Genomic DNA, 230,686 nt, shown 5'->3' on the forward strand with positions numbered 1-230,686 from the left:
CGAACGGCCATGTGGCGCATGGTGATGTGTCTCACATGGGGGTTTCACTATGAAAGACTCGTCATGGATATTCGCTGGAATCGGCAGTGCTAGACGACTTTTCGATATCGACGAATCATCCCATTCGGAAACATTAGATGGAAACTGAACGGTTGATCTGGCAGGCTCGGCGCTGGGCGAGCCCGATGACCGTGCGACGCCAGGTGTTTGCTGTTCGATTCGGATAGGAAGCGAGGTGCTGCCATGCAGTTCGCGCAGTCCCATGCCGGGGTTAGCGAATCGTTCGCCGAATGGGAGTCGCTGCTCTCGGAGAGTTACGTCCCGCTGCTGGTCGATCCGACCGGTGAGGACGCCTTCCACGGCCGGATCGAGCGCAGCAGCCAGCCAGGCTTCGAACTGTCGACGGTCAGCGCGAGCGCCCAGCGGATTCGCCGCACCCGGCGCGGAATCGCGAAGACCGATGGCGAATTCCTCTTGGTCTCCATTCTGACCGAAGGCTCCGGGCTGCTCTACCAAGACGATCGAGTCGCGTTGGTGCGCCCCGGCGAGATGGTCTTCTACGACACCTCGCGTCCGTATCACTGGGATCTGCGCGGTTCGTGGGCGCAGGTCGTCGTACAGACACCGCTCGAGGTCCTGCGCCGACAACTGGGTTCCGATTGTTTCCCGTTGCCGACCGCGGTGACGGTCAGCGCCGACAGTGCGGGCGGGGTGGTCGCCGGCTTCTTTCGCGATTTGGCCCGCATTCAGCAGAGCGCCCCTGGTCACGCGGCCGTGTTGGCCGACAACGGGGTCAAACTGCTCGCGTCCGCGGTCCGACTGGCCTCGGGGGAAATCCCGTCGGGTGAGCCGGCGCAGGCATTGACCCGCGAGCAGGTACTCGCCTTCATGCGGGCCCGGTGTGCCGACCCGAGCCTGACGATCGATGACATCGCGCGCGCCTGTCTGGTGTCGCGCCGAACGCTGTATCGGCTGTTCGGTGATGTGGAAGACGGGCTGAGTGCCGTGCTGCGGCGCATGCGGGTGGAATGTGCGCGCACACTGCTGGTTCGCCACCCCAATCGGGCGACGGCGACCGTCGCGATCGCGTCCGGTTTCGCCTCCGAACGCCACTTCTTCCGTGCCTTCCGGTTGGAGACTGGGATGACTCCCGGCGAATTTCGCATGATCGCATCGAGTTCGTTGTCCGTCTGATCAACCGTATTACCGCATGTCCGACAGCGGCTGAATTCGATCTGCCCACACCGAAAGAATGGTCGACACTTCGGTGTCCTCGGCATGGCTCATTTACGGCTACGATGGCTTCCGTTCGACCGAGTGCATCGACAGCAATCAAAGAATTGGCACGGAGGGTCAGTCGACTGGCACGGGATGACAGTTTGTGCGGCGCCATTCTGCGAGAGAGTGAATTGAACACTCTTCACTGGGTTGAGCGACAAGGGGGCACGATGAGTCGGATACGTGTGGCAGCGGTGCAAGCCGAGCCGAAGTGGTTGAATTTGTCCGCCGGAGTCGAACAAACAATCGAATACATCGAGATGGCTGAACGCGGCGGTGCGCAACTAATCGCTTTCCCGGAGACCTTCCTGCCCGGATTCCCGTGGTGGATGTGGCTCAATTCGGTGGATTGGGGTGAGGAATTCCTGGCCAGGTACCTGGCCAACGCGGTGACCGCCGACGGCCCTGAACTGCGCGCCATCGCGTACGCGGCCCGCCGCACCGGCGTTCACGTCTCGATCGGCTTCGCCGAGCGGGACGGACGCGAGGTCTTCATGTCCCAGGCCCTGATCGATGCCGACGGCACCATCGCCGTCGCTCGCAAGGCCGAACCGACCGGGCTCGAACGCACTGTCTTCAGCGGCTCTCCAGGCGGGAGACCACTGGTCCGTGACACTGTGCACGGCCGGATCGGGGTGCTCGGCGGAGCCGATCATCTTCGTGCCGACCTGCGCGGACAGCTGCACGATCAGCGCGAGCAGATCCACGTCTCGGCATGGTCGGGCTTCACCGTGTACTACGGCGAGGGCAAGGAATGGGGGCCCGATCTCAATACGGCGGCCAGCGTCCGCTACGCGATGGATGGGTCCACCTACGTCATCGCGCCCGTCGCGGTCGTGCCCGTGGCCGGCTGGGAGGTCGTCGACGCGCGCACGCCCGAGCGGCGTCTGCTCCGCGGCGGTGGCGGGGTCTCGCGGATCTTCGGACCCGGTGGGCTCGAACTCGCCGCGCCGCTGGCCGAAGGGGAGGAGGGACTGCTCTACGCCGAGTTGGATCTCGGCCGTAGTTTGCGCGCGGCCACAGCGACTGTGCCGCGCGCTGAGCGCTCGCAGCCTCTCCGGGTGTCGGGCGGTCGGATCGTTCGGCGTGAGCCGGTGCGGGTCGAGCCTGCGCGGGCATAGATACCTACCTGGCCGGTGCTCAACGCAATGGCACCGACACATCGGCGCCCGCCTCACGGGTCAGCCGCTTGTTCACCTTGGCCAGGGTGGGCGTCGGGACGAATCCGCCCGCGAGCAACGCCTCACCCTGTCGGAACCAGGGCGCCTGGGCCAGCAGGTCGCTCGGCGCGTAGCCGAAGTAGGTGCCGAGCTCGGCGAGGTCGGTCGGTGACGTCATCTTCATCAGGGCGAGGTTGTCGCACTGGGAGATGATGCCGGGATGCACCTTCGACGGGCGTTGCGTCGAGAGCAGGAGCCACAGACCGAATTTACGGCCCTCGGCGGCGATCTGGATCAATCGTTCGCGCACCGCGACGGCTACCGGCGAATCGAGCCCGGGTGAAGCGAGGTTGTGCGCCTCGTCGATCACCAGCAGGACCGGACGCCGTTCCTCGCGCCGTGCCCACAGATCGTCGAGCACCGACAGGGCGACGACGAGTTGCTGTGCGGGTGTGGAGAATCCGCCGAGATCGAGGACCGCCACATCAGGGCGCTCGGCGACGATATCGGTGACCGCCCGATCGGTTCCGGCCCACACCTCCCAGTCGAGCAACCCCAGATTCTCCACGCGCATCGCGAGGCGGCGGCGAGCCGGGGTGTCGACGGCGCGCAGGCGGACCAGAACCTCGTGGAGTTCGCCGACCAGCATTGCCGACAGATGGATCAGCTCGTTGAACTCTTCCCGATCCGCCACCGGATCCAGCTGCAGCACAGCCGCTTTCGAGGTCAGCGTCATGTCGATGAACCGCGCACGCAGGCGACCGGGCGGGTCGCCCTTCGGTCGGAGCACGCGGATATCGCGTTCGCGCAAAGCGTCGGCGGTCGGGCCGGTGGCGCCGGGAACCACCTCGCCGATCCGCACGAAATCGGAGTTCGGATCGAAGACGACGATCGGTAGCGCGGTATGGGCGATCAGCTGTTCGAGGACGACGCCGAGCGCATAGGTCTTGCCCGAGCCGCTCTGGCCGCACCAGAAGGTGTGTCGGTTGAAGCGGATCGGGAGCAGGCGGGCCGGACCGCCCGGCGCCGACAGACTCACCCCCACCTCGAGTTCGGCGCCGGTGGTGTGATGGAGCGCGGCGACGGTGTCGCGATCGGCCGCGCTGACCGCACCGCCGTCGAAGGCATGACTTGCCCTGGTGTCGACACCGTCGTCGGTGAGCTCGCCGATCAATCGGCCGCGCAACCCGATGGGCGCTGTCGCCGTCCGTTCCTCGACCAGCGCGAGCTGCCTACGCCCCCCGCAACTGACCACGATCAGGGATCCGGCGGGAAAGGGGCTGGCCGCGGCGTTGTCGACGATGAACGAGCGGCCGTCTTCCGATCGCGCGGACACGACGGCGGAATCGACAGACATGGACGTGTCCTCCCGGTGACGAAATCGACGAGCATCCTGCTGGCAACACTCAGTAGAACACGTCAACGGGGTCGATCAGGACCTGACCAGCCGGGCGATCGCGTCGGTGGCCTCTTTGATCTTGGCTTCGGCCTCGGGCCCACCGGCAACCGCTGCATCGACGACGCAGTGCGAGATGTGGTCCTCCAGCAGCCCCATCGCAACCGCCTGCAGTGCCTTGGTCATGGCGGAGACCTGGGTGAGGATGTCGATGCAGTACTTTTCCTCTTCGACCATCCGCTGCAGTCCGCGCGATTGGCCCTCGATGCGGCGCAGTCGCTTGAGGTAGTCGTCCTTGGCGGTGATGTAGCCGTGGCCTGCGTGGCCCGCGTGTTCGTCGCCGGTCGCGGTGTCGGGGGTGGGTGTTGTCACCGAAGGTCTCCTCGCCTGCCTGGTAGCTCGCGTGGCGAACTAATACCCCCCTAGGGTACAGTTTCGCGGTGCAATTGTCAGATGACAGTCCCCGGTGCTGCGCGCGGTCGGCCCGGACGGAAGAATCGACGCCATGAGTTCGCTTCCCCGGCCCGCACTCGCCGTTATCGGCGGCAGCGGTTTCTATGACTTCTTCGACAACGACGCGACGCACGTCGAGGTCGACACACCGTATGGCGCTCCGAGTGCGCCGGTCGCGATCGGGGAGGTCGAAGGCCGTGCCGTCGCCTTCCTGCCGCGCCACGGCAAGCAGCACGAGTTCGCGCCGCACACCCTGCCCTACCAGGCGAATATGTGGGCGCTGCGTTCGCTCGGGGTGCGCCGGGTGTTCGCGCCGTGCGCGGTCGGCAGTCTGCGCGCCGATTGGGGTCCCGGCACCGTGGCGGTGCCGGATCAGCTCGTCGACCGGACCTCGGGTCGTCCGCAGACCTACTTCGACGGCGGCGGCGTGCATGTCTCCTTCGCTGACCCCTACTGCGACGACCTGCGCGCCGCCGCGGTGAAGTCGGCGGGTGAGCTTCGGGTCGAGGATCGCGGCACGATGGTCGTCGTGCAGGGCCCGCGCTTCTCCACCCGCGCCGAGAGCCGCTGGTTCGCCGGGCAGGGGTGGGATCTGGTCAACATGACCGGACACCCCGAAGCCGTCCTCGCTCGCGAACTCGAAATGTGCTACGCCGCAGTCGCTCTCGTCACCGACTTGGACGCCGGTCTCGAGGAGGGCCACGGAGTGCACGCGGTCGACGTGTTCGCCGAGTTCAAGAAGAATCTCGGACCGTTCAAGGAGCTCCTGCGTCGCGCGGTCACCGCGGTCGACAGCACCGACGCCTGTGAGCGCTGCCGCGTGCACGCCGGGGTTTCGCTGCCCTTCGAGCTGCCCTGATCATCCCGGCGGCGCGGTGACCTGCAACTGAGCGAGGATGAAGGCAGGCGCCGCCCCGCCGCTCGGCAGCGGTGACACCTCGACGTCGACGGTGAACCAGCCACCCGCCTCGGCGGCCAGCCGCAATCCGCTCAGCCCGGCGCGCGTGGCACCGCCCAGCACCTCGGCGCGCAGCGCGGCGATTCTCGGGCGGTCGTCGGGATGCGGGACGGTCCGCTCGTCGACCCCGCGCCATGTCAGCCCCGGCACCGGCTCGGTGACCCACCGCACCGCCCGAACCTGCGCGGTGTCGAGGATGACCAGGTACAGGCCGGGCCGGGATTCACGCAGCAACTCGAGCGTCGAGGCCTCGAACGACTTACGTTGCGGGGCAATGCTGTCGGTGACATCGACGGTGACCCCACGCCACGCGAACCGCCGCTGCTCGTCGCCGCCGTTGCGTGCGGCTACCAACAGCGAACGCGGCCCGATCTTCGAATGCGCGGTGGCTACTCCCGACCATCGGCTACGAGGTTCCGAACGGTGCAGCGCGGCAACGAATTCCAGGGCGTGATCGAATCGCTCGATCCGCTCGAACGGCTCGGCGCCGCTGTATTCGACCGGCGTCGAACCGAAGTGGGGTCCGAGACCGGGATGGGTGCGCACGACGCGCGCTTGTGCGTCGACCTGGAACGGAGCGACACGCAGTTCCTCCGCCGGGACGTCGGGCCCGACCCACACCTTCACCGCGTGCGTTCCCGCATCGGGCGACCGCACCGGCACAGCGTGAAACCGCAACTCCGACCACGGATTGCGCGATTTCGGCAGCACCTCCTCCACCGGCTCACCCGTCTCGTGCGCGGCCGCGATCAACGGCTGCAGCCGAGCGGGAATCGCCCGGCGATACGACGCCCAGTCGCGCGGCGTGGTTCCCGCGGTCAGCATCGACCAGGTCTGTGGTGTCCCCAGCGTCTCCACCAACTGCCAACGTCCGATAATCACGTGCGACCCCCTGCGCCCCATGAACGAAACCGACAGCTCTATCGTGCACGAGTCGACCAGCGGCTTCGGGACCGGGGCATTGCGTGTCGATAAGCTCGGCGCCATGAACGCACCGCTGCGGTTGGAGATCATCGTCGCCAGTACCCGCCCCGAGCGATTCGCTCCCGTGGTGGCCGGCTGGCTGGTCACCGCGCTGGGCGAGCGGCCGGAATTCGAGGTGGGGGTGCTCGATCTGCGTGATCAGGCACTACCCGTCGACCTCACCGAAACGCCCGAGGTCGAGGGGTTTCGGGCCAGGTTGGCCGCGGCGGACGCGTTCGTCGCCGTCACCTCCGAGTACAACCACGGCTATCCGGCTTCGCTGAAGACCGCGCTCGACAGCGCCAAGCACGAGTGGCGGGCCAAGCCGATCGGGTTCGTGTCCTACGGCGGCCTGTCGGGTGGGTTGCGCGCGGTCGAGCAGTTGCGTCAGGTGGTCGCGGAACTGCACATGGTGTCGGTGCGCGAGTCGGTGAGTTTCGCCCAGGCCAAGCGCCGCTTCGACAAGACCGGCATGACCGACGACGCTGCCGCGATCGACGCGTGCGACCGCATGCTGAACCAATTGAACTGGTGGGGAACCACGTTGCGGGCAGCCCGCACTGTCGAACCCTATCCGGGCTGACCGGTCAGGCGCTGGCCATCGCGCGCTGACCGCGCGGCTGGCCGATATAGGTCGACTCGCGGGGGATCGACACCAGCGTGAGGTTCACCCTGGTCGTTCCCGTGCGAAGAACCACGCGGTTGCCGATCGCGCCCGGCTGGAAGATCTCCAGGTCGGGGCGCGAAGCGGGCCAGCCGTTCGGATCGCCGGTGAGATAGATCGTGGTGACACCGGCGTGCGGGGCGGGCGCGAGCACACCGTCGACGACCGTCGCGGTGAAACCCGCGTCGGACTGGTGTGTTTCGACGGCGATGGTCAGCCGCTCCGGATTACCGACGGTGGTCACCAGCTGCTCCCAGGCCTGCGCCCGATCGGTGCGCACCAGCACCCGCTCGCCGACGGCCAACGCGCGGAACACCAACTGCTGGGCCAGATACAACTCGCCCGCCACATACACGGTGGAGATGCCGACGCCGACGATCCTGGTGGCGACGCCGTTGCCCTCGTCATCGGAACCGAGCAGCTGCCCGCAGCCCGACGACGGAAGATGCAGCGCGCCGATGATGTCGATCGGGTACTCGATGGTCGGGATCGTGTCGTCCACACCGGGAACCGCGATCGGCAGGTGGGCCAGCAGCGCGTCGCGATGACGGCCGCTCATCGACACCATGCCCTTGGACTTGGTCTTCTCCGGAAGTTCGCGCGCGGTCAATCGCCATGCGGCGCCGACGCTGACGGATTCGGCATTGCTACCGGGACGCAGCCGTACGGCGACGGTGGTGCCCCGCGACGGCGCGACCCACAGCTGCGCGAGCAGATCCGAACCCAACTGCTTGGGATCCACCGCACTGCCGATGTTCACCGCGTTGCCGATCTCGGCGTACTTCCACCGCTGACTCAGCGTGCGCGGGTCGAGACCCGCGGTGATCTGCTGCACGGCCTTGCGGATCTCCGGCGCGGTGAGGATGCGCGCGTTGCAATCGGCGTCTTCGAGCGTGCGCATGATCCGCTGGGTGGCGATGGTGACCGAGCGGGAAGCGCCATCGGTGCCGCCACCGCGACGAGCCGTCGCATCGGGGCAGGCCACCGCGTCGAAACTGATCGCGAGCCACACCGTGCGGTGCGCGGTCGCGGGCAGCGGGCCGAGCAGCGATTCGTAGATCGCGCCCGCGGGCGTACCGGACCGGCTGCGGTGGCCGTGGCTGATGATGTCGATCCCGCTGAGCAGGATGTCGTGCTGGTTGAGGCACGCGGCCAATTCGGGCAGCGGCAACAAGTGTGAGGCGTGCACGGCAGTGCGGGCGATCCTGGTGAGCCCGCCGCGCGGCGGCAGCACCTCGACGACGGTGACCACGCGACTGCCGTCCCAGTACAGCCCGAGCGAGCGGCCGTCGGTGTCACGGAAGTCGACGGTGTCGCCGAGTGTGTACTCGCGCTTGCCGGAATACCGCCGGATGGTCGAGATCCAGTCGAGGACGGTGCGTTTGCCGATCGGGATCAGCGGCACCAGTGCCACCACGATGGCGATGCCGAGTGCCGCCAGCGGATCGAGCCCGCAGATCAGCGCGACAACCCCCGCGGTCAGGCCGAGGACCTGCGCAATGAGTAGGTGCGGCAGCGAAATCCGACCGAACAGCGGGCGCGGTCCCGCCCCGGTGAACTCAGCCATTCGTTCCTCCCCCAGGTACCCGATTGTCGATCGACCGATGGCCGAATGCGAACAACTGCTGCCGGGAACTGTACTGTGTTGCCCGGACGAGAGCACTGTTCGGGGGAGGAACCATGCCTTCAAAACCCACAACGCGCTGGCAGGTCAGCGGATACCGCTTCCTGGTGCGGAGGATGGAGCACGCCCTGGTGCGCCGGGATGTGCGCATGCTGCACGATCCGATGCGCGCGCAGACCCGTGCCTACGTGGTCGGACTTGTGCTCGGCATCGTGGTTCTCGCAGGTTGTGGTGTGCTCGCACTGCTGCGCCCGCAGGACAAGATCGGTGACAGCAAGATCCTGATCGCCAAGGAATCCGGCGGCGTCTACGTGGTGGTCGACAATGTCGTGCATCCCGCGCTGAATCTGGCCTCGGCTCGGTTGGCGGCCGGTGAGGCGTCCAAAGCGGCGATCGTCAAGGAATCCGAGCTCGGCAAGAAGCCGCGCGGTCAGCTGATCGGCATTCCGGGCGCCCCGTCGTCGATCCTCTACGACAAGGGCGGCAAGGGCCGCACATGGACGGTGTGCGATCAGCTCAAGTCCGACGGCACAGCGGATCTGACCACGTCGGTGCTGGCCGGTGACCCGAGTCTGGGCGCGAAGGCGTCGAAGGTGGACGGGGGCAAGGCCATGCTCGTGAAGGGCAAGGACGCTACCTACCTGGTCTACGACGGCAAGCGTGCGCGCGTGAAGATGGACGATCCGGCTGTCACCCACGCTCTCGGCATCACCGGCGTGACTCCGCGTCCCATCAGCGAGGGCCTGCTCAACGCGATTCCCGAAGTGCTGCCGCTGATCACCCCGACGATCGCCAATCCGGGTGGCACACCGGCTTACAACGTGAGCGGCCACAAGATCGCTGACGTTGTCCAGGTCTTCAACGAGCCCAACCAGAACTATGTGGTGCTCCAGGACGGACTGCAGGAGATCTCGGCGCTGACCGCCCAGATCATCCGCAACTTCTATCCGACAATGATGAACGGCACGACCATTCAGTCGACCGACCGGACCTACGCGACCATCGTGCGGTCGTTGAAGGTGCAGGACTACCCGAGTGACCGGCCGACGCTGATCGCCGCCAAGGACCAGCCCGTCAGCTGCATGTCGTGGAAGCCGATCGCGGGCGCCACCGACAACACCGACGCGACCGCTCGCGCCGAACTGACCTTGCTCACCGGCATCGATCTGCCGATCCCGGACAAGGCGAAGATGGTCGATCTCGCGCAGGCCGACGGCGCGGGCCCCAACGCGGACACGGTCTTCATCCCGCCCGCCTCTGGCGCCTACGTGCAGTCCACCGGCATCGAACCGAACAGCCGCCGCAAGGACAGCCTGTTCTACATCGCCGACACCGGCGTCCGTTTCGGCATCAAGAACGCCGACGCGGTCAAGGCGCTCGGCCTCGAGCAGGTCACCGCCGAACCGGCGCCGTGGCCGATCGTCGGACTGCTCGCGGGTGGGCCGACCATGGGCCGGGAAGAGGCGATGGTCGCGCACGACGGTGTCGCGCCGGATCCCTCGCCCGCCAAAAAGCCTGTCGCCGCGGCGAATTAGTCGGGCGGGGTCGTCGGCCTTCCGGCATCGGAACGGAGTTCGGCGACCTCGATCCGTAAGGCTTTGACCTCGACGACCAGTTCGCTGAGCATGCTCTCCGCGCGGTCGGCGGCGTCGTCGACGGTCTTGAGTTGTTCGACGACCCAGCTGGTCATGGTGCCGATGGCGAAGGAGATCAGGCCGATCCCCAACGTCATCAGGACCAGCGAGACCAGTCGGCCCTCGGTGGTCACCGGGTAGACGTCGCCGTAGCCCACCGTCGTCACCGAGACCGCCGACCACCACAGGGCGTCGCCGAAGGTCTCGATCTTGGAGTCGGGTGCGCCGTATTCGGCATCGAAGAAGGCCAGGCTCGACAGCAACAGGATCAACACGGAACTGGTGGCCACGAAGGTCACCAGGCGCGTACGCGGGTGCGTCGCGCGGTTGAGGGCGTCGAGCAGCAGCAGCGAAGCCCGCAGCAGGCGCAGCGGACGAAACGGTGGCACGAGCACGACAAGCAGGTCGAGCGGATGCTTGCGCACGAAGCGCAGCCGGTCGCCCGACAACCACAGCCTGACCACGAAATCGATCAAGAACACCGCCCAGATCGCGATATCCGCCAGGACGAGGCTGGTGTCGAGCCGCGGTGACACCTCGGTGTCGAGCACCCGCCACGCGTACAGGATGACGAACACCACCGCGAGCGCCATCAACGGCAGATTGGTCGCGCGCTCCCACTGCTGTCGGCGGGTGAGCGGACGTTCGGTCGTTGACGGATTCATGCGGCTACCTGGGTCGACGGGCTCTGGCCCGCCGACCGTACCCTGCTCTCTGGTCGGGCAGGTCAGAGATCGTCGACCGACATCCCGAACTTACGGCGGATCGGGAACGACGCCAGCACACCGAGGACCAGGATGAGGCCGATGGCGCCGGAACCGATCAGGGCCACATTGCGCGCGGTGTTGTCCGCGGGCGGCGGCGGTGCGGGCACCGGCAGTTGCAGACTGCGCGCCGGGCTCGCCTGCTTCGGCGGAAGTTCTCTCGGCACCTCGTTGGTCAACGCCGCGACGGGATCGACTGCGCCGTAACCGATGTACGGATTCCAGCCCTCAGCCGGTGCGTGGGCCGTGGCCTGCAACCGCTCGATGACCTGTTTGGCGGTGAGATCGGGGAACCTGTCGCGCACCAGCGCGGCGACACCGGCGACATACGGCGAGGCGAAACTCGTTCCGCTGTAAGCCATGTACTTGCCCTGGTTGTCGTACTTGCCGTCGGAGATGCCCGAGGACCTGGCATCGAGAGACGTAATGCCTTCTCCCGGTGCGGCAATGCCGACCCACGGACCGGGCACGGTGAACGATGACGGTGCGCCGTTGGCGCCGATCGAGCCGACCGAGAGCACGTACTCGTCGTACCAAGCGGGATTGACGTAGGTGCGGATCGTGCTCCACAGATCCTGCGCGGGCTTGAGCGGGTCGGGCCCGGGATTGCCTGACTTGCAAGCGTTGTCGGAGTTACCCGCCGAGCTGACGATCACCACGTCCTTCTCCAGCGCCGCGTACCGCACGGCCGCGCCGAGCGCGCCGAAGGCCGCTTCGTTGGCCGGGGAACCGCTGTTGCAGGCCACGAGAGAAATATTGATCACGCGGGCGCCGAAGTCGGCTGCCCGCCGGATCGCGCTCGCGAGCGAGGAGACCTTGCCGTAGCCCTCGGGGAAGTCGTCGGGTCCCTTGTTCCGCCCGGCGCCCTCGGACTGGTAGAGCGAGCTGGTCTGGCGAATGCTGAGGATGCGGGCTTCGGGCGCGACACCGGAGAAGCCCTGGTTGTCGATCTTGGTCGCGCCGATGATTCCGGCGACGACAGTGCCGTGCACGTCGCAGTCCTCGGTGCCGTTGCCGCCGGCGGCCACGTAGTCGCCGCCTGCCCACAGATCGGGCAGGCGGGGGTGTGGCTCCACACCGGTGTCGATCACCGCGACGAGTTGTCCTGCGCCACGCGAGAATTCCCACGCCCGCTCCAGATCGAGAGAGCGCTGGCTGGGAGGGATCACCGCTAGCGAGGTGCTCGCCTGGGTGCGGAAGCACAGTCCGTTGGTGCCGCTGCCGCGCTCGGTCTTGTCCGGCGGCGCGGCGGGATCACCCGCGGGCAACATCCCGGGATCGATCGCGGGCGGTCGATCAGCGAAAGCCGTTCCGCTCACACCGAATCCGGCATTCAGCCCGACGACAAGTGCAACGGCCGTCAGTCGAAAGCCGAGCCTCACAGCCCGCGAACCAGCGAGTAGAGATCGGCGACCCAGAACACCAGCGGCAGCACCGCGGCGACGAACGCGTACTCGAGCAGCTCGACGGCCCGGCGCATCGGCGGTGTCGCGGACTGGTTCGGCACGATCAAGCCCATCACCAGCGCCGAGATCAGAATCACCAGCGCGGTGCCGAAAACGACCAGGGGCTGGCGCATTTCGAGCGCGACGCCGATCAGCATCATCAGCACGATCGCCGAGCCGCCCGCGATCAACACGATGGCCTGCTCGGCGCCCGCGTAGGTGCGGCTGCGGAACATCAGCACCACCGCGCACACCAGCGCCAGCGAGATACCGGGCCAGTAGGGATCTTCGGCGCCGGCGTCGATAGCCAGCAGCGCGCCGACGACGGTGACCAGGGTGGTCGCGCTGACCAGGCCGGCAAGGTAGTTACGAGCCCGCTCCGACCGCGCGCGCAGAGCGTCGAGAGTCGGCAGGGCGCGGTGGTCGTCCGGGTCGTCCTCGGTCGGGTCGATCGGGGTGCCGGGGGAGGGGACCGGCGGCAACGGCAGCTTGGCCAGCAGCATCGAAACACGCGGCGAGAGTGAGAGTCCCGCCAATCCGAGCGCGGCGACGACCGCGCCGATCGCCTTGACCGGCTGATCGGTGAGCAACCCCACCAGGGCGGCGGGCACGCCGAACACCGAGACGGTCGCCGTTCCGATGAACAGCGCCAGCCCGATGCCGGTGACCCGCCAGGCGAGCACCGCGATGGAGCCGAGCAGCGCGAATCCGAGCAGCAGATGCGCCGCGCCGTAATGATCGGGGACCAGCAGCATGCCGGCGGTGAACGCGGTCGGTAGCGCGCAGCCGCCGAGTACGAGCGCGGCCGAGGTGTCGCGGTACATGCGGCTCAGCACCGTGCCCGCCACCACGCAGAGGATCGCGACGAACAGCGCCAGCGACCCGGAAACCCAGAACGGCAACGCATCCGGCGCGGCCAGCAGACCGAAGCAGCCGACCAGCATGGTGAGCGCGGCGAGTACCGAACCGGTGATACGGGCCGTCTTCGGCGTCCAGCTGCGGTAGTGCTCGGCGTCGGCGACCGCGACGTTGTACATGATGTCGTCGAACAGGGGCGTCGGCGCCGCGTGCGAAGCGCTCTCCAGCATGAGCAATTCGCCGTCGCGCACGCCTTGTTCGCCGAGGCTCAGTGAATTGGAGAACGGTGGATGGCCGATGCGCGCGAGCACCCATTCGGCGGGTTCGTAGCGTTCGCCGTCGTTGTCGAAATCATTCGAGCGGCTGTGCTGCGCGACCATGTCGACCACGCTGGGAATGACGAGAGCGACCGGTACATCGACCGGAATAGCCATGTCTACCTGCGTGTGCTTGGCCAGGATGGTTACTCGGGCAAGGTCCGGCGCGCGCACGATGCCGCGCGCGGAGTCCTCTTCCACATGATCGAGTCGCGCGTGCGTCAAAACTCCCCCAGTTCCGTCTCTACCTCGTGTTTCCGCTCGACCGCTCTTAACGATCGACAGTTTGCGGAACCCACCGTTCGGACAGCAGAATGCCTGACGAACCATACGACATGTCGGCCGCGACCTCTACACTGAGCCCGTTCGCGACGACAGATGAGCGAGTAGTCAAGCAGGGGGAGTCTTCGACCATGAGCACCGTCAGGTTCCAGCGCCGTGCCCGGCGCGAGATGCCGCGTACGCCGGGTGGCGAGGTCACATTGCAGCCGCCGCCGGAGATCCCGCGGATCACCCCGGGCAGCCTGCTGACGAAGCTGATGCCCGTCGTGATGGTGGTCGGCATGGTCGGCATGATGGCGCTGATGTTCACCCAGGGCAGCGGCATGCTGTCCAACCCGATGTCGATGATGTTCCCGATGATGATGATCATGTCGATGGTCACCATGTTCGGACAGGGTGGCGGCAAGGGCGCGAAAGCCGCGGAGGCCAACGAGGATCGCAAGGACTACCTGCGCTATCTCGATCAGGTTCGTAAAGATGTCGACGAGACCGCCAAACAGCAACGCGCCGCCGTCGAGTGGAGCCACCCCGAACCCGGCTTGATCTGGATGCTCGCGGGCACCAGCCGGATGTGGGAGCGCCGCTCCGGCGACAAGGACTTCTGCCACGCGCGCATCGGCCTCGGCGGCCAGCGTCTGGCGACCAGGCTGGTGGCCCCGGAAACCGGCCCCGTCGAAGAACTCGAGCCCATCGCCGCGGTGTCGCTGCGCCGCTTCGTACGCGCGCATTCCACGGTTCCCGACCTGCCCACCGCCATCGCGGTGAAGGGCTTCGGCACCGTCGCCCTCGACGGCGACCGCGCCCAGGCGCGCGACATGACGCGCGCGATGTTGTTGCAGCTGTGCATGTTCCAGGCGCCCGACCAGGTGCTCGTCGCCGTGGTCTGTGGCCCGGACACCGCCCGGGAGTGGGAGTGGACCAAGTGGCTGCCGCACACCCAGCACCCCGAGGTGCAAGACGGCATCGGCACCCAGCGCATGTTCTACGGCTCCATCCGCGAGGCCATGAGCGGACTGCATCCGCTGCTCGGCAACCGGGTGCGCTACTCGCGTAACCAGCCGAACAACCCGAACATGGTGCACGTAGTCATCGTCGTCGATGGCGGTCTGCTCGAGGCCGAGGACGATCAGCTGCGCGAGTCCGGGTTCGAGGGTGTCACCATCATCGACCTGTGCAATTACGCACCGCGCCTTGCCGTTTCTCGTGGCATCAAGATGGTCGTCGAAGACGGCGAGTGCCTCGGTCGCGGCGCCACCGGCAACCAGGAACGCTTCGCCACCATCGACCGCGTCAGCGCCGAGCAGGCCCAGCAGCTCGCCCGCAGGCTCGCGCCCTACCGCGCGGCCACCCAGCGCAGCAGCGACGTCGAGACCGACGAGACCGAGACGATCTCCACCTGGTCGCAACTGATGAGCCTGGGCGATATCGGCAACTTCAACCCGGCCAGCGCGTGGCGTCCCCGCTACGGCCGCGAGCGTCTGCGCGTGCCGTTCGGCATCGGCGCCGACGGTGCCCCGGTGGAACTCGACATCAAGGAAGCCGCCGAGAACGGCATGGGCCCGCACGGCCTGTGCATCGGCGCGACCGGTTCGGGTAAGTCAGAATTCCTGCGCACCCTGGTGCTCAGCCTGCTCGCCACCCACTCGCCCGACCAGCTCAACCTGGTCCTCGTCGACTTCAAGGGTGGCGCGACGTTCCTGGGTCTCGACGGCGTTCCGCACGTCGCCGCGGTCATCACCAACCTCGAAGACGAAGCCGACCTCGTCGACCGTATGAAAGACGCGCTGGCCGGCGAGATGAACCGCCGCCAGGAAGTCCTGCGTCAGGCGGGCAACTTCGCCAACGTCTCCGAATACGAGAAGGCCCGCGCCGCCGGCGCCGACCTGGACCCGCTGCCCGCGCTGTTCGTCGTGCTCGACGAGTTCTCCGAACTGCTCACCCAGCACCCCGACTTCGCGGAACTGTTCGTGATGATCGGTCGACTGGGCCGCTCACTACAGGTCCACCTCCTGCTCGCCTCGCAGCGCCTGGAGGAAGGCAAGCTCAAGGGCCTGGAATCGCACCTGTCCTACCGCATCGGCCTGAAGACCTTCTCCGCCAACGAGTCCCGCCAGGTCCTCGGCGTCCCCGACGCCTACAACCTGCCGAGCACCCCCGGCGGCGGTTACCTGAAGTCCGACTCGGGCGAGATCCAGCGCTTCCAGGCCTCGTACGTCTCGGGCCCGTATGTGGGTGGCGGATCGGCGCGCGAGGTCACCAGCGCCGGCATCGTCGGCGGCGAAATCGATGTCAACGCAAGGCCTTTCGCCGCGACCCACGTCGGCTTCCGGAACTCCGACCGGGTCCCGCTGCCGGTGGAGGCGGAGTACGATCCGGAGCCGACCGGCGACGAGAACGAGCAGATGTCGAACCTGAACATGCTGGTCTCGCGTATCGCGGGCCACGGTCGTCCCGCCCACGAGATCTGGCTGCCGCCACTGGATGAGGCGCCGACCATGGACCAGCTCGTGCCGCGCTCGATCCTCACCGGCGAGTACTCCGCGATCGCTACGCTGCGCGCACCGATGGGCATCGTCGACCGTCCCTACGACCAGCGACGCGACCCGTTCGTCGTCGACCTGTCGGGTTCACGAGGCAACGTCGCGGTCGTGGGTGGTCCGCAGTCGGGCAAGTCGACCGCTCTGCGTTCGATGATCATGGCGATGGCGTTGACCCACACCGCCGAACAGGTGCAGTTCTACTGCCTCGACTTCGGTGGCGGCACGATGACCAGCCTGCTCGGCCTGCCGCACGTCGGTTCGGTGGCCAGCCGTCTCGACGAGGATCAGGTCCGGCGCACGGTCGCCGAGATGACCACGATCGTTCGCACGCGAGAGGCGAAGTTCCGTCAGCTCGGCATCGAGTCGATGGTCGAGTTCCGGCGACTGCGTTCGATGGACCCGGCGTCGAGTCCTGCTGCCGCGGGTGCGCACGAGGATCCGTTCGGCGATGTGTTCCTGGTGATCGACGGCTACGGCTCGATCCGCCAGGATTTCGAAGCGCTCGAGCAGACCATCATGAACCTTGCCGTGCAGGGTCTTTCGTACGGTGTGCACGTTGCCATCGCGCTCAACCGGTGGGCAGAGGCCCGCCCAGCGCTCAAGGACCAGATCGGCACCCGCATCGAGCTGCGCCTCGGCGACCCGATGGATTCCGACCTCGGCCGTAAGTTCGCCGCGCTGGTTCCGCAGGGCCGTCCCGGCCGTGGCATGACAGCCGAATGTCTGCACATGCTGACGGCGCTACCACGCCTCGACAGTTCTTCCGATCCGTCCGATCTCGGTCAAGCAGTCGCCGCTGCGGTCGAAACCATTAAGCGGGCGACCCCTGGGCGCGCCGCTCCACAGGTCAGAATGCTGCCTGATCAGTTCCCGCGCGAACAACTGCTGCATCTGGCAGGTAATTGGCCGTCGCGGGTCGATCCGTCGTCCAAGTGCATGCGCATTCCGATCGGAATTAACGAGGCCGAGCTTGCGCCTGTCTACATGGATTTCGCGGAGAGCCCGCACTTCATCATCATCGGTGACACCGAATCCGGTAAGACGACCTTGCTTCGCTCGATCATCGATGGCATTGCCGCGTCGAACACTCCGGATCAAGCGCGGTTCATCGTCGGCGACTACCGCCGCAACATGCTCGGTCTCATTCCCGAGGGATATCAGGCCGGCTACGGTTCGACGGCGCCTCTGTTCACCGACTATATGAATGGATTGGCGACCTACGTTGCAAAGCGGACTCCGGGCCCCGACGTAACCCCTCAGCAGTTGCGCGAGCGGTCCTGGTGGAGTGGTCCAGAGCTGTATGTCATCGTCGACGACTACGATCTGGTTGCGACTTCGCAGGGCAACCCCGTTTCAGCCATGGTCGAACACATTCCGCACGCTCGTGACCTCGGGTTCCATCTGATCATCGCTCGTCGTTCCGGTGGTGCCAGCCGCGCCATGTACGAAGCGACGCTGGCCAGGATGAAGGATCTCGGATCAGCCGCGCTGATTCTGAGCTGCAGTCGTGATGAAGGTGTTCTCGCGGGTACCACGCGACCAGGCCCGAAGCCGACAGGTCGCGGTACTTTCGTTACCCGCAACACCGAGGGACTTATCCAGACCGCGTGGATGCCGCAGCCGGAATGACCGTCGTCGAACTGGTTGTCAGCGAAGCAAAGGTGTGGGCGCGTGGCGCCACCACGCATTGGGATGTCGCGCCGTCGATCGTGGTGGGCAGCAACGGTTCCGATCTTGTTGTCGGTGAGCCCCTGACGCCGCCCACGCAGGCGGTGTCGGTGGTGCAATACATGGCCGGCGGTGTGATCGCGTTGCCACCTCGGATGCCGTCGGTGGGGCAGGCTCTGTCCGCGGTGCTCTCCGCGATCATGGATGCCCTTCGTGTCACGGTCCTCTGTGAGCGCATCGTCATCGTGCACCCGACGTCGTGGGGGCAGCCCGAGCTCGATCTATTCGGCATTGCGGCAAAGCAATTCACGCATGAATTTGTCTTCGAGTCCTGTGCTCTGCGGGCGTCGGCCGTCGATATTGCCGCCAGCCGCAGTCGGCGCACCGCGATCATCGAGTTCGGCATGTTGTCGACCTCGGCCTCGTCGGTCGTATACGACGCGAATGGCGCCCATGTCGAGGCGGTCGAGGTCGAACCCAATCTCGCAGTCTCCGAACTCGACAGCAGTGAAGGGATCGGCAACCTCGAGGAACTACTGGACCGCCTCCTCGTCGACCGAGTACCAGACGTCGTACAGCTGTTCGGAACTATCGATCCTGCGGTAGTGGCCTCGGTCACCACGGTCGTCGAAAACGTTTGTGGTGCAGAGGTATCCGTAAGTTCGCTGACTGGAACAGACCTGGCTCGTCCTGCTCAGCGGACTCCCGCCTACACACCGACCATCCCCCCCGCGGCCGAGTGGATGCAACCCTTACGCGAACGAGCCGCAGCCGCCAACCCGGTCGATCGCCGCCCGCTCTACATCGGCGCCGCAGCTCTAATCGCTGTTGTCGCCGCGGCAGCGATCGGCGGCTTCTTCCTGATCGGTGGCTCCGGCGAGCAGCAGGCCACGGCCGCCATCGCGACCACCACCGTGCCGACAACAACCTCGGTCCCGACCCGGTCCTCGTCTCAGCCGAAACCGATGCCCGCCACCGAAATAGTCGGCCGGGTCGTCGTGACGGTGCCCGCAGGCTGGCACCGCGCTACCGACTCGGTCGCCCGCGCCGCCCTCGTACCCGATACCGCTGCCCGTCACCGCATCACCGTCACTCAGAAACCGGTCATGCCAGGTGCCGGTTACGAGGAGGTCGCCGTGGACCTCGCTGCCCAAATCGCCAAGAGGCCCGCAGGCGCCGTCACCGACGTTCGCCGCGATGTAGTCTTCGCCGGCCGTCCAGGCCTCGCGTACGAAGAAAAACCCGCCGATGGATCAACGGTCCGCTGGCATGTCCTGGTTGAACGTGGAGTGCAGGTCAGCGTGGGCTGTCAGTACGCCGAGGGGGGCTGGGACAGTGTGATGCCAGCCTGCGAGCAGGTCGTCGGCAGTGTCGAGGTCGGTTTGTGAGGCCGCTGTGGCCTGCTCTTGCCAATTGCGCGCATGTCCTACAACGGGTACCGTCTGCAGGGCGTGGCGTTGCATCAAAATTGGGGGAGATTGATGGATGGGGGCAACCATATGAGCAACCTTTCAGCGTGGTCCCGCCGACGCTTCCCGGCCCAGCTGCGGTCGGCTGAATCAAAAAACTTCCGACATGAGTGGAACCGATCGCCCACGTCTTGCGTCTAACCAAGTGAGAGCAGCGGTCCCTCGACACGGGATCCGCTGACAACCCGAAAGGAACCCGATGACTCTTAATGCGAATGTTGCCGACCTCCAGACTTTCTCTAAGGATGCGGAAGCTTCCTACACGGAGATCGAAGGTCTGGTGAAGAAGATCTGGGCCGGCAAGATGGCAGCCACCGAGACGTGGAAGGGTAATGCGCAGATCGCGTTCGACCAGCTGATGGACTCCTATGCCTCGCGCGCGGAGAAGCTGAACGACAAGCTCCTCGAGACCTCGCAGAAGCTGATGCAGGCAACGGATAGCTACACCGAGCAGGACGCGATGTTCAAGGGCCAGGTTGAGAGCAAGATGGCTGAACTCGATCTGCCCGCCATCTGATTCGACCAACCAAACTTTCAGCAACTCTCAGTAAAGGAGACTTACTCTTATGTCGGATGTTATTGCGTCTAATCGGGACTCGGTTGATCTTGGCGCGCAGGACATGATCGCTACGGCCAACCAGTTGGGCGACAAACTGATCGAATTCCATAAGAAGGTCGAAGCAATTGCCGAGAAGTGGGGCGGTAGCGCACACGAGGCCTTCACTCAGATGCAGGGCGAATGGCATTCGCAGTCCGGTCAGCTGAATACAACCCTGCAGGAAGCTGCAAAGTTGGTTCAGACGGGCAACTCCGAACTCCACGACACCGACAAGTGGCTGTCCGGCAAGTTCGTCTGAGACGGTAATTACGGGAATTCGGCCTCAGGGTACACCCCTGAGGCCGAATTTCGTTGTGAGCGAAGCTCTCTATTTGATTTGCTTGGTCAGAATCGGAACCAATCGATCGACAAGCTGTTGCTCTGATTTGTCGGACCAACTCCTGATAGCGGTGACTGTCGCCGGGTCGTCCACTACGATTACTGTGGCTGCGGACGAGGTAATTGCCGCAGGTAATCCGAGCATACCGCCGCCACCTGCTTTCGCATCACTGCGTACAGCGATGATGTACTCGTCGTTCTTGAACCTCGAAAAGAGACTGTAGCGCTCGTCGCTTTTGACGCTTCGCGGCGACGGCTCATCAGAGGCTTTGCTGAACGAAGGGCTGTACACCATGCCCAAGTCGCCGAAGAAACTTGTCTGCGGGGTTGGTGAGAGGTACGTCGCCATGCTCAGCTCGAGCCCACTGCTGTCGGTGACGTCGACCATTACAATGATCTTGCCAGCAAAACCAGGGTTGGCAGCTCGTGCCCGGTCAATCGCCCGCGAGTTGCCAGCGGTAGGCGTCGCCGAATTGAGGGCAGTCGGATCCTTGTCGTCTCCGCGGCTCTGTACGGCAAAGAGGCCGATAGCCACAGCTACCGCAACTGCGGCGACCGCCGCGCCGGCGACAAGCAGCTTGGACCGGCGCTTTGGTGTCGGACGGAGCGCGGTATCGAACGGCTCGGCAGGGAAGTGGGGCGCCGCAACGTGCGAACCAGTGGTGGGCGCGGTGTGATACCCGGTCGCCGGACTCTGTTGGAATGTTTGGATCGGATAGGTCGGGCTCGTATTCGTCGACATCGGCGAGTGCCCAGGAATCAGCGCATTGGCCGCAGCGTCAGTAAACTCACGGCAAGACCTGAAACGATCTGCCGGATTCTTAGCCATCGCCCTGGCAAACACGGCATCAATTGCGAGTGGGAGACCGATATTTACCGCCGTCGCGCTCGGCGGCGGCTCGTGCAGATGCCCCATCATCACCATGGCCGGCTGCGTGGCAGGGTAAGGATTCCGGCCGGTCAGGAGTTTGAAGAACGAACAAGCCAAGCTATAGACGTCGGCACGATGATCCAGTCGTGCCCCCGAGAGTTGCTCCGGCGGTGCGTAAGCGATAGTCGCCAGGAAACTTCCGGTCTGCGTGAGCTCAGTCGCGTCATCATTGGATTTGGCGACACCAAAGTCGGTAAGAAATATCCGCTCTTCCTCGCCGTCAAGGCTGGATAGTAGGAAGTTCGCCGGTTTGACGTCGCGATGGAGCAAGCCTTTGCGATGGGCGTAGTCCAGCCCCTTGCCTACCTCGGAGACGATTCGTAGTGCCCGAAGGGGATTCATCGAATGAGGGTCACGCGCCATCTCTGCAGAGGCATCGGTGCCCTCGACATACTGCATGGCGATCCATAGTTGACCATCTTCTTCGCCGCGGTTGAACACCGAAACGATGTTGGGATGGTCAAGGCCTGCGGCGAGATTCGCCTCGCGTTCGAACCTGGCACGGAACTCTGCGTCACGTGACAGTTCGGGGCTAAGGATTTTGAGCGCATCCATGCGTGGCAAGCTGGGATGCTTAGCAAGATAGACGGAGCCCATGCCGCCAGCTCCGAGTATCCGTTCGATTCGGTAACCGCCGACGATGGTGCCAGGAGTCATCGCCACCGTGATCGTCTCCTGTCCTGCGTCAGTAGTGCGTCGTCGTTCATGTCGCTGGTCAGCACTGAGCTCCTACTGACTGTTCGCGAGGAGAGCATACTGGGCCGCGGCTCGTTGGTGCGCGTCGGTGAGCTGATCGCTCTCGACAGTAGCTACATACTGTCGATAGGTGACTGCACACCGGAAGCGCTTCGTCTTGTAGTCGTCTTTCGGATTCTCACCGCATCGCGCCTCTGGTAGCACCGGCGGGGCAGTGGCGACGCTGGGGTAGTTCCGTTCCAGGATTCGTGATACCAACACGCTGGCCCCTGCAGCATCACGGGCGCGAAACAACATGTTCACACTCGACATGGAGGATGATTTGGAGTACCGATCGACTCCGGCTTCGGACATCACGGTTCTCCAGTGGTCCTGTGGACCGACGTTGTGCAGGAAACCTCGGATCGTAAAGGCCGCTTGATCACCGATATTCGGTGAGCCGAATCCATCCGGATTGAGAGTGCGGCGCAGCATCTGGTCAGGGTCGTCCGGGAGGAACAGCATCTCAGCGGGGGTGAGCGGGGGAATCTGATCCAAAAGTGGCAGTTGTGCAGCATAAGCCTTCTGCGCTAGGTCGGTGAGGTCGTCCAGCTTGGCCTCGGAAGTGCCCATGTAAAGACTGACGACATAGCGGCCGTAGGCGAGTGTTGATCCGATAGTGGGTACTCCCGGCCGCCAATGTGAATGTGCTGTCGGGTATTTAGACAGATTTACTCGCTGATTGGCATCGGCGGCTACGGCGAAATCGGTCTCGTCGATTTCAGCGGCGGCACGCTTTGCATGCTCTTCATCTGGAAACTGCATCACGACGACCGTGGTGAATTTCGATCCGGGAGGCGCCTTACCTGTTTCATCGGCCGCTTGGTCGCTGGCTCCAGCGCCGACTCCGAACATCATCTTGTTCCGCTCGAGCACCGGTTTGTTGGCGTTCGCCAGAATTTTGGTGGCTTTTTCGGCGTCGAGGAAGGGCAATGAGCCCGTTCCATGTTTGATGCTGGGATCAATATCAGGCCCGATGACTACATGATCAGTGAGTCGCATCAGCGCGAGATTGGAGGCACCGGCTAGATCATTGTGGTAGTCGTAACGCATATCCAGTGGGGTGGTGGCCTTAGCGTACGACCCGGTGTCCAGGGTGCGAACATCAATTTCGCCGGGTAGCGCGGCAGCGATTGTGGATGAGCCACATCCTGTGGCGGCGAGTGCGGCGACCAACGTAGCCGCGATGCATCCGAACACGCGGATTCTTGACGAAGGCATCGACGATCCTTGGTTTTTGTTATGCATCACTTGCTCTTCGCGAGGATTGTGTACTGTGCCGAGATCCGCTGATGCACATCGGTCAGCTGGGTGGCGGCGACCTGGGTGGCGTATCGGCCGTACGAAACGCTGCAGTAGTACTTTGTGGCGAACTTTTCTGGTCCGACATATTCCAGGCACTGTGCCATCGGCAGATTACTGGGCGTGGGAGCCGTGCGGAGGAACTTGGACGGCTCCCCGTAGAAATCCGAAATTTTTGCGGCAGCAGCGTCATCTTTTGCCCGGAAGACAAAGTTTCCCGACCAGGAAACTCTGTCTACGCCGGTTTCCTCGAACAGTATGGCCATGTTGTCGGTGTCGCCCAGGAGTTGGAGTCCACCGTGGCGATCGTATACGCCAGGGATTCCGCGCTGATTCTCGTCCGCGGTGACGGTTGACATCGCGCGACCGAGCATGCCATCCATATCTACGTCTAGATCCATCACCTTTTCAGGAGCGGTCGGGGTATACTGCTGGAGTGCTGGTGCAATCTTATTGATGCTGTTCTGCACCCTCGATATGAGCTTGGCCTCATCCGAAGTTTTCAATGTGCCCATCACGCTGTCATAAACGTATGTGAAGATCACAAATCTTCCGACGGATTTCCATGACCTGATCTGGCCGGGCGATTTTGGGCTGACCTGTGCACGCACGTTGGTGAGGCTTCCGAAATTGTCCCCAACTGCGGCAGGCCTTGTATCTGGATCGGTCGCGGCCTCTTCGGTGGCAAGTATGTCAACGGCAGCGCGTGCATCCTCGTCGGTATCGAACAGCATAACGACATTGTCGAGCTCGTAAGCCAGGCTCGGTTCCTGATTTGATCGTGCAGTGGTCACGAATCCTGACATGAATCCTTTAGCAAATTCATTCAGTTTTTTCGGGTCTGCGTTCATGCGTGATGTGATGGCGGATGATTCGAAATCTGCAAATACGCGTATCGCGCCACTCATGGCGGGGGGCGCAAAGGTGGCCTCGGGTTCGATTTCCATCGGCAGGGGAATGTGATTGCCGAGCCGGGTCGCTTCGACGGCGTGTGCCATGTCGAGGTTCTTCGGTTTGCCGAAGACCTTCGGCTCGGTTTGAAGATTCCCAACATCGAGTTTGCTCAGGTCGACCGACTGTGAGCCCGGCGACCCACCCGCGTCGGGCTCGGACCCGCACCCGGTGGTCACCGCGATCGCCGCCGCGAGACCGACCGCGAACAGCGTCGAACTCGTTCTCCTCATGTGATTCCCCTCCGTCGTGAGGCGACCCGCGTCCTGCCCAGCGGGCGCCGCGTATTGGTACTCGCCTTGTTCCGGCGGCCCAATCGCTGGGGAGAAGATAGCATTCGTACCGACCCCTGTGCTCGGTGCTCACCGTCCTGGAAACCTGAGCTGCGGTGGCCGTGGAGTCGCTCACCTGCCTCGTCTGCGCACATCGGTGCTCAGGCGTAAATCTGCCTGCGGCGCAGATCAATCGGCGCGGGGCCGAGGTGCGAGCGCGGCTGTCAGCTGTTGGCAAACAGTGCATATTGCGCGGCCGCACGTTGATGGGCGTCCAAAAGCTGGTTGCCGCTTACTATTCCGACGTATTCGTTGTAGGCGAGGATGCAGCTGAAGCGTTTCGACGCGCCTGGACGTTTGTTGTCTACGCAGGCTGAATCGGGGAGATTGGGTGGGTTTGCGGCTTCGCCTTCTACCTGCCAGGGGAACATCTTCTCGGTGACCGCGCGGCGGGCGGTTTGGGCGTCGGGGGTGCGGATGGCGATCGAGCCCCAGGACAGGGCCACCTGCTGGGCGCTCATCTTGGTGAGCTGCTCGTCGATGTAGTGGCGATCGGTGGGGAGTTGGTCGCCGGAGTAGTGCAGGATGCCGTGTTTGCCGGTGACCACGTAGTAGCCGGAGCCCTCGGGTCCGGTTAGTTGGTCCGGGTTGAGGGTCCGCATCAGGAGGTGGTCGGGGTCCCAGGGCAGGTCCATGACCTGTTCGTCGGTCAGCGGGGTGGTTTCGGCGAGTGCCTCGATCTGCTCGGTATAGGCGGTCGAGGCGAGGGTGGTGAGTGCTTGCTGGTCGGGGGTGGCCACCGACAGCAGGAAGGCGATCACATAGGGACCGTGGGGGAGGACTGTGCGTAGGAAGGGGGAGTCCGGGCGCCAATGCGACAGGGCCGCAGGCTGTCCGGCGATCGCGACCGGCTGATTGCGACCTTCCTGCATACCGAAGTCGGTGTCGTAGAACTCTTTCGCCGCGGCGGCCGCGCGCTCGGCATCGGGGAACTGGAGCACCATGGTGGTGGCGGTGAGCCTGTTGTCGGCCTTCTTCGTCGGCCAGCCGCCATAGGTTTCGACGCGTGAATCCTTCGAGGCGCCACTGGATTCGAAGCCGTACAGCATCTTGTACTTCTTCGCGATGGCCGACATCGCGGGCTCGTCGCCGAGGGCGGAGGGCATCACGCCGGCGGAGACGGTGGTCGCGCGTTTGCCGTAGGTCATCTGGGCGTCGATGTCGCGGGAGTTGATCACGTAGTCGGCGATCCGCATCGCCGCTACCTCGTACATCTCGTAGAACGGCGGGATGGGGTCGTCGTCGTGGGCGTTGATCGGCTCGGTGGGGTACGAACCGACGTCGAGGGTCCGGACATCGATCTCGCCGGGCAGCGCCTGACCGGACAGGGTGGATCCGCAGGCTGTCAGCACGAGGGCCAGGGTGGCCGCTAGTGCGGCGTAGTGGATTCTCATTTCGCGTTCACCAACAGGGCGTACTGGGCAGAGATCCGCTGCTGGGCGTCGAGGAGTTGGTTCGACCAGACGTAGGCGGCGTAGCGGTCGTAGGACACCGCGCAATAGAAGCGGATCGCTATCCGTTGCTGCCTGCCGATGTATTCCTTGCACTTGGCGCTCGGCAGGTTCTTCGGGGCGGCGGAGGCGGTGAATTTGCGGGTGAGGCCGCCGAGTTCGTCGCGGACACCCTGGGCGCCCGCGATATCGCGGGCCCGGTAGACCTCGGCGCCGTCGTTGGCGTAGAGGTCGATGCCGAAGTCGTCGATCATCTTCGTGGTGCTCACCGGGTCGGAGAGGAAGTGGCGGGCGGTGCGGCCCGCGTAGACGCCGGGTGGGTTGATCCAGGAATCCTCGCGGACGCGGGGTGCGGTACGACCGAGCATGCCCTCGCGGTCGCGCTGCAGGGTCATCAGTTCGGTGCTGGGGGTGGGGGTGAACTTCGCGACCGAGGGGACGATCGTGTCGAGGCTCTTGCGGGTCAGATCGAGCAGGACCTGCTTGTCGACCTTCTCCAGGTAGATCTTCAGGTAGTCGTAGAACCAGGTGTAGATCACCAGATGGCCGGTGGCGAACCAGGATCCGATCGACTGCTGGTCGGGCTGCCAGTGTGCGGTCGCCGCGGGGTAACCGGGGATCTCGATGCGCTGGTTGTTCGGGGCGTAGCCGAAATCGAGCTTCTCCAGCTCGGTGGCGGCGGTGGCGGCCCGCTGCGCGTCAGGGAAGATCATGACCGCGTTCACCATGTCGAGGCCCATATTCTGGGGCTCGGTCTCTGCCGAGCTCACGAATCCGCCGATGAAATCAGGCGCGACCTCGGCGAACCGGTCGACTGCCATGATCTTGCCGAGCGCGGCTTCGGCGTCGAGGAAGACCGACGCGATCGTGGGGTTGGTGTGGATGAATCGGGGATCGATGTCGGCCGGTGCCGGCACGAAGTCGCCGAGGCGTTCGGCCTCGATGAATCGGCCCTGGTCCAGGTTCGAGACCACTCCGACTTGGCGGGGTTGGGTCGGGTAGTTGCCGACATCGAGAGTGGCGAGGTCGACGGGGGCGTCGGTGACGGCGACTTCATCGGGACCACCGCAGGCCGCGACGACAGTGGTCAGCAGTGTGGTCGCCAGGACACAGACGACTTTCGCAACTCGCAACTCATTCCTCCCCGAAACGATTGTCGGCGGAATCCTACGTCACCGACTTCGAGGAATGGGGCCGAGCCAACTCACAAGCTATTGGCCAGCAGGGCGTACTGGGCGGTGATCTTCTGGCGGACTTCGGGTTCACCGTCGGCGCTGACCATGGCCAGATAGCGCTTGTATGCGACGTAGCAGCGGTAGACGTAGTCGTCTTCTTTGTTGCCGTTGTCGTTGAGCTTCAGGCAGGTCGCGGTGGGGACGTCGGCGGGGGCGGTGATCGGGTCGTAGTGGCCCGCTGAATCGATGAGTCCCTGCATGAGGGATTGGCCTGCGGACTGGTCGCGTACCAGGGTGACGGCGCCGCCCTCGACGACCGCGTGGGCTTCGACCCCGGTCGCGGTGATGAGGTTCTGGCGGGCGGTGAGATCGGCGGCCTTGTTGATGAGGTGTTCGGGGGCGTAGGAGGCGAAGGAGTGCTGGCCGGGGTGCATGGCGGAACGGTCGTCGACCACGGCGCGGGCCAGTAGCCCCGAGGGGTCGACAGGCAGGTCGGCGATCTTCTCGGCGGGGGTGGGGTCGAACTCGGCGAGCTGGGCGAGTTCGGCGGCGAGGTTCTTGTCGATCCAGGCCGTGAGGTCGGTCGCGTCCGCGCGGGGGCGTTGGATGAACAGCGAGATCACGAATTCCTTGTGGGCGAGGAACGCGCCGATGGTGGGAACGCCGGGGCGCCAATGGAGGTAGGCGTCGGGGTATTTGGTGGAGGTGAGTTTGCGGTTGTCGGGGGAGACCGCCAGGTCGACCTCCTCGAGTTCGCGCGCGGCGAGGGTGGCGGCGGTCGCGGTGGGGAAACGCAACAGCGCCGTGGTCAGGGCGGTCGCGTCGGGGCCGGGGCGGGTCTTGCCGTCGGGATCTGCCCTGTCGGCGCCGAGCGCGACATAGCCGGTCACGAATTTGCGGTTCTCCAGCACAGGTTTGGAGACATTCGCGATGAAATCCAGCGCGCCTTCGATATCGGGGATGACCACGCTGCCGCGTCCGTGCGACAGCGAGGGATCGATGCGCAGCGCGGGCACCACGGCCGCCGACATCCGCGCACCCTCGACGATCGCGCCTCGGTTGCCCGCGGTGTCGGTGTAGGTGTGCCGGTCGGTGGCGAAGGTCCCGGTCTCCAGGCCACGCACATCGGGCTCACCGGCGACCGGCGTGCCGCTGACCGCGCAGCCGGTGAGGGTGATCAGGGCGCCACACATGGCGAGCGCGATGCGAAATTTGGTCGAACCGATCATCACAAGCCCCTCGATGTCCGCTGCGAGGTGCATACCTCCGCCATCGCTACTCGGTATGAAGTTACCGGACCGAACCCGCCCAGGGGGACCGATGTGGGGTGCTTGCCATACTCTGGATGACATGGCGACCCCCCTGCTGTGCAGTTCCGGTAGAGGCCGATACCTGTGAGGGATCGGCAGGTCGAAGTGGTGCTCGGAAGTCACGCGGTCGCGCGGGTCGCGGGCGCGGTGATCGTGGTCGCGCATCGCGGGCAGGGCAAGCTCACACCCGGTGATACCGCCGCGATCGCGCTGGAATCGCTGGCGGAGTTGGTGCGTGACGCGCACGAGCAAGCACCGTCAGGCCCGGGTTCGGTGGTGGCGCGTGAGGCGACCCGATGGCTGATGAAATACGCCGAGCAGATCTCGCCGGGTGTGCCGATCGATTTCGGGGTGCTCTCCGCCGCCGACAACGGGGGCGTGGCGATCTTCCTGCACGGCTCGGTGACTGCAGTTCTCGCCGATGATCGGGGCCCGGAGTACTACCGCGGTAGCGACGCGGCGTTCACCGTCGATCGGGTGGCCTCGGAGCCGGCGAAGGCGGTCGCGCTGTTCGTCGACGATGCCAAGGGGCGCATCCCGGATCTGCCGCCGGAACGCGGAATCGGCTGGCTCGTCGAAGGAATCGCGCAGGCGGGCGGGGCCGTGATGTGGTCCAACGATGTACGCAGTCGCGTGCGGACCGCCGAACCCGTGGGTCAAACACGCAGGCCGCCACCGGCTACCGCGCGCATCGATCGGGAACCGCGTGCGGCGCAATCGGATCCGCGACCCAGCGAGCAGCCCGCGACCGGGATGCAGCCCGCGACGTCGCTGATGGACGCTGTCACCGGCACGGTGGACACCCCGATCGTCGACCCGCACAATGCCGAAACCCGGCTCTCCGGAACCAATCCCGCACCCGAACCCGACCCCGACCTGCAGCGCAGGCTCGAGGCCACGGCCAAGTCGACGGTGCTGGCCGTGAAAGTGATGGGGTTCAAGTGCGCGCGTGCGCATCCCAGCGATCCCCGCTCGGCCTTCTGCACGGTGTGCGGCATGCCGGTCGACCAGACGCAGGCGCTCGCCGAGGTGGTCCGCCCGCCGCTCGGCATGCTCGTGCTCGACGATGGCATGACCTATCTGATGGCTGCCGACGCGGTGATCGGGCGTGACCCGGAGCACTCCGACGCGGCTCAGCGCGGACTCATCCCGCTGCGCATCGACGACACCTCCGGTGGCATGTCGCGCGCGCATGCCGAAGTGCACCTGGTGAATTGGGACGTCCAACTCATCGATCGCGGTTCCACCAACGGAACTCGTAGCCGGCACCCCGGCTACCGCGACTGGGTTCGGCTCACGCCGAATCAGCCGATGGTGCTCGTCCCCGGCACCGAGGTGATGATCGGCAACCGGGTGTTGCGCTACGAACCGGCCGCACCGCCGCCATTCGGTTAGGAATACCTTGACAGGCAGGTGGTTTCGCCGTTGAGGACGCCTGCGCGGAAGGCGTCGACGCGGGAGAATCCGCTGGGCACCGTGTTGCCTTCGGCGTCGCTGGCGGCCAGGCCGTCGGTGAGCAGGCCCGAGACCGCTTCGTCGAGGTCGCCCGCGGACAGTTGGATGTCGCCCTGGCTCACGGGCCGCCCCGGTTGGGCGAGTTTTCCGGTCACCACTCCGGACAGGCAGGCCGCGCGCAGACCGGTCTTCGCGCCGGTCAACTGCTGGCCGTGACTGCGCTGCACGGCCAGGGTGTAGCGGGAGATGAACACCACATAGCCGTTGTAGTCGCCGCTGACCTTCACCGGCAGCGGGCCGTCGTCGTCGGTGTCGGTGGCGCCGCGTTCGGCCAGGCCGGGCACGTCGGTGGCGATGGTGTTCTTGGCGGGGCAGTAGGTGACCGGGTCGGTGACCGCGCCGTCTTTGCAGTCGATTCGTGAGCCCGCGTAGTCGTAGGTCGGGGCCTCTTTCACCGGCAGGATCGCCTGCAGCGCCTTGCTCAGCTCGACCAGGTTCTCCTTGGAGACGGGGTATTCGCCGCGACCACTGTCGTCGGCGAAGCTCTGCGGGAGGGCGCCGCGGCGCGAGTCGATTTCGTCCTCGTCGATGCCCTTGCACCCGCGCGGCCCGTCGGTGAACCCGATCTGCACGGCGGTGACTCGTTCGAAGGCCGAACCGTGCACGCTCTCCGGATCGTCGGGATCGGAGTCGCGAATCGAAACGGTGGCGGCCAGCACGGAATTCAGGCCGTCGGAGGTGTTGATCGTGAAGTGGTTCGACTTGCCCTCCGCGACGTGGCGCATGAACGCGCCCGCGAAGCAGTCGGCCTGCTGTTCTTTCACCAAAACCGGGGTCTTCTTGGTGACCATCTTGGCCATGGTCTGGATGGCGTGACCGTATTCGTGGGCGAGCACCATCACCACCGACATCGTGCCGAAGGTCTCGCTCATGGTGGGCAGCAGCATCTCGCGGTCCCAGCCGATGGAGTTGTCGCTGCGGCAGTAGGCGGCATTGACCAGGTGGTAGGTGGTTTCCTTGCAGAACTCGATCGCCTGGCTGCGGGCGGCGCGCGCGTTCCAGGAGATCAGCTTCTCGACCGGGGCGAAGGTCTCACCGGGGAATTCGGCGCCGAAGCCGGCCTGCCAGTAGGACTGGATGTCGTCGATCGCGTTGAGCGCCAACTTGTCCACCTCGCCGCCGTCGCCATTGGTCGCGGTGAGGGGCGAATCGGCGACGCCGGTGCGTGGACCGTTCGGCCCGCCGGTGGTCGGCAATCCCGCCACCTGGAAGGGGTCGTCATAGATGGAGACGCCGTGCCCTTCGATCGCCCGCGTGCAGCCGACACCCATCAGCGCGCATAGCACGACAGAGATCGCAACGAACACTTGGGCTTTCGGCATACGTCCCCCTGGTCGGCCGGATACACGTGCAGGTCGATCGCCGGATCGGGCTCACAGCCGTCTCGGGGGCACCGCCGATGTCCGGGCGATGGCATAGTATCCGCTCCATGTCTTCACCGGGGGCGCAGACCATCACCGTGCGCCATGATGGAACCGAACGAGTCTTCGAAGCGAGTCAGCAGATCACCATGGGCCGTGCGCCCGAGGTCACCCTGTTCGTGGACAGTCCGCTGGTCTCTCGTGTGCACGCCACTCTTCGATTCAGCAACGGCGCGTGGGTACTCGCCGACAACGGCAGTACCAACGGCGTCTTCGTCGACGCGCGCAGGCTCAACCAGCCCGTCTCGATCGACCGACCCACCCAGGTACGCCTGGGTGACGCGATCACCGGGCCGCTGCTACACCTGGTCCCCGCGGCGCCTGGGGCGCGCCACGCGGCGACCATGGTCGCGCCGCCTTCACAACAACAGCACCAGCCGCACCACCAGCAACCTCACCACCAGCAGCCGCGTCCGCAGCAGCCGCATCCCGGCTTCCAGCCGCCGTCGCGCCCGCAACAACAGCAACCGCAATACGTACCCACCTCGCAGCTGCCCGCGCAGGCGCAGGACAACATCAATATGACCCGCCGCGCCGATTCGTCGATGCTGCCGCCGGTCCGCAAAGCGGCGTCGACCGAACCGGTCGCGCGCGGTGACCGCATTCCGCCTGGCGGCCTGAGTATCGGCCGCACCTCGGACAACCAGATCGTGGTGAACGATCCGCTGGCCTCGCGCGCACACGCGAAGCTGTTGTCCTCGCCCGAGGGCCTGGTGATCGAGGACCTCGGTTCGGCCAACGGCACCTTCGTCAACGGGCACCGTCAGCAGCGCTCGGTGCTGCACGAGCGCGACATCGTCACCATCGGCAATATCGACTTCGTCGTCACCCAGGGCGCGCTGGCGCATCGGCAGAAGCCGGTCGCCGAGCAGGGCCTTTCGGTCCACGGAGTCGGGTTCACGGTCGAGAACAACAAACAACTGCTCGTCGATGTGAACATGACGGCGGGACGAGGGACGTTGACCGCGCTGATCGGGCCGTCGGGCGCGGGCAAGTCGACGCTGTCGAAGCTGATCGCGGGCAACACCCAGCCCTCCGGCGGTGTGGTGACCTTCGAGGGACGCAACCTGCACGCCGAGTACGAGGCGCTGCGTTCGCGCATCGGCATGGTGCCCCAGGACGACGTGCTGCACCGGCAGCTCACCGTTCGCCAGGCGCTCGGCTTCGCCGCCGAACTGCGGCTGCCGCCCGATACCACCAAGAGCGATCGGCAGAAGGTGATCGACGGTGTGCTGCAAGAGCTTTCACTCACCCAGCATGCCGACACCCGGGTGGACCGGCTGTCCGGTGGTCAGCGCAAGCGCGCGTCGGTGGCGATGGAGTTGCTCACCGGTCCGTCGCTGCTGATCCTCGACGAGCCGACCTCGGGCCTCGACCCGGCGCTGGATCGACAGGTGATGCAGATGCTGCGCGAGCTGGCCGACGCCGGTCGCGTGGTGATCGTGGTGACGCACTCGGTCGCCTGCCTGGACATGTGCGATCAGGTGGTGCTGCTGGCTCCGGGTGGCAAGACGGCTTTCGCCGGTCATCCGGGTGGCGTCGGAGCGGCGATGGGGACGAGCGACTGGGCGGAGATCTTCGCCGAGGTCGCGGCCAACCCCGATCAAGCTTTCGCGAAGTATCGATCCAGGCAGGCGTATGTGCCGCCACCGCCGCCGGCTCAACCCAACCGCGGCAACGTGGGCGCTCCGCCACAGTCGAACGGCGTGCGTCAGTTCTCGACGCTGATCCGAAGACAGTTGCGGCTGATCTTCGCCGATCGCGGGTATTTGGCGTTCCTGGTGGTGTTGCCATTCATTCTCGGTGCGTTGTCGCTGGTAGTGCCGGGTAGTGACGGGTTCACCGCGGCGCCGCTGGTGCAGCTGCCCGATGGTTCGTTCGGGCGCGCCAGCGGCGGTGAGGCACAGCAGTTGCTGGTGGTGCTCATCCTCGGCGCGTGCTTCATGGGCGCCACGCTCACGGTGCGTGACCTGGTCGGCGAACGGTCGATCTTCCTTCGCGAGCGTGCCGTCGGCCTACTGCCCTCGGCGTATCTGATGGCCAAGATCGTGGTGTTCAGCGTGACCGCGTTCCTGCAGTCGGCGGTGCTGATCGGCATCACGTTCATCGGCAAGAAGCCGCCGGGCGAGGGGTCGCTGATCCCGAACGGCAGCGTGGAACTGTATTTCGACATCGCGATGACGGCGGTGTGCTGCGTGGTGTTCGGCCTGCTGATGTCGAGCCTGGCCAAGTCCAACGAGCAGGTCATGCCGATGCTCGTGGTGATGATCATGGTGCAGCTGGTGATGGCCGGTGGCCTGATCCCGGTGACCGACCGCGTCGGCCTCGAGCAGGTGTCGTACCTGTTCCCCTCGCGCTGGGGTTACGCGGCGGGTGCGTCGACGGTGGATTTGAAGGAGCTGGTCCTCGGCACGCAGGAGGATTCACTGTGGACCCACTCGGTCGGGATCTGGATTCTCGACATCGTGATGCTCATCGTGATCACCTCGATCCTCGCGCTGTTCACCTGGAGCAGACTGCGACTGAAGAAGTCACAGGCATGATCCGGCAGGTCAGCACCGTTTCGGTGGGCAAGATGCGCGTGTCTGTCGCCGACCGGGCACACTTGAGCCTGTGACCGTTCGAGTTGGGGCCCTACATCTGGGGTGGGACGTGGTGTCCGTGGCCGCGGGTGGCGGCGCGACCCCGGTCCGGCCGGTACAGGTCGAGGGCACCTATACCCCGCCCGCCTACCTGCTCGCCGATGCCGCGGGCAGGTTGCACACCGCCGGTGTCGACCGGCAGCGACCGGACCTGGGGATGGCGATCGCCGATGTGCGCGACATCCTCGGCCACCCGCAGATCGTGATCGCCGGCGCCACCTGGCCCGCCGAGCTCGTCTTCCGGGCCAGGCTCTACAACCCGCTCGCGGCGATCGGCAAATACCTGCAGGGCAAGCCGCAATTGGTAGCGCTGCCGTATCCGGACAGCTGGCCCGAGGACAAGGTCGAGGTGTACGCGGCGCTCGTCGAGCAGCTCGACGTGGTCGTGGAACCGCTGCCGGAAAGTGTCGCGCTCTCTGGCTATGTGCGTGCGCTCGGCCTGGTCTCCCCGCCCAGCGAGCGGCATCGCACCGGCATCGGCGCCACCGGGATCTACTCCGACGGGCGCGCGCTGCTGGTGGTCGCGGTGCACGGCGACGACGAGCAGCCGACCGAATCGACGGAGGTCGCGGTCAGCGCCGAGGCGCTGCGCGATGCCCGCACGGCCGACAACGTGGTGATCGAGGCGATGGCCGCGGCCCGTTCGATCGGCGCCGACACCTCGACGGTGCTGCTGGCAGGCAATGTCTGCTTCAACGATGCCCTGCGGTTCGCCTTCCAGAACCATCTCGGCCAGCGTCTGCACGTGGCCGACCATCCGATGCACGCGCTGGTCCTCGGCGCCGCGCATCTACTGGTGACCGAGCCCGAACTCGACGACGAGGAGGACGACTATCCGGACTCGGGACATCCCGGTCAGGCAGTCGCCGCCCAGGTCGGGTGGGGTGCGCAACCCACTGCGCCGCCCACCGCTCAGCCACCGGGGCCGGCCGGGTTCGTCGCCGGTCCGCCCGCCGCGCAACCGCCGCGTCCTGCCTCCAGCGCACCGCGGCACGCGCTCGAACACGACGACTCCGAGGACGACGACCGCCGCGGCAAACTGCTCGGCAAGGTGAAGAAGGGCTTCTTCGGCGCACCGGCCGTGGTCGGCGCGCTGGCGCTGGTCGCATTCCAGCCCGACCCCGCCGTTGCCACCGCCGCCGAACCGGTGAGCTGCGCGTTCACCCCGTACACCAACACGGTCCCGCGTGAGGGCATCGCGACCGCGCGCGGCGTGCTCGTCGACGACCACGCCTGCGTCACCCCGGGCATCGACACCCTGCGCTACCTCATTCCCGGCCCGGCGCGGGCGACCGATCCGGGACCGCCGGTAGTGATCTAGCGACGTGGTCGACGATCGCCGGTGATCAGCATCGCCCGATTGTAGGTGGGTGATACGTGGCTGGTATCGTTGCCGGTTGGCGTGTGGAACGTCGAACCGTTCGCGGGTCGGTGTCTCCTCGATGTCCTGGGTCTCCACCGGCCGCCAGGGCAACCCGATCCACACAACAGGGCCGGCAACACCGACGACAGACAGGGATCCACTGTGCCTACGTACAGCCCCAAGGCAGGTGACACCACCCGCAAGTGGTACGTCATCGATGCCACTGACGTAGTCCTCGGCCGTCTCGCCGTGCAGGCCGCTGGCCTGCTGCGCGGCAAGGGCAAGCCGACCTACGCACCCCACGTCGATGGTGGCGACTTCGTCATCATCATCAACGCGGAAAAGGTTGCCATCTCCGGCAACAAGAAGAACGACAAGCTCATCCACCACCACAGCGGACACCCGGGCGGCCTCAAGTCGCGCACTGTCGGCGAGGTGTTGGCGACCCGTCCCGATCGTCTCGTGGAGAAGGCCGTCAAGGGCATGATCCCGAAGAACAAGCTGGGTAACGCGATCGCGGGCAAGCTGAAGGTCTACGCAGGCCCGAACCACCCCCACGCCGCGCAGCAGCCGGTTCCGTTCGAGATCAAGCAGGTGGCCCAGTGACCGCTCCTGAAGAGTTCGCAGCCGAAGAGTTCGACGCCACCGATGAGGTCGTAGTCGAGATCGTCGAAGACGGCGAAGGCTACGCCGAAGGCGAATACGTCGAAGAAGAGCTGGCCTTCGAGCCGCTCGGCCTCGACCGCCCGGTGCAGACCGTCGGCCGTCGTAAGGAAGCCGTTGTTCGCGTTCGCATGGTGCCCGGTTCGGGCAACTTCGAGCTCAACGGCCGCACCATCGAGGATTACTTCCCGAACAAGGTGCACCAGCAGCTCGTGAAGTCTCCGCTGGTTCTGGTCGAGCGTGTCGAGAACTTCGACATCTTCGCTCGCCTGGTCGGCGGCGGCCCGTCGGGTCAGGCAGGCGCCCTGCGTCTGGCTATCGCCCGCGCGCTGATCGTGGTCACCCCGGACGACCGTCCCGCCCTCAAGCGTGCCGGCTTCCTGACGCGTGACCCGCGTGCCACCGAGCGTAAGAAGTACGGCCTGAAGAAGGCCCGTAAGGCGCCTCAGTACTCGAAGCGCTGATTTACGCACTGTCGACCGCCGTCTTCGCTTACTTTGGTTGAGACGGTACGGTCGGCGGAGCACGTGTGCGAGAGCAGGCTTCCAGCACGGCTGGTCGCCTGCTCTCGTGCTGTATTCGGGGACTAACTACAGGTAGAGGGTTTTATGGGACGGCTGTTCGGCACAGACGGTGTTCGTGGGCTCGCCAACGAGTCGCTGACCCCGGAACTGGCGATGCGCGTCGCCGCCGCGGCAGCACAGGTGCTCTCGCGCGGCAAGAAGCGTCCGGTCGCGGTGCTCGGTCGCGACCCCCGCGCCAGCGGCGAGATGCTCGAGGCCGCGGTGACCGCGGGCCTGACCTCCGTCGGCGTCGACGTCCTCTCGGTGGGCGTGCTGCCCACCCCGGCCGTGGCCTATCTGACCGGCCTGTACGACGCGTGCTTCGGCGTGATGATCTCCGCCTCGCACAATCCCATGCCCGACAACGGCATCAAGATCTTCGCGGCGGGCGGGCACAAGCTCGACGACGTCATCGAGGCGCGGATCGAAGCCCTGATCGCCGAAGGCGTCACCGTGCGCCCGACCGGCGCGGGCATCGGCCGGGTACGCGGCGACTACTCCGTCGAGGGCACACACGAACGCTATGTCGAGCATCTGCTCGAATCCACCGGGCAGGATCTGTCCGGGCTCACCGTCGTTGTCGACTGCGCCCACGGTGCGGCCGCCGAGGTGGCCCCGCAGGTGTACCGGGAGGCGGGCGCGACGGTGATCGCGATCAACGCCGAACCCAACGGGCTCAACATCAATGATGGTTGCGGCTCGACGCATCTGGACAATGTGCGGGCCGCGGTCCTGAAGAATGGCGCCGACCTCGGCATCGCGCTCGACGGCGACGCCGATCGTTGCCTCGCGGTGGATGCGGCGGGCGAGACCGTCGACGGTGACGCGATCATGGCCGTGCTCGCGCTGGCGATGCGCGACGCGGGTGAGCTGGTCGACAACACGCTGGTCGCGACCGTGATGAGCAACCTCGGCCTGCATATCGCGATGCGCGCCGCCGAGATCACCGTGATCACCGCCGCCGTCGGCGACCGATACGTGCTGGAGGAACTGCGGCGCGGTGGGTTCAGCCTGGGTGGGGAACAGTCCGGCCATGTGGTGTTCCCGCGGTTCGGCACCACCGGTGACGGGGTGCTCACCGGCCTGCGGTTGATGGCGCGGATGGCGCAGACCAAGGCCACGTTGGCCTCGCTGGCCTCGGTGATGACCACGGTGCCGCAGGTGCTGGTGAACGTCGCGGTGTCCGACAAGGCCGCCGTCGCGGCTGCTCCCGAGGTGCGGGAGGCCGTCGCCGAGGCGGAGCGGATCCTCGGGGAAACCGGCCGGATCCTGTTGCGACCCAGCGGGACCGAGCAGTTGGTGCGGGTGATGGTGGAGGCCACCGATCCGGCACAGGCGCGTCAGCTGGCCGATGACCTGGCGAAACGGGTCGCCGCGGTCTAGTCGCCTGGCGGGTCCGGTGCGTGGCAACTAGTATCGAGATTCGCCGTAAGGACCTGTGTGCCCGTGGCGCGTGTGTGCTGCTCGGCGCAGGCGGTTGTTTTGGCGCGCAGCACGATTCGAAGGGGGCCGAGGATGGTTCCGCCGCTGCCTGCCCGCAACTATCGAGACCAGTACCCGTACGAGTACGGCGAAGCCGATCAGCCGCACCGCTGTGGTGGGGCCTGTGGGCGACCGGGATGCCGCGAAGTGCCGCAAGGCTATTCGCCTACGGCCCCGATCCGCGACGAGGGCTACGGCCAGTTCGAGTACGAGCAGGCCGCGAGTACGCGCCCGTTCGCGGCGTCACGGGTGCCACGTTCGCGATCGTTCATCGCGGTGGTCGCCGTGCTCGGTGTCACCTGCGGTGTGGGGCTGATCGGGGCCAAGCTCGGTTCCGAAATCGACCTGTTCGGCGCCGCCGCACCGGCTGTGGTGCGGTCGTTCTAGAACTGCCCGACGACGAACCCACTGAACAGCACCAGGAAGCCGCCGATCTCGCCCACGATCAGCCCGTACATCGACAGTCGTAGTTCGGCGGGGATCCGCCCGTCGAACTGGTTGGTGGTGTCACGGCGCAGCCCGTGCAGGGCGTAGCTGGCGATCGCGCCGACGAAGAACGCGAGCACGACCAGGTCCGCGGTCAGGTTGACGATCGTCGGCCAGGCGCTGAGCTCGGTGAACACCGCGAGCAGGATCCCCGCGAAGGAATACATCAGCGCGGCGCGATGGGCGATGTCGACATAGATATGTGCCGCGCCCGCGATGCGGATGCCGTGGTATTTCCAGATCCCGAGCAACAGGGCGCTCAGGAAGATCACTCCGGTGACGAGCAGCGTGATGCGGGTATCGATGCCCAATACGTAGTCCATGTGCCTATTCCTCGGTGAGTAGCCCACCGGACATATGCCAACGACGGGTCGCACGAACAGAATCCAGCATCCGCCGATCATGCGTCACCAGAATCAACGTGCCGGTGAAGGAGTCGACCGCTTGCTCGAGCTGTTCGATGGCGGGCAGATCGAGATGGTTGGTCGGCTCGTCGAGGACGAGCAGGTTCACCCCGCGGGCCTGGAGCAGAGCCAGCGCAGCGCGGGTGCGTTCGCCGGGGGACAGGGTGTCGCAGGCGCGGGTCACATGCGGCCCGCGCAGGCCGAACTTGGCCAGCAGCGTGCGAACTTCGGCGTCGGGCCAGTCGGGCATCGCCGCGGCGAAGGTGTCGGCCAGCGCGTCGCCACCACGGAACAGCCCACGGGCCTGGTCGACCTCACCGATCTCGACCCCGGAACCCAGTGCGGCCGAACCGGAATCGGGTGCGATCTTGCCGAGCAGGAGTCCGAGCAGGGTCGACTTGCCCGAGCCGTTGGCGCCGGTGAGCACGATCCGGTCGGCCCAGTCGATCTGCGTGGTGATCGGGCCGAGGGTGAACTCGCCGCGCGCGAGGGTGGCGTTGTTGGCCGTCGCGACCACCGCGCCGCTGCGGGGCGCGGTCGCGATCTCCATCCGCAGTTCCCATTCCTTGCGCGGTTCGTCGACCACGTCGAGGCGCTCGATGCGGCGCTGGGTCTGGCGGGCCTTGGCGGCCTGCTTCTCGGTGGATTCCGCGCGGGTTTTGCGGCCCATCTTGTCGGAGTCGTTCTTGCCCTTGCGGCGGGCATTGCGCACCCCGTGCTCGAGCCAGTTGCGCTGCATCTGCGCGCGTGACTCCAAACCTGCTTTGGTGTCGGCGAATTCGTCGTAGGCCTCGCGGGCGTGCTTGCGGGCGATCTCGCGTTCGGCGAGGTAGGCGTCGTAGCCGCTGTCGTAGAGGCCTGTTTGCTGTTGAGCCAGGTCGAGTTCGAGGACGCTGTTGACGGTGCGCGCCAAGAATTCTCGATCGTGGCTGATCACCATGAGCGGTACCCGCACGCCGGTGACGAACCGTTCCAGCCGGTCGAGGCCGTCGAGATCGAGGTCGTTGGTGGGCTCGTCGAGCAGCAGAATGTCGAAGCGCGACAACAACACCGAGGCCAGCCCCGCGCGGGCCGCCTGGCCGCCCGACAGGCCCGTCATCGGGGTGTCGAGGCCACTGGCCAAGCCGCTGGTCAGCCCCAGATCCGCGGCGACCTCTTCGACGCGCTGATCGAGATCCGCACCGCCCAATGCCAGCCAATGTTCCAACGCGGGTGAGTAATCGTCGTCGCCGCCGTCGCCGAGGCGTTCGGCCGCCGCGTCCATCACCTGCTGGGCGTGCGCGACTCCGGTTCGGCGCGACAGGAATTCGAGCACCGTCTCGCCGTCGATGCGCTCCGGTTCCTGCGTCAGGTAGCCGACAGTCGCATCGGGCGGGCTCAACACGATGGTGCCCTCGCCCGGCTCGCGCTCGGCCAGCATCCGCAGCAGCGTCGACTTGCCCGCGCCGTTCACCCCGACCAGCCCGATCACATCGCCGGGGGCGAGAGTGAAATCGAGGTCGGCGAACAGGGTCCGTTCGGCGTGCCCCGCGGACAGGCCGCTGGCGTGCAATGTCGTGCTCACCTCGACAATTGTGCCCGTCTCGGGGTCTGACCCTGAGGTCGGGGCCTGTCGAAATCAGGGTGTGGATAGGTCTGTGGACCGATGCGGGTGGGGGTGTTCGGTAGGCACAGTGGAGATATCACCGCTCCACAGGAAGGCAACATCATGACCGCCCCCGCCCGCCGCCTCACCCGTTCGACCAGCAACAAGTGGATCGCAGGCGTCTGCGGTGGCCTCGCCGAACGCTACGGCTGGAACCCCAACGTCGTCCGCCTGGTCTTCGTCGTGTCCTGCCTGCTGCCCGGCCCGCAGTTCCTGATCTACCTGGCGATGTGGATCCTCATCCCGAACAAGTAGCCCCGAACCTCCCGGCACCCGCTCGCGGATGACAAGATGGTGGCAACCCCGCCACGTCGTCATCCGCGAGTTTTCCGTTGGAGGAGCAGTCATGGTCACCTCGGGTGAGTTCCCCGGCCTCGGCCTACCCGACATCGACGCCCACTCGTCCCTGGGCGGCCTCGGCCCCGTAGAACTGAACAACCCATCCCTCGACCTCGACCACGACGGCGTCGTCGACTCCCTCTCCACCGGCGACGCCGACTCGACCAGCATCTGGTCCGATTACGACCACGACGGCCTGGCCGACCACGTCACCGTCGTCGAGGAGGACGGCGACTACGCCGCCTGGGAGTACCACCGTCATCCCGACGGGACGTCGGAGTGGCGGAAGACGGATCAGGGGAACCTGGAGAAGTAGATTCGGCCCGCCGATGATGGAACCGGTGGGCCGTTTCGTGCGTCCAAGTAGGTAGCACGCCGTTGGGGCGTGCCGCGAGTACCGGAGGTGGGGGATGGGCACGACCGTTTCGAACGGGATCGTGGTGAATCAAGCTGCGATCACACAATCGGTCAACGAGCTGAAGGGCACCGTCGGCGAGCTGCGCAAAGCCGCGGCCAATGTCAACGCCTGGGGGTCGGGCGTCGAGGCAGGACGCTCCTACGTCGACCGGGGCCAGAAGATCGCGACCGGATTCGATCGGATCTCCGGTTGGCTGAATCGGTGGACCACCGCTTCCGACTACACCGCTGAGGCGATAGGCACCGCGACCATCGAGCTCGTCGGTATCGACAACTCGAATGCTCAGGATCAGAAGAAAATCGCAGCCCAACTGCCGGGACAGTGAGTGCCGACATGCGGGAGGTGACCAATCATGGCTGAGACTGTCGATGGGATTCTCGATGACGGCGCCGCGCGAGGGCTCGGGCTCTTCACAGATCTGACACCGAGATACCTGCGGGCGTTCCCCACTGCGCAGACGATGACACTGCAGGCGATCTATGAGACCTATGACGCAGAGCGCGGGCTGAACGTCCAGACTCTCGCGGCGACGGCGGCGAGTCTTCAGCTGACGGTGACGACAGCGAAGACACAGTCCGAGAAGCAACGCCAGGTGAGCCAGGTGCTCCCGGTGTCGTGGCAAGGCGAGGCGGGAACTCGAGGGATTCAAGTCGTCGCAAATCTGTCAAGCCACTCGGAGACCGATTGCACGGCCGCACAGCAGGTTCTCAATGCGCTGAACGCCGCGAGCACCACGATGTTGGAAACTGTCCGCAACAAGGTCAACACGCTTGATCAGATGCTGGTGAACGGCAAAGTCGAGGTCGCGGGCCTGACACCGGGCGACATCGACAAGGTGATCGACGGCAGGTTGTCGGGAGAAATCGACAAGGACGTTTGGCAGAAGATGCTCCCTGGAGCCATCTTCCCGAAGAAGTACCCCGACCAGATCAAGACTGCGTGCGGACAGTGGTTGCAGCAGACGTTCGTATACAAGTACGAGCAGATGCTGGCAGCGTTCACCACAGCCTGCTCGATCGCGCGGACTGCGATCGAGGGCAAATACGACGCGATCGCCACCGCCCTCAATGCCATCGAGGAGAAGTCCTACGACAGTGCCAAGTCCGTAGCGGGCTCGAACGACGGCAGCCAGAAACCGGATCCGGGCGACCCGTCGAAGGCAACAGAGGACAGGTCGAAGACCACGGACCAGTCAAAGGGGACCGGCAGTGACACCTCGGCCGCGGGAACGCAGAGCGCGGATACGTCGTCGACGGGAATCTCGGCGAAAACGACGACGGGTTCGCAGACTCCGGATACCACCACTGACGAAACAACGACCGATGACACGACCACCGACAACTCCGAGACCAGCAGCGCGCTGACCACGCTCGCCTCGACGATCAGCGAGCTGGGAACCACCCTGGCGAGCGCGCTGACCGGCGATCTCGGGGACACACTCACCTCGGCTGCCGAATCGGTAGGGACGTCGATCAGCGACGGCATCGAGCAGATGAGTGAACAGGCTAGCAGCCTGCTGTCGGGCGAGCACGAGGCCTCATTCCAGCTCGGCGACACCAAGGTGAGCATCGAGTCCGGTGAGAACGGGTTGTCGTTGACGACCACCGACGCGAATGGCGACAGCCAGCAGTACCGGTTGATTTTGGACGAGAACGGATTGCCGGTCATCGAACAGGAGTCGAGTTCTGCCGACCCCACCGCGACTGGTGACGATTCCCACGGCGTGTTGGGCTCTGGCACACCGGAATCCGGCACCGGGCAGGGCGAGGCCGGCCTGTCCGAAGCCGGGGCAGGTGCCGAGGGCGCCACTCCGACGACCTCTGAGACTCCAGATCTGACTGATGCCCCGGTCACGAGCGAGATCGGCAACGGCGACCCGTCGTCCGGCTCCGTTGCCGGCGGGGTACCGGTCGGACCACGCTCATCTCAGCAGGAAACCGACGGCGAGCACACCCCGAGCGTCGATGACCATCAGATGAGCAACCCGGGCGACTCGGGCGCGATTCTGTCTGAGGCAGGCCCGCTGTGACGCATGCCGCCCTTGGTGTTTCACGGTCGATCGCTGGAGAGTGATCGACCGTGGACTACGCAGCAGAGATTGAGCAGATCGCCTTCGAAGCGCGGCGCCGATCGGCGTTGCTGATGGACGAGATCGACGAGATCAACCGTCAGACCGCAATTCGTGCTGAGGAGTTTGCGGCCGAGGCGGGCAATCGGCTTCGAGAGCTGGCTGAACAGGATGACGAGGACGAAAGGGAAGCGGACCCTGAGCCGGAACCGCCTGTGCGGCCGTCGACTCACGAGGAATGGGGTCAACCCACAGCGCCTCGGCAGGTTCCGATGCAGACAGAGGTGGAACCCGACCCTCGCTGGACTCCAGAACAACTGCGGCAAGCTGAGATTCGGGCCGCGGTCGCCCGCGCGAAAGCCGCCCGCCAAGCGCAGTCGACCGTCACCCCGTCCGACGGTGACTTCGACTCGGAATCCGAGTATTATCGCCGTTCGACGTGGTTGGACTGAGCTCACCTGCGAACAGCAACGTGGTCAGCCGCAGCGAGGTGACCGGAAAGCTGGGCGCCGCGACGGCTCATGCGGGCCAGCCCGGGTAAGGCGGAAGAATCTCGGGCGGGGGGACCCGCACCGACGGCTTCTCGACGTACTCGCCTGGAGCGAGCGTGTCAGGGAACTCGGGAGGGAGTTGACATGTTTCGGGGTTGCCGGTCCCTCGCCCGAGGTCCGGCGTGACTACCCGCGACGACTGGAGCCAGTCGCCGAAGTAGTTGCGAGTGGGGTACCGCGCAGGACCCGAAATCCGGGCACCGGGATCGGCTACTCCACCACCGGGCAGCGAGAAGATCAACTCGAGCCTGCCGGAACGCAAGGCTGCGTATCGACCCGAGTAGTACTCCCCGGACCGGTCTCCGTATGCCAATCCGGTGCCCCAAACGCACACCGTTGCAGTCAGATACCACCGATTCGGGGGAGTCCGTCGATCGTAGGGTGGTGGGATGTCCTGGCGCTCGACAGCAGCCAAGGAAGCGTAGGCCGTGCCACGTATCGTCCAACCGGGGTCGGATGCGCGTTCGTCGAACTGCAGAGAAAGCGGGCTGGAAAGCTGGTTCTCGGAGACTCCCATCCGTTTCCATATTTCGCGCCAGTCTGTCTGACCAGCGCCGTTGAGAAACGCGGTCTCGACATAGGACCGAGCCTGAATCGCGATTTCTGAAGTCAGGTCTACGCCCGAAGGCGAAGCCCAGCGGAAGTTGTACTGGTATCGGTCCTTCCACATGTGGGGCGGTCTCGGCTCATCACCAGCGAGGCCGCTCAACGCGAGCAGAATGACCGCCTGCAACCCCGCGGCCAATGCCCTTGCGTATCGTGTCATTTCGGAGCGTCGCCGGGCTCGCGACCATGTCCGCTGTCCCATCGGTCGCGATATTCGGACACGGTTGGCGCGTACTTCCCCACGTTCGTGTTCAGTTCGGGAAGGTTCGTGCCCGCAGGTCTGCCACCTTCGTGGCGAATGTCCTCGAATGAACGAAGCTGGCCGGTTTCCTGATCGAAGTACCGGCCGATGTTCGGGTCGGACCGAAGGTCGGGATGTCCGGGCGAGTTCGCGATACCTTGCAAGATGTTGTAGGTCTGCGCAGGCGTGCTGCCATAGGTCGAGGTATCGACATGGGTCGCCGCCTCGGGAACAGTCCCCAACGCGCCGAGCCGAACCTCTGGCGATGTCGATTTCCAGCCGAGTTCCAGCAAGTCTCCAGCCAGGGGAATTCGCTTCAACCCGAAGGCCCCGACCTCACGAACACTGTCGAACAGTGCCATCTTTTCCTTCTGTGCCGTAACCCCGTCCGATTCTCGGGTGCCGATCTCGAGCAGGGCTCCGTCCTGAGCGGCCTGGTCGATGCGGGCGCCCCATTCTGCCAGGGAGTAGTCCGTTGTGCCGGTCGCGCCGAACATCTGATTGAGGTCGGCGACCGCCTGGTAGGCATTCGCGTTGAATTTCTTGGCTGCGTCCGGATCGGAATCGATGACGGCGAAAACATTCGCCATGGCCTTCTTGTCGAAGTCGCCGCCATTGTTGTCATAAAACCCGTGCGCGGCAAGATCGCTGTCCCGCACCCCGGCCATGGCGGGAATATAGTTCGCCAGTGTATCGCCGAGTTGGGCAGTCATCTGCGGATTTGCGCTGCCGATACTCACCGGATCCTGGAGCAGATTCTCCGGACCGCCGGTCTCGTCGGTCAGATGCAGCAACACTTCGCGATGGGTCGAGACATAGTTCGCGATCTGGCGAGCCGATTGACCCGCCTCGGAATTCACGTGCGGGTTCGATGATGTCGCGCTGTCGTCAACAGTTTTCAGTACCTTCGTGACACCGTCGTCCGACCCGTGCCAGTTGTGGTCGAGCAAAGTGCCGATCGCGGCCTGGTTGTCGAACTTCTCTCCGGGCGCCATCACAGCTTCCATGCCATGCCCGGTGAGGAGGTCGTGCACCGCCGCCCTGTCGCCACCGGATTGACTGAGGATCTTGCTGGCGATGCTGTCGTCCATCGTGTCGGTGAAGTTCGTGACATCCGCTCCGCCCGCGAGCACGGGGTAGCTGTCGCGACTGGCGATATTTACGGCTTGGTTGAGCAGCGCGCGATCGGCGTCGGTGCCGTCCGCGAGCAACGGGGAACCCTTGGCGAGAATATTCGACACCGTCAACAGGTCGTCCTTCTTGACGACCGAGTTCTTCGGATCCTCGGTGAGCGTCGTTCGTAGTTGGGAGGGCAGCGCACCCAACCCACCGAAATCCACGCCGACTTTTCCGCCCTGCGCCGATGTCAGGCCACTCGCGGTCACCTGTGGATTCGATGCCAACTGGATCGCGTCGGCAAGACCGGCCTGCACCACCTTGTCCTGACCGCCCGGGAGCCCAACGCCGATCTGCGAAATCTGGGTAACCGACATTCCGTCGAGGTCGCGCATCACCGACGTCAGATAGTCGAGTTGCTGCTGAGGGATCATTACTTGCTGGCCACTGGCCAGGGTATCGAGCTGCTCGGGACTGAGCGTCGTTGCCCAGCGCAGCCGCTGTAGCTGCTCCGTCGTCGCCGTCCCGTTGCGGAAAGCATCGATATCCTCACGCGCGAGGCGTGGATTCAAACCGGCCGTTTCCGGCGTGAGCTGATTGATGGCATCGACGGCTTTGTTTACGGCTTGGGCACAGTTGTGGTCGGCCCACCCGAGTTCGTCGGCGAGGCGCTGCAGGCGAATGGTTTGGTTGGCAGCCTCTTGAGTGCGCGCATCATCATCTGTTTCGTCTACGACCGTCCAGTCGAAATGGACGATGTAGCGGTCGCTGACCAGCGAGGTGTAGTCGGCCCGCAAGGTCGACACCGGCTGGCCCATCTGCGAATGTCCGTTGTTGAGCGCGTTTGCAAGATCGTCGTAGGCCGCGGCGAGCACTCGCATCTGCGTCACCTCGCGCTGGCAGCGGCTATCGGCCGCTTGCCGCGCCTCGCCGGACCAATTCATCGCGTCGATGGCCCGGTGCATCTGCTCAGCCGAAGTGCGAATTCCGTCGGCGATAGTGGTTGCCTTGGTCGCGGTCGAGGCGAGATCGATGTTCCACGTCCGCACCAGGTCTGGATTCGGTCGCTTCACCGCGGCATCTCCCCGGTGTTCAGATCGCCGAGCGCGGCGATACGCGTTGCGGCGGCGAGGTCGGAATCGGTATAAGCGTCTGCGGAGGCGCGCAACAAGGAACCCAGTTCCCGGTACCGTCCACCGGCCACCTTCAAACTCCGAGTACGGGCGGGCTCGATCTTGTCCAACTCCGGCCCCACGTCAGACCCGGCCAGAAAGGTGCTGAGCGTACCCAGGAATCCCGGCGTATCGATCACCGGCAGACGGCCGATCTCTTCGTCTGCGATCCGATCCATCTCGACCGCGACCGCCCGCAGTTCAGCTGGCAAAACCTGCATGAATCCCCCCGCCCCGAAGCCCCCGCCGGGTCCGATCGCCCCGGCGCTCGGTCACCGACGGTAGTGGCGTGATCAGCTCGGTAGAAGGCTCTCTCTCGGAGTTCGGCAAGTGTTCATCCACTCGGCACTGAACGCGAAAGATTAGCCCCCGCAACGCATTTACGCGGGTAGTTCGTGAAGATGGAGCATCGCCGACCCGGGCTTCCCCTTCCACCACTTTGGCCCGGCTTACGGGGCGGAGCGGTGGATTTCGGCTGCCCGGGTCGCCTGCTGTCTGCTCACCAGACGTGATCGTTTTCGCGTTCGCGCAATCTGCTGAGGGTTCGGTCGATCCAGTTTGTGAAGAGTGTGCGCAGGTCGCCGTCGGTGGCCGGGAGGACTTGGACCTGTTCACGGTTGCGCCGAACCAGGTAGCGGCCGTCGTCGATGATGTCGAACCATTGTGCTTCGTACCAGGATTCGGTTCGGGCATCGAGCGGGCCGGGCAGTGGCTCGACGATTCCGTTTCCGTCGAGTGGTCGAACGAGAAGTCGCTCGAACTGTTTGCGAGGCGAGTCTCGATAGTTGTCGTTGCCTCCTCGTCGTTTCGGGTCGATGTCGCCGATATGGAAGGTTTGACCGGGCGAATGCCCCGCCGCGAACTCGGGCAGCAGATTAGCGATCCGCCCCGGCAAATTGTCCGGTCGGAACAGTCTGCACCGAATGCGTTCCTCGACGTTGTCGGTGACGGTCTGGGACAGCAGGACCGCGTGGTGGGCGGTCTGTGCGGCGAGCAGTCGGTACATTCGCCGTCGGTTGCCGCCGAGGCGGGTGGATTCGCCGATGATTCGGATCTGCAGGTCGCAGTTGCTCAACGTATGGAAGGCGAGCTGAATCAGCTCGGTCTCCTCGCGGTCATAACGTGCGTGAACAGCTGCCCGATGCGCCCGTTCCGCAGTGACGGTGGGGATGCGGCTGGTGTATCCGAGTGGGCCCGGGAACCGATCATGCGCGTCATTCAACCAGAGAGCCGCGAAATCATCAGGCTCCCAAGTCCATTCACTCATCGACAGTTCCGCCGATCACTCCACCTTGAATAACGCGTGGCATCTCACCGAGCAGCTCCTCGGTGTCTCCATATTCTTCAGCCAGTCCGGGATCTGATGCGACTCGTCGTCTTCGGATTTGCCACCGCCCCGGCCGCCGCCCATGCCGCCCATGCCTGGCGCGCCCGCTTTGCCGGTGCCGCTTCCGCCGGTTGCGGCGGTTGCGCCGGTAGGGGCTTTCGCTGCCGCGGTCGGCCATCCGGGCGTGACTGCGCCAGGCGTACCGCCACTCGAGGCGCCGGCGCCGCCCGGGCTGCCGCCGGTTGAACTACCGCCGGGTGAACCGCCACCCGGTGAACCAGTACCCGGCGTGCCTGACGGTGTGACCCCCGCCGGGGTTGTCGCCTCGGTGGACGCAGGTGATGTCGAGCCCGGTTCCTCTGTCGTTGATGGACTGGTGTCGTCGTCGGTTGTGTCGTCGTCGCTGGAATCGTCTGTGTTGGTCGGATCTTCAGTAGTCGCAGGGTCTTCGGTAGTCGCTGGATCCTCGCTGGTCGGTTGGCTGTTCGAACCCGCCGCTTCGTTCCGTTCCCGTTCCCGCCGTCTCCGCCGTCCTCGGTAAATGCGCCGCCGTTCGGCTTCCAAGTGGTGAGTGGTGAGGTCGGGTTCTCCGGTTGTGGCAGGACGGGAATCTGCCCGTCGGCAGCAACGAAATCTTTGACGTAGTTGTTCTGCATCGCCTCGCGTGCTTCATCGCGGGCTTTGTTGATCGCCGTTGTCGAACGACTGCCCGGCTCAGCGAAGATGAAATCGTAGCCATCCAGATTCCACATGCTGTCAGGCCTGTTCTGTGGCTCGCCCACCCCATTTCGGGTGTTGTTCACACCATTGACCGTGGTGGTAACCTGCTGAGATAGAGCATTCAGGGCGGGAGTCAGTTCCAGTGCCCGTGTCGCATAGTCAGCAATGGCACTCTGTGACGCCGTCGCCGCACCTTCCCATGCCGATGTACTCGACCGGCGGATCCTAGCGGCGAATGTCTCTACTGCGGCAGACCAATCCGATGCTAGTTTCGTGTATTCAGCTTTCGCATTGCTTGCTTCGGTGGTGTCGAGCGGATTGAACGACCTATAGATCGTCCAATGCTCCCAGGTGTTGGGCTTTTCCGGATCGCTGATTCGGGCCTTTTCGTTGCCGGTCATCAGGCCTTCGCTTCCGTAGAGCCGATCGCCGAAGGTGGAACATTCGCAGAGAGTTCGTTGTAGCGGGCGGCGAAATCTTGATCCTGTGCCATATATCTTTGTGCTATTTCTCGATGTATATCACGAATATCTACAACGATAGCGTAGTGCTGCTGGAGGATATCGTTGACGTTGTTATCGGAATCGGTAGCGGAACCCGTATTTCCGGCCTTGCCGCGAAACCAACTCACCAAGGTGGATGCCGATGTCAAGCCTTCGGTTGTTTCGCCGAGGCCCCATTTTCACGGTTTGCGATCGCTTGCGCCTGACGCTGCATGCTAATAATTTCGTCAAGAAATGCTGTGCAGTCTCGTTCCATGTAGACGAACTCATCAGCGTTTACTCGTACATCATTACTGAAGGATACGTTCAGTCCGCTATTTTTGGCTTCTTGAACCAAGATTTCCAGCGGTGTCCCCATGGCCCCTCCCTTTGCCGATGATGGCTTTAACTACCAGATTGTATTGTCGGCGCAAGCATCCGCGCAAGATCTTTGGCAATATCGCACGGATGGCGGTGGCCGGATTTCTCCCGGTTCGGCTGATTTCCGATAGAGATTTCCATGCTGCCGTTTTTCATTTCGACATTGATGTCACACCACTTGCCTTCCTGGGCGGGCTTATAGTGGGTAATCGAGCGACGGCCATCGATCGTCAACTCCTCGCCGATCTTGACATCCGGGTTTTCGACAACCTGTTGAATGGTAATTGTGGATACTGTAATCGAGGCGCCGTAGCCGCCGGATTGTATCCATCCGCAACCCACCCACTTATTGCGCCCCGTGGTCCACTTGTCGTCCTTCTTGGGATTTTTCAACTCTTCCGTATCGATCACCGACTGCGGCAGAGTGCATCCGTCGAACCCTGTAGGCAACACCGACTCCTGGGTGGTGCTCACTGCCGAGGAACTCGGCTGCGCTTCCCCTTGGCTTCCCGAGTTGCACCCGCTGAGGCGTGTTGAGATCGCCCCGCCGACGACCAGAATTCGTACGACTGCCCCGCGATCCATCGATCAACTCCTCGTTCCGGTCACAGGCCGGTCCGCTCCCGCCCCACGGGAAAATTACACCCACATGGGGCGGGAGGCTATGCCACAGCCGAGCTTCGAGCGCGTTCTGCTCACGGGGCTAGCCGAACCAATTCTTGCCCCGGAAGTACTCGCTCTCCTGGTCGTAGCCGTCGTAGTCGACTGGCTCGACGCGCTCGGCCGCTCGTCGCGCAGCGGCCGAGCGGGCTATCGCCTCGCGTGCTTCGCGTAGTGCGTCGTCCTCGAGCGAGCTTGCGCCGCCTGGGGGCAACCAATTCGTGGGTGTGTGTTGCTCGGCGGTGGTCGCCTGTTGCTCCGCGGCTCCAACTTCGAAGGTCACGGTGGCCGCACGTGCTTGCTCGGCCGCTGTGCGCGCCATCGCATCGCGTAGCTGTTCTTCCCGACGGATGGCATCGATGTCGATGACAGGCTGTGGCTCGGTGACGGGTTCCTGCTGTGCGGCGGCCTGTTGCTCAGCAGCTCTTTCCTCGGCAGCTCGGGCTTCGGCCAACAGCTCGTCGCCCTTGGCCTGCAAGCGGGCTCGTTCGTTTTCGAACTCGACTCGAAGCATGCGGACTCTACGGAGATGGTCGGCAACCAGGTCTTCGATCGGGGAGTAACTCACAGGGGTCCTGCCTCCGCCAACTCGGCGCCGGTGTCAGTGGGCGCTTCCGGTTCGGGGGTGGTCGACCAGTGTTCGGTTTCGGATTCAGTGTCGGTGACCTGGCCGTAGTTGGAGGTGGGTACTCCTCCGGGGAGGGCGGACACGCTCTCGGAGGCAGCTCCGTCCTCGCCGACCGCTCCATCGGTGGTGGACTCGCCGTGCACCGCTGTTGTGCCGGGATCCGCTGTTGTTCCGGGATCTGACTCCGTCGTCGTGGCGGAATCGCTGATCACCGGGATGCCGTTCTCGTTCAGCGTGAGGCCATATTGGTGGGCCGTGCCTGCCGAATCGGTTGTGGTGAGCGTGAGCCCATTGTCGCCTGTTGCCAGGCTGAGCGTGGTGCCCGCGACAGTGAACTCGGTGGAACCGGTCCCGTTGAGCAGGCCACTCAACTGCTCGACGCCGCTGGTGATGGATGTCCCGAGCGAACTCAGGCCAGTGCCGATCGACTCGGCGATGGATTCGGCGGAAGCGGTCGATCCCGATGTAAGGCTTGATAATTCGCTGACAACTGAGCTCAACGTCGTCAGTCCGCTCGAGACGGTCGACAACAAGCTGCTCAGATTTGTGGACGAGTCGTCGTCGGTTGTCGTCGTCTTGGTCGTGCCGGCGGTTGTCGTCTTCGCGACGTCTTCTGTTGTTTCCGGGGTGCCCCCGGTCGAGCTGCCAGCGCTGTCAGTCGAGGTTTCGCCACCAGACGGGGTGTCTGTGGAGGGTTTCCCCTTCTGTGAAGTATCCGGTGCTGGCGCGTCTTCCGGCATCGGATAGGGGGCGGCCTCCACCGTGGCAAGGGCGGCTGTAGCTTGCTTGAACACCTCGCGAATCACCCTGGAAGTTTCCTTGCATACTTCTTCGAAATGAAGAACAGTCGCTTCGAACTGGGGAATAAATGCGCCCTCGATAACCCGGGTCGCATACGCGTTGTTATGAGCATCGATGCAATTCTTGATATCGTCCAAGCCGAACGTTTCGTTTGTGGTCACATTACGAATGTCCTCAGTGCCTCGCGGACGCCAGTATCCCCGCACGTCCGTAGCTTTTTCTGAGACTATGTTGCGAAGCGCGATTGCCAGTTCTCCGAGCTCTTGAGAAGCGAGTCGGGCATGGTTGTAGTCTTCGTCTGCTCGCCGGACCATCTCATTCAGTCTGGAAAAAGCCGCATCGCCTGCATCGCCTTTCCATATGCTCTGCATCGCATTTCGCTGAGCCTGCTGGTTCTGAAGTTCTGTAAACAGCTTCGGCAGGGCATCTTTGAGGGTCGTGGACATCCTTCCGATTGCGTCGATGTCCATGCCTTCCTCGGTGTCGTACAAGGCGCACAGTTGAGGATATTCGCGACTAGCGATATCGGCCCTTCCGAGCTGCAGTTCGGCGACGCATCTCTTGTAGAGCGGGAGGTAGTGTTTGAAGTACTCAAGCCCTTCGGCGCCATCGGAGAGTATTTTGTCTGCGTTTCCGGCGGAGCCCGATACGTTATGCTCCCAGTCGGAATTTTCTTTACCGTCTTTGACGACTCCGGTATCGTCTGCTGTCCAAGCCATCAGAGATTCACCCCGGCGGCCTTGATTTTTGTTACGTTGGCGTCATCGACTGACGAATATGTATTCGCACTGGTTGTGTACGCATTGCCCGACTTGGTTACCGCGGTCTCCCAATGTGTCAGCCATGCGCCGATGCACACAATCTCAGCACCGAAGTCGATACCTTCTTTTCCGTAAGCTCTACCGGCCTGGGCCGCGGTGAAAGACCATCCGCTGATGTCCTTGTTCAGAGCCTTGATCGCACCCCCCGAGGTGGTCAGATTGCCTCCGAGTTTGCGTAGCTGCTCCGGATCGACCGTCACGTGACTACCCATAGGACCCCTCCCTCTGTCTTCCCTTGCTGCACAGCGTCGGCTACATGTTAAGTCTGGGCCGTGATCGATCGCACCCCACTCCGACCGCGGAGCTGAGCTGACCATCAGCCTGAAAGAACCCAGCGTTGGACTGCACCCGAAGACTGTGAGTGCGATCGGCTGATCGCGGCCATCGCGTCGGTCAACGACCTTCCGCTCTACACCCGCAATCCCGATGACTTCAAAGGTCTCGATGCAGTGCTCACCCTGCTGCCGGTCTGAACTGCGTTGCTACGCAGTCGGAATTGCGAACTCAGCCGCGGATCAGCTTGGCGACAGTGCCGATGGACAACTTCGGCGCCTCGACTTCGACCTCGGCGTGCGGGTCGACCACCTTCGTGTGGGGGAGCTCGGCTTCCGGGTCGGCGAAGGCCGCGTACTTCTTGTCGGCGAGGACCGTGGCGAGGAGGTAGCCGGTGACCAGAGCTCGGGTGGTTTTGTCGGTCTTGTGTTCGTAGCGGCCCGCGCCGAGGGCGGCGAAGAGGCGTCGGCCTTCGATGATGCCGTTGTGGGAGGCGCCGTTGATGGTGCGCAGGATCGACGTGCCGGACCAGGCGGCGGCCAGGGCGCGGGCGTTGGAGCTGACCGAGTCGAGGTCGTCGCCGGTCAGGATCAGGCCGGGCGTGTCGAGTTCGGGGGCGATGTTCTCCGCGACGGGGGAGGTGGGGGCGGGGAAGAGGGCCACTACGGTGGCTACCCGGCGTTGAGCTGCGGCGATCACGGCGGCGCCGGCTCCCATGCCGTGACCGGCGAGGGCGAGGCGGTCGGGGTGGACGCTGATGGTGCCGTCACCGAGGCGGACCTTGGTGACGATGTCGAGCGTGGTGAGCAAGTCGGTGCCGAGGTCAAGGTGTGACGGGATCGGGCCGCGCTCGGTGTCGGGCGCGGCGACCACGAAACCCCACGATGCGATGTGCTCGAGCAGGCTCTTGTAGTTCTCGGCGCTGGTCAGCCAGCCGTGCGCGAACGCGACAGCGGGCAGGTTCAGTCCGGACTCGGGTGTGTACACCACACCCGGCTGACCTGCGATCCCTAGGTTCCCGCGCAGCACCCGGTGAGGGCCGCGCACGGACAGGGTGCTCAGGAGCGATTTTGCAGACACCGACACGGCGAGAAGAGTATCCGATCAGTAGGGTGGGGGACCATGTGCGGAATCGTGGGCTACGTCGGATACCGGGATGCGCTCGGCGTTGTCGTCGACGCGTTGCGACGCATGGAGTATCGCGGATACGACTCGGCGGGGGTCGCGATCCTCGATGGAAACGGCGCTCTCGCGGTCGAACGTAAGGCCGGGCGGCTGGCCAATCTGGAAGCCGAACTCGGCGAGGCGGGGACCGAGCGTTTCGCCGGGTCGACCGGTATGGGGCACACCCGCTGGGCCACCCACGGCGCGCCCACCGACCGCAACGCGCATCCGCATCGCGACGTCTCCGGCAAGCTCGCCGTGGTCCACAACGGCATCATCGAGAACTTCGCGCCGCTGCGCCGCGAGCTGGAGGAAACGGGCGCGGAGCTGCTCAGCGACACCGATACGGAGGTAACGGTGCATCTGGTGTCGCGCGCCTACGCCGAAGGCCCGACCGCCGGTGACTTCACCGCGAGCGTGCACGCCGTGCTGCAGCGCCTCGAGGGCGCGTTCACGCTGGTGTTCACCCATGCCGATCATCCCGGCACGATCGTCGCGGCCCGCCGGTCGACGCCGCTGGTCGTCGGGGTCGGTGAGGGCGAGATGTTCATCGCCTCCGACGTCACCGCGTTCATCGAGCACACCCGCGAGGCGGTCGAGCTCGGGCAGAACCAGGCCGTGGTGATCACCGAGGACGGCTACAAGGTCACTGACTTCGCGGGCAACACCGATGGGGTGGTCAGCCGACCGTTCACCATCGACTGGGACCTCGCCGCCGCCGAGAAGGGTGGCCACGACTACTTCATGCTCAAGGAGATCGAGGAGCAGCCCACCGCCGTCGCCGACACCCTGTTGGGGCATTTCGTCGTCGACGAGAAGGGCGGCCGGATCGTTCTCGACGAACAGCGCCTCGCCGACCAGGAGCTGCGCGAATTCGACAAGGTGTTCGTCGTCGCCTGTGGCAGTTCGTATCACGCGGGGTTGCTCGCCAAGTACGCGATCGAGCACTGGACCCGGGTGCCGGTGGAGGTGGAGCTCGCCAGCGAATTCCGCTACCGCGACCCGGTTCTGGACCGGTCGACGCTGGTGGTGGCGATTTCGCAGTCCGGTGAAACCGCGGACACCCTCGAGGCGGTGCGTCACGCCAAAGAACAGAAGGCGCGTGTGCTGGCCATCTGCAACACCAACGGGGCGCAGATTCCGCGCGAATCCGACGCGGTGATCTACACGCGGACCGGGCCCGAGATCGGCGTCGCGTCGACCAAGGCATTCCTGGCGCAGGTCGCCGCCAATTTCCTGGTGGGTCTGGCGCTGGCCCAGGCGCGCGGAACCAAGTACCCCGACGAGGTGGCTCGCGAGTTCGCCGAGCTCGAGTCGATGCCGAAGCTGATTTCGCGCGTGCTCGAAACCGCGCCGCAGGTGCGGGCCATCGCGCGCGAGCTGGCGCATGTGCCGACGGTGCTGTTCCTCGGACGCCACGTGGGTTACCCCGTGGCTCTGGAGGGTGCGCTCAAGCTCAAGGAACTGGCCTACATGCACGCCGAGGGGTTCGCCGCGGGCGAGCTCAAGCACGGGCCGATCGCGCTGATCGAAGAAGGTCTGCCGGTGATCGTGGTGATGCCGTCGCCGAAGGGGCGCGCGGTGCTGCATTCCAAACTGCTCAGCAACATTCGCGAGATCCAGGCCCGCGGGGCCCGCACGATCGTGATCGCCGAAGAGGGCGACGACACGGTGCGCCCGTTCGCCGACGACCTGATCGAGATCCCGGCGGCGCCGACGCTGTACCAGCCGTTGCTGTCCACGGTGCCCTTGCAGATCTTCGCCGCCGAGGTGGCGCAGACGCTGGGCTACGACGTGGACAAGCCCCGCAACCTGGCCAAGTCGGTCACTGTCGAATAAGGACCTGGGCCGGCCTCATCGTGAGGCCGGCAGGCTCACTTGACCGTGATGGAGCCGCGCATGTCCGGGTGCAGGGTGCACAGGTAGCGGTAGGTGCCTGGTTGGGTGAAGGTGTAGGACCATTCGCCCTTGTCGATGATGGGGCTGTTGAGGCCCATCGCCTTGTCGCCGATGCCCTGCACGTTGTGGGGGACCTTGTCGGAGAACTTCCAGGTGACCGTCTCGCCGACCTTGATGGTGGCGTCGGCGGGGGCGTAACTCATGCCGCTGACCTCGACCGTGAGGTTGGTGGGTGGGTGTTGTTGGGTGCTGGTCGTGGTGGTGACCGGGCGGGGTTTGCGGGTTGTGGTGGTGGCGGCGTTTCCGGAGTCGCCGGAACAGCCGGCGGACAGCAGGGCGGCGGCCACGACGAATCCGGCGACAAACCGGGCGGATGCGGCGCGGTGACGAACCATCGACATGGGTGTGGAGCGTAGTCTGCGAGCGATCCCGGGCCGGTCGGCGGCCCGTTTCGGGCAGCTGGGAGGCGACTATGTCGGATCGGCGTGGCTACTACACCGTCGACGAGGTTCGGGCCGCGGAAGCCGAGCTGTTCACGCGGGTGCCCGCGGGTACGCCGATGCGCCGGGCGGCCTTCGGGCTCGCAGGGGTGGTCGTCGACGAATTGCGGTCGCGGACCGGGGGAGTGGTCGGGCGGGCAGTGGGGTTGCTCGTCGGGTCAGGAGACAACGGCGGGGATGCGTTGTGGGCGGGGGTCTTTCTGCGACGGCGGGGTGTTCGGGTATCGGCCGTTCTGTTGAATCCTGAACGGGCGCATAAAGAAGGGCTCACTGCCCTGCGTGCGGCCGGCGGACGGGTGGTAGACCGGCTCGATTCAGTTGATCTGGTGATCGATGGGATCGTGGGGATCTCCGGGCGAGGCCCGTTGCGGCCGGATGCAGCGGAAGTGGTTGCGGCGATAGATGTTCCGATCATCTCGGTCGATCTGCCCAGTGGGGTCGATCCTGAGACGGGCGCAGTGGACGGGCCCGCGGTGACGGCGGATGTGACGGTTGCGTTCGGCGCCTATAAGCCGGTGCATGCGTTGGCGGTGCCGCGCTGTGGGCGAATTGTGTTGGTGCCGATCGGACTGCGGCTTCCCGAGGCTGGGTTGGTGCAGCTCGATCCGGCGGCGGTGGGGGCGGGTTGGCCGGTGCCAGGGCCTACTGATGACAAATACAGTCAAGGGGTGACGGGGGTCTGTGCGGGGAGTGCGAAATATCCGGGGGCGGGGGTGTTGTGTACGGGGGCGGCGGTGGCGGCTACGTCGGGGATGGTTCGGTATGTGGGGTCCGATGCCGAGGTATTGGAGAAGTTCCCCGAAGTTGTTGCCAGCTCGTCGATCTCGGCGGCGGGGCGGGTTCAGGCCTGGGTGGTCGGGCCGGGTGGTGGTACCGATTCGGGGGCTCGGGATCGATTGGCTGAGGTGCTGGGTTCTGATCTGCCGGTGCTGGTGGATGCGGATGGGCTGACGATTCTCTCCGAGGAACCGGGGCTGGTTCGGGGGCGTTCGGCTCCGACGGTGCTCACGCCGCATGCGGGCGAATTCGCTCGGTTGACCGGGGCTGCGGTGGGGGGTGATCGCGTGGGCGCGGTGCGGGGGCTGGCCGAGGACTGGGGTGTGACGGTGTTGCTCAAGGGGCGGGCGACGATCATCGCTTCGCCTGGGGAAGCGACGCTGGTCAATGACGCGGGTGGGGATTGGGCCGCTACGCCGGGGTCGGGGGATGTGCTGTCGGGGATTATCGGGGCGTTGCTCGCCGCGGGGCGTGAGCCGGGGTGGGCTGCTGCCGCGGGGGCTCGGGTTCACGCTTTGTCCGCCAATTCGGCCGCTTATGGGGGCCAGGAGGCAGGGGCGCCCATCTCTGCGATGCCTTTGCTCGGCCATGTTCGGGGGGCCGTGCGGGTGTTGCGGGAGATCGGTGGTGGTTCTCCGGAGCGTGGCGGGGGTATGGCCCAGGTATGAGGTATTCGGTGGGTCCTGGCACGATCGGGGGTGTGAATGCGCAAGTGGAGACGGTCGTCGACTTGGATGCCATTGCTCATAACGTGCGGGTGTTGCGGGAGTACGCGCAGGGGGCCGCTGTGATGGTGGTGGTCAAAGCCGACGGGTACAACCATGGGGCAGTCGAGGTGGCTCGGGCCGCGTTGGGGGCGGGAGCTCGGGAGCTCGGGGTGACCACTGTAGGCGAGGGGCTGGCATTACGGGCGGCGGGGATCACGGTCCCTGTTCTCTGCTGGCTCAATACCGTTGACGCCGACTACGCGGGCGCCATCGCGGGGGACCTCGAGATCGGGGTGTCCTCGCTGGCGCAGTTGCGGGCGGTGGAGCGGGCCGCGCTGGTGGTGGGTCAGACCGCGACGGTGACGGTGAAGGTCGATACGGGGCTCAATCGCAACGGGGTGTCGGTGACGGAGTATCCGCAGCTCTTGCAGGCGCTACGGGGGCTCGTCGACGGACAGGTGGTGCGGTTGCGGGCGATCTTCTCCCACCTCGCGCATGCCGATGAGCCGGGGCATCCGATGATGGATCAGCAGCGGGAGCGGTTCATGGAGGCGATCGCGCTGGCCAAGGAATACGGGCTCGAACCCGAGCTCGTGCATCTGTCGAATTCGGCGGCCACGTTGACCAGACCCGATCTGCATTTCGACATGGTTCGGCCGGGCATCTCGGTATACGGGCTCTCGCCCATCCCGGAGCTCGGGCAATTCGGTTTGAAGCCGGCGATGACCTTTCAAGCGGAGGTCGCGCTGGTGAAACAGGTGGCGGCGGGGGAGGGCGTGTCGTACGGGCATCGCTGGATCGCGCCGCGCGACACGACGATCGCGCTGGTGCCCGCGGGGTATGCCGACGGCGTATTCCGGTCGCTGAGTGGGCGTTTCGAGGTGTGGTTGGGCGGAGCGCGACACCGTAATGTCGGACGGGTGTGCATGGACCAGTTCATGGTTGACCTCGGCGACAACGCGGGCGGAGTGCGGGAGGGTGACCGCGCGGTGCTGTTCGGCGGCGGCGCGGGACAGCCACACGCGCTCGACTGGGCGCGGGCGCTGGACACCATCGACTACGAGGTCGTCTGCGCGCCGCGTGGTCGCGTGGTCCGCCGCTACGTGGGGACGGGCCGATGACCCGGCGCACGGTGATCCGTCGCGGCGGGTTGGCGACCGCGGGGCTGCTCGCGGGGCTCGCCATCGCCCACACCCTGCGCCAGATCGGCGCCCGGGTGCGGTGGCCCGCCGAACGGGACGAGTATCGCGACGAGAACTTCGCCCTGATCGACGAGGACGAGCCGGGGTCGGTGCTCGCCGACGACGGTGTGTCGCTGGCCACCCGTACCTTCGGTGACGATTCCGCCGAGTTCACGGTCGTTTTCGTGCACGGATTCTGCAACAGCATGGAGTCGTTCCATTTCCAGCGTCGTGATCTCGCGCAGCAGTGGGGATCGCGGCTGCGGATGGTCTTCTTCGATCTGCGCGGACACGGACGCTCCGGTACGCCGAGTACCGACAGCTGCACGGTCGCCCAACTCGGTCACGACGTCGCCATCGTCATCCGCGAGTGCGCGCCGAAGGGGCCGGTGGTGCTGGTCGGTCATTCGCTCGGCGGAATGGCGGTGCTCGCGGCGGCCGCGCAGTTCCCGGAACTGTTCGCGACCCGGGTGCGGGCGGTCGGGCTACTGAGCACCGCGGCCGCGGAGGTGACCGCGACCGGAATCTCGCAACTGATTCGGCACCCCGCGGTCGACGGCTTCCGGCTGGCGGTGCGAACGGCGCCGACGCTGGTGCAGTTCAGCCGCAGTGCGAGCAAGCACGTGGTGACGCCGATCCTGCACGTCAGCTCGTTCCACGGCCCGGTGAGTCCGACACTGTCGCGATTCACCACGATGATGATCGACCGAACCCCGGTCGGCACCATCGAGAAATTCCTGAAAGCGATTGAGCTGCACGATGAATCGGCCGCGCTGCCGGTCCTGGGCGAACTGCCGGTGCTGATTCTCGGCGGTGCGCACGACGTGGTGATCCCGTTCCGCAACTCCCGCGAACTAGCGGCGGAACTGCCGAGCAGTGAACTGGTCAGGGTGCGTGAGGCGGCGCACATGCCGCACATGCAATTCCCCGAGGTGAGTCTGGCCGCACTCGATCGGCTGCTGGCGCGCGCGGGGATCACCGACACCCGCGGTGAGGAGGCCGTCGGTGGCTGATCCGCACCAGCGCGTGCTCGACACGGTCGAGGACACCGAAGCGTTCGGCCGCGAACTGGCGGCCACCCTGCGCCCGGGTGACCTGGTCGTTCTCGACGGCCCGCTCGGCGCCGGTAAAACCGCGCTGACCAGAGGAATCGCCGCCGGACTCGGTGTCGCGGGCCGAGTCAGCTCGCCGACGTTCATCATCGCGCGAGCGCACAAGGCCGGGGTGCGCCCGGACGGCACGCCCGGGGTGGCGATGGTTCATGTCGACGCTTATCGGCTCGCCGGTGACCTCGACGAACTGGACTCGCTCGACCTCGACACCGACCTGCACCACGCGGTCGTCGTCGTGGAATGGGGCAAGGGGGTGGTCGAACACCTCGCCGACCGGCACTTGCGAGTCCAACTCGCCCGGGAGCCGGAATCCGATGTGCGCACGGCGATCTGGGAATGGATCGAATAACGCGCGATCACGCGCGCACCGGTGCGCGCCGAGCGCCGATACCACCCGGTATTGTTGAGACAATCATGCTCGTACTAGCAGTCGACACCGCGACACCCGCCGTTACAGCGGGATTGGTGCACCTGTCACCTGCCGTTGAACCCGGCACCCGGCCCGCCGTGGCGACGCTCGCTGCCCGCGTGAAGGTCGACGCCCGCGCGCACGCCGAGGTCCTCACCCCGCAAATCCTGGAATGCCTGGCCGAAGCGGGGGTGAGCCGCGGTGAGCTCGACGCGGTCGTCGTCGGGCTGGGACCGGGACCGTTCACCGGGCTACGCGTCGGGATGGCCACCGCGGCCGCCTTCGGCGACGCACTAGGGCTACCCGTGCACGGGGTGTGCAGTCTCGACGCGATCGCCGCCGACACCATCGGTGAGAAGCGCGATCCCGGCGAACTGCTGGTGGTCACCGATGCGCGCAGGCGCGAGGTGTACTGGGCCAAGTATCTGAACGGGGCGCGGGTCGCCGGTCCCGAGGTGAACAAGGCCGCCGAGGTGCCGGTGGGTGATGCCTCCGCCGTCGCCGGGTCGGCCGCGCACGTCGACTATTTCGATCTACCGGTGCTGCCCAGCGAGACGCCGTCGCCTGCCGGGCTGGTCACCGTCGCCGCGTCCGCGCTACTGGCCGCAGATGTGCCGGAAGCGCTGGTGCCGCTGTATCTGCGTAGGCCCGATGCGGTGGAGAACAGCTTCCGCACCCTCGACCGAACCGGGGCGTGAGTGCCGTGACCGATTACCTGATCGCTCCCATGACGCTGCCCGATATCGACCGCTGCGTCGAACTGGAGCACCTGCTGTTTCCCGAGGACGACCCGTGGCAAGCGGTGTCGTTCCGGTCCGAGCTGGCGGGTGGGCACAACCGCTACATCACCGCGCGCGATGCCGACGGGATGATGGTCGGCTACGCGGGCATCGCGCTACTCGGTGACGACGCCCATCCCGAGGCCGAGGTGCACACGATCGGTGTCGACCCGCAATGTCATCGGGGTGGCATCGGCACGCTGCTGCTCGAAGCGCTGCTGGCCACGGCGGCCGAACGTGGCGGGCCGGTGTTCCTCGAGGTGCGCACCGACAACGCGCCCGCCATCGCGATGTACGCCAAGCACGGGTTTCACATCATCGGGCTGCGCAAGAACTACTACCACCCCAGCGGTGCCGACGCGTACACGATGCGGCGTCCGGAACTGACCGCCGCGGCCGACGAGTGGGCCGCGCGCGGTCGGCAGGACGAGGTGTTGTCGTGATCGTCATGGGGATCGAGAGCTCGTGCGACGAAACGGGAGTCGGCATCGTGCGCCGTCATTCCGACGGCTCCGTGGAACTGCTCGCCGACGAGGTCGCCTCCAGCGTCGACCAGCACGCGCGCTTCGGTGGCGTGGTGCCCGAGATCGCCTCGCGCGCCCATCTCGAGGCGATCGTGCCCGCGATGCGTCGTGCGCTGGCGACCGCGGGAATCAGCAAGCCCGACGCGCTCGCCGTCACCATCGGGCCGGGACTGGCCGGAGCGCTGCTGGTGGGGGTGGCCGCGGCCAAGGCCTACGCGGCGGCGTGGGATGTGCCGTTCTACGCGCTCAACCATCTCGGTGGGCATGTGGCGGTCGATACCCTCGAGCACGGGCCGATGCCGCCCGCGGTGGCGCTGCTCGTCTCCGGCGGACACACGCATCTGCTGCAGGTCACGGATCTGGGTGAGCCGATCACCGAGCTCGGCAGCACGGTCGACGATGCCGCGGGGGAGGCGTTCGACAAGGTGGCGCGTCTGCTCGGTCTCGGCTATCCCGGCGGGCCCGCCCTCGACGCTGCCGCCGCCTCGGGCGACGCACGCGCGATCGCCTTCCCGCGCGGCATGACCGGGCCCCGTGACGCGCGCTACGACTTCTCCTTCTCCGGTCTCAAGACCGCGGTGGCCCGCTACGTCGAGGCCGCGCAGCGTCAGGGCATCACTGCCGACCAGCTGCCCATTCCCGATATCGCCGCGTCCTTCCAGGAGGCGGTGGCGGATGTGCTGACGATGAAGGCAGTGCGCGCGGCGAACGACGTCGGTGTCGACACGATCGTGCTCGGGGGCGGCGCCACCGCCAACTCGCGCATTCGTTCACTCGCCGAAGAGCGTTGTGCTGCGGCGGGTTTGACGCTTCGCGTGCCGAAGCCGCGGCTGTGTACGGACAACGGTGTGATGATCGCGGCGCTGGGGGCCCATGTGATCGCTGCGGGTGCGCTGCCCGCTGAACTGACTGTCGCCACGGATCCGGGGCTGCCGGTCTCGGTGAGCGCCCTGCGCGGCTAGCGTCCGTCCTGGCCGTCCGTACGGCCCCCTTGGGAACCGTCGCCTCGGCTCGTCAATCGGCCGGCGGTACGGGGACTTCGTCTGTCGTGGTCGCCGACGGGATCGGGAGGGTGCTGCTGGCGGGCGCCTGCGTGGGAGAGGTGTTGGGGGTGGAGGGGCGTTGTTGCCCGCCGCCTGCGGAGGAGCCGCTGTCCATGCGACCGAGGGGGGACTCGGGGTAGGGGATCTGCGGGAGGTTCGGGTCGGGGCGCAGGGTGGGGGCCGTTGTCGAGGTGGGCGCGGACGGGGTGGTGGCGTTCGCGCTCGTCGACGGTGCCCCGGTCGTGGCCTTGGGCGCCTCGGTGGCGGGTGGGGCAACGGTGGCGCCGGTGCGTTCGGTGCTCTCCCGATTGGCGGGGGCAGGTGCCGGGGGCGCCGCCGGTAAGGGGGATTGACGCACGGTGCTGCTCGTACCGGCCGGTGTGACATCGGGGGTGTCGGGCGTGACGGCTTGCACGCCGTAGCCGATCACCAGGCCGACCACCACCACCGCGCCGACGAGGGTGCCGACGACTTTGGCGAAGGTGCCACTCGGTGCGTCGGAGTTCGCGCCGCCCGACAGTCCGGACGGTGCCGCGGCATCGGCGACCAGCGCGGCGCCCTTGGCGATCACGGCCTCGGGGTCGGGCACGGTGAGCACGGGTACGTCGAGGCGCGAGGCGAGAATGTCGATGACGCACGGGATGTTGGCGCACCCGCCGATCACGGCGACCGCGTCGGGATACTTCGGCGCCCGGGTGAACACCGACGACGAGAAGAGCGCGATATTGCGCAGCAGGCCGCCGATGAGCTCCTCGAAATCAGGGCGGGTGAGCTCGAGCCCCTGTCCCGCAACATGATCGATGGTGACGACGGGCGCCTGCGACAGGTGTTCCTTGGCGGCACGGCCACGGTTGGTCAGGGTGGTGCGATTGGGCCGGGTGCCACGACGGGCGTAGTGCAGGTCCACCAGGTGGTGGTAGATCAGCTCATCGATCGCATTGCCGCTCAGCGTCGGCGTGCGTTCGGAGTGCAGGACCACACTGTCGACCTGATCGGCCACGGTGACAGTGAGTCCGGTTGCGCCCAGGTCGATCACGGCGACGGTGGGGTAGCGGTCGAGCAGTCCGGTGTGACGCAGGTACGCGAGGGCGGCGGCGCCCTCGGTGACCAACCGCAGATCACGGTGGCGGGCGCACGCGGCCCGGATGGCCTGTGCCTGTTCCTTGTTGCGGTAGGCGACGGCGACGCTGGTCGGCGGACGCGATCGGGCCGACTCGACCCGACGGTGGCTGCCGGAATAGCGACCGAGCGGTTCGCCTGCCATCGCGGCCTGTGACACCGGTAGCTGGGTGGTCATCAACTCGATCGAGGACGCCACGAGATCGCCGAGATCGGAATGTGCCTCATCTGCGGAAACGACCCGGTAGTCGAAACTCTGCTCGCCGGCCGGCCCCGTTGCGACCAGTGCCGAGCACACCACCTCGTTCCCGGCCGAGATGCCGAGGGATGTTCGCATGTTCACCTCCCTTCAAGCCGATGGTGCTCTCCGAGCGGATGGCGCCTTTCCTGTGCTATGTCACAGCCTGTTATGCGAACGTTACAGATTGTGGCAGGCGATGTGAAGATCACTGGCCAGTGTGGGCGTGTCGATTGTGCGACATCGGCAGAACCCGACCTTGAGTGCTGGCACTCTCACGTATAGAGTGCTAGTCGGCACTGTGTAGCTGTACTTGTGCCAGTCGACTTCTGGGCTTCGGCTCCGGCACCCGCGACGACGGGGCTGTGCGCAGGGTCGCGAGCTGACCGAAACCCGGTCCGGGACACCAGTTCCGGACAACCGAATTTCCCCTGAAAGTGGAGGGCTCAACGTGGCGAGCGTGAACATCAAGCCGCTCGAGGACAAGATCCTCGTCCAGGCCAACGAGGCCGAGACGACGACGGCCTCCGGCCTGGTCATCCCGGACACGGCCAAGGAGAAGCCGCAGGAGGGCACCGTCATTGCCGTCGGAGCGGGCCGCGTCACCGATAAGGGTGACCGCATCCCGGTCGATGTCAAAGAAGGCGACGTCGTCATCTACAGCAAGTACGGCGGCACCGAGATCAAGTACCAGGGTGGGGAATACCTCATCCTCTCGGCGCGCGACATCCTGGCCGTCGTCACCAAGTAAGGCCAACGCCGCATCAGCGTTCCGCCCCGGCGTCTTCACAGGCCCGGGGCGGATTGCGTTCACAAACAGGAGCTGAATCCTCTTATGCCCAAGCAGATCGAGTTCGACGAAAAGGCTCGCCGGGCTCTGGAACGCGGTGTCGACAAGCTGGCCGACGCCGTCAAGGTGACCCTCGGCCCCCGTGGCCGGCATGTGGTGCTGGCCAAGGCTTTCGGTGGCCCGACCGTGACCAACGACGGTGTCACCATCGCGCGTGAGATCGACCTCGAGGACCCCTTCGAGAACCTCGGCGCACAGCTCGTCAAGAGCGTCGCCACCAAGACCAACGATGTCGCGGGCGACGGTACGACCACCGCCACCGTGCTGGCCCAGGCGTTCGTGCGCGGCGGCCTGAAGAACGTCGCCGCGGGCGCCAACCCGATCACCCTCGGCCAGGGCATCGCCGCTGCCGCCGAGAAGGTGTCGGAGGTGCTGCTCGCGCTGGCCACTCCCGTCTCCGGCGAGAAGGCCATCGCCCAGGTCGCCACCGTTTCCTCACGTGACGAGGAAATCGGCGAGATGGTCGGCAAGGCGCTCACCACGGTCGGCAAGGACGGCGTCGTGACGGTCGAGGAGTCCTCGACCACGAACACCGAACTCGTCATCACCGAAGGTGTGCAGTTCGACAAGGGCTACCTCTCGCCCTACTTCCAGACCGATCCCGAGACCCAGCAGGCCGTGCTCGAGGACACCTACGTCCTGCTGCACCGCGACAAGATCAGCTCGCTGCCCGATCTGCTGCCGCTGCTCGAGAAGATCGCCGAGTCCGGCAAGGCCGTGCTGATCGTGGCCGAGGACGTCGACGGCGAAGCGCTGTCGACCCTGGTGGTCAACTCGATCCGCAAGACCATCAAGGCCGTCGCCGTGAAGGCGCCGTTCTTCGGCGACCGTCGCAAGGCGTTCCTCGACGACCTGGCCGTCGTCACCGGTGGCACCGTGATCAACCCCGATCTCGGCGTCACCCTGCGCGAGGCCACCATCGAGCAGCTGGGTCAGGCGCGTCGCGTCGTCGTCACCAAGGACGAGACCGTGCTGATCGACGGCGCGGGCTCCGACGAGGACATCAAGGGCCGTAGCGCGCAGCTGCGTCGCGAGATCGAGGCCTCTGACTCCGACTGGGATCGCGAGAAGCTCGAAGAGCGTCTGGCGAAGCTGGCCGGTGGCGTCGCGGTGATCAAGGTCGGCGCTGCCACCGAGACCGCGCTCAAGGAGCGCAAGTACCGCGTCGACGACGCGGTCGCCGCCGCCAAGGCCGCGGTCGAGGAGGGCATCGTCCCCGGTGGTGGTTCGGCGCTCGTGATCGCCGCTGCCGCGCTGGCCGAGCTGCGTGACTCGTTCACCGGTGACAAGGCCGTCGGTGTCGAGGTGGTTCGCAAGGGCCTCGAGGCGCCGCTGTACTGGATCGCCAGCAACGCCGGTCTCGACGGTGCGGTTGTCGTGGCCAAGGTCTCCGAGGGCAAGGAAGGCTTCAACGCCGCCACCCTGACCTACGGCGACCTGCTCGCCGACGGTGTCGTCGACCCGGTCAAGGTGACCCGTTCCGCCGTGGTGAACGCCGCCTCGGTCGCACGGATGATCCTGACCACCGAGAGCGCCATCGTGGAGAAGCCGGCCGACGCCGACGACGACCACGGGCATCACGGTCACTCGCACTAGCGCGAACAACAACGAAGGCCCCCTGATCGCGAGCGCGATCTGGGGGCCTTTCGTTATCCGCTAGCTGGCTACCGGCGGATCTTCGCTATCGAGCGCGGCCAGTAAACGGCCGCGCAGAGACGGAGGCGGTGGGGTGGGGGTTGCGGACGCGAGCTGGGCGAGGGCTTCGCGGGTATCGCGAAGCTCTCGCAAGAACTCGGTACACAGGGTTGGGTCTTCGGTATCGATGATGGTCTGGATCGCGTGATGGTCTTCGTCGTCGATCAATCCGAGCGCGACGGTGTGCGCGAGATCGATCTGGGCTTCGTTCATCTCACGTCACCCCCAAACTTTTCTTCAGTCGTGTCAATCCGTCCCGAATCCGGGACTTAACGGTCGGTAACCCGATGCCGAGGTATTGCGCTACCTCCGCGTAGGTCCGCCCGCCGTAGTAGGCGAGCGAGATCGCCTCGCGTTGGGTCTCGGTGAGGGTCGAGAGCCCGCGCTGGACGGCCTGTTGTTCTAGTCTGCGTTCCACCTCCTCGGTGACCTCGTCGAATTCGTGGCCGAGCACCCGGATCCCGTACGCGACCTCGCGCTGGGTGTGGGCCTGCTCGGCGCGAACCCGGTCGACCGCGCGCCGGTGTGCCAGCGTCATCAGCCAGGTCACCGCCGACCCCTTGGCGGGGTCGAAACTGGTGGCGGTACGCCAGATCTGGAGATAGACCTCCTGAGTGGTCTCCTCCGCGTACCCGGGGTCGTGGAGCACCCGCAGGACCAGGCCGAAAACGCGCGCAGACGTTCGGTCGTACAGCTCGGCAAAGGCCTGCTGGTCGGACAGACTGCATCGTTCCAGCAGTGCAGCTAGCTCGACTCCTTCGGCCGCGCGTGCGGTAACCGCAGAATCCACGATCGGTGGAAAGGCTTCGCTTCGGAACCCATTCTGTGTCATCGGTCACGAATCTAGCCCGAAGCTATGACCTCCCCACGACCGGGGGTGTCTTTATTCGGGGTGCCAGCTGTTTGCTAGAGATTCGGCGCGCCACGGCAAACGGATTGGAACGGATTTGCCAACCCGGCCAGACAGGCTCGGCGGGATCTCAGACGGCCATCCGGCGCCGGTTGCGGCGGGCGTGCATCTCGCGTTCGGTCTCGGACATGCCGCCCCAGATGCCATAGGGCTCGCTGACCTTGAGGGCATGGGTGCGGCACTGCATGAGGACGGGGCAAGCCCGGCAGATCTCCTTGGCGCGCATTTCGCGCGCCGTGCGGGCGCGGCCACGTTCGCCGTCGGGGTGGAAGAAGACCGCGGAGTCCTGACCGCGGCACGAGCCACGCATCTGCCAATCCCAGACATCGGCGTTCGGTCCGGGGAGGTGGGTGGGCATGGGCATGTGAACTCCTTGTGGCGCGAGCTCGTCAGCGTTGTCGAGCGAGTGGTGCGGCAGGTCTTCGCGCCACCCGGTGGAGGGTGGCCGGCTCGACGGTGCCTGACGGTGCCGCTCGGAGGTCGCTGCGATTTCGCGCAGCGCCAACCGTGGCGATGAGCTACGTTAGGTGCAGGCGGGAATTTCCGTCAATAGTTCGGCGCATGAGTTCAGTAAATCTGCAAAGCCGAAATTTAACCTACTCACTATTTACATTTCACACCCGATCCCTCCATACTGTTCGGTTGGCTATGGATCGCGCGTCTTCGCGTCTCCGCGACATCCCCGATTTTCCCAGGTCGCGCCGGTAGGAGCCTGGTTCGCACAGGCGGTGCCCACTGCGAGTGGGTGTGCTGGATCACAACGCCCTCCGCGGCCGGACTGCGTGTAGATGGCGAAAACGGGGCGCGAAGGTTAATTGCGCGAAACGCATGTGAATTCGAGACTTTCCGGTGGCAGCACCGAGGAGCGGAGATTTACCTGATGGCAACATCGACGCTCGAGAGAAATGCTGACTGTTAGCTGAATGGCCGTCTCCGCGTCATAACACGCGAACTGTCCCGGGCGAGTGGCGGCTAGAGTCTCGGCGTGCAGACAACGGCCTCACCCGCGGATATCGGTTCCGAAATACTCGTTTCGACTGCCTTCGGCCCCACTCCCGGGCTGGCCGCTACGGAGTTGCCGGAGCCCGCTGACCCGTTGTCGCGGTGGTACCGCGCGGTCACGCTCGGCGGGCAGGGTCGCTACGCCGCCGCCCGTGCTGACCTGCGAATATTGGCCCGAACAGCAGTGGATCCAGGGCTGCGATCCCTCGTCGAGAGCACCCGCGGATCGTTGCTTCGCCAGCTCGGCGATCACGCGGGCGCGGCAGCGTTCGACGGCCGCGCGGCGGCGATCGCGCTCGGCGCCACCGGAGCGGCCCGCGCCGAGGCGCTCGCCGACGCGTATACGGGGCTTGCGGCTGATGCGCTCGGCACCGGCCGACTCGCCCTGGCCCGCACGCTGCTCGGGCGCGTGCGACCACTGCTCGCCGACGCACCCCCACGAGCGGAGGTGCGCTGGCACTGGGTGCGCGCCGAGACCGCGCTCGCGGGCGGCGAAGCGAGCGCGGCGCTGCGCGACGCGGTCGAGGCCGTCGACCTCGCCGCGGCGCTGCCGTCGGTCCGCCACCAGGTGAAATCGGCACTACTCGTCGCCGCCGCGACCGCCGCGACCGGTGACCTCGCCCGGTCGGCGGAACTGGCCGCGCGGGTCGACACGGATTGTCGCGAAAACGGCCTTCTCCCACTGCGTTGGGCCACCGCGATGCTGCGCTCGGGGGTCGCCGAATCGGCGCGAGCGCGCGACGCGGCGAACGAAGCCGCAGATCATGGCGCCCGTCTGCGGGCCTGGGGTGGGGACATCGCCCCGTTGGGTGCGTGATTGCTCCGGATGATCTTTCTGTGAGCACGGTTAGAAGCGACCACGCCCGCTGGCGGCCGATCCGGGGGTCGCTATTGTTAGTCCCGTTCCGCCTTTTCGGTGGAAGCTCGGTCACATTCGACCGCGCCACTCGTAACGCCAGGAAAATCTCTGACGATGACGCATATGGGCGAAGAGTTGGACCTCGCCGTCGCTGCGGCTGCGCAGGGCGACAGGACCGCTTTAGCTCGGGTATTGGAACTGGTCCGTCCCTTGGTAGTTCGCTACTGCAGGGCACGGATCGGAGCCGCGGAGCGCGGACAGCTCTCCGCGGACGATGTTGCGCAAGAGGTCTGTTTGGCTGTGATGACCGCCCTGCCCCGCTATCAGGATCAGGGTCGGCCCTTCATGGCCTTCGTGTACGGAATCGCTTCGCACAAGGTCGCCGACGCCCATCGCAACGCCGCCCGTAACAAGGCGGAGGCGATGGCCGAAGTACCAGATGTCATATCCACCGACCACGGGCCGGAACAGCGGGCTCTCGACTCGGAGACGAGCAGGCAGATGAACACTCTGCTGGCAACGCTCCCCGAGAAGCATCGAGAGATCCTGATCCTGCGTTTGGTCATGGGTCTGTCAGCAGAGGAAACCGCAGTCGCCGTGGGCAGCACGGCGGGAGCGATACGAGTCGCCCAGCACAGGGCACTCGCGAAACTGAAGTCACAAGTGGCGAGGGCAGGTGAAATGTATGGCTAGGGATGGCGAGCGCGGTCTAGGCGACCGGAAAGTTTGGCAGCGCGGATCGCACGACAGCGGTCCCTACGCCGCCGAGGACACCGGTGACTCCGGACCGGTCGACATCGCGGCGGTGCGCAGCGATGACGCGCTGATCGACGCGATCGCAAGCGACGGTCCGGTTCGTACCGACAGTCCCGAAGAGTTCCAGCTGGCGTCGTTACTCGCGGATTGGCGGGCCGACCTTCTGGCCGAGCCGATGCCCGCGGGCCCTGATCTGGACACCGTGTTCGCGGCAGTCAATCAGGAGATCGGCGCACGGCAGGTTCGAGTCGGAGCTTCCTCGCGCGGACGTCTACGACTGGTCCGCCCGATTTTCGGGGCAGCAGCGGCATTGTCGCTGGTGTTCGGCGGTATCACGGCCTTCGCTTACAGCGCGGCCCCCGGCGATCCGCTCTGGCGGGTCAAGGAGGTCGTGTTCAGCGAACAGGCGCAGTCCACCGTCGTACAGTACGCCGACGAAGATCTGCTCGCCGCGCAGAACCTGCTCACCTCGGGCAATCCGGAACAGGCGAAGGCCAGGCTGGAACAGGCTTCGGCCAACGCGGGCCAGGTCGACGACCAGGGCAAGCGCGAGGATCTGATCGCGCGCTGGAACCTGCTGCGTGATCAGCTGATCAAGGTCGCACCGGAGGTCGGCGCACAACTGCCGCCGACCACCACCGCCCCGGGCAAGCCGAGCTCGCCGGTTCAGGTCCCCCCGACGACCAACCCGGGCACCACTGCTCCGGTGGCGCCGGTCGGTCCCGGATCGGAAAGCACCGATCCGTCCACTCAGCCGCCGGTCATCTTGCAGTCTCCCGGCCCGGAGACCAAGCCGCTGTTGCCGCCGGTCGAGCAGACGCAACCACCGGTGACCACTCAGCCGCCGGTGAGTCCGCCGCCGGTCACGGTCGACCCGACGACACCGCAGACGACCATCGCCGAACCACCGCCGGTCACCGTGCCGACGGTGGTCCCGACGTCGTCACCGCTGCCGCCGATCCTGCCGCCCACGCAGCAGGTGCCCCCGCCGGCGACGATCCTGCAGTCGCCACCAGCGGTGCCCTCTTCGTAGTAGAACGATGAATTGAACAAAGACGAAGGCCCCGAACAGGTTCGGGGCCTTCGTTGTGTGCTGGGGGAGCTCGGACGTGGGCCTGCGTGGTCCCCCACGCACGCGTGACCGAGAGCGGGGGAGGGCGGGCGTCCGCGACAGACTCAGCTGTGCCGAGTCGACGCGGAGCTCAGTTGTCGAACCCGTCGAAGCCGTCGCCGTGGAACGCCTCGTTCATCGACGCGTCCGCGTAGCCGCGGCAGTAGTCCCACGTGACGTAAGCCTCGGGGGTGGGATCGTAGGCGGGCTCGTGCGGACGGACGGTGCCGTCGACGAGTAGCTGCAGCAGGTTTGCCCGCAGCATGTCCCAGTCGTGGTAGTGATCTTGCCGACAATCCTCACAGCTGACGACCAGACCGCGGATTCCGCGATGTGCCAGCAGGGCTTCGTATACGGCGAGGTCTGCGAGATCTTCCTCGACCGCGAGGCGCTCATGAGGATCCAACGGCTCACCGGGCTCGATCGCATCGAGCGCGGCAGACGGATCGGAGGGGTCTCCGGCGAAGGGATCCGGCGGCAGGCCAGGTGGTAGATGGTCACGCACATCCCCACGGTACGCAGTACTTGGTGCATCGCGCCAGCGATGCACCGGGCAAGTTTTGCGGAAGGGCTCACTTCACAGGCGTCCACGGCCGCCGGATACCATGGAATGCAGGCGTCGGCGACTTTGTTCTTGCCGACCATCCGAAAGCTTTTTTCCGCTCGAGCACCGACGCACTGTGTCTACCGCGTCGGTTGCTATGACGACCAGGAGGGGTCGATCCGAATGAGTAATCCCGTGTCGGGCGAACGAACCGCGGTGCGCCCTCCTACGGGGGGCGACGATCCGACCAAGATCGCCATGCTCGGCCTCACGTTCGACGACGTGCTGTTGCTGCCTGCCGCCTCGGATCTCATCCCCAGCTCGGTCGAGACATCCAGCCGACTGACCAGGGACATCACCCTGCGTACGCCGCTGGTGAGCTCGGCCATGGACACCGTCACCGAGGCGCGCATGGCCATCGCCATGGCGCGTGCGGGCGGTATGGGCGTGCTGCATCGCAACCTCTCGGCCGTCGATCAGGCCGCCCAGGTGGAGACGGTGAAGCGCTCCGAGGCGGGCATGGTGACCGATCCGGTCACCTGTCGTCCCACCGATACCCTCGCCGAGGTCGACGCGATGTGCGCCCGCTTCCGCATCTCAGGTCTGCCGGTGGTGGACGAGACCGGCGCGCTGGTGGGCATTATCACCAACCGCGACATGCGTTTCGAGGTCGATCAGGATCGCCGCGTGGACGAGGTGATGACCAAGGCGCCGCTGATCACCGCTCGTGAGGGCGTCACCGCAGAGGCCGCGCTCGGTCTGCTGCGCCGCCACAAGATCGAGAAACTGCCCATCGTCGACGGCAACGGCCGCCTGCGTGGGTTGATCACGGTCAAGGACTTCGTCAAGACCGATCAGTACCCCAACGCCACCAAGGACCGCGACGGCCGCCTGCTGGTCGGTGCCGCGATCGGTGTCGGCGAGGACTCGTGGTCGCGTGCGATGACGCTGGCCGACGCCGGAGTGGACGTGCTGATCGTCGACACCGCGCACGGCCACCAGTCGCAGGTGCTGCAGATGGTCGCCAAGGTCAAGGCCGAGGTCGGTGACCGGATCCAGATCGTCGGCGGCAATGTCGCCACGCGCGCCGGCGCCGCCGCGCTCGTCGAGGCGGGCGTCGACGCGGTGAAGGTGGGTGTGGGCCCCGGCTCCATCTGCACCACCCGGGTGGTCGCCGGTGTCGGCGCGCCGCAGATCACCGCGATCCTCGAAGCCGTGGCCGCCTGCAAGGCCGCCGGTGTGCCGGTGATCGCCGACGGTGGCGTGCAGTACTCCGGCGACGTCGCCAAGGCCATCGCCGCGGGCGCGTCCACCGTGATGCTCGGCTCGCTGCTCGCGGGCACCGCCGAGTCGCCCGGTGAGCTGATCCTGGTCAACGGCAAGCAGTTCAAGAGCTACCGCGGCATGGGCTCCCTCGGCGCCATGCAGGGCCGCGGCCAGGCCAAGTCGTACTCCAAGGACCGCTACTTCCAGGACGACGTGCTCGCCGAGGACAAGCTCGTCCCCGAGGGCATCGAAGGCCGCGTTCCGTTCCGCGGCCCGGTCAACCAGGTGATCCACCAGCTCGTCGGCGGCCTGCGCGCCGCGATGGGCTACACCGGTTCGCAGAACATCGAGCACCTCCAGGGCGCGCAGTTCGTGCAGATCACCGCGGCGGGTCTCAAGGAGAGCCACCCGCACGACATCACGATGACCGTCGAGGCCCCGAACTACACCGGGCGCGGCTGAGTACAATAGATGCGTTTGTGCGCCGGGAGGTACGCTCCCGGCGCACAAGGGCAATGCAGGCAGGCTCCGAGTCCGCCGCCTACTGGCACTCCTGGCCCCGCACGACCCGACCTCGAGGAGGGTCCGCCGCGCAGCGGCGGTTCGCGGCCGGGTTGCCGGTCAGGCGCCGCCGCGTAGGCGACGAAGGAGCAAGCGGCGGTGCCTGACCGGCGGCCCGTGGTGGCCGCGAACTCGAGCGCGCCAGCGCTCCAAAAACACAGGAGCAACTGTGCGTGACATGGTCGAAATCGGTATGGGGCGGGTCGCCCGTCGGACTTACGAGCTCGATGACGTCGATATCGTTCCCTCGCGGCGGACGCGTTCGTCCAAGCTGGTCTCGTTGGCCTGGCAGCTCGACGCCTACCGTTTCGAGATCCCGGTGCTCGCGCACCCCACCGACGCGCTGGTCTCGCCGGAGTTCGCGATCGAGCTGGGCCGCCAGGGCGGCCTCGGTGTGATCAACGGCGAAGGCCTCTGGGCGCGCCACGCCGACGTGCAGGCCAAGATCGATCAGCTGCTGGATCTGGTCGACAAGGGGGGTTACGAAAAGGCCATCTCGCTGCTGCAGGAACTGCACGCCGCGCCGATGCAGCCAGACCTGCTCGCCGCCGCCGTCGCGCAGGTCCGGGCGGCCGGGGTGACCACCTCGGTGCGAGTGAGCCCGCAGAACGCCCGTGCGCTGACCCCCGCGCTGCTCCAGGCCGGCATCGACCTGCTGGTCGTGCAGGGCACCATCATCTCCGCCGAGCACGTCGGTGGCGACGAGCCGCTCAACCTCAAGACCTTCATCTCCGAGCTGGATGTGCCGGTCGTGGCCGGTGGCGTGAGCGATCACCGCACCGCGCTGCACCTGATGCGCACCGGCGCGGCGGGCGTCATCGTCGGCTACGGCTCGTTCCCCGGCGCCACCACCACCGGCGAGGTGCTCGGCATCGGCGTCCCGATGGCGACCGCGATCGCCGATGCCGCCGCGGCCCGTCGCGATTACCTCGACGAGACCGGCGGTCGGTACGTGCACGTCATCGCCGATGGCGATGTGGCCACCTCGGGTCAGCTGGCCAAGGCCATCGCCTGTGGCGCCGATGCCGTGATGCTCGGTGTGCCGCTGTCGGCGTCGGCCGAGGCGCCCGGTCGTGGCTGGTACTGGCCCTCGGCCACCGCACACCCCTCGGTGCCGCGTGGTTCGTTCCTGCCGGTCGACGAGGCCTGGCTCGACGGCCCCGACGGCGCGGTGGCCCGCCCGAACCTCGAGCGTGTGCTCTACGGCCCCTCCGACGACCCGTTCGGTTCGCTGAACCTGGTCGGTGGCCTCCGTCGTTCGATGGCCAAGGCCGGCTACTCCGACCTCAAGGAATTCCAGAAGGTCGGGCTCAGCGTCCGCTGAAAGCGCTAACGCACATGGGTCAGTGAGACCCGATCCCGCAGGAACCGGGAGATCGCGGTATTGACCGGTTCCGGGTGGGTCATCGTGACGGCCAGGCGGGCGCCATCGATCTCCACGAAGGTGGAGGCGGTGAGCCCGTCGGCCAGCGTCCGAGCCCTCGCGCCCGCGATCCCGCTCTGCGTGGCGTGGATGATCAGCGCCGGGCAGGTGATCTCGCGCAAGCGGTCGAGCACCGAATCGCGCCCGAGCAGGCAGCCCACGGCGGCGTCGAGCCCGCTGTGGGCGTCGCCGACCCAGCGCCGGGTCCAGATGTCGCGGTACCAGGTGTCGTCGCCGATGAGCCAGTCGGCCAGCCGGCCCGCGGCCTCCTCGCGGGAGCTGCGGTCGTGCCACTCGTCGAGGAACCGCTGGGTGGCGGTGGACTGGCCGAGGGTCGGCCCGTGCGCCTCGGTACTGATCAAGATCAACGCGGCGACCCGTTCCGGCGCGACAAGCGCGGTCCGCAAGGCGGTGAAGCCCCCTTGCGCGGTACCGCCGACGATGGCGCGTTCGGCGCCGATCGAGTCGAGCACGGTCAGCGCGTCGCGGGCCGCGGTCCAGTAGGTGAAGGGCAACCGCTGGTCTTTGGTGCGGCCGTGACCGCGCGCGTCCCAGGCGACGATCCGGAATTCGGGTGCGAGTGCGGCCTGTTGCGAGGCGAACATCGTGCGATCCATGAAGAATTCGTGGGCGAGCAACACCACCGGACCCGTGCCACCGCTGTCCTCGTAGTAGATGTCGGCGTCGATCGCGCGGGCGAATGGCACGAGGACGAGGATAGCCAGAGCCACCCCGCCACGCCCAAGAATGTGGGCGCGTCGTGCACAGTCACTACGGCGAGTCCGCGCTCCGACGATGCCCGCTGCTTGCTCGCCGCACCCCGTCACTAAACTGTGGCGGTGGCAGATACTCAGAGACCGGTCCTCGTCGTCGACTTCGGCGCGCAGTACGCCCAGCTGATCGCCCGACGGGTGCGTGAGGCGCGCGTGTTCTCCGAGGTGATTCCCCACACGATGACAGTGGAAGAGATCGCCGACAAGCAGCCGCTGGCCGTGATCTTGTCCGGTGGGCCGTCGAGCGTATATGCCGAGGGCGCACCGCAACTCGACGCGCGGCTGTTCGATCTCGGCGTGCCCGTGTTCGGCATCTGCTACGGCTTCCAGGCGATGGCGCAGGCACTGGGCGGCACGGTGTCGCACACCGGCACCCGCGAATACGGCCGCACCGAACTGAACATCGACGGTGGTGTGCTGCACGGCGGTCTGCCGACCATCCAGCCGGTGTGGATGTCGCACGGTGACGCGGTGACCGACGCCCCTGAGGGCTTCGAGGTCACCGGCACCACCGCGGGCGCTCCGGTCGCCGCGTTCGAGGATCGCGCGCGTCGTCTGGCCGGTGTCCAGTACCACCCCGAGGTGCTGCACTCCCCGCACGGCCAGCAGGTGCTCAGCCGCTTCCTGCACGAGCTCGCGGGCATCCCCGCCCAGTGGACCCCGGCCAACATCGCCGAGTCGCTGATCGAGAGTGTGCGCGAGCAGATCGGTGACGGGCACGCCATCTGTGGTCTGTCCGGTGGTGTCGACTCCGCCGTGGCGGCCGCGCTGGTGCAGCGCGCGATCGGTGACCGGCTCACCTGTGTGTTCGTCGACCACGGTCTGCTGCGGGCCGGTGAGCGCGAGCAGGTCCAGCAGGACTTCGTCGCCGCGACCGGCGCCAAGCTGGTGACCGTCGACGCGGTGGACAAGTTCCTCGGCGAACTGAAGGGCGTCTCCGATCCCGAGGAGAAGCGCAAGATCATCGGTCGCGAGTTCATCCGCTCGTTCGAGGACGCGGTCGCGGGCATCGTCATCGAAGAGGGCGCGGTCGAAGGCAGCGACCCGAAGGTCGAGTTCCTGGTCCAGGGCACCCTGTACCCGGACGTCGTCGAATCCGGTGGCGGCACCGGCACCGCGAACATCAAGAGCCACCACAATGTCGGCGGCCTGCCCGACGACCTCGAGTTCGACCTGGTCGAACCGCTGCGCTTGCTGTTCAAGGACGAGGTCCGCGCGGTCGGTCGCGAACTGGGCCTGCCCGAGGAAATCGTTGCCCGCCAGCCCTTCCCTGGCCCGGGTCTCGCCATCCGCATCGTCGGCGAGGTGACCGCCGACCGGCTCGAACTGCTCCGCCAGGCCGACGCCATCGCCCGCGAAGAACTCACCGCCGCCGGTCTGGACAAGCAGATCTGGCAGTGCCCGGTCGTGCTGCTCGCCGACGTGCGTTCGGTCGGTGTGCAGGGCGACGGTCGCACCTACGGTCATCCGATCGTGCTGCGTCCGGTGTCGAGCGAGGACGCGATGACCGCGGACTGGACCCGGCTGCCCTACGACGTGCTGGAACGGATCTCGACGCGCATCACCAACGAGGTGGCCGACGTCAACCGCGTGGTCCTCGACGTGACGAGCAAGCCGCCGGGCACCATCGAGTGGGAGTGACCTAGACCGGTCGCGGCGGCGCCGCCTGGGTGAGCAGGAGCCTGCCCAGGAGGAAGCCGCCGGTGTGCGGTCGGTGGGTGGCCGGTGGCAGGACCTTCGCCAGCGGGGTTTCCGGTTGCTTATCGGATTGGTCCATCGCCCTTGTCCTCCAACTGGTCTCGTCCAACAGCAATGGCCCGTCACGATGACGGGCCATTGCTGGTTTCCTGGGTTGTCCTTCGGTCAGTGGTGTTTACGGCTCGGTGTCAGCGTGAGCAGCAGTCCGATGACGATGGCCGCGATCACCACGCCCCAGCCGACGGGCAGGATGCCGCCCTCGTCGGGGGTAGGTGCGCCCAGTAGTGCCCAGACGCTCACGGCCAGCGCGATCAGGCCGGTGGTCAGCAGGGTGAACGCGGGTCGGCGTCGGGTATCGACGCTGTTCTGCTCAGCCACGATTCACCGCCGCCTCACCCATGTGCACCGCGACGCGCAGGTCCAGGACCGGGGCACCGGGGGTGTTGGGTCCGGAAATGCCGTCGGTGCAGTGTGATTCGCCCATGTCGACCTCGCAAGTAGTTTTCACGGTCATGTTCTCCGGTAGCAGGACGGTGGCCTCGCCCATGTTCACCGACACCTCGACGGTGCGGGATTCGGTGAGGTTCAGCTCGCGCAGGTCCAGCGTGCCCGAGCCCATGTTCACCGCGTAGGTCGGCTGTAGTTCGGTGAGCGCGACCGGTGCCCAGGTGCGGTCACCCATGGTGGCGCTGTCGAATTCGATCGGCCCGATCAGGGAGGCCAACACCACGAAACCGGCCAGCGGGGCGGTGAGCACCAGCAGCCCGTACCCGCGTCGCAGGAACGCGCCGACGACGAGGCCGAGTCCGACCACGGCCAAGGCGAAGGCCGCGATCCGTGCCGGGGTCATCCATTCGACGCCCGAGGCTGCTGCGGCACCCGCCAGCGCCGCGGCGAGGATCGCCAGGCCGATGGTGACCGGAGTCAGCCGGGAGCGTGGACGTTTCGGTGGCGGCGGCGCTACTGGGGCGTGCTGGGGTGTCGCTTCCGGGAGTTCCCAGGCGAGAGGGGCGACGGCGAGCGGGTCCCAGCCGTTGGGCACCTGCGCGTTGATACGAACGGGTTCCGGTGCGGGAGAAATGGTTCCGGGAAGGTTCTTGTGCAGAACGGCGGTGGCGTAGTTCACTTCGGCTGCAGGTGTCTCGATGACCTCGGCTTTCGGGCTGTCCGCACGCTTGTCGAGATCGACGGGCGCGGCCGAATCATCAACCGGACGAACCGGATCCGCTGTCTGCTCGCTCAGGCCTGCCGCTTTCGGTGCATCCGAAGTCGCGTCGGTGACGTCGAGGCGGCTGGTCGGCGCCGAATCCGCGTCATCTTGTTCGGGCTCGCCGGCTTCCGTCGGCGTCACAGTGATCCGGACCGTGTCTACCGAATCCGGAGTGGTTTCACCGGTTTCGTCGATGTCCTTGTGCAGGACGACCGTCTCGGTGGCATCGACACGCAACAGCGGGGTCGATTCGGCCGTGGCCGCGCGGGCGGGCGCCGGATCGGGCACGTAGGCATCGGGGAGTTTCGTGTAGGGCGTGTACATCCCCGTCGGCGGTACCTCCGGGTTGTACGGATAGCCACGCACCGGGACGCCGGTCGGGTAGCCCGCACCCGGGTAGCCCGTCGTGCCGAGCGGAGACCGGTAGGCATCGAACCCCGCAGGCAGCTCGGGATGACGCAGATACAGCATCCACCAGCCCGCGAGCATCAGCCCGAAGCTGACCACCCCGCCCCCGCCCATCCCCAGCCCGATCGGCCCCATGGTCGACACGGCGATCGCCAGCGCGACGATCAACACGATCGTCTTGGTCTGCGAATGCGACCCCCGATCGTGGGACGACAGGGCCTGCGCCGCCGACACCTCGTTGCCCGCCGACCCCAGCACCAGCCAGGCCAGCAGGTACAGCACGATCCCGGCCCCACCGAAAATGGTCGACACCACGAAGGCCACCCGCACGAGCACCGGGTCCACCCCGTACCGCAACCCGAAACCCGCCGCCACCCCGGCGATCGGCCCCTGCCGAGGCAGCCGGATGGGCCGCGTCTGCCACATCTGGTGAACCTGGTCGGAGAAGCTCGTTTTGCTCATGCCATCCATGGTGTGCCGAGCCACCCCTTTCGCACATCGGGGGTAACCCTGATAATTGCCCGGGTTCAGGGGCAGGGGGATCGGTAGGCGACGTTCGCGAGCTGACCGCGCCAGACGGCTCGGGTGAGTCGGCCGGTCGACGCGCAGATCCGTGCGGCGACGGTCTCGGCGTCGAGATCCCACACGCCGAGCTGACCGTTGTCGGTGACGATCACGAGCTGTTCGCCACGTGGGTGCATGGTCACCTGTCGGGTGCGACCGTCGGCAGGGCCGAGTGAGCCGCCGTACTTGCGTGGTGCGTGGGGGTCGTCGAGGTTCCACAGGCTGGTTGTGCCGTCGTCACTCGAAACGGCCAGCTCGGTGCCGTCCGCTGAGGCCGATATCCAGCTGATCGGGCCGATTTCGGTGCGGATCGTGTCGATGAGCGGGGTGAAGGTCTCTGGTGCGTCGATATCCCACAGGCCGAAGCGATCGCCCTTGGTGATGGCGATGGTCCGGTTGTCGGGCAGGAATGGGGACGACTGTAGGCCGGTGGTGAGTTCCGTGTCGGTTTCGGCGATCAAGCGTGGGTGCGTAGGGTCGTCCAGATTCCAGATCTGGCTGAAGTAGTGAACGTCCGAGTCGCTACGGCGGTCGGCGAGGACCATGGCGACCAGGCTGCCATCGAGGCTGAATCCGGCGTTGACGACCTTCCCGATCCGCGCGGTGATCGGTAGTCCGAGGGGCTCGGGCGCGATGCGGTCGGTGACATCCCACATCTGGACGGAGTCGGTGAAAGTGAGCAGCATCCGGTCGCCCTTTACCGTCGAGTAGATGGCCTCGCCGGTCGGCCAGCTGGGCAGTGGTCGCGGATGACGTGGATCGTCGAGGTCGTAGACGATCCGCCGGTGGCCATCCCGATCGTGCAGGCTCAGAGTGCGTCCGTCCGGACTCAGGACTGGGTTCGACACCCCCGGTGCCTCCGGGATCGTGGTCAGTCGGGCCGGGCGACGGACATCGGTGGTATCCCAGACCATCACGTCGCTGGTCCGAGTCAGCATGGCCATCCGGTCGCCGGTTCGATCGAACATTGCCTCTGCGGGCTCCTTGGGAATCACGTCGACCGTCGAGCGGGGCAGCGTCCAGGTGCGCAGCAGTCCGTCGTACCCCGCGCCGAGGAGCATCGGTTCGTCGGGGAGAAACAGCAGGGACGTCGGTCCGCCTCTGCACACGGAATGCCGGATCTGTGGGCAGGCGGCCGGGGTCACCGACAGGGCGGGGCCCGCTTGCACCGGCTGGGCCGGGTCGGAGATGTTCCACAGTCGCGCGGCCTCGTCGGAGCCGGTGACGAGGAGGTTCCCGTCTTGGTGGAAAGCGAGCGAGGTCAGCACATCGTTGTCGATTCGGGTAGCGGAACCGAAGGTGCGTGGGTGGTGCGGATCGGTGATGTCCCAGAGTTCGAACTGGCTCGATGCTGCGCTGCTGGTGCTCGTCCTGCCTTGCGTGCCGATGGCCAGTCGGGTGCCGTCCGGGCTGAGTGCGGATCGGAGATATCTGAGGCCGGTGGATATCGGCGGTCCGATGGGACGCCCGACCGTGGTGTCCCACAACTGCATGGTATCGGCGGCGGCGTAGGTGTCGCGAGTGACAGTGCCGACGACGAGAATCGCGCCACCAGAGCCGAATTCGGCGGTGTGGAAGGCGTTGCCGGCGCCGGGTAACGACAGGGTGAGAGTGCGCGAGGGCCGTGACCGATCGCGAATAGCCCAGAGGGTGAGCGTCGAGCCGTCGATTTCGGCAAGTCGCGTTCCGCTTTGATCGACCGAGATCCCTTTGGCGCGAAGGGTTTCGAAGGTGTGGATCAGGCGGGGAGCCTCGGGGCGAGCGAGATCCCACAGCTGGGTACCGGAATTGCCGAGGGTGACCGCGTCGGTGCTCCCGGGGATGAATTCGAGATGGTAGGTCCCCGTGCCGAGCGAGGTAGTGAGTCGGCGTGGTCGCACGGGATCGCGCAGATCCCAGAAGGCGGTATCTCCCACATAAGCGATCGAAACCAGTAGCGCGTCGGCCGCGCGATAAGCCAGCGTGGAGACACCGCGCTCGTGGGCGGGAACACTGACGGCCAGTGGTGAATCCTGGCTGTTCAACAATTGGGTGCGCGTCGCATCATCGGGCCGGATTCGATACGCGGCCAACAGGAATTGCGCAGAGATCGACGGGTCGCTGCTTCTGGTCCGTTGCGCCGCGGCCACCAATTCGGCGTAGTCGCGGTCCAACGCGCGCTGATCGGCGAGCCTGCTGCGGTCAACGGCGATGACACCGGTGGCGAGCAGTGCGAACACAACCATGACCGCCACGATCCGCCAGCGCCCACTGTTGCGTGCCGACCGCCGAGAGGCGTGAAGAAAGGTACGCACGCGCGGACTGATCGGTGTCCGGCCGGTGTGCTCGTTCGCGTTGTCGAGTCGGGTTCCGCGATAGAGCAGCGCTGAATCATGTTTCGCTGCTTCCCATTCCGTCGCATCGTGCTCAAGCCTTTGCCGGACAAGGTGCCCGACCCGGTCGGTGTCGATCCAGCCGCGCAGCCGGGGCCACGCGGTCAGCACGATCTCGTGGGGGAACTGCACCGAGCCCGCGTCGAGGGCGATCAGTCTGCTGGCCGCGAGGACTTCGAGCGCTTCCGCTGAATTGTCGGGATCATCGCTGCGGCCGAGCAATTCGGCACGGTCGACCGTGCGCCTGGTGTCACGCCCGTCCTGTCCGACGGTGACGAGCGAACCGAGCAATTCCTGCGCGGCGGTCTGCTGCCCCGGAGTCAGCTCGCTCCAGGCCAGCTCGGCGGTCTCGGCGACCGACCCCGCGACACCGCCCGCCTTGCGGTACCCGGCGACGGTGAGTTTGCGGCCTTCGCGTTGCTGCCAGGTCGCGGCCATCACATGTGACAGCAGTGGCAGCGCGCCGGGATCGTAGCCGTCGGCGCTGAGGTGCCCGCCGAGCCCGCGCAGTTCGGTGAGCACCAGCTCTTCCAAGCCGGGTTCGAGGGTGAGTCCGGCGGCGGCCGCCGGTCCGGTGATCGCGTGCGACACCTCGTCCATGGACATCGCGCCGAGGAGGTAGTTGTTGCGCTGCAGGCCGTTCCGCAATAGCGGCTGGTGCAGGCATTGTTCGTAGAAGTCGGCACGCAGCGCCAGTACGACGGTCACTGATTCAGGTAGGTCGGCGAGCGCGGACAGAAAAGCCGCGCGTTCGGCTTCGTCCTGGCACAGGGTGAACAGTTCCTCGAACTGGTCGACGATCAGCACCCTCAGGTCGTCGGTCAGCGTCGCCGCGAGTCCGGTGGTCGGTGTCGCCCCCGGCGTCATGGTCGCGGTGGGGAGGTCGATCGTGGGTCGCAGACCTGCTGCCAGCAGCGAGGACTTGCCCGCCCCCGACGCGCCGATCAGCACGACGATGCCGGTGGTCGCGCGGACCAGATCGACGAATTCGGCGGTGGCCTGCTCGCGTCCGAAGAACAAGGTGTGCTCCTCGGGTAGGTAGGCGCGCAGGCCGGGGTAGGGGCAGGTCTCGCCGTCGCCCGCGGCTGCCGTCCAGGTGACCGACTCCTGCCAGAGCCGTTGCCACTCGTGCGGGTCGGCGAGCTTGCGTGGTAGGTCGCGCTGGGCCTTCGCGGTCATCTCGACGAGCGTGAGGATCACCGGCAGCAGCGATTCGAAGCGAGCGGGCACATTGCGCCCGGCCTTCCAGTCACTGATCCGCTGCGGTGACGGCGTGCCCGCCTGGGCGCCGCGCATGCGCCGCTCGGTGGCCGTGGCGACCCGACGCAAGGTCGGATTGCCCGCCTCGGCATAGAGTTCGGCGAACCTCTGGGCGAAAAGCGCACGCGGCGAAGAACTCTGCTCGTCATAGTTGGTCAAGGAACCCCCCGTTCGATGAAAACGACCGAGGGTCATGGTATTCGGCTCGATCGGGGCCCGGCGAGTCGCCGGGCCCCGATTCGGCCTACAGGAACATGGTGTCGCCGAAGATCGAGTTCGTCGCGCTCACCTGTCCGGCGCTCGCGGTGACCGTCGCCCACGAGTAGACGTTGAGCGGCCCACCGCAGTTGCCCACCATCAGATGGAAGTCACGGTTCACCAGATAGGTGGTACCCGAACCGAGGGGCATGGATCCCACGTCGATCTTCTTGATCTCGCCCGGCGCCAGCGACAGGCTCAGATCGAGACCGGCCGAGATCGACGGGCCGATGTCGGCGGACACATCGGGGCCGGACGAGCCGAACCCGATGGTGGCCCCCGCGCCCACCGAGATGCCGCCGTCGAGCCCGACCGACAGGGTCAGGTCCACCGCGCAGGCGACGAGATAGCCGGAGCTGACTTTGCCGGTCGCGCCGGGCGGTGCGGTGACGTAGGCGGTGTTGTCGAGAAACACCTCGCGATTGGTCGGCATCGCGTTGAGCGGGGGGACCAGCCGGTAGGCCTCCTCGGTATGGCCGAGGGTGAGTTCGAAGCCGACAGGCCCGTGATAGGTCGTCTCGTGCGGTGCCATCGGCGTCGCCGAAGCCATCGGCGTCATCCCGATGGCGCTCAGTCCGATCGCAGCGGCGCCCAGCACGGTGGTGATGATGTTCACGTGTTCCTCCCCTGAAGCGGCGGCCGTGATTGCGGCCTGCCATCAACGTAGGAAGAGCTTCTGCGGCCGGGCTTTCGGAGTGCCCGCCCGTCGGCTTAAAAGACCTGTTGAGGACCCTGTGGCGGAGTTTCCGGTCCGGCGGTCCGCCGTCGGCGTTCCGGTCCCTCACTGGATCGGCCATACCCCCAGGTAGGGCGTTATTTTTGTCCGGACCGGACAGGTCGGCGCCCAGGTCAGCGGCGGATCGTCGATATCGGGGACGATATCGGGGACTTTCCTGATGTCGGCGCCGCGCCCGCGTGCCACTATCGAGAGCATGGATCCGTCTGTTCCCGCTCGCGAGGCCACCCAGGGGTACCCCCACGGGTACAGCAGTGTCCCTGGGAACGACGCGCACCCCGCATCCGGCGCGCAGAACGGGTTTCGGCCCGCGGTCGGCAACAGTGCGGTGGGTCGTGCGCCGGTGGCCGCGAACGGGATTCAACCGGGTAATGCGGTAGGGCCTTCCGACGGGCCCGGGGCCGCGGCGAATCCGCGGTCCGGTGGGCATCGGCCGCGCGGTCGTTTCGTAGAGCGCGCGTTCGGGGAGCAGCCTGCGGTGTATGGGGCGCCGCAGCACTACCCTCCGCCGCCGCAGTACCGGGCCGCGCCGGGTTATCCGGGGGGCCCGCAGGGCTATGGGGTGCCTCGCGGCTATCGGCCCATGCTGCCTGCCCCCGGTCCCGAGCCGGTGGGTGCGCCGTTGCCGGAGCCCCCGCGCCTGGTCCGTCGCAGTGGTGGGCGGGTGGTCGGCGGTGTCGCGGGTGGTCTGGCCGACCATCTCGGCGTCGATGTGATCAAGGTGCGGCTGGCGTTCGTGCTGCTGTCCGCGATTGTCGGTGCGGGGCTGGTGGCCTACGGGCTGCTGTGGATCTTCACGCCCGGTGGCGCGGACGCCGTGAAACCGACCGGTGACGAGCGCAGGCAGGCGATCGGGCTGGCCCTGCTCGGGCTCGGGCTCACGGTGACGGTGGGGTGGCTGTTCCAGGGGACCGCGGCGCAGGTGATCGCGCCGATCGTGGTGGTCGCGGTCGGCGCCGCGCTGGTGTGGCGTGAATACGATGTGGCCGCGCCGGGTCCACGGGCCCTGTTCGGGCTGCCCGCGCGACCCTCGGTGGTCACCTGGTCGCGCATCGTGGCCGGGGCGACGCTGATCGTGGTCGGGCTCGGGGTGGTGGTGCTGGCCAGGATCGATCTCAGTTCGCTCGGGTCCGCGCTGATCGCGGTGGCGGTCACCCTGGTCGGCGCCGGTCTGCTGACGGTGCCGCTGTGGTTGCGCATGGTCCGCGCGCTCAATGCCGAGCGCGGCGCTCGCATCCGCAACGAGGAACGCGAGGAGATCGCCTCCCATCTGCACGATTCGGTGTTGCAGACGCTCGCGCTGATCCAGCGTCAGGCCGAGGATCCACAGGAGGTGCTCCGCCTGGCCCGCAGTCAGGAGCGCGAACTGCGCAAGTGGCTCTTCGACGACACCGCGCCCGCCCAGTCCAGCCTGGCCACCGCACTGCGCACCATCGCCGGTGAGGTGGAGGACCAGCACGGCGTGAAGGTCACCCCGGTCACCGTCGGCGATGTCGCGATGGACCCCGGCGACACCGGCGCCGGCCTGCCCAAGGAACACTTCACCGCCCTGCTCGGTGCCACCCGCGAGGCGCTGGTCAACGCCGCCAAGCACGCCGACGTCCCCGAGATCGACCTGTTCGCCGAGACCGAACCCCACCAGGTGAGCATCTTCGTGCGCGACCGCGGCGCCGGTTTCGACGTGTCGGCGGTGCCTGCCGACCGGCGCGGGGTGGCCAAGTCGATCTGCGCCAGAATCGAGCGCCGCGGCGGCACCGCCGAGATCGACTCGACCCTCGGGCGTGGCACCGAGGTGCGGATTGTCATGCCGCGCACCGACTCGGGGACCTCGGAGCCGGACGAGGTCGCGAGTGAGGATGCGCCGACCACCGATGACCGCGCGTCGACGCAGGACCATCCGACCGACCCCTGAGTGCGCGATCACACCGAACCCGAGCCGATTTCGACGCCCGGACACCGCGGTGTGGTACCGATGACAGCAGGTCGATCGAGCGGTTCTACTGAGGAGTCTTGTAGTGAGTGTGCGGGTGTTCCTGGTCGACGATCATGCGGTCTTCCGGTCGGGGGTGCGGGCCGAGCTGAGCCGCGAGACCGATATGGAGGTCGTCGGTGAGGCGGGGGCGGTGGCCGAGGCGATCGCCGGGATCGATGCCGCGAAGCCGGATGTGGTGCTGCTCGATGTGCACATGCCCGATGGTGGTGGGGTGGCGGTGCTGAGCGGAATCGCCCAGGGGCCGGTGTGTTTGGCGTTGAGCGTGTCCGACGCGGCCGAGGACGTGATCGCGGTGATCCGGGCGGGGGCGCGCGGGTATGTCACCAAGACGATTTCCGGTGCCGAGCTGGCCGACGGCATCCGCCGGGTCGCGGGCGGGGACGCGGTGTTCAGTCCGCGGTTGGCAGGTTTCGTGCTCGACTCGTTCACCGGGCGCTCGCCCGTTCCCGAGCCGCCACTCGATCCCGAATTGGACTCGCTCACCCCGCGAGAGTTGGAGGTGCTGCGCTTGCTCGCGCGTGGTTACACCTACCGGGAGATCGCCGAATCCTTGTTCATCTCGGTGAAGACCGTCGAGACGCACGCGTCGAATGTGCTGCGCAAGACCCAGCAGTCCAATCGCAATGCGCTCACCCGTTGGGCGCACCGACGACGGATCGAATGATCACATCACGGCGATGATGATCGCGATCAGGATGATCAGGCCGATCAGCACGCCCGCGCCGATGGCGAGAGGGGCGCCGTTGGGCAGATTGTCGATGAAGCTGCCGGTGCGCTGTTGGGGTGCGGCGGCGGTGGCGGCGACCGGGGCCCGGTGCGGACGCGGGAGGGGGGAGGAGTTGGGGCTGCGCAGGCCGCTGGCGGAGTTGCGGGTGGACCAGGCGGGGATGGTGCCGTCTTCGGCGCGCAGCGGCACACCGAGGATGTAGGCGCCGGTGCCGGGGCCGAAGGCGGCGGTGAGGATCTCGTCGCGGGCCTCGGCCATGGTCGGGCGGCGCTGGGGCGCGGGCTCGAGCATGTGCAGCAGCGGCTGGGTGAGGATGCCGCTGCGGGTGGGCGGGATGATCCGGCCCATCGCGGCCGTGGCGACGACGTCGTTCTCGTCGGAGTCGAAACCGAACGGCGGCTGGCCTTCCAGCGCGGTGTAGAGGGTGGCGCCGAGGGAGAACACATCGCTGGCCTCGGTGGGCCGGGCGCCGCGCGCGACCTCGGGCGGGAGGTAGGCGGGGGTGCCGGTGATCACACCGTCGGGTTCGTCACCCTGGGCGTCGCCCGCGCCGCGCGAGATGCCGAAGTCGCTGAGTTTGGCCAGGCCCACGTTGTTGCCGCGGTCGGCGACGAGGATGTTGCCCGGCTTGATATCGCGGTGCACGATGCCCGCGGCATGCGCGGCGGCGAGCGCGTCGGCCACCTGCGCGCCGATCTGGGCGACCTCGACCGCGGGCAGCGTGTCGACCAGCGCGAGCGCCTTGGCCACGCTGCGCGAGGGTAAGTACTCCATGACGAGCCACGGCTCGCCCGCCTCGATCACCACGTCGTGCACGGAGACGGCGTGAATGTGCGACAACTTGGCGGCCACCCGGCCCTCGTGCACGATGGCGCTGCGGATTCGCTCGGCCTCGGCCGCGCTCAGTCCCGCGGTGGACAGCACCTGCTTGATCGCGACTTCCCGGTTCAGCAACCGATCGGTCGCGAGCCAGACCGCACCCATGCCACCCCCGCCCAGCTTGGACTGCAGACGGTAGCGACCCGCGACCAGGTAGTCGGGGCCGATATGGGGACGAGCACGTTCGGTCACGGGTGCGAGGGTAGCCGAATATGGCGCTGACTGGCCGGGATCTTCGGGGTGCTTCGCGGTGGACACGGGGTGGGGGTGGGTGTCACGCTGGTCGCTATCGAACGTATATTCGAATACGATCGATAGCTGAAACGGTGCTGTTGTTTCGGTGCGGGGCGGTTTTCCGCTCGCGGGTCCATCGTGGAAGTAGGTGGTGTTGATGGGTTCGGAAGCGTTGTCGCCCGATCGGGGCATGCTCGACGAGCTGCGTAGGCGCATGGCCGCGGTGCCGGGGCGCGGTGAGTCCGCGACCGGGCACATGCCGCGTGAGCAGCAATTACGTCGCGATTTGTTGCCGGTGCCGCCGCCGCTGGCCGATCTGCTGCCCGATGGCGGGCTGCCCAAAGGGGCGGTGGTCGCCTACACCGGCGCGCACTCCCTGCTGACCGGACTGCTCGCCGCCGTCACCGGAAACGGCGGCCACGCGGCGGTGGTCGGCCTGCCCCGGCTCGGTTTGCTGGCCGCCGCGGAGATGGGCGCCCGGTTGTCCCACCTGGCGGTGATCGCCGATCCCGGCCCCGACCCCGCCGAGGTGGCCGCGGTCCTGCTCGACGGCCTCGACCTGGTGGTCCTCGGCCTCGGCGGCCTCGCCGTCCCGCCCGCCCGCTGTCGCGTCCTCGCCGCCCGCGCCCGCAATCGCGGCGCCACCCTCGTCGTCGCGGGCGAATGGGCCAACCCGACCCTGCGCCTGGACTCGCGCGTCACCGGCTACCGCGGCCTCGGGGCCGGTCGCGGACGCCTGCGTTCGGTCTGCCTCGACGTGCGCGTCAGCGCCAAGGCGGGCCAGACCCGCCACGGCCGCATGGACCTGTGCGCCCAGGTCGGGCGCACCGAATGGCTGCCTCGCGAAAATGTCAGCGGTGCGACAGAAGTCACCGCGCTACACGAGGCCGTCTCATGACCGCCGACCTGTTGTCGGGTTCCGGCCGATGGGCGTGAGGGGATCCACCGACTGTCCGGCGGTCGCCGGACAGTCGCCGCGGGTCTCCCGTTCGTTCCCGAGTCGCGCTCGGCACGCCGATGCCGATCGCCGACCGAATTCGTGGGTGTCTCGGTTCGGACGTGGTGTGGCGTGTGGATCGGCGGTGTCGTGGTGACGCGTGTCGATCGGGTGCTGGCGGTGTGGTGCCTGGACTGGCCCGCGGTGGCGGCGGCCGCGGCGGAGGGGGTGTCGGCGGAGCGGCCGATCGCGGTGTTGCGGGGCAGTTCGGTGGTGGCGTGTTCGGCGATCGCGCGGGCCGAGGGTGTGCGGCGGGGGATGCGGCGGCGGGACGCGCAAGGATGTTGTCCGGGACTTGTTGTCGTGCAGGATGATCCGGATCGGGACGCGCGGTTGTTCGAGCCGGTGGTGGGGGCTGTCGATGAGACGGTGCCGGGCGTCGAGGTGTTGCGGCCCGGGCTCATCGTGCTCGGGGCGCGCGGTGCCGCACGGTATTTCGGCTCCGAGGAGGCCGCGGTGGTGCGGTTGATCGACGCGGTCGCCGTAGCGGGAGCGGAGGCGCAGATCGGGATCGCCGATGCCATGTCGACGGCGGTGATCGCGGCCAGGCGCGGGGCGATCGTGGTGCCGGGGGAGGGCGCGAAGTACCTCGCTGGGCTCTCGGTCTCCGAACTCGCGGTGGAACCGAGCCTGGCCGCACCGGAACGCACGGAGCTGGTAGACCTGTTGCGGCGCTTGGGATTGCGCCGCATCGGCGATTTCGCCCGTCTGTCTCCCGCCGAAGTGGCCTCCCGGTTCGGCGCCGACGCCGTGCTCGCCCATCGCACCGCCCGCGCGCTGCCGGAACGCCCACCGTCGGCGCGCCGCCCCGCTCCGGAACTGACCGTCGAGCTGGCCTGCGATCCGCCCATCGACCGGGTCGACGCGGCCGCGTTCGCGGGCAGGCAACTGTCCACCCGGCTGCACGCGGTGTTGTCGGCGGCGGGCGTGGCCTGCACCCGGCTCGCCGTCACCGCGCGCACCGAGGCGGGCGAGGAGCTCACCAGGATCTGGCGCTGCGCCCGCCCGCTCACTCCCGCCGACACCGCCGACCGCGTCCGCTGGCAGCTCGACGGCTGGCTCACCCACCGCGCCCGCCCCACCGGCCCGATCGTGGAGCTCACGCTGGAACCGGTCGAGGTGGTCGCCGCCGGTGCGCTGCAACTCGGTCTGTGGGGCGGCGAAGGCGAGGAGACCGAACGTGCCCGCCGCGCCCTGGTCCGCGTGCAGGGCCTGCTCGGCGGCGAAGCGGTCCGCATCGGCGTGCTCAGCGGCGGCCGCGGCCCCGCCGAACGCATCACCATGATCGCCCTCGGCGACGAACTGACCCCCGCCGCCGACCCCACCCAGCCCTGGCCGGGTCGACTCCCCGAACCCGCCCCCACCCTGCTCCTGCTGCACCGCCCGGTCGTGCACCTGACCGCCGCCGACGGCGCCCCCGTCCTGGTCACCGACCGCGGTCTGTTCACCGCCACCCCCACCCGTTTGCGCTGGGGCCGCAAGGAATGGGCGCTGCTGGGCTGGGCGGGCCCGTGGCAGGTCGCCGAACGCTGGTGGTCCACCGCCGAACCCACCTCCCTCGCCGTGCGCGTCCAAGTCCAGCTCGACGCCGACCCCACCGAAATCCGCGCCGTCCTGCTCGTCTACGACGCGATGCGGTGGCACGCCGAGGGCGTCTACGAGTAGCCCACCGCCCCGGTTCTAGAGTGAAACGACGCCTGTCCGGGGATGGCCCCGGAAGGCTCGGTCGCGGGAGGAGCGCTGTGAACCCATTCGAGGGCATGTTGTGTACGGCGGCCGCGGCCGACCTTCCGCTGCTCGGTACCGCGGGGCACTTCACCGGATGGCTGTGTATCGAGCATCCCGGCGCGTGGGGCGGTGATGTGATCGGTGATGAGGTGCTCGGTCCGGAGATCACCGCCGAACTGGCGGCGCGGACGTCCGCGGCACGGGTTCGGCCGACGCTGATCCGCCGTCCGGGCCGCAACGAGTTCACCGGTACCCGCACGGTGCTGCTGGTCAGCTCGCGGCCGGAGGGCTCCTGGTGTGAGCGGTTCGAGATCACCGACCTGCGCCAACTCTTCGACATCGATCTGCATCTCGTCGACGGACCGGCACCGGGAATCGGTGTGCGGGTGGATGATCCGGTGGTCCTGGTATGCGCTCACGGTAAACGCGACCAGTGCTGTGCACTGTTGGGCCGCCCGATCGCCGCCGCCCTTGCCGCCGACTACCCGGGCCGGGTCTGGGAGGCCTCACACACCGGTGGTCACCGTTTCGCCCCCGCGGTCGTCCTGCTTCCCTCCGGCCTCACCTACGGCCGTGTCGACGCCCCCGCCGCCAAGGCGATGCTCGAAGCGGCCGACGTCGACGAGGTCTCCCTGGCCGGTCTCCGCGGCCGCAGCTGCTACCCCCCGATCTCCCAGCTCGCTGAAGTGGCTGTGCGCGAACAGTTCCCGGCCGGCGCCACCGACCTCACCGTCCACCCCGACCCGGCTCCCACCGATGACCCGACCCTGGCGGGCGCCGCCGTCGTCACCCACCGCGACGGCCGCCGCTGGCGCGTCACCGCCCGCACCGTCCCCGCCGCCCCGCGCCAAGCCAGCTGCGGCGCCGCTCCCAAGCCGGCCACCTACCTGGAACCCGCTGCAGTAGAACAACTCTGCGAGCCATCCACCATCCAGCCCGAACAGTCCGCCGACCGCTGAGAGTCGGTGGACTATCGGAACTACGGCGGAATGGCTCTACCGCGCGATCACCCGGCGACCCTAACGTCGACTCCATGAGCGACATCCGCGAAATCGGCAAGGACGAAACCGAGCTGGCGGGCCCTGCCCTGCTGGAGCTGCGCCCACGGTGGGAGACGACATCGCGGCTGGCCGAGTTCATCGACGCCGAACTCCGACCCGAGGGCTACCGGCTGGTCGGGATCTTCGAACCGGGCTCTCCCACAGCGCTGTCGGTGGCGGGATTCCGCGAATCACACTCCACCGCCTGGGGTCACCACCTCTACGTCGACGATGTCTCCACCCTCCCCGCAGCACGCGGTCGAGGCCACGCCGACCGCGTGCTCGACTGGCTCACCGCCGAGGCTCGGCGCCTGCGGTGCACGGGGATCCACCTGGACTCCGGCGTCGGCCCCACCCGAGCCGCCGCCCATCGCCTCTATATGCGCCACCATCTGGCCATCACCGCCCACCACTTCACCCTCGACCTGCAGTGAATCGCGGGCGGACCGGTCGTGCCCCGAATCCAGGTGGGCCCGAGGCGAACTGAGTGACTACGCGGGGGTCACCAGTGTGTGCCGGGTACCCAGCGGGCCGCGCGGCGCAGGGCGGTGCCGGTGGCTTTTCGGGCGGCGGAAGGGGTTTTCGGATCTGCCCGGGGGATCGGGACTGGGGCGGGTGAGTCTTCGGCCGATTCGCCCTTGGCCGCAGGGGAATCCGGCAGCGCGCGGTAGTAGCGGTGCAAGATGCGGTCGCGGAGTTTGGGGGTGATGATGCCGCCGTATTCGGCGAGGGTGCCGAGGGGGACGTCGATGCGTCTCGGGCGTTCGGCGAGGGCACGGACGATCGTGCCCGCGGCCCACTCGGGGGATTCGGAGGGGCCCTGGTCGCCGCTGGGGGCGATCATCGGAGTGCGCACCAACGGCATGTGAATGGTGGTGAAAGTGACTCCGTCGGCCAGGGTTTCGACCGAGGCGACCTCGGTGAACTTGTCCAGGGCCGCCTTGCTGGCGAGATAGGCGGCGAAGCGGGGAGTGGCCACCTGCACGCCGGCGCTGGAGATATTGACGATGTGGCCGAAGCCGCGTTCGCGCATCTGTGGCAGCAGGGCCAACGTCATCCGCAGCGCGCCGAAGTAGTTGACCGCCATGGTGCGTTCGAAGTCGTGCAGGCGGTCGGTGGAGCGGTGGATGGCGCGGCGGATGGACCGGCCCGCGTTGTTGACCAGCATGTCGACGTGGCCGTGCTGGTCGAGAATGGCCTTGACCGCCGAATCCACGGATTCGGAATCGGTGACGTCGCACGGGTAGCCGTAGGCCAGCCCGCCCGCGTCGACGATCTCGGTGACCACCGCGGCCAGTTCGTCGGCGCGGCGCGCGAGCAGGAACACGATCCCGCCCTTGTCGGCCACCGAGAGTGCGGCGGCCCGTCCGATCCCGGAGGACGCGCCGGTGATCACGACATGCCTGCCGGTGAGATCGCGCCGCTTGCGGCCCCGTTCACCTGGAGAAACCTGAGACATCACTGCTCCTTTGCAGCTCGTTCCCTCGAACTTACTCCAAAGTAAGTTCGAGGGCCAGGTTCCTCGAGAAACTCGAAAATATGCTCGAACGCCTCTCGCCATTATTCGAACGTATGTGCGATACTGGTCCGCATGGCGGACGATCGGATGGCGGACATCTATGCCGCGGTGCGGCTCGGCGGTGGCGACCCTGATGCGGCGCGCGCGGCGCTGACCAGGCTGTGGAGTGAGATAGGGGAAGGCGGCGACCCGTTGCATCGCTGCGTGGTGGCACATCACCTGGCGGATGTGCAGGAGTTGCCGGAGGGTGCGTTGCTGTGGGACCAGCGGGCGCTGGCCGCGGTGTTCGGGCCGGGCATCCCGCTCGATGAGGGGCTGCGCGGGTTCCTGCCCTCGCTGTATCTGAACCTGGCCGACAGTCACCGCCGCGTCGGTGACTTCGAGATGGCGCGGATGCAGTTGGCCATCGCGCGCGGGCACCTGGATGTGCTCGCCAACGATGCCTACGGCGCGGTGATCCGCTCGGGTCTCGGGCATGTGGAGGCCGCGCTGGAATCGCGGTCGATGGAGCGCTTGCCCGCGAATTGAGTTGTCTTCCAACACGAAAGGGATGTGGTGATGCGGGGGTCGTGAGAGGAGTGGGTGCATGGGCTGGAGCAACGGTCCGCCGACCTGGTCGGAGCTGGAACGGGTACTCTCGGGCAAGCCGAGCGGCAGGCCCGCGGAGGACATGCACCCCGGCGACGGCGGCGACAGTCCGGCCTGGTCACGCAAACGCGGCGAGTACCACGCCGGCGGGCTCGACCGGCCGACCGGCCCGACGGTGCCCTACGCCGAGCTGCACACCCACTCCGCCTACAGCTTCCTCGACGGCGCGAGTCAGCCGGAGGAGCTGGTGGAGGAGGCGGTGCGGCTCGGTCTGGAAGCGCTCGCGCTCACCGACCACAACGGGTTCTACGGGACCGTCCGGTTCGCCGAGGCGGCCAGGGAATGGGGAATGCCAACGGTTTTCGGTGCCGAACTGTCACTGGGAACCGATGCGAAGGCGGCGCCGGGCCGAGGGGATGCGGTCCGGCGCCGTTCTGTCCCTCGGGGCGGAGTGCGGGCCACTGCCGATGACGTGGTCGAGCGAGGACACGCGCACGCGCCGGACTCGGTGCCGCGCACCGGATCTCCCGACCCGTTCGGCCCGCATCTGCTGGTGCTGGCCAGGGGGCAGGAGGGGTACCGGCGGCTCTCCAGGGAGATGACCACGGCGCACATGGCCGCAGGGGAGAAGGGCGTGCTGCGCTACGACCTCGACACGCTCGCAGCGGCGGCGGGCGGGCACTGGCACATTCTCACCGGCTGCCGAAAAGGCCACCTGCGCACCGCGCTCGAACACGATCTGCGCGGTGGCGATATCCGGCTGCCGAAAGCCGAAGCGGCACTGCGGGATCTGATCGAGCGATTCGGCTCGGACCGGGTGAGTGTGGAGCTCACCCATCACGGCATCGCCACCGATGACGAGCGCAACGCCCTGTTGATCGCGCTGGCCGACCGGCTCGATGTTCCCGTACTCGCCACCACCGGTGCGCATTTCGCGTCACCGGCGCAACGTCGACGGGCGATGGCGCTGGCCGCGATCCGTGCCAGGAGCAGTCTCGACGAGATGGCGGGCTGGCTCGCTCCCACCGGCGGTGCGCACCTGCGTTCGGGTACGGAGATGGCGCACCTGTTCGCCGACTACCCGCACGCGGTGGCGAACGCGGTCACGCTGGCTCGCGAATGCGCGTTCGACCTGGGGCTGATCGCCCCGAACCTGCCGCCGTTCGAGGTGCCGCCCGGCCACGACGAGAACTCCTGGCTGCGCGACCTCGCTTATACGGGCGCGGCGCGCCGCTACGGGCCGAGGCAGCGAAACACCGAGGCGTATCAGCAGATCGACCACGAACTAGCGGTGATCGCGGACCTGAACTTTCCCGGCTATTTCCTGGTGGTGCACGACATCGTCCAGTTCTGCAAAGACAGCGACATCCTGTGCCAGGGTCGGGGCTCGGCCGCCAACTCCGCGGTCTGCTACGCCATCGGCATCACCAATGTCGACCCGGTCGGCAACCAACTGCTGTTCGAGCGGTTCCTCTCGCCCGAGCGCGACGGGCCACCCGATATCGATGTCGATATCGAATCCGACCGCCGCGAGGAGGCCATCCAGCACGTCTACGCCAAGTACGGGCGCGACTTCGCCGCTCAGGTGGCGAACGTGATCACCTACCGGGGTAAGTCCTCGGTGCGCGATGCCGCACGGGCACTGGGCTTCTCACCCGGACAGCAGGACGCGTGGAGTAAGCAGGTGAGCCGCTGGTCCGGGGTGGCCGCCGAGACGGGTACCGATATCCCGGACACGGTTCTCGAACTCGCGGGCGAACTCGACGGTCTGCCCAGGCATTTGGGCATCCACTCCGGCGGCATGGTGATCTGTGATCGACCGATCGCCGATGTGTGCCCGGTGGAGTGGGCGCGGATGGCCGGGCGCAGTGTGCTGCAGTGGGACAAAGACGATTGCGCCGCGGTCGGTTTGGTCAAGTTCGACATGCTCGGCCTCGGGATGCTGTCGGCGCTGCACTACATGATCGACCTGGTGCGCGAGCACAAGGGCGAGACAGTGGAACTGCACGCGCTCGACCTCACCGAAGCAGGCGTCTACGAGATGCTGCAACGCGCGGACTCCATCGGGGTGTTCCAGGTGGAGTCGCGCGCGCAGATGGCGACGCTGCCCCGGCTGAAGCCGCGTAATTTCTACGATCTGGTCGTCGAGGTGGCGCTGATCCGTCCCGGACCGATTCAAGGCGGCTCGGTGCACCCCTATATCCGCAGGCGTAACGGCAAGGAACCGGTGGTGTTCGACCATCCCTCGCTGGAGCGCTCGCTCACGCGCACGCTCGGCATCCCGCTGTTCCAGGAACAGCTGATGCAGATGGCGGTCGATGTCGCCGGTTTCAGTGCGGCCGAAGCCGATCAGCTGCGCCGTGCGATGGGATCCAAACGTTCGCCGGAGAAGATGCAACGGTTGAAGACCAGGTTCTACGAGGGCATGCGGAAGTTGCACGGCATCACCGACGAGGTCGCCGACCGCATCTACGAGAAGCTCTACGCCTTCGCCAATTTCGGTTTCCCCGAAAGCCATTCGCAGAGCTTCGCCGCGATCGTGTTCTATTCGTCGTGGTTCAAGCTGCACCATCCGGCCGCGTTCTGCGCCGGGTTGTTGCGCGCGCAGCCGATGGGTTTCTACTCACCGCAGTCGCTGGTCGCCGATGCCCGCCGCCACGGGGTGCGCGTGCACGGCCCCGATATCAACGCCAGCCGTGCCGAACCCACCCTCGAGAACGCGGGCACCGAGATCCGGCTCGGCCTGTCGGGCGTGCGCCACATCGGCACCGACCTCGCCGACCGCATCGTCGCCACCCGTGCCGAACACGGCCCCTTCACCTCGATGCTCGACCTCACCGGCCGCATCGAACTGACCATTCCTCAAACCGAATCCCTCGCTACCGCAGGCGCGTTGAGCAGCTTGGTCGACACTTCGACCGAGCATTCGGCGACGAGCTCTCGGCGGGCGGCGCTGTGGGCGGCAGGAGCGGCGGCCCAGGAACGCGCGAACCTCCTGCCCGGCACCGGCCCCGCCGTCGCGGCACCCGCGCTGCCCGGCATGAGCGCACTCGAACTCGCCGCCGCCGACGTCTGGGCCACCGGTATCTCGCCCGACACCTACCCCACCGAATTTCTTCGCGCCCAACTGAATTCGCTCGGTGTCGTCCCCGCCTGCGATCTACTGCTCGTCGAGGACGGCGCGCGAATCCTGGTGGCAGGCGCTGTCACCCACCGTCAGCGCCCCGCCACCGCCGCGGGCGTCACCTTCCTCAATCTCGAAGACGAAACCGGCATGGTCAATGTGGTCTGCTCGGTCGGCCTGTGGACCCGCTACCGCCGCCTCGCCCAGAACGCCACCGCCCTGCTCATCCGTGGCCGCATCCAAAACGCCGAGGGCGCGGCCAGCCTCGTCGCCGACCACCTCGAACACTTGGACCTGACCATCGTCGCCCGCTCCCGCGACTTCCGCTGACACTGCTCCGCCTTCGAACACGAGTCACCGACCCACCCACGCACTACGCTGCGAAATATGCGCAAGCTTGCCGTGGTGATGATCGCGTTACTCGGACTCCTGTTCCTGGCCGGGTGCGGCGATGACGACAGCGAGGACGAGGCTGGTCGGGCTACCGCGCCCACCGTCCTCGGCGGGCCCGCACCCGCTGTGGCGCCCGGGTTCCGGGAAGGCGCACCGCAGAAGGACAGTCCGGCGCCGACGGATCAGTCGAACCGGAAAGAGGTGATCACCGGGTCGGTGGATGTCACCTCGCCCGATCCGATCGCCGCCGCCGCGACCGTCACCGGGCAGGTCGATGCCGTCGACGGCCGAATCGACAGCCGCACCGAACAACCCGGCACCGACAAGCGCGCGGCTCGCGCCGTGCTCAGTGTTCGGGTGCCCGCCGACAAGACCGATGCCTTCATCACCGGCCTCGGCGGGGTCGGCACGGTCACCAGAGTCAGCACCAATCGCGACGATGTCACCATGCAGTGGCAGGACCTCGATGCCCGCATCCGCGCACTGCAAGCCTCCGTCGATCGGCTCAAAGCGCTGATCACCGGTGCCACCAACACCGCCGACCTGATCGCCGCCGAAGAGGCGCTGTCGAGCAGGCAGGGCGAACTCGACAGCCTCACCGCGCAGAAACGCAGCCTCGACGATCAGGTGGCGCTGTCGACGCTCACCATCACGCTCACCGCCGACGACAAGAACGCACCCGGCGACCCGGACAACTTCTGGGACGGCATCGTCTCGGGCTGGCATTCGCTGATCGACTGGTTGCAGGACGCGATCGTCTTCGTCGGCAAGGCCGTGCCGTGGCTGGGCTTCCTCGCCGTGATCGGCGGATTGCTTTATGCCGCACTGCGATTGCTGCGCAGGCGCCGTCGCGCCGGAGCGCATGTGCCCACCGCGCCGGTGGCCACGGCTCCCGCTCCGGCAACCACCGCGTCAGGCGCCACCGAACAGACAGCGTCGGCGAAGGAGACCCCCGGTGCCCACAGTGCGGGCGACGATCAAACCGAACAGCCGTAAAGGCCCACTGGTCGAAACCGCTGAGGACGGCTCCCTCACCCTCTACGTCCGCGCCCCGGCCGTAGAGGGCAAGGCGAACAAGGCGGCCATCGAACTCCTCGCCGACCATTTCGGCGTCGCCAAGTCCGCCGTCCGGTTGACCGCGGGCGCCACCTCGCGGTTCAAGCGCTTCGACATCGACTGAGTCAGACCGCGCCCGGAAAGCCCAGCTGCCGCCACGCCTCGTACACCGATACCGCCGCCGCGTTGGACAGATTCATCGACCGTCGCCCCGGCAGCATCGGGATGCGGACCTGCTCGGTGATCTGGGGATCGGTCAGCACTTCCTCGGGCAGGCCCGTGGGCTCGGTGCCGAACAGCAGCGCGTCGTTGTCGCGATAGGCGATATCGGTGAAACGGGTGGTGGCCTGGGTGGTGAAGGCGAAGACCCGACCGGGCTCGATCGCCGCGAACGCCGTCGCCAGGTCGGGATGCACAGTTACCACCGCGAGGTCGTGGTAGTCCAGTCCAGCCCGTCGCAGCTTGGACTCCGAGAGGTCGAAGCCGAGCGGTTCGATCAGGTGTAGCGCGCAGCCGGTCCCCGCGGCCAACCGGATCGCATTGCCGGTATTGGGCGGAATCACGGGCTCGTGAAAGATCAGGTGCAGCACAGCGGACCACTCTGTCATGCGCCACCCCGTCCGCGCGCAGGCGGTATCTGGAACAATCGGGCTCGTGAACGAGGCGGAGACGACCGGCAAGCACCGGGTCGCGCGGTTGAGCGCGGGGGAGCAGTACCTGCGCAGTCATCTGCCGATGACCGTGGTGACAGCGCTGATCGTGATCGCGGTCGGCTTCGTCGCCTGGGATCGGTGGCGTCGCGGCGCGCTGATCTTCGGCAGCGCCGCCCTGGTGGCCGCCGCGTTCCGGCTGTGCTTGCCGACCGTGCAGGTGGGCTTGCTCGCCGTACGCAGCCGTCCGTTCGATGTGGCCGCGCTGACCGCGCTCGGCAGCGCCATCGTCTTCCTGGCGGCCACCATCAACACCCTCGGCGTTTCTTAGTTCAGGCGGAGGTCCTGTCCCACAGGCTGTGGGTGCCGTTGCTGCCGTAGAGCGCGCGAGCATCGCTCGGGCTGATCGTCGTCCGGGTTCGCGGGGGTGCGGCGCCGGCATGGGCAGCCAGGATCTGTCCGGTCATCTTCGCGACGTACGGGCTGGCCAGGATCAGGCCACGGTTGTCGCGACGCGCGGCGGCCCAGACGATTGCCTTCCCCGGGACGCGCACCGCGGCGTCGACGACCCGGGGCATGTCGAATCGGCCGAGCTCGCGCATCCAGGCGGGCAGCGTCGAGATCGTCGCCAGCGACAGCACCCGACCACCGGCCGCGAAGGTCATGCCCTTGCGCACCGACGGCCACAGCAGGAAATGCATGGCCTCGACCGCCCGCTCGCTGACGCACAACTGCGGCCGAACGCGCTCGAAGTACGCGCGCACCTCGGCCCGATCGCGCGGCACATCCGCGGGCTTGCAGGTCTGCAGCTCGGCGGCGATCACGCACTCGGCCCAGTACCGGTCCTCTTCGGCGGGACTCAGCGGCCCCGGTCCGAACATCTCGTAGGCCTTGAGGACCGAATGCCACCCGGTGACGTGGATCCACAGCTGGGAGTCGGGGTTGTTGGCGCTGTAGCGCTTGCCGCTGATCGGTTCGATGCCCGTCATCGGCGCGTGCACCTTCATCAGGTGCTCGGCGGCCTGGATGGCGGTGCGGCCGTCACCCAGCGCGACCAACAGGAAGTAGGACAGCGTGTGGTCGAGACGGGTGGCGGGATTGTCGTAGATTCCGTGTGAATCGGCGACCGCGGCGGTCAGGAACGGATCGAAGTGTTCGAGCGTGACCGCGCGCTGGAAGCCGATCAGCGCGGTCGGCGCCGCCCATACCTTCCAGGTGGGGGAATCCGGTCCGAAGAAGCCGTGGTCGTCGCGACGGAGAGTCGACGCATCGAAAGCCATTGCACATGCCCCTTTGCAGTGCGAGGAATTGTTGAATACAACACCACCGTAGCAATAACTCGACGTGAATACAACGGTTGCGTAGGATTTGTGCCGACAGGGTCGGCGGGTATCGTCGGCGAGCGAAAGGCAGGTGGGCGGTGACCTCGACGCAGGAGCAGCGACCTCGACGCCGCTATGCGCCGCGTCTGCCGCCGGAGCAGCGCCGCGCGCAACTGCTCGACGCCGCGTTCACGGTTCTGGGCCGGATGGAACTGCACGAGCTGAGCATGGAGGCCGTCGCGCAGGAGGCGGGCGTCGGAAAACCTGTGCTGTACACGGTGTTCAAGACCCGCGCCGAACTCGTCGAAGCGCTGCTGGAACGCGAACGTGAACGCGGACTGGATCAGATCGCCGACACGCTGCCCGAAGACCTGCTCGGCGCCGACCCCTTGGCTGCCGCCTCGGCAACCGTCGAAGCGTTCGTCGGTGTGGCACTGGCGAATCCGACCCGCTGGCGGCTGATCCTCGCCACCCCGGCGAGCGCGCCCGACGAATACCGTGCGGCGCTTCGTGCTTCGCGCGCCGAGATCTTGGAGCGCGCGGAATCGCTTGTCCGCATGGGCATCTCCGTGCTGCCGCGATGGTCGGGCATGGATGCCGGACTACTCGCGAACTCGACCCTCACCATCGCTGAAATGCTCGGTCGGCTGGGGGTCAGCGAGCCGGAAGAGTATCCGCGCGAACGACTTCAGGCCTACGTCCGCTCGATCGTCGCCCTGCTGACGGGACCGTGAAGGTCAGCGGTTCTCCCGCGCGAGGCGCATCGTCTCGGTGAGCAACTTCGACACCGCGGCGGCCTCGGTGAGGAACCCGTCGTGCCCGTCGCGTGAGTGCACGACCTCGAGCCCCGCGCAGCCGGGCAGACCTTCGGCCAGCTCGGCCTGAGTGTTCAAGGGATACAGGCGATCCGAGTCGACCCCGCCGACCACGCACGGCACCGATGTCGATGCCAGCGCGGCAGCGATACCGCCGCGCCCGCGACCCACATCGTGGCGGTTCATGGCCTCGCTGAGCAGCACATAGGTGGCCGGATCGAACCGCTGGACCAGCTTGTCGGCCTGGTGCTCGAGGTAGCTCTGCACCGCGTAGCGCCCACCGGTCCACGGGTCTTCGTCGCCCTGGGGCCTGTTGGTGAAGCGGTGGTCGAGTTCGCCCTCGGTGCGGTAGGTCAGGTGCGCGATGCGCCGGGCCAGGCCCATGCCGGTCATCGGCGCGCGACCGGTGCCGTGATAGTCGCCGCCCTGCCAGTCGGGATCGGCCGTGATGACGGCCATCTGGGTGGTCTGGGTGCCGATCTGATCGGCGGTGGCGCGGGCGCCGACGGCCAGCACGAGCGCGGCGCTGACCCGCTCGGGCAGGCCGATGATCCACTCGAGCACCCGCATGCCGCCCATCGAGCCGCCGACGACAGCGCCGAGCCGCTCGATCCCGAGCACCTCGAACAACTGCGCTTCGGCCTGCACCTGGTCACGGATGTTCAGCTCGGGAAACCGTGCGCCCCATGGCTTTCCGTCGGAGGCGAGCGAGGACGGGCCGGTGCTGCCCTTGCAGCCGCCCAGCACGTTGGTCGCGATCACACACCACTCGTCGGTGTCGATCGGCGCGCCGGGCCCGACCATGCCCTCCCACCAGCCGGGCGCCCCGTCGGGCCCACCGACGACATGGGAGTCGCCGGTGAGCGCGTGTTCGACGAGCACCACATTGTCCAGGGTGGGCGAGAGCTCGCCCCAGCGTTGCACCGCCAGCCGCACATCGGGGACGACGGCGCCGTTCTCCAGCGCCACATCCCCGATGGCGACCACGCCGACGCGCCCGTCCGGCGGTGGCAGCAGGGCCACCCCGGTTCCGGGTCGGGCGATCGGCGATTCGGTGCTCACGGTCACGTCGTCGCCGCCGCGAACCCGGCCCGCAGATCGGCCAGAATGTCGTCGATTCCCTCGATGCCCACCGCGAGCCTGACCAGGCCGGGAGTGACGCCGGCCGCCAGCTGCTCTGCGGGCGTCAACTGCGAGTGCGTGGTCGACGCCGGGTGAATCACGAGTGAACGCACATCACCGATGTTAGCTACATGGCTGTGCAGGCTGAGCGCGTCCACGAACTTCTTGCCCGCGTCGACGCCGCCCGCCAGCTCGAACGCCACGATCGCGCCCGCGCCCTTGGGCGCCAGCTCCTTGGCCCGCGCGTGCCAGGGCGAGGACTCGAGGCCCGCGTAGAACACCGCGTCGACGCCCGGCTGCTCGGCGACGAACTTCGCGACCGCCTCCGCATTGCTGACGTGCCGCTCGACCCGCAGGCTCAGCGTCTCGATGCCCTGCGCGATGAGGAACGCGTTGAACGGCGAGACCGCCGCACCCAGATCGCGCAGCAACTGCACGCGCGCCTTCAGCGCGAACGCGGGCGCGCCCAGATCGGCGAACACCGCGCCGTGGTAGCTGGGGTCGGGCTCGGTGAAACCGGGGAAGCGCGCGTTGCCGTCGGCGTCGCGCACGGTCCAGTCGAACGTGCCGCCGTCGACGATCACGCCCGCCACGGCCGCGCCGTGCCCACCCAGGTACTTCGTCGCCGAATGCACGACGATGTCGGCGCCGTGGGCCAGCGGCTGGATCAGGTACGGGGTGGCGACGGTGTTGTCCACGATCAGCGGAAGGCCGTTCGCGTGCGCGACACCGGCGATACCGGGGATGTCGAACACCGCGCTGCTCGGGTTGGCGATGGTCTCGCCGTAGAACGCCTTGGTGTTCGGCTGGATCGCGGCCTTCCACTGCTCGAGATCATCGGGGTCCTCGACGAACGAGACCGTGATCCCCAGCTTGGGCAGCGAGTAATGGAAGAGGTTGTAGGTGCCGCCGTAGAGGTGCGGGCTGGACACGATGTGGTCGCCCGCGCTCGCCAGGTTCAGGATCGCGTAGGTCTCCGCGGCTTGGCCCGAGGCCAGCAGCAGCGCCGCGACGCCGCCTTCGAGCGCGGCCACGCGCTGCTCCACCGCGTCCTGGGTGGGGTTCATGATCCGGGTGTAGATGTTGCCCGGCTCGGCGAGACCGAACAGCGCGGCGGCGTGATCGGTGTCGCGGAAGGTGTAGGAGGTGGTCTGGTAGATCGGCAGCGCCCGCGCGTTGGTGGTCGCGTCGGGGGCCTGGCCCGCGTGGACCTGCTTGGTCTCGAAGGACCAGTTCTCGGGCAGGGAAGAGTCAGTCATGTCGTGCTCCAAAGGGTGTCAGCCGGGGGGATCTCGTCAACTGGGTCGGATCGACTGGCAACAACACATGGGGGCCTCCTGCAGTGCGCGCTTGCTCTCGACTTTCGAGAGCCCGGTCATCACCCGGAGCACCCCACCGCAGCTGGAGGGTTGCCGACCAGCGAGCCGGGGCTTGGCGCTGGTACTCATGACCTTGCCGTCATGTTAACCGGAGATCTCCCGCGGGCGGAAACTTCCCCCGCATTTCCCGCCGAAGATCACTCGTCGGACGGTGTGCCGAAGCCTGGCGTGTCGTCCACCGGTGCGCCACAGACCTGCCGCAAGCCGTGGTAGGCGCGCAGCACGGCGTCGCGGGTGACCCGAACGGCTACCGTCGGAGACCCGCTCAGCAGTGCCTGTTCGGTATCGGCGACCGAGAGGTGGCACAGCATCTGCCAGATGCCTGCCACCAACTTCACCGTGAAGTCCTCCGGTGACGTGCCCATCCGCTGCGCGAGCTCGGTGCACACCGCGACGTTCTTCTTCTCCGCGTATTCCAGCGCGCGCGCATTGACCGACTGGCTGGTGCGCATGATGCGCTGCATCTGCAGGAACTGGCGGATGAACCGGATGCCGTCCGCGTCCGCCTCGGCCTGGACCACCGTCAGGTAGGCGCCACACAGCGCCTGGAGTTCGTTGCCGGTATTCGGCTGGGAGCGCAGCGCGACGGCGACGGAGACCCCGAAGTCGTCGATCGGGGCCAGCACGATGTCTTCCTTGAGCGCGAAGTACCGGTTGACGGTGCGTGGGGACACATCGGCGCCCGCGGCGATCTGCTCGACCGTCGTCGCGTCGAACCCTTGGCTGTCGCACAGGTCGAGCCCGACCGCCACGATCGCGGCTTTGGTCTGCAGCTTCTTGCGCTCGCGCAGGCCCAGCGGCGCGTCGGCAGCCGGTTCGGTCGTCCGGTCGGCGCTGATCGGAGTGGTCGAGTCCAGCATTCCCTCAGCCTACCGCGTCGGCGGCTTTATCTGTCCAAGTAGGCCAATTGGCGCGTTCAGACATTTTTCTCTTGACGCCAATTGTCTCGTAGTGCCAGGATTGGTTCACGCCAATCGAGCGACGAGGAGTCCTGGTGACCGGCACCGAAGTATTGACGAAACATGTTGACCAACAACAGAATTCGATGCGGTGGTGGGCGTTGGTCGTGCTCTCGGCCGCCCAGCTGATGGTGGTGCTCGACGCCACCGTGATCACGATCGCCCTGCCGTATGCCCAGCGTGACCTGGGGATCAGCGACGGCGACAAACAGTGGGCGCTCACCGCGTACACGCTCATCTTCGGCGGGCTGCTGTTGCTCGGCGGACGGATGGCCGACTACCTGGGCCGACGCCGGATCTTCCTGGTCGGCCTGGTGGGCTTCGCCGCCGCGTCGGCGCTGGCGGGGCTCGCGCAGACCGGCCCGCAGTTGTTCATCGGCCGAGGACTGCAGGGTGCGTTCGCCGCGCTGCTCGCCCCCGCGGCCCTGTCGCTGCTGTCGGTGATCTTCACCGATGTGCAGGAGCGGGCCCGCGCGTTCGCGGTGTTCGCGGGTATCACCGCGGGTGGCATCGCGTTCGGGCTGATCGTCGGTGGTGCGCTCACCGAGTTCGCGTCGTGGCGGTGGACCCTGTTGATGAACACGCCGATCGCGCTCATCGCGGTAGTCGGTGCGGTCGCGGTGATCGCGCGCGATATCCCGGTGCCGAGGACCGGCGGCTACGACCTGCCCGGCGCCGTCACCGTGACATTCGGCTTGGTGTCGATCGTCTACGGATTCAGTCGCGCCGCCGAACACGGGTGGCTGGCGGGCAGCACCCTCGGCCTGCTCGGGGCGGGCTTCGCCTTGCTCATCGCGTTCGTCTTCATCGAGGCGCGCTCGGCGAATCCGCTGCTGCCATTGCGAATTCCGGGTGAGATCAATCGAGGCGGCGCTTTGCTGGCCGCGCTGCTGATCCCGATCGCGATGTTCGCCATGTTCTTGTTCCTGAGCTTCTACTACCAGAACACCCTCGGCTATTCGCCGCTGAAAGCGGGCATCGCGTTCCTGCCGTTCCCGGTGGGCATCGGGATCGCGGCGGGCATCACCAGTTCGTTGATGCCCAAGTTCGGCCCGCGTCCGCTGATGGTGGTCGGCGCGTTGCTCGGCGTCGTCGGGCTGCTGTGGCTGGCGCAACTGAGCTACGGCGACGGGTACGCGCTGAGCGTGCTGCCCGCGCAGTTGTTGATGGCGCTCGGGATGGGTCCGCTGTTCGTCGGGATGCAGGCCGTCGCGCTGCATCAGGTCGACGCCGAGGACTCCGGCGTCGCCAGCGCCCTGCTCAATGCCGCCCAGCAGGTCGGCGGCGCCGTCGGCACCGCCCTGCTGACCACCCTCTCGGTCCAGGCCGCCGAGAACTACGTCATCGACAACCCCACCGTCGACCATCTGATCGAACGCGCCTCGATCCACAGCTACGACGTCGCGTTCTATATCGGCGCGGGCTTCTTCCTCGCCGCCGCCGTGGTGATCGCGGTGATGATCCGCGACAAGCCGGAGAACCTGATCGAAGGCGACGAGCACGCGGCCGCCGTACCGATCGCGGTCTGACCTGCTCGACCGGGCCCGCGCCACCGTTCCTCGGTGCGCGGGCCTCGCCGTGTTACTACTCAGTAGCCGGTCAAGGCCCGATCGGGTACCGGCACGCGGTCGGGGCGGAGTAGCTTCGAGGAGTCCCGCACAGCGGGCCCTCCCATCGCGGTGAGGTGGGGGACAGCAGTACGCTCGTCTTGTTTGCACCACACGTCCCGCAGACAACGCGGGGCATATACGTTGTCTGTTGGAACTGCTGGGGTCCGCTCACAAGCGTGTTCGCCTAGCCGTGCAATAAGGGCACCCACCGAGGAGGACACGAAGATCCATGTCCAAGATCAAGGTTGAAGGCACCGTTGTAGAACTCGACGGCGACGAGATGACCCGGATCATCTGGCAGTTCATCAAGGACAAGCTGATCCATCCCTATCTCGACGTGAACCTCGAGTACTACGACCTCGGCATCGAGTACCGCGACAAGACAGACGACCAGGTCACCGTCGACGCGGCCAATGCCATCAAGAAGTACGGCGTCGGCGTGAAATGCGCCACCATCACCCCCGACGAAGCGCGGGTGAAAGAGTTCGGCCTCAAGAAGATGTGGCGCTCGCCGAACGGCACCATCCGAAACATTCTGGGTGGCACCATCTTCCGCGCGCCGATCATCATCTCCAACGTGCCCCGCTTGGTGCCCGGCTGGACCAAGCCGATCATCATCGGCCGTCACGCCTTCGGCGACCAGTACCGCGCCACCGACTTCAAGGTCTACGAGGCGGGCACCGTCACGCTGACCTTCACGCCGGAAGACGGCAGCGAGCCGATCGTGCACGAGGTCGTGAAGATGCCCGAAGACGGCGGCGTCGTCATGGGTATGTACAACTTCAAGAAGTCCATCGAGGACTTCGCGCGGGCCTCGTTCAACTACGGCCTGCAGCAGAACTACCCGGTGTACCTCTCCACGAAGAACACCATCCTCAAGGCTTACGACGGCATGTTCAAGGACACCTTCGAGGAAGTCTTCGACGCCGAGTTCAAGGCCGAGTTCGACGCGGCGGGTCTCACCTACGAGCACCGCCTGATCGACGACATGGTCGCCTCCTCCATGAAATGGGAGGGCGGCTACGTCTGGGCCTGCAAGAACTACGACGGCGACGTGCAGTCCGACACCGTGGCCCAGGGCTTCGGCTCGCTCGGCCTGATGACCTCGGTGCTGCTCACCCCGGACGGCAAGACCTGTGAGGCCGAGGCCGCGCACGGCACGGTCACCCGGCACTACCGCCAGCACCAGCAGGGCAAGCCGACCTCGACCAACCCGATCGCGTCGATCTTCGCCTGGACCCGCGGCCTCGAACACCGCGGCAAGCTGGACAACACCCCCGAGGTGATCGGCTTCGCGCAAGCGCTCGAGGACGTGGTCATCAAGACCGTCGAGGGCGGTCAGATGACGAAGGACCTCGCCGCGCTCGTCGGCGGCGACCAGGGTTACCTGAGCACCGAGGAATTCCTCGGCGCACTCGATGTGAACCTGGCTCGTGCTCTGAAGTGATGTAGCCCCGGTTCGCGACCGCGAACCCGCACGGCTGTGAAGGCGCCCGCACCGAATCCGGTGCGGGCGCTTTCTGTGGGGTGGGGTAACTCACGCTCTGCTCGGGTAGCGAACGGGTACCTGTGCCCGTTGCATGGAAGCGTGACTTCTTCCATTGCAGCCCCCGATCGCCTCGATGTGCCACGCACCAGCTGGCATGTCCCGGCGATGCTCGCGTTGGCGCTGGGTGGATTCGGGATCGGGACCACCGAGTTCGTGACCATGGGGCTGCTGCCCGATATCGCGCGGGCTTTCGATATCTCCGAGCCGTCGGCCGGGCACGCGGTGTCGGCGTACGCGCTGGGCGTCGTCGTCGGTGCGCCGCTGATCGCCGCGTTGTGCGCCCGGGTGGCGCGCAAGAAATTGCTCATCGCGCTGATGGTCGCGTTCACCGTCGGCAATATCGGGACCGTGCTCGCGCCGACCTTCGGCACGCTCGTGCTCGCCCGCTTCGTGTCCGGCCTGCCGCACGGCGCGTACTTCGGTGTCGCCTCGCTGGCGGCGGCCACGCTCGCGCCTGTCGGACAGCGTGCCAAGGCGGTCGCCGCGGTGATGCTCGGGCTCAGTGTGGCGAATGTGATCGGTGTGCCCGGCGCGACCTGGCTCGGTCAGCACCTGGGCTGGCGTGACGCCTATGTGGTCGTCGCCGTGATCGGGGTGGCGACAGTCGCCGCCCTGTGGCGCTATGTTCCGGCGCTGACCAGCATGAAGATCACCAACCCGATGACCGAACTCGGTGCGCTGCGTCGCCCGCAGGTGCTGCTCACCCTGGCCGTCGGCGCGATCGGCTTCGGCGGCATGTTCGCCGTCTACACCTACATCGCCACCACGATGACCGATGTCGCGGGCATGCCCATCGGCGCGGTGCCGATCGTGCTCGCGCTGTTCGGTCTCGGCATGATCGTGGGCAATATCGGCGGCGGCATCCTCGCCGACCGCGGCGTCGACCGGTCGATCTTCGTCGCCATGATCGCGATGGTGGTGATCCTGGCCGGCTTCGTCCTGGCCGCCCACAACCCGATCACCGCCTCGATCGGCGCCTTCCTCGTCGGCGCCTCCGGCGCGGCCTTGGCTCCCGGCCTGCAGACCCGCCTCATGGACGTGGCGGCCGACGCCCAGACTCTCGCCGCCGCCCTCAACCACGCCGCCTTGAACATGGCCAACGCCGCGGGCGCCTGGCTCGGCGGCCTCGTGATCGCCGCGGGCCTCGGCTACACCGCCCCGGCGATGGTCGGGGCCGTCCTCGCCGTAGCCGGTGTGCTGCTGTTCACGCTGACGGTGTTCCTGCAACGCCGCTCCGCACACAACACGCCGTAACCGATTGGTACCCTTACTCACCTCGACATACGGTGCCCCACATGCCGAGCCACCTGCACGAGGGTTTGCTTGACCTGTTCCGCACGGATCTCCTGCTCGCACCATCGCTGCTGGCCGAGGAGTTCAGGATTCCGCTGCCGGGTTTGTCGCAAATGCGGGCTGAGCCGTGCGATTTCACCGATGTCGGGCCCAAGGAATTTCGCGGTGACCTAGCACTCAGCACCCCGATGAGGCCAGACGTCGTCCCGAGCGGGCGACTCTCTCGGCGATCGCCCATGGCGCAGGGCCGCACATGGAGGAGGTCCTTGCCGCATTCTTGGCTGGGCTGATGAAAACCGACGACGAGCATGCGAAAATGTATCTGGACCTGGTCGACGACGCGTTGACCGTCTCGGCAAGCCGACGCCTGGAGGAACTGATGGAGAGCACCCCGCAGTACCGCGGCCGCATCGCCACCAAGTACGTGGCGAAGGGGCGCGAGGAGGGACGCACAGAGAACGCCGCGCACGCGGTGCTCACAGTGCTGACCGCTCGCGGGCTGGAGCTTTCGGCCGCGCAACGTGCTCAGCTTGCCGCGTGCAGCGACTTCGGCCAACTCGACGCGTGGTTGACTCAGGCCGTGACTGTCACAAGCACCGACGAACTTTTCGGCTGACTCCTCGCTTCATCCAGCGAGACAGCATCTCTGAGCGATCTAGTCGGCTGTGGCGGGGCGGGCCCAGCCGACGCTGAGTTGGACGGCTCGTTGCCAGCGTTCGTACTCGTTGTCGCGGATGCGGCGGTCCGGGGACGGTGTCCACTGGGCAGCGACCTTCCAATTGCGGCGTAGCCCTTGAAGATCCGGCCAGTAGCCCACGGCCAGCCCCGCCGCGTAGGCGGCGCCGAGAGAGACCGTCTCGGTGACGAGGGGGCGCATGACCGGAGTGTCGAGGACATCGGCGATGACCTGCATCAGCAGGTTGTTGGACGCCATGCCGCCTGCCACTCGCAGGGATTTCGCTTGGAGACCGGCGTCGGCGTTCATGGCCTCGACCACGTCGCGGGTCTGCCAGGCGGTGGCCTCCAGGACCGCGCGGGCCAGGTGGCCTTTGGTGACATAGGAGGTCAGACCGATGAGCAAGCCGCGGGCGTCGCTGCGCCAGTGGGGGGCGTAGAGGCCGGAGAAGGCGGGGACGAGGTAGCAGCCGCCGTTGTCGTCGACGGTGTTGGCGAGAGTTTCGATTTCGGGGGCGGTGGCGATCAGGCCGACGATGTCGCGCAGCCACTGGACCAGGGACCCGGTCACCGCGATCGGGCCTTCCAGCGCGTAGACCGGTTCGGGGCCGACCTGGTAGCCGATGGTGGTGAGCAGGCCGTGTTCGGAGCGGATCAGTTCGGTGCCGGTGTTCATCATGAGGAAGCCGCCGGTGCCGTAGGTGCATTCGGTTTCCCCCGGGGCGAAGCACGTTTGGCCGAAGAGAGCGGCGTGCTGGTCGCCGAGGGCGGCGCCGATCCGCACGCCCGGCACGACGGTGGAAGCAGTGCCGAAGTCGCCGGTCGAGGGTTCGATGCGGGGGAGCATGGCGGGCGGAATATCGAAGAACCGCAACAGTTCCGCGTCCCACTGGCGGGTGGCGAGGTTCATCAGCAGGGTGCGGCCCGCGTTGGTCACGTCGGTGACGTGCTCGGCGCCGCCGGTCAGGTTCCAGATGAGCCAGGATTCCATGGTGCCGAACAGGACGTCGCCGCGTTCGGCTCTGGCGCGAAGGCCGTCGACATTGTCGAGCAGCCAGCGCAGGCGTGGTGCGGCGAAGTACGTGGCCAGGGGCAGCCCGCTCAACTCGGGAATGCGCTGTGCCCCTGGCAGTTCCTTCATCCGATCGACCAGCTCTTCGGTACGCACGTCCTGCCAGACGATGGCCAGCCGCACCGGCAGCCCCGTGCGCCGATCCCACACCACGGTGGTCTCACGCTGATTGGCGATGCCGATCGCGGCCACCTGGTCCACGGTGATCCCGGCATCGCGCAGCGCCGCGGGCACGATTCGCTCGACCGTCCGCCAGATCTCGAGCGCGTCTTGCTCCACCCATCCCGACCTGGGGTAATGCTGACGATGGGTCCGCTGCGCCATGCCGGCCAGCCGGGCGTGCTGATCGAAGACGATGCACCGGCTCGAGGTGGTGCCCTGATCGATAGCGAGCACGAAACGTTGGGTCATCGTCGTCTGCTCTCGTTGTCGGCCGATGCCGCGGCGGCGGGAATACCGGCCCAGCTCATTGCGCTGCCGTCAGGTCGCGGTGCACGGCCAGAGCGGCGGCGCGTACCTGCTCGATCGCGGCTGGACGCACCTGTAAGCGGTTGTCGCACAGCCGATCCGTCGGCCCGGTGATGCCGATAGCCGCGACGACCAGCCCACCTCTGGCTCGAATGGGCACGGCGATGCCCGCTTCGCCCGAGCGGTGCTCCTCGACTTCGTCCGCCCAACCCCGCCGTCGAACCTCGGCGATGGCATGGTCGAGCCTGTCGCGTTCGGTGATCGTCCGCTGGGTGAACCCTTGGAGTGCAACGGCTTCCGCCGCGGCGTCGTAGGCCAGCAGTACCTTGCCGAGCGCGGTCGCGTGAGCGGGAAGTATTTCGCCGACCGCCAAGGCTTGGACGCTGTTGTCGGGCCGGAACACGTGGTGGATGACCGTGATCCCGGTTTCCCGAGCCACCGCGATGCGCACCGATTCCCCGGAACGGGAGGCGAGGGCGTCGGCCCGGTGGATCGCCCGCGAACGCAACTCGTTCACATCGAGCCGATCGGTCCCGAGTTCGCTGATCGCGGGGCCGAGTAGGTATTTGCCGCTGAGTGTGTCCTGCCCGACGAAACCGACGCCGAGCAGCGTCCGCAGGATGCCGTGCGCGGTGGGTTTGGCCAGGTCGAGCGCGGTCGCGATCTCGCCGACGCCCAGCGGTCCCGATCCGCGCGCGAGCAGACGCAGCACGGCGGCGGCGCGTTCGATCGACTGGATCGGCCCAGGCATGGCCCCGAACCTACCACCGTTCAGCATTGTCGAACGGGGCGTGTGGTGTGCGCGTCCGCGCGTTCCTAGCGTGGGTTCCGGGCCAAGGTGCCCGATCGACGGACTCGATGGCGAGGTCCGGGAAGGACGACAAATGAACCGGTATGTGGGCGCGATCGACCAGGGCACGACTTCGACGCGATTCATGGTTTTCGACCACAAAGGCACCGTTGTGGCCCGCCATCAGCTCGAACACTCCCAGATCATGCCGCAGCCGGGCTGGGTCGAACACAACCCGGACGAGATCTGGGAACGCACCCGCACCGTCGTCAAGACCGCCCTCTCGCTCGCCGATCTCACGGCCGACGACCTCGCCGCCATCGGCGTCACCAACCAGCGCGAGACCACGGTCGTGTGGAACCGCCGCACCGGCCGCCCCTACGGCAACGCCATCGTCTGGCAGGACACCCGCACCGACCGCATCATCGCCGATCTCGACGCCGCCGGGCACAGTGCGCTCATCCGCGAGAAGACCGGCCTGCCGCCCGCGCCGTATTTCTCCGGCGGCAAGCTGAAGTGGATCCTCGACAATGTCGCGGGCGTGCGCGCCGATGCCGAGCGCGGTGACGCCCTGTTCGGCACCCTCGACAGCTGGCTGATCTGGAATCTCACCGGCGGCGTGCACGTCACCGACCCCACCAATGCCTCGCGAACCATGCTGATGGATCTCGAAACCCTCGACTGGGACGACGAACTCCTCGCCATCTTCGGCATCCCGCGCGCCATGCTGCCGACCATCGCACCGTCGGCGAACCCGGAACTGTTCGGGACCACGAAACCCGACGGCCCGTTCAAAGGGTCGGTGCCCATCGCGGGCGTGCTCGGCGACCAGCAAGCCGCGGGTGTCGGACAGGTGTGCTTCCAGCCCGGCGAGGCCAAGAACACTTACGGCACAGGCAATTTCCTGATGCTCAACACCGGCACGGAGATCGTGCGCTCGAACCACGGCCTGATCACCACCGTCGCCTACCAGTTCGGCGACGACAAACCCGCCTACGCGCTGGAGGGTTCGATCGCGGTCACCGGCTCCGCGGTGCAGTGGTTGCGCGACCAGATGGGCATCATCGCCGGCGCCGCGCAGATCGAGGACCTCGCCGGTCAGGTCGCCGATTCCGGCGGCGTGTACTTCGTGCCCGCCTTCTCCGGTCTGTTCGCGCCGTACTGGCGACCCGATGCCCGCGGCGCGGTCGTCGGGCTGTCGCGCTACAGCAACAACGCCCACTTGGCCAGGGCCACTTTGGAATCCATCGCCTACCAGACCCGCGACGTGGTCGAGGCCATGCAGCGCGACGCGGGCGTCCGACTGGCGACGCTGCGGGTGGACGGCGGCGTCACGGTGAACCAGCTGGCCATGCAGATCCAAGCCGACCTGCTCGGCGTCCCGGTCTCGCGACCGGTCGTCTCCGAGACCACCGCGCTCGGCGCCGCCTACGCCGCGGGACTGGCCGTGGGTTTCTGGAGCGGCACCGACGAACTGCTCGACAACTGGTCCGAAGACGTCCGCTGGTATCCGAGCTGGTCCGACGAGCAACGTGAACACGGCTACCGCCGCTGGCTCAAAGCCGTCGAGCGCACCCTCGACTGGGCCGAAATCTGAATCACCACAATACTTTCGAGAAGGAGATCATCGTGTCTGTGCAACTGGACCCCACCTACCGCGAGAAGGCTGTCGGCACGCTCGACACCGCCGAGGTCGATGTCCTGGTCATCGGCGGTGGCGTGACCGGCGCCGGCGCCGCGCTCGACGCCGCGTCGCGCGGCCTGTCGGTCACCCTGGTCGAGGCACGTGATTTCGCCGCGGGCACCTCGAGCCGGTCGTCCAAGCTCATCCACGGCGGCCTTCGGTACCTGGAGCAGATGGACTTCGCGCTGGTGCGCGAGGCGCTCAAAGAGCGTGGGCTGCTGCTGAATACGCTCGCGCCGCACCTGGTGCATCCGGTGCCGTTCCTGTTTCCGCTCCAGCACCGCGTGTGGGAGCGCGCTTACATCGGGGCCGGTATCGCGCTGTACGACACCCTCGGTGGCGCGCGCACCGTCCCGATGCACAAGCACCTGACCCGTTCCGGCGCACTGGAACTCGCGCCCGCGCTGCGCGATGACGCGATGACCGGCGCGATCCGCTACTACGACGCGCAGGTCGACGACGCCCGCCACACGATGATGATCGCCAGGACCGCCGCCGAACACGGCGCCACGGTGCTGACCCGCACCAAGGTGATCGGGCTGGAACGCGACGGCGACAAGGTCGTCGGTGCGCGCGTGGAAGACCTGGAAAGCGGCCTGACGCACACCATTCGGGCCCGCACCGTGATCAGCGCGACCGGCGTGTGGACCGACGACATGATCAAGATGACCGGCGTGGACTTCCCGTTCCACGTCCAGATGTCGAAGGGCGTGCACATCCTCGTGCCGCGCGACCGGCTGAACCTGCACACCGGCATGATCATGCGCACCGAGAAGTCGGTCCTGTTCGTGATTCCGTGGGCCGAACACTGGATCATCGGCACCACCGACACCGAATGGGCGCTGGACAAGAACCACCCGACGGCCACCGCCGCCGACGTGCAATACATCCTCGATCACGTCAACGCGCTGTTGCGCGAGCCGTTGACCAGGGCGGACATCGTCGGCACCTACGCGGGCCTGCGACCGCTGATGACCGGTGCCACGAAGGAGACCGCGAAACTCTCGCGCGAACACGCCGTCGCCGAACCCGCGCCGGGCCTGTTCGTGATCGCGGGCGGTAAGTACACGACCTACCGGGTGATGGCCGCCGATGTCGTCGATGCTGCCGTCGCGCGCCTGGGTGGGGATGTCCCCGCCTCGTCGACCGCGCAACTGCCCATCGTCGGCGCGGCGGGCTACTTCGACATGCTCGCCGAGGTGACCGACCTGTCGGTGTCACAGCGCCTGCCCGTCGACGTGGTCGAGCACCTGCTCGGCCGTTACGGCTCGCTGAGCACCGATATCTTCGGCCTCATCGCCGCTGATCCCGCCCTGCGTCACCCGGTTCCGGGGGCATCGGACTACATCGCCGCCGAGATCGTCTACGCCGTCACCCACGAGGGCGCCCTGCACCTCGACGACATCCTCACCCGTCGTACCCGGATCTCCATCGAGGTCCCCGATCGCGGTCTCGCCGCCGCGCCGGAGGTCGCCCGCCTGATCGCGCCGCTGCTCGGCTGGACCGAGGAGACCGCCAACGCCGAGATCAACCGGTACTACGACCGGGTCCACGCCGAACTCGCCGCCAACGAGGCGGGCGACGACGCGGCGGCCAACGCGGCGAGGCTAATCGCGGCCCGCTGAACTCCGCCGACAGCACCGCGGCCGCTGCCGCCCTCGCCCTAGCGAAGGCGTGCGCAGCCGCGGTGCTTCGGCTCGGGCAACATAGTCGCCGATCCTCGACTACACGGCCGCGCGGTGGTTAGCGTGGGCATATGGAATCGCGAATCACCCCCCGACGAACTCCGGCACTGTCGTGAGCCGGGGCACCATCCTGATCACCGGCGCCAGCTCCGGACTCGGCGCCGAGATGGCCCGCCAGTTCGCCGCGCTCGGGTACGACCTCGGCCTGTGTGCTCGCCGGACCGAGCGCCTCGACGAACTGCGCACGCAGATCCTCGCCGACCACTCCGACCGGGTCGTCTCGGTGAAGCAACTCGACGTCACCGACGATGCCGCGGTGTTCACCGTCTTCGACGAGTTCGCCGAGGAATTCGGCACCATCGACCGGGTGATCGTCAATGCCGGCCTCGGTAAGGGCGCACCGCTCGGCACCGGCCACCACAAGGCCAACCGCCAGACCGCGATGGTGAATTTCGTTGCCGCCCTGGCGCAAAGCGAGGCGGCGCTGCAGATCTTCCGCGCGCAGGGTCGCGGCCATCTGGTGATGATCTCCTCGATCTCGGGCCTGCGCGGTATGCCCAAGACGCTCACCACCTACGCGGCCACCAAAGCGGGCGTCGCGGCGCTCGCCGAAGGCGTTCGCGCGGAAGCGATTCCGGGTGTCGATGTCTCGGTGATCTACCCCGGTTACATCCGCTCGGAGATGAACGACAGAGTCAAGCATCAGCCGAAGTTCATGGTGGACACCGAAACCGGCGTCCGCTCCATGATCGCCGCGATCGAGAAGCGTCGCGCCAATGCCTACGTGCCCGCCTGGCCGTGGGTACCGATGGGCTTCGCGCTGCGTACCCTACCTCTGCCGCTGGTCCGCAAACTGATCTGAAACCAGCCCGCCGCCCCGACCTCGAGGAGGGGCCGCCGCGCAGCGGCGGTTCGCGGCCGTCCCGTCGATCAGGTGCCGTTGCGTAGGCGACGAAGGAGCAAGCAACGGTGCCTGATCGACGGGACCGGAGGGGCCGCGAACTCGAGCGCGCCAGCGCTCCAAAATTACTGCCTGGGGAGCAGGTGCTTTCCGTCCTTGTCGGTGGACAGCGCCAGCGAGCTGATGTACTGGATCTCGCCTTCGGGGCCCGGCACCGCCGAGGCGATCATGTCCGGGCGCTCGAAGTCCATGCCGGTGACGTGGCAGGTGAGCAGGTCGCCCGAGGGGTTGCCGTGTTCGTCGAACATCGGCGCCTCGATGCCGTCGTCGGCGCGTCGCAGGTAGTACTTGCCCTTGGTGGCGATCGCGGTGAGCGGGGTCGCGATAAAGGCGACCAGCACCGCGACCAGCGGCGAGTACGGCTTGAGCAGGTCACCGAACAGGCCGAAGAAGGTCATGATCGACAGCACCGCCGACAGCCCGAAACCGACCAGACCCACCGGGTTGAAGTCGTAGAGCATGCCGCGCCGGAACTCCGGCACCTTCGGCGAGATCTTCAGCAGGTACTTGTTCACCGCGATATCGGTGGCCACGGTGACGATCCAGGCGATGCCGCAGTTGGCGTAGAAGCCGAGGATGTTGTTGAGGAAGTCGAACATGTTCGCTTCCATCAGCACCAGCGCGACGGCGAGGTTGACCACCAGGAACACCAGCCGACCCGGGTAGGTCTTGGTGACACGGGTGTACGAGTTGGTCCAGGCCAGCGAGCCCGAGTAGGCGTTGGTCACATTGATCTTGACCTGGCTGATCACCACCAGCACCACCGCCAGCGTCATGGCCAGCCACCCCGGCACCATGTCCTTGTAGATCTCCAGGAACTGGTGGACCGGCTGGTTGGCGATGCCCTGCGCGGCGGGCAGATTCGCGATCAGGTACACCGCGAGGAACAGGCCGACGACCTGCTTGGCCGCACCGAACAGCACCCAGCCGGGACCGGCGAGCAGCATCCAGCCCCACCACTTGGCCCGATTCTCCGGCGTGCGCGGCGGCATGAAGCGCAGGTAGTCGATCTGCTCGGCGATCTGGGCGATCAGCGACAGACACACGCCGGCGGCCAGCAGCGCCCCCGAAACGCTCACGCCCTCGCCGTTCTCCCCGCCGTAGGCGAAGAACGAACCCACCGAATCGGGGTGGCGCACCAGCAGGAAGCCGAACGGCGCCACCATCAGCAGCAGCCACAGGGGAGTGGTCCACACCTGGAGTTTGGCCAGGGTGTTCATCCCGTAGATGACCAGCGGGAAGATGATGATCGTGGAGGCCAGATAGCCCAGCCACAGGGGAATTCCGAGGCCCAATAACAGGCCCTGGGCCATGATCGAACCTTCGAGCGCGAAGAAGATGAAAGTGAACGACGCGAACACGATATTGGTGATCACGGATCCGTAGTAGCCGAATCCGCTGCCGCGCGTGATCAGGTCGAGATCGATGTTGTAGCGCGCCGCGTAATAGGCGAGCGGAAATCCGGTGAGCATCACGACCACGGCGAAGATACCGATGCCGATCAGGGCGTTTCCGGTGCCGTGGGCGATGCCGATATTCGCGCCGATCGCGAAATCGGCCAGATAGGCGATGCCGCCGAGCGCGGAGATGCCGACGACCGCGGGGCTCCATTTGCGGTAGCTCCGCGGGGCGAAACGCAGCGTGTAGTCCTCGAGTGTTTCTTTGGCGGCAGTATCTGCTCCGGCCATTTCCCTCTCTCCTTCATCCGCTGCCGCCCGAAATCGGCGACTCACAGACGGTGGTGCATGGATGTAGACATGAATTTTCCGATTAGTTACGCCGCTGTTACGCACCACGATGGTGACCGGGGTCACCGAAACCGCCGCACAAAAACAAGCACGCGTGTATGTTTTTGGGCGGAGCGAGCGTCAGGAGACGAGAGTGTTCGAATGGTCCGAGACCGATCTGATGATCCGCGACGCCGTGCGGGCGTTCATCGACAAGGAGGTCCGGCCGAATCTCGACGCTCTCGACAGCGGTGAGATGCTGCCGTATCCGATCCTGCGCAAGCTGTTCAGTCAGTTCGGGATCGATGCGATGGGTGAGGACGCCGTCGCGAAGATGCTCGCCAAGGAAGCGGCGGGTCCGCGCGAGGGCGACAAGAAGCCGGGCAGTCCGTTCGGTGATCAACAGTCGATGATGGCGGTGCTGATCAGCGAATTGTCCGGCGTCTGTATGGGTTTGGTGTCAGCACTGGGGGTGAGCATCGGGCTCGGCGCCACCACCATCATGTCGCGCGGCACCCTGGCCCAGAAGCAGCGTTGGCTGGCCGACATCGTCACCTTGCGCAAGGTGGCCTCCTGGGCGATCACCGAACCCGATTCCGGCTCGGATGCGTTCGGCGGCATGAAGACTCGCGTCGAACGCGACGGTGAGGACTACGTCCTCAACGGCCAGAAGACCTTCATCACCAACGGCCCGTGCGCCGACGTGATGATCGTCTACGCCAAGCTCGACGAGCGCGACGGCAGCGACAAGCGCGACCGCAAGGTGCTCACCTTCGTGCTCGACAAGGGCATGGAGGGCCTCACCCAGGGCAAACCGTTCAAGAAGATGGGTCTGCACTCCTCGCCGACCGGCGAGTTGTTCTTCGACAATGTCCGGCTCGGCAAGGATCGGTTGCTCGGCGAGACCGAAGAACACAAGGGCGGCGACGGAAGAGAAAGCGCCAGAGCCAGTTTCACTGCGGAGCGGATCGGCGTCGGGTTCATGGCGCTCGGCGTGATCGACGAATGTCACCGGCTCTGTGTGAATTACGCCCGCGAACGCACGCTGTGGGGTCAGGAGATCGGTCGCTTCCAGCTGATCCAGCTCAAGCTCGCCAAGATGGAAGTCGCGCGAATCAATGTGCGGAACATGGTGTTCAACGTGCTCGAGCGCGGTCGCGCGGGTAAGCCGCCGAGCCTGGCCGAGGCCTCGGCGATGAAGCTGTACTGCTCCGAGGCCGCGACCGAGGTGGCGATGGAGGCGGTGCAGCTGTTCGGCGGCAACGGCTATATGAGCGAATATCGGGTCGAGCAGCTGGCCCGCGACGCGAAGTCGCTGATGATCTACGCGGGCAGCAACGAGATCCAGGTGACCCACATCGCCAAGGGTCTACTCGGGAAGTGAAGCGGACCCGGCCGCGAACAGTGTCGTCGCGGCCGGGATCTCGTCACACCGCACGCAGGTGTCCGCGGCTGGCGTAGATGTGCTCGGCGATCAGCGTGGCGATCCGGTCGGGCGCCTCCAGCATCGGCACATGCCCCACCCCGTGCACCAGGATGCGATCCGCCGACTCGGGGAGTTCGCGCAGGTAGCGGGTGGCGTAGACGCGGTTGGGGATGATCCGGTCGTACTCGGCGAGCAGCATCCGCACCGGGGTGCTCAGCTCACCCAGGTCGTCCATGCCCGGCGCCCGCAGGCTGCCGAGGATCAGCGGGATCATCGCGTCGCAGTGCAGGACCGCGGTGAGCGTGGTCGCGAGGTCGCGGCGGGCGACGGCGCTGGTGTGCTTGGTGACCAGCATGGCGGCCACCTGCTGCACGAGCGGGTTGTTGATCGCTACACCGCCGAGGCGCTTGCCGATTTCGATGAAGGGAATCATCGACGCGAACTTGATGCCGACCCTGACCTGGCTCAGCGACGGCGATGCCCAACCCCCGGCCGCGGCGATCGTGGTGAGCGTGCGTGCCCTGCCGCGTCGAGCCAGCTCGAGTCCCACCCAGCCGCCGAGTGAATTCCCCGCGATGTGGCAGGTGCGCCAGCCCAGCTCGTCGAGCTGGTCTTCGATCTGATCGGCCAGGGCGTACACGTCCAGTGCCCAGCCCTCGACCTTCGGGCCACCCCAGTGCCCGGCGAACGCGGGCGCGTACACCTCGCAATGGGCTGACATTCGCTGTGCGACCTGCTCCCAACAATGGGGCGAGAGCAGGAACCCGTGCAACAGCAACACCGGGTCGCCGGACCCGATATGCAGCGCCGCGACGGGCGCGGGGCGGGCGGTGGACTTGGCGGTGCGTGACGTCATCGTCAATCACCCCTTCCTGGACGACAGTGTCCGGGGGAGCATCCCTGCCTGCATTGTACGGTCGTACGGTGCCGATAATCCTCTCGACTGTGAACGTTAACGGAGTCCGTGCCGCATCGACCAAGGGCATGTTGGCCTGGTTGGCGTCGACCGAAGCCGACATCGTCTGCCTACAGGAGACCAGAGCGACCGACGCGCAGACCGCCGCGGCGTTGGCCCCCGCACTCGACGCGGGTTGGGTGCTCTCACATGCCGAGCCCGAATCCAAGGGCCGCGCGGGGGTGGGAATTCTGTCGCGGCGCGCACCCGATGCCGTGCGCGTCGGGTTCGGCAGTACCGAGTTCGCGGCGTCGGGCCGCTATATCGAGGCCGATTTCGACGATGTCACCGCGGCGAGCGTCTATGTGCACTCGGGGGAGGAGAACACCCCCAAGCAGGACGAGAAGTACCGGTTCATGGCCGAGCTCGGCGCGTACCTGAAGGCGCGCACCGGCGAGTTCGTGGTGAGCGGCGACTGGAATATCGCCCCCGCCGAGGTCGACCTGAAGAACTGGAAGGGCAACCAGAAGTCGGCGGGCTTCCTGCCAGAGGAACGCGCCTGGATCGCCGAACTGCTCACCGCGGGCTTTGTCGACGTGGTCCGCGCCCTGCACCCCGACGTCGCGGGCCCCTACAGCTGGTGGTCCTACCGTGGCCGCGCCTTCGACAACGACTCCGGGTGGCGGATCGATTACCAGCTGGCGCTGGGCGAGCTGACCGGCCGCGCCAAGCAGGCCGTCGTCGAACGGGCTGATACCTACGACCAGCGCTGGTCCGACCACGCGCCGGTTACTGTCCAGTACCGATGAAACTCTCACGCAAGACTCTCAGCCTGCTCGGCGGACTCGTCCTCGTGCTGGCGGCCATCGGCCTCACGCTGTTCGGCGGTCGCGGTACGGACAGCACCACCACGACCAGCACGAAGGCGGTCGCCGGGATCACCACGACGGTCGGTGCACCGAAACCCGGCCCGCCCGCCGGGAATTCGTCGGCCTCGCCGGTCACCAAGACCGCCGGTGTGCCCGATCGCGCCTACGCGACCCTCGTCGAAATCGATGCGGGTCGCTGGCCCGGCTCGGCGAACGCGCAGGGCACCAAGGGCGGCGAGCAGTTCATGAACCGCGGAACCACACTGCCGCCCAAGGATTCGGCGGGCAAAGCGGTGAAATACCAGGAGTGGGATGTGAATCCCAAGCAGCCCAACCGCGGTCGTGACGCCGAACGCATCGTCACCGGCAGCGACGGCTCCGCCTGGTACACCGGCGACCACTACGACACCTTCACGAGGATGCGCTGATGACTTCGCGAATGACGCTGTCGCAGTTTCTCGCTCGTCCCAACGCCGAGGCGCCGGCCGCCGCCACGGCGCCGGTGCTCGGCGCGTTGCCGGTGGATGCCAACCAGTTCAGCGGCGTCCGCTACGACGCCCCCGCCGACTACCGCGTCCGCGAACTCCGCGGCGCCAAGATGCGCACCATGGCCGAACTGTTCGACGAATTCGCCGCGGCCTTCCAGTTCCCGTACTACTTCGGCGCCAACAAAGACGCCTTCGACGAATGCCTGCGCGACCTGGACGATTTCGTCGGCGATGCCCCCGGTTACGTGGTGATGGTGCGCACCGCCGACGACCTGCTCGCCGATATCCCCACCGAACGCGCCTGGTTCGACAGCGCCATGCGCGACTGCGCGGCCTACTGGACGCGCCGCGACGTCGCCTTCCGCGTTGTCCTGCAGGGCGATCCGGAAACCTTCGGCGCGGTCGTCCTGTCCGCCTGACCGATTCCGGTGCCACTGGAATTGGTGGCTGCCGCCGTGTGATCAGCCCGCTTAACGTTCTCACCGCGCGGCTGCGGAGGCCGTCGATGAGGAGAAGAAGAACGATGAAGCGAGTTCTGGCGAGTGCGGGCATCGCCGCCGCGATCATGATGTCGGGTGCCACGATGGCCTCGGCCGATGTGACGACGGCGCCGGTCGCGGGGCCCGCGACCGGATCGTCCGGCGGTGCCCTGATCGAGGCTCTACTGCGGCAGATCGGGCTCGGTTCCTCCCAGCCGTGCGACGGGATCATGCTCGATACGTGCATCCCCGTCGGCGCCGCGAGCGCTCCGCAGGCGGTGCCGGTGGCCGACAGTGGGTCGGCGCTGATGACACCGGAGACCGTGTCGGCGATCAACCACGCGCTCGCTTGGCTGTACAACGGCTCGTCGGAGCCGTGCGTCAGCTTCGGACCGAACTGCGCGTGGGAATGACGCTCGTGTCCGTAAGGTTCCCTATGCGAGGTTCGCGCAACTAGGGTCGTTGGCTGATGCGTCGAGATCCGGCGGGTCGGGACGGAGTTCTGCCGTGCGTTTCGCGAAGTTGGTCGGTCTGGCGACGGCAGGAGCGATCGGGCTGTTGCCGCTGGCGGTTCCCGCGTTCGCCGCGCCGACGGGCACCCAGTACGCACCGACCATGCTGGTGCTCGACGCCTCCGGTTCGATGCTCGCCGCCGATCCCGGTGGTGGCACCAAGATGGACGCGGCGAAGACCGCGGTGCGCGGTTTCGTGCAGACCGCGCCCGCCGCGGCGAAGGTCGGATTGTCGGTCTACGGCACCGGCACCGGATCCACCGATGCCGAGAAGGCCGTGGGCTGCCGCGATGTCTCGGTGCTCGAACCGGCCGAAACCATCGACAGGTCCGCACTCACCGCAGCCGTCGACGCCATCACACCCAGCGGTTTCACCCCGATCGGCGCCGCGCTGCGCACAGCGGCGAGCGCCCTGCCGACCGAGGGTCCGCGCTCGATCGTACTGGTCTCCGATGGACTGGACACTTGCTCACCGCCGGACCCGTGTGAGGTCGCGCGCGAACTCAGCGGCCAGGGCGCCGATATCGTCATGCACACCATCGGTTTCGGTGTCGACGATGCCTCCCGTGCCCAGCTGACCTGCATCGCGGAGACCACCGGCGGCACCTACACCGATGCCGCCGACGGCAAAACGCTCGAGCAGGTGCTCCCCCGCGTGAGTACCGCGGCGCTGCGCGAGTACGCGTCGGCGGGCACACCGGTCGAAGGCGGCGAGGGCTACCGGAACGCACCGGTGGTAGTGCCGGGGCAATACCTCGACACCATCGGCCACAAGAAGCCGCGCTACTACGCGGTCGACGTTCCCGAGGGGGCCACCGCCTATTTCAGCGGCACGGTGTCCTTTCCGCTCGGCGACGACGCGGTGCGTGCGAACAACAGCTTGTACATGCGGGTATTCGGCGCAGAAGGCAAGGACTGCAACGTCTTCGAACACGAGAGTGCCGTGCGATCCACCGATGGGGTGGCGCTCACGGTCAGCTCGACATGGACCGGCGCGACCGAACCGAAGGACGGCACGGAGCGCACCGACAAGTGCAAGGGCGGCGGCCGGTACTACTTCACCCTGGAATGGGCCGGGGTCGCGGACAGCGCACCGGCGACATTGCCGCTGGAACTGAACGTCGCGGTCGAACCGGGTGTCACCGACGCGGGCCCGGCGGCGCAACCCGAACCGGTGTCGTTCACGGTGCCGAGCAGCCCGGTCGAACCGGTGGCAGGCGGCGGCTCGTTCAACGTGGCGACCGCGCTCGACGGGCCCGGTGTTTACAGCGACACCGTGCAGCGCGGCGAATTCGTGTTCTACAAGGTGAAACTCGACTGGGGTCAGGGCTTGGCCTATCGGGTGCGCTTCCTCGAGTCACCGGGGCGCGGGCTGGACAACGTCTCGGCCGTCACCACCACGCTGTACACGCCGTACCGCAAGGAGGTCGACTACGAGTTCTCGTCCTACAACGGTTCGCCCGATACCGTGCCCAACAGCAAGGAAGCCGTGGCAACCCCGGAGGTCCGCTATCGAAACCGCGAATCCTCGGAAAAAGAGGTGTCGGAGAACGCCATGGCCGGCTGGTACTACATCGCCGTGCAGGCAGCCCCGACCGTCCACGACCGCGGTGCCGTCCGTCCCGTGCCCATCGAGCTGGACCTGGCAGTGACCGGAACACCGGAGCCCGGCCCCACCTATCAGACGGTGCCGGGGTCCACCGGTAGCTCCGCCGGGAACGTACCGGACACCGCACAGGTCAGCGACTCCGACGACGACAACGCCCCCGCGCTGCTCGGCACCGGCATCGCCGTTGTCGCGTTCGCGCTCGTCGTCGGCGGCATCATCACGTTCACCCTGCTGCGTAAGCGTCGCCGCCGATAGACACACTTCGATGGCACCGGAATCGGCGGAAAGCTTTCCGCTCAGGTGCCTGTAGCCATCTGGATCGGCTAGGAGTCGAGTGCTCTCAGCGGTAGCGGTCGGCCAGGTCGTCGCCGAGTAACACGAAGACCTCGGTGATCTGGTCGATGAGCTCTTCGCGCGTGAGGTGGAGATCGCCGGCCAGCCAGGTCGTGAGGGCTTGGGTCAGGCCGCCGACCAGGTAGATCGCCCGGAAGTCGACCAATTTCTGTGGAACGTCACCGCCATAGAATCCGGTGCCTTCGGCGGCGACCAGACGGGCGAAGGCGCGCACTGTTCGGGCGGTGCGCGCGCGCAATTCCGGTGTCGCCATCCCGGCGATCAGGGCGGCGTGTGCTTTGCGTGGATCATCGGTGAGCACCGAGATGCCCGCGTCGATCGCGGCATGGGCCTGGGTGCGGCTGTCGGGGGCGGCGGTCGCCAGTGCTGTCGCGATCGCCGCGGTGAGTTCCTCGGCGATGCGGTCGAGTAGTGCTTCCAGCACGCCGTCGCGAGTTTCGAAGCTCTCGTAGTAGTAGCGCTCGTTGAGACCGGCGCGGGCGCACAGCCCGGCGACGGTGAGTTTGGCCTGCCCGTCCTCGGCGACGATGTCGAGCGCCGCGTCCAACAGTGCGGTGCGCCGCTGCGCCTGCCGCTGCGACGCCGAGACGCCGCCGTATGTCCGTTGTGCTGCCACAGCTTCCATTCTGCGTGCCGCCGTCTTCCAGTGCTGTTCTGGTAGAGACTCTTGCCAGAATATCAATTCTGGGGGATTCTATTGCCAGATGCACTCGACGAGGAGGCGCGGCATGGCTGTACGACAGGGCGAACCCGGATATTTCGCCGACGATTCGATGATCCGGCGGGTGATGAGCAAGCGCGCGGTCGGTCTGACCTACGGCGTGCGGGCGCTGGTGATCGGCGCGGTGCATCCGCTGCTGTTCGTTGGCACCAGCGAACACACCTCGCACCGGGAGACCCCCTACACCCGGCTGGCCATCACCGGCGCCCTGTTCGAAGCGGTGTTCCTCGGCAGCAAGGCCGAGGCCGATCGCGCGCTGGCCTTCACCAGGCGCAAGCACAACGCGGTGGTCGGCGCCCTCCCCGAAGACGCGGGCGCCCACCATCCCGCGGGCACCGCCTACGCGGCCCATGACCCGCACCTGATGTTCATGACCATGGCCTTCACCTTCGATTCGGCCGAGGTGATGTACGACCGGCTCGTGCGCGAACTCACCCCCACCGAACGCGAAGACCTCTACCAGGACTACGTCCGCTGGGGCGAGCTGTTCGGCATGCCGCGCGACGCCGCGCCCGCCGACTACCCGGCCTTCCGCCGCTACTTCGACACCTATCTGAACTCCACCGAACTGTTCCTCACCGAGGAGGCGGCCCTGGTCGGTTCCTACCTGGCAGGCCACCGCAAGGCCTACCGGCAGCGTCGGCCCGCCGAGCAGGTCGGCACGGCGCTGTATCTGCTCGTGCAGGGCAGCCTCCCGGCCCGGATCCGGCAGATGTACGGCATCGAGTGGGGCATCGCCGACGAACTCGCCCACCGCGCGCTGTGCACCGGCATCCGCACCGCCCACCTCGCCCCACCACTGGCGCCCCGCATGCTCGCGAGCACCCTCGCCGGACCGAGCGCCCCCTCCTACCAGCTGCTGGCCCGTCGCGAACAGCACATGGTGAAGACGGGGCACCCGAGCATGCCCGGCGTCGATCCACGCAACTGGGTGCAGCGAAATTCCGCTTGAGCGCCATGGAAAGATTGGGGCATGTCCAGTCCTGCCCCGGCCGCGACGGCCGAACGTAAGCAGCGGGTGCTGTCGGGCATCCAGCCCACCAGCGACTCCTTCCACCTCGGCAACTACCTGGGTGCGCTGCAGTACTGGGTGACGATGCAGGACGAGTACGACGCGCTGTATTTCATTCCGGATATGCACGCGATCACCGTCAGCCAGGATCCCAAGGCACTGCGCGCGCGCACCAAGTCCGCCGCGGCCCAGCTGCTCGCGCTCGGCATCGACCCCGCCAAGTCCACCCTGTTCGTGCAGAGTCAGGTGCCCGAGCACGCCGAGCTGTCGTGGGTGCTCAGCTGTATCACCGGTTTCGGTGAGGCGGGCCGGATGACCCAGTTCAAGGACAAGTCGGTCAAGCAGGGCGCCGAGAACGCGACCGTCGGCCTGTTCACCTACCCGGTGCTGATGGCCGCCGACATCCTGCTCTACCGCCCGCATCAGGTGCCGGTCGGCGAGGACCAGCGTCAGCATCTCGAGCTGACCCGAAACCTGGCCCAGCGCTTCAATACTCGCTACAAGAAGACCTTCGTGGTGCCCGAACCGCACATCGTCAAGGGCACCGCGAAGATCTTCGATCTGCAGGACCCCACCGCGAAGATGAGCAAGTCGGCGTCCAGCGACGCCGGGCTGATCAACCTGCTCGACGACCCGAAGATCACCGCCAAGAAGGTGCGTTCGGCGGTCACCGACACCGAGCGCGAGATCCGCTACGACCCGGCGAACAAGGCGGGCGTCAGCAATCTGCTGGTGATCCTGAGCTCGCTGCGCGAAACCCCGATCGTCGACCTCGAGGAGAATTTCGAGGGTAAGGGCTACGGTGATCTCAAGGCCGAGGTGGCCGACGCGCTGGTCGAATTCGTCACGCCCGTGCAGAAGAAGGTCAAGGACTACCTGTCCGATCAGGCAGAACTGGACCGGATTCTGGCCGCGGGCGCCGAACGGGCGCGTGAGATCGCAGGCAACACACTTGCTCAGGTGTACGACCGGGTTGGCTTCCTCGCTCGCTGACCCGTTGCGCACCTGAGGTTTTCGCTGAAGGGGCGCGTGTCATGCAGTTGATCGACAACATCTCGGCCACCGTCGAGAAGCACATCGGACGCAGGCCCTGGCTGGATCATCTGGTCAGGGCGGGTGGGCGCTTCCAGAGCCAGCGCGGCGACTTCTTCGCCGCGGGCATCACGTATTTCACTGTGCTGTCGCTGTTTCCGCTGTTGATGGTGGCCTTCTCGGTGGCCGGTTTCATCCTGGCCGGGCAACCGGAACTGCTGACCGAGCTGCAGGAGAAGGTCGTCGAGAAGGTTCCCAGCTCCTTCGGTACCCAGATCAACGACCTCATCGAACAGGCGATGAATTCCCGCGGCACGGTCGGCGTCATCGGCCTGCTGGTCGGGCTCTACACCGGGCTCGGCTGGATCGCGAACCTGCGGGCCGCGCTCACCGAGCAGTGGGATACTCAGAGTCCCGAAAAGCCCTGGTGGCTGGCCAAATTGTCGGATATCGGCGCGCTGGTCGGCCTCGGTCTCGCCTTCGTGGTGTCGCTCGGTCTGTCGGCGGTCTCCGCGAGCGGGGTGGGCAAGGGGGTGCTCGAATTCGTCGGGGCCGACCACCTGCCAGGGGCGGGGGTGGTGTTGCGGCTGGTATCGATCGCGCTCGGGTTGCTCGCGTCGTGGGCGGTGTTCGCGTGGATGATCGCGCGGCTGCCGCGCGAGCCGGTGTCGTTGCGCAGCGCGGTGCGGGCGGCGATGCTGGCCGCGGTGGCCTTCGAGATCTTCAAGATCATCGCCGCGATCTACCTGCGGGTGGTGCTGTCCAGCCCGGTGGGCGCGACGTTCGGTTCGATCATCGGTCTGATGGTGTTCAGCTACATGTCCTATCGGATTCTGCTGTTCGCGACCGCGTGGGCGGCGACCTCGCGCGACAACGAGCGTGCAGCGGCGGTCGCGCCGCCGAACGCGGTGGTCATCCGGCCGCGCGTGGTCGAGCACGGGATGTCGACGGGGGCGGGCGCCGCCTATTTCGGAGCCGGCGCGGTCGCGGCGCTCGCGCTGTTGCTGGTCGGTAGGCGCAAGTAGCGCCCGGTCAGCCCCTGCGCCGGAATGCCCGGCGCGCCAACAGCAACAGCGCCACGACCAACACCGGACCGCCGATCAAGGCGGCGATGCGCGCGCCCTGATGGGTGGACCGCTCCGGCTCGGCCTGGGAACCGTCGGCACGCGGCGGTGGCGAGGCCAGCGGCACACTGGGTTGAATCGCCTCGCTGCCTGTTTCGGGCAGCTTGCCGATCCTGGCGTCGGTGTCGAGGGCGAAACCGTAGTCCAGTAGGCGCACGGCCTGTTCCCACGGCCGGATCGGGCGTACATCGGCCTTGAGCAGGGTGACGACCAGGCGATGTCCGTCGCGTTCGGCGGCGGCGACGAAGGTTTGGCGAGCATCGTCGGTGAAACCGGTCTTGCCGCCGATCGCGCCCTCGTAGTTGTAGAGCAGCTGGTTGTCGTTGGCGATCGGGAAGCCGGGGTGATCCTTGTCGCCGGGGATCGCGGGGTCGGCGGGGAAACCGGGGAAGTCGACCTGTTCGGTGTGGATCAGCTCGGCGAACAGCGGGATGTTCATCGCCTCGCGGAACAGCACCGACAGGTCGTAGGCCGAGGTGCTCATGCCGGGCCCGTCGAGGCCGGACGGGGTCGCCGCGCGAGTGTCCATCGCGCGCAACGACTTCGCCACCTCGTTCATCTTCGCCACGGTGGCCTTGTCGCCGCCCAGTTGGGTGGCGATGGCGTGGGCGGCGTCGTTGCCCGAGCACATGATCAGCGCCTGCATGAGCTGACGGTTGGTGTAGCGCCCGCCGGGGCCGATGCCGACCCTGGTGCCGTCGACGTCAGCGTCGGCCTGCGTCCCGATCACCACCTTGTCCAGATCCAGGCTGCGCAGCGCCACAATGGCGAGGGCGACCTTGATGGTGCTGGCCGGGCGGTAGCGGCCGTGCGGGTCCTTGGCGGCGAGTACGCGACCGGTGTCGAGGTCGGAGACCATCCACGCGGTGGCCGAGATCTCGGCGGGCACCGGGGGCGTGTCGTCGGGGGTGACTACGCCGCAGTCTCCCATCCGCTGACCGCCGATAGCGGGGGAGGGAACGGGCAGTCGGCTCGGCGTCGGCTCGCCGGGCGCGGGCACCTCCGAGGTGTCGATCGGCGCGGGCGGCTGCGTCTTCTGCGGGCAGTCGTCGGTGTTCGGCGTGGTGAACGGGGGTGTGGTCGTCGCGCCGGGTGCGGGAGCGCTGGTCGGCGGCCCATTGGTGGCGGGTACGGCGACGGCGGGAGCGCCTGCGAGAGCGGTGACGGTGACGGCAGCGCCGAGAAAGCATGCGGCGCGCAGGCCGACTTCGCGAATCCTCATCGCCTCGCAGCCTAGTAGTCGCTGCCGCGGAGCTTTCCTCGGCCCGAGTAGCTGTTGACATCAACTAGCAAATGAGAGTTACTATCAAAAGGTAGACACTCTCATTTTGGAGAAGATATGCGAACGGAAGAAACTCGCCGCTGGCTCGCGCTCGGTGCGCTCGCCGTGGCGATGCTCACCATCGGACTCGACGTCACCGTGCTCACTGTCGCCATCCCGACACTCGCGGTCGAATTGGACGCGAATACCGCTGCGCTGCAGTGGTTCAGCGGCGCTTATACCCTGGCCCTTGCCGCGCTGATGCTGCCCGCAGGCGCGCTCGGCGACCGCTACGGACGCAAGAAGGTGCTGCTCGCGGCGCTGGTGCTGTTCGGTGTGGCCTCGCTGGCCTGCGCGTTCGCCGGCTCGTCGGGTCAGCTCATCGCGGCCAGAGTGGCACTCGGCGTCGCCGCCGCCGCGATGATGCCGTTGTCGATGGCCGTGCTGCCGGTGCTGTTCAGCGAACCGGCGCAACGGCAACGCGCGGTGACGATCTGGGTCACCTCGACCGCGATCGGTCTGCCGCTCGGTCCGATCGTCGGCGGCTGGCTGCTCCAGCACTACTGGTGGGGTTCGGTGTTCCTGATCAATGTGCCGCTGGTGGTCATCGGTGCGGTCGCGGTGGCGACCTTGGTGCCGGAATCGCGCGGCGACAACAGCTTTCGCATCGATATCGTGGGTGCGCTGCTGTCGGCGGCAGGCATGCTCGGGCTCACCTACGGTTTCATCCGCATCGGCGAACAGGGCTGGGGCGACATCGCAGCCTGGCTCGTGGTGGCGGCGGGGGCCGCGCTACTCGCTGTCTTCCTGTGGTGGCAGCGCCGCGTCGCGCATCCGCTGATCGACATCACGCTGTTCGCCAGCCCAGGATTCCGTTGGGGCACAGCACTGTCCATTCTCGTCAGCTTCGCCATGTTCGGGATGTTCTTCACCGTCCCGCAGTATCTCCAGGCCGTGCTCGGGGTCGACGCGCTCGGTAGCGGGTTGCGGCTGTTGCCCATGATCGGCGGACTGGTGATCGGCAGCAGGTTGGTGGACATGTTGCTCCCCAAGCTCGGCCTGCGGGTGATGCTCACCGCCGGATTCTCGGTACTCGCGGCCGGAATCGGGTTCGGTGCGCTCACCCGGGTCGAGAGCGGTTACGGCCTGACCGCGCTGTGGACCACGGTGCTCGGCATCGGGATGGGTCTGGTCATGCCCGCCGCCATGGGCATGGCGCTCGGGGAACTCACCGCCGCCGGTTCGGGGTCGGGTTCGGCGCTGCTGCAGGCACTTCGGCAGGCGGGCGGGACCATCGGCGTCGCCGTGCTCGGCACCGTGCTGTCCACCCGGTACCGGGCCGAACTCGGTGCGCTCGACCGTGCGCCGATCTCCGACGGCGTCAACGCGGGCGTCGCGGCCGCGCGGGAGACCGGTGATCCGGCGATACTGGCGCAGGTGCAGCAGGCCTTCGTCGCGGGCATGAACACCATGCTCGGGCTGTGCGCGGCGCTGTGTCTGGTCGCCGGACTCGTGACCGCGCTGCGATTGCGGCGACCGACGGCACCGGTTACTCAGCCGGATGCGGCAGAATCGATACATGTCGGTTGAGATATCGCTGCGCGAGCGGAAGAAGGAGCGGACCCGCCGAACCATCCGGGTCGAGGCGTTCCGGCTGTTTCGGGAGCAGGGCTACACCGAGACCACGGTGGAACAGATCGCGGCGGCCGCCGAGATCTCGCCCAGCACCTTCTTCCGCTACTTCCCGACGAAGGAACAGCTGGTCATCGCCGACGATCAGGACGCGCTGATGATCGAGGCCCTGGCGGCGCAACCGCGCGGCCTGCACCCGCTGACCGCCTTCCGCAACGCCACCGAGGCGGTGTTCTCGGCCATGTCGGCCGCCGACATGGCCTTCGAGCAGGAACGGCACGCGCTGCTGTACCACGTCCCCGAGCTGCGCCCGGCAATCGGCCTGGAATTTCAGCGCAGTATCGAATTGGGGGCGCAACTGATGGCCGACTACACCGGCCGGGCCGCCGACGATTTCGAGGTTCGGGTGGCCGCGGGCGCCATGATCGGCACCATGCTCGCCATCGTGACCACCACGCCGGTCAATGCCGAGAACGTCGGTCACGCCCTGCGATTCCTGCAGGCCGGGCTGCCGTTCGGTCCGGACGACGCACCGAACGGCAGCGGTCGGTCCTGACTAGTCGGCCTTGCCGCGCTGCACGGGGCAGCCGTGTGCCAGGGGGCCGAGCAGCTGGTTGTTGTCGTAGAAGTGTTCCAGCTCGAGGATGCGCAGATCTTCGCTGACGCGGGCGATGGTCACACCGAACATCTCGATCTGCTCACCGGTGGGCTGGTGGCCCTTGTACTCGCCCTCGAACTTGCCCCAGTGACGCCAGCGGAAGCTCACCGACGGCGGGCCCGACAGCACTTCCTGGACCTCCCAGAAGAACCCGCCGGGGAAGGCGGTGTGGAAGATGTGGTGCGAGGAATCGAAGGTCTCGTTCGCGGCGTCGTAGTACGGGTTGTCGCCGATCAGGATGTTGTAGCTGCCGATACGCGCGAATTCCTCGGCGTCCTGCCACGTCCCACCGTTGACCCGGCCGCGGTAGTGCTCGGCCACCACCGACAGCCAGGTGGCGGGGTCGGCCTTGTGCGAGACCTCCATTTCGAAGACCTTCACCAGGTCTTCGACGATCGCCTCCAGGGATCCGGGCGCGTGCTCGACGCTGCGCTCGCGCGGGATCACCTCGTGGCTCAGTTCGTAATCGGGAACGTTGCCGCGCCATTCCTCCGGCGCTGCGGCGGCGATCACGGCTTCCCGGCCCTGCAGCCACAGGGGCGCTTCCGGTTCCGGGTTCTGCTCGGCCTGCGTATTTGTCACGTCCACAGTCATTTTCGGTCTACCCGACCCTTTCAAAAAGCTCGAAGAACGGGTCGAAGGTAACAGTCGCGCATCGGTCGCGCGTGTCGGGTCCCAACAAGTGAGAAACACGAAATGTCGAACTGTGTTCTGTAGCAATGTTTTCGAGGGTAGCTAGGACACCGGCTGGGTGGGGTGGCCGAGCCTGGCCGGTGTCTCGTCGTCCATGGTCGCGAAGAATTCGCCGAGCACGCCGACTATCTGGTCCACCGAATCCGCGCAGTACAGCACCGGTTGGTAGTGCGTGATGTCGTAGGCGATGGTGCCCATCTCCGCGACGTCGAGCGGCCGCAGGCGCGCGTGCCGGAACTCGTCGATCTCGCCGTAGGACGACAGCAGTCCGGCACCGTAGCAACGGATTTCATCGTTCTCGCGGACCACGCCGAACTCGAGCGAGAACCAGAAGACATCGGCGAGGAATTTCAGCGCGGTGTCGGTCTCCAACCTGGCCACCGCGGCGCCGACCGTCTCGTACAGGGCCGCGAAACGTGGGCTGGCGATCTGGCTGGCGTGGCCGATGATCTCGTGGATCGCATCGGGTTCCGGGGTGTAGAGCGGGGCGGAGTGGTGACGGATGTACTGGGTGGAGTGGAAGGTGCGCTCGGCGAAGGAACCGAAGAACTCGCGCAGCGGAACCAGGCCGGCGGCGGGCACGTACCGGAAGCCGGTGAGGGGGGTGAGCAGCCGCGATACCTCGTCGAGTTGCGGTATGTGATCGTGCGGGAGGGCAAGGTTGCTCGCTGCCTCCCGCACCTCACGGCAGGCGTAGACCTCGTGTTTGCGGGCCAGCTCCGCCGACACGATCCGCCACACCCGCTGCTCGTCGTCGGTGTAGTCGATGTGCGGTGCGGGGGCGCCGGGGGAGTGGTCGAGCGCGAGCGCGGCGATGGCGTTGCGGCGCGCGCGGTAGTGCTCGTCGTGCACGCCGGGGTGGTCATCGCTCAGGTGCACTGTCACGTCGCCGTCACGCTCGCGCGTCACCGGCGAGTAGAGCTGGGCCTCGGTGAACATGACTCCAGGCAAGCACCGCATTCCCGTCGCGACAACAACCACGCCGACAACTGCGCAAACTGCACAGTTGCAGGGTTCGTCGCGGTCGGATTCCGGCGGTGAACTGTGTTTTCTGTGTGCTTGCTGACGGTCCTCGCGCATAGCTGTGCGGACTTGCGAACACGCGGTTTCGGTAACGACGCGGTGAATTAGCGGACGAGCCGAGCGGCCATCGCGCAAAATTGCGTGCGTAGAAGAGGAGGTTGCGTGCGCACCCTGCGAATAGATCTCGATCAGCGCCTGCTGGCCGCTGCCGCCGACATCATGGGCACCGCCGACAGCAATGCCACCGTCAACGAGGCGCTGCGCCGCATCGTGGTGCACGAACGTCAGCTACGGAATTTGGAACGTTTGATGGCAGATTCGGTATTCAGCACAGATCCGCCCACCGACCAGGGCAGTGCCCTCGATCCAGATTCGGTATTCAGCACAGATCCGCCCACCGACCGGGGCAGTGCCCTCGATCCAGATTCGGTATTCAGCACAGATCCGCCCACTGATTCCGTCCTCCTCGCGGAGTCGACCTAGGGGGACAGGTCCAGGTTCGGGTTCGTCACCGAGGTGGTGGCCGAGGGGTAGCCCGAGTCTGTCGGTACCCCCTGCGATTATCGGAGTCAGTCACCGATCCGCAGGGGGATACGATGTCGGTTCCGATCGCGAGTTTGCCTGTCGCCCAACGCCCGCGTGAGCGATTGCGCATGCTCGGCCCACACGCGCTCAGCGACGGCGAGCTGCTGGCGCTGCTGCTCGGACAGGGCACCCGCGGCCGATCCGCACTCGAGGTCGCCGCCCAATTGATCGGCGATTACGGCGGTTTGGCCCAACTCGCCGCCGCCCGGCCCGAGGAACTGGCCGTCCACGCCGGCATCGGCCCAGCCAAAGCCGCCACGGTCGTCGCCGCTTTCCACCTCGGCACCCGCTCGCGCACCCCCACCGAGTCGCTACCCCAGCTCGCCACCCCCGAAGACATCGCGGCCGTAGCGATCCCGCTGTTCGCGGGCGCCCGCGTAGAGCGCCTGCTCGTCCTCGTCTGCGACACCCAAAACCGCCTACGTCACCGGGCTTTCGTCGCCGAAGGCGCCATCGACCACGTCGCCGTCCCCGTCCGCGAAATCCTCAACACCGTCCTGCGCAACGACGGCCGAGCCTTCGCGCTGGTGCACAACCACCCCTCCGGCGACCCGACTCCCAGTCCCGACGACCGCCGAGCCAGCACCCTGCTCCACCAAGCCGCCCGCACGGTGGGCCTGCGCTACCTGGACCACCTCGTCGTAGCGGGCGAAATCTGGTCCACCGCCGCACCTTTCCCGTGACAGAAGGGTGGTTCTCTCAGCCGGCGAAACCGGTGGTGCGGGCGAGGTCGGCGAGCATGGCGTCGAACATGATCTCCGGGTCGGCCAGGGGGATCGGGTAGTTGCCGAACACCTCGAGGGTGACGTGGCCGAACAGGCGGGCCCAGATCTGCACCATCAGATACGTCACGCCGAGGTCGAGCTTCTCGGCGGGGAACTTCTGCCCGGATTCGGAGAGCATGGCGAGCAGGTCGGTCTGGAAGCCGACGAGGTCGTCGCGGAGCGCGGCCGGGATGGTCTCGCCCGGTGGGGTGGCGATCTCGAAGTTCGCCAGGAGTCCGCCCGCGGCGGCGAGGAAGATCCGGCCGAAGGGCTCGTCGAAGCGGTGCATCATCGACCGCTGCGAGGTGGGCGAGGCGAACACCAGGGTGAATTCCCTCGGGTTCGCCAGCGCCCAGTGCCGGAAGCCCCGGCAGATGGCAAGGAACCGCACCGCGCCGTCATCGGGCAGCGGCTCGATCTCGGTCGAGAGGAACTGGGCGAGATCGGCACAGAACTCCACTCGCATCCGCTCGATCAACTCGTCGCGTGACGAATAGTGCCGATACAGCGCGGGCGCGGTGACGCCGAGTTCGCGGGCGATCGCCCGCAGGGTGACCGCGTCCGCGCCCTGCTCGGACAGCAGCGCCCGGGTGACCCGCCGGATATCGGCATCGGTCACCACCGGCGCACGGCCACGCGCCTTGCCCGTCACCCGGCCACCCCCTCGATCACACGTCGGTTCAAGCGTATTCGACCTCCCAGCGCTTGATGCCGTTGAGCCAGCCGCTGCGCAGCCGCACCGGCTCGGCGACCTGGCGCAGGTTCGGCATCGCGTCGGCAATGGCATTGAACATCAGGTCGATCTCCAGGCGGGCCAGATTCGCGCCGACGCAGTAGTGGGTGCCGGTGCCGCCGAAGCCGACGTGCGGGTTGGGGTTGCGCAGGATGTCGAACCGGAAGGGGTCGACGAAGGCCTGCTCGTCGAAATTGGCCGAGCTGTAGAACAAGCCGATGCGCTGGCCCTTCTCGATCTGCTGCCCGCCGAGTTCCAGGTCGCGCGTGGCGGTGCGCTGGAAGGCGGTCACCGGCGTCGCCCACCGCACGATCTCGTCGGGCGCGGTGCGCGGACGCTGCTCCTTGTAGAGCTCCCACTGATCCGGGTTGTCCACGAAGGCCTTCATGCCGTGGGTGATCGAATTGCGGGTGGTCTCGTTGCCCGCGACCGCGAGCAGGATGACGAAGAACGCGAATTCGTCCGAGCCGAGGTGCTCGCCGTCGACGTCGGCGTTCACCAGCTGGGTGACGATGTCGGCCGCCGGACAGCCACGGCGCTGTTCGGCCATGTTCCAGGCGTAGCCCATCACCTCGGCGGTCGCGGTGTGGTGGTTGCCCTCGAACTCCGGATCGTCGTAGGAGATCATCTGATTGGTCCAGTCGAACAGCTTCATGCGGTCCTCCTGCGGTACGCCGATCAGCTCGGCGATGGCCTGCAGCGGCAGTTCACACGCGATCTGCTCGACGAAGTCGCCGCGACCGGCCTTCTTGGCCTCCCACACGATCCGCTCGGCCCGCTCGGTGAGCGCCGCCCGCAGGTTCTCCACCGCGCGTGGGGTGAAGCCCTTCGACACGATCCGCCGGATCTTGGTGTGCTGCGGCGGGTCCAGGTTCAGCATCAGCATGTTGCCGAGCATGTCGATCTGCTCGCGGGTGGTCTCCTCGTTGAACCGGATGATCGCGGTGTTCTCGTGCGAGGAGAAGTCCTCCGGATTCTTCGAGATCTCCTTGATGTCGGCCAGCGTCGACACCACCCAGTACCCGCCGTCGTCGAAGCCGCTGGCGCGGTCGGGCTGCGCGCACCACCAGACCGGAGCGGTGCGCCGCAGTTCGGCGAACTCCTCGATCGGCAATCGGCTGGCGAGGAGATCGGGATCGGTGAAATCGAATCCCGCGGGGATGTTTGTGCTGGTCACGGCAGTCTCCTTCGATCCGGTGCGCGGATGTCGCACCGTGATGTGGAACACGTTCTCCACGATGAAACCACGTCGATGCTGTTTATGAACAATGTTTAGTAATACCTGTTCACAAACTGGTTCGATCGTTTCGGGACGTGGGGTCCGGTCCTGGGATCTCCCGATTCGCCGACCGCCACCGGCCGTCCTGGGCAAGATGGCGGCGTGGACCTGCCGTTTCTGCGTGCGAACCCGCACCTGTTGCCGACGTTTCTCGCTCATCAGCGGTTACGGACGACGCCTGTCGCGGGTGGGTCGATCAGTGTCGCCGAGCGGATCGCGCTCGACGATGGAACGCATCTATTCCTGAAGACCTGGCCCGGCGGGGTGTCCGCCGCCCCGACCGTCGAGCCCGCGCCCGCTCCGCCCGGGCTTTTCGCGGCGGAAGCGCAAGGGCTTCGTTGGCTACGGGAGGCGGGTGGGGTCGCGGTCCCGGAGTTGTACGCGCAGACCGACGAGCTGCTGTTGATGCAGTGGGTTGACCATGCCGAGCCGACCGCCGCTGCCGCCGAACGATTCGGTGCGGGATTGGCGGTCACCCATGATGCGGGCGCCTCTGAATTCGGCGCTGCCACCGAAGGTTTCCTCGCGGGACTTCCCCTCGACAACACCCCCGGCCAGGACTGGCCGACCTGGTACCGCGAGCGCCGAATCCTGCCATACCTGAAACTCGCCGTCGACGCGGGCGCCCTCGACCCCGCCGACGCCGGCTCCATCGAATCGATCCACATCGAAGCCCCCGCCGAACCCCCTGCCCGAATCCACGGCGACCTCTGGCCGGGGAACATCCTCTGGGGCCCCTCCGACACCCCCTGGCTGATCGACCCCGCCGCCCACGGAGGCCACCCCGAAACGGACCTGTCGACCCTGTCCCTCTTCGGCGGCGCCGCCTACCTCCCCCGAATCATCGCCGCCTACAACGAAGTCCACCCCCTGGCCCCCGACTGGCAAACCCGCATCCCCCTCCACCAACTCCACCTCCTGCTGGCCCACGCCGTCCTCTTCGGCCGCTCCTACCGAACCGCCGTCCTGGACGCGGCTTACCCTTACCGCTAGCTGGTCGTAACGGGACATGTTGTGTCAGAACGAAGGCCACCGACATCATTCGATGCTGATGGCCTTCGCCGGTGTGGTGTTCAGATCGGCGACGGCTCCTGTCGCCGCATCGCGGGCAGGACGCGAGGTGCCGAACGGGTGGCCCAGATCGCGAACCCGATGTACAGGACCTGTTCCGGGATCCGCTGCCACAGGGGCGAGGCAGGCTCTCCCGCGAAGGGGATGTCGTTGAGGGCGGCGTAGATGTTGGCGGGCAGTAGCAGGAGGAACAGGGGGACCAGGGCCCAGCCTGCCAGCCATCGAGTGCGGGTGAGGATCAGGCCGACGGCCGCGAGCAGTTCCAGGACGCCGCTGGCGAGGACCATGAAGCCGGGGAACGGGACGAAGGGCGGGATCATGGCGACCATGTCGGCGTAGTTAGGCATCACGGTGACGCTCGCGGGCATGAAGTGCGCGGTTCCCGTCATCACCAGCATGACGGCCAGTGCGTGGGCGGCGCTGACGGACCACGAGGCGAAGCGGGTCACGCCGAGGGCTCCGAGCGTTCGGAAGACGACGAGCGAGCCGATCAGAGCTACGAGGGTGATCATAAGGACTCCCAGAATGGATACTGATACTATCTACTATGGATAGTAACACTATCCATTCTGTCGGCATTCCCGCAAGTGCCGACGAACGACAAAGGCCGCCCACACCTTTCGGTGTGGACGGCCTGTGCCGAGCGGAAAAGATCAGCGGGTGAAGAGCAGGGCCCGCTTGACTTCCTGGATCGCCTTGGTGACCTCGATGCCACGGGGGCACGCGTCGGTGCAGTTGAAGGTGGTGCGGCAGCGCCAGACACCTTCGACGTCGTTGAGGATGTCGAGGCGCTCGCGGGCGCCTTCGTCACGGCTGTCGAAGATGAAGCGGTGGGCGTTCACGATCGCGGCCGGGCCGAAGTAGCTGCCGTCGGTCCAGTACACGGGGCACGAGGTGGTGCAGCAGGCGCACAGGATGCACTTGGTGGTGTCATCGAAGCGGGCCCGGTCGGCCTGGCTCTGGATCTGTTCGCGGGTGGGCTCGTTACCCGAGGTCATCAGGTAGGGCTTCACCGCGCGGAACGCGTCGAAGAACGGCTCCATGTCGACCACGAGGTCCTTCTCCACGGGCAGGCCGCGGATCGGCTCGACGGTCATGGTGAGGGTCTTGTCGCCCTTGGGCAGCAGGTCCTTCATCAGCACCTTGCACGCCAGGCGGTTCACATTGTTGATCCGCATGGCGTCGGAGCCACACACGCCGTGGGCGCAGGAGCGCCGGAAGGTGAGGGTGCCGTCCAGGTAGGACTTGATGTAGATGAGCACGTTGAGAAAGCGGTCGGTCGGCAGGACCGGCACCTGGAACGAATCCCAGTAGGCGCCCTCGCCGTTCTCCGGGTTGAAGCGGGCCACCTTGACGGTGACCATGACCGAGCCCTCGGGCACCGGCGCCGGCTTCTGCTTTGCGGTATCGACTGCAGCAGTCATCAGTACTTACGCTCCATCGGCTCGTAGCGGGTCTGCACCACCGGCTTGAAGTCGAGGCGGATCTCGGAGATCAGCTCCGGCCCCTCCTTGTACGCCATCGTGTGCCGCATGAAGTTCACGTCGTCGCGGTCCGGGTAGTCCTCGCGGGCGTGGCCGCCACGCGATTCCTTACGGTTGAGCGCGCCGACGACGGTGACCTCGGCCAGCTCGAGCAGGAAGCCCAGCTCGACGGCCTCGAGCAGGTCGCTGTTGTAGCGCTTGCCCTTGTCCTGCACCGTGATCCGGGTGTAGCGCTCCTTGAGCGTGTGGATGTCGGTGAGAACCTTCTTGAGGGTCTCCTCGGTGCGGAACACACCCGCGTTGGCATCCATCGTGGCCTGCAGCTCGGTGCGGATGTCGGCCACGCGCTCGTTGCCGTGATCGGACAGGATCAGCTCGAGCCAGTCCATCACCATCTGCGACGGGTTCTCCGGCATCTCGACGAACTCGGTGCGGTTGGCGTACTCGGCGGCCGCGATGCCGGCGCGACGGCCGAACACGTTGATGTCGAGCAGCGAGTTGGTGCCGAGACGGTTCGCGCCGTGCACCGACACGCAGGCGCACTCGCCGGCGGCGTAGAGGCCGGGGACCACGTCGGTGTTGTTGCGCAGCACCTCGCCACGGATGCGGGTGGGGATACCGCCCATCACGTAGTGGCAGGTCGGCATGACGGGCACGAGCTCGGAGACCGGGTCGACGCCGAGGTAGGTGCGCGCGAACTCGGTGATGTCGGGCAGCTTCTCCTCGAGCACGTCGGCGCCGAGGTGGGTCACGTCGATGTAGACGTAATCCTTGTTCGGGCCTGCGCCACGGCCTTCGGCCACCTCGAGCACCATCGAGCGGGCGACGATGTCACGCGGCGCGAGGTCCTTGATGGTGGGGGCGTAGCGCTCCATGAAGCGCTCGCCGGAAGCGTTGCGCAGGATGCCGCCCTCGCCACGAACAGCCTCGGAGATGAGGATGCCGAGGCCGGCGAGGCCTGTCGGGTGGAACTGGTGGAACTCCATGTCCTCGAGCGGCAGGCCCTTGCGGAACACGATCGCCATGCCGTCACCGGTCAGCGTGTGCGCGTTCGAGGTGGTCTTGTACATGCGGCCCGAGCCGCCGGTGGCGAACACGATCGACTTCGCGTGGAAGATGTGGATCTCGCCGGTCGACAGCTCGTAGGCGACGACGCCGGTGGCGACGGGGCCACGATCGGACTCGGTCATCACCAGGTCGAGCACGTAGAACTCGTTGTAGAACTCGACGTCGTGCTTGACGCAGTTCTGGTAGAGCGTCTGCAGGATCATGTGACCGGTGCGGTCGGCGGCATAACACGCGCGACGCACGGGCGCCTTGCCGTGGTCACGGGTATGGCCACCGAATCGACGCTGGTCGATCTTGCCCTCGGGCGTGCGGTTGAACGGCAGGCCCATCTTCTCCAGGTCCATGACCGCGTCGATGGCCTCTTTGGCCATGATCTCCGCGGCGTCCTGGTCGACGAGGTAGTCGCCACCCTTGACGGTGTCGAAGGTGTGCCATTCCCAGTTGTCTTCTTCGACGTTGGCCAGCGCGGCGCACATGCCACCCTGGGCCGCGCCGGTGTGGCTACGGGTCGGGTACAGCTTGGTCAGGACCGCGGTACGAGCGCGCGGGCCGGCCTCGATCGCCGCGCGCATGCCCGCGCCACCGGCGCCGACGATGACCACGTCGTAGCGATGCTCCTGAATCGGACGGGATTCACTCATGCGAGGTGGCCTGTTCCTAACCTGTGATGTTGGGGTCGAAGGTGAAGATGACGTACGTGCCGACAGCGACGACCAGGACCATCGAAATCGCGAGAATGGTCTTGAGCCAGAACCGGGTGGAGTCCTTGCGCGAGTAGTCGTCGATGATGACGCGCAGGCCGTTGCCGCCGTGCAGCTGAGCCAGCCACAGCATCGACAGGTCCCAGAACTGCCAGAACGGGCTGGACCAGCGACCGGCCACGAACGCGAAGTTCAGCCGGTTCACGCCACCGTCGATCATCAACATGATGAACATGTGGCCGAGCACGAGGACGATCAGGAACAGGCCCGAGATGCGCATGAACAGCCATGCGTACTTCTCGAAGTTGCCGTTCGACTTGCCACGCGGCGAGCGCGGGGAGTCGAGGCTGGCCGGGCGATCGTAGGACTTGCCGAGGACAGGTGCAGACATATCAGTGCTCCGTCAGCAGGTAGAAGAACTGGCGGCCGATGCCGGCGGCGGAGACCAGAATCCAGATGGTGAGGACGATCCACAGCATCTGCTTCTGGAATCGCGGACCCTGGGACCAGAAGTCGACCAGAATGACCCGGACGCCGTTGAGGGCGTGGAACAGGACGGCGACGACGAGACCCATCTCCATCAACGCCACGACCGGGTTCTTGTAGATCGCGATCGAGTGGTCGTAGGTGTCCGGGTTGACCCGGACCAATGCCGTGTCCAGCACGTGCACGAAGAGGAAGAAGAACAGCGTGACACCGGTGATCCGGTGCAGCGCCCAGGACCACATGCCGGGGTCGCCGCGGTACAGCGTCTTCCGCTTCGGCTGGGCCGGAGCCGGAGCTTCTATCGTGGTCATAGAGTGCGGTGCCTCCAACGTCGTTGATGGACCCGGTCACAGATCCGACGCCGGCATGCGTGGAGAGGCAAATGCCCAGGTGGCTGCGCTGTATTCTCGAGCGCTCGCCCGCCGCCGGGAACCTGAACCGATCTTCGCTGAACTCTAATCCCCTCTGTTTCGCGGAACTAATTCGGCGTGCCGTGCGTTGCGCGTAAAACAGGCGAGTTAGGTTTACCTTTCCCAATGCCGAATACTGGTGTTTCGGCCCCTGTTTCCCTGTGTTCGGCGGGATCCGCTGGAGGTTTTCGATGCCCGAAATCGACTGGAATACGTTGCATGACATGGCAATTCGCGCTATGGGGTCGGCGTATGCCCCGTACTCGGGTTTCCCGGTCGGCGCCGCTGCTCTCAGCGCGGATGGCCGAATTGTGAGCGGATGCAATGTGGAAAATGTCTCATATGGGCTAACCCTGTGTGCCGAATGTGTACTCGTCGGTAACTTATTCGTGTCGGGTGGCGGGCGTCTCATCGCCGTCTCCGTGACCGATTCTCGGGGCCAAATCCTGATGCCGTGCGGGCGCTGTCGTCAGCTGCTGTTCGAGCACGGTGGGGGCGAACTTCTGGTGGATCACGCCGAGGGCCCGAAGCCGCTGTCGGAGCTCCTGCCCTATGCCTTCGGACCGGATGACCTGGCAGCCGGACAGCAGTAGTCGGATCGCAGTGCCAGACTTGGCGGCATGACGGCACTTGATGCGGTTTCAGTCATTACTACCAAGCGCGACGGCGGAGAGCTGTCCGACGCACAGATCGACTGGGTGGTGGACGCGTTCACCCGGGGGATCGTGGCCGATGAGCAGATGTCGGCGCTGGCCATGGCGATCGTGTGGCGGGGGATGACCCGGCGCGAGACCGCGCGGTGGACGGCGGCGATGATCGGGTCGGGTACCCGGATGGACTTCACCGATCTGCCGCGACCGACCGTCGACAAGCATTCGACCGGTGGGGTCGGCGACAAGATCACCCTCCCGTTGGCTCCGCTGGTAGCCGCGTGCGGGGCGGCGGTGCCGCAGTTGTCGGGGCGTGGGCTCGGGCACACCGGCGGGACACTGGACAAACTCGAGGCGATCCCCGGCTGGCAGGCCGACGTGACGGTGCCCCGGATGCGCGAGATCCTGACCGACCCGGCGATCGGCGCGGTGATCTGCGCCGCGGGCGCCGATCTCGCCCCCGCCGACAAGCGCCTCTACGCGCTGCGGGATGTGACCGGGACGGTCGAGTCGATTCCGTTGATCGCGAGTTCGATCATGAGCAAGAAGATCGCCGAGGGGACGGCGGCGCTGGTGCTGGATGTGAAGGTCGGCTCGGGTGCCTTCCTCAAGACGCTCGACGGCGCTCGCGAACTCGCCACGGCGATGGTCGAGCTCGGGCGCGACGCGGGTGTGAAGACCGTCGCGCTGCTCACCGCGATGGATACACCGCTCGGGCGCACCGCGGGCAATGCGCTGGAAGTGGCCGAGTCGGTCGAAGTTCTCGCTGGTGGGGGGCCTGCGGATGTGGTCGAGCTGACGTTGACGCTGGCGCGGGAGATGGTCGCGCAGGCGGGGCTGCGGATCGATCCCGCCGATGTTCTCGCTGACGGTCGGGCGATGGATCACTGGCGCGCGATGATTCAGGCGCAGGGCGGGGACCCGGATGCCGCACTGCCGGTCGCGCGGCACAGCGAGATCGTACGGGCGGAATCGAGCGGGGTGCTGACTCGGCTCGACGCGATGGGGGTGGGCGTCGCGGCGTGGCGGCTGGGCGCGGGGCGTGCTCGGCAAGGGGAGAAGGTCCAGGCGGGAGCCGGCATCGAGATGCATGCCAAACCGGGGGATTCGGTGGTGGCGGGGCAGCCGTTGCTGACGCTGCACACCGATACGCCGGAGGCGTTCGCCGGGGCTTCGGCTGCTCTCGCCGACGCGGTGACGATCGATTCCGCGCCCGACGGTAAGCCGGGGGAGTTGGTGCTCGGGCGGATCGAGTGAGTGCGAGCCTCGGGATTCGCGCCCGCCGGATGGCCCGCAATAGTCCTTTGCGGGACGGATAATCAACGAGACGGTTGCCACGTGGGGACTTCGCTGCCGGGATCGGCGCGGGCCGCTACCGTCTATACATGACTGGACCGGCGCCCCTTGACCTAGCTTCGATCCGACGCGCACCGAAGGCCTTGCTGCACGATCACCTCGACGGTGGTCTACGGCCCTCGACGGTGCTAGAGCTGGCCGCGGACTGCGGCTATGACGAATTACCCGCTGCCGATGCCGAGAGTCTGGGGGCGTGGTTCCGCGACGCCGCCGACAGTGGGTCGCTGGAGCGGTATCTGGAGACGTTCGCGCACACGGTCGCGGTGATGCAGACCCCCGAGGGGCTGCGTCGGGTGGCGCGGGAGTGCGCCATCGACCTCGCGGCCGACGGGGTCGTCTACGCGGAGGTGCGGTTCGCGCCCGAGCAGCATCTGGAGAAGGGCCTCACGCTCGACGAGGTCGTCGAACACACGCTCGCGGGATTCCGGGAGGGTGAGGCGATCGCGGCCGAGCAGGGCAATGCCATCCGGGTGACGTGTCTGCTCACGGCGATGCGGCACGCGGCCAGGTCGCGCGAGATCGCGGAGCTCACCGTCCGGTTCCGCGACAGCGGCGTCGGCGGGTTCGATATCGCGGGCGCCGAGGCGGGATTCCCGCCCACCCGGCATCTGGACGCGTTCGAGTATCTGCGAGCCAATCACGCGCACTTCACGATTCACGCGGGTGAGGCGTTCGGCTTGCCGTCGATTCACGAGGCGCTGGCGTTCTGCGGCTGTGATCGGCTCGGCCACGGAGTGCGGATCACCGACGACATCAGTGTCCCCGGCGATATCGAGGACGCGCAGCTCGGCCTGGTCGCGAACTATGTGCGCGATATGCGGGTGCCGCTGGAACTGTGTCCCTCGTCGAATGTGCAGACCGGCGCGGTGCCCTCGCTGGACAAGCATCCGTTCGACCTGCTCGCCCGCCTGCGCTTCCGGGTCACCGTCAACACCGACAACCGGCTGATGAGCGACACCTCCATGAGCGAGGAGATGAGCAAGCTGGTCGACACCTTCGGCTACGGCTGGAGCGACCTGGAACGCTTCACCATCAACGCCATGAAGTCGGCCTTCATCCCGTTCCCGGACCGGCTGAAGATCATCGACGAAGTGATCAAGCCGGGGTACGCGGTACTGCTCGGTTGACATGAATCAGGGGTGGCACCGCATCGGCGCCACCCCTGATCTGTCGAGAATTACTCGCTGACGAGGCGCGCCTCGAACGCACGCTGCAGGTCGCGGAACTGCTGGGCCTCCGACGCGTACGGCGGGTTCGGCGCCATCCGGTTCGGATCCGGGTTGAGCAGGTACGAGACGTACCAGCCGAGCGGATTCGACTGCGCGAGAGCGGTTTCCACGCTGTCGTCATCGGCGTAGTCGGCGGCGTCGCTGAACAGTTCGACCGCGAGATCGAGCTGTTCGATGTCGACCGCCTCCGGCCCCTCGGCCAGATCGTCGACCAGACCGGTGAGCACGTAGACGTTCTCGTCGGTCACCTCGACCTCGAGCGAACCGTCCACCGCCGCGGTCTGCACCTCGGCGAAGGTCGACACCCGGGCCAGCTCGTGCTCGTGATCGTCGGCCAGATAGCGGGCCAGTGCGCGCTCGGAAGCGAAGACGGTGATGCTGCGGCCGTCACCGAGGAAGATCGGCTCGTCGTCGAGGTAGCAACGCAGGGTGAACTGCTCGCCGTCGGAGGTGACGATCTTGACGGGGTCGATGCCGACCTCGTCCCAGAAGGACTCCTCTTCGTCGTCGTCGGTGGCGGTGAGGTCGACGTTCTCGAACTCTTCCTCCTCCTCGGCGACATCGTCGGCGTCGACCTCGTTCTCCTCGGCCGCCAGCAGCTCCGCCTCGGCGACGGCGACCGCGGCCGCGTCGACCTCGGGGGTGCTCACGACGCCGTCGATCGCGTCGAGCACGCCGTCCCAGCCCTTGACGATCGCGGCGCCGACCTGGTCCCACAGCTCTTCGCCGTCGCGGCCGACGAACGTGCTCGCCCCGCTGGCCAGTGCGCCGAGTACCGGGTTGTTGCCGAAGAACTTGGTCACCACGTCGAGCTCGCACACCTCGGCGATATTGCGCACCATCGCCAGGGTGTCCTCGAGCTCGCCGATGACATCGACGTCAGGTTCGCCCGCGGCCAGTTCCGGCACGGAGACCAGATCGAAGCTGAAGTTCTCCTCCGGCTCCAGCTCAGCGGCCGAAAGACCGACGATGACCGCCCAGGACGGGTGGTCGACGAGGTCGTTGTCGGAGTTGGTGCGGATGAACGCCGCCAGCTCCGCAACGGACTCGAATCCGTAGAGGTCGTCCTCGTGACCGAGGAACGCCTCCCACTCGTCGTCACCGTCGCGCCAGCGCGGTGCCCACAGGGTGACGAGATCGCCATCGGTCAGACCGAGCTCGATCGGGACGATGTCTCCAGAAGCCATGACGCGAAGCCTAGCTAGCTCGAGCGCCGGGCACTATCCGGCCCGGGTGCTAATTGCCCGTCGGGCTGTGCACTCGGTCCGGTGAGCGATTCGTTCAGTGTCGCAATGATGTTGGAACGCGCCTCACCGGCGGTCTCGGTGGCCTGTTTGCAGGCGGCCAGGATGAGCGCGGCGGCCTCGGTGGGCGCCAGCGTGGTGATGCCTTCGTCCAGTGTCAGGGCGACGAGGGCGCCCTCGCTGTTCACCTCGGCGGTGACCAGCCCGTCTTCGGTGGTGAAACGCCCGTTGACCTGCTTCAACCCGTACAGTGCCGCTTCGAGCGCCTCGAGCTTTCCGGTGACGCCCGCGACCAGGGCGTCCATTTCCGCACTCACAGTGGCCTCATCCAACTCGTCTGACCGGTGTCGGCGTCGTCGATGCGATCGAGCTCGTCGACCGCCTGACGCCGGGTGGGCAGGTTCATCTTGTCGAGCAGTTCATCGGGGATCTGCGCCTGCTCGCTGTAGACCTCGCGAAGGCGGGCGGCGGCGGCGATGGTCGAGCGCCGGGTCAGGCGCAGGATCTCGTCGGCCAGCGCCTGGGCGCCGAACTGGTACTCGCTGCGCTCGAACTTGATCGCGATCGGCAGACCCATGCTGGTCGCGCGGACCGAGATCGTGCCCGACCGGTTGGTGCTGACCGCGGACTCCACATTGGGCACCTCGGGGATCGGCGTGCCGCTCATTCGGTGGGCCTGTAGAAGCCGTAGAACTCCATGCCACTGTTCTCCGTTCGGATGGAACTGATCGAAACCGGATCGCCCGCCTCGACGAGCTGCCCGTTGCCGACGACCATGGCGACATGGCCGTCCCACACGGCCAGATCGCCCGGCATCAGGTCACCGGGGGATACCTGAGGATGTCCGATGTGCTGTTGCTGCGCGAGGCGGGGAAGTTCCACCCCGGCTTCGCCGTAGGCGTACTGGGTGAGCCCGCTGCAGTCGATGCCCGATTGCGGGTCGTTGCCGCCCCAGACGTACGGGGTGCCGACGGCGCCGATGGCCGAGCGGACCGCGGTGGCGGCCTCCTCGTTGGGTGCCTCGACCGTGCTGCCGTCGGGCAGGGTGATCTTGACGCCGGTGCCGGACCCGGTCGACGAACCGGCCGACGACCCCGTCGAACCGCCCGTTCCCGTGCCTGCGCCCGTGCCGCCGGTGGAGGTCGACTTCGAGGTGCTGCTGTTGCTGCCGCCCATCGCCGTCGACAGACCCGATCCCATGGCGCTGAGCACCGTGCTGCCGGTGCTCGCCGCGGTCGAGAGCAGACCGGAACTCGACGCCGAGGACACGAGGTTGCTCGCGCCGGACGAGACGTTCGCCAGCGACGTGCTCGACGGTGCGGGAGTGAGTTCCTGGATCGCGGCGGTCTGGGTGCTCATTTCGTCCTGCACCCGGCCGACGACGCCCATGCCCTGACCGATGTGGTCGATCGCCGAGCTCACCACGGCGGTCAGACCGGCGGGTGTGCCGAGGGTGGGGCTGAGCGCGGACACCTGGGACAGGAACGAGTTGACGATCCCGTCGAGCTCTTTCTGCCCGGTCTCCACGTAAGCCGCGGCCTGGTCGACGACGGTCGCCATCTCGGTGCCGTTGTCGCTCAGCGTGGCCGAGGACGTCTGCACGCGCAGCGCCTTGGACGTGGCCGCGTCGACGGCCTGGCCGTCCCACGCGGTGTTCACGTTGTTGATGCTGTAGCGACCCTGTTGATAGATCTGGTCGAGGTTGGTCGAGGTCGAGCGCAAGCCGTCGGAGGCGCCGCCGGTGCCGACCACGCCGGTGCCGAAGCTCGACAGCAGATCAAGGAGGGGCTGAGCCAGTCCGCTGAGGTCGATCATGCGTCGGTACCGAGATCGCCCGCGGTGGCGGTGATCCCGGCCGCGTTGTTCAGATCGGTCTCGACAAGGGTTGTCGCGGCGCTGGCGGTGGCCAGCCCCATGCTTCCCATGACCGCGGACAGCTGGGCGATCGCCGCCACGTGGCCGGCGTGCGCGGCAGAGTAGGCGGCGGTGAAATCGCCGCCGATGAGACCCATGATGGGGCCGAGCAGAGTGGGGTCGGAGGCAACCGAACCAGCCGCCGCGGTGGCCAGTTCCGTGGCCATCACCTCAGCAGCCGCGCTGTACGCGACGATGCCCTCGGCATCGGCTGACATTTTCGTCATCGAACTTCCCCCAATCCTCGAGTTCCCGGGCAGAGTACGTCACTCAGTATCTTGGACGCACCGACTCCGCATTCGGTTCCCTCGACCGCGAAAATATTTCCCCAGCGGTCGTAGGCGCGAAGCGCCAAGCGACCCTATCGTCTTTTCATGCGCACCGACACCGTCGACCATCCGCTCGCCGCAACCCTGCTCAGCACCATGCGGGACGCCCGTACCGACAACGCCACCTTCCGCAATGCTCTGGCCGATCTCACCGGCATCCTCATGTACGAGGCACTGCGCGACGCGCCGGTGGTGCGCGAGCCGATCGACACGCCGGTCGCGGTCACCGACGGCGTCCGATTGGCGTCGCCGCCGCTGCTGGTGCCGGTCCTGCGGGCCGGGCTCGGCATGGTCTACGCCGCAGCCGAACTCGTCCCGCAAGCCCGCGTCGGTTTCGTCGGCATCGCCCGCGACGAGCAGACCCACGAGCCGGTGCCCTACCTCGAGTCGCTGCCCGCCGACCTCACCGGCCTGCCCGTCTTCGTCCTGGACCCGATGCTGGCCACCGGCGGCTCGATGCGCCACACCATCGAACTCCTCGTCGCCCGAGGCGCCACCGACATCACCGCCGTCTGCGTCGTCTCGGCCCCCGAAGGCGTTGCCGCCCTCGCGGCCTCGGGCCTGCCGGTCCGCCTGGTCACCGCCGCCGTCGACGAGAAACTCAACGAGAACGCCTACATCGTCCCCGGCCTCGGCGACGCGGGCGACCGCCAGTTCGGCCCGCGCTGAACTATTCCTCGCTGCCTGCCAGCGACCGGCAAAACGTGGTGAGCTGGGAAAGACGCTGGGCAGCAAGCTGTTTCGTGTCTTTCAGATCGTCTCGGTCGGCCACCGGGGCGAAAACCTCCAGGTAGCACTTGAGTTTGGGTTCGGTGCCTGACGGGCGGACGACGATGCGGAAGTCGTCGGCGTCGAAGATCAGCGCGTCGGTGCGCAATCGGCCGCGGACCTGCGCCTGGTCGGTGAATTTCACCGGGGTGCCTGCGATTTCGCTGGGTGGATTCGCACGCAGGGCGGCGACCAGCACGGTCGCGGCGGCCTGGTCGGGGAGGCGCAGCGAGACCTGGCCGCCCGCGTGCAGGCCGAATTCGGCGGCGTAGGAGTCGAGTTCGCCCTGCAGCGTCTTGTCCTGAGCTTTCAACAGGGCGACGAGGTCGGTGGCGGCCACCGCGGCCGAGATGCCGTCCTTGTCACGGACCTTCGAGGGGTCGACGCAGTGTCCGATGGCTTCCTCGTAGGCGTAGACGAGTCCGTCGCCCGCCCTGGCCAGCCATTTGAAGCCGGTGAGGGTCTCGGCGTAGCGAGCCGAACGCGCGGCGGCCAGCTTCGACAGCAGGCGCGAGGACACGATGGTCGTGGCGACCAGCGGGTCGGTGGGACGCGTGCGCAGCACGTAATCGGCCAGCAGCACGCCGGTTTCGTCACCGCGCAACATGCGCCAACCGTTCGGGCCGGGCACGCCGAGCGCACAGCGATCGGCATCGGGATCGAGCGCGATCGCCACGTCGGCCTCGATCCGCTCGGCCAGCGCGAGCAACAGATCGGCGGCGCCCGGCTCTTCCGGATTGGGGAAGGCGACGGTGGGAAAGTCGGGATCGGGGGCGAACTGTTCCTCGACCACATGCACGTCGGTGAACCCCGCCGCGGCCAGCGCGCGCACCGCGAGCTCGCCGCCGACACCGTGCAGCGCGGTGAGCGCGATCCGCACACCCGCCCGCTCGCCGGGACCGCCCAGCAGGCCGGGCAGTTCCGCGACGCGCTCGAGATAGCGATCGACCAGGTCCGCACCGGAAACCGAAACAGTTTCCCGCGCAATCGGTTCGACGACCGCCTCGATGTGCTTCTCGATCTCGCTGTCGGCGGGCGCGATCAACTGCGACCCGCCGTCGAGATACACCTTGTAACCGTTGTCGGCGGGCGGATTGTGCGAGGCGGTGATCTGCACTCCCGCTACCGCACCCAGCTCTCGCACCGCGAACGCCACCACCGGAGTCGGCACCGGATCCGGCAGCACTGTCACCGGAAAGCCCGCGGCAGTGAAGATCTCAGCGGTCGCCGTGGCGAACTCGGCCGACCCGTGCCGCGCGTCCCGTCCCACCACCACGGCCCCGCCGCCGAGGCACCGCTCACGCAGCCAGTCGGCCAGCCCGGCCGTGGCCCGCGACACCGTCGTCACATTCATGCCGTCCGGGCCCTCGCGCAACGGTCCACGCAGGCCAGCGGTCCCGAAACGCAGCATCTACACGCGCTCCAGAATGCCGCGCAGCAGCTTGCCCAACCGGGGCGCCGCGGCCTGCCCTTCGGCCAGCACCTCCGCGTGCGAAAGATGTTCCCCGGTAACGCCCGCGGCCAGATTGGTGACCAGCGAGATGCCGAGTACCTTCGCGCCGAGCGAACGCGCCTCGATCGCCTCCAGCACCGTCGACATGCCGACCAGATCGGCGCCGATGGTCGCGAGCATGCGGATCTCGGCAGGCGTCTCGTACTGCGGACCGATGAGTCCGGCGTACACGCCTTCGGTCAGGCTCGGGTCGATTTCCCTTGTCAGCGCACGCAATTCGGAGTCCCATGCATCGACCAGGTCGACGAATCGCGCACCGACCAACGGGGTGCGCGCGGTGAGGTTGATGTGATCGGCGATCAGCACCGGCTCACCCACCTGTAGCCCGGCCCTGAGCCCGCCCGCGGCATTGGTGAGCAGCACGATCTCGGCGCCCGCCGCGATCGCCGCCGTCACCGGATGCACCACCTGCTGGGGCGTATAGCCCTCGTACAGGTGCTGACGCCCCATCAGCAGCAGCACGTTGTTGTCGTTCACGGTGACCGAATGCACCATGCCCCCGTGCCCCTGCGCACTGGGTTTGCCGAAGCCGGGCAGCTCCGTCATCGGGATCGAGGCACGCGGCGCGCCGATCTCGGCTGCTGCCTCCTGCCACCCCGATCCCAGCACCACGGCCACGCGATGACGCGGCACCCCCGTACGTTCGGCAATCGCCGCAGCGGCCTGTTCGGCAGTCATGAAGGGAGTCTAAGCCGCGTGGGCGGTGGGTGTCCCCGGCCCGAGCGGCAGTGGCGCCACGATGCGGTCCCTACGTGTCGTACCCGCGAGTAGGTACGTCTTCCGTCGCGGTTTATTCTCCCTGCATGCCGTATTTGGAGCGCTCTGGTGATGTTTTCGTCCTGTACCTCGGCCACGAGGGTGAGACAGACAACGAGAACCGTTTCTCGCCGGACTGGATCGAAGCCTTCCACGCCGCACTCGACAAGGTCGAGGCGTCCGAGGGTGCTGCCGCGTTGGTCACCGTCGCGACCGGCAAGTACTACAGCAACGGCCTCGACACCGATTACGTCTTCGGCAACCTCGACAAGATCCACGGCTACCTCGACCGGGTGCACTCCCTCTACACCCGCCTGCTGACCTTCCCGTTGCCGACAATCGCCGCGGTCAACGGCCATGCGTTCGGCGCGGGCGCCATGCTGGCGACCTCCCACGACTTCCGGGTGATGCGCGGTGACCGCGGCTTCTGGTCGCTGCCCGAGGTGCACCTCGGCATGCCGTTCACCGTCGGCATGAACGGCTTGCTGAAGGGTCGCCTGAGCAACCAGGTGTGTGTCCAGGCGATGACCACCGGCCACCGTTTCAGTGCCGACGAGGCCATCGCCGCGGGCATCGTCGATGCCAAGGCCGACGCCGACGAGGTGCTGCCCGCCGCGATCGCCCGCGCCGCCGCGCTCACCAGCCTGCGCAAGCCGATCACCCCGATCATCAAGACCGCGCTGCACGCCGAGACCCTCGCCGCGCTGGCCACCCCCGTCACTCCGGAGAATCTTCCCTTCGGCAACTGACCCCGCTCGCCGGTGCGCCGCTGTCGGGCACTGATGCAAGACTGGGGGTATGGCACCCTCGCGCACCGGCGAACTCACAGCCACCGCCTCCGACGCCGCGATTATGGCTGCCTCGGACGAGCTGATCGGGCTCTCGCACGCGATCCACGCCGAACCCGAGCTGGCCTTCGCCGAAACGCGTAGCGTCGCCAAGGTCCTCGCGCCGCTGGTAGAGCGCGGATTCGCGGTCACGACGAACGTCGCCGGCCTGTCGACGGCCTTTCGCGCCGTGTACGGCAGCGGTCCGCTCACCGTCGGTATCTGCGCCGAATACGACGCGCTGCCCGAGATCGGGCACGCGTGCGGGCACAACATCATCGCCGCGTCCGCCGTCGGCGCTGCCCTCGGTCTGGCCGCCGTGGCCGACGCGCTCGGCCTGACCGTGGTCGTGCTCGGCACGCCCGCGGAGGAGAGCGGCGGCGGCAAGGTGCTCATGCTGGAAGCGGGCGCCTTCGACGACATCGCGATGGCGATGATGGTCCACCCCGGCCCCGTCGACATCGTCGGCGCGCGCTCCTTGGCGCTGGCCGACCTCGCCATCGTCTTCCACGGCCGCGAGGCGCATGCCAGCGCCGCGCCCGAACTGGGCCGCAACGCGGGCGACGCGGTGACCCTGACCCAGGTAGCTGTCGGCTTGCTACGACAGCATCTGCGACCCGGTCAGCAGCTGCACGGTATAGTGTCCGACGGTGGCGTAGCCCCCAACATCGTGCCCGGACGTGCGGAGTTGCTGTACTACCTCCGCGCGGCCGATTCCGACTCCCTCGACGACCTGATGCGCCGAGCGAAGGCGTGTTTCGAAGCGGGCGCCCTGGCAACCGGCTGCACCCACGACATTCGGACGCTCGCGCCCACCTATACCGAGCTCACCCCCGATCCGGTTCTCTCCGCTGCCTACCGCGCGCAGATCACCGGGCTGGGACGGACGCCGATGGCGCCCGAGCTCGAGGTGCTGCGACCGCTCGGGAGCACCGACATGGGCAACGTCACCAACGTCGTTCCCGGTATCCACCCGGTGATCGGCATCGACGCGGGTGGCGCGGCAACCCATCAACCCGCGTTCGCCGCCGCCGCGGTGAACGCCTCGGCGGACCGGGCGGTGCTCGACGGCGCGCTCGCGTTGGCGCGTACCGCTGTCGCCGTGGCAGGCGATGAAGTACACAGGGACAGGTTGTTGCAACGGCTGATCGAACGACAGGAGGATATTCGGTGACCATTTCCGGCCATCCGGGCACCGCACGCGCAGGCTCCGACGCGCTATCGATGGGTGTGGGAACCCCCTCGATGGCACGCGAGACCGCAGCGTGTCCGACCACGCCGGACACCGAACCAACTCTGATGTCGGGAACCGAGATCATCGACGCATGGCTGGCTGAGCACACCGGTGACCTGGTGCAATGGCGCAGGCACATCCACGCCAACCCGGAGTTGTCCCGGGCGGAGTTCGCCACCACCGAGTTCGTCTCGGGCTGGCTCACCAAGGCCGGATTGACCTGGGAAGTACTGCCGGGCGGCACCGGCTTGATCTGCGACTTCGGCCCCACCGATCGTCCGCGCATCGCCTTGCGCGCCGATATGGACGCGCTGCCGATGCAGGAATTCACCGGTCTGACCTTCGCCTCGACGGTGCCCGGTGTGTCGCATGCTTGCGGGCACGACGCGCACACCACGGTGCTGCTCGGTGCCGGGCTCGCGCTGGCCGAGGCTCAGGACACGTTGCCGGTCGGGGTGCGGCTGGTGTTCCAGCCTGCCGAGGAAGTGATGCCCGGTGGTGCGCTCGACGTGGTCGCGGCCGGCGGGACGACCGGGGTCGATCGGATCTTCGCGCTGCATTGTGACCCGCGTTTGGAGGTCGGCAAGGTCGGCGTGCGAACCGGAGCCATCACGTCGGCGGCCGATACGGTCGAGCTGGTGCTCGATTCGCCGGGTGGGCATACTTCGCGGCCGCATCTGACCAGCGACCTGGTCTACGCGATCGGAACTGTCATCACGGGTCTGCCCGGATTGCTGAGCCGACGCGTCGATCCTCGAACCAGCACGATCATGGTCTGGGGTGCGGTGAGCGCGGGCAAGGCGCCCAACGCGATTCCGCAGACGGGCATGCTCACGGGCACCGTGCGCACCGGCGATCACGCCACCTGGCTGCTGCTGGAGCCGTTGGTCCGCGAGATCATCGACGGCTTGCTCGCGCCGACCGGTGTGCGCTACCAGCTCAACTACAAGCGTGGTGTGCCGCCGGTGGTCAACGACCCGACGTCGGCGCTGATGTTCGAGAACGCGATCTTGGGACTGGGGGAGGACGCGCTGGCCGACACCCCGCAGTCGGGCGGCGGCGAGGACTTCTCCTGGTACCTGGAGGAAGTGCCCGGCGCGATGGCCAGGCTGGGCGTCTGGTCCGGCGTCGGCGAGCAGTTGGATCTGCACCAGCCGACCTTCGACATCGACGAGCGCGCGTTGGCGGTCGGCGTGCGAACCCTGACGAACATCATTCTGCAGGCACACTGACTGATCCCGCGCCGGTCACGCGACCGGCGCGGGATCCTCTCAGGCTCCGGGCCCGACGTTCTTGCTGTTGCGGGTACGCAAGGCGTGGACGTAGTCCTCTGGGGCGCCTGCTTTTTCGGCCGCGTCGGCGATCACGCCGATGTAGCGGGCCGAGGGGAGGCCGCCTTCGTAGGCGTCGAGGACGTAGAGCCAGGCCAGGCGGGACTCGCCCTGGGTGCCGGTGACTCGGATTCGGATCTTCTTGTGGATACCGAAGTCGGAGCCCTCCCAGCGGTCGAGGCTGTCCTCGTCCTCGGGGGAGACGTCGTAGAGCACGACGAATACCCGCGAGCCGGGATCCTCGACGACGGTGGCCAACGGCCCTTCCCAGCCGATGTCGTCACCGGCGAAGGTCAGGCGCCAACCCTCCAGCCACCCGGTCCCGGACATGGGCGAATGCGGGCAGCGTTCCAGCATCTGCGTCGAGTCCATGTTGGACCCGTAGGCGGCATAGATCGGCACCATGGAACTGTAGCCAATAACCCCGGTGGAATTCCCGTCTCCCTCCCAGATCGGCTGACCGTCACACTTGCCGGTGGCGCAGAACACGGCGCGGAACACGCGCACCGTTGTTCACCGATCCGACCCGGCCATGTCACATCGCACCTGAAATGATGAGTCGACAGCACGGACGAGCCCTCACAAGGGGCAGTCCGATCAGGCGAGCACAAGGAGCGTGACTGGTGGCACGGATTGCGATCATCGGTGGTGGACCGGCCGGATACGAGGCGGCACTGGTAGCCGCCCAGCACGGGGCCACGGTGACCCTGGTGGACGCCGACGGTATCGGTGGCGCCTGTGTGCTGTGGGATTGCGTGCCGTCGAAGACCTTCATCGCCTCGACGGGCCTGCGCACCGATCTGCGCCGCGCCCGCGACCTCGGCATCAATATCGATGCCGACCAGGCGAAGGTGCACCTGCCCGAGGTGAACGCGCGCGTCAAGGCGCTCGCCTTGGCGCAGTCCTCCGATATTCGCGCCAAGTTGCAGGCCGCGGGTGTGCAACTTCTCCCCGGTTACGGCGAATTGGTCGGGCCCGCACCGGGTTTGGCGCATCGCGTGCGCGCGAACCTGGTCGACGGCGGCTCCGAGGAGTTCGAGGCCGAGGTCGTGCTGATCGCGACCGGCGCGAGCCCGCGGGTGCTCCAGGGCGCCGAGCCCGACGGTGAGCGGATCCTGAACTGGCGTCAGCTCTACGACCTGCCGGAACTGCCGGAGACGCTGGTCGTCGTCGGATCCGGTGTCACCGGCGCCGAATTCGTGTCCGCGTACACCGAGATGGGTGTGCGGGTGAAGCTCGTGTCGAGCCGTGACCGCGTGCTGCCCGGCGAGGACGCCGACGCGGCCCTCGTGCTGGAGGAAGCCCTCGCCGAACGTGGCGTGGAGCTGGTCAAGCACGCCCGCGCCGACGCCGTGGAACGCACCGCCGAAGGCATCGTGGTGAAGCTGTCCGATGGTCGCACCGTCACCGGCTCGCACGCGCTGATGACCGTCGGCTCCACCCCGAACACTCAGAACCTGGGCCTGGATCGGGTCGGGATCGAACTCGATCGCGGTGGATACCTTCGCGTCGACCGGGTTTCGCGAACCTCGGTGCCCGGCATCTACGCCGCGGGCGACTGCACGGGTCTGCTGCCGCTGGCTTCGGTGGCCGCCATGCAGGGGCGGATCGCGATGTACCACGCGCTCGGCGAGGGCGTGAGCCCGATCAGGTTGAAGACGGTGGCCTCGGCGGTGTTCACCCGCCCGGAGATCGCGACCGTCGGCGTGAGCCAGACCGCCATCGACAACGGTGAAGTCCCCGCCCGCACGGTGATGTTGCCGCTCAACACCAATCCGCGCGCGAAGATGTCGGGGCTGCGGCGCGGCTTCGTCAAGATCTTCTGCCGCCCGGCCACCGGTGTGGTGATCGGCGGTGTGGTGGTCGCGCCGATCGCCTCGGAGCTGATCCTGCCGATCGCGCTGGCGGTGCAGAACAATCTGACGGTCACCGATCTGGCGCAGACGTTCTCGGTGTATCCCTCGCTTACCGGTTCGCTCACCGAAGCCGGACGTTTGCTGATGCGGCACGACGACCTCGACTGAGCCCCCGACCCCGGAATGTGAAACGAATCACAAGGGCTTCCGGGTTTCGAATTGTCTTGTTCGCCAACGTTGCTCGTCGCTTCTCGGCAACCGCCACGCCAGGTGTTTGCGCAGGCGGCACCCGGTGAACTCGAAACCTTGTGCTGCGTTGCCTGTCCCGCGCTCATGTGGTTGACTCACCGCCGAGGCGCGATCAGTTTGTGATCGCGTGGTGGATGCAGTGGGGGATTCCCTCCGGGAAAGGGATTACGAAAAGTGAAGCATCGTAAGCCGAGTCGGGCGCAGCGAGCGATGGCAAGCACGTCATTGCCTTTGGCTGCCGCGGCAGCAGTGGCAACCCTCCTCGCGGCGCCGGCCGGTGCGGTCCCCAGCGACCAGCCGACCACCCCCGCGACTCCGGCTCCTGCGCAGCCGGGCCAGCCTTCGGGTGAAGTAGAAGCCCCGGAGACCCCGGATACCCCGGAGAGCGTGAAGCCGGGTCAGGCGAAGCCGGGCGAGACCAAGCCGACGCCGGCCCAGCCGGGCGTCACCAGCCCCGCGCCGGGTCAGCCGGGGCAGGAGACCCCCGCCAAGCCGACGCCGAGCCAGCCGGGCGTCACCAGCCCCCGTGTCGCGCCGCTGCCCGTGCCGGGACAGGCACAGCCCGCGGTCCAGCCGGAGCGCGCAGGCGCGACGCCCGACCAGCCGGGCACCACCAAGCCCGAGACCGGCACCACGCCGAGCCAGCCGGGCGCCACGCCGGGCCAGCAGCAGACGCAGCCCACCGTGCCGTCCGATCAGGGCACCGGGAACGGCACCCAGGCCGAGGTCGAGTCTCCGGACACCCTCGTCCAGGAGCCGAAGGAACCGTCCTGGCAGGCGCCGCGCCTGGCCAACGCGCCCGCCGCGCCCGTCGTCGAGATGGAAGGCCCGCGTCAGGAAATTGGCGTCACCGTCGACGGCGCCGGGATCCTGGCCAACACTCACCACTACAACAACGCCTCGGGCTACGTCGGCACCGTCGGCTACCGGACGCCGGGTGGCGGTTTCGGTGACGCCGGTGTCTCGGTCGAGTACGTCGGTGCGAACGAGGTCAAGGTCACCACCTTCAACGGTGGCGACGGCCGCAGTGACAACACCACGGTGACCGTGCTCGACACCACGCAGGCCAACCTGGCCAAGGCCGCGGTGGAGAACTGGATCAAGGCGCAGCCGGGTGGCACCGCCGCGCTCGATGCGGCCGCGAAGGCTACACTGCCCGTGCCGGGGGAGTTGCTTCAGACGTTGAACGTCGCGGGTGTGAACACCCAGTGGGGTGGCTCGATCCAGTACTGACACGCAGTTTGACGTGTGGGGCGGTCGCCTTCGACCGCCCCACACGTGTGTCCCGGGAAAGGATTGGACTTGGGCACCGAGGGCGACGACAACGAACGCGGCGATCAACGACCTGCTGCGGAATTCGGGCCCCCCGTAAGCGGATTCGGGCCGCCGGTCGATGACGCCGGTTTCGGTGGGCCTGTCCCCGCCGCGCCGCCGCCCGCGCCGTCCGGGGTTCCGGAGCGGGGTTGGCGACCGGCCGGTCCGCCGGCCGGTACACCTGCGCCCGGTCCATTCGGTCCGCCGGCCGGGGCACCCGCGCCGGGTCCGTTCGGTGGACCTGTCGCGGGTCAGCCGCCCGTGACTCCGCCGCCGGGTCCTCCCGTGGCTCCGTTCACCGGTTCGGTGCCGCCGGGACCGTCCGCCGGTCAAGCGCCGCCTCGGCTGCCCGATGGTCGCCGTTCCGCGCCCACTTCCGTCTTCGGTGACGCGGTGGCGACGCCGCCTCCTACGCCGCCCGCGGGGCCGGGTCCGCGGAGCGCGGCACCGTTCGGCGGTCCCACCCCCGGTGGTCCGCCTGCTGCCGACCCGACGGTGCGTTTCGGTGGCGAGCAGCCGCGCGGTGAGAGTTCCGTCTTCGGCGACTCGGTGTTCGGTGATTCCGTGCCGGTGACTTCCGGTCGTGAGCTCACCGAGGTGATCCGTCGTGGTCGCCCCGGCCCCAAAGACGCTGTGCCGCAGGTGCCCTCGCGCGATGTCGGGCCTGCCTCGGAACCGGTGCGGCCGCCGGAGGGCTCACGCACCCCCCTGATCCCGGATAAGCCGAGGCCCGCCGCCGACAAGGCGTGGTGGGACAACCCCGACGATGACGGCGCGATCCCGAAGCCGCCGTCCGAACCCGGTCTGTCGTGGGCCGACGACCCGATCGCGCGCCGTCTCGCGCCGAAGACGCCGATCACCCCGGCGCCGGTGGAGGAGGAGTCCGACAACAAGCGCCTGCGCTGGATCATCGGCGGGGTGGCCGCGGCCGTCCTGCTCGTGGTGGCCCTCGTGCTGACGATCGGTCTGGTCAAGCGCGGCGGCGGTGCCGACCCGGGTGTCACGGCCGCGCCGATTCCCTCGATCGCGTCCGCCTCCGAATGCCAGACTGTCGCAGAACAATCCGTCACCGTCGGCAACGGACCGGGTGACACCACCACCGGCGCCAGGGCCATCCTCGGCTTCCAATACGCCTTCTACACCGATCGATCCGGGGCGAAGGTGCGCGAGTTCGTGGCGCCCGACGCCGAGAACATCTCGCCTGCCGAGACGATCCAGCAGGCGATCGACGGTCAGATCCCCCCTGGCACCACCCACTGCGTGAAGATGCGCGAAACCACCCTGGGCCGCTACGACGTGGAACTGCGCGAAATGCACCCCGATGGCTCGGCGGTGGTCTACAAGCAGGAGATCATCACCACCAACACCGACGGAAAGTGGCAGGTCAAGTCCATCACTGCTCGGTAGGTTCTCATTATTTGAGACAACAATTTCACATTCTGGTGGACGATATGCAATCGTAGGATGATTGCTTCTCTTGGCGTTCCCGGAGGTTCCCATGTCGCTGACCATTCCAGCATTGGCGGGCAAGCTCGCCGGCCTGCAGAGCTCGGCGATCAGAGACTTGCTCAAACTCACCGCTCGCGACGACATCATCAGCCTCGCGGGCGGCCTCCCCGACGCCGCCCTGATGCCGCGCGAGCGGATCGCCCTCGCCGCCGAAGCCGCGCTGCGCGACGCCGCCGTTCTGCAGTACACCGAGTCGTCCGGCTGGCCCGCGCTGCGCGCGGTGATCGCGGCCCGCGAGTCGGCAAAGATCGGCCGCACGGTGCCGGTCGCGGAAGTCTTCATCACCCACGGCTCCCAGCAGGCGCTCTCCCTGCTGGCCGAAGTCCTCCTCGACCCCGGCGCCCTCGTGATCGTCGAAGATCCCGCGTATGTGGGTGCCCTGCAAGTGTTTCGAGCGGCCGGTGCCCGAATCGTCGCCGTCCCCTTGGACAACGAAGGCATGCGCCTGGACATTCTCGAAGACCTTCTCGCGGCAGGCGAACGCCCCGCCGTGGTCCACACCGTCTCCACCTTCCACAACCCCGGCGGCGTCACCCTCACCCCCGAACGCCGTCAGCGACTCGCGGAACTGGCTGAGGCACATGGCTTCTGGATCATCGAAGACGACCCCTACGGCGAACTCTGGTTCGACACCCCGGCCCCGGCCCCGGCGCCGGTGGCCGCGTACTCACCCCAGGTGATCCGCCTGTCCAGCGTCTCCAAGATCCTGTCCCCCTCGCTCCGCGTCGGCTGGATGATCGCCCCCGAAAGAGTCTGTCGCGCAGTGGAACTACTCAAACAGGGCGCCGACCTCTGCGGTTCGGCCCTGACCCAGCAGATCACCACCGACCTGCTCACCGATACCGCCTGGCTGTCCACCCACATAGCTTCGATCCGCACCACCTACGGCACCAGAGCCGAAGCCCTCGTCTCCGCCGTCCGCGCCACCTTCGCCGACCGCGTTCGTTGCACCGACCCGACCGGCGGCATGTTCATCTGGGCCGAATTCACCGACAACACCGACACTTCCGCACTCCTGCCCACGGCGCTCGAAGCCGGCGTCGCGTACGTCCCCGGCGCGGCCTTCGCCGTCGCCGACACCACCCCCAACACCTTGCGACTGTGCTTCACCACCTCGGACGAAGCCACCCTGACCGAGGCGGTCAGCCGCTTGTCGAAGGCCGCACAGACCACGAGCTGAACGCTTTGCGCGGTCGGTTCATACCCAGTTGTAGGTGCGTTCGACGGCCTTGTTCCAGTCGGCGTAGCGCTGGGTCCGTTCCTCCTCCGACATCGAGGGGGTCCAGGTTCGATCGGCGGACCAGTTGGCGCGCAGATCGTCGAGGCCGGACCAGTAGCCGACTGCCAAACCGGCGGCGTAGGCGGCGCCGAGGGCGGTGGTTTCGCGGACTACCGGGCGGACGACGGGGACGTCGAGGATGTCGGCTTGGAATTGCATGAGCAGGTTGTTGCCGGTCATGCCGCCGTCGACCTTGAGGGTGGTCAGTTCCAGGTCGAGGCGTTGGGCGGCGGCGTCGGCGCGCATGGCGTCTACGACCTCGCGGGTCTGGAAGGCGGTGGATTCGAGTGCGGCCCTTGCCAGGTGGGCCTTGGTGACGAAGCGGGTGAGGCCGGCGATGACGCCGCGGGCGTCGGGGCGCCAGCGGGGGGCGAACAGGCCGGAGAAGGCCGGGACGAAGTGGGCGCCGCCGTTGTCGTCGACGCTGCGGGCCAGCGGTTCCACCTCCTCGGCGGAGGAGATGATGCCGAGGTTGTCTCGCAGCCACTGGACCAGCGAGCCGGTGACGGCGATGGAGCCTTCGAGGGCGTAGACGGCGGGGGCGTCACCGAGTTGGTAGCAGGCGGTGGTGAGCAGTCCGTGCTTGCTGAACACCGGGGTGGTGCCGGTGTTGAGGAGCATGAAATTGCCGGTGCCATAGGTGTTCTTGGCTTCGCCGGGGGACAGGCACGCCTGGCCGAAGGTGGCCGCCTGCTGGTCGCCGAGAATGCCGGCGACGGGAATTCCCTCGAACGGACCGGAGGCGATGTCGGCGTAGACCTCCGACGAGCTGCGGATCTGCGGCAGCAGCGACATCGGGATGCCGAAATCGGCACAGATCCGCGAATCCCATCGCAGGGTACGAAGATCCATCAGCATGGTGCGTGAGGCGTTGGTGACGTCGGTGAGGTGCTCGCCGGTCAGCTTCCACAGCACCCAGCTGTCCATGGTGCCGAAACACAGGTCGCCGGCTTCGGCGCGTGCCCGGACACCCTCGACATTATCGAGAATCCAGCGCAACTTCGGACCGGCGAAATAGGTAGACAGCGGCAGGCCGGTGCGATCCGCATAGCGCTGCGGTCCTTGCTCACCGGCCAGTTCGGTGCACAGTTGATCGGTGCGGGTGTCCTGCCAGACGATCGCGTTGTACACGGGCTCGCCGGTGGCCCGGTCCCACACCACCGTGGTCTCGCGCTGATTGGTGATCCCCACCGCGGCCAGATCCCCGGCCGAGCACCGGCTGTTGCCCAGTGCCGCACCGAGCACCGACTCGGTATTACGCCACACCTCCGCCGGATCGTGCTCCACCCAGCCGGGCTTCGGAAAGATCTGCCGATGCTCCCGCTGCGCGGTCCCGACGATCCGACCCTGCCGATCGAAGATGATGCACCGACTCGAAGTCGTGCCCTGATCGATGGCAGCCACATAGCGACGCATTGCTGCAGGTTACCGAACGCGGAGCCCGCGACCGCGGGAATTGTCGTCGGCGACGAATTTCGCAGCCGCGCCCCGCCGCGCACGTCCCGAGCGCCGAGCGGGCACTACGTTTAGCCTGTACGCAGCGGCGCCGCCGAACGCGGCGTTCGCCCCCACTGTCGACTGGGACCGGCCGTTCCTCGGCCGGCGGCGAGGAGTCGAGCATGTCGCAGACACCGGAGTTTCCGTTCCTGCACCCGGGAGAGCTGGTCGCGGGCGGGAAGCGGGACCGGCTCGGGCCGGGTGAGCTGGGGCCCGAACATCGGCGCAGCGCCTGGGAGCGTCTGGGCAAGGATCAGTTCGATGTCCTGGTCGTCGGCGGCGGAGTCGTCGGCGCCGGTATCGCGCTCGACGCCGCGACGCGCGGTCTGTCGGTCGCGCTGGTCGAAGCCCGTGATCTCGCATCGGGCACGTCGAGCCGCTCGTCGAAGATGTTCCACGGCGGCCTGCGCTACCTCGAACAGCTCGAATTCGGGCTGGTCAGGGAAGCTCTGAAGGAACGTGAGCTGGCCCTGTCGACCTTGGCGCCGCACCTGGTGAAGCCGCTGCGCTTCCTCTACCCGCTGACCCACCGCGTATGGGAACGACCGTACGTAGCCGCAGGCCTGACCCTCTACGGCTCCATGGGCGGCGCGAAATCGGTTCCGGGACAGCATCATCTGACCCGGCACGGCGCGCTGCGCCTCGCTCCCGGCCTGCGCCGGGATTCGATGATCGGCGGCGTCACCTACTACGACACCGTGGTCGACGACGCCCGCCACACCATGACGGTCGCCCGCACCGCCGCCCACTACGGCGCGGTCATCCGCACCTCCACGCAGGTCGTCGGGTTCCTGCGCGAAGCCGACCGGGTCGTCGGGGTGAAACTGCGTGACACCGAGGACGGGCGCACCGGCGAGGCGCGCGCGAATGTGGTGATCAACGCGACGGGCGTCTGGACCGACGAGGTGCAGGGTCTGTCGAATCAACGTGGCCGATTCCATGTGCGCGCGTCCAAGGGTGTGCACATCGTGGTGCCGCGCGACCGCATCGTCAGCGATGCCGCGATCATCCTGCGCACCGCAACCTCGGTGCTGTTCGTCATCCCGTGGGGCGCGCACTGGATCGTCGGCACCACCGACACCGACTGGAATCTCGACCTCGCCCACCCCGCGGCGACCAAGGCCGATATCGACTACCTGCTCGGCCGGGTCAACGAGGTGCTGGTCACCCCGCTCACCCACGCCGACATCGACGGGGTCTACGCGGGCCTGCGCCCCTTGCTCGCGGGGGAGAACGACGAGACCTCCAAGCTTTCGCGCGAACACGCCGTGGCCAGGGTCGCGCCCGGACTGGTCAGCATCGCGGGCGGCAAGTACACCACCTATCGGGTGATGGCGGCCGACGCGATGGATGAAGCCGCACAGGACATTCCGGCGCGCGTGTCGCCCTCGATCACCGAGAAGGTCGCGCTGCTCGGCGCCGACGGCTACTTCGCGCTGGTCAACCAGACCGTGCAGCTGGCCGAGCACTACCGCATCCACCCGTACCGGATGACGCACCTGCTCGACCGCTACGGCTCCCTGGTCGACGAGGTCCTCGCCATGGCCGCGGGCAAACCCGAACTGCTGCAACCGATTACCGACGCCCCCGCCTACTTGCAGGTCGAAGCGGTGTACGCGGCCGCCGCGGAGGGCGCGCTGCACCTCGACGACATCCTGGCCCGTCGCACCCGCATCTCGATCGAATACTCCGATCGCGGCGCGAACAGCGCCGAACAGGTGGCCCACCTCGTCGCACCCGTACTCGGTTGGGACGCCGACGATATCGACCGCGAGGTATCCACGTATCAGGCGCGCGTGCGGGCCGAAATCGAATCGCAGACCCAACCCGACGACACGTCGGCCGACGCACTACGCGCCGCCGCTCCCGAGCCGCGTCCACAACTGCTGGAACCGGTACCGCAGGACCGCTGAGCCTCAGTAGACGATTTCAGGGTAGGGGCTGACAGCGTGGGCAGAAGTAGATGCCGCGTTCGCGCTGGGTGATGCGGTCGGCGGGGTCGTCCTCACCGAGGAGTTGGGAGGCGATGGGGGTGCCGCAGCGGGGGCAGGAACGGCGAGTACGGCCGTAGACCATGGCGCGCCATGGTGGTTGGTGTGCGGCCTTGCCGAGGACGCGGTGAGCTTCGTCGACGAGCGCCACGAGATCGGGGATGTCGCCGACGGCGGTAACCGGGTGGACTTTGCGCAGAAAGCAGATCTCGCTGCGGTAGATGTTGCCGATGCCTGCCAGATTGCGCTGGTCGAGCAGGGCGAGACCGATGGCGCGACGGGGGTACTCGGTGAGCCTGCGCAAGGCTTCGGCCGCATCCCAGTCCGGGCCGAGGAGATCGGGGCCGAGATGGCCGATGACGGTGTGTTCGTCGGCGCGCGCCAGCACTTGAACCTTGCCCAGCGAGAAGCCGACGGCCTCGAACTCGTCGTTGGCGAGCACCAGTCGCGCGGTGACCGCGGGTTTGGTCCAGCGCTGGCCGCGGTGGAACACCCGCCACACGCCTTCCATCTTCAGATGGGTGTGGATGCTCACACGGTCGGTGCGGATGAACAGGTGCTTGCCGTAGCTGGCGACCTCCTCGACGGACTCGCCGACCAGATTCACGGTGGCGTAGCGCGGGACCCGGAAGTCGCTGCGGGTCAGAGTTCTACCGACCAGGGCCGTGCGTAGGCGCTTCGCGGCGTGGAAGACGGTGTCGCCCTCGGGCATTCGGCTACACCTGCCTACGCAGTCGCAGACCGCTGGGGGTCATCGAGAAACCGGCTTCGATCAGGACTTCGACGAACAGGTTGCCGTGCACGGTTTCTCCGTTGATCTTGTCGATCACCAAGCTGTCGACCCTGCGGTCGCGCACCAGTCCGGCCAGCGCGATCGCGGCCGCACGGCGCAGACCGATGTCCTCGGTGAAACTGAGCAGAGTCTTGCCGCCGCGCTCGGAGTAGAGCACCAACTCGCCGCCGACCAGCACCACCACCGCGCCCGCCTTACGGCCCGGCCGATGACCGCCTTCGGCGTCGCCCTTCGGCCACGGCAGGGCCGCGCCGTAGGGGTTGGCGGGGTCGCACGCCGCGAGGGCGAGCGCGACGCCGGCTCTGGTGTTGTCACGGTCGGTGTCGAACGAACGCAGGCGATCGACGGTATCGGTGGTGGAGAACTGGGCGCCGCCGAGCGTGTCGACGAAATAGCCGCGCCGGCAACGGCCGCGATCCTCGAACTCGGTGAGCACCCGGTACATCAGCTGGAACCCACCGGAGATCCCTTCGTTCTGCACCGAGCCCCGAGTCAGCACGCCGTAGCGTTCGACGAGCTGATCGGCGGTGGCGTGGGCGCGAACGGTGTTGTCCCGCACGCGTTCGGGCAGGATCGACCAGCGGCCCGCCAGCGTGGGCGGACCGGACCGGGTCGGCATCGATGGTCGCGGCAGGTACGCGCGACCTCGGGGAGCGCGGCGCGGGGTGCGGTGCGCGGTGGTGGTCCGGGCGGTGCCGGACAGCAGGGCGCGCACCGGGGCGAAGGTGTCACCGGAGACGTATCCCGCCCAGACCAGCTGCCACAGTGCGTCCCCGGCCGCCTTGTCGTCGAGCAGACCCGCGGCATCGGAGAGTTGGCGGAAGAAATAGGCACCGCCGCCGGTCAGTGTGGGTGGTAATCGTGTGACACCACCGGACTCGGTGGGCGCATCGTGTGCTGGATCAGGTCGTTGGCCGTTGCCGCGGGCCGGTTGTGCCGACTCGGCGGCGTCGAGGTCGACGACCTTGTCAGCCGGCGCTTTTCCACGAGCGGCCTTCGCGCGCGGGCCGGGCGCCTTCGAGTCGGTGCCGGGTGGGGGCCATGGTTCCAGGTTCGCGCCGAGGGCAACCAGAAGGCTGAGCTGGATGTCGGTGGGGTCGATGTCATCGGCGGGCGGCAGCGTGAACGGGGCCTGGTCGGCCAGGTGCAGGGCGATCCAGCCGTCACGGGCGGTGATGGCGCCGTGGCCGGACCACACCACCTCGCCGGTCGCCATCAGCTCGTCCAGCATGGCGGGGGAGTAGTCGCGCACTCGTGTCGGCAGGATCAGCGACTCCCAGGCCGAGGCCGGAATCGGCACGCCCGCAAGCTGTTCCACCACTGTCGCCACGCCGTCGACGCCACGCAGCTCGCCGGAACCGACGTGTTGCCAGGCGGGCAGGAAACGTGCGAAGGCGGCGGTGGACACCGGCTCGACCTCGTGCCGAGCGGCAGCCAGCGAACGGCGGCGCAACCGGCGCAAGACCTGGGCATCACACCACTCGCCGCCGGCGGTACCCGGCGTGAACTCCCCTTCCACGACCCGCTTTTCGGCGAGCAGGCGGTGCAGCGACGTCGCGGCGACGGCGGTACCCAAGCCGAAGCGGTCGGCGACCGCGGCCGTCGTGAACGGCGCATGGGTGCGCGCGTAGCGGCCGACGAGGTCGCCCAGCGGATCGGGCACCGGTTCGATGAACGCCGCGGGCACCCCGATCGGTAACGGCACCCCGAGTGCGTCCCGCAGGCGCGCCGCGTCCTCGACTGCCACCCACCAGGTTCGTCCCGCGAACGAAACCTCGAGCGCCCGACGCGAATCCCGTAGTTCCGCGAACCACGCGGGCGCGTCGGAGTCGATGAGGAGGTCACGCTCACCCTGACCGGAAGCGAGTCCGCCATCCATCCCGTCGGAGGGCGCAGCAATCGCTGCGGCGGCAGCGGGATCGGACGGCTCGGCTGCGAGCGTGCCCCCGCTGGGTCCTGCGGCGAGCTCACCGGATTCCGAGGCGAGCTCGTGCGTGCGGTAGTCGTCGGGTGCTCGACTTTCCATGGCCTCGGCGTGCCGGGCGGCGGATGCGGTGCCGGGCCGGGGGACGCAGCGAGCCGCGGCTTCGACGGGCGTGAGGGGGCCCAGTAGACGCAGGAGGTCGGCCAGACCCTCGGCATCGCGGGCTCGACGTTCGGGGGTGAGGCGTTGGAGTTCCTGCTCGGTCAGGGTGATGACGTCGGGGTCGAGGAGTTCGCGGAGCTCGACCCGGCCGAGGAGTTCGGCGAGCAGGCTGGAGTCCAGCGCCAGTGCGGCGGCTCGGCGTTCGGCCAGCGGGCTGTCGCCGTCGTAGAGGAATTGGCCGATGTAGGAGAACAGCAGAGCGCCCGCGAAGGGCGACGGGCTCGCGGTTTCGACCTCGATCAGGCGGATCTCGCGGCGGGCCACCTTGGTGAGCAGGTCGCGCAGGGCGGGCAGGTCGTATACGTCGCGCAGGCATTCGCGGACGGTTTCCAGCAGGATCGGGAACTGCGGGAACTTGCGTGCAACGTCCAGCAATTGGGCCGAGCGCTGCCGCTGCTGCCACAGCGGGGCGCGCTTGCCGGGATCGCGGCGCGGCAGCAGCAGCGCCCTGGCTGCGCATTCGCGGAAGCGCGACGCGAAAAGGGCTGAGCCGCCGACTTGTTCGGTGACGATGTCGTCGATCTCGTCGGGCTCGAAGGCGAACAGTTCGGCGCCGGGCGGTTGATCGGTGGTATCGGGGAGGCGCACCACGATGCCGTCGTCGGAGGCCGTCGGGGCGGCGTCGATGCCGAACTGTTCCTGGAGGCGCGCGCCCACCGCCAGTGCCCACGGTGCGTGCACCGGAGTGCCGTAGGGGGAATGCAGGACCAGGCGCCAGTCGCCGAGTTCGTCGCGGAACCGTTCCACGACCAGCGTGCGGTCGGTGGGCAATTGACCTGTCGCACTGCGCTGTTCCTCGAGCAGACCCACCAGATTCGCTGTCGCGTTCTGATCGAGTCCGGCGGTGCGCACCAATTGCTCGAGTCTTACCGCGGGCTTGCTCTGCTCCGCGGACGACTTCGCCTTCCTCGGAGTGGCAATCTGCCCCTCGGCGGCGTCGTCGACGCTGGACGCTGCGGCACGCCCGGCCTTCTTCGAGCCCCGGGTCGACTTGGTGGGTGCGGGAACTTCCGACGTGAGGTCGGCCGGGGTCAGTGCGGCGCCGGAGCCCATGTTCGCCACGATCCGGGACAGCTCGTCGGCTGGGACCTGACCCGCCGTGCGCACGAATTCGCCCAGCGCGGCGCCCAATTCGGCCGGACGACCCAAACCGTCACCATGCCAGAACGGCAACCTGCCCGGTAGTCCGAAGGCGGGCGACACCAGCACTCGATCGAAGGTGATCTCCTCGATCCGCCAACTGGTCGCGCCGAGCGCGAACACATCGCCGACGCGCGATTCGTAGACCATCTCCTCGTCGAGTTCGCCTACTCGCGACGCCTTTTCGCCCACCATGAACACCGCGAACATGCCACGGTCGGGGATCGCGCCGCCGGAGGTCACCGCCAGGCGCTGCGCACCGGGACGGCCGGTGATGGTGCCCGCGTCGCGGTCCCACACCACGCGCGGCCGCAGTTCGGCGAACTCGTCGGACGGATAGCGCCCGGCCAACAGGTCGAGCACCGATTCGTAGGCCGAGCGCGGCAGGTTCGCGTAGCTGCCGGTGGAGCGGACGATATCGAACCAGCTGTCGACGTCGATCGGTTCGAGCGCGCAGGCCGCCACCGTCTGCTGGGCGAGGATGTCGAGTGGGTGCGCGGGGATCTGGAGCTTCTCGATCTCACCCGAGAGCATGCGCTGGGCAGCCACGGTGCAATGGATGACATCGGTGCGGTGCTTGGGAAACAGCACGCCGCGCGAGATCTCACCCACCTGGTGCCCGGCGCGGCCGACTCGCTGCAAGCCGCTTGCCACCGACGGCGGCGCCTCCACCTGCACCACCAGGTCCACCGCGCCCATATCGATGCCGAGTTCGAGACTGCTGGTGGCCACCACACAGCGCAGGCGACCGGTCTTGAGATCGTCCTCGATGATGGCGCGTTGTTCCTTGCTGACCGACCCGTGATGCGCGCGGGCCAACAGGTGGTCGGCCCCGTGGATCACCTCGGTGGACGGCCCCAATTGGGCGGGTGGCTTGTGCTCGGTGTCCACTGGCTCGCCGAGCCGCGCGGAGTAGGTCTCGTTGAGTCGCGCGGTCAATCGCTCCGACAGCCGTCGCGAGTTGGCGAACACGATCGAGGACCGGTGCTCGAGCACCAGGTCGACGATCGCCTCGTCGACATGCGGCCAGATCGAGCCCGGCTGATCGGAGTCGCCCCCCGGGTCGGTCATATCGGCCACCGGCACCCGCACCGACAGGTCGAAGGTCTTCGGCGCGGGCGGGCGCACGATGGTGATCGGCGCGTTGCCGACCAGGAACCGTCCGACCTCCTCGGGCGGGCGCACCGTCGCCGACAACCCGATCCGCTGCGCGGGCTTCTCGGTGAGCTGGTCGAGTCGAGCGAGCGACAGCGCCAGGTGGGCGCCGCGCTTCGACCCGGCGATGGCGTGCACTTCGTCGACGATCACCGTGTCGACCTGGGCGAGCGTCTTGCGAGCCGCCGAGGTCAACAGCAGAAACAGCGACTCGGGAGTGGTGATGAGAATGTCCGGCGGCGTGCGGAGCATGGCCCGGCGCTGGGCAGGCGGCGTGTCACCGGAGCGCACTCCCACCGAGATCTCCGGCGGGTCGAGTCCCAACCGTTTCGCCGTCTGCGTCACGCCGACCAGCGGCGCTCGCAGATTGCGCTCCACATCCACGGCCAGCGCCTTCAACGGCGAGACATAGAGCACCGACGTGCCGCGGGATGCGCCCGGCTCCGGTGGGTCCCGGTGCGCCAGCTGGTCGATGGCCCACAAGAACGCCGACAAGGTCTTGCCCGATCCCGTCGGCGCGATCACCAGCGTGTTCTCCCCGGCGGCGATCGCGTCCCACGCGCCGAGCTGGGCCGACGTCGCGCCGGGGAAGGCACCGTCGAACCACTGTGCCGTCGCGGGGGAGAACCGATCCATGACACCAAGTGTGCACCGACCCACCGACAACTTCGCCGGCATCATGCACCCCCACCTGCGTGGATATGCCGATGACCGGGCGGCCCGCAGACCGGGTTGTGGCGTGGATCGCATTCGTCGCTACCCTCGACTCTCGTGCAAACGGTGCTGAGAGTCGACCTGGTCGGCCATGGCCTTACCGAGGCGGTACGTAAGGCGCGTTTTCCTGTCGACGAACCCCTGGACGAGTCGGGGCGGGCCGCTGTGCGTGCCTGTGTACCGCTCGATGAAGCGTTGGTGCGGACAGGACCGGAGCGGCGGGCTCGGGAGACGGCGGAGGAATTGGGCCTCGTCGGCGAACAGGACGTGCGATTACGTGATCTTGATGCGGGGTCGTGGCGCGGCAGTGAGATGGGCAAACTCGCGCAGGATCAGTTGTTCGCCTGGCTGACCGATCCCGAATTCCGTGGGCACGGTGGCGAATCCGTCACCGATCTGGTCGATCGGGTGCGGTTCTGGTTGGCCGAGATCGCGTCGTCGGGGCAGAACACCGTGGCGGTGACGCATCCGGCCGTGGTGCGCGCGGCGCTGCTCGTGGTGCTCGACGCACCGGCGAAGTCGTTCTGGCGCATGGATGTTCCGCCCGCGAGCATTACCCGGCTGCACTATCGCGGGAACTGGACCCTGCGACTCGGCAACGGATAACGAAGAAGGCCCCGGATTCGAAAATCCGGGGCCTTCTTCGTAGTAGCGGGAACAGGATTTGAACCTGCGACCTCTGGGTTATGAGCCCAGCGAGCTACCGAGCTGCTCCATCCCGCGTTGCAAATACCACTTTACACGGGGTGGGTCAGAAGGTGAAATCGCCTGGTGGGCGCAGTCGCGCCTGGCTGTTCAGCCGAAATGGATGCCCTGCGCGAGCGGGAGCTCGGTGGAGTAGTTGACGGTGTTGGTGGCCCGGCGCATGTAGGCCTTCCAGGAGTCCGAGCCCGATTCCCTGCCGCCGCCGGTGTGTTTCTCCCCGCCGAACGCGCCGCCGATCTCCGCACCCGATGTCCCGATATTGACATTGGCGATGCCGCAGTCGGATCCGGCCAGGAACTGTTCGGCCTCGCGCTGGTCGAGAGTGAAGATGGACGAGGAAAGTCCCTGTGTCACATCGTTGTTGAGTGCGATGGCCTCGTCGATGTCGTCGTAGGTCAGCACGTACAGAATCGGTGCGAAGGTCTCCTCGCGCACGAGCTCGGTCTGCTCGGGCATGCGAACAAGGGCGGGGCGCACGTAGTAGGCGTCGGGGCCGAGTACCTCGACTCGCTCACCGCCGCAGATGATGTCGCCGCCTTCGGCCACCGCGCCGACCAGCGCCTGCTGCATCGCCGCGAAGGCGCGCTCGTTGATCAGCGGTCCGACCAGCACCCCGTCGTCGAGTGGATTGCCCACGGGGAGTTGGCTGTACGCCGCGGCCAGCCGGTCGACCAGCTGGTCGGCGATCGAACGATGCACGATCAACCGCCGCAGACTCGTACACCGCTGCCCCGCCGTCCCGGCCGCCGAGAAGACGATGCCGCGCACCGCCAGCTCCAGATCGGCACTCGACGCCACGATCGCGGCGTTGTTTCCGCCCAGTTCGAGCAGGCAGCGCCCGAACCGCCCGGCCACCCGCGGGGCGACGGTGGCGCCCATCCGCACCGAACCGGTCGCGCTCACCAGGGCGACCCGAGGATCGTCGACCAACGCGGATCCGACCGTGGCGTCACCTTGGATCAGTTGGTGCACTTCGGGATCGGCGCCCACCTCGACCGCCGCGCGACGCAGCAGCGTGTGGCACGCCAACGCCGTCAACGGCGTGGTCTCCGACGGCTTCCAGACCACCGTGTCCCCGCACACCAGCGCGATGGCGGTATTCCACGCCCACACCGCGACAGGGAAATTGAACGCCGAGATCACCCCGACGACGCCGAGCGGATGCCACGTCTCCATGAGTCGGTGTCCGGGCCGCTCGGAAGGCATTGTGGCGCCGTAGAGTTGGCGCGACAGCCCGATCGCGAACTCGCAGACATCGATCATCTCCTGCACTTCGCCCAGTGCCTCGGGGCCGATCTTGCCCGCCTCCAGGGTCACCAGCTCGGCCAGCTCGTTCTGATTGGTCACCAGCAACTGGGCCAGCCTGCGCACCAACGCCGCCCGGACGGGCGCGGGGACCGTGCGCCACGCCTCGAATGCGGTGGCGGCGCGGCCGATCGCGGCATCGACATCGTCGGGGGTGTCGGCGGTCAGGGGCAACAGGACACCGCCGGAGATCGGCGTGCGCGCGAGCAGCGGGCCGGGTTCCGGCACGGCGGCGCCGAGGCCCTGCAGCACTGCCCTGGCTCGCAGGGAGAGCTGCTCGGAGAAGTTCACGGTCTGCGTCATCGGTACTCTGCTCACCTTCTGCTGTTTGGTACGACTCACGGAAAAGTTCGGGAGATTTCGGTGGGGAACGGAAAGAAGTTTTCCCCGCGCGGGCCCCACGCTGAGTTAGCCTTCGCTGATGGCGGAAACACCGGCTCGACCCCAGCTCGATGACATCGATCGACTATTGATCAAAGAACTGATGGCCGACGGTCGCGCTACATTGTCGAATCTGGCGGAGAAGGCCAGTCTCTCGGTTTCCGCGGTGCAATCACGGGTGCGCAGGCTCGAAGCGCGCGGGGTGATCCGGGGGTACGCGGCGCAGGTGGACCCCGAAGCTCTCGGGCACTTGCTGTCGGCGTTCGTCGCGATCACTCCTCTCGACCCGTCCCAGCCCGATGACGCGCCCGCCTTGCTGCAGCACATCCCCGGCATCGAGGGGTGCCACTCGGTGGCGGGCGAGGAGAGCTACGTCCTACTGGTGCGGGTGGCCTCGCCTCGGCATCTGGAACATCTGCTGCAGGAGATCAGGGCCACGGCCAACGTACACACCCGCAGCACCATCATCCTGCAGACATTCTATAACAGGTAGTCATCTTCCGTAATTTGATTCGTGATTCCGTGGAACTTCCGTAAATATTTGCGTATCGTCGGTTTCATGACCATCGAACTGGAGCGCCCCGGCGCGGCGGTCATCCCCGCCAACCGGGTCCACGAAATCCTGTCCTCGCACATCCTCGCGGACGGTTTCGAGCTTGTCCTCGACCTACACGAGTCGCACGGCCGAACGCTGGTCGACGAACGCGACGGCACCAGCTATCTCGACATGTTCGGCTTCTTCGCCTCCAACGCGCTCGGGATGAACCATCCCGCGCTGGCCGGCGACGAGAGCTTCCTCGCCGAACTGGCCGCCGCCGCGCTGAACAAGCCGAGCAACTCCGATATCTACACCGTCGAGATGGCCCGCTTCGTCGACACCTTCGCCCGAGTTCTCGGTGATCCGCGTTTACCGCATCTGTTCTTCGTCGACGGTGGTGCGCTCGCGGTCGAGAACGCGCTGAAAGTCGCTTTCGACTGGAAGAGTAGACGCAACGAATTGCACGGCCGCGCAACGGATCTCGGCACCAAGGTGCTGCACCTGACCGGCGCCTTCCACGGGCGGAGCGGCTATACGTTGTCGCTCACCAATACCGACCCGGTCAAGACCGCGCGATTCCCGAAATTCGAGTGGCCGCGAATCGACACACCGCACACCTTCGCCGGGCCCGACATCGCCGCCCTCGAAGCGCGCGCCATAGCCCAGGCCGAACAGGCCTTCGCCGACAACCCGCACGACATCGCCTGCTTCATCGCCGAGCCGATCCAGGGCGAAGGCGGTGACCGCCACCTGCGACCGGAATTCCTCGGCGCCATGCAGCGGCTGTGCCACGCCAACGACGCGCTGTTCATCCTCGACGAGGTGCAGACCGGTGTCGGCATGACCGGAACCACCTGGGCCTTCCAGCAATTGGACGTGCAGCCCGATGTGATCGCCTTCGGCAAGAAGACCCAGGTCTGCGGGATCATGGCGGGCGGGCGGGTCGACGAGGTAGCCGACAATGTCTTCCAGGTGAGCTCGCGGCTCAACTCCACCTGGGGCGGCAACCTCACCGACATGGTGCGCACCCGGCGCATTCTCGAAGTGCTGGAGCGGGATCGGCTGATCGAGGGCGCGGGGCCGCTCGGTGCGTATCTGCTCGACCTGCTCGGCAAGCTCGCCACCGCGCACCCGGACAAGGTCAGCGAGGCGCGGGGGCGTGGGCTGATGTGCGCGATCACCCTGGCGACGCCGGAGCTGCGCGATCGGGTGGTGACCGAGCTTCGTGACCGTGAACATGTGCTGCTGCTCGGCACAGGGGAGCGCAGCATCCGGTTCCGGCCGCCGTTGACCGTCACCGAGGACGAGCTGAGTCAGGCCGTCGGCGCACTCGACGCGGTGCTCACGCGAGAACACTGACGGTGTGGCCGCGTGCCCGGAGACTGTTCCGCCGGGCACGCGGTGCCATGCGGGAGCGGCAATCAGGTCTGCGGAACAGCCAATCCGAGTGCGCCCGCGACGAAGCGGTGGACCGAGGCCAGACCGGCGGCCAGCGCCTCGTCCTCGCCGGGACGAGCCCAGCCGGTGACGGTGGCGGTGTCGTCGGGGCCCGGTGTCACGCCGATCTCGGCGACCAGTTCGGCCGTCGTCGGAACGCAGACCGCCCAGGAGAAATGGGATTCATCGGCCCACTGCGCCGACCGGGTGGCCACGTAGTCCGGATCGGTGATGCCGCCGTCGGCCAGCGCGGGTCGGTCGTCGATGCGCTCGTCGGCGCGAAGGGCGCGCAGATACCAGGACCCTGCGTTGATCTCGATCGGTTCCACGCGAGCAGCCTAGTGGTGCCGTGCGCCGAGCCGGGGTCAGGCCGTGCGCAGGGCGCCGCCGAGCAGTGAGTGCACCGCTGTGCGACCGATGTCGAGGGCGCGGGTGAGCAGGTCGGTGTCGCGGGCCGCGCTGTCGATGGCGGGGGAACCGACGGGTGGGTGCACCTGGAGGACGTGATCGCCGAGCCCGTCGAGGTAGCTGTCCTCGACCGCCTGCTGGCCGGGCCGCTTGCTCCACGCCCGGAAGGCGCCGGGCGCGATGGCGCGCATATAGCCGCCGCCGACCACCCGATGCAGCAGGGGAGCGGGCGGGCGGAGTTCATCGGTCCGGCGGGTCCGCAGGACCAGGGCGTGGGTGGCGCCCGCGGCCACGGCGGTGCGGATCGGGACGGTCTCGGTGAGCCCGCCGTCGAAGTAGCTGCCGCCCGCGAGGGCTACCGGTGGTCCCGCCAGCAGCGGTAGGCCCGCAGAGGCCCGTAGCGCCGTCATGAGCGTGTTTTTATCGGTGATGTAGGGCCCGAGGTCCACCGACTGCCCGGTGCGGATATCGGTCGCGATCGGGTGGAAGGTGGTCGGATTGGCCAGGATGGCCGGAAAGTCCATCGGCTCGATGCCGTCGTACACGCGATGCACGAGATAGTGCAGATCGAAGACGGGTCGACCGCGGAAGATCCGCACCGGATCGACCACGCGGCGCATGATCACCGGGTCGGTCCACGAACGCATTCCCGTCGCCGCGCGCCCGCACAGCAGCCACGCGCCGTTGATCGCTCCGGCCGAGGTGCCGTAGACGGCGTCGAACACCGTCGACAGGCCCAACTCCTCGAGCGCCTGGACCATGCCGCTGGAGTACACACCGCGGCTGCCACCGCCCTCGATCACCAACGCGAGCCGATTGCCGTCGGCGCGCTGCCCGGATTCCCGGCGAGCCCGGATGACCTCGGCCACCGTGGCCGAACCCGGCGTCGAGAGCGGGTCCAGGCCGGTGTGCGCAGTACTGGTCACCCGATCCACGATACGACAGAACACGGGCACCCATCCGGCGCGGACAGGTGATTTTCGTCCGCCGTTCACCCCGGCGAACGACAACGGGCGCCGGTCCGAGAAGACCGACGCCCGCTGGTGAGCTTGCTACCTACTTGATCTCCGCCAGAACGGTGCCCTGGGTGATCGCGGCGCCCGCCTCGACGGCCAGCCCGGTGACGACACCGGCCTTGTGCGCGTTGACCGGGTTCTCCATCTTCATGGCCTCGAGCACCACGATCAGGTCGCCCACCTCGACGGTCTGGCCCTCTTCGACCGCGACCTTCACGACGGTGCCCTGCATCGGCGCGGTCACCGCGTCACCCGACGCGGCACCGGCACCGGCGCCGCCACGCTTGCGCGCCTTCGGCTTCTTGCGAACCACACCGTTGCCGACCGAACCGGCCGCACCGCCACCGAGGGTGAACTGACCGGGCAGCGACACCTCGACGCGACGTCCACCGACCTCGACGACAACCTTCTGCCGGGGCAGATCGTCGTCGTCATCGTCGGCGGCACCGGCGGCCGTGTACGGCTCGACGGTGTTCTTCCACTCGTTTTCGATCCACTTGGTGTAGACGTCGAACTTCTCGCCGTCACCGATGAACGCCGGATCCTCGATGACCGCGCGGTGGAACGGGATCACCGTCGCCAGGCCCTCGACATCGAACTCGGCCAGCGCGCGACGGGCGCGCTGCAGCGCCTGCTCGCGGTTCTCGCCGGTGACGATCAGCTTGGCCAGCATCGAGTCGAACTGACCGCCGATGACGCTGCCCTGGACCACGCCGGAATCGACGCGCACACCGGGGCCCGAGGGCTCGCGGTAGACGTTCACCGGGCCGGGAGCGGGCAGGAAGCCGCGACCGGCGTCCTCACCGTTGATCCGGAACTCGAACGAGTGGCCACGCGGGGTGGGGTCTTCCTTGATGGACAGCTCGTCGCCGTTGGCGATCGCGAACTGCTGACGCACCAGGTCGATGCCCGCGGTCTCCTCGGTGACCGGGTGCTCCACCTGCAGTCGGGTGTTCACCTCGAGGAACGACACGGTCTCGCCCTGCACCAGGTACTCCACGGTGCCTGCGCCGTAGTAGCCCGCCTCGCGGCAGATGCGCTTGGCCGACTCGTGGATGGCGGCGCGAACCTCGTCGGACAGGAACGGCGCGGGCGCCTCCTCGACGAGCTTCTGGAACCGGCGCTGCAGCGAGCAGTCGCGGGTACCGGCGACGACCACGTTGCCGTGCTGGTCGGCGATGACCTGGGCTTCGACATGGCGGGCCTTGTCGAGGTACTGCTCGACGAAGCACTCGCCGCGACCGAAGGCGGCGATGGCCTCACGGGTGGCCGACTCGAACAGTTCGGGGATCTCTTCGATGGTGTGGGCGACCTTCATGCCGCGGCCACCGCCACCGAAAGCGGCCTTGATGGCCACCGGGACGCCGTATTCCTTGGCGAACGCGACGACCTCGTCGGCGTTCTTGACCGGGTCCTTGGTGCCCGCGGCCATCGGCGCCTTCGCCTTCTCGGCGATGTGGCGCGCGGTGACCTTGTCACCGAGGTCGCGGATGGACTGCGGCGACGGGCCGATCCAGATCAGCCCGGCGTCGATGACGGCCTGGGCGAAGTCGGCGTTCTCGGAGAGGAAACCGTAACCGGGGTGGATCGCGTCGGCGCCGGACTTGGCCGCGGCGTCGAGGATCTTGTCGAACACGAGGTACGACTCGGCGGAGGTCTGACCGCCGAGGGCGAAGGCCTCGTCGGCGAGCTTCACGAAGGGAGCGTCGGCATCGGGCTCGGCATACACCGCGACGCTGGTGATTCCCGCGTCCTTGGCAGCCCGGATCACGCGAACCGCGATCTCGCCGCGGTTAGCTACGAGTACCTTTGTGATCCGTGCGCTGGCATGGCTGGGCACTGAGCCTCCTGTGTGCAATCTTTGGTCGCGTCGGGGAACGGGTCGCCGGTTAGGCCCCGTGCCCGGTATCGACAACTTTCGTCTCGGGCGAGTGTAGGCAGTGTGCCAACCCTGCTCGAACTCGGCTAGCCCTACTGTCGAGTAGGTCGCAGGTCACACTACGCGGCGTCCAGTGATGTGAACATGTTTCAAATGATCTGATTCGCGACACCTGGTTCGGTGCCCGTGGCGATCGGTACCCGCACCGAGTTGCCCCATTCGATCCACGAACCGTCGTAATTGCGTACCGACCTGCGGCCGAGCAGGAACGTGAGGACGAACCAGGTGTGGCTGGACCGCTCGCCCACCCGGCTGTACACGACCAGGTCGTCGGCCGGAAGCGCGCCGTAGACCTCGTCGAGGTCGGCGCGCGAGCGGAAGCGGCCGTCGATCGTGGCGGCGGCGGTCCACGGGATGTTCACCGCGGTCGGCACGTGTCCGCCGCGCAGGGCCGCGTACTCCTGGTTGAGCGGCTTGTCCTCGAGTTCGCCCGAGTACTCCTGCGCCGAACGCACGTCGACCAGGGGCTTGCCGAGCCTGCCGAGCACCTCCTCGCGGAACGCGCGCGCGGTCGAGTCGTCGCGCACGACCTCGGGGTAGTCGCTGGGGGTGGGGTAGGGCTGGTCGAAGGTGGTGTCGCGTTCCTCGGAGATCCAGGCGTCGCGGCCGCCGTCGAGCAGGCGCACGTCCTCGTGGCCGAACAGCGTGAAGATCCAGGCGGTGTGCGCGGCCTGGGCATTGCCGCGGTCGCCGTAGATCACGATGGTGTCGTCGCGCTCGATGCCCTTGGCGCGCATCAGCTCGGTGAAGCGTTCGCCGTCGACATAATCGCGGGTCACCGGGTCGCTCAGGTCGCCGCGCCAGTCGATCTTGACCGCGCCCGGGACATGGCCGATGTCGTAGAGCAGGATGTCATCGTTGGACTCGATGATTCGTAAACCACGCACGCCGATGTTTGCGGACAGCCATTCTGTGGTTACCAATCGATGCGGGACTGCGTAGGAACCGAAGGCGGGGTGCGGATCCGGGGCGACGGGCACGGTGTGGTCCTTCACGCGAGTTGGGCGGGTGCGAGCACTTGGTGGTCGCAGCCGATGGTAAGTGTGTGGTGGCACATCACGAATCGACACAATGGGCGAATAAAGCGCACGGATGTCCGATAAAGTCTCTGGAGAGGAGGGGTGAGCTATGTCCGATTCTTGGCCGCGACGGCGACTGCTCGCGATCCTACGTGGCGCCACCGAGCCCCTCGATGCCCAGGAACTGGCCCGCATCACCGGACAGCACGTCACCACCGTCCGATTCCACCTCGATGTCCTCACCCGTGAATCGCTGGTTCGCCAGTTCCAGCAGCCGCCACGCGGCCGCGGACGCCCGCGTATCGGCTATCGCGCGGTGCAGCGCTCGGTGGGCTATCAGGAGCTCGCGCAGGTACTGGCCGACCATCTCGGTCCCGATCCGGTCGCCCGATCCGCCGCCGCCGTGGCCGCGGGCCGCGCGTGGGGTGCGCGGATGGATGTCGGCACGCAGCAGGTGGAGACCCTCGCCGATGCCAGGGACATCACCATGTCGCTGATGTCGGAGCTCGGGTTCGCGCCCGAGAAGGAGCCCGCCGGGGAGACCCCGGAGCACGTACAGATCAACCTGACCGCCTGTCCGCTGCGTGAACTGGCCCGCTCGCACTCCGAGGTGGTGTGCGGTGTGCACATGGGCCTCATGCGGGAGGTTCTCGAGCGCAACGGGGCCCGCGGGCGGGTGGACGTGCAGCTGCATCCGTTCGTCGAGCCCGAGCTGTGTACGGCCCGGCTCGACCTGACGATGAACGCGCCCGACCGCACCCCGGCCAAGGAGCCGGGGGATCAGCACGTGATCGCGCCGTCAGCCCCGCGGATCCCGCCACAACTGAGTGACACCGACGCCGACGTCTTCGAGCAGTCGGCGCAACAGCGGTAATCCGATCCCGATGACGCTGGACGGGTCGCCCTCGATCCGGTCGACGAACCAGCCGCCGAGCCCGTCCAAAGTGAACGCGCCCGCGACCTTCAAGGGTTCGCCCGTCGCGATGTAGGTATCGAGCTCATCGGGCGTCGGTTTCGCGAAATGCACCGTGGTACTGCTGCATTCGGCCGACTCGGCGACGATCTCGCCCTCGCGTAGACGCAGCACGCAGTGCCCGGTGATCAGGTCCGCGCTGCGGCCCGCCATCGTGGCCCAGCGCTCGCGCGCCACCTCGGGGGTGTGCGGTTTGCCCTGCAGCTGCCCGTCGACGAGCAGCATCGAATCGCAGCCGACGACAACACAGTCGGCGGCGAGTTCGGGAATCGAAGCGGCGACGTCGGCCGCCTTGGCGCGAGCCAAGGCGACGACGACATCATGGGTGGAGGTGTCCGCGGGCAGTGCCGCCGACACCGCGTCCTCGTCCACGCCCGAGACCCGCACCACGGGGTCGATGCCCGCGGTGCGCAGGATCCCGAGCCGGGCCGGCGACGCCGATGCCAGAACCAGTCTGGTCATCTCAGCACCAGCTCGGTCACCTCAGCGCAGGTGCGACAGCATCGGGTACACGTACGGCGAGAACGGGTTGGTGCCCCGATGCATCATCGTCGATGTGCCCCATGCGTCGGCCGGTCCGTTCGATGCACCGGCGGGCGCGTTGGCGGTTGCCGCGCTCAGGACGGCGACCAGAGCCGCGATGTCCTGATCGGTGGGCGAACCCTTGAGAATGCGGAACATCGGCTCGCCGGTGGTCGACACGGGGGCCTCGACCGCCGCGTCCACCGACAGTTCGGCTTCTTCGACGAGTGGTTCGACGACGAGCTCGAGCTCGGCGACTGTCAGCACGTCTTCTTCTGCCACAGTTGTCACAGTGCCAGATCCTTCCTGCACTTACTTCGCTTCACAGCGCGGTTGACGCGATCATTCCCGGTGTGGCCGCGCTGATCAATAGTTGTCTTCCACAACAAGTGTGCGCGGCCTATCCGGGATATCGCGTTTTCAGAGCGGAATGTTGCCGTGTTTCTTCGGCGGCATGGTCACCATTTTGCGCTCGAGGAGCCGCAGCGCCGACACGATCTGGCCACGGGTGTGCGAGGGCGGGATGACCGCGTCGACGTATCCGCGCTCGGCGGCGACGTACGGGTTCACGAGAGTGTCCTCGTACTCGTTCTGCAGCTCGAGGCGCAGCGCATCGACATCGTCGCCGTTCTTGGCGGCATCGGCCAGCTGCTTGCGGTAGACGAAGCCGACGGCGCCGGAGGCGCCCATCACGGCGATCTGAGCGGTCGGCCACGCCAGGTTCACATCGGCACCCATGTGCTTGGAACCCATGACGTCGTAGGCGCCGCCGTAAGCCTTGCGAGTGATGATCGTGATCTTTCCCACAGTGGCCTCGCCGTAGGCGTAGAGCAGCTTCGCGCCACGGCGGATGATGCCGTTGTATTCCTGGCCGGTGCCGGGCAGGAAGCCGGGCACGTCCACCAGGGTGATGATCGGAACGTTGAAGGCGTCGCAGGTGCGCACGAAGCGTGCGGCCTTCTCCGAGGCGTCGATGTCGAGGCAGCCGGCGAACTGCATGGGCTGGTTGGCGACGATGCCGACGCTGCGGCCGTCCACGCGACCGAAGCCGCAGATGATGTTCATCGCGCGCTCGGCCTGGACCTCGAGGAACTCGTCGTCGTCGAGCAGACGGCGGATGACCTCGTGCATGTCGTAGGGCTGGTTCGGCGAGTCCGGGATGATCGTGTCGAGCTCGATGTCCTCGTCGGTGAGGGACTCGTCGATCGCGCCGTTGATCGGGTCGGTGGGCGCGTGGCGCGGGGCCTCGGCGCGGTTGTTGCTCGGTAGGTAGCTCAGCAGGTCCTTGACGTAGTCGAGGGCGTCCTGCTCGCCGGAAGCGACGTAGTGGGCGACGCCGGACTTCACCATGTGGGTGTGCGCGCCACCCAGGTCCTCCATCGAGACCTCTTCACCGGTGACGGTCTTGATCACGTCGGGCCCGGTGACGAACATCTGGGAGGTCTGATCGACCATCACCACGAAGTCGGTGAGCGCGGGGGAGTACACGTGACCACCGGCGGCGGCACCCATGATCAGCGAGATCTGTGGGATCACGCCGGAGGCCTGCACGTTGCGGTGGAAGATCTCGCCGTAGAGGCCGAGCGAGACGACGCCTTCCTGGATGCGCGCGCCGGCGCCCTCGTTGATGCCGACCAGCGGACGACCGGTCTTGATCGCCAGGTCCATCACCTTGACGATCTTCTCGCCGTAGACCTCGCCGAGGGAGCCACCGAACACGGTGACGTCCTGGGAGAAGATGCACACGTCGCGGCCGTCGATCGTGCCGTAGCCGGTGACGACGCCGTCACCGAGCGGGCGGTTGTGCTCGAGGCCGAAATTCACGCTGCGGTGCTTGGCCAGGGCGTCGAGCTCGACGAAGGAGCCTTCGTCGACCAGCGCGAGGATGCGCTCGCGCGCGGTCATCTTGCCCTTGGCGTGCACCTTGTCGACCGCGGCCTCACCCATCGGGTGTTGCGCTTCTTCCAGCCGATTCCGCAGATCAGCCAGCTTCCCGGCGGTGGTGTGGATATCGGGGGTGCCCGCCGATTCCGATGCGGGCTGCTGCTGGACACTCGTCATGGGTTGCGAGTGTAACGAGTGACACCGTCGCGCACCACGGCAGTCTCGCTTACCGGCCAGTAGAGAAACCCCAGCTAGGTGTGGTCATGATCGATCACAGAGAACTCCAGTAACGTCCCCGGAATGAACAGGGCACCCATCGATGTACAGGGTCTGCGCAGCTCGCAGGGACTGTCGTTCTACGACCGGATCGATGTGGTCGAATCGACCGGATCGACCAATGCCGATCTGGTCGCCCGCGCCGCCGACCCGTCCGCCGACCGTCAGGCGCTGCTCGCCGAGGAACAGGTGAGCGGTCGCGGTCGACATGCCCGCGCCTGGGTGAGTCCGCCCCGTGCGCAGATCTCGCTGTCGATCCTGGTTCGCCTGCCCGGCATCGACCCCACCGCCCTCGGCTGGCTGCCGTTGCTCACCGGCATCGCGGTGGTCGACGCGCTGCGCGGCACGGCCGGGATCTCGCCGGAATTGAAGTGGCCCAACGATGTTCTGCTCGACGGCCGCAAGCTCGCGGGCATCCTGGCCGAGGTCGCCACGACCGGGATCTCGCCCGCGGTCGTGGTCGGCATCGGGATGAATGTCGACCTCGACGAGTCGGAACTGCCTGTCGCGCACGCGACTTCGCTGGCCCTGGCCGGTGCGCGAGACATCGACCGCACCGCGCTGGTCGCGGCGATCCTGACCGAGTTCGCGCGCCGCTTCACCGCGTGGGAGCGGGCAGGCTGGGAAACCGCCGATCTGGTGGCCGAATATCGCGAGCGGTGCGCCACCATCGGGATCGAGGTGCGCGCCGAACTGCCCGGCGGGACGGTGCTCACCGGGGTGGCCTCCGGCGTCGACGACACCGGACGGCTGCTCATCGGCGAGCGGGCTGTGTCGGCGGGCGACGTGTCCCACCTGCGCGGACAGTACTGACGACGGGCCCGAACCGGGCCCGTCGCCGGCACGGGGTCAGCGTGCGGCCGAACCCGCCGTCGCACGCTCGGCCACCTCGCGCTCGCGCGCGAGCAACCGGTCGCGCTGCTCCTCGAACCGCAGGACGTCCTTCTCCAACGTGTCGATGAACAGTGCGAGTTCATCGCGCGCGGCCTCACCGCGCGCACCGAAATCGTTGCGCTCGAAGACGTTCCACTGCTTGAGCACCGGACGCACCACCTCGTCGAGGTGCTGGCGCAGGTCGTAGATGCCGTGCTTGGCCATCAGCACGCCGTTGCGCCGCCAGTTGGGCATGCCCGCGCCCGGCATCTGGAAGTTGGTGAGCACCTTGGTGATCGCCGGCATCGCCTGGTCCGGCGCGAGATCGAGAGCCGCCGCGCACAGATTGCGATAGAAGATCATGTGCAGGTTCTCGTCGGTGGCGACGCGGGCCAGCATCTTGTCGGCGATCGGGTCGTCGCACACGCGGCCGGTATTGCGGTGGCTCACCCGGGTGGCCAGTTCCTGGAACGTCACATACGCGACGTTGACCAGGAATCCACCCCAGTTCGCCGGTGCGTGCGCGCCCTGGGTCATGTGGACCATCCGCGCTTCTTCCAGCGCCACCGGGTCGACGCCGCGGGTGACGACGAGATAGTCGCGGATCACGATGCCGTGGCGGTTCTCCTCGGCGGTCCAGCGGCCCACCCAGGTGCCCCACGCGCCGTCGAGCGAGAAGTTCTCGGCGATCTCACGGTGATAGGACGGCAGATTGTCCTCGGTGAGCAGATTGGTGATCATCGCCGCCTTGGCGACGTCGGTGAGCCTCGATTGTGATGGCTCCCAATCGCTTCCGCCCATGGCGGCGAAATTGCGGCCTTCCTCCCACGGAACGTAATCGTGCGGATTCCAGTCCTTGGCGATGGAAAGGTGCCGGTTGAGGTTCTGTTCGGCCACTGGTTCGAGGGCCGTGAGGATTTCGAGCTGAGTCAGATCTTCGGTCACGCGTGCCTCCACTGTCGGTGTCGAGCAAGCAGATATGGGCAAAACCTGGCATCTAGCGTGTAATCCACAGTATCGCCTCGGCCGTGGCATCGAGAAATGCGGTGTGCCAGCGCGGTACTGTCACATCATGGGTTACCCGGAGGATGTCCTCGCGCCCGACGAGCAGTTGATCCTGCACCGCCACCCGCACTGGAAAATGTTGGTGTGGCCCATCGTCACTCTTATCGTCGGGACCGCGGTCGCCGGTTTCCTCGGCGGCTTGGCTTGGCGCAATACCACCGGTCACGTCCGCACGGTGCTGCTGATCCTGCTCGGCCTCGCCTGGCTCGGGCTGATCGCCTGGCGGGTCGTCGCGCGCGTGATCGCCTGGAAGTCGACGCATTTCATCGTCACCGGACGGCGGGTGCTGGTGCGCCAGGGCGTGCTCACCCATACCGGCATCGATATCCCGCTCAGCCGCATCTCCAGTGTGCAGTTCCGCCACGGTCTCCTCGACCGGGCGCTCGGCACCGGCACGCTGATCATCGGTTCCTCGTCGGAGGAGCCGCTCGAATACGACGACGTGCCCCAGGTGCAGCAGGTCCACTCGCTGCTCTATCACCAGGTGTTCGAGGCGGGACGTTCCGCCAACGAGCAACACTGGGGTGGCGGATACCGGTGAGCCGACGCGCGGCGTTCCTCAGCTGCGCATGGCCGGAGCGCAGGCGGAGGTTTCGCATAACCTGTGCAGATGACCGCTGTACTGCTGGCCGAAGACGACGAGGCGATCGCCGCACCCCTGTCGCGTGCACTGGGGCGTGAGGGCTACACCGTCACCGTCGAGCGCTTCGGTCCGGCGGTGTTGCGCCGCGCGCTCGAGGGCAACCACGACCTGCTGATCCTCGACCTCGGCCTGCCCGGCATGGACGGGCTCGAGGTGTGTCGGCAGGTGCGCGCGAGCGGCGCCGACCTGGCGGTGCTGATGCTCACCGCCCGCACCGACGAGGTCGACTTCGTCGTCGGCCTCGACGCAGGCGCCGACGACTATGTGGGCAAACCGTTCCGCCTGGCCGAGCTGCTGGCCCGCGTGCGAGCTCTGTTGCGGCGCAGCGGAATCGGTGACGACGCCGTGGAGGTCGGCGCCATCCGGCTCGAACCCGCCGCGCGGCGCGTACTGGTCAACGGGGCCGAGGTGAACCTGGCCAACAAGGAATACGAGCTGCTCAAGGTGCTCATCGACCGGGCCGGTCAGGTGGTGGCGCGCGAGACCATCCTGCGCGAGGTCTGGGGCGATGCCGACCTGCGCGGTTCCAAAACACTCGACATGCACATGTCCTGGTTGCGTCGCAAGATCGGCGACGAGGGCCCGATGGCCGAGCGTCGCATCGTCACCGTGCGCGGTGTCGGGTTCCGGCTCAACACCGACGGACCCACCTCGCACCGAGGCTGACGGGCCGTGCGCCGTCGCATCCTGCGTTCGATCCTGACCGTGCTGACCATCACCACGGTGGTGCTCGGCGTGCCGTTGATCTACACCGCCTGGCTGTGGGTCGAAGACATCACCCGCAACGATCTGCAGAGTCGCCTGGAACGGATCTCGACCGAGGTGATCGCCCAGGAACGCGTCGACGGGACCGTCCACGACGGCCTCGACATACGCGCCATGAGCGCGTTGGTCCCCGAGGGCGGCAAGCTCACGATCGTCTATCCCACCCCGGACGACAATGCCGCGCGCACCGATGTCGGTGTCGGGGAGGTCACCGATCCGCTGGTCGAATCGCTGTCGATGGGCACCTCCGGTTCACTGCGGCTCGAGGTGCCCGCCGGGCCGATGCATTCGAGGCAGGAGCAGGCGGTGGCCGCGGTGGCGCTGGCCGTGCTCGCCTCACTCGGTGCGGCGTTCTCGGTCGCCGTGGTGACCGCGCGTCGGGTCGCCGATCCGCTGCGCGATGTGGCCGCGAGGGCCGCCCGGCTGGCGATGGGCGACTTCCGGCCCGATCCGCGCCGCCACGGCATCGCCGAACTCGACCGGGTCTCCGACGTGCTCGATTCGGCGACCGTCGAGATCGCGGGCCGCCTGCAACGCGAGCACGCGCTGGTGGCCGACGTTTCCCACCAGCTACGCAGCCGGCTGACCGCCGTTCGGCTGCGCCTGGACGAGCTGTCCACCCATGCCGACCCCGAGGTGGTGCACGAGGCCGAGGAGGCGATGGCGCAGGTCGACCGGCTCACCGAGGCCATCGACGACCTGGTCCGCGCCTCCCGCGACGAAGACGCCACCGACCGCGATCCGGTCCCGGTGATGGCGGAATTGCGCGGTGTCGTCACCGAGTGGACCCATCCGTTCCACGAGACCGGGCGCGAACTGCTCCTGCTCGGCGACGAATCCCTGCGGGCCCCGATCACCGGCTCGCGGTTGCGCGAGGCCGTCGCGGTGCTGGTCGACAATGCCCTGATGCACGGCGCGGGCACCTGCACGATCTCGGTGCGCACGGTCCCGACGATGAGTTCGCGCGACCCGCTGATCTGTGTGGAAGTGTCCGACGAGGGCGAGGGGGTGCGCGATGAACTCGCACCGCACATCTTCGATCGTGGTTTCTCCGCCGGCGGATCGACCGGCGTCGGTCTCGCGCTGGCCCGCGCGCTGGTCGAGGCCGACGGTGGTCGTCTCGAACTGCAGCGTCGCCGTCCGGCGCTGTTCGCGGTGTTCCTCGGTTCCAAGCTCAACCGGCCGCAGAACGCGACGCTGACCGAGCCGCGCTGACTCAGCTCTGGCCGAGAGGTTCCTGTTCCCCTTCGACCAAGACCTCGAGTTCGGCGACGATGTCGTCGATCTCGTCGGGGAACACCCAGCGCCGCATCGCCCAGAACCGGAACGCCATCTGCAGCAGATTGCCGATCACGAAAGCGCTGACGAAATCGGCGATGTTCTCTACGAGGAAGCTCACATGGGGTTGGCGCAGATCGAGCACATAGATCGAGATCCACAGCGGGATATTGCTCAGGATCACCCCGATCCCGCTCACTCCGAAGAACAGCAGCGCCTCGTGATGCTTATCTCGCCCGCCGCGGTTCTTGAATGACCATTCTCGGTTGAGGATGTAGGACGCGATTACCGCCACCACGCCCGAGATGATCTTGGCGGTGATCGGCTTATCCGAGAGAACCGTCCATTTCAGGAGGTAGAACAGACCGCTGTCGATCACGAACGTCGTCGCCCCGACGATGGCGAACTTGATCAGCTCTTTATGCCTGATCGCGGTTTCGCGAAGGCGCGGGGGAAGGACGCTGACCACGTCGTCGACGATTGACACGAGTTCCGAGTGTACCGGTCGCGAACATTCGCATTCGACATGACAGCATTGCACAACGTGAGTGCACGTTCATTCGATCCGTCAGCCATGCCCACCGTCACGATGGTCGGTGGAGGCCAGCTCGCGCGCATGACGCACCAGGCCGCGATCGCCCTCGGCCAGCGTCTACGGGTGCTCGCCGAGCGGCCCGACGACCCGGCCGCCCAGGTCACCCCCGACGTCGTGCTCGGCAGCCACAACGACCTGTCGGCGCTGCGCAGAGCCGCCAACGGCTCGCACGCGCTGACCTTCGACCATGAGCACGTGCCGACCGAGCACCTCGACGTGCTGGTCGCCGAGGGCGTGAACGTGGCGCCGCCGCCGCAGGCGCTGATCTTCGCCCAGGACAAGCTGGCCATGCGGACGAAGCTGTCCTCGCTCGGTCTGCCGGTGCCCGCGTTCGTCGAGGTGAACGCGCCCGCGGAGGCGGTGGCGTTCGGCGACGAGCACGGCTGGCCGTTCGTGCTGAAGGCCGTGCGCGGCGGTTACGACGGCCGCGGCGTCTGGATGCCCGCCGATGCCGCCGAGGCCACCCGGCTGGTCACCGACCAGCTCGCACACGGTGTGCAGTTGCTGGCCGAGTCGAAGGTCGACTTGAAGCGTGAGCTGTCGGCGATGGTCGCGCGTTCGCCGTTCGGGCAGGCCGCGACGTGGCCGGTCGTGGAGACCGTGCAGCGCAACGGTCAGTGCGCCGTGGTGATCGCCCCCGCCCAGGATCTGGACGAGGACCTGGCCGCACGCGCCGAGACCATGGCGCTGGAGCTGGCCGCCGGTCTCGGTGTGGTGGGTGTCATGGCTGTCGAGCTGTTCGAAACCCACGACGGCGAACTCCTGGTGAACGAGCTCGCGATGCGCCCGCACAACTCCGGTCACTGGGGCATGGACGGTGCCCGCACCGGCCAGTTCGAGCAGCACCTGCGCGCGGTCCTGGACTACCCGCTCGGCGACACCAGCCCCCTCGCGCCGGTGACGGTGATGGCGAACATCCTCGGTGCGGCGCAAGCGCCCGAGATGTCGATGGACGAACGCCTGCACCACCTGTTCGCCCGCCTGCCGGAGGCCAAGGTTCACCTCTACGGCAAGGGTGAGCGCCCCGACCGCAAGATCGGCCACATCAACATCCTCGGCGACGACGTCACCGAGGTGCGCGACAAGGCCGAGCGGGCCGCGCACTGGATGTCGCACGCCGTCTGGACCGATGGTTGGGACCCGCACGGGGCGTGAAACCGTTTCCACCACAACGCTTTCGACCACTTAAGGAACCCACGTGAGCACCAACGGACCCCAGGTCGGCCTGATCATGGGCAGCGACTCCGACTGGCCAACCATGGAAGCAGCGGCTGAGGCACTCGCCGAATTCGGCATCCGCTTCGAGGTCGGCGTCGTCTCCGCCCACCGCACTCCCCAGCGCATGCTCGACTACGCCCGCGAAGCGGCCGGTCGCGGCCTGCAGGTGATCATCGCGGGCGCGGGCGGCGCCGCCCACCTCCCCGGCATGGTCGCCTCGGCCACCCCCCTCCCGGTCATCGGCGTCCCCGTCCCCCTGAAATACCTCGACGGCATGGACTCCCTGCTCTCGATCGTCCAGATGCCCGCAGGCGTCCCGGTCGCCACCGTCTCCATCGGCGGCGCCCGCAACGCGGGCCTACTCGCCGTCCGCATCCTCGCCGCCGCCGACCCAGCACTGCGCACCCGCATGGAACAGTTCCAGGCCGGCCTCGAAACGATGGTTCTGGAAAAGGACGAAGCCCTGCGCAACAAACTGCTGGGCTGACGAGGTGCGCCTGGTCGATAGCGCCGAGCACCTCGCCGCGGCGATCAGCCGAAGAACTCCCGCAGGACGGTGACCACGGCTCGCGGTGCTTCGACGTGTGGGGAATGCCCGGCGTTCTCGATGATCGCGGTGTGTGCGCCCGCTGCGGAGTAGCGGGCGATCGAGGGTGCGCAGGCGTACATCCGGTCCTCGCGGCCATGGATCGCGAGCACGGGGACGTCCAGCCGCTTGATCCGTTCGTCCAGCGGGTCGGCAGCCAGTTCTCGCGCTCGGTCGACCAGCGCGATCCGGCCCATCGACGGGGTGAAGCCGCGGAAATCGCGCACCACGATGTCGGCGAATCCGGGTACCGAGGCGTACCGGAACCCCGGCGCGAAACCCTGTCGCGAACCGAGCCGGACTGCGAACGCGGGCGCCCTCTGCGCGATCGCGATCAGCGACGGACCCGAGACCGCGACGAGTCCGGGAGGATAGGTCGCGCAACGGAAGTCGGGGGCTTGGTCGATCAGTACGACAGCACGCGCCCGGCCTGCCGCGGCCAGATCGATCGGAATATCGGTGCCGAAGGAGTGCGCTACCGCGGCGATCTCGGCGATACCCAGGTGATCGAGCACTTCGGTGACCATCGCGACCTGGTCCGCACGCCCGAGTCGCTCCCGGCCGCCTGTCGCACCGTGCCCGCGCAGGTCGACGCGCACGATGCGAAAGCTGTCGCGCATCAGCGCGGCGAGTTGATCGAACCATTCCAGTGAGCACGGTGAGCCGTGGATCAACAGCAACGGTGTTCCCTCCGCCGGTCCGTCCACACGCACATGCACGGGGCCGTGTGTGAGATCCAGGATCCGATCGGCCGATTCGTTCGTGAGAGAAGCCATGGCCACAGTCCTTTTCATGGGTGCAGGAACTCGACGATGGTGTCGACGACAGCGTCGGGTCGGTCGACCTGGACGAAATGGGAGCTCCGGTCGACGCGCACCATTCGCGCGGACGGCAGGCGGGCGGCGAGGGTGTCGGCTACCCGTGGCGACACGATCGGGTCGGGTTCGGTGCCGTAGACGGCGAGCAGCGGTACCGGGAAGCTGGTCAGTTCGCCGAGGGCGCGACCGAGAGCGGCCAGGTCGTCGGGGCGAAGGCCGTCGCGCAGATGCCGTACGAAGGCTCGCGAGCCCGCGGCACTCGCTAGCGCGGAACCGTATTCGCCCGCTTCCTCCAGCGACTTCACGGTCTCGTCGAAATAGTGCGTGCGATGGTGTGCCCACCGGTACGGCTGTCTTCGCACATATGCCGCGAGCCCGGTGGCGACGCCGGGCACCGCCATGGCTACGGCGAGCGCGCGATGCTTGATTTCCGGCAGTAGCGGCGAATGCAGGATCACCACCTTCCGGAACGAATCGGGGTCGGCGAGCGCGCGGTGTAGCACCGGCACACCGCCGAGCGAATTACCCGCCACCGCACACCCTTCGATGCCGAGGGCGCGCTGGAACTCGCCGAGCCATTCGCCGATCTCGGCGGAACGAAACGTCGCATCCGCGGGCGCGTCACTGCCGCCGCAGCCGGGCAGGTCGACCGCCACCACACGAAAATGTTCGCCGAGTTCGGCCATGATGTATCGCCACGAGTAGGACGTGGTCATCAGCCCGTGGATCAGCAGCAAGGGCGGCCCGGTTCCGGTGGTGCGGTATCGAATGCGAATCCGCCCGTATCGGGCGGAGTTCATCGGCAGATCCACTGCGGGTAGCTGGAGAAAGGAATGTGGGCGGGCGGGTCCGGCTGGAAGATCCCGGAATCGCGCCTGCCGAAAGGGGGTGGGCTGGACGGCTACGGCCATCGAGTGCTCCGATCCTTTGCTATCGTTCGTTCGAACGAACGAATCAACGATAGCGCGGCATGAGCGGTCGCGGGAAGAGAGACCCATGTCACAGGCTGAGCCCACTCGAGAGCGCATAATCCGGGCAGTCGTTCGAATCATGGGAGCCGACGGCGCGGCAGCGGTGACCAATCGGCGGATCGCCGCCGAGGCGGGTATCTCGCTGGGCACCCTCACCTACCATTTCTCGACCCAGCGCGACCTCGTCGAGGCGGGTATGGGCGCCTTCGTCGCCGCGGAGACCGTCAAATTCACGCAGCTCGCAGACCGTGCCGCCACGGGCGAGATCGATCTGGCTCAGGCGGGTGAGATCCTCGGCGGCATCGTCACCGATACCGACTTCGGCGGCGACCACCTCGCGTGGTTCGAACTCTTCGTCCAAGCCGCCAGGTATCCGGCCCTGCATGCCGCGACCGCTGAATTCTTCGATACCTACGACCGCCTCGCCGTGTCGATCCTGCGCGCACTCGGTGTCGCCGACGCCGACTCGGCGGCGCCGCTGGCGGTCGCGACGTTGGTCGGCCTCCAGCTGCGCCGTCTCGCGAGCGGTAGGTCGCCTGACCAGGTCGTCGGCGGCATGGCGCAACTGGTCGCCGCATTCACCGCACAGTCGCCGCCGCGTTCGCCTGCCTGAATCCCGCCACATGGCAGTGACTACGGTTGACCCCCGTGGCACACGATGACGCGGCGCAGTTTCGGCTTACGGTGGTTGATCAGGCGTTGCGGTTGTTCGCCGAGCGGGGGTACGAGGCGACGACGGTGGATGAGATCGCGGTGGCGGCGGGGATCTCGCGGCGGACGTTCTTTCGGCAGTTCCGGTCCAAAGAGGATGTGATCTTCGCCGATCACGAGTTCCAGCTGGCCTCGGCGCAGGAGTTCCTCGAAGGGGTTGGGGGTGATCCGTGGGAAGCGATCTGCGAGGCCGTGATCGGGGTGTTCGAGCGGTTCACGCAGTGGCGTGACATCGCGGCGCGGCGGTATCAGGTGGTGCGGCGGGTGCCCGCGTTGCGTGAGCGTGAGATCGTCACGGTGTTCCGGTACGAGCGGCTGTTCACCGAGTTCCTGCGCGGCCGATTGCCGGAGGTGCCCGACCTCGCCCGCGTGCAGTACACCGCCGCGGTCACCGCCACGCACAACTACCTGCTGCGTCGGATGGTTCGTGGCGAATCGGGGGCCGCGGTGGCGGATCTGCGCACCGAACTGGCCATGATCCCGCGCGGCAGACGCGTGCAGACCGAGCCGGACGAGCTGGTGCTCGCGGTGTTCCCCCGCGACATGCCGCCACGCAAGGTGGCCGATCTACTCACCGCCCGCCTCGGTAACCTGTGAGCGCCGCTCGCGCTGATGCGCGAAAGCAGTGACACTGAGTGCCACCCATATATCCGCATGTAGCGATAGAGTGCCGGGCGTATAATCCTCGGTAGATTGGCACTGCGTGCCGACGCGCCACGCGCTGTGAGCATCGTCGCAGCGATCACGACCACGACCAGGAGTGTGCCCCCGATGGCTGGAAACCCCGATTTCGACCTGTTCAAGCTCGAGGACTTCCACGACGAGCTGCGCGGTGCCATCCGCGGCCTCGCCGAGAAGGAGATCGCTCCTTACGCCAAGGACGTCGACGGCAACGCCCGCTTCCCCGAGGAGGCGCTCACCGCGCTCAACGCCGCGGGCTTCAACGCCGTGCACGTGCCGGAGGCCTACGGCGGCCAGGGCGCCGACTCGGTCGCCACTTGTATCGTGATCGAGGAAGTGGCCCGCGTCTGTGGCTCCTCCTCGCTGATCCCCGCTGTGAACAAGCTCGGCACCATGGGCCTGATCCTCAACGGCTCCGAAGAGCTCAAGGCCAAGGTCCTCGCCGACATCGTCAACGGCGAGATGGCTTCCTACGCCCTGTCCGAGCGTGAGGCCGGCTCCGATGCCGCCGCGATGCGCACCCGCGCCAAGGCCGACGGCGACGACTGGATCCTCAACGGCTCCAAGTGCTGGATCACCAACGGCGGCAAGTCCTCCTGGTACACGGTGATGGCCGTGACCGACGCCGACAAGGGCGCCAACGGCATCTCCTCGTTCCTGGTCCACAAGGACGACGAGGGCTTCGTGGTCGGCCCGCTCGAGCACAAGCTGGGCATCAAGGGTTCGCCCACCGCCGAGCTGTACTTCGAGAACTGCCGCATCCCCGGCGACCGCATCGTCGGCGAGCCCGGCACCGGTTTCAAGACCGCGCTGCAGACCCTCGACCATACCCGCCCGACCATCGGCGCGCAGGCCGTCGGCCTGGCCCAGGGCGCGCTCGACGCCGCGATCGCCTACACCAAGGATCGCAAGCAGTTCGGCAAGACCATCGCCAGCTTCCAGAACACCGAGTTCATGCTGGCCGACATGGCCATGAAGATCGAAGCCGCGCGCCTGATGGTCTACACCTCGGCCGCCCGCGCCGAGCGTGGCGAGAAGAACCTCGGCTTCATCTCCGCCGCCGCCAAGTGCTTCGCCTCGGACGTGGCCATGGAGGTCACCACCAACGCCGTCCAGCTCTTCGGCGGCGCCGGCTACACCACCGACTTCCCGGTCGAGCGCATGATGCGCGACGCGAAGATCACCCAGATCTACGAGGGCACCAACCAGATCCAGCGTCTGGTGATGGCTCGCAACCTGCTCAAGGGCTAGTTCCCGCAGCGACCGGGTGTTCCACTTCGCCTACTTCCCCTCGGCCCGGCCGTGCGGGGCGGGTAGGCCGGAACACCCGGTCGATTGCTGTGCGGAGACAAGCGGATTCGTACCGATAGCAGCCGGAATACGTATGTTGGAACGATGACTGTCGATACGCAGAGCGCACGCCCGAAGGCCGCCGTAGTCGCAACGGATCAGGACCTCGTTCTAGCCACGATCACCAAGGTGTTCGACAGTCTCGAAGCGGCACTCGCGGCGAAGGATGCCGATGCCTTCGACAGCGTCTTCACCGACGACGTGGTTTTCATCAATCCGGCGGGCGCTGTCTTTGTAGGCTGGGATGAGCTGCACGCCTACCATCTCACCGCGTTGCGGAACATCCCGGATGCCGAAGCGAACTACACGATTCTCGCCGCGCGTTTGCTTGCCGGAGGGCATGCGATCGTCAACGTCGAACAGACACTGCGGACGTCGAATTTCTCCGTAACCAACCGCGGAACATGGGTTTTCACGGAACAGAACGACAGTTGGTGGGTCAGTTCGGTTCACAATACGAATGTGGCCGGCAGCACCGAAAACGAGACGCGATGACCGCGTCGGATTACGGGACGAGTTCGGCGTATTCGGGGTGTTCGGCGATGTACTTTTCGACGTACCAGCAGGTGGGGATGATCTGGTAGCCGTGTGCGCGGGAGTCGTCGAGGCCGTATTTCACGACCTCGGCCGCTACTCCCCGGCCCCGGAATTCGGGGAAGGTCATGGTGTGGTGGAAGTCGCGGACCTTGGGGTCTTCGCGTTCGGCGTAGTCGGCGTACCCCGCGAGGACATCGTCGTGGTAGATCTCGTAGCGGGTGTCGTCGACGTTGTGCTCGAGCCTGGTGGTCATGCCTGGAGATGCTAACCCGGTCAGAGGACCGCGCCGGGGTTGAGGATGCCTTCGGGGTCGAGGGCGTCCTTGATACGGCGGGTCAGGGCCATGACGTCGGGGCCGACCTGGTCGGGGAGCCAGGCCTTTTTCAAGCGGCCGACGCCGTGTTCGCCGGTGATGGTGCCGCCGAGGGCGATGGCCAGGTCCATGATCTCGCCGAAGGCGCGGTGGGCGCGGGCGGTGTGGTCGGGGTCGGTGGGGTCGTGCACGATCAGCGGGTGGGTGTTGCCGTCGCCCGCGTGCGCGATGACCGACACGAGCACGTCGTTGCGTTCACCGATCGCGGTGACCCCGGCGATCAGATCGCCGAGGCGGGGGAGCGGTACGCCGACGTCTTCGAGCAGCAGCGGCCCGATCTTCTCCACCGCGGGAATCGCGAATCGGCGTGCGGCGGTGAACGCTTCACCTTCGGTGGCATCGGCGGTATGGAAAACCTCTGTCGCCCCGGCTTTCTCGCACAGCCCCACCATCAATTGCGCTTCCTGCCCGGCGTATTCGCCCGGTGCGTCGGAGCGGGCGACGAGCAGGGCGGCGGCGGTGCGGTCCAACCCCATTCGCATCTCGTCCTCGACCGCGTTGATCGCCACGGTGTCCATGAATTCGAGCATGGCGGGCCGCAGTGTCGAGGTGATCGCCAGGATCGCGTCGGTCGCCGCGGTGAGCGAGCCGAAGCTCGCGACGACGGTCGACTGCGGCGGCTGCGCGGGCAGTAGCCGCAGCGTGAGCTCGGTGATCACGCCGAGCGTGCCCTCGCTTCCGACGAACAGTTTGGTCAGCGACAGCCCGGCCGAATCCTTGAGCCGCGGCCCGCCGAGCCGCACCACGGTCCCGTCGGCGAGCACCACTTCCATGCCGAGCACATAGTCGGTGGTCACGCCGTACTTCACGCAGCACAGCCCGCCCGCGTTGGTCGCCGCGTTGCCGCCGATCGAGCAGATCTCGAAAGAGGAGGGGTCCGGCGGGTACCACAGACCGACCTCGGCGACGGCCCGCTTCACCTCGGCATTGAGCAGCCCTGGCTGCACCACCGCGATCCGGGTCACCGTGTCGACGTCGATCTCGCGCATCAACTCGGTGCTGAGCACGATCCCGCCGTCCACCGCGGTCGCTCCGCCGGACAAACCCGTCCCGGCCCCGCGCGGCACGATCGGCACCTTGTTCGCGTGCGCCCACCGCAGCGTGGCGGCGACGTCGGCGGTAGTGCGCGCCCGCACCACCGCCAGCGGCGTGCCCGCATCGGGATCGCGCGCCCAGTCCTGCCGGTAGCCCGCCAGCAGATCGGGGTCGATGACGACCGCCCCGTCCGACAGCGCCGAAATCAACGAATCGAGGTCACCGCTGGGCTCGTCCACGTGTTCACGCTAACCCGCACACCCCCTCCGCCGCGGGCAGTTCGTCCTGGTCGATAGCGCACCAGGGAGTCACGCGAACATCGCCCGGGTGATCGACCAGATGTGATGTGGGCCCGAACAAGGAAATCTCGGCATCGATGTGATCTGGCGCGCCCCGTTGGTGTATACGCCGTCCAATCCGTCACAATGCCCGTACCGGGTGTGTTCGATGGTGAATCGCCTCGCCGCCCAGCGTGTTTCGAGTTCTGCTCCACGGGTGCGCTCCGCGCGCATCGATCATGCGACGCCGTTGCGCCGCACCGCTTTTCGTAGGGAGGACTGGCGATGATGAAACAACCGCAGGACCGCAGCGAGCTGGTGGGTGCTCTGCTGGCCGCGGAGTTCGCCGACGCGGGCCTCGACACCGAGGCGATGCATTGTGTCCACTCCGGCGTCCATCAGGAGTGGCTGTCCGCGCTGGAAGCGACCGGGATGTTCGACGTCCGCGCGATGGCCGAGATCGCCGCGCGCTGGAGCGCCGACCCCGCGCTGCTGCGTGATGCCCTGCTCGCCGAGGCCGACGAGCTCACCCGTCGCCGTTGTCTCGCCGCATGGGCCTCGTTCGATACTCGCCCGTTCGCGGCGGTCAGCCGCTAGCTGCTCGGCCCGCCCGTTTGCCGGTTGCTCACCCTGGCTTCATCTGCCGCTGGCAGGCTGGCCGCGTGGACCATCAGGCGAGTGTCACCGAGTCGGTGGCCGACCGATTCACCCGTTGGTGCGAGGCGGTCGTGGCCCGCCTGCCGTGGGGCCTCGACCGGTATGTGCCCGCGACATTCCTCGGCTTCGCACTGATCAACAGCTTCACCTTCGGTGTCGACCTGCTGCTGCTCACGCTGCTGCACAGCGGGCTGGGCCTGCCGATCTGGCTGTCGATCACCCTCGCCTACATCGTCGCGTTCGGGCTGAGCTTCCTGCTCAACCGCACCTTCAACTTCCACTCCCACGCGCCGATGGGCAAGCAGGCCGCGGTGTATGTGGTCGTCGTCCTGGTGAACTACCTGGCGTTCATCCTCGGCGTCGGCTCCGGTCTCGCCGCGCTCGGCCTGGAATACCACCTGGCCAGGCTGCTCGCGGGCGGTTGTGAGGCCGTGTACATGTACTGCGCGATGCGCTGGATCGTCTTCCGCCGCACATCGGCGGTGGCCGCACCGACCGCTGCGTGAGGCTCAGCCCCTGAGTACCTCGGTCCGATCGCCGTCGACCAGGACCACGTCGTCGTCGGTGAGTGCCCAATGCGGGATCTGCTCGGCGACGCAGTGGGCCAGCATCGCGGCGGAGTCGCCGTCCGGGTCGGTGGGAGAGTCCAGATGGACCACCAGCCGACGATCCACCACACCCAGTCCGTCCCACAGTGGTTCGATACCGGTGGCGGGCCGGACCTCGGCGGGGTCGTCCATGGTTTCCAGTCCGTGCAGATCGGGTCCCAGCAGGCACGCGCCCGCGCTGTAGCCCGCGTAGACCAGCGCGTCTTCGCGCAACAGGGTGGCAAATACCGAATCCGCACCGCTGCGGGCGAATTGCGCGCGCAGGACGAAGGTATTGCCACCGCGAACCCAGACCATCGGGAACCCGCGCAGATGCCGTTCCAGCCGTTCCGGTTGTCCCACGTACTCGCGCAGATCCAGCACTTCCGGCGAATAACCCTGCTGTTCCAGCGGTTTCACATCGCTCGTCACCGCCGACGACCAGGCGTCCGGCCACGCGTCACACGCGTTCGGAATCACCGCCACCCGCCCCGGCGCACCGACGAGCCCGACGAGCCGATCGGCGAAACCGCCGAACCTGTACGACGCCAGGAAAAGTCGCATCAGATGGTGAACGCCAGATTCCGCACGAGTCGCTCACCGAGCGCCGTATCGCCCTCGACGACCACCTCGCCGGGGTGCCGGTCAGCCGTTGTACGCCCTCCGCGCAGCCGCGCGAAGAGCCCGGAGTCCAACCGGAGCAGGGTAGTCGGCTCGCCGGAGATCTCGTCGAGAACCGTGCCGCGCCCACCCTCTACCGACAGATGTACCTGCCTGGTCACCGGCCCGGTCAGATCGAGAGTGATCAGCGAACCATCCGGCGCTTTGGCGCCTTTCACCACCGCGCGGCCCAGGCCGATGGTCAGTTCGGCGAACGCGGTCTCGGCTCGCGCGCCACCCTCCGGCACGCTGCGGCCGATCCCGTCGGCGAGGTCGAGTTCGTGCATCCAGCAATCGAACAGCCGCACCCGCATGAAGCGCCCATAGGGCACCTGCCCGACCGGCGAGACGGTCGAGGCCTGCCAGGCCTCGTCGTCCATGGCGGCCAGCGCGGCCCGGCGACGCTCGGTGGTCTCGTCGAACAGCGCGAGCAGGCGCTTGCCCGACAGCGGGCGCAACCGGTCGACCCAGATCTCGTTGAGCACGGCCACTTCGTTGCGCACATGCGGCAGCGTTCGAACATCGTCCTTGGGGCGCAACGGATCATGCGGCGGCGGCGTCTCGCCGAGCAGCCAGGACTCGCTGCCGACCACATGCGCGACAACATCGAACAGGGTCCAGCCGGGCAGCGGAGACATTCGGCGCCAAGCCTTTTCGTCGAGGTCGGCGACCAGCAGCGCGATGGCTTCCCACTGTTCGGCGAGCAGATCGGTGAGTTGCTCGCGCCCCGGCGTCTGGGTCATCCCTGTGCTCCTTCTGCATCGCTCCGGTCGAGCGCGGTGAGGCCCGCGCGGATCGCCGCTGCGGTCGAATTCGGTTCGTGCGGACGACGCAGCAGCAAACCCTTGGCGAAGGTGAGTTTGTCACCGTGTTTGCGAGGGACCACATGCAGGTGGACGTGGCCGACGGTCTGGAACGCGGCGGTGCCGTCGTTGAGGATGAGATTGGCCCCGTCGCTCGCGAGCCCGCTCACGCGTAGGGCGCGGGCGAGACGGTGGCCGGTGCGAAAGATCTGTGCGCCGAGTTCGGGATCGAGATCGTCGAGCTCGGTCGCGTGGACCCTGGGAACGATCAGGGTATGGCCGCGGGTGATGGGACGGATGTCGAGGAACGCGCACACCGCGTCGTCGGAGTAGACCATGGTTGCCGGTGCGGCACCCGCCACGATCGAACAAAAGGCGCAGTCGTTCACGGCCTCGACCCTACGGTGTGATCTGGGTCGCGCGACAGCCGAATGGTCCGTCGTCATGACCCGCGTCACGTCCCGTGTGACGCTGCGGTGCTCGGGCGCCTCGGTGAGTGATCGGCGCGGGCCTGTGGTCTTGTGTGTCCCACCTGCGGCGACGAATCCGGGTGCGCGCGCCGACCGGTGTCTACCGGGTCGGGAGGCCGTTGTCAGAGGTGATCAGGTCGGTGGTGTCCGTTTTGTGGTCGTCAGTCCAGTTCTCCGATGTGACGGGCATCTCGGCTAGGCTCACCGCGAGCCGAGTACAGTGGCGAGGATTTCAGTCGAACTTACTCACAGGTAACTTCGGCGCCCCGTTGTTCCCAGGCTCGAAGCCAGCACGAAAAGGAAGTCTGACTAGTGGAGACAACGCAAAACGTGGGCGAGGGTTCGCCGCGCGGAGCGCGGGTCGGAGTCGTTCGCGAATCCGGCCCGGGTGAGCGGCGAGTCGCATTGGTGCCCAAGATCATCCCCACCCTGTCCAAGCAGGGTGTCGAGGTGATCGTGGAAGCCGGTGCCGGCCTCGGCGCTCTCATTCCCGACGCTGCCTATGTAGAGGCAGGTGCGACCATCGGTGATCCGTGGTCGGCCGAGGTCGTCGTCAAGGTGGCCCCGCCCAGCGATGCCGAGGTGGCCAAGCTGTCCTCCGGGCAGACCCTGATCGGTTTCCTGGCGCCGCGCAATGCCGAGAATCAGATCGGCGCGCTGAAGTCTGCCGGTGTGCAGGCCTTCGCCGTCGAGGCGATTCCGCGTATCTCGCGCGCGCAGGTGATGGACGCGCTGTCCTCGCAGGCGAACGTGGCCGGTTACAAGGCCGTGCTGCTCGCCGCGTCGGAGTCGACCCGGTTCTTCCCGATGCTCACCACCGCGGCGGGCACCGTGAAGCCGGCCACCGTGCTGGTGCTCGGTGTGGGTGTGGCCGGTCTGCAGGCGCTGGCCACGGCCAAGCGTCTGGGCGGGCGGACCACTGGTTACGACGTGCGTCCCGAGGTCGCCGATCAGGTGCGCTCGGTCGGTGCGCAGTGGCTGGATCTGGGAATCGACGCCGCCGGTGAAGGCGGGTACGCCCGCGAACTCACCGACGAGGAGAAGGCCCAGCAGCAGCAGGCGCTCGAAGACGCCATCAAGGGATTCGACGTCGTGATCACCACCGCGCTGGTGCCGGGTCGTCCCGCACCGCGCCTGGTCACCGCCGCCGCTGTCGAGGGCATGAAGCCCGGCAGTGTGATCGTCGACCTGGCCGGTGAGACCGGTGGCAACTGCGAACTCACCGAGCCCGGCGAGGTCGTCGTCAAGCACGAGGTGACCATCGCCTCGCCGCTGAACCTGCCCGCCACGATGCCCGAGCACGCTTCCGAGCTGTACTCGAAGAACATTTCGGCGCTGCTGGAACTGATGCTGGTCGACGGCAAGCTCGCCCCCGACTTCGAGGATCAGGTCCTGGCGGATTCCTGTGTCACCCGTGAGGTGGAAGCCTGATGTACACCGAACTTCTCGCCAATGTCGCGATCCTCGTCTTGTCCGGCTTCGTCGGCTTCGCGGTGATCTCCAAGGTCCCCAACACCCTGCACACCCCGCTGATGTCGGGCACCAACGCCATTCACGGCATCGTCGTGCTCGGCGCGCTGGTGACCCTGGGCAATGTGAAGGACCCCTCGCTGCTCGTGCAGGTGATCCTGTTCGTCGCTGTGGTGTTCGGAACATTGAACGTCATCGGTGGCTTCGTGGTCACCGACCGCATGCTCGGCATGTTCAAGGGTAAGAAGAAGGCGGCCGAGTGATGCACGCAGTCGACAATATGACCTATCTGGTCAACGGCCTCTACATCGTGGCCTTCTCCATGTTCATCTACGGCCTGATGGGTCTGACCGGCCCGAAGACCGCCGTGCGCGGCAACCAGATCGCCGCTGTCGGTATGGGTATCGCGGTCGTTGCCACCTTGATCTCGGTGCGGCACGCGGCTCTGCTCAACTGGATTCTCATCGCCGCCGGCCTGATCGTCGGTGTGGCACTGGGTGTTCCGCCCGCCATCCGCACCAAGATGACCGAGATGCCGCAGCTGGTCGCGGCGTTCAACGGCGTCGGCGGCGGCACCGTCGCGTTGATCGCGTGGGCCGAATTCGTCGACAGCGCGGGCTTTTCCGAGCTGCACGAAACCCCGACCATCCACATCATCATCGGTTCGCTGTTCGCCGCGGTGATCGGCTCGATCTCCTTCTGGGGCTCGATCATCGCCTTCGCGAAGCTGCAGGAGATCCTGTCCGGCAAGCCGATCAGCGTCGGCCGCTTGCAGCAGCCGCTGAACCTGATCCTGCTCGTCGGCGCGATCGTGTGCGCCGTCGTGATCGGCCTCGGTGCCGACAACGGTGGCGTCTCGCAGCTGTGGATGATCGGTCTGCTCGTGCTCGCCGGTGTGCTCGGCCTGATGGTCGTGCTGCCCATCGGCGGCGCGGATATGCCGGTCGTCATCTCGCTGCTCAACGCGCTCACGGGTCTGTCGGCCGCGGCCGCCGGTCTGGCGCTGAACAACACCGCGATGATCGTCGCGGGCATGATCGTCGGCGCCTCGGGCACCATCCTCACCAACCTGATGGCCAAGGCCATGAACCGCTCCATTCCCGCGATCGTGGCCGGTGGCTTCGGTGGCGGCGGCGCGGTGGCGGGTTCGGGTGACGGTGAGGCCAAGACCGCGAAGGCGACCTCCGCCGCCGACGCCGCGATCCAGATGGCCTACGCCAACCAGGTGATCGTGGTTCCCGGCTACGGCATGGCCGTGGCCCAGGCCCAGCACGCGGTCAAGGAGATGGCGCTGCTGCTCGAGGCCAAGGGCGTCGAGGTCAAGTACGCGATCCACCCGGTCGCCGGTCGTATGCCCGGTCACATGAACGTGCTGCTGGCCGAGGCCGAGGTGTCCTACGACGCGATGAAGGAAATGGACGACATCAACGGTGAGTTCAACCGTACCGATGTGGTTCTGGTCATCGGCGCCAACGACGTCACCAACCCGGCGGCCCGCGACGACAAGTCCAGCCCCATCTACGGTATGCCGGTGCTCAATGTCGACCAGGCCAAGAGCGTCATCGTGCTCAAGCGCTCGATGAACTCCGGCTTCGCCGGCATCGACAACCCGCTGTTCTACGCCGATCACACCTCGATGCTGTTCGGTGATGCGAAGAAGTCCGTCGGTGCTGTCACCGAGGAACTGAAAGCGCTGTAAGACAGCCGAATACATCCGCAAGAGGCTCCGCTGTTCTCGTCGAACAGCGGAGCCTGTTGTCGTTGTGCCGACCGCGACTCGCCATCAGACGGTCATGTCTGTCGGTAGTGGGAGTGGGTATGCCGCAGCAGAAGCGAGCCGACAACGAGAGGAGTTCGATCTCGTGGAGGAGATATTACGGCCGATCATCGTGCTGCTCGGTACGATGGCGATCACGGTCTCGGTGGGTCTGCTGGTAGAGCGTCTGCTGCGCTACGCGGCGCGCCGCAGTCCCGGCGTTCATCTGCCGTCGCTGCGGCGACTGCAACTGCCGCTTCAGGTGCTGCTCGGCACGGGCACGTTGCACGCGGTCTATCCGCTTGCCGAACTCGACCTGCGCCAGGACGGGGTGATCCGGAACTTCCTGGCGACGGCGGCCATCATCGCCGCGGTGTGGTTGGTCATCCGCGCCACCGATGTGGTCGCCGACAGCCTGCTGGGTCGCTATGCCCAACGCGCCGGCGAGATTTCGCGCGTGCGTCAATTGCGCACGCAGTTCGGACTGGTGCGCCGCATCGTCACCTCGGTGCTGGTGGTCACCACCGCCGCGGTGGCCATCATGTTGCTGTTCCCGAGTCTGCGGACCCTCGGCACGTCGATGTTGGCCTCGGCGGGCGTGATCGGCATCATCGTCGGTGTCGCCGCCCAGTCGACATTGAGCAATCTCATGGCCGGGCTGCAGATCGCCTTCGGCGACTCGGTCAAGATCGGCGATACCGTTGTCGTGGAAGGGGAGTGGGGCACGGTCGAGGAGATCACCCTCACCTTCCTGACCGTGCGGATCTGGGACGATCGCAGGCTCACCATGCCGGTGTCCTACTTCAACAGCAAGCCCTACGAGAACTGGTCGCGGGGCGGCTCGCAGGTCACCGGCACAGTATTGCTGCACCTCGACCACAGCACCCCGGTGCCCGCGCTGCGCGAGCACCTGCGCACCTACCTGCGCGATTGCCGGGAATGGGACGGCCGCAGCTGGAATCTCGTGGTAACCGACAGCACGCCGACCGACATCGTCGTGCGCGCGACGATGTCGGCCGCCGATGCCGACGATGCGTGGGATCTGCGGTGCGCGGTCCGCGAGGAGCTGCTGACCTGGATCGGGCGCCACCACGCCCACGCGTTTCCCAAGATCCCGATCACTCACTCCGGCGAGGAGGCCAGCGCCGGTGATGGCGTCGGCGACCAGCGAGTGTCGGCCACTTGGGCTTCGTCGGCGCGCTAGATCAGCAGGCCGCCGACGGTCGTCTCACGATCGGCGTTCGGTGGAATCCACCTTCGTGGTGCCGAGCTGACGGATCAGATCGTCGGTGCTGGTGACGGCACCGCAGCGGCGGGCGACGTAGTTCAGCGCCATGATGTGATCGTCGCGGCTGAAGTCGGCGGTGGCATCGTGGACGAGGAAGGGGCGCACGTCGCCCATGAACGCTTCCGCGGCACTGAGCATGCAGCCCATGTGGGTGTAGACGCCGGTGATGAGGAGTTGATCGCGACCGTAGTAGCCGAGTAGCTCACGCAGATCGGTGCGTTGGAAGGCGGAGTAGCGCCACTTGGTGACCTGGATGTCCTGTGGGTCGGGGGCGATGGCGTTGATCACCTCGGTATCGGCGCCCTCGGACATGCCGGTGCCCCAGAATTCGGCGAGTATCCCGCGTCGCGACGGATGCTGGTCGCCGGGCTGCATCGTGTAGATGACCGGGATGTCGAATCGGTGGCAGTGATCGCGCAGGGTGGCGATGTTGGCGATGAGGGTGCGCGCGGGATCGCGGTAGAGGTCGTAGGCGTCGAGGAAGTACTGCTGCATGTCGTGGATCAGCAGTGCGCTACGGCCTGCGTCGGCGGTCCAGTCGACCTGATCGGCGGTGAACTCGTCCGCGGTCGGCATGGGATAGGGCGCGATCGGGGGAATGGGCATGGGGGAATCTCCGTTGAGCGTTGGGGTCGGCGGGGTCAGCCGACGGTGACGGGCAGGTCGGCGATACCGAGCGGCCCGAGGATGCGCTGGAATTTGCCGGTGGTCTCGGCCAATTCGGCGGTGGGGTCGGAGGCGGCGACGATTCCGCCGCCCGCGTGGGCGAGCAGGGTGGTGCCGTCGGCGGACAGTTCGGCGCAGCGGATGCTCACCATCCACTCCCCGTTGCCGTCGGCATCGCACCAGCCGACCGCGCCCGCGTAGAAGCCGCGTTCGCCCTCCAGTTCGGCGATCAGCCGGGCGGCCGCCGCGGTGGGTGTGCCGCAGATGGCGGGGGTCGGGTGCAGTGCCACTGCCAACTCCAGTGCCGACGGTCCGGCGAGCGGGACCGTCGCGGTGATCGGCGTGCCCAGATGCCACATCGCCGGCGTGGCCATGAGTTCTGGTGCGGGAGTGTGTACTTCGGCGCAGCGGTCGCGCAGCACGGCGGAGACCTGGTCGGTCACGAAGCGGTGTTCGGCATGGTCTTTGGTGGAGGCGAGCAGTGCGTCGGCGGCGGTGCGGTCGGCGCTGCTGTCGTCGAGGATTCGCCGGGCCGAGCCTGCCAGGGGGTGGCTCAGAACCTGACTTCCGTTGCGGCGTACCAGGATCTCAGGGCTGGAGCCGACCAGATGACGGCCGGGATAGCGTCCGCCGGCGGCGGAGAGGTCGACCAGGAACCCGTTGGACATCGGATCCGAGGCGACCATCGAATCCAGGATGTCCAGTGCTCGAACGGCTTTCGGCGCACAAGCACGAACGGCGCGGGCCAGCACCACCTTTCGCAACGGATGCGCGGGATTGCCGAGCAGTTCGACAGCGGTGGCGACGCGTCGGCGGTGTTCCTCCGGCGCGGGCAGCGCGGCATCGAGTTCGAAGCGGGGGAGCGTCCGCGAACCGGGTCGGTGCGGCGCTTCGGTGATCGTCACCGAATCCGGCGCCCACAGCGCGGTCGGCGCGCCGGGGATGAACGGTAGCGCGCCGACGATGTGGCTGATCCGGCCGCTGCGCAGTGCGGTGATCGCGTCGTGTGCCGAGCGGAAGACGGTCCCGCCCGCGGTGGCGGACACGGTCCGCTGCGGACGGGACAGCAGGAAAGCGGGGTCTGAGCTGTCGGTACTGATGGTGATCATTCCTCTCGGTCACATGTCGAGCGTTGCGCCACCGTCGACCCGCAGGTCGTGCATCGTGATGTGGCGGGCGTCCTCGGACGCCAGGAAGTGGACTGAGCCCGCGATATCGGCGGGAGTGGCGATGCGGCGCAACGGAATTCCGAGGCGGTAGACACTCGGGTCGCCGTCGAGCAGCGCATTCTCGGCCGCGTCGTCGACGGTGCCGCCGAACATCTCACGCAGCATCGGGGTATCGGTGGAACCGGGCGAGACCAGGTTCACCCGCACGCCGAGCGGCGCGACTTGCAGGGCCAGCGAGCGGGTGAACGCGGTGGCGGCGGCCTTGGCGGCGCCGTAGGCGGCCATTCCGACGCGTGGCGTGGCGGCCGCGTTCGAGGAGACGACCACGATCGCGCCGCGACCGGCGCGGACCATCTCGGCGGCCGCGCGCTGGGTGACCAGCATCGTGCCGGTGGCGTTGACGGTCAGGCAGCGTGCCCACTCTTGTGGGTCGAGTTCGAGTGCGGAGCCGCCGACCATGAGCCCGGCCGCGTGCACGACGACATCGGGTGTTCCGAATTCCGTGGTGAGACGGTCGAAGGCGGCCTGTACTTCGGCGCCGTCGCTGACATCGAGGTCGACGCCATGAGCGGATCGTGCCGTCAGTGCGGCGGCGACCTTGTGGACGGCGGGGTCGCGGTCCCAGAGCGAGAGAACTCCCGCTTCGCCGGCGAAACGGGCGGCGATCGCGGCGCCGATTCCCCCGGCGGCGCCGGTGACGACAACGATTCGCCCTCTGGACTCACCACTATGCATGAGGTTAGCCTAACCTGATTTCATCGTCGGTTGGTTAGCTTCCCTTACAGCTTCCGGCGAGGAACTTCGAAGATCCGCTGGAAAGAGGTGCTCGACTTGACCGATCCCGTGCTCCCCGGATTCACTCCGTGGCCCGCTGAGCTGGCACAACGATATCGAGAGCAGAACTGTTGGACCGGTGAGACATTCGGCGATGTACTCACCGCGCGCGCGGACGTGGCGCCGGACCGGATCGCGGTCCTGGACGACGCGAACAGCTGGACCTATGCCGAGCTCGAGCGCCGTTCCCGCTCGCTCGCCACCGGTTTGGCCCGCCTCGGTATCGCGCCCGGTGACCGGGTGCTGGTGCAGCTCCCCAACCGCGCGGAATTCGTCGAGGTGATCTTCGCGCTGTTCAAACTCGGCGCGCTGCCGGTGTTCTGTCTGCCCGCCCACCGCAAGGCCGAGCTGGTGCCGATCGCCCATGCCGCCGCGGCGAAGGCCATGATCACCTGCGGCACCCACCAGCGTTTCGACTACGCGGCGCTGGCCGCCGAGGTGCGCCGCGAGGTCGAGAGTCTGCGTCACCTGGTGCTGGTCGACTGTGAGTCGCTGCCCGAGGACGCGCACGGTATCGACGAATACCGGGACACCCCTACCGAATCGGCGGGTCCGTCGGCCGGTGATGTGGCGTTTCTGCAACTGTCGGGCGGCAGTACCGGCATCCCGAAGCTCATTGCCCGTACCCACGACGATTACCTGTACAGCGTGCGCCGCAGCGCCGAGATCTGTGAACTCGACAGCGCCACTGTCTACCTCGCGACACTGCCGGTCGCGCACAACTTCCCGATGAGTTCGCCGGGCATCCTGGGTGCACTGTGGGCAGGTGGTGCGGTCGCGATGACGCCGGATCCGACTCCGGCGACGGCTTTTCCGCTGATCGAGCGGTTCGGCGTCACCATCACGGGTCTGGTGCCCCCGCTGGCCCGGCTGTGGACCGAGCGCGCGGAGGCGGGCGAGACCCCCGACCTGTCCAGTCTGCGGGTCCTCCAGGTCGGCGGGGCACGGTGCCAGGACGAGCTGGCCCGCCGGATCGGTCCCGCGCTCGGCGTGACCTTGCAGCAGGTGTTCGGGATGGCCGAGGGTCTGGTCTGCTACACCAGGCTCGACGACCCGATCGACGTGGTGGTGAGCACACAGGGACGGCCGATGTCGGAGCACGACCAGCTCGCCGTCGTCGACGACAACGGCGTCGAGGTGGCGCCGGGGTCGACCGGGAACCTGATCACGCAGGGCCCGTACACCATTCGCGGCTACTACGACAACCCCGACGCCGATGCCCGCAGCTTCACCGCCGACGGCTGGTACCGCACCGGCGACATCGTGTCCGTGCGCCCCGACGGCAATCTCGTGGTCGCGGGCCGCGCGGGCGACTGGGTGAACCGTGGCGGCGAGAAGGTATCGGCCGAAGAGCTCGAGGCGCACCTGCTCGAACATCCCGCGGTCCGCGACGCCGTCATCGTGGGAACGCCGGATCCTGTCCTGGGTCAACGCATCTGCGCCTTCGTCCAGCCGATCGACCCCGCACAGCGACCCACGCTGATCTCGGTGCGCAAGTTCGTGCGCTCGCGCGGAGTGGCGGCGTGGAAGATGCCCGACACGGTGGTGGTCGTCGACGAATTCCCGGAAACCGGCGTCGGCAAGACCAGCCGCAAGGATCTGCGGCAGGCACTCGCCGACGGGGCGCACGGCACCTGACCGAGCCGGGGGCGGCGCGGATTTCGAGCCGCCCCCGGCCCGCAGCACGCGATCAGGCCAGCAGTTCGATCCACGACCCGAGCACGGGATCACCGGCGAGCGTGGGGAAGTCGATATCTGCATGTCCGGCCGACCGCCATTTCTCCACGAGCGACATGATGCGAACCGAGTCCAGGCCCGCGTCCAGCAGGTCGGTATCGGCGGCCAGCTCGGATCGGTCGACACCCAGTGCTGTGGCCACATCCGAGATGACTTGTTCGTCGGTCATCGCTCATTCCTCTCGATCGAAGTCGGCGACGCCGCGCTTCCAGTACCCGGCGATCAGTGAGTCCTTGGGACCGATGCCGAGTTCGCCGCGCACCACCTTGCGGATGCCACGCAGGCACCCCGCCTCGCCGGCGACCCAGGCGTAAACCCTGTGCCCGGCAGGGACTTCCACCCCGCGAACCGCCTTCTCCAGCGCGTCGCCGGTGCCCGGCTCCAGGTCGCCGCGGTGCAGCCAGCGCACCTCGATGCCCGCCGGCGCGTCGATCTCGATCTCTTCCTCGGGCCCGGTCACCTCGATGAAGGCCCAGCCCCGCGCGGTCCGCGACAGCCGTTCCAGCCAGCGCGCGATGGCGGGCAGCGCGGTGATGTCACCGACGAAGAGGAACCGGTCGTAGGACTCCGGGACGACGACGCCACCGGGAGGGCCCGCGATGTGGATCTTGGTGCCCGGGGTCGCCGCGCTCGCCCACTCCGAGGCCAAGCCGCCGGGGTGGATCGCGAAATCGATATCGAGTTCGTTGTCGGCGATGCTGTGGCGGCGCACCGTGTACTCGCGCGACACCGGGCGCGGGTTGCCCCACTCGAGTGACTGACCGTCGCGCGCGGGCAGCCGCAGCACCCCGTCCTCACACGGAAATACCAGGCGCACATGCTCATCCGGCACATAGCTGTGGAAGGACGCGATATCGGGTCCGCCGAAGGTGATCCTGAGCAGCCCTGCCCCGACCGCCACCGTGCGGATCACCTCCACTTCCTGCAATCCGATCGGATACGGGACCTTGGCGCCGTGCTCACTGGCGAGCACGTCGGCGATGCGCGCGGCATAGCCACTGCGATCTGTCACTGCTGTTCCTTTCCGTGCAGCGGCCCGGCGGCAAGCGCCACCACGCCGGTGAGAACCAGGACCGCGACGCCGTAGAACACGAGCGCGGAACCCGGTGCGAAGAATTGGCCGACGAAACCGGCGGCCATCGAACCGATCGCGGTGCCGGTCACCGACTGCACCATGAGAAGTCCGGCCATCCGGCCGCGCAGCTCCTCGGGCGCCTGCTGTTGCAGCAGGGTGTAGCGCAGCACGATGTTCACCGCCCTGGCCAGGCCGAATCCGGCCAACCCGAGAAACACCAGCGCCGCGTGCGACCACAGTCCGGCGGCGATCACGCCCAGTGGCATGAGGGCCAGCGAGATCAGCAGGGCGAGCCCGTTGTAGCGGGTGCGACTCATCCAGCCGCTGGTGAGCGAGCCGAGAACCGCACCGGCGCCCGGCGCGGCGTAGAGCAGGCCGAGGGTGCCGGGGCCCGCGCCGAGTTCGACCTCGGCGAAGGCGGGCAACAGCACCAGCGGGCCGCTGACGAGCATGGCGAGCAGGCCGGTGAGCAGGATGATGCGAATAGTCTTGTGCTGCATCGCGAATCGAATGCCGATCGCCAGTTCGCGCACCGGGTTCTGCAGGTCGCGGGCCGGCGGGGGCGCAGGCCCGATCGCCGTGATCAGCCCGACGGTGGCGACGGTGGCGCCCGCGCACAGGAAGAACGCGACCGACACCCCCGTCTGCGCGACGAGCACGCCGGCGATCGCGGGCGTGATCATGGTGCCGAGGTCGGTGGTGAGCGCGGTCAAAGCGCCTGCCGCCGCGATCTTCTCGCGACCGACCAACATCGGAACCAGAGCCATCAACGCGGAGCCGCTCACGCCGCCCGCGAGTCCGTCGATGACGGCGGCCAGATAGATCACCGACAGCATCGGATCCGGCAGCACCGCGTTGATGCCGAGGATCAGGAAGCCGAAACCCGCTGCGCTGCGCGACCATTGGATCACGTTGCGCCGGTCGTAACGGTCGGCGATCACACCGCCCGCGAGGCTGCCGACGAACAACGCGGCCGCGGTGGTTGTCGCGATGCCGGCGACCTGCAGGGTCGAGCCGGTCAGTTGATAGACCTGCAACGGCAGGGCCACCATGAGCAGCCCGAGCCCCAGCACCGACACCAGCCGCGCCGCGAACGCGCACCGGAACGGACGCGAGGTCCGCAGCGGGCTGATGTCGATGAGCAGGCCGCCGACCGCTGTCACTTGAAGCGTTCCACGAGCAGATCGAGCGTGGTCATGACCGTGCGGTAGTCAGGCCGTGAGCTGGTCGCGGGCAGCTCGAAGACGGTGTTCGCCTTGAACGAGGGCAGCGACGCGTACATCGGGTCGGCCCGCAGCTCGGCCAGGCTCCGGCCGCCGTTGAGCGGGATCATGAACAGCACGGGCGCGTCGACCGCGGTGTTCAGCAACTCCGGGCTGAAGCTGATGAAGTCGGCGCTACCTTCGCGAGCGGGGTTGCCCGCCTTGCTCTCCAGTTGACGGTCCAGCGTGAAGCCGACCTCGGAGAGCAGCGTGGGCAGTGCGGCGGTGGGCACGAACGCGGTCGGCTTCTGGCTCTTGAGCGACTGCATGACGACGGCGTTGCCCACGGGCGCCTTGATGGAGCTCTTGGCCTTGGCCAGCTTGTCCTTGTAGTTGGCGATCAGCTGGTCGACCTCGGACGGCTTGCCGACCACGTCGGCGATCACCCGCAGTTGGTCCTGCCAGTAGGTGGTCTCGGTCGGCACCAGCACGGTCGGGGCGATCGCGCTGAGCTGGTCGTAGGCGTTCACCGACTGCTGCGCCGGGTAGCCCTGGCCGCCGCCGATGATCAGGTCCGGGCGCTGGGCGGCGATGAACTCCAGGTTGATGTTCTCACCGGTGGGCAGGGCCTTGGTGCCCTGTTTCGCCGCATCCTCGGCCCAGCCCGTCGGGAACTCACCCGGCTTGCTCGCGACGCCGAGCAGACGCGGGTCGGCGGCGACGACCGGCGCCTCGAGGTCGTAGAGGTAGCCCGCCAGGGTGCCGTTGAGCACGACGATGCGTTGCGGATCCGCGGGGACGGAGACCGGGCCCTTCGGAGTCTGGACCTCGCGGGGGCCGCTGGGTGCGGCGGTGTCGTCCGACGAGGTGCCGCAGCCGGTGAGCGCTGCGATCAGCGCGAGAACCAGCAGGGCGAGGGTGGCGCGGAGCCTGCCCGATGATCGTGTGGTGAACATGGAAGGAGTTGTCCTCATCTTTCTTTTCGAACGGTGAAAAGCGGTGCGCTGTATGCTCAGCCGCCGATCACCGGGTCTGTGTCGAGAAGTGCCGCGACCTCGGCCCAGCCGGCGGGCGAGACGATCTCGAAGTGGGAGTAAGGCAGTCGGCGCACCACGAGCCGGGCCTGTGCGGACTGCCAGCCCGCCAGTTGCGCCTCGGTGCGGCCCGGTGTGGTTCCGGTGTCGGCGGCGTAGAGCGCCATCGGGCCGTCGTAGTCGGCCGCGGTGGACGCGGTGACCATGCCGAGCAGGGTGGTCGCGGCATCGCGGAGTTTCGTCGCCAGTTCTGGTGCGTCGTCCGGGATGTCGGGCAACAGCCGGTCCAGATCGGCGGGGTCGGTGAGGGCGTGGGTCGCCTGTTCGGTGAGATCGGACAGGGCGAACGCGTCGACCAGTCCGGTGAAGGCGACCTGCTCGCCCGCCGCGGTCAGTGCGGCGGCCATGGCGTGGGCGACGGTGCCGCCGAGGGAGTAACCGAGCAGGTGGTAGGGGCCGTGCGGTTGGATTCGGCGGACGGTGGCCACGTAGTACACGGCCAGGTCGTCGATGGTCTCGGCACGGAAGGTGGTGTCGCTCAGCGTCGGGAGCTGTAGGCCGACGATCGGGCGGTCGGCTCGCAGCAGTTTCGCGAGAGGGCCGAACTGCCAGGCGGTACCGCCGACCGGGTGAACGCAGAACAGTGGCTCGCGCGATCCGGCGGTGCGGAGTTCGAGGACATGATCGAGTCGAGAGCCCCAGGCGTTGTCGGCCTTCGCGTCCTGTGCCCGGGAAGTCGTGCGAGAGGCATTGTCGCTCTGAGCGATCCGATCGGCGAGCGCCCGGGGGGTCGGTGCCTCGAAGACGTCGTCGAGGACGACCGCGAGACCTGCCCGTCGGAGCCTGCCCATCACGCGGACGGCGGTCAGGGAGTGGCCGCCTGCCTCGAAGAAGTCGGCGTCGGTGCCGATGTCGGTGATGGACAGGACGGCTGCCATCGCCGAACGAATGGCGCTGATCAGCTCGGCGCCCCGGTGCGGGCCGCTACCGGTCGCCGGCGCGGTGCCGACCGCGAAGTGGGAGCCGCCGGCCTTGTCATAGGTCGGGACCGGCAGGGCCTTGCGGTCGATCTTCTCGCTGGTCGTGCGGGGGATGTGGTCGAGGACGACGAACGCGGCCGGGACCATGTAGGCGGGCACCCGTGCCTGCAAGCCGGAACGGACCGCGGCGATGTCGATGTCGGTGTCCGCCTTGGCCACCAGGTAGGCGGCGAGGCGTTGATCGCCGGGGGTGTCTTCGCGCAGGATCACCGCCGAGTGGGCGACGCCGGGGCAGCTCAGCAGGGCTGCCTCGATTTCGCCGAGTTCGATGCGTTGACCGCGTAGCTTCACCTGGCTGTCGGCGCGGCCCACGTAGTCGAGTTCGCCCTGCGGGCCCCAGCTCACGAGATCGCCGGTGCGGTACATGCGTTCGCCGTGTCCCAGCGGGTCGGCGACGAACGAACCCGCGGTCCGGGCCGGGCGGGCGAGGTATCCGCGCGCCAATTGCTTTCCCGTGAGGTACAACTCGCCGATCACGCCGACCGCAACCTGGCGCAGCTGGGTGTCGAGAACACGCACATCGGCACCGGCGGCGGGCAGGCCGATCGGGACATTGCCGCGGTCGGCGTCGGAGGTCTCGTGGTGGGTGATGCACACCGCGGCCTCGGTGGGTCCGTACAGATTGTGGACGCGGGCGCCGGTGAGCGCTCTGATCCGCGCCGCGGTCGGCGGCGGCAGCGGTTCGCCGCCGGTGATCACGCAGCGCAGCGCGGTGCAGCCGCTCAGGTCGGCCTCCTCGGCGAGCACGGTGAGCATCGACGAGGTGAGCTGGACCATCCCGACCCGCTCGGTGGCCATCAGTTCGGCCAGGTAGTGCGGGTCGCGGTCGAGTCGACCCGACACCGGCGCTGCGACGACGCGCGCACCGACCAGCAGCGGCAGGAACAGCTCTAGCAGGGAGGCGTCGAACGTCGCCGCGGTGCGGTACAAGACGGTGTCGCCCGCGCCGAACCGGTGTCGTCGCTGCATCCACTCGAAGGTGTTGACGATGGCCTCGTGCGAGACGCTCACGCCCTTGGGCTCGCCGGTGGAGCCCGAGGTGAACAGCAGGTACGCGGCATTGCGGGGAAGCAGTGGCGCGAGTCGCTCGAGGTCGGAGACCGGGGTATCGGCGTAACCGGACAGATCCACTGCGTCGACTCGCGCCACGGGTGCGCGATCGGTCGCGAAGCCGTCGGCCGCGGTCGTGAGAACCAGCGCCGTGCGGGATGTTCCGAGGATCCTGTCGGCACGCTGCGCGGGACTGCGCGGATCCAGCGGCAGGTAGACCCCGCCGGCCCGGCACACCGCATGCGCGGCGACGATCGACTCGATGCCACGCGTCATCGCCACCGCGACAACAGTTTCGGGCCGGATACCCTCGTCGATGAGCCAGCGCGCGAGCCGACGGACCCGGCTGTCGAATTCACCGAACGAGATCGTCACGCCGTTCGCGGTGACGGCCGGAGCATCGGCCGAGATCGTCGCCGTCACCGACCAGTCGGCCAGCGTCCGGCCGTGTGTTTCCGACGGCATCGCGGCGGCCATGGCTTCCTCGACGGACCTATCGAGATCGGCGGCCAGCGTGGACAATACGGCGCCGAGGCGTTCACTCAGCCGCGTGGCGACCTGGCCCGGCACCGCGGCCGCGTCGTGGTGCAACATCAACGCGAACTCGGCGCCGGGCAACGCGGTCACCGTGACCGGGAAGTCCGTCAGCCCGTCCACATCGACGTCCACCACCTGAACCCCGCCGGGATCCGGCTGCAACAGACCGGCTTTCGGGAAGTTCTGGAACACGACGAGCGAATCGAACAATCGCCCGATGCCCAGCGCCCGCTCGATGGTGGCCAATCCGAGGTATCCCCGAGCCTGGCCGTCGAACGAGGTCTGCTGCAACTCTCCGAACTGCTCGGCCACCGGCCGACCGGTCCCCAGCAATACCCGCACGGGCACGGTATTGCTGAACAAACCGACCATCCCGCCGACCCCGGCGAGATCGGCGGGACGCCCGGACACCACGGTCCCGAACACCACATCGGTCCGCCCGAAGTGATCCGCGAGCACCATCGCCCACGCGCCCTGCAGCACGGTATTCATGGTCAGCCCGTGCCGCCGGGAGTTCTCGGCCAAGGCCGTCGCCACGTCGGCGGTCAGCGGAACCCGAAGTCCGACTGGACGCTGTGGCTGGGCCGTCGTCGAATCCGCCGAGCGCGGTGCTCCCACGCCGTTCGTGGTCGGCTCCGTAGGGGTGGCGGCGAGCAGGGTCGGCGCGCGCAGGCCGGTGAGGTTTTCGGTCCACCAGTGCAGGGTCGCTGTGGTGTCGCGGGTGGCGAGCCAGGTGAGGTAGTCGCCGAAGTAGGCGGGGGTCGAGAGGGTCTCGCCGGTGTAGAGGGCGAGGGTTTCCCGGACCATCGTCGGTACCGACCAGCCGTCGGCCAGGAGGTGATGGGCGATCAGGACCAGCCAGTGCGAGGTGTCGGTGAGGCGGATCAGGAGGCCGCGGATCAGCGGCGGTTGATCGATGTCGAACGGTTCGGAGCCGGCGCGCCGCACCGAAAGCCGTGCTCGCGCTTCGGGATCAGGTGTCTCACGCAGATCCTCGACCTGCCACGAGACCCCCGGTGTCCGCGGAACGATCTGCACCGGCTGGTCGAACTGTTCATAGTTGAACGCCGCGCCGAGGTTCGGATGCCGCCGCAGCATGCTCGCGAACGCCGCACCCATCCGCTCCGGATCGACGACGCCGTCGAGGCTGAACCGGGCCGTCATCGTGTACACGTCGGCGGCGCCGTCGCGCAGCGCGTGGAACAGCAATCCCTCCTGCAAGGGGGACAGCGGGAGCACGTCGGCGACCGATCCGTAGGTAGCGCTGAACTCGTCCACGTCGCTCTGCGCGAGCGCTGCGATCAGGCGACCGGGCGCTGTCGGGAGTGACGACGAGACAGCGGCTGCCGACTCGAATCCCACGGCGGTCGTGGGATGTTGCGGCTCGGGGGCCGCCTCCGCGGCCAGCGCGGCGAGGCTGCGCCGGGTCAGCAGTTGCTGGGGGAGGAGGGTGAGGCCCTTGGCGCGCAGGCCGCTGCTGACGGTGATGGCGGTGATGCTGTCGCCGCCGACGGCGAAGAAGTCGTCGTCCATGCTGACGGCGTCGAGGCCAAGGGTGCTTGAGATCGCTTGGTGGACAGCGTGTTCGGTAGCAGTGGCCGGTGCGCGTTCGGACTCGTCGGTCGCGGGGTCCGGTAGCGCCGAGCGGTCGAGTTTGCCGTTGACCGTGGTGGGCAGGGCGTCGAGGACGACGAGTCGTGCCGGCACCATGTGCTCGGGGACCAGGTCGGCCAGGCGGGTGCGTGCGGCCGAGGTATCGAGGTCGTCGGTCGCGGCGACGACGTAGCCGATCAGGGTGGGGCGCCCGGCGATATCGCGGATATCGGCTGCCGCGGTGCGGATCTCGGGCAGACCGTCGAGTGCCGCCGCCACATCACCGAGTTCGACGCGGTGGCCGCGGATCTTCACCTGGTTGTCGACCCGGCCCAGGTATTCGTAGCCGAGCCCGGGAACCCAGCGCGCCCGGTCGCCGGTGCGGTACATCCGCGCTCCCGGCGGACCATACGGATCGGCGACGAAAGACTGTGCGGTAGTGGCGAACCGGCCGAGATAGCCTCGCGAGATCTGCGGACCGGCGAGATACAGCTCGCCCACCTGCCCGTCGGCCACGATCTGTAATCCATTGTCCAACAGGTGAGCCCGCGAGCCCGCGACCGGCATCCCGATCCGTGGGCCAGCGCTGTCGATCGGCGCCCCGATCGCATCCACCGTCGCCTCGGTGGGGCCGTACAGATTGACCGCCGCGAACCCGCCACGATCGATCGCGCCCCATAGCTCCGCCGAGCAGGCATCCCCGCCGATCACCAGCGTCAGCGGCGGGCGCGCTGTCGCCGACTTCCGGCCGACCGGGCTCGACTGTGCTGCCGACGGTAGTTCGCTGGTCAATCCGTGTTCGAGCAGGGCGGCGACCAACGAGGGAGTGCCGTCGACGACGTCGATGCCGTCCCGGGCGAAAGCCTCGACCAGGGCGGCCGGGTCACGTCGGGTATCGCTGTCGTACACGTGGATTCGATGCCCGGCCGTCATCCACAGCAGTGGGTCGAGCGAGGCGTCGAAGGCGAAAGAGGTGGTGTGCGCGACGGTCAGCTGACGGTCACCCGCACGGCGCGCGGCGGCGCTGTGGATCCCGGCGCGGTGCGCGGCGACGAGCGCGGCCACGGACCCGTGCTGTACGACAACACCTTTCGGCTGACCGGTCGAGCCCGAGGTGTAGATGACGTAGGCCGCGTGCTCGGGCCTCACCGCGAGATCGAAGTCGGCGTCCGCGTGATCGTCGAGGCGCGCGCGGAAGTCGGCGTCGTCGATCGCGACGGCGTCGTCACCGAGCTGGGCCGCCAACTCACCGGCGCTGAGCACCACAGCGGGGCCCGCGTCCGCGATCGTCGCTCGCAGCCGGGCGACCGGATGTTCCGGATCCAAGGGCAGATAGGCGCCACCGGCCCGCCAGACGGCGAGCACCGCGACAACGAATTCCACCTCGCGGGGGAGCGCGAGGCCGACGATCGCATCCGGCCCGACCCCGGCACCGCGCAGGAAGCGCGCGAACCGGTTCACCCTGAGTCGAAGTTCGGCGGCGGTGTACTCGGCCTCAGCCGAACTCAGGACCACGGCGTCCGGTTGCTCGGCGAGCACCTGTTCGAGAACGTCGGGGACCATCGCGACCGACGGTTCGTCGTCGCGAGGAGCCCGGGTTTCGCTGTCTGGGAGCTGCATTGCCGTCGACCGCGCGGCCAGCAACCGTGTGCGCTCGGCCGGATCGAGCAGGTCGAGCGCACCCACCGCGATCTTGTCCGACCCGGTGAGAGACTCGATCACCCGGACCAACCCGGCGATCCGCCCGCGCACCGTGTCCGCGTCGTTGGTTCGCGCGTCGGATTCGAATCCGAGCAGCACCGTGCCGTCGGACAGCGGAGTGACGGTCAGCCCCAGATCCTCCGGTGGCCCGCCTGCCACATTGCGCAGAACACCACGCGCACCGTCGAAATCGAGGGTGAAGTCGAAAACCTTGAGGTTGATGCCGATTCCGTGCAGGAGTTCGCCCGCACCGTGACCGTGGAAGTCACGGGCGAGGTCGTCGCCGCTGTAGCGCTGGTGCTTGCGGACCTCGCGCAGGGTGTCGGCGATGCGGGGGCCCAGCTCGCCGAGCCGGTCGCCCGCGCTCACCGTGACCCGGAGGGGAAGTACGTTCACCGCCATGGCGGGCGTGCGCAGGGCGGCGCGGCCGACCCGGCCCATCAGCAGCATCGAGACCACCACATCGGCGGTGCCGAGTCGGCGGTGCAGGAACGCGGCGTAGCAGGCGACGAGCGCGTCGGCCCACGTGATGCCGTGCCGTTCGGCGCTCTCGCGCAGTGCCGCCAGCAGTTCGACGGACAGGATGGCTTCGGCGCGGATCGTCCGCTCGACCGCACCGCCGAGGTGGCGACCGCGACCGTCGAGATCAGGCCACGGTGTGAGCTGGTCGCGCCAGTAGGCGCGGTCGGCCTCGAATTCGGGCCCGGCCCGATAGGCCTGCTCCTCGGCGACCAGCTCGGCGATGGTTCCGAAAGTTTGTTTCGGCGAAGGTGTTCCGCGTCGGAGGGAGGTGTAGTGGGCGGCGACCCGGCGCGAGAGCAGCGCCGCGCTGTAACCGTCGACGATGAGGTGGTGGTAGAGCTGCACGCACCAGACCACGCAGTCGGAGATCCGGATCAGCGTGTAGTTGTAGAGCTGCCGGTCGACCATGCCTCGGCACCGTTGCGCGGCCTGCGCGCGCTCCAGCGCGACAGCCTCGTAGGCCAGGGCCATCGGCTCCGCCGCCGCTCGGAGATCGACGATCGGGCGCAGCACCGCCTCGGCATCACTCACGAATTGCCTGGGCCCGTCGGCAGTTTCGGTGAACCGCAGCCGCATGTTCTCGGCCTCGGCGACGGTGCGACGGATCGCCTCGCTCAGCGAGTCGACATCGATCGGCGCGTCCCCGGTGATCTCCAGGACCTCGCCGACCAGGTAGCGCCCGGACTCGGGATCGAAGCGCTGGGCGTTCCAGATGCCGAGCTGTGGTCCGGTCAGCGGCAACTCGAGACCATCGTTCACGGCAACTCCCTCCCTCGTCACATTCACAATTAGTTAGGTTAGCCTAACTTAACTGATTGCGGAATACCTATGTTCGGCTACCGCATCGCCGCAGGTCTAGCGCACCTTGGCGGCGTCTTCTGCCAGCGGAATTACCAGTGGCGTACCGGTTTCCGGGTCGTCGACGATTCGGCACCGCAACGAGAAGACCTCGTCGACGAGCTCGGCGGTCACGATGTCGGCGGGCGCACCCGTCGCGACCACCCGCCCGTCGCGCATGGCGATGAGGTGATCGGCGTAGCGGAACGCGTGGTTGAGGTCGTGCAGCACGGCCACGACGGTCCGCCCGGATTCGCGGTTCAGTGACCGGCACAGATCCAGAAGCTGGATCTGATAGGCGATATCGAGATAGGTCGTCGGCTCGTCGAGCAGGATCAGCGGGGTGTCCTGAGCGAGCACCATCGCGATCCACACCCGCTGGCGCTGACCGCCCGACAGCTCGTCGACCATCCGTGCCGACAACTCGGTGACACCGGTCGCCGCCATCGCCGACGCGACGGCTTCCTCGTCGGCCTTCGACCACTGCCGCAGCAGCGTCTGATGCGGATAGCGCCCGCGCGCAACGAGATCGGCGACGCGGATGCCGTCCGGCGCGGTCGAAGTCTGCGGCAGCAGACCGATCTGCCGGGCCACCTGCTTGGCCGGGTAGGAGCTGATCGGTTTGTCGTCGAGCAGCACGGTCCCCGACTCGGGGGTCAGCAGCCGGGCCAGTGCGCGCAGCAGGGTGGACTTGCCGCACGCGTTCGGGCCGATGATCACCGTGAACTTGCCGTCCGGGATGTCCACCGACAGTTGGTCGCTGATCGTGGTGTTCTTGTAGCCGAGGCGGACCCGGTCGGCGCGCAGCCGTGAAGTGTCGTTCATCTTTTCGCTTTCCTAGTTCCGTCGCGCCTCGGCGACCAGCAGATACGCCAGGTACAGGCCACCGACCGAGACGGTGACGAGGCCGACCGGCACGGTGGTCGGGGCGAATGCGTGCTGGGCGATCCAGTCGCAGGTGATCAGCAACATCGCTCCCATCGCCGCCGAGGGCGCGAGCGCGATCGACGGTGTGCGAGCCAGCCTGCGCGCCAGATGCGGTGCGGCGAGGGCGACGAACGCGATCGGGCCCGCGACCGCCGTCGCCACCGCGGTGAACGCGACGCTGAGCACGATCAGCCACAGCATCGCCCGGCTGACGTTCAGGCCGAACGCGCGAGCGGTGTCGTCGCCGAGTTCGAGGATCTGCAAGCGGGGGGCAGCCGGGATCAGCGCGATCGCCAGCAGCGCGAGGATCACCACCGCGGGACCCACCTGCGGCCACGAGAGTCCGTTGAGCGTGCCCGCGCCCCAGGCCGCCGCCGACATCGCGGCGTCCAAGTCGGCGCGCAGGATCAGCCAGGTGTTGATCGAGGCGAGCATGGCGCTGACGCCGATGCCGACGATGATCAGCCGGAACCCGGCCACGTTGTGCCGAAACGCGAGTAGATGGATGACCAACGCGGCGCCGAGCCCGCCGATCACCGCACCTGTCGCGGTCTGCAGGTGCCCACCGCCGAGGGTCAGAATGGCGATCAGCGCGCCGGTGTAGGCGCCGGTGTTGAAGCCGACGATGTCCGGGCTGCCCAGCGGATTTCGGGTCACCGACTGGAGGATGGCGCCGCTCACGCCCAGTGCCGCGCCGAGGATCAGGGCGAGCAGGATGCGCGGCAGCCGCCAGTCCCACACCACCAGTCGGTCGAACCGCTCGTCGCCGATCACCAGCGCGCGCAGCACCCGCAGTGGCGGGATCAGGTAGTCGCCGCTGCCGAGTGCCAGCACCGCCGTCACCACCGAAATCGTGAGCAGGACAGCGCAAACCACGAGGGTGCGCACGCCGATGCGGGCGGAGAAACGCGCACCGCGCGGCCGGATCACCAGCATCGCGCGGCCGAAATCGATCGTCGAACTCATGCGGCGGCACCTACTCTTGCGCGACGAGCCAGCCAGATCAGTACCGGCGCCCCGAGGAACGCGGTGACCAGGCCGGCGGGGACTTCATCGGGACGAATGATGAGGCGGCCCACGATGTCGGCCGACAGCACCAGGATCGGCGCCAGCACCAGCGAATAGGCGAAGATCCAGCGCTGGTCGGGTCCGATCAGCCACCGGGCCACATGCGGAACCGCGAGACCGACGAACGCGATCGGGCCCACCGCGGCAGTCGCGGTGCCGCACAGCAACACCACCGCCAGCGCGGTGAACAAGCGTGTGCGCCCCACGTGCACACCCAGCGAGTGCGCAAGATCGTCGCCGAGCGCCACCGCGTTGAGCGAGCGCGCGCACAGCGCCGCGATGATCAGGCCCACCACGATGAACGGGGTCGCGCCGTAGAGGATCTCGAATCCGCGTCCGGTGAGCCCGCCGGAATCCCATTGGCGCATTTCGTCGAAAGCCTTGGGGTGCATCAGGATCAAACCCCTGGTCAAACCGCCGAGAACCGCGGTGGCGGCGACACCTGCCAGCGTCAGACGCACCGGATCGGTGCCGGATCGGCCCGCGGTGCCCACGCGGTAGACGACCACCGACACCAGGGCGGCGCCGAGGAACCCGAACCAGACATACGACGTGATCTCGCTCATGCCGAACATCGCGACGGCGATGGTGATCGCGAAGGCCGCGCCCGCGTTGACGCCGAGCAGGCCGGGGTCGGCCAGCGGGTTGCGGGTCAGGCCCTGCATCAAGCAGCCCGCGACGCCGAGCGCGAGCCCGACGAGGAGTCCGAGCAGCGTGCGTGGCACGCGATACTCGGTGACGGTCACATGATCGGGGGTGGTGCTCGTGCCGAACAGTGCCTGCCAGACTTCGCCGATTGCAATGGCTTTCGTGCCGACCAGCAAGCTGAGAGCACAGACTGCGACCAGCGCGAATGCGGCAAGAAGCCACCCGCACCAACGCGGATTTCTCATCAGGGTTCTCTCTCGCGGCGAAACTGGGTCGTCTTGGAGGTTAGCCTAAGCAAGGTCTTGATAGGTGAGGCTTACCTCGCTATGGTCACATCTCGTTCGGACCACAGCTTGTGCGCCGCGCATCTCATGATGAGGAAAGGTTCACCCCCGTGAAAATCACAAAATTCGCTCTGCTGGCATCCACCGTCAGCGTTGCCCTCGGCATCGCCGCCGGAACCAGCCACGCAGCACCCGCGGCGGATGAGCCGATCAACTACACCTCCACGACCACCGAGACCTCGACGATCATCGGTACGGACGCGGGCTCGATGGTGGTCGAGGACGGCGTATTCAAGATCAAGGCGGCCAACGGCACCACCGTCGCCGGTACCGAATTGTCCTTCCGGGTAGACGAATTCGTCTTCCCGATCGCCGCCGACATCTCCGGCCGCACCGCCACGCTGACCCCGCAGTTCGACCTGGCGCACGCCACCTACAAGCCGGTCGCGCTGCCTTACGAGAACGTGGCTCCGTGGAAGAGCGAGTACGACCGTGAGCAGGCCGCGTGGAGCCGCATGACCGGCACCATCTCCCTGGGCGCCAGCATCGCGACCCTGGTCGGCGGCCTCGGCGGTGGCGCGATCGGTTGTGTTCTCGGCGGCATCGCAGGCGCCACCATCGCCTCGGCCACCATCGTCGGCATGTTCGGTCCGTTCATTCCGGCCGCGGCAGTCGGCTGCATCGCCGGCATCATGGCCATCGGCGCGCTCGGCACCCTGGCGGGCCAGATCTTCATCACCGCTCCCGTCGCGATCATGGCTGCCGTGCAGTACTTCACCACGATCAACTCCCCGATGCCGAACAACCCGGCCCCGGCCAAGTAGGCGAACGACCTCGGCCGAATCGGCCGAACCGAACCTCGCGGAGGGGACAACTCAGCGAGAATCGAATCCCGCCCGGAATCAGCACCGGGCGGGATTCGTTGTGTCCGCACCGCACCGGTCAGTCGGTGTCGGCTACCTTCTCGTTCGGCGCGGGGATCTGGCGCAACAGCGTCATGACCAGCACGGCGGCGACAGCGGTCAGCCCGATGCCGACCACCGAGTTCACTTGCAGCGCATGGGTGTAGGCCTCGCGGGCGATCGTGGTCAGCTCGTCGCCGAAGGGTTCGGGCAGCGCTGACGCGACGTACAGGGCGCCCGCGAGCGTGTCCTCTGCGGTGTGCGTGATCTCCGGCGGAAGTCCGGCGGGCAGTTGCTCTGTCATCTGTCCGCGGTAGACGGCCGTACCGATGCTGCCGATCACCGCGACGCCGAGTGCGGCCGAGAGTTCCTGCCCCGTTTCGGAGATGGCCGAGGCGGCACCGGCGCGTTCCGGGTCCACCGCGCCGACGATCAGGTCGAGGCCGAGTACGAACATCGGGCTCAGGCCGAGCGAGAACACCACCATGCCGGTGACGATCAACGCGAGGTCGTCGCTGCCGGAGAGCTGAGTGAACAGCGCGTACCCGGCCATGGCGATGATCAGACCGCCGGTCATCAGGTAGGCAGGCCGGATCTTGGGCGCGAGCGCGCTCACCACACCGGCCGCCACCACCATCGCGGCCGCCTGCGGCACGGTCCACAATCCGGCCTCGAATGCCGAAAGGCCCAGCACCAGTTGCAGATACTGCGAGAGCAGCAGGAACAGCCCACCCATCGCCAGCATGGCCACCATCAACGCGACCAGCGAGCCGCTGAACCGGACATTGCCGAACAGGTGCAGGTCGATCAGCGGGTTGGTCAGGCGCTTCTGGCGCAGGACGAACACCGTGCCGAGCACCAGACCGGCGACCAGGACGCCGACGGCCTCGATCGACCAGCCGTCCTTGGCGAGCTCCTTGATGCCGTAGATGACACCCATCACCGACAGCAGCGACAGCACCGCGCTGAGAATATCGAGCTTGCCCGGGTTCGGGTCCTTGTACTCGGGCAGTAGGAACGGGCCGGTCGCCAGCAACAACACCATCGCGGGCACCGCGACCAGGAACACTGAACCCCACCAGAAATTCTCGAGCATCGCGCCACCGACGAGCGGTCCGATCACCATGCCGACCATGAAACTGGTCATCCACACGCTGATCGCGGCGGTGCGCTGGCGGTCGTCGTGGAACATGTTGCGGATCAGCGCCAGCGTGGACGGCATCAGCGTCGCGCCCGCGATGCCGAGTAGTGCGCGGGTGCCGATCAGCATGTTCGCGCTGACCGAGTACGCGGCGATCACCGAGGTGATGCCGAAGGCGAGCGCGCCGATCATCAGGAGTTTGCGGCGGCCGATCCGGTCGCCGAGGGTACCCATGGTGATGAGGAAGCCGGCGACGAGGAAGCCGTAGATATCGAGAATCCACAGCAGTTGCGAACTGCTGGGTTCGAGTGCTTCGCTGATGCTGGGGATCGCCAGGTAGAGCACGCTCAAGTCCATCGAGATGAGCAGCGTCGGCAGGGCGAGGACGGCGAGCCCGATCCACTCCTTGACCCCGGCCCTCGTGATGGATTCCGGCGGGGACTGGTCGTGCTGAGTCGACGTCACACTACGACCGTACCGACGGGTACACCTCCGGTGCCAGTGAGTTTTCCGGCCGTGCTCGCGGTAAGTCATTGGACATTTCCGGCGGACGGCCACGAGGATGGGCTCGGTGTCCACACGTAACGAACAGCTCAGGCTCGTCGATTCGCCGCGTCGACCGGAGGATCAGGGGGAGCCGTTTCCGTGGTCGGCGACCATCGACTCCACCTATTCCACCCGCGATGCGATCGACGCGTTGGCCCTTGCCCCGTTCCTGCGCGGCGACCAGCCCTTCGCCCGCCAAGCCCACCTGGACCGAGTGCGTCCCGACGCGCCGCTGCGGCCCGCCGATTCGCGGATCGTGCGCTCGGTCGCCGACGACGACAGCAGTGCGTTGCTCGCGGCCGGTGACGGTTGGGCGCTGCGGGCCGTGCGGTGGGCGAGTGGTTCGGCCACGATCGAAGTGACCGCGGTGAGCGACGAACTCGCCGTCGAAGTGTTGGCCATGGCGACCGAAGGCGCTGCACTGTCACGTGACAGTGAAGCCACGGTCGAGATGGGGTTCTGGCACATGGACGTGCGCCGCCCCGCGCGCAGACGCCGCCAGATCGCCGCACCCGCCTGGTCGGACATTCGCGGGAACTACACCGGTGGGGTAGCCGCGGGCATGGAGCGATTGATGGGGCTCGGCGTCGCCGATATCAAGGGTCGGCTGGTGCTGCTGCACGGTGAGCCCGGCACCGGCAAGACCACCGCGCTGCGTGCGCTGGCGCGGTCGTGGGCGCCGTGGTGTCAGGTCGACTGCGTCGTAGACCCGGAAGAACTGTTCAGCAATCCCGGCTACCTGATGGAAGTCGCGGCGGGTGCCGACGGCGACGACGAGGACGGCCGCTGGCGGCTGCTGGTGCTGGAGGACTGCGACGAACTCATCCGCGGCGAGGCGAAAGAAGCGGCGGGCCAGAAGCTTTCGCGTCTGCTCAATCTCACCGACGGCATGCTCGGTCAGGGCCGCAATGTGTTGATCGCGATCACTACCAACGAAGACCTCTCCCGGCTGCACCCCGCTGTCGTCCGGCCGGGCCGCTGCCTGGCCCAACTCGAGGTGGGTCGGTTGTCGGCAGCCGAAGCCCACGATTGGCTCAGCCGCCAAGACGGTGTTCCGGCCGCACCGAGCTTTCCCGACGGCGCGACCCTCGCCGAGTTGGTCGCCCACCGCGACGGCGGCATCCAGATCCAGTCGACCATCGACCACTCGACCGACGTCGGCATGTACCTCTAACGATCGGCGCCGCGTGCTTCGACGACGTCCCTGGCCTCGACCAACGAGGCGTCCGGCCGCAGTTGTCGATACGCCCTGATCGCCTGGATCTTCTTCCCCTGGCGCACGAGATCATCGACCTCGCCGAGGTCCAGCTCCGATGCGGGGTCGGTGATTCCCAGGTGCCGCATGATCAGATCGAGCTTGCGTTCGATTCTCAGCAGTTTTGCTTCGTGCCTGTCTTGGGCGAACATCCCTCCAGGGTAGGTGACTTCAGCGGCGGACCACCGGAGCGGCGACGGCGCAGGCGAGGGTGAGTACGAGAGGTACGAGTAGCGCCACGGTGAGGGGGATGACGGCGGTGAGCCAGCCGATCATCGCGGGGCCCGCCAGGAGGCCGAGGTATCCGATCGTGAAGACGCGGGACATATCGGTGGCGGCTGTCGTGCCACCGAGATTGCCTGCGGTCGAGAAGATCTGGGGAACGCCGCCGGCGAGGCCGAGCCCGCACATCGCCCAGCCGAGGAGGGTGAGCGGCAGCCAGGGCGAGGCGATGACGAGGGCGAATCCCGCTGCGGCGAGCAAACTTCCGTAGCGGACGATGGCTACCGGGCCGATGGCGCCGCTCACCCGATCGGCGAGGAAGCGTCCGAGGGTCATCGTCGCGGAGAAGGAGCCGAACGCCAGTGCGGCATCGGCATCGGAGACGCCGAGATGTTCGCGGGCCTGCAAGGCGCTCCAATCGCCCGCCACCCCCTCCGCGAGGAGCAGAACGAACGCGATGACGCCGAGCGACACTACCTTTCGTGTGCGTTCGCGACGGGTTCGCGCGTCCGCCTCAGCTCGACCGGACATTGTGTCGAGACCGTGATGGCCGGAGCTGTGGTCGGGTAGTGCAGAAGTACCGGCTCCGCCGAGTGGTTCTTTGTCGAGTGCTGACACAGCAGGGTGAGCGGACGGGCCGTGTGGCGCCTGGCCGTCACCGGGTGCGTCGTAGTGCTCCGCGCGTGAGCTGGTTTCCGGCCGATGGTGGCTGACGAGATGGGGGACCAGCAGCGCGGTGGTGACGAGTCCGGCGATGCCCGCACAGGTCAACGTCACCTGCGGCGACCAACCGGCCCGCTGGGTGGCGGCGCCGACCAGCGAACCCACGAACCCGCCGCCGGAGAACATCGCGTGGAAAGCCGACATGATCGGGCGGCGATAGGCCCGTTCCACGTGCACCGCTTGGGTATTCATCGAGACATCGAGCGCGCCGTTGCCGAAACCGAAGCAGATCAACGCGATCGCCAGACTCGCGGGTCCGGTCGCGAGCGCGGGCCCGAGCACCGTCACCGACACCGCGGACGCGGCCAGCGCGACCAGGGTGCGGCTGCCGAACCGATCGGCCGCTGGCCCGGCCAGCCGCATCCCCACGATCGCGGCACCCGCCAGCAAGAGGACGAACATCCCCAACGTCGAGGCCGACACCCCGGTCCGATCGGTGATCGCCGGAATGTGGACCACCCACATGGCGAGCAGGAACCCGTTCAGCGTGAAGGTCGCGAACACCGCGGCCCTGCCGAGGCGAAGGCGGCGGTCGATCGTCGCTGAACTCACCACTTCGACGGTACCGGGCGTGACCGGACCCCCGTCGAAGATCGCGGTGTTACTGCTGGGGTGTCCAGGCTCCGGTGGCGGCGGTCTCCTTGGCGTAGTCGGTGAAATCGCGGGCTTCGCGGCCGAGGGCGCGGCGGACACCGTCGGCGGTGGGGGTGTTGCGCCCGTCGAGGATGGTGCCGAACAGGTAGTCGAGCAGGCTGATCACGTCGTCGGGGACCTGGTATTCACTCAGGGCCGCAACGAATTCCGGCCGGGACACGGGGATGAAGGCGATCTCGCGACCGGTGGCAGCGGCGATCTCGCCGACCGCGTCGGCGAAGGTCAGGGCGCGTGGGCCGGTGAGCTCGTAGAGCTGACCCTCGTGGCGAGGGTCGGTGAGCGCGGCGGCCGCCACTTCGGCGATGTCGTCGACGTGCACGAACGGCTCCGGCACATCGCCGTTGGGCAGCGCCACCGCACCGGCGAGCACGTCGTCGACGAAGGCGCCTTCGCTGAAATTGTGGGCGAAGAAGGCGCAGCGCACGATCGTCCAGCTCAGACCCGAATCCCGCACGATCTCCTCGCATTCCAGCGCTTCGGGTTCACCGCGACCGGACAGCAGCACCACCGCGCGCACGCCCGCGGATCGGGCGGCGGCGGTGAACGCGCGAATGGTGTCCGGTGCGCCGGGAACAGCCAGATCGGGCTGGAAGGCGAGGTAGACGGAGTCGACGCCGGTGAGCGCGGGTGCCCAGGTCTCGCGGTCGGTCCAGTCGAAGGGGATCGCGGCGGTGCGTGAGCCGTGGCGGACCGGCCGACCGGCGGCTTCGAGGAGCGCCGCCACTCGGCTGCCGGTCTTGCCCGTCGCGCCGGTGATGAGGGAAAGCTGCTGGTGAGAGGCTGTGTTCGTCATGAGATAAGTACACCGCCGCGCGGCTCGCGGCAACATCGTCGTGCCGCTCACGAACATGCGTTGTCGTCTACGCGAAGTCGTCTACTGTGGAAGGGTGGATGCGTTAGCCGGTCTGCTCGAAGGTCCACGCGCCCGCGGCGCGTTCCTCATGTGTTCGCTGCTGAATCCGCCGTGGTCGCTGCGCGTGCAGGATGAAGCCCCGCTCACGGTGCTCGCGATGATCCGCGGAAAGGCTTGGGTCAGTACGGATTCGATGCCGCCGCGGCAACTCGGCGCGGGCGATGTCGCCGTTTTCCGTGGGCCGCAGCCGTATACGGTGGCCGACGATCCGCTGACCGAGCCCCAGATCGTCATCCTTCC

General features: G+C 67.1%; 210 protein-coding genes, 1 tRNA gene and 1 riboswitch (1 of these 212 only partly in view). Of the genes, 106 read left to right on the plus strand and 105 right to left on the minus strand.

From position 1 onward, the window contains the following. Positions 1-243: 243 nt before the first annotated feature. Together OHS03_RS32650 and OHS03_RS32655 are read left to right on the plus strand one after the other, a co-directional pair. Complete coding sequence (locus tag OHS03_RS32650) at positions 244-1,194, plus strand: AraC-like ligand-binding domain-containing protein (protein WP_056818287.1); 951 nt, start codon at positions 244-246, stop codon at positions 1,192-1,194. Positions 1,195-1,448: 254 nt separating this feature from the next. Next, complete coding sequence (locus tag OHS03_RS32655; RefSeq protein ID WP_328659304.1) at positions 1,449-2,399, plus strand: nitrilase-related carbon-nitrogen hydrolase; 951 nt, start codon at positions 1,449-1,451, stop codon at positions 2,397-2,399. A gap of 19 nt (positions 2,400-2,418) precedes the next feature. On the opposite strand, the gene OHS03_RS32660 is transcribed toward OHS03_RS32655, so the two are convergent. Together OHS03_RS32660 and OHS03_RS32665 are read right to left on the minus strand one after the other, a co-directional pair. Further along, positions 2,419-3,795 (minus strand): ATP-binding protein, encoded by a 1,377-nt coding sequence (locus tag OHS03_RS32660; RefSeq protein ID WP_328659306.1) that lies wholly within the window; start codon positions 3,793-3,795, stop codon positions 2,419-2,421. Positions 3,796-3,870: 75 nt separating this feature from the next. After that, a complete protein-coding gene (locus OHS03_RS32665; protein WP_063004986.1) occupies positions 3,871-4,206 on the minus strand; it encodes a metal-sensitive transcriptional regulator in 336 nt (111 codons plus the stop codon). A gap of 133 nt (positions 4,207-4,339) precedes the next feature. On the opposite strand from OHS03_RS32665, the gene OHS03_RS32670 reads away from it, so the two are divergent. Continuing rightward, the gene (locus tag OHS03_RS32670; RefSeq protein WP_328659309.1) at positions 4,340-5,146 is read left to right on the plus strand and encodes an S-methyl-5'-thioadenosine phosphorylase; all 807 of its coding nucleotides are present in this window, start codon (positions 4,340-4,342) and stop codon (positions 5,144-5,146) included. Here the strand turns inward: OHS03_RS32670 and OHS03_RS32675 are convergent, their stop codons facing one another. Further along, positions 5,147-6,127 (minus strand): GAF domain-containing protein, encoded by a 981-nt coding sequence (locus tag OHS03_RS32675; protein ID WP_328659311.1) that lies wholly within the window; start codon positions 6,125-6,127, stop codon positions 5,147-5,149. It lies immediately after the preceding gene. Between the two features lie 103 nt (positions 6,128-6,230). Here OHS03_RS32675 and OHS03_RS32680 point away from each other — a divergent pair, with 103 nt between their 5' ends. Next, on the plus strand, positions 6,231-6,791 hold the full coding sequence (locus tag OHS03_RS32680) for an NADPH-dependent FMN reductase (RefSeq protein ID WP_328664515.1): 561 nt from the start codon (positions 6,231-6,233) through the stop codon (positions 6,789-6,791). Positions 6,792-6,795: 4 nt separating this feature from the next. Here the strand turns inward: OHS03_RS32680 and eccE are convergent, their stop codons facing one another. Then, positions 6,796-8,439: a type VII secretion protein EccE gene (gene eccE / locus OHS03_RS32685; RefSeq protein ID WP_062984174.1), complete on the minus strand. Its 1,644-nt coding sequence runs from the start codon at positions 8,437-8,439 to the stop codon at positions 6,796-6,798. 113 nt (positions 8,440-8,552) lie between these two features. Between eccE and eccB the strand changes: the two genes are divergently transcribed. After that, a complete protein-coding gene (eccB, locus tag OHS03_RS32690; protein WP_328659313.1) occupies positions 8,553-10,031 on the plus strand; it encodes a type VII secretion protein EccB in 1,479 nt (492 codons plus the stop codon). On the opposite strand, the gene OHS03_RS32695 is transcribed toward eccB, so the two are convergent. The 3 genes from OHS03_RS32695 to eccD form a co-directional block, all read right to left on the minus strand. Continuing rightward, entirely contained in the window at positions 10,028-10,795 is a 768-nt protein-coding gene (locus tag OHS03_RS32695; protein ID WP_328659316.1) for a potassium channel family protein, read from the minus strand. The genes eccB and OHS03_RS32695 overlap by 4 nt on opposite strands. A gap of 62 nt (positions 10,796-10,857) precedes the next feature. Further along, positions 10,858-12,213: a type VII secretion-associated serine protease mycosin gene (gene mycP, locus OHS03_RS32700; protein WP_235569675.1), complete on the minus strand. Its 1,356-nt coding sequence runs from the start codon at positions 12,211-12,213 to the stop codon at positions 10,858-10,860. Between the two features lie 59 nt (positions 12,214-12,272). Continuing rightward, a complete protein-coding gene (eccD, locus tag OHS03_RS32705; protein ID WP_328659318.1) occupies positions 12,273-13,739 on the minus strand; it encodes a type VII secretion integral membrane protein EccD in 1,467 nt (488 codons plus the stop codon). Positions 13,740-13,927: 188 nt separating this feature from the next. Between eccD and eccCa the strand changes: the two genes are divergently transcribed. The 4 genes from eccCa (at position 13,928) to OHS03_RS32725 (ending at position 20,330) form a co-directional block, all read left to right on the plus strand. Further along, positions 13,928-17,965 (plus strand): type VII secretion protein EccCa, encoded by a 4,038-nt coding sequence (eccCa, locus tag OHS03_RS32710; protein WP_328659319.1) that lies wholly within the window; start codon positions 13,928-13,930, stop codon positions 17,963-17,965. Continuing rightward, complete coding sequence (locus OHS03_RS32715) at positions 17,962-19,392, plus strand: type VII secretion-associated protein (protein ID WP_328659323.1); 1,431 nt, start codon at positions 17,962-17,964, stop codon at positions 19,390-19,392. The genes eccCa and OHS03_RS32715 overlap by 4 nt, the downstream gene beginning before the upstream one ends. A 280-nt stretch (positions 19,393-19,672) precedes the next feature. Then, positions 19,673-19,990: a WXG100 family type VII secretion target gene (locus OHS03_RS32720; protein WP_062984183.1), complete on the plus strand. Its 318-nt coding sequence runs from the start codon at positions 19,673-19,675 to the stop codon at positions 19,988-19,990. Between the two features lie 49 nt (positions 19,991-20,039). After that, a complete protein-coding gene (locus OHS03_RS32725) occupies positions 20,040-20,330 on the plus strand; it encodes a WXG100 family type VII secretion target (protein WP_328659325.1) in 291 nt (96 codons plus the stop codon). A 69-nt stretch (positions 20,331-20,399) separates the two neighbouring features. Here the strand turns inward: OHS03_RS32725 and OHS03_RS32730 are convergent, their stop codons facing one another. The 6 genes from OHS03_RS32730 to OHS03_RS32755 all read right to left on the minus strand — a co-directional run bounded on the left by OHS03_RS32730 (position 20,400) and on the right by OHS03_RS32755 (position 28,516). Continuing rightward, positions 20,400-21,998, minus strand: a complete 1,599-nt coding sequence (locus OHS03_RS32730) for a serine/threonine-protein kinase (RefSeq protein ID WP_328664517.1) — start codon at positions 21,996-21,998, stop codon at positions 20,400-20,402. 72 nt (positions 21,999-22,070) lie between these two features. Then, positions 22,071-23,324 (minus strand): DUF7373 family lipoprotein, encoded by a 1,254-nt coding sequence (locus OHS03_RS32735; RefSeq protein WP_328659327.1) that lies wholly within the window; start codon positions 23,322-23,324, stop codon positions 22,071-22,073. Next, positions 23,324-24,562, minus strand: coding sequence for a DUF7373 family lipoprotein (locus OHS03_RS32740; protein ID WP_328659328.1), 1,239 nt, complete (start codon positions 24,560-24,562; stop codon positions 23,324-23,326). The genes OHS03_RS32735 and OHS03_RS32740 overlap by 1 nt, the downstream gene beginning before the upstream one ends. Before the next feature lie 263 nt (positions 24,563-24,825). Further along, positions 24,826-26,055: a DUF7373 family lipoprotein gene (locus tag OHS03_RS32745; protein ID WP_328659330.1), complete on the minus strand. Its 1,230-nt coding sequence runs from the start codon at positions 26,053-26,055 to the stop codon at positions 24,826-24,828. After that, complete coding sequence (locus tag OHS03_RS32750) at positions 26,052-27,245, minus strand: DUF7373 family lipoprotein (RefSeq protein ID WP_328659333.1); 1,194 nt, start codon at positions 27,243-27,245, stop codon at positions 26,052-26,054. The genes OHS03_RS32745 and OHS03_RS32750 overlap by 4 nt, the downstream gene beginning before the upstream one ends. A 71-nt stretch (positions 27,246-27,316) precedes the next feature. Beyond that, positions 27,317-28,516, minus strand: coding sequence for a DUF7373 family lipoprotein (locus OHS03_RS32755; RefSeq protein WP_328659335.1), 1,200 nt, complete (start codon positions 28,514-28,516; stop codon positions 27,317-27,319). Positions 28,517-28,681: 165 nt separating this feature from the next. On the opposite strand from OHS03_RS32755, the gene OHS03_RS32760 reads away from it, so the two are divergent. After that, positions 28,682-29,992: an FHA domain-containing protein gene (locus OHS03_RS32760; protein ID WP_056818249.1), complete on the plus strand. Its 1,311-nt coding sequence runs from the start codon at positions 28,682-28,684 to the stop codon at positions 29,990-29,992. On the opposite strand, the gene OHS03_RS32765 is transcribed toward OHS03_RS32760, so the two are convergent. Continuing rightward, positions 29,989-31,434 (minus strand): neutral zinc metallopeptidase, encoded by a 1,446-nt coding sequence (locus OHS03_RS32765; protein WP_056818247.1) that lies wholly within the window; start codon positions 31,432-31,434, stop codon positions 29,989-29,991. The two genes, OHS03_RS32760 and OHS03_RS32765, sit on opposite strands and share 4 nt — an antisense overlap. Before the next feature lie 107 nt (positions 31,435-31,541). Between OHS03_RS32765 and OHS03_RS32770 the strand changes: the two genes are divergently transcribed. The 6 genes from OHS03_RS32770 to OHS03_RS32795 all read left to right on the plus strand — a co-directional run bounded on the left by OHS03_RS32770 (position 31,542) and on the right by OHS03_RS32795 (position 38,633). After that, entirely contained in the window at positions 31,542-34,076 is a 2,535-nt protein-coding gene (locus tag OHS03_RS32770; protein ID WP_328659337.1) for an ATP-binding cassette domain-containing protein, read from the plus strand. Positions 34,077-34,146: 70 nt separating this feature from the next. Next, positions 34,147-35,496 (plus strand): hypothetical protein, encoded by a 1,350-nt coding sequence (locus tag OHS03_RS32775; protein WP_328659339.1) that lies wholly within the window; start codon positions 34,147-34,149, stop codon positions 35,494-35,496. A gap of 204 nt (positions 35,497-35,700) precedes the next feature. Then, positions 35,701-36,144, plus strand: a complete 444-nt coding sequence (gene rplM, locus OHS03_RS32780) for a 50S ribosomal protein L13 (protein WP_056819237.1) — start codon at positions 35,701-35,703, stop codon at positions 36,142-36,144. Next, entirely contained in the window at positions 36,141-36,665 is a 525-nt protein-coding gene (gene rpsI / locus OHS03_RS32785) for a 30S ribosomal protein S9 (RefSeq protein ID WP_082844303.1), read from the plus strand. The genes rplM and rpsI overlap by 4 nt, the downstream gene beginning before the upstream one ends. A 144-nt stretch (positions 36,666-36,809) precedes the next feature. Then, positions 36,810-38,147 carry a phosphoglucosamine mutase gene (gene glmM, locus OHS03_RS32790; RefSeq protein WP_056818241.1) on the plus strand — a complete coding sequence of 446 codons (1,338 nt, stop codon included), beginning with the start codon at positions 36,810-36,812 and terminating at the stop codon, positions 38,145-38,147. A gap of 132 nt (positions 38,148-38,279) precedes the next feature. Then, positions 38,280-38,633 carry a hypothetical protein gene (locus tag OHS03_RS32795; protein WP_328659341.1) on the plus strand — a complete coding sequence of 118 codons (354 nt, stop codon included), beginning with the start codon at positions 38,280-38,282 and terminating at the stop codon, positions 38,631-38,633. Here OHS03_RS32795 and OHS03_RS32800 read toward each other — a convergent pair. Continuing rightward, positions 38,630-39,055: a hypothetical protein gene (locus tag OHS03_RS32800; protein WP_328659343.1), complete on the minus strand. Its 426-nt coding sequence runs from the start codon at positions 39,053-39,055 to the stop codon at positions 38,630-38,632. The two genes, OHS03_RS32795 and OHS03_RS32800, sit on opposite strands and share 4 nt — an antisense overlap. Before the next feature lie 4 nt (positions 39,056-39,059). Continuing rightward, entirely contained in the window at positions 39,060-40,646 is a 1,587-nt protein-coding gene (locus OHS03_RS32805) for an ABC-F family ATP-binding cassette domain-containing protein (RefSeq protein WP_407942533.1), read from the minus strand. Positions 40,647-40,844: 198 nt separating this feature from the next. On the opposite strand from OHS03_RS32805, the gene OHS03_RS32810 reads away from it, so the two are divergent. The 5 genes from OHS03_RS32810 (at position 40,845) to OHS03_RS32830 (ending at position 44,058) form a co-directional block, all read left to right on the plus strand. Continuing rightward, positions 40,845-41,036, plus strand: coding sequence for a PspC domain-containing protein (locus OHS03_RS32810; RefSeq protein ID WP_063057023.1), 192 nt, complete (start codon positions 40,845-40,847; stop codon positions 41,034-41,036). A gap of 91 nt (positions 41,037-41,127) precedes the next feature. Then, complete coding sequence (locus OHS03_RS32815; RefSeq protein WP_056818233.1) at positions 41,128-41,436, plus strand: DUF6802 family protein; 309 nt, start codon at positions 41,128-41,130, stop codon at positions 41,434-41,436. A 94-nt stretch (positions 41,437-41,530) separates the two neighbouring features. After that, positions 41,531-41,863 carry a hypothetical protein gene (locus tag OHS03_RS32820; protein ID WP_328659347.1) on the plus strand — a complete coding sequence of 111 codons (333 nt, stop codon included), beginning with the start codon at positions 41,531-41,533 and terminating at the stop codon, positions 41,861-41,863. Between the two features lie 27 nt (positions 41,864-41,890). Continuing rightward, complete coding sequence (locus OHS03_RS32825) at positions 41,891-43,567, plus strand: hypothetical protein (protein WP_328659349.1); 1,677 nt, start codon at positions 41,891-41,893, stop codon at positions 43,565-43,567. Positions 43,568-43,617: 50 nt separating this feature from the next. Next, positions 43,618-44,058: a hypothetical protein gene (locus OHS03_RS32830; protein ID WP_328659351.1), complete on the plus strand. Its 441-nt coding sequence runs from the start codon at positions 43,618-43,620 to the stop codon at positions 44,056-44,058. A gap of 861 nt (positions 44,059-44,919) precedes the next feature. On the opposite strand, the gene OHS03_RS32835 is transcribed toward OHS03_RS32830, so the two are convergent. The 11 genes from OHS03_RS32835 to OHS03_RS32885 form a co-directional block, all read right to left on the minus strand. Further along, a complete protein-coding gene (locus tag OHS03_RS32835; RefSeq protein ID WP_328659353.1) occupies positions 44,920-47,193 on the minus strand; it encodes a WXG100 family type VII secretion target in 2,274 nt (757 codons plus the stop codon). Further along, the gene (locus OHS03_RS32840) at positions 47,190-47,513 is read right to left on the minus strand and encodes a type VII secretion target (protein WP_328659355.1); all 324 of its coding nucleotides are present in this window, start codon (positions 47,511-47,513) and stop codon (positions 47,190-47,192) included. The genes OHS03_RS32835 and OHS03_RS32840 overlap by 4 nt, the downstream gene beginning before the upstream one ends. A 278-nt stretch (positions 47,514-47,791) precedes the next feature. Then, positions 47,792-48,559, minus strand: a complete 768-nt coding sequence (locus OHS03_RS32845; protein ID WP_328659357.1) for an ESX secretion-associated protein EspG — start codon at positions 48,557-48,559, stop codon at positions 47,792-47,794. Between the two features lie 77 nt (positions 48,560-48,636). Then, on the minus strand, positions 48,637-49,740 hold the full coding sequence (locus OHS03_RS32850; protein ID WP_328659359.1) for a hypothetical protein: 1,104 nt from the start codon (positions 49,738-49,740) through the stop codon (positions 48,637-48,639). Then, positions 49,740-49,991, minus strand: coding sequence for a hypothetical protein (locus OHS03_RS32855; RefSeq protein WP_328659361.1), 252 nt, complete (start codon positions 49,989-49,991; stop codon positions 49,740-49,742). The genes OHS03_RS32850 and OHS03_RS32855 overlap by 1 nt, the downstream gene beginning before the upstream one ends. Further along, positions 49,988-50,200 (minus strand): hypothetical protein, encoded by a 213-nt coding sequence (locus OHS03_RS32860; protein WP_328659363.1) that lies wholly within the window; start codon positions 50,198-50,200, stop codon positions 49,988-49,990. Before OHS03_RS32860 ends, OHS03_RS32855 begins: the two co-directional genes overlap by 4 nt. Positions 50,201-50,226: 26 nt before the next feature. Next, positions 50,227-50,787: a DUF3558 domain-containing protein gene (locus OHS03_RS32865; RefSeq protein ID WP_328659365.1), complete on the minus strand. Its 561-nt coding sequence runs from the start codon at positions 50,785-50,787 to the stop codon at positions 50,227-50,229. 118 nt (positions 50,788-50,905) lie between these two features. Beyond that, positions 50,906-51,376: a hypothetical protein gene (locus OHS03_RS32870; protein ID WP_328659367.1), complete on the minus strand. Its 471-nt coding sequence runs from the start codon at positions 51,374-51,376 to the stop codon at positions 50,906-50,908. Positions 51,377-51,426: 50 nt separating this feature from the next. Beyond that, positions 51,427-53,010 (minus strand): hypothetical protein, encoded by a 1,584-nt coding sequence (locus tag OHS03_RS32875; protein ID WP_328659369.1) that lies wholly within the window; start codon positions 53,008-53,010, stop codon positions 51,427-51,429. Next, a complete protein-coding gene (locus OHS03_RS32880) occupies positions 53,010-53,324 on the minus strand; it encodes a hypothetical protein (protein ID WP_328659371.1) in 315 nt (104 codons plus the stop codon). Before OHS03_RS32880 ends, OHS03_RS32875 begins: the two co-directional genes overlap by 1 nt. Before the next feature lie 292 nt (positions 53,325-53,616). Continuing rightward, positions 53,617-54,471 (minus strand): dienelactone hydrolase family protein, encoded by an 855-nt coding sequence (locus OHS03_RS32885; protein ID WP_062984231.1) that lies wholly within the window; start codon positions 54,469-54,471, stop codon positions 53,617-53,619. Between the two features lie 36 nt (positions 54,472-54,507). On the opposite strand from OHS03_RS32885, the gene glmS reads away from it, so the two are divergent. Beyond that, positions 54,508-56,388, plus strand: a complete 1,881-nt coding sequence (glmS, locus tag OHS03_RS32890) for a glutamine--fructose-6-phosphate transaminase (isomerizing) (protein ID WP_328659372.1) — start codon at positions 54,508-54,510, stop codon at positions 56,386-56,388. A 35-nt stretch (positions 56,389-56,423) separates the two neighbouring features. On the opposite strand, the gene OHS03_RS32895 is transcribed toward glmS, so the two are convergent. Beyond that, positions 56,424-56,849: a cupredoxin domain-containing protein gene (locus OHS03_RS32895; RefSeq protein ID WP_328659374.1), complete on the minus strand. Its 426-nt coding sequence runs from the start codon at positions 56,847-56,849 to the stop codon at positions 56,424-56,426. Between the two features lie 71 nt (positions 56,850-56,920). Between OHS03_RS32895 and OHS03_RS32900 the strand changes: the two genes are divergently transcribed. The 7 genes from OHS03_RS32900 to tsaD all read left to right on the plus strand — a co-directional run bounded on the left by OHS03_RS32900 (position 56,921) and on the right by tsaD (position 63,399). Then, positions 56,921-58,393 carry a bifunctional ADP-dependent NAD(P)H-hydrate dehydratase/NAD(P)H-hydrate epimerase gene (locus OHS03_RS32900; protein WP_328659375.1) on the plus strand — a complete coding sequence of 491 codons (1,473 nt, stop codon included), beginning with the start codon at positions 56,921-56,923 and terminating at the stop codon, positions 58,391-58,393. Then, complete coding sequence (gene alr / locus OHS03_RS32905; protein WP_328659377.1) at positions 58,390-59,553, plus strand: alanine racemase; 1,164 nt, start codon at positions 58,390-58,392, stop codon at positions 59,551-59,553. Before OHS03_RS32900 ends, alr begins: the two co-directional genes overlap by 4 nt. Continuing rightward, positions 59,550-60,626: an alpha/beta fold hydrolase gene (locus tag OHS03_RS32910; RefSeq protein ID WP_328659379.1), complete on the plus strand. Its 1,077-nt coding sequence runs from the start codon at positions 59,550-59,552 to the stop codon at positions 60,624-60,626. The genes alr and OHS03_RS32910 overlap by 4 nt, the downstream gene beginning before the upstream one ends. Continuing rightward, positions 60,619-61,074 carry a tRNA (adenosine(37)-N6)-threonylcarbamoyltransferase complex ATPase subunit type 1 TsaE gene (gene tsaE, locus OHS03_RS32915; protein ID WP_056818220.1) on the plus strand — a complete coding sequence of 152 codons (456 nt, stop codon included), beginning with the start codon at positions 60,619-60,621 and terminating at the stop codon, positions 61,072-61,074. The genes OHS03_RS32910 and tsaE overlap by 8 nt, the downstream gene beginning before the upstream one ends. A 65-nt stretch (positions 61,075-61,139) precedes the next feature. Then, on the plus strand, positions 61,140-61,832 hold the full coding sequence (gene tsaB, locus OHS03_RS32920; RefSeq protein ID WP_328659381.1) for a tRNA (adenosine(37)-N6)-threonylcarbamoyltransferase complex dimerization subunit type 1 TsaB: 693 nt from the start codon (positions 61,140-61,142) through the stop codon (positions 61,830-61,832). A 29-nt stretch (positions 61,833-61,861) separates the two neighbouring features. Next, on the plus strand, positions 61,862-62,356 hold the full coding sequence (rimI, locus tag OHS03_RS32925; RefSeq protein WP_056819219.1) for a ribosomal protein S18-alanine N-acetyltransferase: 495 nt from the start codon (positions 61,862-61,864) through the stop codon (positions 62,354-62,356). Continuing rightward, on the plus strand, positions 62,353-63,399 hold the full coding sequence (gene tsaD / locus OHS03_RS32930; RefSeq protein WP_056818216.1) for a tRNA (adenosine(37)-N6)-threonylcarbamoyltransferase complex transferase subunit TsaD: 1,047 nt from the start codon (positions 62,353-62,355) through the stop codon (positions 63,397-63,399). Before rimI ends, tsaD begins: the two co-directional genes overlap by 4 nt. Before the next feature lie 52 nt (positions 63,400-63,451). On the opposite strand, the gene OHS03_RS32935 is transcribed toward tsaD, so the two are convergent. Further along, a complete protein-coding gene (locus OHS03_RS32935) occupies positions 63,452-64,936 on the minus strand; it encodes an Hsp70 family protein (RefSeq protein ID WP_328659383.1) in 1,485 nt (494 codons plus the stop codon). Positions 64,937-65,288: 352 nt separating this feature from the next. Between OHS03_RS32935 and groES the strand changes: the two genes are divergently transcribed. Both groES and groL read left to right on the plus strand, forming a co-directional pair. Beyond that, on the plus strand, positions 65,289-65,588 hold the full coding sequence (groES, locus tag OHS03_RS32940) for a co-chaperone GroES (protein WP_056818214.1): 300 nt from the start codon (positions 65,289-65,291) through the stop codon (positions 65,586-65,588). 84 nt (positions 65,589-65,672) lie between these two features. Next, positions 65,673-67,283 (plus strand): chaperonin GroEL, encoded by a 1,611-nt coding sequence (gene groL / locus OHS03_RS32945; protein WP_056818212.1) that lies wholly within the window; start codon positions 65,673-65,675, stop codon positions 67,281-67,283. Positions 67,284-67,343: 60 nt separating this feature from the next. On the opposite strand, the gene OHS03_RS32950 is transcribed toward groL, so the two are convergent. From OHS03_RS32950 to OHS03_RS32960, 3 genes are all read right to left on the minus strand, one after another. After that, positions 67,344-67,595: an RskA family anti-sigma factor gene (locus OHS03_RS32950; protein WP_056818210.1), complete on the minus strand. Its 252-nt coding sequence runs from the start codon at positions 67,593-67,595 to the stop codon at positions 67,344-67,346. Between the two features lies 1 nt (position 67,596). Further along, positions 67,597-68,214, minus strand: a complete 618-nt coding sequence (locus OHS03_RS32955) for a sigma-70 family RNA polymerase sigma factor (protein ID WP_371852131.1) — start codon at positions 68,212-68,214, stop codon at positions 67,597-67,599. 148 nt (positions 68,215-68,362) lie between these two features. Next, positions 68,363-68,656: a WhiB family transcriptional regulator gene (locus OHS03_RS32960; protein WP_022567299.1), complete on the minus strand. Its 294-nt coding sequence runs from the start codon at positions 68,654-68,656 to the stop codon at positions 68,363-68,365. 621 nt (positions 68,657-69,277) lie between these two features. Between OHS03_RS32960 and OHS03_RS32965 the strand changes: the two genes are divergently transcribed. The 3 genes from OHS03_RS32965 (at position 69,278) to OHS03_RS32975 (ending at position 71,942) form a co-directional block, all read left to right on the plus strand. Further along, positions 69,278-70,111, plus strand: coding sequence for a hypothetical protein (locus OHS03_RS32965; protein WP_328659385.1), 834 nt, complete (start codon positions 69,278-69,280; stop codon positions 70,109-70,111). Between the two features lie 156 nt (positions 70,112-70,267). Continuing rightward, positions 70,268-70,846, plus strand: a complete 579-nt coding sequence (locus OHS03_RS32970) for a sigma-70 family RNA polymerase sigma factor (protein ID WP_056818204.1) — start codon at positions 70,268-70,270, stop codon at positions 70,844-70,846. Next, positions 70,839-71,942, plus strand: coding sequence for an anti-sigma-D factor RsdA (locus OHS03_RS32975; protein ID WP_328659386.1), 1,104 nt, complete (start codon positions 70,839-70,841; stop codon positions 71,940-71,942). The genes OHS03_RS32970 and OHS03_RS32975 overlap by 8 nt, the downstream gene beginning before the upstream one ends. Before the next feature lie 169 nt (positions 71,943-72,111). On the opposite strand, the gene OHS03_RS32980 is transcribed toward OHS03_RS32975, so the two are convergent. Next, complete coding sequence (locus OHS03_RS32980) at positions 72,112-72,525, minus strand: DUF5319 domain-containing protein (protein WP_022567296.1); 414 nt, start codon at positions 72,523-72,525, stop codon at positions 72,112-72,114. A gap of 222 nt (positions 72,526-72,747) precedes the next feature. Here OHS03_RS32980 and guaB point away from each other — a divergent pair, with 222 nt between their 5' ends. Both guaB and OHS03_RS32990 read left to right on the plus strand, forming a co-directional pair. Beyond that, on the plus strand, positions 72,748-74,292 hold the full coding sequence (gene guaB / locus OHS03_RS32985) for an IMP dehydrogenase (protein ID WP_174555356.1): 1,545 nt from the start codon (positions 72,748-72,750) through the stop codon (positions 74,290-74,292). Positions 74,293-74,560: 268 nt separating this feature from the next. Continuing rightward, entirely contained in the window at positions 74,561-75,715 is a 1,155-nt protein-coding gene (locus OHS03_RS32990) for a GuaB3 family IMP dehydrogenase-related protein (RefSeq protein ID WP_328659389.1), read from the plus strand. A gap of 5 nt (positions 75,716-75,720) precedes the next feature. Here the strand turns inward: OHS03_RS32990 and OHS03_RS32995 are convergent, their stop codons facing one another. Beyond that, entirely contained in the window at positions 75,721-76,521 is an 801-nt protein-coding gene (locus OHS03_RS32995) for an alpha/beta fold hydrolase (RefSeq protein ID WP_062984487.1), read from the minus strand. Between the two features lie 132 nt (positions 76,522-76,653). Between OHS03_RS32995 and guaA the strand changes: the two genes are divergently transcribed. After that, a complete protein-coding gene (gene guaA, locus OHS03_RS33000) occupies positions 76,654-78,228 on the plus strand; it encodes a glutamine-hydrolyzing GMP synthase (RefSeq protein ID WP_370585280.1) in 1,575 nt (524 codons plus the stop codon). Between the two features lies 1 nt (position 78,229). On the opposite strand, the gene OHS03_RS33005 is transcribed toward guaA, so the two are convergent. From OHS03_RS33005 to OHS03_RS33025, 5 genes are all read right to left on the minus strand, one after another. Then, the gene (locus OHS03_RS33005) at positions 78,230-78,364 is read right to left on the minus strand and encodes a hypothetical protein (protein ID WP_268793533.1); all 135 of its coding nucleotides are present in this window, start codon (positions 78,362-78,364) and stop codon (positions 78,230-78,232) included. A gap of 86 nt (positions 78,365-78,450) precedes the next feature. After that, positions 78,451-78,663, minus strand: coding sequence for a hypothetical protein (locus OHS03_RS33010; RefSeq protein ID WP_328659391.1), 213 nt, complete (start codon positions 78,661-78,663; stop codon positions 78,451-78,453). Continuing rightward, positions 78,656-80,365, minus strand: a complete 1,710-nt coding sequence (locus OHS03_RS33015; protein ID WP_328659393.1) for a PspC domain-containing protein — start codon at positions 80,363-80,365, stop codon at positions 78,656-78,658. Before OHS03_RS33015 ends, OHS03_RS33010 begins: the two co-directional genes overlap by 8 nt. A gap of 65 nt (positions 80,366-80,430) precedes the next feature. Continuing rightward, entirely contained in the window at positions 80,431-84,258 is a 3,828-nt protein-coding gene (locus OHS03_RS33020) for an nSTAND1 domain-containing NTPase (protein WP_328659395.1), read from the minus strand. An 85-nt stretch (positions 84,259-84,343) separates the two neighbouring features. Next, a complete protein-coding gene (locus tag OHS03_RS33025; protein ID WP_328659397.1) occupies positions 84,344-84,973 on the minus strand; it encodes an MspA family porin in 630 nt (209 codons plus the stop codon). Between the two features lie 703 nt (positions 84,974-85,676). Here OHS03_RS33025 and OHS03_RS33030 point away from each other — a divergent pair. Together OHS03_RS33030 and OHS03_RS33035 are read left to right on the plus strand one after the other, a co-directional pair. Then, positions 85,677-87,005, plus strand: coding sequence for an ATP-binding protein (locus tag OHS03_RS33030; RefSeq protein WP_328664519.1), 1,329 nt, complete (start codon positions 85,677-85,679; stop codon positions 87,003-87,005). Positions 87,006-87,114: 109 nt separating this feature from the next. After that, positions 87,115-87,750, plus strand: coding sequence for a response regulator (locus tag OHS03_RS33035; RefSeq protein ID WP_056819208.1), 636 nt, complete (start codon positions 87,115-87,117; stop codon positions 87,748-87,750). Here OHS03_RS33035 and OHS03_RS33040 read toward each other — a convergent pair whose 3' ends face one another. Continuing rightward, positions 87,751-88,884 carry a serine/threonine-protein kinase gene (locus OHS03_RS33040; RefSeq protein ID WP_328659399.1) on the minus strand — a complete coding sequence of 378 codons (1,134 nt, stop codon included), beginning with the start codon at positions 88,882-88,884 and terminating at the stop codon, positions 87,751-87,753. A gap of 199 nt (positions 88,885-89,083) precedes the next feature. Between OHS03_RS33040 and imuA' the strand changes: the two genes are divergently transcribed. The 4 genes from imuA' (at position 89,084) to OHS03_RS33060 (ending at position 93,125) form a co-directional block, all read left to right on the plus strand. Beyond that, positions 89,084-89,824 carry a DnaE2-dependent mutagenesis accessory factor ImuA' gene (gene imuA', locus OHS03_RS33045; RefSeq protein WP_328659401.1) on the plus strand — a complete coding sequence of 247 codons (741 nt, stop codon included), beginning with the start codon at positions 89,084-89,086 and terminating at the stop codon, positions 89,822-89,824. A 192-nt stretch (positions 89,825-90,016) separates the two neighbouring features. Further along, positions 90,017-91,588, plus strand: a complete 1,572-nt coding sequence (locus OHS03_RS33050) for a DNA polymerase Y family protein (RefSeq protein ID WP_328659403.1) — start codon at positions 90,017-90,019, stop codon at positions 91,586-91,588. 95 nt (positions 91,589-91,683) lie between these two features. Further along, entirely contained in the window at positions 91,684-92,610 is a 927-nt protein-coding gene (locus OHS03_RS33055) for a ferredoxin family protein (RefSeq protein ID WP_328664521.1), read from the plus strand. A 74-nt stretch (positions 92,611-92,684) separates the two neighbouring features. Further along, positions 92,685-93,125 (plus strand): GNAT family N-acetyltransferase, encoded by a 441-nt coding sequence (locus OHS03_RS33060; RefSeq protein WP_328659405.1) that lies wholly within the window; start codon positions 92,685-92,687, stop codon positions 93,123-93,125. Positions 93,126-93,193: 68 nt separating this feature from the next. Here the strand turns inward: OHS03_RS33060 and OHS03_RS33065 are convergent, their stop codons facing one another. Next, entirely contained in the window at positions 93,194-94,150 is a 957-nt protein-coding gene (locus OHS03_RS33065; RefSeq protein WP_328659407.1) for an SDR family NAD(P)-dependent oxidoreductase, read from the minus strand. Positions 94,151-94,282: 132 nt separating this feature from the next. Between OHS03_RS33065 and OHS03_RS33070 the strand changes: the two genes are divergently transcribed. Genes OHS03_RS33070 through OHS03_RS33085 form a run of 4 tightly spaced genes read left to right on the plus strand, consistent with a single transcriptional unit; the run spans position 94,283 to position 99,495 of the window. Continuing rightward, entirely contained in the window at positions 94,283-94,738 is a 456-nt protein-coding gene (locus OHS03_RS33070) for a hypothetical protein (RefSeq protein ID WP_063816123.1), read from the plus strand. A 58-nt stretch (positions 94,739-94,796) separates the two neighbouring features. Further along, the gene (locus tag OHS03_RS33075) at positions 94,797-98,252 is read left to right on the plus strand and encodes an error-prone DNA polymerase (RefSeq protein WP_328659409.1); all 3,456 of its coding nucleotides are present in this window, start codon (positions 94,797-94,799) and stop codon (positions 98,250-98,252) included. A 57-nt stretch (positions 98,253-98,309) separates the two neighbouring features. Continuing rightward, on the plus strand, positions 98,310-99,311 hold the full coding sequence (locus OHS03_RS33080) for a DUF4349 domain-containing protein (RefSeq protein ID WP_328659411.1): 1,002 nt from the start codon (positions 98,310-98,312) through the stop codon (positions 99,309-99,311). Then, positions 99,271-99,495: a DUF167 domain-containing protein gene (locus OHS03_RS33085; RefSeq protein ID WP_056818173.1), complete on the plus strand. Its 225-nt coding sequence runs from the start codon at positions 99,271-99,273 to the stop codon at positions 99,493-99,495. Before OHS03_RS33080 ends, OHS03_RS33085 begins: the two co-directional genes overlap by 41 nt. Position 99,496: 1 nt before the next feature. On the opposite strand, the gene OHS03_RS33090 is transcribed toward OHS03_RS33085, so the two are convergent. Beyond that, positions 99,497-99,979, minus strand: coding sequence for a tRNA (cytidine(34)-2'-O)-methyltransferase (locus OHS03_RS33090; protein ID WP_407942436.1), 483 nt, complete (start codon positions 99,977-99,979; stop codon positions 99,497-99,499). Positions 99,980-100,025: 46 nt separating this feature from the next. On the opposite strand from OHS03_RS33090, the gene OHS03_RS33095 reads away from it, so the two are divergent. After that, positions 100,026-100,352: a DUF3017 domain-containing protein gene (locus tag OHS03_RS33095; RefSeq protein ID WP_235569656.1), complete on the plus strand. Its 327-nt coding sequence runs from the start codon at positions 100,026-100,028 to the stop codon at positions 100,350-100,352. A 1-nt stretch (position 100,353) separates the two neighbouring features. Here the strand turns inward: OHS03_RS33095 and OHS03_RS33100 are convergent, their stop codons facing one another. Further along, positions 100,354-101,301, minus strand: a complete 948-nt coding sequence (locus tag OHS03_RS33100) for an oxygenase MpaB family protein (RefSeq protein WP_328659413.1) — start codon at positions 101,299-101,301, stop codon at positions 100,354-100,356. A 140-nt stretch (positions 101,302-101,441) separates the two neighbouring features. Here OHS03_RS33100 and OHS03_RS33105 point away from each other — a divergent pair, with 140 nt between their 5' ends. Then, a complete protein-coding gene (locus tag OHS03_RS33105; protein ID WP_063056166.1) occupies positions 101,442-102,077 on the plus strand; it encodes a TetR/AcrR family transcriptional regulator in 636 nt (211 codons plus the stop codon). 3 nt (positions 102,078-102,080) lie between these two features. On the opposite strand, the gene metX is transcribed toward OHS03_RS33105, so the two are convergent. From metX to OHS03_RS33120, 3 genes are all read right to left on the minus strand, one after another. Then, a complete protein-coding gene (gene metX / locus OHS03_RS33110) occupies positions 102,081-103,226 on the minus strand; it encodes a homoserine O-acetyltransferase MetX (protein ID WP_328659415.1) in 1,146 nt (381 codons plus the stop codon). Further along, positions 103,223-104,539, minus strand: coding sequence for a bifunctional o-acetylhomoserine/o-acetylserine sulfhydrylase (locus OHS03_RS33115; RefSeq protein ID WP_328659417.1), 1,317 nt, complete (start codon positions 104,537-104,539; stop codon positions 103,223-103,225). Before OHS03_RS33115 ends, metX begins: the two co-directional genes overlap by 4 nt. An 82-nt stretch (positions 104,540-104,621) precedes the next feature. After that, positions 104,622-104,732, minus strand: a riboswitch (SAM riboswitch). A 64-nt stretch (positions 104,733-104,796) separates the two neighbouring features. Next, positions 104,797-105,519, minus strand: coding sequence for a TetR family transcriptional regulator (locus OHS03_RS33120; RefSeq protein WP_328659418.1), 723 nt, complete (start codon positions 105,517-105,519; stop codon positions 104,797-104,799). A gap of 134 nt (positions 105,520-105,653) precedes the next feature. Here OHS03_RS33120 and OHS03_RS33125 point away from each other — a divergent pair, with 134 nt between their 5' ends. The 4 genes from OHS03_RS33125 (at position 105,654) to OHS03_RS33140 (ending at position 110,686) form a co-directional block, all read left to right on the plus strand. Further along, on the plus strand, positions 105,654-107,147 hold the full coding sequence (locus OHS03_RS33125) for an MFS transporter (RefSeq protein ID WP_328659420.1): 1,494 nt from the start codon (positions 105,654-105,656) through the stop codon (positions 107,145-107,147). A gap of 310 nt (positions 107,148-107,457) precedes the next feature. Further along, entirely contained in the window at positions 107,458-108,675 is a 1,218-nt protein-coding gene (locus OHS03_RS33130) for an NADP-dependent isocitrate dehydrogenase (RefSeq protein ID WP_056818163.1), read from the plus strand. 207 nt (positions 108,676-108,882) lie between these two features. Beyond that, entirely contained in the window at positions 108,883-110,031 is a 1,149-nt protein-coding gene (locus OHS03_RS33135) for an MFS transporter (RefSeq protein ID WP_056818161.1), read from the plus strand. A gap of 328 nt (positions 110,032-110,359) precedes the next feature. After that, entirely contained in the window at positions 110,360-110,686 is a 327-nt protein-coding gene (locus OHS03_RS33140; protein WP_328659422.1) for a hypothetical protein, read from the plus strand. A gap of 39 nt (positions 110,687-110,725) precedes the next feature. Here OHS03_RS33140 and glpK (OHS03_RS33145) read toward each other — a convergent pair whose 3' ends face one another. Next, positions 110,726-112,228: a glycerol kinase GlpK gene (glpK, locus tag OHS03_RS33145; protein ID WP_328659424.1), complete on the minus strand. Its 1,503-nt coding sequence runs from the start codon at positions 112,226-112,228 to the stop codon at positions 110,726-110,728. A gap of 55 nt (positions 112,229-112,283) precedes the next feature. After that, entirely contained in the window at positions 112,284-113,036 is a 753-nt protein-coding gene (locus OHS03_RS33150) for an IclR family transcriptional regulator (protein ID WP_328659426.1), read from the minus strand. Between the two features lie 133 nt (positions 113,037-113,169). On the opposite strand from OHS03_RS33150, the gene glpK (OHS03_RS33155) reads away from it, so the two are divergent. From glpK (OHS03_RS33155) to OHS03_RS33165, 3 genes are all read left to right on the plus strand, one after another. Then, positions 113,170-114,672 (plus strand): glycerol kinase GlpK, encoded by a 1,503-nt coding sequence (gene glpK, locus OHS03_RS33155; RefSeq protein ID WP_328659427.1) that lies wholly within the window; start codon positions 113,170-113,172, stop codon positions 114,670-114,672. Positions 114,673-114,704: 32 nt separating this feature from the next. Continuing rightward, positions 114,705-116,384: a glycerol-3-phosphate dehydrogenase gene (glpD, locus tag OHS03_RS33160; RefSeq protein WP_328659429.1), complete on the plus strand. Its 1,680-nt coding sequence runs from the start codon at positions 114,705-114,707 to the stop codon at positions 116,382-116,384. 172 nt (positions 116,385-116,556) lie between these two features. Then, positions 116,557-117,306, plus strand: coding sequence for an SDR family oxidoreductase (locus OHS03_RS33165; RefSeq protein ID WP_056818152.1), 750 nt, complete (start codon positions 116,557-116,559; stop codon positions 117,304-117,306). A gap of 164 nt (positions 117,307-117,470) precedes the next feature. Here OHS03_RS33165 and OHS03_RS33170 read toward each other — a convergent pair whose 3' ends face one another. Continuing rightward, complete coding sequence (locus OHS03_RS33170) at positions 117,471-119,093, minus strand: purine-cytosine permease family protein (RefSeq protein ID WP_328659431.1); 1,623 nt, start codon at positions 119,091-119,093, stop codon at positions 117,471-117,473. Between the two features lie 193 nt (positions 119,094-119,286). Here OHS03_RS33170 and OHS03_RS33175 point away from each other — a divergent pair, with 193 nt between their 5' ends. Next, positions 119,287-120,516, plus strand: coding sequence for an acyl-CoA dehydrogenase family protein (locus OHS03_RS33175; protein ID WP_328659432.1), 1,230 nt, complete (start codon positions 119,287-119,289; stop codon positions 120,514-120,516). A 43-nt stretch (positions 120,517-120,559) separates the two neighbouring features. On the opposite strand, the gene ephH is transcribed toward OHS03_RS33175, so the two are convergent. Next, positions 120,560-121,414 carry an epoxide hydrolase EphH gene (gene ephH, locus OHS03_RS33180; protein ID WP_328659434.1) on the minus strand — a complete coding sequence of 285 codons (855 nt, stop codon included), beginning with the start codon at positions 121,412-121,414 and terminating at the stop codon, positions 120,560-120,562. Positions 121,415-121,482: 68 nt separating this feature from the next. Between ephH and OHS03_RS33185 the strand changes: the two genes are divergently transcribed. From OHS03_RS33185 to OHS03_RS33205, 5 genes are all read left to right on the plus strand, one after another. Next, entirely contained in the window at positions 121,483-122,262 is a 780-nt protein-coding gene (locus OHS03_RS33185) for an exodeoxyribonuclease III (RefSeq protein ID WP_328659437.1), read from the plus strand. Further along, complete coding sequence (locus tag OHS03_RS33190) at positions 122,259-122,750, plus strand: guanyl-specific ribonuclease (RefSeq protein WP_328659440.1); 492 nt, start codon at positions 122,259-122,261, stop codon at positions 122,748-122,750. The genes OHS03_RS33185 and OHS03_RS33190 overlap by 4 nt, the downstream gene beginning before the upstream one ends. Next, positions 122,750-123,229 carry a barstar family protein gene (locus tag OHS03_RS33195; RefSeq protein ID WP_328659441.1) on the plus strand — a complete coding sequence of 160 codons (480 nt, stop codon included), beginning with the start codon at positions 122,750-122,752 and terminating at the stop codon, positions 123,227-123,229. The genes OHS03_RS33190 and OHS03_RS33195 overlap by 1 nt, the downstream gene beginning before the upstream one ends. 104 nt (positions 123,230-123,333) lie before the next feature. Next, positions 123,334-123,702, plus strand: coding sequence for a hypothetical protein (locus OHS03_RS33200; protein ID WP_328659445.1), 369 nt, complete (start codon positions 123,334-123,336; stop codon positions 123,700-123,702). Positions 123,703-123,796: 94 nt separating this feature from the next. Next, positions 123,797-125,665: a vWA domain-containing protein gene (locus OHS03_RS33205; RefSeq protein ID WP_328659447.1), complete on the plus strand. Its 1,869-nt coding sequence runs from the start codon at positions 123,797-123,799 to the stop codon at positions 125,663-125,665. Between the two features lie 85 nt (positions 125,666-125,750). On the opposite strand, the gene OHS03_RS33210 is transcribed toward OHS03_RS33205, so the two are convergent. After that, the gene (locus OHS03_RS33210; RefSeq protein ID WP_328659450.1) at positions 125,751-126,389 is read right to left on the minus strand and encodes a TetR/AcrR family transcriptional regulator; all 639 of its coding nucleotides are present in this window, start codon (positions 126,387-126,389) and stop codon (positions 125,751-125,753) included. 103 nt (positions 126,390-126,492) lie between these two features. Between OHS03_RS33210 and OHS03_RS33215 the strand changes: the two genes are divergently transcribed. Genes OHS03_RS33215 through yhjD form a run of 3 tightly spaced genes read left to right on the plus strand, consistent with a single transcriptional unit; the run spans position 126,493 to position 129,554 of the window. Then, positions 126,493-127,437 (plus strand): oxygenase MpaB family protein, encoded by a 945-nt coding sequence (locus OHS03_RS33215; RefSeq protein ID WP_328659452.1) that lies wholly within the window; start codon positions 126,493-126,495, stop codon positions 127,435-127,437. A gap of 21 nt (positions 127,438-127,458) precedes the next feature. After that, positions 127,459-128,490: a tryptophan--tRNA ligase gene (gene trpS / locus OHS03_RS33220; protein WP_328659453.1), complete on the plus strand. Its 1,032-nt coding sequence runs from the start codon at positions 127,459-127,461 to the stop codon at positions 128,488-128,490. Positions 128,491-128,531: 41 nt separating this feature from the next. Further along, complete coding sequence (gene yhjD, locus OHS03_RS33225; RefSeq protein WP_328659455.1) at positions 128,532-129,554, plus strand: inner membrane protein YhjD; 1,023 nt, start codon at positions 128,532-128,534, stop codon at positions 129,552-129,554. 7 nt (positions 129,555-129,561) lie between these two features. Here the strand turns inward: yhjD and OHS03_RS33230 are convergent, their stop codons facing one another. Next, a complete protein-coding gene (locus OHS03_RS33230; RefSeq protein WP_328659456.1) occupies positions 129,562-130,875 on the minus strand; it encodes a D-alanyl-D-alanine carboxypeptidase family protein in 1,314 nt (437 codons plus the stop codon). 117 nt (positions 130,876-130,992) lie between these two features. Between OHS03_RS33230 and OHS03_RS33235 the strand changes: the two genes are divergently transcribed. Together OHS03_RS33235 and OHS03_RS33240 are read left to right on the plus strand one after the other, a co-directional pair. Continuing rightward, positions 130,993-132,504 (plus strand): MFS transporter, encoded by a 1,512-nt coding sequence (locus OHS03_RS33235; RefSeq protein ID WP_328659458.1) that lies wholly within the window; start codon positions 130,993-130,995, stop codon positions 132,502-132,504. Then, a complete protein-coding gene (locus OHS03_RS33240; RefSeq protein ID WP_328659460.1) occupies positions 132,494-133,102 on the plus strand; it encodes a TetR family transcriptional regulator in 609 nt (202 codons plus the stop codon). The genes OHS03_RS33235 and OHS03_RS33240 overlap by 11 nt, the downstream gene beginning before the upstream one ends. Here OHS03_RS33240 and OHS03_RS33245 read toward each other — a convergent pair whose 3' ends face one another. Then, complete coding sequence (locus OHS03_RS33245; RefSeq protein WP_328659462.1) at positions 133,103-133,786, minus strand: ester cyclase; 684 nt, start codon at positions 133,784-133,786, stop codon at positions 133,103-133,105. Positions 133,787-133,939: 153 nt separating this feature from the next. Then, positions 133,940-134,836 carry a phenylalanine 4-monooxygenase gene (locus tag OHS03_RS33250; RefSeq protein ID WP_328659464.1) on the minus strand — a complete coding sequence of 299 codons (897 nt, stop codon included), beginning with the start codon at positions 134,834-134,836 and terminating at the stop codon, positions 133,940-133,942. Positions 134,837-135,082: 246 nt separating this feature from the next. On the opposite strand from OHS03_RS33250, the gene OHS03_RS33255 reads away from it, so the two are divergent. Both OHS03_RS33255 and OHS03_RS33260 read left to right on the plus strand, forming a co-directional pair. Continuing rightward, a complete protein-coding gene (locus OHS03_RS33255) occupies positions 135,083-135,403 on the plus strand; it encodes a type II toxin-antitoxin system VapB family antitoxin (protein WP_328659465.1) in 321 nt (106 codons plus the stop codon). A 113-nt stretch (positions 135,404-135,516) separates the two neighbouring features. Next, the gene (locus tag OHS03_RS33260) at positions 135,517-136,188 is read left to right on the plus strand and encodes a JAB domain-containing protein (protein ID WP_328659467.1); all 672 of its coding nucleotides are present in this window, start codon (positions 135,517-135,519) and stop codon (positions 136,186-136,188) included. A 16-nt stretch (positions 136,189-136,204) separates the two neighbouring features. On the opposite strand, the gene OHS03_RS33265 is transcribed toward OHS03_RS33260, so the two are convergent. Then, positions 136,205-136,921 carry a TetR/AcrR family transcriptional regulator gene (locus OHS03_RS33265; protein ID WP_328659470.1) on the minus strand — a complete coding sequence of 239 codons (717 nt, stop codon included), beginning with the start codon at positions 136,919-136,921 and terminating at the stop codon, positions 136,205-136,207. 28 nt (positions 136,922-136,949) lie between these two features. Beyond that, a complete protein-coding gene (locus OHS03_RS33270; RefSeq protein ID WP_328659473.1) occupies positions 136,950-138,179 on the minus strand; it encodes a cytochrome P450 in 1,230 nt (409 codons plus the stop codon). A gap of 204 nt (positions 138,180-138,383) precedes the next feature. Here OHS03_RS33270 and OHS03_RS33275 point away from each other — a divergent pair, with 204 nt between their 5' ends. Then, the gene (locus tag OHS03_RS33275) at positions 138,384-139,274 is read left to right on the plus strand and encodes a fructosamine kinase family protein (RefSeq protein ID WP_328659475.1); all 891 of its coding nucleotides are present in this window, start codon (positions 138,384-138,386) and stop codon (positions 139,272-139,274) included. An 80-nt stretch (positions 139,275-139,354) separates the two neighbouring features. Here OHS03_RS33275 and OHS03_RS33280 read toward each other — a convergent pair whose 3' ends face one another. The 5 genes from OHS03_RS33280 to sdhC form a co-directional block, all read right to left on the minus strand. Beyond that, a complete protein-coding gene (locus OHS03_RS33280; protein ID WP_328659477.1) occupies positions 139,355-139,864 on the minus strand; it encodes a DoxX family protein in 510 nt (169 codons plus the stop codon). A gap of 141 nt (positions 139,865-140,005) precedes the next feature. Then, positions 140,006-140,776: a succinate dehydrogenase iron-sulfur subunit gene (locus OHS03_RS33285; protein WP_056818106.1), complete on the minus strand. Its 771-nt coding sequence runs from the start codon at positions 140,774-140,776 to the stop codon at positions 140,006-140,008. Then, positions 140,776-142,527: a succinate dehydrogenase flavoprotein subunit gene (gene sdhA, locus OHS03_RS33290; protein ID WP_056819186.1), complete on the minus strand. Its 1,752-nt coding sequence runs from the start codon at positions 142,525-142,527 to the stop codon at positions 140,776-140,778. The genes OHS03_RS33285 and sdhA overlap by 1 nt, the downstream gene beginning before the upstream one ends. 34 nt (positions 142,528-142,561) lie before the next feature. Then, the gene (locus tag OHS03_RS33295; protein WP_328659479.1) at positions 142,562-142,996 is read right to left on the minus strand and encodes a succinate dehydrogenase hydrophobic membrane anchor subunit; all 435 of its coding nucleotides are present in this window, start codon (positions 142,994-142,996) and stop codon (positions 142,562-142,564) included. 1 nt (position 142,997) lies between these two features. Beyond that, positions 142,998-143,402, minus strand: a complete 405-nt coding sequence (sdhC, locus tag OHS03_RS33300; RefSeq protein ID WP_328659481.1) for a succinate dehydrogenase, cytochrome b556 subunit — start codon at positions 143,400-143,402, stop codon at positions 142,998-143,000. 290 nt (positions 143,403-143,692) lie between these two features. On the opposite strand from sdhC, the gene OHS03_RS33305 reads away from it, so the two are divergent. The 3 genes from OHS03_RS33305 to OHS03_RS33315 all read left to right on the plus strand — a co-directional run bounded on the left by OHS03_RS33305 (position 143,693) and on the right by OHS03_RS33315 (position 146,634). Further along, positions 143,693-144,094 (plus strand): cytidine deaminase, encoded by a 402-nt coding sequence (locus OHS03_RS33305; protein ID WP_328659483.1) that lies wholly within the window; start codon positions 143,693-143,695, stop codon positions 144,092-144,094. 27 nt (positions 144,095-144,121) lie between these two features. Continuing rightward, positions 144,122-145,408: a thymidine phosphorylase gene (locus OHS03_RS33310; RefSeq protein ID WP_328659484.1), complete on the plus strand. Its 1,287-nt coding sequence runs from the start codon at positions 144,122-144,124 to the stop codon at positions 145,406-145,408. A gap of 128 nt (positions 145,409-145,536) precedes the next feature. After that, positions 145,537-146,634, plus strand: coding sequence for an adenosine deaminase (locus OHS03_RS33315; RefSeq protein WP_328659486.1), 1,098 nt, complete (start codon positions 145,537-145,539; stop codon positions 146,632-146,634). 50 nt (positions 146,635-146,684) lie between these two features. Here the strand turns inward: OHS03_RS33315 and OHS03_RS33320 are convergent, their stop codons facing one another. Genes OHS03_RS33320 through OHS03_RS33340 form a run of 5 tightly spaced genes read right to left on the minus strand, consistent with a single transcriptional unit; the run spans position 146,685 to position 150,121 of the window. Next, complete coding sequence (locus OHS03_RS33320; RefSeq protein ID WP_328659488.1) at positions 146,685-147,923, minus strand: SatS C-terminal domain-containing protein; 1,239 nt, start codon at positions 147,921-147,923, stop codon at positions 146,685-146,687. A gap of 14 nt (positions 147,924-147,937) precedes the next feature. Further along, positions 147,938-148,297, minus strand: coding sequence for a YbaB/EbfC family nucleoid-associated protein (locus OHS03_RS33325; RefSeq protein ID WP_056818094.1), 360 nt, complete (start codon positions 148,295-148,297; stop codon positions 147,938-147,940). After that, the gene (locus tag OHS03_RS33330) at positions 148,294-148,647 is read right to left on the minus strand and encodes a hypothetical protein (RefSeq protein ID WP_056818092.1); all 354 of its coding nucleotides are present in this window, start codon (positions 148,645-148,647) and stop codon (positions 148,294-148,296) included. The genes OHS03_RS33325 and OHS03_RS33330 overlap by 4 nt, the downstream gene beginning before the upstream one ends. Further along, the gene (locus tag OHS03_RS33335; protein ID WP_328659490.1) at positions 148,644-149,795 is read right to left on the minus strand and encodes a C40 family peptidase; all 1,152 of its coding nucleotides are present in this window, start codon (positions 149,793-149,795) and stop codon (positions 148,644-148,646) included. Before OHS03_RS33335 ends, OHS03_RS33330 begins: the two co-directional genes overlap by 4 nt. Beyond that, positions 149,792-150,121 carry a hypothetical protein gene (locus OHS03_RS33340; protein ID WP_328659492.1) on the minus strand — a complete coding sequence of 110 codons (330 nt, stop codon included), beginning with the start codon at positions 150,119-150,121 and terminating at the stop codon, positions 149,792-149,794. Before OHS03_RS33340 ends, OHS03_RS33335 begins: the two co-directional genes overlap by 4 nt. 147 nt (positions 150,122-150,268) lie before the next feature. Between OHS03_RS33340 and upp the strand changes: the two genes are divergently transcribed. Continuing rightward, a complete protein-coding gene (upp, locus tag OHS03_RS33345; RefSeq protein ID WP_056818087.1) occupies positions 150,269-150,892 on the plus strand; it encodes a uracil phosphoribosyltransferase in 624 nt (207 codons plus the stop codon). Between the two features lies 1 nt (position 150,893). Here the strand turns inward: upp and OHS03_RS33350 are convergent, their stop codons facing one another. Together OHS03_RS33350 and OHS03_RS33355 are read right to left on the minus strand one after the other, a co-directional pair. Beyond that, the gene (locus tag OHS03_RS33350) at positions 150,894-152,402 is read right to left on the minus strand and encodes a phospho-sugar mutase (protein WP_328659495.1); all 1,509 of its coding nucleotides are present in this window, start codon (positions 152,400-152,402) and stop codon (positions 150,894-150,896) included. Then, entirely contained in the window at positions 152,403-153,182 is a 780-nt protein-coding gene (locus OHS03_RS33355) for a purine-nucleoside phosphorylase (RefSeq protein WP_328659497.1), read from the minus strand. Positions 153,183-153,307: 125 nt separating this feature from the next. Between OHS03_RS33355 and OHS03_RS33360 the strand changes: the two genes are divergently transcribed. The 3 genes from OHS03_RS33360 (at position 153,308) to OHS03_RS33370 (ending at position 156,553) form a co-directional block, all read left to right on the plus strand. Beyond that, a complete protein-coding gene (locus tag OHS03_RS33360) occupies positions 153,308-154,009 on the plus strand; it encodes an enoyl-CoA hydratase-related protein (protein ID WP_328659499.1) in 702 nt (233 codons plus the stop codon). Between the two features lie 49 nt (positions 154,010-154,058). Next, positions 154,059-155,261, plus strand: a complete 1,203-nt coding sequence (locus OHS03_RS33365) for a M20 family metallopeptidase (protein WP_328659500.1) — start codon at positions 154,059-154,061, stop codon at positions 155,259-155,261. Between the two features lie 125 nt (positions 155,262-155,386). Then, the gene (locus tag OHS03_RS33370; protein ID WP_328664526.1) at positions 155,387-156,553 is read left to right on the plus strand and encodes a M20 family metallopeptidase; all 1,167 of its coding nucleotides are present in this window, start codon (positions 155,387-155,389) and stop codon (positions 156,551-156,553) included. 39 nt (positions 156,554-156,592) lie between these two features. Here OHS03_RS33370 and OHS03_RS33375 read toward each other — a convergent pair whose 3' ends face one another. After that, positions 156,593-157,054, minus strand: coding sequence for a gamma-glutamylcyclotransferase family protein (locus tag OHS03_RS33375; RefSeq protein WP_056819179.1), 462 nt, complete (start codon positions 157,052-157,054; stop codon positions 156,593-156,595). Positions 157,055-157,275: 221 nt separating this feature from the next. On the opposite strand from OHS03_RS33375, the gene OHS03_RS33380 reads away from it, so the two are divergent. The 4 genes from OHS03_RS33380 (at position 157,276) to OHS03_RS33395 (ending at position 162,760) form a co-directional block, all read left to right on the plus strand. Then, entirely contained in the window at positions 157,276-158,676 is a 1,401-nt protein-coding gene (locus OHS03_RS33380; RefSeq protein WP_056818075.1) for an NAD(P)H-quinone dehydrogenase, read from the plus strand. A gap of 291 nt (positions 158,677-158,967) precedes the next feature. Continuing rightward, entirely contained in the window at positions 158,968-159,990 is a 1,023-nt protein-coding gene (locus OHS03_RS33385; protein ID WP_328659502.1) for a hypothetical protein, read from the plus strand. Between the two features lie 366 nt (positions 159,991-160,356). Beyond that, entirely contained in the window at positions 160,357-161,478 is a 1,122-nt protein-coding gene (locus OHS03_RS33390) for a DUF8176 domain-containing protein (protein ID WP_328659504.1), read from the plus strand. Positions 161,479-161,569: 91 nt separating this feature from the next. Then, the gene (locus tag OHS03_RS33395) at positions 161,570-162,760 is read left to right on the plus strand and encodes an aminotransferase-like domain-containing protein (RefSeq protein ID WP_328659506.1); all 1,191 of its coding nucleotides are present in this window, start codon (positions 161,570-161,572) and stop codon (positions 162,758-162,760) included. Between the two features lie 18 nt (positions 162,761-162,778). Here the strand turns inward: OHS03_RS33395 and glpK (OHS03_RS33400) are convergent, their stop codons facing one another. Then, a complete protein-coding gene (gene glpK, locus OHS03_RS33400; protein WP_328659508.1) occupies positions 162,779-164,275 on the minus strand; it encodes a glycerol kinase GlpK in 1,497 nt (498 codons plus the stop codon). Between the two features lie 203 nt (positions 164,276-164,478). On the opposite strand from glpK (OHS03_RS33400), the gene OHS03_RS33405 reads away from it, so the two are divergent. Then, a complete protein-coding gene (locus tag OHS03_RS33405; RefSeq protein ID WP_328659510.1) occupies positions 164,479-166,269 on the plus strand; it encodes a glycerol-3-phosphate dehydrogenase/oxidase in 1,791 nt (596 codons plus the stop codon). Between the two features lie 16 nt (positions 166,270-166,285). Here the strand turns inward: OHS03_RS33405 and OHS03_RS33410 are convergent, their stop codons facing one another. Together OHS03_RS33410 and OHS03_RS33415 are read right to left on the minus strand one after the other, a co-directional pair. Beyond that, positions 166,286-167,059, minus strand: a complete 774-nt coding sequence (locus tag OHS03_RS33410) for an Fpg/Nei family DNA glycosylase (protein ID WP_328659512.1) — start codon at positions 167,057-167,059, stop codon at positions 166,286-166,288. A 4-nt stretch (positions 167,060-167,063) separates the two neighbouring features. Further along, positions 167,064-172,217 carry an Lhr family ATP-dependent helicase gene (locus OHS03_RS33415; RefSeq protein WP_328659514.1) on the minus strand — a complete coding sequence of 1,718 codons (5,154 nt, stop codon included), beginning with the start codon at positions 172,215-172,217 and terminating at the stop codon, positions 167,064-167,066. 135 nt (positions 172,218-172,352) lie between these two features. Between OHS03_RS33415 and OHS03_RS33420 the strand changes: the two genes are divergently transcribed. Further along, a complete protein-coding gene (locus OHS03_RS33420; protein ID WP_056818063.1) occupies positions 172,353-172,901 on the plus strand; it encodes a histidine phosphatase family protein in 549 nt (182 codons plus the stop codon). A 43-nt stretch (positions 172,902-172,944) separates the two neighbouring features. Here the strand turns inward: OHS03_RS33420 and OHS03_RS33425 are convergent. Further along, positions 172,945-173,018, minus strand: a tRNA-Met gene (locus OHS03_RS33425). Between the two features lie 72 nt (positions 173,019-173,090). Continuing rightward, entirely contained in the window at positions 173,091-174,608 is a 1,518-nt protein-coding gene (gene amaB, locus OHS03_RS33430) for an L-piperidine-6-carboxylate dehydrogenase (RefSeq protein WP_328659516.1), read from the minus strand. A 118-nt stretch (positions 174,609-174,726) separates the two neighbouring features. Between amaB and OHS03_RS33435 the strand changes: the two genes are divergently transcribed. After that, on the plus strand, positions 174,727-175,179 hold the full coding sequence (locus OHS03_RS33435) for an Lrp/AsnC family transcriptional regulator (protein ID WP_328659518.1): 453 nt from the start codon (positions 174,727-174,729) through the stop codon (positions 175,177-175,179). A 66-nt stretch (positions 175,180-175,245) separates the two neighbouring features. Continuing rightward, on the plus strand, positions 175,246-176,583 hold the full coding sequence (lat, locus tag OHS03_RS33440; protein ID WP_328659520.1) for an L-lysine 6-transaminase: 1,338 nt from the start codon (positions 175,246-175,248) through the stop codon (positions 176,581-176,583). 62 nt (positions 176,584-176,645) lie between these two features. Here lat and OHS03_RS33445 read toward each other — a convergent pair whose 3' ends face one another. From OHS03_RS33445 to OHS03_RS33460, 4 genes are all read right to left on the minus strand, one after another. After that, the gene (locus OHS03_RS33445) at positions 176,646-176,990 is read right to left on the minus strand and encodes a hypothetical protein (RefSeq protein ID WP_328659523.1); all 345 of its coding nucleotides are present in this window, start codon (positions 176,988-176,990) and stop codon (positions 176,646-176,648) included. Positions 176,991-177,026: 36 nt separating this feature from the next. Continuing rightward, positions 177,027-177,995: a patatin-like phospholipase family protein gene (locus tag OHS03_RS33450; protein ID WP_328659525.1), complete on the minus strand. Its 969-nt coding sequence runs from the start codon at positions 177,993-177,995 to the stop codon at positions 177,027-177,029. Positions 177,996-178,125: 130 nt separating this feature from the next. Next, on the minus strand, positions 178,126-179,925 hold the full coding sequence (locus OHS03_RS33455) for an acetyl/propionyl/methylcrotonyl-CoA carboxylase subunit alpha (protein ID WP_056818056.1): 1,800 nt from the start codon (positions 179,923-179,925) through the stop codon (positions 178,126-178,128). Between the two features lie 188 nt (positions 179,926-180,113). Next, positions 180,114-181,004 (minus strand): sulfurtransferase, encoded by an 891-nt coding sequence (locus OHS03_RS33460; protein ID WP_056819169.1) that lies wholly within the window; start codon positions 181,002-181,004, stop codon positions 180,114-180,116. Between the two features lie 148 nt (positions 181,005-181,152). Between OHS03_RS33460 and OHS03_RS33465 the strand changes: the two genes are divergently transcribed. Continuing rightward, positions 181,153-181,917, plus strand: a complete 765-nt coding sequence (locus OHS03_RS33465) for a helix-turn-helix transcriptional regulator (RefSeq protein WP_056818054.1) — start codon at positions 181,153-181,155, stop codon at positions 181,915-181,917. Here the strand turns inward: OHS03_RS33465 and OHS03_RS33470 are convergent. The 3 genes from OHS03_RS33470 to OHS03_RS33480 form a co-directional block, all read right to left on the minus strand. Next, positions 181,843-182,478: a Maf family protein gene (locus tag OHS03_RS33470; protein WP_328659527.1), complete on the minus strand. Its 636-nt coding sequence runs from the start codon at positions 182,476-182,478 to the stop codon at positions 181,843-181,845. The two genes, OHS03_RS33465 and OHS03_RS33470, sit on opposite strands and share 75 nt — an antisense overlap. A gap of 21 nt (positions 182,479-182,499) precedes the next feature. Further along, positions 182,500-182,829 (minus strand): acyl-CoA carboxylase epsilon subunit, encoded by a 330-nt coding sequence (locus tag OHS03_RS33475; RefSeq protein ID WP_328659529.1) that lies wholly within the window; start codon positions 182,827-182,829, stop codon positions 182,500-182,502. A gap of 129 nt (positions 182,830-182,958) precedes the next feature. After that, entirely contained in the window at positions 182,959-184,599 is a 1,641-nt protein-coding gene (locus tag OHS03_RS33480) for an acyl-CoA carboxylase subunit beta (RefSeq protein WP_056818048.1), read from the minus strand. A gap of 123 nt (positions 184,600-184,722) precedes the next feature. On the opposite strand from OHS03_RS33480, the gene OHS03_RS33485 reads away from it, so the two are divergent. Beyond that, the gene (locus tag OHS03_RS33485) at positions 184,723-185,511 is read left to right on the plus strand and encodes a biotin--[acetyl-CoA-carboxylase] ligase (RefSeq protein ID WP_328659531.1); all 789 of its coding nucleotides are present in this window, start codon (positions 184,723-184,725) and stop codon (positions 185,509-185,511) included. A 36-nt stretch (positions 185,512-185,547) separates the two neighbouring features. Here the strand turns inward: OHS03_RS33485 and OHS03_RS33490 are convergent, their stop codons facing one another. Continuing rightward, the gene (locus OHS03_RS33490; protein WP_328659534.1) at positions 185,548-186,516 is read right to left on the minus strand and encodes an acyl-ACP desaturase; all 969 of its coding nucleotides are present in this window, start codon (positions 186,514-186,516) and stop codon (positions 185,548-185,550) included. A gap of 127 nt (positions 186,517-186,643) precedes the next feature. On the opposite strand from OHS03_RS33490, the gene OHS03_RS33495 reads away from it, so the two are divergent. From OHS03_RS33495 to OHS03_RS33505, 3 genes are all read left to right on the plus strand, one after another. Beyond that, entirely contained in the window at positions 186,644-187,177 is a 534-nt protein-coding gene (locus OHS03_RS33495) for a PH domain-containing protein (RefSeq protein WP_056818042.1), read from the plus strand. 69 nt (positions 187,178-187,246) lie between these two features. After that, positions 187,247-187,945, plus strand: coding sequence for a response regulator transcription factor (locus OHS03_RS33500; RefSeq protein WP_056818039.1), 699 nt, complete (start codon positions 187,247-187,249; stop codon positions 187,943-187,945). Positions 187,946-187,951: 6 nt separating this feature from the next. After that, entirely contained in the window at positions 187,952-189,259 is a 1,308-nt protein-coding gene (locus OHS03_RS33505) for a sensor histidine kinase (protein ID WP_328659535.1), read from the plus strand. A gap of 1 nt (position 189,260) precedes the next feature. On the opposite strand, the gene OHS03_RS33510 is transcribed toward OHS03_RS33505, so the two are convergent. Continuing rightward, a complete protein-coding gene (locus OHS03_RS33510) occupies positions 189,261-189,809 on the minus strand; it encodes a GtrA family protein (RefSeq protein WP_062984364.1) in 549 nt (182 codons plus the stop codon). A gap of 39 nt (positions 189,810-189,848) precedes the next feature. Here OHS03_RS33510 and OHS03_RS33515 point away from each other — a divergent pair, with 39 nt between their 5' ends. Both OHS03_RS33515 and purE read left to right on the plus strand, forming a co-directional pair. Continuing rightward, the gene (locus tag OHS03_RS33515) at positions 189,849-191,072 is read left to right on the plus strand and encodes a 5-(carboxyamino)imidazole ribonucleotide synthase (protein ID WP_328659537.1); all 1,224 of its coding nucleotides are present in this window, start codon (positions 189,849-189,851) and stop codon (positions 191,070-191,072) included. Positions 191,073-191,115: 43 nt separating this feature from the next. Continuing rightward, positions 191,116-191,622, plus strand: a complete 507-nt coding sequence (purE, locus tag OHS03_RS33520) for a 5-(carboxyamino)imidazole ribonucleotide mutase (RefSeq protein ID WP_328659539.1) — start codon at positions 191,116-191,118, stop codon at positions 191,620-191,622. A 44-nt stretch (positions 191,623-191,666) separates the two neighbouring features. Here the strand turns inward: purE and OHS03_RS33525 are convergent, their stop codons facing one another. Together OHS03_RS33525 and OHS03_RS33530 are read right to left on the minus strand one after the other, a co-directional pair. After that, positions 191,667-192,497, minus strand: a complete 831-nt coding sequence (locus OHS03_RS33525) for an alpha/beta fold hydrolase (protein ID WP_328659540.1) — start codon at positions 192,495-192,497, stop codon at positions 191,667-191,669. A 14-nt stretch (positions 192,498-192,511) separates the two neighbouring features. Continuing rightward, positions 192,512-193,339, minus strand: coding sequence for an alpha/beta fold hydrolase (locus OHS03_RS33530; protein ID WP_328659542.1), 828 nt, complete (start codon positions 193,337-193,339; stop codon positions 192,512-192,514). Between the two features lie 196 nt (positions 193,340-193,535). Here OHS03_RS33530 and OHS03_RS33535 point away from each other — a divergent pair, with 196 nt between their 5' ends. The 4 genes from OHS03_RS33535 (at position 193,536) to OHS03_RS33550 (ending at position 196,747) form a co-directional block, all read left to right on the plus strand. Further along, positions 193,536-194,123 carry a TetR/AcrR family transcriptional regulator gene (locus OHS03_RS33535; protein ID WP_328659543.1) on the plus strand — a complete coding sequence of 196 codons (588 nt, stop codon included), beginning with the start codon at positions 193,536-193,538 and terminating at the stop codon, positions 194,121-194,123. Positions 194,124-194,158: 35 nt separating this feature from the next. Then, positions 194,159-194,818 carry a TetR family transcriptional regulator gene (locus OHS03_RS33540; RefSeq protein ID WP_328659545.1) on the plus strand — a complete coding sequence of 220 codons (660 nt, stop codon included), beginning with the start codon at positions 194,159-194,161 and terminating at the stop codon, positions 194,816-194,818. Positions 194,819-194,992: 174 nt separating this feature from the next. Next, positions 194,993-196,153, plus strand: coding sequence for an acyl-CoA dehydrogenase (locus OHS03_RS33545; protein ID WP_056819164.1), 1,161 nt, complete (start codon positions 194,993-194,995; stop codon positions 196,151-196,153). A gap of 144 nt (positions 196,154-196,297) precedes the next feature. Then, positions 196,298-196,747 (plus strand): YybH family protein, encoded by a 450-nt coding sequence (locus OHS03_RS33550; protein WP_328659547.1) that lies wholly within the window; start codon positions 196,298-196,300, stop codon positions 196,745-196,747. A gap of 10 nt (positions 196,748-196,757) precedes the next feature. Here OHS03_RS33550 and OHS03_RS33555 read toward each other — a convergent pair whose 3' ends face one another. Then, positions 196,758-197,042: a GNAT family N-acetyltransferase gene (locus tag OHS03_RS33555; RefSeq protein ID WP_328659549.1), complete on the minus strand. Its 285-nt coding sequence runs from the start codon at positions 197,040-197,042 to the stop codon at positions 196,758-196,760. A 20-nt stretch (positions 197,043-197,062) separates the two neighbouring features. Beyond that, a complete protein-coding gene (locus OHS03_RS33560) occupies positions 197,063-198,436 on the minus strand; it encodes an FAD-binding oxidoreductase (RefSeq protein ID WP_328659551.1) in 1,374 nt (457 codons plus the stop codon). Positions 198,437-198,760: 324 nt separating this feature from the next. Here OHS03_RS33560 and OHS03_RS33565 point away from each other — a divergent pair, with 324 nt between their 5' ends. Both OHS03_RS33565 and OHS03_RS33570 read left to right on the plus strand, forming a co-directional pair. Next, entirely contained in the window at positions 198,761-199,072 is a 312-nt protein-coding gene (locus tag OHS03_RS33565; protein ID WP_328659552.1) for a hypothetical protein, read from the plus strand. A gap of 65 nt (positions 199,073-199,137) precedes the next feature. Then, positions 199,138-199,638, plus strand: a complete 501-nt coding sequence (locus tag OHS03_RS33570; RefSeq protein ID WP_328659555.1) for a GtrA family protein — start codon at positions 199,138-199,140, stop codon at positions 199,636-199,638. A gap of 3 nt (positions 199,639-199,641) precedes the next feature. Here OHS03_RS33570 and OHS03_RS33575 read toward each other — a convergent pair whose 3' ends face one another. From OHS03_RS33575 to OHS03_RS33585, 3 genes are read right to left on the minus strand one after another with little or no spacing between them, the layout of a single operon-like run. Then, positions 199,642-200,283, minus strand: coding sequence for a Type 1 glutamine amidotransferase-like domain-containing protein (locus OHS03_RS33575; RefSeq protein ID WP_062984375.1), 642 nt, complete (start codon positions 200,281-200,283; stop codon positions 199,642-199,644). Beyond that, on the minus strand, positions 200,283-201,122 hold the full coding sequence (locus OHS03_RS33580; RefSeq protein WP_328659557.1) for a maleylpyruvate isomerase N-terminal domain-containing protein: 840 nt from the start codon (positions 201,120-201,122) through the stop codon (positions 200,283-200,285). Before OHS03_RS33580 ends, OHS03_RS33575 begins: the two co-directional genes overlap by 1 nt. Further along, complete coding sequence (locus OHS03_RS33585; RefSeq protein WP_328659559.1) at positions 201,119-201,571, minus strand: HIT family protein; 453 nt, start codon at positions 201,569-201,571, stop codon at positions 201,119-201,121. The genes OHS03_RS33580 and OHS03_RS33585 overlap by 4 nt, the downstream gene beginning before the upstream one ends. A 393-nt stretch (positions 201,572-201,964) precedes the next feature. Here OHS03_RS33585 and OHS03_RS33590 point away from each other — a divergent pair, with 393 nt between their 5' ends. From OHS03_RS33590 to OHS03_RS33605, 4 genes are all read left to right on the plus strand, one after another. Next, complete coding sequence (locus tag OHS03_RS33590) at positions 201,965-203,083, plus strand: Re/Si-specific NAD(P)(+) transhydrogenase subunit alpha (protein ID WP_194826076.1); 1,119 nt, start codon at positions 201,965-201,967, stop codon at positions 203,081-203,083. Next, positions 203,083-203,385 carry an NAD(P) transhydrogenase subunit alpha part 2 gene (locus OHS03_RS33595; protein ID WP_328659561.1) on the plus strand — a complete coding sequence of 101 codons (303 nt, stop codon included), beginning with the start codon at positions 203,083-203,085 and terminating at the stop codon, positions 203,383-203,385. Before OHS03_RS33590 ends, OHS03_RS33595 begins: the two co-directional genes overlap by 1 nt. Before the next feature lie 17 nt (positions 203,386-203,402). After that, a complete protein-coding gene (locus OHS03_RS33600; RefSeq protein ID WP_062984528.1) occupies positions 203,403-204,821 on the plus strand; it encodes an NAD(P)(+) transhydrogenase (Re/Si-specific) subunit beta in 1,419 nt (472 codons plus the stop codon). Between the two features lie 163 nt (positions 204,822-204,984). Continuing rightward, a complete protein-coding gene (locus tag OHS03_RS33605) occupies positions 204,985-206,082 on the plus strand; it encodes a mechanosensitive ion channel family protein (protein WP_328659563.1) in 1,098 nt (365 codons plus the stop codon). 24 nt (positions 206,083-206,106) lie between these two features. Here the strand turns inward: OHS03_RS33605 and OHS03_RS33610 are convergent, their stop codons facing one another. The 3 genes from OHS03_RS33610 to OHS03_RS33620 are packed head-to-tail and all read right to left on the minus strand — an operon-like array spanning position 206,107 to position 208,736. Next, positions 206,107-206,772 carry an isochorismatase family protein gene (locus OHS03_RS33610; RefSeq protein ID WP_328659565.1) on the minus strand — a complete coding sequence of 222 codons (666 nt, stop codon included), beginning with the start codon at positions 206,770-206,772 and terminating at the stop codon, positions 206,107-206,109. 35 nt (positions 206,773-206,807) lie between these two features. Then, positions 206,808-207,941, minus strand: coding sequence for an isochorismate synthase (locus OHS03_RS33615; RefSeq protein WP_328659567.1), 1,134 nt, complete (start codon positions 207,939-207,941; stop codon positions 206,808-206,810). Between the two features lie 9 nt (positions 207,942-207,950). Further along, the gene (locus OHS03_RS33620; RefSeq protein ID WP_328659569.1) at positions 207,951-208,736 is read right to left on the minus strand and encodes an SDR family oxidoreductase; all 786 of its coding nucleotides are present in this window, start codon (positions 208,734-208,736) and stop codon (positions 207,951-207,953) included. A gap of 87 nt (positions 208,737-208,823) precedes the next feature. Here OHS03_RS33620 and OHS03_RS33625 point away from each other — a divergent pair, with 87 nt between their 5' ends. After that, the gene (locus OHS03_RS33625) at positions 208,824-210,473 is read left to right on the plus strand and encodes a (2,3-dihydroxybenzoyl)adenylate synthase (protein ID WP_328659572.1); all 1,650 of its coding nucleotides are present in this window, start codon (positions 208,824-208,826) and stop codon (positions 210,471-210,473) included. A gap of 52 nt (positions 210,474-210,525) precedes the next feature. On the opposite strand, the gene OHS03_RS33630 is transcribed toward OHS03_RS33625, so the two are convergent. The 8 genes from OHS03_RS33630 to OHS03_RS33665 form a co-directional block, all read right to left on the minus strand. Then, the gene (locus OHS03_RS33630) at positions 210,526-210,741 is read right to left on the minus strand and encodes a phosphopantetheine-binding protein (protein ID WP_056818004.1); all 216 of its coding nucleotides are present in this window, start codon (positions 210,739-210,741) and stop codon (positions 210,526-210,528) included. Positions 210,742-210,744: 3 nt separating this feature from the next. Beyond that, the gene (locus OHS03_RS33635; RefSeq protein WP_328659575.1) at positions 210,745-211,584 is read right to left on the minus strand and encodes a siderophore-interacting protein; all 840 of its coding nucleotides are present in this window, start codon (positions 211,582-211,584) and stop codon (positions 210,745-210,747) included. Further along, a complete protein-coding gene (gene entS, locus OHS03_RS33640; protein ID WP_328659576.1) occupies positions 211,581-212,810 on the minus strand; it encodes an enterobactin transporter EntS in 1,230 nt (409 codons plus the stop codon). Before entS ends, OHS03_RS33635 begins: the two co-directional genes overlap by 4 nt. Continuing rightward, positions 212,807-213,805, minus strand: a complete 999-nt coding sequence (locus tag OHS03_RS33645; protein ID WP_328659578.1) for an ABC transporter substrate-binding protein — start codon at positions 213,803-213,805, stop codon at positions 212,807-212,809. The genes entS and OHS03_RS33645 overlap by 4 nt, the downstream gene beginning before the upstream one ends. Before the next feature lie 56 nt (positions 213,806-213,861). Beyond that, the gene (locus OHS03_RS33650; protein ID WP_328659580.1) at positions 213,862-221,085 is read right to left on the minus strand and encodes a non-ribosomal peptide synthetase; all 7,224 of its coding nucleotides are present in this window, start codon (positions 221,083-221,085) and stop codon (positions 213,862-213,864) included. A 96-nt stretch (positions 221,086-221,181) separates the two neighbouring features. Continuing rightward, a complete protein-coding gene (locus OHS03_RS33655; RefSeq protein ID WP_328659582.1) occupies positions 221,182-221,988 on the minus strand; it encodes an ABC transporter ATP-binding protein in 807 nt (268 codons plus the stop codon). A 12-nt stretch (positions 221,989-222,000) separates the two neighbouring features. Continuing rightward, on the minus strand, positions 222,001-223,056 hold the full coding sequence (locus OHS03_RS33660) for a FecCD family ABC transporter permease (protein WP_056817993.1): 1,056 nt from the start codon (positions 223,054-223,056) through the stop codon (positions 222,001-222,003). Then, positions 223,053-224,051: an iron chelate uptake ABC transporter family permease subunit gene (locus OHS03_RS33665; protein WP_328659584.1), complete on the minus strand. Its 999-nt coding sequence runs from the start codon at positions 224,049-224,051 to the stop codon at positions 223,053-223,055. The genes OHS03_RS33660 and OHS03_RS33665 overlap by 4 nt, the downstream gene beginning before the upstream one ends. Positions 224,052-224,200: 149 nt before the next feature. On the opposite strand from OHS03_RS33665, the gene OHS03_RS33670 reads away from it, so the two are divergent. After that, entirely contained in the window at positions 224,201-224,914 is a 714-nt protein-coding gene (locus OHS03_RS33670; protein WP_056817989.1) for a DUF8020 domain-containing protein, read from the plus strand. Positions 224,915-225,032: 118 nt separating this feature from the next. Here the strand turns inward: OHS03_RS33670 and OHS03_RS33675 are convergent, their stop codons facing one another. Beyond that, complete coding sequence (locus tag OHS03_RS33675) at positions 225,033-226,598, minus strand: MFS transporter (RefSeq protein ID WP_328659586.1); 1,566 nt, start codon at positions 226,596-226,598, stop codon at positions 225,033-225,035. A 97-nt stretch (positions 226,599-226,695) separates the two neighbouring features. Between OHS03_RS33675 and OHS03_RS33680 the strand changes: the two genes are divergently transcribed. Beyond that, positions 226,696-227,853 carry a DUF5925 domain-containing protein gene (locus OHS03_RS33680; protein ID WP_328659588.1) on the plus strand — a complete coding sequence of 386 codons (1,158 nt, stop codon included), beginning with the start codon at positions 226,696-226,698 and terminating at the stop codon, positions 227,851-227,853. On the opposite strand, the gene OHS03_RS33685 is transcribed toward OHS03_RS33680, so the two are convergent. From OHS03_RS33685 to OHS03_RS33695, 3 genes are read right to left on the minus strand one after another with little or no spacing between them, the layout of a single operon-like run. Then, the gene (locus OHS03_RS33685) at positions 227,850-228,086 is read right to left on the minus strand and encodes a hypothetical protein (RefSeq protein WP_328659590.1); all 237 of its coding nucleotides are present in this window, start codon (positions 228,084-228,086) and stop codon (positions 227,850-227,852) included. The two genes, OHS03_RS33680 and OHS03_RS33685, sit on opposite strands and share 4 nt — an antisense overlap. Positions 228,087-228,105: 19 nt before the next feature. After that, positions 228,106-229,473 (minus strand): MFS transporter, encoded by a 1,368-nt coding sequence (locus tag OHS03_RS33690; protein ID WP_328664528.1) that lies wholly within the window; start codon positions 229,471-229,473, stop codon positions 228,106-228,108. Positions 229,474-229,480: 7 nt separating this feature from the next. Continuing rightward, the gene (locus OHS03_RS33695) at positions 229,481-230,326 is read right to left on the minus strand and encodes an NAD(P)H-binding protein (RefSeq protein WP_328659592.1); all 846 of its coding nucleotides are present in this window, start codon (positions 230,324-230,326) and stop codon (positions 229,481-229,483) included. A gap of 94 nt (positions 230,327-230,420) precedes the next feature. Between OHS03_RS33695 and OHS03_RS33700 the strand changes: the two genes are divergently transcribed. Then, on the plus strand, positions 230,421-230,686 hold the 5' end (the start) of the coding sequence (locus tag OHS03_RS33700) for an AraC family transcriptional regulator (protein ID WP_328659594.1). It continues 667 nt past the right edge of the window; the window shows 266 of its 933 coding nt (coding positions 1-266); it begins with the start codon at positions 230,421-230,423; its stop codon lies off the right edge, out of view.

It is taken from the genome of Nocardia salmonicida, from assembly GCF_036142455.1.
In the GTDB taxonomy this organism is placed as follows: Bacteria; Actinomycetota; Actinomycetes; order Mycobacteriales; family Mycobacteriaceae; genus Nocardia; species Nocardia salmonicida.

Excerpts from the sequence above, each read along its gene's own strand:
- OHS03_RS33240 (WP_328659460.1), top strand. The coding sequence starts at position 132,494 with ATGTCGGTTGAGATATCGCTGCGCGAGCGGAAGAAGGAGCGGACCCGC.
- OHS03_RS32870 (WP_328659367.1), bottom strand. The coding sequence starts at position 51,376 with ATGCTTCGAGTCGAGTTCGAAAACGAACGAGCCCGCTTGCAGGCCAAG.
- OHS03_RS33230 (WP_328659456.1), bottom strand. The coding sequence starts at position 130,875 with ATGAGGATTCGCGAAGTCGGCCTGCGCGCCGCATGCTTTCTCGGCGCT.
- ephH (WP_328659434.1), bottom strand. The coding sequence starts at position 121,414 with ATGACGTCACGCACCGCCAAGTCCACCGCCCGCCCCGCGCCCGTCGCG.
- OHS03_RS33600 (WP_062984528.1), top strand. The coding sequence starts at position 203,403 with ATGACCTATCTGGTCAACGGCCTCTACATCGTGGCCTTCTCCATGTTC.
- OHS03_RS33295 (WP_328659479.1), bottom strand. The coding sequence starts at position 142,996 with ATGTCTGCACCTGTCCTCGGCAAGTCCTACGATCGCCCGGCCAGCCTC.
- OHS03_RS33515 (WP_328659537.1), top strand. The coding sequence starts at position 189,849 with ATGACAGCATTGCACAACGTGAGTGCACGTTCATTCGATCCGTCAGCC.
- OHS03_RS33660 (WP_056817993.1), bottom strand. The coding sequence starts at position 223,056 with ATGAGTTCGACGATCGATTTCGGCCGCGCGATGCTGGTGATCCGGCCG.
- OHS03_RS32815 (WP_056818233.1), top strand. The coding sequence starts at position 41,128 with ATGGTCACCTCGGGTGAGTTCCCCGGCCTCGGCCTACCCGACATCGAC.
- OHS03_RS33075 (WP_328659409.1), top strand. The coding sequence starts at position 94,797 with ATGGGCTGGAGCAACGGTCCGCCGACCTGGTCGGAGCTGGAACGGGTA.
- glpK (WP_328659424.1), bottom strand. The coding sequence starts at position 112,228 with ATGACCCAACGTTTCGTGCTCGCTATCGATCAGGGCACCACCTCGAGC.
- OHS03_RS32740 (WP_328659328.1), bottom strand. The coding sequence starts at position 24,562 with ATGAGGAGAACGAGTTCGACGCTGTTCGCGGTCGGTCTCGCGGCGGCG.
- guaB (WP_174555356.1), top strand. The coding sequence starts at position 72,748 with ATGAGTAATCCCGTGTCGGGCGAACGAACCGCGGTGCGCCCTCCTACG.
- OHS03_RS33120 (WP_328659418.1), bottom strand. The coding sequence starts at position 105,519 with ATGCTGGACTCGACCACTCCGATCAGCGCCGACCGGACGACCGAACCG.
- OHS03_RS32820 (WP_328659347.1), top strand. The coding sequence starts at position 41,531 with ATGGGCACGACCGTTTCGAACGGGATCGTGGTGAATCAAGCTGCGATC.
- OHS03_RS32730 (WP_328664517.1), bottom strand. The coding sequence starts at position 21,998 with ATGACTCCTGGCACCATCGTCGGCGGTTACCGAATCGAACGGATACTC.
- OHS03_RS33525 (WP_328659540.1), bottom strand. The coding sequence starts at position 192,497 with ATGGCTTCTCTCACGAACGAATCGGCCGATCGGATCCTGGATCTCACA.
- OHS03_RS32970 (WP_056818204.1), top strand. The coding sequence starts at position 70,268 with ATGACGCATATGGGCGAAGAGTTGGACCTCGCCGTCGCTGCGGCTGCG.
- lat (WP_328659520.1), top strand. The coding sequence starts at position 175,246 with ATGACCATCGAACTGGAGCGCCCCGGCGCGGCGGTCATCCCCGCCAAC.
- sdhC (WP_328659481.1), bottom strand. The coding sequence starts at position 143,402 with ATGACCACGATAGAAGCTCCGGCTCCGGCCCAGCCGAAGCGGAAGACG.
- OHS03_RS33465 (WP_056818054.1), top strand. The coding sequence starts at position 181,153 with ATGTCCGATTCTTGGCCGCGACGGCGACTGCTCGCGATCCTACGTGGC.
- OHS03_RS33260 (WP_328659467.1), top strand. The coding sequence starts at position 135,517 with ATGTCGGTTCCGATCGCGAGTTTGCCTGTCGCCCAACGCCCGCGTGAG.
- OHS03_RS33610 (WP_328659565.1), bottom strand. The coding sequence starts at position 206,772 with ATGCCCATTCCCCCGATCGCGCCCTATCCCATGCCGACCGCGGACGAG.
- OHS03_RS33150 (WP_328659426.1), bottom strand. The coding sequence starts at position 113,036 with ATGCCTGGGCCGATCCAGTCGATCGAACGCGCCGCCGCCGTGCTGCGT.
- imuA' (WP_328659401.1), top strand. The coding sequence starts at position 89,084 with ATGGGTTCGGAAGCGTTGTCGCCCGATCGGGGCATGCTCGACGAGCTG.
- OHS03_RS32650 (WP_056818287.1), top strand. The coding sequence starts at position 244 with ATGCAGTTCGCGCAGTCCCATGCCGGGGTTAGCGAATCGTTCGCCGAA.
- OHS03_RS32800 (WP_328659343.1), bottom strand. The coding sequence starts at position 39,055 with ATGGACTACGTATTGGGCATCGATACCCGCATCACGCTGCTCGTCACC.
- OHS03_RS33135 (WP_056818161.1), top strand. The coding sequence starts at position 108,883 with ATGCTCGCGTTGGCGCTGGGTGGATTCGGGATCGGGACCACCGAGTTC.
- OHS03_RS33615 (WP_328659567.1), bottom strand. The coding sequence starts at position 207,941 with ATGATCACCATCAGTACCGACAGCTCAGACCCCGCTTTCCTGCTGTCC.
- OHS03_RS32860 (WP_328659363.1), bottom strand. The coding sequence starts at position 50,200 with ATGGGGACACCGCTGGAAATCTTGGTTCAAGAAGCCAAAAATAGCGGA.
- OHS03_RS33555 (WP_328659549.1), bottom strand. The coding sequence starts at position 197,042 with ATGACCACCAGGCTCGAGCACAACGTCGACGACACCCGCTACGAGATC.
- OHS03_RS33340 (WP_328659492.1), bottom strand. The coding sequence starts at position 150,121 with ATGACGAAAATGTCAGCCGATGCCGAGGGCATCGTCGCGTACAGCGCG.
- OHS03_RS32845 (WP_328659357.1), bottom strand. The coding sequence starts at position 48,559 with ATGAGTGAATGGACTTGGGAGCCTGATGATTTCGCGGCTCTCTGGTTG.
- glpK (WP_328659427.1), top strand. The coding sequence starts at position 113,170 with ATGAACCGGTATGTGGGCGCGATCGACCAGGGCACGACTTCGACGCGA.
- OHS03_RS33365 (WP_328659500.1), top strand. The coding sequence starts at position 154,059 with ATGGCACCCTCGCGCACCGGCGAACTCACAGCCACCGCCTCCGACGCC.
- OHS03_RS32715 (WP_328659323.1), top strand. The coding sequence starts at position 17,962 with ATGACCGTCGTCGAACTGGTTGTCAGCGAAGCAAAGGTGTGGGCGCGT.
- OHS03_RS33190 (WP_328659440.1), top strand. The coding sequence starts at position 122,259 with ATGAAACTCTCACGCAAGACTCTCAGCCTGCTCGGCGGACTCGTCCTC.
- OHS03_RS33575 (WP_062984375.1), bottom strand. The coding sequence starts at position 200,283 with ATGCGACTTTTCCTGGCGTCGTACAGGTTCGGCGGTTTCGCCGATCGG.
- OHS03_RS33480 (WP_056818048.1), bottom strand. The coding sequence starts at position 184,599 with ATGACGAGTGTCCAGCAGCAGCCCGCATCGGAATCGGCGGGCACCCCC.
- OHS03_RS32725 (WP_328659325.1), top strand. The coding sequence starts at position 20,040 with ATGTCGGATGTTATTGCGTCTAATCGGGACTCGGTTGATCTTGGCGCG.
- OHS03_RS32865 (WP_328659365.1), bottom strand. The coding sequence starts at position 50,787 with ATGGATCGCGGGGCAGTCGTACGAATTCTGGTCGTCGGCGGGGCGATC.
- groL (WP_056818212.1), top strand. The coding sequence starts at position 65,673 with ATGCCCAAGCAGATCGAGTTCGACGAAAAGGCTCGCCGGGCTCTGGAA.
- OHS03_RS33530 (WP_328659542.1), bottom strand. The coding sequence starts at position 193,339 with ATGAACTCCGCCCGATACGGGCGGATTCGCATTCGATACCGCACCACC.
- OHS03_RS33385 (WP_328659502.1), top strand. The coding sequence starts at position 158,968 with ATGGCAAGCACGTCATTGCCTTTGGCTGCCGCGGCAGCAGTGGCAACC.
- eccB (WP_328659313.1), top strand. The coding sequence starts at position 8,553 with ATGCCTTCAAAACCCACAACGCGCTGGCAGGTCAGCGGATACCGCTTC.
- OHS03_RS33535 (WP_328659543.1), top strand. The coding sequence starts at position 193,536 with ATGTCACAGGCTGAGCCCACTCGAGAGCGCATAATCCGGGCAGTCGTT.
- OHS03_RS33215 (WP_328659452.1), top strand. The coding sequence starts at position 126,493 with ATGGCTGTACGACAGGGCGAACCCGGATATTTCGCCGACGATTCGATG.
- OHS03_RS32765 (WP_056818247.1), bottom strand. The coding sequence starts at position 31,434 with ATGCCGAAAGCCCAAGTGTTCGTTGCGATCTCTGTCGTGCTATGCGCG.
- OHS03_RS33680 (WP_328659588.1), top strand. The coding sequence starts at position 226,696 with ATGGGCTCGGTGTCCACACGTAACGAACAGCTCAGGCTCGTCGATTCG.
- OHS03_RS33545 (WP_056819164.1), top strand. The coding sequence starts at position 194,993 with ATGGCTGGAAACCCCGATTTCGACCTGTTCAAGCTCGAGGACTTCCAC.
- OHS03_RS32655 (WP_328659304.1), top strand. The coding sequence starts at position 1,449 with ATGAGTCGGATACGTGTGGCAGCGGTGCAAGCCGAGCCGAAGTGGTTG.
- OHS03_RS32840 (WP_328659355.1), bottom strand. The coding sequence starts at position 47,513 with ATGCAGGTTTTGCCAGCTGAACTGCGGGCGGTCGCGGTCGAGATGGAT.
- OHS03_RS32900 (WP_328659375.1), top strand. The coding sequence starts at position 56,921 with ATGTCGGATCGGCGTGGCTACTACACCGTCGACGAGGTTCGGGCCGCG.
- OHS03_RS32935 (WP_328659383.1), bottom strand. The coding sequence starts at position 64,936 with ATGCGAACATCCCTCGGCATCTCGGCCGGGAACGAGGTGGTGTGCTCG.
- OHS03_RS32770 (WP_328659337.1), top strand. The coding sequence starts at position 31,542 with ATGTCTTCACCGGGGGCGCAGACCATCACCGTGCGCCATGATGGAACC.
- OHS03_RS32745 (WP_328659330.1), bottom strand. The coding sequence starts at position 26,055 with ATGAGAATCCACTACGCCGCACTAGCGGCCACCCTGGCCCTCGTGCTG.
- OHS03_RS33335 (WP_328659490.1), bottom strand. The coding sequence starts at position 149,795 with ATGATCGACCTCAGCGGACTGGCTCAGCCCCTCCTTGATCTGCTGTCG.
- OHS03_RS33100 (WP_328659413.1), bottom strand. The coding sequence starts at position 101,301 with ATGGCTTTCGATGCGTCGACTCTCCGTCGCGACGACCACGGCTTCTTC.
- trpS (WP_328659453.1), top strand. The coding sequence starts at position 127,459 with ATGTCCAGTCCTGCCCCGGCCGCGACGGCCGAACGTAAGCAGCGGGTG.
- OHS03_RS33360 (WP_328659499.1), top strand. The coding sequence starts at position 153,308 with ATGCCGTATTTGGAGCGCTCTGGTGATGTTTTCGTCCTGTACCTCGGC.
- amaB (WP_328659516.1), bottom strand. The coding sequence starts at position 174,608 with ATGACGCAGACCGTGAACTTCTCCGAGCAGCTCTCCCTGCGAGCCAGG.
- OHS03_RS33495 (WP_056818042.1), top strand. The coding sequence starts at position 186,644 with ATGGGTTACCCGGAGGATGTCCTCGCGCCCGACGAGCAGTTGATCCTG.
- OHS03_RS33070 (WP_063816123.1), top strand. The coding sequence starts at position 94,283 with ATGGCGGACGATCGGATGGCGGACATCTATGCCGCGGTGCGGCTCGGC.
- OHS03_RS32910 (WP_328659379.1), top strand. The coding sequence starts at position 59,550 with ATGACCCGGCGCACGGTGATCCGTCGCGGCGGGTTGGCGACCGCGGGG.
- OHS03_RS33080 (WP_328659411.1), top strand. The coding sequence starts at position 98,310 with ATGCGCAAGCTTGCCGTGGTGATGATCGCGTTACTCGGACTCCTGTTC.
- eccCa (WP_328659319.1), top strand. The coding sequence starts at position 13,928 with ATGAGCACCGTCAGGTTCCAGCGCCGTGCCCGGCGCGAGATGCCGCGT.
- OHS03_RS32960 (WP_022567299.1), bottom strand. The coding sequence starts at position 68,656 with ATGCCCATGCCCACCCACCTCCCCGGACCGAACGCCGATGTCTGGGAT.
- OHS03_RS33415 (WP_328659514.1), bottom strand. The coding sequence starts at position 172,217 with ATGGATCGGTTCTCCCCCGCGACGGCACAGTGGTTCGACGGTGCCTTC.
- OHS03_RS33250 (WP_328659464.1), bottom strand. The coding sequence starts at position 134,836 with ATGTTCACCGAGGCCCAGCTCTACTCGCCGGTGACGCGCGAGCGTGAC.
- eccE (WP_062984174.1), bottom strand. The coding sequence starts at position 8,439 with ATGGCTGAGTTCACCGGGGCGGGACCGCGCCCGCTGTTCGGTCGGATT.
- OHS03_RS33395 (WP_328659506.1), top strand. The coding sequence starts at position 161,570 with ATGTCGCTGACCATTCCAGCATTGGCGGGCAAGCTCGCCGGCCTGCAG.
- OHS03_RS32955 (WP_371852131.1), bottom strand. The coding sequence starts at position 68,214 with ATGACACAGAATGGGTTCCGAAGCGAAGCCTTTCCACCGATCGTGGAT.
- OHS03_RS33315 (WP_328659486.1), top strand. The coding sequence starts at position 145,537 with ATGACTGGACCGGCGCCCCTTGACCTAGCTTCGATCCGACGCGCACCG.
- OHS03_RS33350 (WP_328659495.1), bottom strand. The coding sequence starts at position 152,402 with ATGCTGCGTTTCGGGACCGCTGGCCTGCGTGGACCGTTGCGCGAGGGC.
- OHS03_RS33065 (WP_328659407.1), bottom strand. The coding sequence starts at position 94,150 with ATGTCTCAGGTTTCTCCAGGTGAACGGGGCCGCAAGCGGCGCGATCTC.
- OHS03_RS33565 (WP_328659552.1), top strand. The coding sequence starts at position 198,761 with ATGATGAAACAACCGCAGGACCGCAGCGAGCTGGTGGGTGCTCTGCTG.
- OHS03_RS33485 (WP_328659531.1), top strand. The coding sequence starts at position 184,723 with ATGAACAGGGCACCCATCGATGTACAGGGTCTGCGCAGCTCGCAGGGA.
- OHS03_RS33665 (WP_328659584.1), bottom strand. The coding sequence starts at position 224,051 with ATGAGAAATCCGCGTTGGTGCGGGTGGCTTCTTGCCGCATTCGCGCTG.
- OHS03_RS33285 (WP_056818106.1), bottom strand. The coding sequence starts at position 140,776 with ATGACTGCTGCAGTCGATACCGCAAAGCAGAAGCCGGCGCCGGTGCCC.
- OHS03_RS33470 (WP_328659527.1), bottom strand. The coding sequence starts at position 182,478 with ATGACCAGACTGGTTCTGGCATCGGCGTCGCCGGCCCGGCTCGGGATC.
- OHS03_RS33200 (WP_328659445.1), top strand. The coding sequence starts at position 123,334 with ATGAAGCGAGTTCTGGCGAGTGCGGGCATCGCCGCCGCGATCATGATG.
- OHS03_RS33655 (WP_328659582.1), bottom strand. The coding sequence starts at position 221,988 with ATGAACGACACTTCACGGCTGCGCGCCGACCGGGTCCGCCTCGGCTAC.
- OHS03_RS33370 (WP_328664526.1), top strand. The coding sequence starts at position 155,387 with ATGTCGGGAACCGAGATCATCGACGCATGGCTGGCTGAGCACACCGGT.
- OHS03_RS32850 (WP_328659359.1), bottom strand. The coding sequence starts at position 49,740 with ATGACCGGCAACGAAAAGGCCCGAATCAGCGATCCGGAAAAGCCCAAC.
- OHS03_RS32695 (WP_328659316.1), bottom strand. The coding sequence starts at position 10,795 with ATGAATCCGTCAACGACCGAACGTCCGCTCACCCGCCGACAGCAGTGG.
- OHS03_RS33405 (WP_328659510.1), top strand. The coding sequence starts at position 164,479 with ATGTCGCAGACACCGGAGTTTCCGTTCCTGCACCCGGGAGAGCTGGTC.
- OHS03_RS33055 (WP_328664521.1), top strand. The coding sequence starts at position 91,684 with ATGTTGTGTACGGCGGCCGCGGCCGACCTTCCGCTGCTCGGTACCGCG.
- OHS03_RS33355 (WP_328659497.1), bottom strand. The coding sequence starts at position 153,182 with ATGACTGCCGAACAGGCCGCTGCGGCGATTGCCGAACGTACGGGGGTG.
- OHS03_RS33030 (WP_328664519.1), top strand. The coding sequence starts at position 85,677 with ATGCTGCCTGCCCCCGGTCCCGAGCCGGTGGGTGCGCCGTTGCCGGAG.
- OHS03_RS32735 (WP_328659327.1), bottom strand. The coding sequence starts at position 23,324 with ATGCATAACAAAAACCAAGGATCGTCGATGCCTTCGTCAAGAATCCGC.
- upp (WP_056818087.1), top strand. The coding sequence starts at position 150,269 with ATGCGCACCGACACCGTCGACCATCCGCTCGCCGCAACCCTGCTCAGC.
- OHS03_RS32975 (WP_328659386.1), top strand. The coding sequence starts at position 70,839 with ATGGCTAGGGATGGCGAGCGCGGTCTAGGCGACCGGAAAGTTTGGCAG.
- OHS03_RS33005 (WP_268793533.1), bottom strand. The coding sequence starts at position 78,364 with ATGGACCAATCCGATAAGCAACCGGAAACCCCGCTGGCGAAGGTCCTG.
- OHS03_RS33130 (WP_056818163.1), top strand. The coding sequence starts at position 107,458 with ATGTCCAAGATCAAGGTTGAAGGCACCGTTGTAGAACTCGACGGCGAC.
- glmS (WP_328659372.1), top strand. The coding sequence starts at position 54,508 with ATGTGCGGAATCGTGGGCTACGTCGGATACCGGGATGCGCTCGGCGTT.
- OHS03_RS33630 (WP_056818004.1), bottom strand. The coding sequence starts at position 210,741 with ATGACCGACGAACAAGTCATCTCGGATGTGGCCACAGCACTGGGTGTC.
- OHS03_RS33550 (WP_328659547.1), top strand. The coding sequence starts at position 196,298 with ATGACTGTCGATACGCAGAGCGCACGCCCGAAGGCCGCCGTAGTCGCA.
- OHS03_RS33140 (WP_328659422.1), top strand. The coding sequence starts at position 110,360 with ATGAAAACCGACGACGAGCATGCGAAAATGTATCTGGACCTGGTCGAC.
- OHS03_RS32795 (WP_328659341.1), top strand. The coding sequence starts at position 38,280 with ATGGTTCCGCCGCTGCCTGCCCGCAACTATCGAGACCAGTACCCGTAC.
- OHS03_RS33310 (WP_328659484.1), top strand. The coding sequence starts at position 144,122 with ATGACGGCACTTGATGCGGTTTCAGTCATTACTACCAAGCGCGACGGC.
- OHS03_RS32880 (WP_328659371.1), bottom strand. The coding sequence starts at position 53,324 with ATGGGTAGTCACGTGACGGTCGATCCGGAGCAGCTACGCAAACTCGGA.
- OHS03_RS32810 (WP_063057023.1), top strand. The coding sequence starts at position 40,845 with ATGACCGCCCCCGCCCGCCGCCTCACCCGTTCGACCAGCAACAAGTGG.
- OHS03_RS33235 (WP_328659458.1), top strand. The coding sequence starts at position 130,993 with ATGCGAACGGAAGAAACTCGCCGCTGGCTCGCGCTCGGTGCGCTCGCC.
- OHS03_RS32875 (WP_328659369.1), bottom strand. The coding sequence starts at position 53,010 with ATGGCTTGGACAGCAGACGATACCGGAGTCGTCAAAGACGGTAAAGAA.
- OHS03_RS33330 (WP_056818092.1), bottom strand. The coding sequence starts at position 148,647 with ATGAGCGGCACGCCGATCCCCGAGGTGCCCAATGTGGAGTCCGCGGTC.
- OHS03_RS32720 (WP_062984183.1), top strand. The coding sequence starts at position 19,673 with ATGACTCTTAATGCGAATGTTGCCGACCTCCAGACTTTCTCTAAGGAT.
- OHS03_RS33195 (WP_328659441.1), top strand. The coding sequence starts at position 122,750 with ATGACTTCGCGAATGACGCTGTCGCAGTTTCTCGCTCGTCCCAACGCC.
- yhjD (WP_328659455.1), top strand. The coding sequence starts at position 128,532 with ATGCAGTTGATCGACAACATCTCGGCCACCGTCGAGAAGCACATCGGA.
- OHS03_RS32670 (WP_328659309.1), top strand. The coding sequence starts at position 4,340 with ATGAGTTCGCTTCCCCGGCCCGCACTCGCCGTTATCGGCGGCAGCGGT.
- OHS03_RS32825 (WP_328659349.1), top strand. The coding sequence starts at position 41,891 with ATGGCTGAGACTGTCGATGGGATTCTCGATGACGGCGCCGCGCGAGGG.
- OHS03_RS33320 (WP_328659488.1), bottom strand. The coding sequence starts at position 147,923 with ATGGCTTCTGGAGACATCGTCCCGATCGAGCTCGGTCTGACCGATGGC.
- alr (WP_328659377.1), top strand. The coding sequence starts at position 58,390 with ATGAGGTATTCGGTGGGTCCTGGCACGATCGGGGGTGTGAATGCGCAA.
- OHS03_RS33645 (WP_328659578.1), bottom strand. The coding sequence starts at position 213,805 with ATGTTCACCACACGATCATCGGGCAGGCTCCGCGCCACCCTCGCCCTG.
- OHS03_RS33500 (WP_056818039.1), top strand. The coding sequence starts at position 187,247 with ATGACCGCTGTACTGCTGGCCGAAGACGACGAGGCGATCGCCGCACCC.
- OHS03_RS32660 (WP_328659306.1), bottom strand. The coding sequence starts at position 3,795 with ATGTCTGTCGATTCCGCCGTCGTGTCCGCGCGATCGGAAGACGGCCGC.
- OHS03_RS33115 (WP_328659417.1), bottom strand. The coding sequence starts at position 104,539 with ATGACTGACTCTTCCCTGCCCGAGAACTGGTCCTTCGAGACCAAGCAG.
- OHS03_RS33090 (WP_407942436.1), bottom strand. The coding sequence starts at position 99,979 with ATGACAGAGTGGTCCGCTGTGCTGCACCTGATCTTTCACGAGCCCGTG.
- OHS03_RS33595 (WP_328659561.1), top strand. The coding sequence starts at position 203,083 with ATGTACACCGAACTTCTCGCCAATGTCGCGATCCTCGTCTTGTCCGGC.
- OHS03_RS33435 (WP_328659518.1), top strand. The coding sequence starts at position 174,727 with ATGGCGGAAACACCGGCTCGACCCCAGCTCGATGACATCGATCGACTA.
- OHS03_RS33305 (WP_328659483.1), top strand. The coding sequence starts at position 143,693 with ATGCCCGAAATCGACTGGAATACGTTGCATGACATGGCAATTCGCGCT.
- OHS03_RS32895 (WP_328659374.1), bottom strand. The coding sequence starts at position 56,849 with ATGTCGATGGTTCGTCACCGCGCCGCATCCGCCCGGTTTGTCGCCGGA.
- OHS03_RS33620 (WP_328659569.1), bottom strand. The coding sequence starts at position 208,736 with ATGCATAGTGGTGAGTCCAGAGGGCGAATCGTTGTCGTCACCGGCGCC.
- OHS03_RS33280 (WP_328659477.1), bottom strand. The coding sequence starts at position 139,864 with ATGATCACCCTCGTAGCTCTGATCGGCTCGCTCGTCGTCTTCCGAACG.
- OHS03_RS33210 (WP_328659450.1), bottom strand. The coding sequence starts at position 126,389 with ATGGAAGCTGTGGCAGCACAACGGACATACGGCGGCGTCTCGGCGTCG.
- OHS03_RS33695 (WP_328659592.1), bottom strand. The coding sequence starts at position 230,326 with ATGACGAACACAGCCTCTCACCAGCAGCTTTCCCTCATCACCGGCGCG.
- OHS03_RS33060 (WP_328659405.1), top strand. The coding sequence starts at position 92,685 with ATGAGCGACATCCGCGAAATCGGCAAGGACGAAACCGAGCTGGCGGGC.
- tsaB (WP_328659381.1), top strand. The coding sequence starts at position 61,140 with ATGCTCGTACTAGCAGTCGACACCGCGACACCCGCCGTTACAGCGGGA.
- glpK (WP_328659508.1), bottom strand. The coding sequence starts at position 164,275 with ATGCGTCGCTATGTGGCTGCCATCGATCAGGGCACGACTTCGAGTCGG.
- glmM (WP_056818241.1), top strand. The coding sequence starts at position 36,810 with ATGGGACGGCTGTTCGGCACAGACGGTGTTCGTGGGCTCGCCAACGAG.
- OHS03_RS33410 (WP_328659512.1), bottom strand. The coding sequence starts at position 167,059 with ATGCCCGAGGGCGACACCGTCTTCCACGCCGCGAAGCGCCTACGCACG.
- OHS03_RS32950 (WP_056818210.1), bottom strand. The coding sequence starts at position 67,595 with ATGAACGAAGCCCAGATCGATCTCGCGCACACCGTCGCGCTCGGATTG.
- OHS03_RS33170 (WP_328659431.1), bottom strand. The coding sequence starts at position 119,093 with ATGGCCGGAGCAGATACTGCCGCCAAAGAAACACTCGAGGACTACACG.
- OHS03_RS32755 (WP_328659335.1), bottom strand. The coding sequence starts at position 28,516 with ATGATCGGTTCGACCAAATTTCGCATCGCGCTCGCCATGTGTGGCGCC.
- OHS03_RS32680 (WP_328664515.1), top strand. The coding sequence starts at position 6,231 with ATGAACGCACCGCTGCGGTTGGAGATCATCGTCGCCAGTACCCGCCCC.
- OHS03_RS33685 (WP_328659590.1), bottom strand. The coding sequence starts at position 228,086 with ATGTTCGCCCAAGACAGGCACGAAGCAAAACTGCTGAGAATCGAACGC.
- OHS03_RS33580 (WP_328659557.1), bottom strand. The coding sequence starts at position 201,122 with ATGACCCAGACGCCGGGGCGCGAGCAACTCACCGATCTGCTCGCCGAA.
- rimI (WP_056819219.1), top strand. The coding sequence starts at position 61,862 with ATGACGCTGCCCGATATCGACCGCTGCGTCGAACTGGAGCACCTGCTG.
- OHS03_RS33015 (WP_328659393.1), bottom strand. The coding sequence starts at position 80,365 with ATGAGCAAAACGAGCTTCTCCGACCAGGTTCACCAGATGTGGCAGACG.